Here is a 229,412-nt window from a genome sequence, read left to right on the forward strand (position 1 = left end):
GGGTTGAGGTCAATAACGACAGGAAGGTCGATGGCTCATTGTAATCCCCGACCCATGACGCGCGGATCACATCGAAATTACCGGTATTACGGCTATCGATGTAGGTTTTCCACTCCTGATTTTGCAGTTTGACGTCAACGCCGAGGTTTTTCTTCCACATCGAGGCCACCGCAATCGCGATTTTCTGATGGTTTTCTGACGTGTTGTACAACAGGTTCAGCTTCAGCGGGCGCTGAGGGCCATAGCCCGCGGCCTGAAGCAGCGTTTTCGCCTGGGCATTAAGTTCCTGCTGTGACATCTGCTCAAATGGCGAGGTTTCTGGCGTAAACCCTGCCGTCACGTCTGGCGTGAAATGCCAGGCGGGCTTCTCACCGGTTCCTAACACTTTGTCCGCCATGATGCGGCGATCGATGGTCATGCTCAGGGCGAGACGTACACGGGCATCGGCCGTGGGTCCTTTTTGCGTATTAAACGCATAGTAATAGGTGCCCAGCTGAGGCGGTGTATACACCTGTCCCGGAATGTCCTTGAGCAGCTTCTGATACATGTTTTTCGGGAACGATTCGGTGATATCAATATCATCCGCCAGATAGCGTTTAGTGGCCGAGGATTCCTGGTTAATCGGTATGAACGTCACTTTTTGCAGGACGGTTTTGGCGTTATCCCAGTAGTGTGTATTTGGCACCACAACCAGTTTTTCATTCACCACGCGATCTTTCAGAACGTAGGCGCCATTTCCGACCAGAGCCCCCGGACGCGTCCACTCTTTGCCGCTCTCCACATTGGCCTTTTGCACCGGATAGAAGGCAAAGTTTGCCGTCAGATTACTAAACCACGGCAGCGGTTTATCCAGCTGCACACGTAAGGTTTTTGCATCTACGGCCGTCACGCCCAGCGTATCTGGCGCGGCTTTACCATCAATTATCGCCTGTGCGTTATGGATACCCGCCAGCGCCGCAAACCAGGCAAACGGAGACGTGGTTTTCGGATCAACCAGACGCTGCCAGCTATAGACAAAATCCTGAGCGGTAACTGGCGAACCGTCAGACCATTTCGCGTTATCACGTAAGGAGAAGGTCCAGATACGGTTATCATTACTCTGCCAGCGCGTCGCCACGCCCGGGGTCAGTTCACCTTTCTCATTCTGATTAACCAGTCCTTCAAAAAGGTCGCGAATGACCTGTATCTCGGGTAATCCCACGGCTTTTGCCGGATCAAGGGAAGCCGGCTCATCTTTAATGTGTCTGGCCAGCTCCTGTTTTTGCGCCAGTACCGTGCCCTGTGGCACATCAGCGGCGTACGAGAGTGAAGAGAGTCCGCACAGCAACAGTGCAGTACAGAGACGCGAAACAGGATGCTTCATAAGATCCCCTTTTATGAATTCAGGTAATAAGCAGATGCGTAATTATTTGTTTCGACAATGAGAATTGCAAATACCTTCCTCCGGAAAGTTGATATCCGGCAATTTTCCCGCCATACGGAAACTATTTGATTAACCGCGAGTTTTGCACAACACTGCCAGTAGAGACTTCTTTATCAGGATTTCCTATGGCAATCACCCGACCCAGAGCGGAACGCGGCGCCTTCCCGCCAGGTGCAGAGCAGTATGGCCGTTCATTTCTAGGCGCATCGCTGATTTGGTTTCCGGCCCCCGATGCCGATCGCAACAGCGGCTTAATCATTGCCGGCACGCACGGCGACGAGAACTCTTCTGTCGTCACGCTCTCGTGCGCGCTGCGCACGTTGACGCCCAGCTTACGACGTCATCACGTGATTCTGGCCGTCAACCCGGATGGGTGTCAGCTTGGGTTACGCGCCAATGCGCGGGGCATCGATTTAAACCGTAATTTCCCTGCAGCAAACTGGCGCGCCGGTGAAACGGTTTATCGCTGGAACAGCTCCGCCGAAGAGCGTGACGTTGTCTTGCTGACCGGCGACACGCCGGGCTCGGAGCCGGAAACACAGGCGCTGTGCCAGTTAATCCATAAGATCCACCCGGCCTGGGTTGTCACCTTTCACGATCCGCTGGCCTGCATCGAAGATCCGCGGCACACCGAGCTGGGCGAATGGCTGGCGAATGCTTTCGCCCTGCCGCTTGTCTCCAGCGTGGGCTATGAAACCCCTGGCTCATTCGGCAGCTGGTGTGCCGACCTGGGATTACCTTGCATCACCGCGGAATTCCCGCCGATATCGTCAGACGAAGCCAGCGAAAAATATTTAAAGGCCATGGTGGAGCTTCTGCGCTGGCAGCCTCAAAAATGAAGGACGCCGCTGGTAAACGTGAGTGCCGGTGAAACGTCAACCGCCAGCCATGTCGGGCCATCAAGATCGGCAAAACTGACATGATTTACCAGCGGCAGCGCCGCGTTGATCGCCCGGGATGTACACAGCATACATCCCAGCATGATTGAAAACCCCTGAGCTTGCGCCTGTTCTGCCAGCGCCAGCGCCTCTGTCAGCCCACCGGTCTTGTCGAGTTTGATATTGACCATCTCGTAACGGCCCTGCAGTTCAACCAGGCTATCGCGCGTATGGCAGCTTTCATCCGCGCAGATGGGCAGCGGGTGGATAAAATTCTTCAGCGCCGCATCATCCTGTGCCGGCAGAGGCTGTTCCAGCATGGCTACGCCCAGGTCGGCCAGCAGCTGACATCGTGCGGCAAGGCCTTCGGGATGCCATGACTCATTCGCATCCACAATTAACGTGGCTGTCGGGACTGCCGAGCGGATAGCGACCATACGCTCGCTGATCAGACGATCGTCAAGCTTCACCTTTAACAGCGTCGCCCCCGCATCAAAGAGTGCTTTTGCGCTGGCGGCCATGTGTTCAGGCTCGCCAATCACCACCGTTTGCGCCGTGACAACCGATGTCGGCAACGTGACGCCTAGCAGCGTCGTCAGCGAAGTTTGCTGTTTGGCAGCCTCCAGGCTCCAGAGTGCGCAGTCAATCGCATTACGTGCCGCGCCGGCGGGTATACGCTGCTGTAACGCCTCGCGGGTGAGCCCTTTTTCCAGATCGGGAACGAGTGTCATGATAAGTGCCATTACCGACGCCAGACTTTCGCCATAGCGCGGGTACGGCGTGCATTCGCCGACGCCCTTAATGCCGTCCTCTTCTATCTCCACCACGACCACACTGGCTTCGCTTCGACTGCCGCGGGAGATCACAAACGGGGTATGCAATGGCCAGGCTTCTTCATAGACCTTAACGCTTCTCATCACTGACTCCTTGCGGCCCGGAAAGGCGAAAAAATTGGTTTGCCGTGTTATCCGCTGATGGCATACACTAGCCCCGACGTTAACTATATGTAAACAGGAAGATATCTATGTCACAACTCGTTCATTTCCAGGGCAACCCGGTTGCTGTTGCAGGTTCCATTCCACAGGCTGGCAGCAAAGCACAGGCTTTTACTCTGGTGGCTAAAGATCTGTCTGACGTCACACTGTCTCAGTTTGCTGGCAAACGCAAAGTCCTGAACATTTTCCCAAGCATCGACACCGGCGTCTGTGCTGCATCCGTGCGCAAATTCAACCAGCTGGCGACGGACATGGACAACACCGTTGTGCTGTGTATTTCTGCCGATCTGCCGTTCGCCCAGTCCCGTTTCTGCGGTGCTGAAGGTCTGAGCAACGTCATTACCCTCTCCACCCTGCGCAGCCCGGATTTCCTGGAAAACTACGGCGTGAGCATCGCGGAAGGCCCACTGAAAGGCCTGGCAGCGCGCGCTGTACTGGTTATCGATGAAAATGACAACGTCGTGTTCAGCGAACTGGTTAACGAAATCACCACCGAGCCGGATTACACTGCAGCGTTGGACGTGTTGAAAGCATAATGAATGCTTAGCATTCTATATAGCTTAGCAATCTAATGAAATAACAGGGTTTATTTCTCTTTGCAGGCTCTGGAAGACGACACATGACAAACCTCGCACTGGCGGGGTTTTTTATTCCCTTCAAGCTGAATCGTTAAAGCTAAACCATTCACCGTTCACATTTACTGTGCAAATAATTGTATTGAAGTTAACTTAATTGCGATCTTATTCTCATATTAGACCTTAAATATTCATATTTTCTTCCCCAGTGAAGCACATCACATTTCCCTTCAGGTCAAAACATTAGATTTGCTGACGAAAGCAAATAATCGTTTCAGCAAAAAGGAAAGGATATGAAAATTAAACTGGCTATTACGCTCCTTGCGGCTTTGATTTCGGGTCAGGCTGCGGCGAAAACCTGGGTGCTGACAAGCGCTGAAAGCGGCGTGGAGAAAGGAAACTGGAAAATAACGAGCGATGAGCTGAAGGTAAAAGATCAGGCGTTCAGCATTGAACAAAAAGTGTTGCACGGTGGCAAACAGGAAGGCAGCAAAATCCTTGTTATCAGCAGTAAAAGTGGCCTGACAATTACCTTAAGCCCCTCTCGCGGCATGAACCTGCTCCGTGTGGAAGGCTTCGGCACCAGAATGGGCTGGGATTCCCCGGTAAAAGAGGTCGTGAACCCGGCATATATTAATCTGGAAAGTCGCAACGGGCTTGGCTGGCTGGAAGGTTTCAACGAGATGATGGTGCGCTGTGGCTATGAGTGGACGGGCCACCCGGTCACGGCTGACGGCCAAATCTACACGCTTCACGGCAAGGCGGGCAATACGCCTGTATCGCAGGTTGAAGTGGAGGTGGCTGACGCCGCCCCCCATGAAATTCGAATTCGCGGTTTGATCAAAGAGAGCACGTTCAAAAAAGCAGATTTGCAGACCATGACCGAACTGCGTTACGTCCCAGGAACCAACCAGTTCAGTTTGCATGATGTTCTGACAAACCATGCTGATTACCCGCATGATTATCAAATCATCTACCACAGCAACTTTGGTACCCCGATCCTCGAAGAAGGCGCGCGCTTCCTTGCCCCGGTTGCGAGCGTCAGTCCATTCAATGACTACGCGAAAGCCGGTGTCAACGACTGGCAGACCTATGCCGGGCCAACGAAAGGCTTTGATGAGATGGTGTTTAACCTCAAACCGCTTGCGGATAACAACCACAAAACCCTCGCGGCCGTGGTGAATAAAGCCGGTGATAAAGGGGCGTCCATTCAGTTTGATACCCGCCAGTTGCCGGTGCTGACCTTATGGAAAAACACCGACACCCTGAAGCAAGGTTATGTCACCGGTATTGAGCCGGGTACCAGCTACGCCTACCCGGTCACCATTGAGCGCGAACAAAAACGCGTTAAGCAACTGCAACCGGGAGCCAGCACACAGTTTGATCTGACCTATACCCTGCTCCATAACCCGCAACAGGTGAAAGACGTGGAGAACCGTATTGCATCGATTCAGGGAGAGACAAAGGTCGACATTAATAGCACCCCTATCGCAAAAGAATGAGTAAAAAAAAGCCTCTTTACAGAGGCTTTTTACCGTTATTCGTCACCCTTCTTCTGATTCAAACCATACTCTCGCAACTTATTGGCAATCGCCGTGTGTGAAACGCCAAGGCGTTTTGCCAGCTTACGGGTGCTTGGATAGCTACGGTACAGTTGCGTCAGCACGGAGCGCTCAAAACGGCTGGTAATGTCATCCAGCGAACCTTCCATCGCCTCTTCACCTACTGACACCGTCCCGGCATCGTAATCCGGTAACAGAATATCCTGCGGCCGCAGTTCATAACCTTCCAGCTGCGTCAGTGCGCGGTAAACGGCGTTCTTGAGTTGGCGAATGTTGCCCGGCCAGCCGTAGCGCATGAGCACCGTGCCGAGATCGGCTGAAAGCTTCGGACGCGGTACCCCCTGCTCGTCGGCAAAGCGCGCCACAAAGAGTTCGGTCAGCGGCATGATATCCTGCGGGCAATCGCGCAGCGGTGGGATATTCAGGGTCAGGACATTCAGGCGGTAGTAGAGATCCTCGCGGAATACCCCTTTTTGCACCAGTTCGACCAGGTTTTTCTGCGTCGCACAAATCACACGCACATCCACATGAACTTCATGATCCTCGCCTACGCGGCGGAACGTGCCATCATTGAGGAAGCGCAGCAGCTTGGCCTGCATGCGTGGCGACATTTCACCAATCTCGTCCAGCAGCACGGAACCGCCGTTAGCCTGCTCGAAGAACCCTTTTTTACCTTCCGGCGCGTGACCAAATAATTCGCTTTCGACGGCATCTTCCGGAATCGAGGCGCAGTTGAGGGCCAGATACGGTTTTGCCGCTCGCGGGCTGGCCAGATGCACAGCATGCGCCAGCAGGTCCTTCCCGGTACCGGTATCGCCGGTAATCAGCAGTGGCGCGGTCAGACTCGCGAGTTTGCGCGCCTGATCCACCACATGCCGCATTTTCGGGCTGACGGCAATAATCTGGCTGAATGCCCCCACATCCTGGCTGGAGATATTTTGCAGCTGACGGCCCATGCGCACGGTAGAACGCAGCATGATCACGGCGCCGGTCAGAACGCGCGTGTCGGCCTCGCCTTTCAGATAGACCGGCGTTATTTCCATTAAGAAATTCTGTCCGTGGATAACCACATGCTCGCTGTGGGTGTTCTGCGGGTTGCTGTCCAGCCAGCGCTGGAAGTTAAAGCCGGGAATCAACTGTGCTGCGTTGTGGTTGCTGAGTTTTTCCTGACTCTGCGCGAACAGCTGGCAGCTGGCATGGTTAACACGCTCAACCTTACTTTTTAAATCCAGGGAGAGGAAAGGCTCTGGCATGGCTTCAAGCAATGCGCTCAATGCCAGATGCTCACGCTCCGACGGCATCCAGGGGATGGTGCGTACATCCGTAACGCCAGCGATACGGCGTATTTCTGCCATCAGGCTACTGAACGTATTAAATTCAATTTCGGCAAAATTGAGGTAAATTCGCCCGACAGGATCGATCTCAATGCCACGTAAATCAATGCTACGTAAAACAAGAAGATCGAGTAATTCGCGGGTCAGACCGAGACGGTCTTCACAGAAGACTTCAAGACGCATGGGAAATTCACCGTTTTAAGCCAATAACATTAAAATGATATGTCAGAACACGGTGATCGGGAAGATGGCTGTCAACAAATATTGACAGCCAGCACGATTAATGACCAAACCGGCTACTGAACCGGTTTTTTATTGAGCGTCTCTTTGAGCTGACCGATTAACTCACGTCGGAAATCCCCCAATCGCGGCTTATCGCCATCAATCCACGGCAGTGGACGGCACACTTCCATCGCTTTGATGCCCAGACGGGCGGTCAACAAACCGGCACCAATACCCTGCGCGGCACGGGCAGAGAGACGCGCCGCCAGATCCTGCGACATCCAGTCCATCCCCACTTCCCGCACCAGCTCGCTTGCTCCGGCAAAGGCGATGTTGAGCAATACCAGACGGAACAAGCGAAGGCGGCTGTAGTACCCCAACTCAATGCCGTATAAAGCAGCAATCCGGTTAATCAGACGCAGGTTACGCCAGGCGATAAACGCCATATCCACCAGCGCCAGCGGGCTGACGGCAATCATCAGGGTTGATTCCGCAGCAGAGCGGCTGATTTCGCGCCGCGCCTGGGCATCCAGCACCGGCTGCACCATGTGGGAATACAGCGTCACCACTTCACGATCGTTCTGGGTTTCATGGATAGCGGCATACCAGCGCTGAAGCGCCGGGTGCGACTGATCAATACCCGCCTGACTGGCCAGCTTTTCACAAAACGCGCGGCCTTTGCCGGTTCCGTGACTGTGGAGCAGATCCCGCGCTTCATCACGCTCATGGGCGCGCTGTCGCAGGCGCCACAGGCGACGCCACTCGGTCGCAACAGATCCGACACCCGCCCCCACAATCAGAGCACCGGCAGCGCAGCCGCCCAACGCGACCCAGTCCTGGGTTTGCCAGGCGTTGACCGCCCACTGGACGCCTTGCCCAACCACGCTGACGCCAAACAACGCCAGCCCGGCAGTCACCATCTTTCGCCACAGGCTGCGTTTTGGGCGTAGCGCGGCTTCCACGACCGCTTCAGCCGGCCCCTCTTCAACAAGCAGCTCTTCGGTCAGAGCCGGGGCAAAATTATCTGCCTGCGGGCCATTAAACGTCTGCGCAGTTTTAAACGCCTCCGGGTGCTCTTGCTCAAGCGTTCCGGTAAAATCAATGCGCGGTTTTAACGGTTCCGTCATCGCAATTTATCTCCAATCAAAAACTCCAGCGCCGCATCCAGACGGATATGCGGTAACGGCTGATCGACCGTCATGGCCTGCGGGCGGAAGGCTTCAAACTGGAAGCCCTGGTTCTGCCAGAAGGCCGGCCCCGGAAGGCGTGCGGGCACTTCGCCCGGATAGACAGTAAGCGGTTCGCCGTCGCTGAGACGATTCCCGCGCAATGCCGGTATTTTCTCGCCATTAAGGTCAATCAACCCACTCTGTGTCGCCTGTACGGAAGCCAGTCCGAGGCAATCCATGCTGATCCCTTCGAACGCGGCATTTTGCCAGGCGTCCTGCACCAGTTGCTGCAGCAGCGACACCATATTGGCATGCTGATCGACCGTCACGTGATCGGCTTTTGTGGCCGCAAACAGCAGCTTGTCGATAACGGGTGAGAAGAGACGGCGAAACAGCGTGCGCTGCCCGTAGTGAAAACTTTGCATTAACTGTGTCAGCGCCAGGCGCATATCGTTGAAGGCCTGCGGCCCGCTGTTCAGCGGTTGCAGACAATCCACCAGCACAATCTGGCGATCAAAACGTAAAAAGTGGTTTTTATAAAAACCTTTCACCACTTTTTCACAGTAGTAATTGTAACGCTCGCGCAGCATTCCGGCGTTAGTGTGTTTGTCCGCCTGGGCCAGTTTTGACTCCCCGATGCCATCCACGTCCGGCCACGGGAAAAACTGCAGCGCAGGTGCGCCCGCCAAATCTCCCGGCAGAACAAAACGGCCCGGCTGGATGAAATGCAACCCTTCCTGCTTACACTGATGCAGATACTCCGTCCAGGCCTCGGCAATCGCCGCCAGCCGGTTTTCATCGGCAGGGGCCAGCGGATCCAGGCCTTCGCACAGTTTTCGCCATTTCGTCGACCACTCGGCGCGGTTGCCCTGCAACAGCCCCGTCATCTGCCGTGACCAGCTGAGATAATCCTGTGCCAGCATAGGTAAATCGAGCAACCACTCACCGGGGTAATCCACAATTTCCAGATACAGGGTGGAGGTGTCTTTGAAGTGACGCATCAGGGATTCATTAGAGCGAAAACGCAGCGCAAGGCGAATTTCACTCACCCCGCGCGTCGGCGTCGGCCAGGCGGGCGGTTCACCATAAAGCTGAGCCAGCCCTTCATCATAGGTAAAGCGAGGAATGCCAAAATCGCGCTGAGGCACACGCTTAACCCCCAGCAGGCGCTCTTCCCGCACGGCGCTCAGCAGCGGCAGCCGCGCCCCACTGTGCAGGTTAAGCAGCTGATTCACCATCGCGGTGATAAACGCCGTCTTGCCGCTGCGGCTCAGCCCCGTCACCGCCAGACGCAGATGACGGTCAACGCCACGGTTCACCAGTGAATTGAGTTCGTTCTTAAGTCGCTTCATCGCCGTCCTTCATTGCCCGGAAGCCTCAAATACATTGCTTCAGAATACAATAAATGGGGGCAGATCGTTGATTATCAATTCTTATTTATTGCTATTGCCGTTTTCTCTCCAGTAAGATGAACGACATTGCTGTTAGTCAGGAGTGAGTAAGGTGTATGTCACCCACCATCTATGATATCGCACGGGTTGCCGGCGTTTCGAAATCAACCGTCTCCCGCGTTCTGAATAAACAAACGAATATTTCTCCTGAAGCGCGTGAAAAAGTGTTGAAGGCGATTGACGAATTAAATTATCAACCCAATAAACTCGCCCGCGCCCTGACCTCTTCTGGCTTCGACGCCATTATGGTTATTTCGACACGCTCGACGAAAACCACCGCCGGCAACCCTTTTTTCTCTGATGTTCTGCATGCCATTACAGCCAAAGCTGAAGAGGAAGGTTTTGACGTTATTTTGCAAACCTCGAAAAGCAGTGAAGACGATCTGCTGAAGTGCGAAAGTAAAATAAAACAAAAAATGATTAAAGGGATCATCATGCTGAGCTCACCGGCAAATGAATCCTTTTTCACAACGCTGGATGCATATGGCGTACCGGTGGTCGTCATCGGGAAAGTCGAAGGTGATTTTCAGAATATTTACTCGGTCGACACGGATAATTTTCACGACAGCGCCACGCTAACAGAAACCTTTATTAAAAATGGCCGACGTAACATTGCCTGTCTGCATGCGCCGCTCAATTATCATGTTTCGATTGATCGTCTTGCCGGTTATAAAGCCAGCCTGGAAAAACACGGCATCACCATTAACCCGGCGTGGATCATCGACGGCGGATATACCCATGAAAGCGCGCTTGCCGCGGCCACAGAATTGCTCTCCTCGGCCACGCCACCTGATGCGGTATTTGCCACCGACAGCATGAAGTTACTCACCCTTTATCGCGCGGCGGATACTCTGGAACTGAAGATCCCCGAGCAGGTTGTGATTGCAGGATACAGTGACCCGATGCTCTCTCTCATTTTAACACCAGCACCCGGGGGCTTTGATATCCCAACCCGCAAGCTGGGTGAAGAGAGCTGCAATCTTCTTTTCAGGCGTATCGCCGGTCAGCCTGCGCCACAAAAAGTGCTTGTCGATACCCATTTTACGTTAGCGCCCTCTCTTCGTTAAAACCAGGGGCTGAAAGCCCCTGGCATCCGGTCTGTCAGAACGCGTAATTAACGCCAACACCCGCGTAGTGGAAACGGTCGCTGTCGCCTTCGTCATGGTTTTCCCATTCGTAGGCGTATTCCAGCGTCATGGATAATCCATTGTTGAAGTCATACGCGTACAGAAGACCCAGTCGGTTGAAATCGTGTCCTTCACGATCGGGATCGTCCTGCCAGTCCCAGTTCGACCAGCGATCCAGCCCCAGACGGGTATATGGCGTGAGCGTCGTCTGGCCTAATGAAACAGGCAGATACGCGCGAATTTCCTGCGTTGAAAATTCGCCGTTATTACGTGAACTGTCCATATTGAAACCGCGCTCAAGATAATAGTTCACTTTAGCAGAGAAGGTTTCATTAATGGTCCAGGTAAAACCCGTTTCCGTTTCTACACGGCTGTCGGCATAACCGGTTTTTTCCAGGTCATTCGCAAACTGATACATGGCAAACCAGCCACCAAAACGCCAGTCGTCGGACAATTTAATATCCCAGTCCGGCTGAATTTTGTAGCGCTGCATATTTGCGCTACCGTCTTTGGCACCGTGTTCATCTTTAAAATGATAACCGTAATTACGGAAACCGCCGGTCAACCCGAGTGTAAAATCATCGGTGCCGATAAAGCGATAGCGTAATTCAAATTCCGGGCGGTCAAAATAGGTCCCACGGGTCATGCTGCTGTAATCAACCGGTCCTTCCTGATACATTGCCAGCGAAAGGGTCCAGGCATCCCATGTGGCATTAAACCACACAGAGGGTTCATATAATCCATCTTTATCGTCGCCCTGACCTTCGACGTTTTCAATTTCATACATGGCACCGATATTAAATTCCCAGTGTTTTGCTGATTCCGTTGCGTGCGCGCAGCTAACCCCTGCGCACAGAACGAGCGCAGCACTTCTTAGTAGAGTACTCATTTAAATGTTCCCTTTATAATTAACTCAAAAAAAACCGGAAATTTGCATTTCCGGCGAACGCCTTTCTTATCTAATAGCCACTTCAGTATCAGCGTCGAAGAAATGACATTTATTCATATCGAACTGGATGCCGATATTATCCCCCGCCGCATAATCATTTACCGCTCCTGCACGAACGACCAGCTCATGCCCGCCCACGGTGGCATAGAGCATGAACTCAGCCCCGGTCAGTTCGGCCACGCTGACTTTTGCCGCAATATCATCCCCACGGCTTTGCAGCGTCAGAATATCTTCCGGCCGGATCCCAAAGACCACGGCTTTACGCTGATATCCGGCGGCATTCACCGCCGCCAGCGTGTCTTCAGGTATCTCCAGACGCAGCGTTTCCGTCACGAAATAGCGATCGTCTATCGCGCCCCGAATAAAATTCATTGCCGGTGAGCCGATGAAGCCCGCCACAAACATATTCGCCGGTTCGTTGTAGACCTGCTTAGGTGCCCCCACCTGCTGAATAACGCCATCCTTGAGGATCACAATCCGGGTCGCCATCGTCATCGCTTCCGTCTGATCGTGGGTCACGTAAATCATTGTGGTGTTGAGCTTCTGGTGCAGCTTGCTGATTTCAGCGCGCATTTGCACACGCAGCTTGGCGTCGAGGTTAGAAAGCGGTTCATCCATCAGAAAGACACCGGCTTCGCGCACAATCGCCCGTCCTAACGCCACGCGCTGACGTTGCCCACCCGACAATGCGCCAGGTTTACGCGTGAGGTAATCACGCAACCCCAGGATTTGTGCCGCCCAGTTCACGCGCTCTTCAATGACCGCGGGGGCAATTTTCTGCATCTTCAGGCCAAACGCCATGTTGTCGTAAACCGTCATGTGCGGATAAAGCGCATAGTTCTGGAAAACCATCGCAATGTCGCGGGACTTGGCGGGCACATCGTTCATGCTGACACCGTCAATCACCAGCTCACCGGCGGAGATCTCCTCCAGCCCGGCAATCATGCGAAGCGTCGTCGATTTACCGCACCCCGAGGGACCCACAAAGACGATAAACTCCTTGTCCTCAATTTCGAGGTTAAAATCCTTAACCACATGGACCTGGTTATCGTAGATTTTCTGAATATGTTTCAGAGACAGTTGAGCCATTTTTAATTCCTTATCATTACCGTTCGGGATGCCCAGAAATCCGTCAGGCATTTCCAGGTCAGTTCCTGCGTTGAATGAAGTTGTAATCCCGCATGGTTCAGGCCAGGTCCAATCCCGACCGAGAGCATTCCCGCCGCGTTGATTGCCTCAACGCCGGCTGCAGCATCTTCTATTCCGATAGCCTGCTCGGGGCGCACGTTCAGCCCGGCGCAGGCCGCAAGAAAGATCTCCGGGTCCGGTTTTGAGCGGGCAATGCGCGAGGCATCGGCGCAGAAATCAAAAGCCCTCTCAATGCCCAGCGCCTGCAAAATACCGGGGGCGTTAAGGGACACTGAGGCCAGCCCGATTTTGACGTTCGCCGCACGAATTTCCGCCAGCACCTCGCGGATGCCCGGAAGCAGAGAATCCTGCGTCAACGACGCCAGAGACCCGACGTAGCGCGCGTTCTTTTTATCCGCGAGCGCCTGCCGCTGCTGGTCGTTAAACTCCTCCTCTTTTCCGCCATGGCGCAGAATCCGCTGCAGCGATTCCATACGGCTTATCCCTTTCAGCTCGTCGTTGAACGCCACGTCGAACGAGATGCCAATTTCCTGCGCCACGGCACGCCAGGCCAGAAAATGCAGATGCGCGGTATCGGTGATCACACCATCAAGATCAAAGACAACGGCCTCAGGCATCATGATTTGCTCCCGTGGTAGCGGTCCCATAAATAGATGTAAAAAAATCCCTGAAAGAACAGACCTGCCGATCCGTTATGCACAGGGTTTTACCCCACAGCGTTAAGGTCACCGGTGCAGTGGTTTCAATCGTTAAAACATCATTTTCAAACGTGAAGTGCATGCGCGCGTTTCTCCATCGCAGCGGGAAAGCCAGTTTTCGCCAGTGGGCAGGCAGCTTCGGGGCAAGATGCAATTCCCCCTGGACGATCTGCATGCCGGCAAATCCCTGAATAACGCCGGACCAGATAGCCCCGGTGGCGGCAGCATGAATCCCGTCATCGCAGCTGTGCGGATCGTCGCCCAGATCGATGGCGATACCCTCGCGCCAGAAGGCGTAGGCCCTTTCCGTATCGCCACACCGGGCAGCAACAATTCCATGAATCGCTTTGCTCAGCGAAGAGTCGTGTATGGTACGCGGCTCGTAGTACGCTAGGTTGGCAGCACACTGCTGTGGGGTAAACCGTTCCGGCAGCAGGTAGTTGAGCATCACCACGTCGGCCTGTTTAAGAATCTGCATCTCGTTCACTTCCGCGCGGGAGTAATCGAGCAGAATGGTCTGTTTACCCGCTTTCGCCTTATAGCGGCTCAGATCGATTGCCGGTTTCGCCATGAAGGTGTCATCCTGAGGAAGGACCCCTTCTGCGTTGGCTTGCGGTAACCACAAACGGGACATAAACCGGCTGGCATTCTCCATGAAGCCGGCATCTTCACGATTGAACATCGCCATAAACTGGCGCGCACAGGCGACATTGTGCCAGGCCAGATAGTTGGTGTAGGCATTGTTATTGACGTGCTCCGTGTACTCATCCGGCCCGATCACATCGTGGATTTCCAGGCGACCATTGACTTCCGTCGCCCGCCCCATCCAGAACGTTGCCGTCTCTATCAGTAGCGTCAGCCCTTCGTTACGCATAAAAGCGTCATCATGTGTCGCCTGCCAGTAGGCCACGACAGCCCAGGCAATGTCCGCCACAATGTGATGTTCTGCCAGCGCAGAGGCCACTTTCTGGCGCGTGCCCGTGCGGATGTTGATTGCTGCATATTCCGGCGTTTCCTCCTGACCGCTCGCGGCGCTCTCCCAGGGGAAAAGTGCGCCAGGCCAGCCGTTGCGACGCGCTTTTTCACGAGCCCCGGCCAGGTTGAGCCAGCGATAACGCAGCAGACTGCGGGCGACCTGCGGACGCGTAAAGAGATGGAAAGGCAGCAGGAAAATTTCGGTATCCCAGAAGACGTGGCCTTTATACCCTTCGCCGGTCAATCCTTTCGCGGCGATACTGCAGCGCTCATTGTCGGCAGGCGTCATGGCGATCAGATGCCAGACGGTATAATCCAGCGCGAGCTGATCCTGCGGTTCCGCAGACGTTACCGCCACCCGCGCATCTCGCCAGACGTCTTCCCAGGCGCAGGCAGAGCTCTCCAGCAACGATGCGTAGCCTCGCGCTGCGCACACCTTGAGTTCGGCCAGTGCGTTACGCGCAAACGACGCCTGCGAAAGGGCTTTGTCACTGCGGTGGGCGACCCAGACGATCTTTTCAAGCGTGACAGTGTCACCCTGCGAAACGTTCAGGGCGTAATGCGCACTGATGCGACGATTTTTAGCGGTAAAGCAGCTTTCGCTACCCGCTGAAAGCCGGCAGAACGCGGATATAACGACATCAGAAACCCGGTCCTGCGTTTCATACACGCCCTGCATACAGTTCTGGTCGAATACCCGGACTGAAATCTCATCCAGATGCTGCCTGCCGCTGTTGGTTTGCGTCGCATCGATTCCGGTTTTCAACACCACCTGCGAGGGCCCATCAAGGGGAGTGATGGCGAGTTGCATTGCCACTAACGGCAACTGAGCGAGAGAAACGAAACGACGGCTCTCCAGGCGATAGCGTTTCCCGTCGGGCGAGCGCCAGAGCACGCTGCGACGCAGTTCACCATTGGCAAACGCCAGCTCGCGCTGCCACTCAAGAAGCGCCCCGGAAAGCAGGGTAAAATTCACACCATCCAGTTCAACCTCAATACCGGTAATATCCGGCAGGTTGATTAACTCCGTGGTCTCATTGCGACCTGCGCGATGATAGAGCCCGGCGAGATACATGCCTCTGGTTTGCTGGGTGTAATCCTCTTCGTGTGCCGCGCGAATGCCCATGTAGCCATTGCCGCAAGCCATGATGGAGGCGTATTTATTCAGACTGTGGGGAGAGAAGCCCGGTTCGGTTAAAACAGACACATTCAGCATAACGTCACGCTTTCCCCTGTATCCGCCGATTCATAAAGCGCGGCAACAAGTTGCTGGATAACCAGCCCCTGTTCCGCATCTGCGATCATAACCGGCTCTCCCAGCACATGGCGTACAAACGCCTCCATGCTGCGCAGGTGACGCTGGTCGTCTGCCTCATCACGCTGCATGAGGGTCTGTAAAACGCCCGCCTCATCGTGGTATATGTGTGCCGGGAAGAGCGTGGCCCCCGCCTTTTCGCCACAGAATGAAACATTCATGATCGACTGCTCACGGATATTCAGCGCAAACGACGTATCCAGGCGCAGAACGCCGCCATTGCAGAATTCAATTGTGCCAAACAGAGCATCTTCAACGGTAAACCGGGCGGGATCCCACTCGCCAAACTGTCCACTGTTTTTACGGTTCCCCAGCTTCTGGAAGCTATGGGCGGTCACCCTTTTTACCGCCGGGAAACCCAGCACATACATCGCGGCATCCAGCATATGAATACCGATATCGATCAGCGGTCCGCCACCCTGTAGCGATTTGTTCGTAAAGACGCCCCAGCCCGGCACGCCGCAACGACGCAGCGCCTGGGCCGACGTAAAGTAGATCTCACCTAACGCCCCATTTGTGACAGCGTCACGTAACAGCTGCGTGTCGAGCGCAAACCGATGGTGAAAATCATACGCCAGCACTTTTCCCGCTTTACGGGCCGCCATGCGCATCTGGTCAGCCTGTTGCGGCGTCATGGCAGGCGGTTTTTCGCACATCACATGACATCCGGCCTCCAGTGCCGCCATGACATGTTCAAAATGGAACCGGTTTGGGGAGCAGACGCTGACCACATCAGGTTTTACCGCCTGCAGCATTTCAGATGCATTCTGCCAGACCGAAGGAATTGCATGACGTTCCGCAAACGCCTGTGCCTGTTCAAGGCCGCTGTCCATGACAGCGACCATTTGAACATCACTGCGTGTGGCGTAATACGAGGCATGCACTTTGTCCGCGACCTGCCCGGCGCCAATAATGGCGACGCGCAGAAGCGAAGGTGTTGAAGCACTCATCACGCTCGTCATCCTTAGCATTCACGCAGATACGTGAGTGAATTCTGGTAAGCCTGGGCCGGATCGTCGGCGCGGACACGGCACTCATACACCACGTAGCCCTGATAGTTGTCCGCACGAAGCTGCCCGAACAACGTGGCAAAATCCAGCGTCCCGCTGCCAGGTTGATAGCGATGGTTATCGGCGATATGCACATGACCCAGCAGATCCCGGTTGCGATGCAGCGCCTCTGTTAGCGAATCTTCTTCGATATTCATGTGGTAAAAGTCGCCGATGATCTGCACATGCCTGAGCGCGTTCTCTTCGATATAGCGACGCGCATCCGCGAGCGTGTTGATCATGTGATCCTGGTAGCGGTTGAGCGGCTCAAGGTAAACGGTGGTCCCGGTACGCGCCGCCACCTCATCCAGACAACGCAGCGAAGCACTCACCGCTTCGCGGTCACCCGCCAGGCTGCGTGGAGAGGTCATCGGCGGCAAGCGGAAGGTAAACATTCCCCAGGCGGCGGGCACAATAATCCCCTTTCCACCCACTTCAGCCAGTGCTTCCAGGATGCGTTCGATCTGTTTTAATCCGTTCAGACGACGTTCTTCAATGAAGTCACCAATCCAGCCGTCATATCCCCCGCAGGCGGTGGTCACCGGCAGGCCCGTGGCGGTGATTGCGGCTTTCACTTCATCGAGATTGTCCACCAGCAGTTTGCCGTCAATTTCAAAGCCATCAAAACCCATCGCTTTGATGTACTGGAATTTCTCCAGAATAGAAGTCGGGAAAAAAGCCTGATTTTGCGTTGCGATTTTCATTGATGCTCTCCTTAGCTTAAAAAGTGACGCCCATCTTGATGCTCAGTTCCGGATGCTGATCGACATACTTCATGTAGCTCTCAGCGCTGGTGGTAAAGGTGACAACCGGGTCAATCAGATCTTCGCAGTTCAGATAACCGTTCATCAGCAGTTCCCAGCAGGTCTCTTCAATACGCTTGCGGCTCCAGCGCGGGTAATCCGGGTTGGGTTCGCTGCAGGCGCGCGAGAAAACGATTTTCGCGTTATTGAAGTGGGCTTCACGCCCCAGATTGAACCCTTCTGCGAACGGTTTCGCGAAAGCCACGTAGGAGATCGTTCCACCGTAGGCGAGCCCGCGCAGCGCAGACTGCAATGCATCGGCAAAACCGCTGGTTTCGATAATCACGTCAGCGCCCTGCTTTCCGGTCAGTTTTTTAATCTCCAGACCGACATCGGTGCCAAACGGACTGAGGCAGTAATCAGCCCCGTGACGGCGGGCAATTTCGCAGCGATGTTCGATAGGGTCGACACCGATGACGATGGATGCACCGGCTTTTTTCGCCAGCTGAATCGCAATCTGCCCAATGGCACCCAGTCCGACCACAACGACAAAATCCCCTACCCGCACGTTAGCATCACGCACGCCGCTCATGGCGAACTGCGCTGGGTCATAACAGACGGCATTTTTCCAGGAAGACCCTTGCGGCATTTTGCGCAGCTTGTAGTTATTAACGGCATTCACGATGACCGTCTCCTGCAGCGGCCCATAGCAGCAGACACGGTCGCCCGTCTGGTATTCCGTCACGTCATCGCCGCATTCGATAATGTCGCCAACGATCATGTTGCCCAGCTGGAACTTACCAAACTCAATGCCCCGCGCCGCGCCCTCTTCACGCGGGGTAAACATCTGCCACTCCGCGTTAAACTCCTCATCAATGAAGGGACTTGCCGCCCGGAAATCTACCACTTCGGTGCCGTGTTTTGGCGCGCCGAAGCGCGCACGAATTTTCACTTCATGGACGGCAACAGGACGATCTTCATATTCCACCAGCGCCGCTACACGAGGCGCTGTCGCAACTAACTTTTTCATGACTGACTCCTAGTTAAAACTGGCCGCCTCAGCCTTTAACGCCACCGGCGGTCAAACCACTTTTGATAAAACGTTCAGACAGTGCGTACATGATGACCACCGGAAGCGCTGTCACCAGCGATGCCGCCATCATCCGACCCCAGATATAATCTGGCGTGCTAAAGAGGGTGTTCAGCCCAACCGGCAAGGTGAAATTGCTGGCGCTGGACAGGAAAATGGATGCAAACAGGTAGTCGTTCCATGCCACCATGAAGCAGTAGACGAACACCGACACGAGGCCGGAAATCGCCAGCGGAACGGTAATGCGGAAGATAATTTGCAGGCGGTTAAGCCCGTCCATCATCGCGGCTTCTTCTATTTCATCCGGAATGGTGTCGAAATAGCTGCGCAGCATAAAGACGGCTGTCGGCAGCGTCTGGGTCACCATGGTGATAATCAGCGCCAGCTCTGTGTCATAGATCCCCAGCGCGGTGATGATTTTGAACAGCGGCACCACCAGCAAAATCCCCGAGAACATATAGACGATGTAAAAACTCGCATTGATCGTCGTACGTCCTTTAAAACGCAGTTTGGATAACGCGTAAGCCCCCAGCGTGCCGAGAAAAACGGCAATCATCGACGAGGTCAGCGAGACCACCATGCTGTTTCTGAAGTAATCCACAAACGGGAAGATCAGCGGATTAAAGATGTCGATGTAATGCTGCAGCGTCCACGCCTGCGGCAGGATGGTCGGATGGAGCGATATCGCCTCTTTCGCGCTCTTAAGCGAGGTCATTAACATCACAAAGAACGGGAACAGCGTGATGATCAGAAACACCGCCAGCCCCAGATAAAAACCGAGACGACCCAGTACGCGTTTATTTGTTGCCATTGAGGTTTACCCTTTTTCTGGTCAGCAGAATGACGGCGAAGATGATCACGAACAGCACCACGGAGATGGCAGCGGCTTTCCCGAGGTCATTGAAGGCAAATGCGGTCTTGTAGAGATAGACGCCCAAAATATCGACCTTGGTGGTCAGGAGATAAACATCAGCGAACATATAGAACATCCAGATGGTTCGCAGTGTAATCACCGTGGCCAGCACCGGCATAATGGCGGGCAGCGTGACGATACGAAAACGCTGCCAGGCATTTGCCCCATCCATTTCCGCGGCTTCGTACAGCGATTTATCGATGGTCTGCAATATCGCGAGGAACGAGATAAACGCGTAGGGGAAGTAACGCCAGATGGCGAACAGCACCACCAGCACAAAACTGCTGCCCGGGTTGTCGAACCACAGCGGCGCCTGGTCATACAGGTGCAACAGATCGACACCCAGATAGTTCACAATGCCGTAGCCGTTGTTGAACATGTATTTCCATGCAAACACCAGCGAGATGGATGGTGTGACGTAGGACAAAATCACCAGTGAACGCGCCGTTTTCCGCAGACGAAATTCCCGGTTAAAAAAGAGGGCAACGGCCAGCCCCAGCGCCGTGCTGCCCATCACCACCAGGGCGGTGTACCAGAACGTCATCCACAGGGAGTGCCAGAATGCGCCATCGCTGAGGATACGAACATAGTTATCCAGCCCGACAAACACGGCGCTAATGCGCGGGTTAAGCGGCAAACGTAAAAAGCTGATTTCAATATTGGAAATCATCGGCCAGGCCACCAGGCCCCCCAGCAAAATCAGGCTGGGGGCCAACAGCAGCATGGCGAAAGGCATATCTGAACGACCAGAAAACAACGTCTTCATAATTTCCTTCCGCAGAGCGCTCCTATCGTTGTGAAATCAGGTCAGTCAGTCGCTTTTGGCTGTTGCTTAACGTTGCAGTGAGATCTTGTTGACCCACTGTGACGTTATGCACCATGGAACTGATGATGCCGGACCCCGTTACATCACCCATGCGGGTAAAGTTTTTGTCGCCCACGGCGCCAAATACCTGCACATTCGGGAACTGGGCGATAAGCTCATAGGGAAGTTGACCAAACGCTTTAATGACCTCGTTGTCTTTCCAGGAGTCCGTGCCGACGACCAGTTTGTTCACCGGCAGCGCGGCACCCGGGGACATCATCACCCAGTCAGACGCGTTCTGTGCCTGCTCCATCCAGGTAACAAACTTCTGTGCAGCCTGGGTTTCATCTTCTGTTTGACCGGAGGTGATCGTCAGCGATGTGACCATGCCGTAGACCGCTGAAGACGTTTCAGTCGGAACGACAAAGCCCAGGTTGGCTGGGTTGCCGTCTTTATAGACCGCCGGCAGGATATAGGTGGAATACACCGCCATCGGCGCCGAACCATTCATAAAGGCATCTTTAATCTCCATGACATCGTTCGAGCCCGGCATGGTGGTCGCGGCCAGTGCTTTATAGAACGCCAGCGCGTTCACCATTTCCGGGGTATCGATGTTGATTTTCCCGTTGGCGTCAAAAACGTTCGCGCCACCGGAAAGCGCAAACTGAGAAAACGCCTGCTCGGTCATCACGCTTTCTGCCGTGGGTAGCGCTATGCCATAGCGTTTTTTAGCCGGATCGCTGAGGCGTTGGCTGGCTTTCAGCAACTGTTCCCAGTTATGCGGCTCCTCAATACCCGCCGCAGCAAGCACATCTTTGTGATACCAGACGCCGGACAGCCAGGCGCTGATTGGCACCCCCGTCCAGGCTGAGCCGTCTTCCGTGCGAACGACACGTAAAATTCCGTCATAGAAGGTGTTTTCGCCCACCGCTTTGATGGCGGCGTTGATCGCATCCCGGTCCAGCAGCTGCTCTTTATCCATGACTTTTGCGTAGTCGTGGCTGACCTCAATGACCTCGGGCAGCGCACCGGTGCGGGCCAACGTAATCACTTTGGTGTTGTAGGCATCCTCTTCTACCGGTACCTGTTTCACCGTAATCGTCGGGTTCTCTTTCTCGAATTTTTCAATCAGTTTTGTAATTACCGCCTGACGCTCCTGTTCAACTGAGGAGTGCATAAACTCAATGGTGACAGCAGAGGGTTTGTCATCCTTACAGCCTGACAACAAGGCGCACGAAACCAGTGCTGATATCAGCACAATTTTGGGCATATTCATGTTTAAGGTCCTTTTTTAGTTTTCTTTAATCCACAACACCTGCCATGGATTAAGGGTCAGAGTCGTACCAGTAATATCTTTCCCGGCGATCAATTCCCTGCCGGATGGAATATTCGACTCAAGCGTTTGAACGCGATCGCTGAAATTAAATAACGCGGTAACTTTTTCGCCACTTTGCGCAATACGCATTATTTTTAATACATGCTCGCCTGCCGTACTAAAAAAAGCCTGACTGTCAGGGTGGAATGCTTTTTCTGCACGCCTCAGGGCGATTAATTCACGCAATCTATAATAGACTTTCTGCCGCAGGCTATTTTCGTTCTCAAGCTCACTGTCAATTGCACCGGCGAGGTATTTTTTGCGGTTAATCGCACGGTTATATCCCAGGCGCTCCACGCCCTCATAATCATTACGCGAGCCAAGAATACTTTGAATATAGACGGCAGGCACGCCGGGGAAGCTCAGGAGTACAGCATGAGCCAGAATAAACCGGGCAATACGGTGATTATCATCGCAGTCCCTTGTGCTTAACGCATCAAGATAAGTGACATTGATTTCATACGGGCTTCGCGTTCCATCCGGATTGTTTTTCCAGTTGACCAGCGCCCCCTCGGCCTGAAGTTTCTCAACCAGCGAGAGGATCTCAGACTCGGGTAAAATTCCGCGTAACGGATTGAGGCCAATCCCGTCATGCGAGGCCAAAAAGTTAAACCAGGTGGTTTTCGTGGAAGGAAGCGTCAACGACGACGCCCACTGACACAGCGCCCGGACATCCTGACGGTGTACCGCATGCAGCACAAGCGGCGGCAAGGAGAACTGATACACCATCTGCGCTTCATTGTTGCCGTCACCAAAGTAGGCAACGTTGTCTTTATGCGGGACATTGGTCTCAGTGATTATCACCGTACCCGGCGCGACAGCCTCGGTAATGGCACGGAAAAGCTGGATAAGCTGATGGGTTTGTTCCAGATGGATACAGCTCGTTCCGGGTATCTTCCACATAAACCCAACGGCATCCAGACGAATGTAGCGCGCCCCTTCAGTCAGGTAGTGCAGCAGCACGTCTACCATCGCAATCAGAACCTGAGGAGAGGCAAAATTGAGATCGACCTGGTCGCTGCTGAAGGTGGTCCACAGGTGGCGTACGCTGCCATCGTGAAGCGTAAACGGCGTGAGGAGGGGCAAAGCACGCGGTCGCGTGACGGCCGACAGATCCGTTTCAGGGTCAACAGAAATGAAGAAATCGTTATACCCCGGCATTTGCTTAAGGTAATTCGCGAACCATTGACTTTGCGCCGACATGTGATTGCAGACGAAATCAAACATCAAACTGGCTGATTGTTTTAATTCGGCGATGTCCTGCCACGTTCCTGTTTCTGGTGCGACGTCGTGGTAATCAATAACAGAAAAACCGTCGTCAGAAGACCACGGATAAAAAGGTAAAAGATGAACATGTGAAAAGGAGTGAGAGAGCCACTTATTATAAAACCGTGTGAAAACCGGCAGGGCTTTCTCCCCTTCTGCCGAAAACTGATCGGCATACGTAATCAGGACAACATCTTTTTCATCCCACCCCATCTTACGCTTATCTGTAATAACAGAAATCGCGTTATCAATCTTTTCCAGCAACACCGAAAAATGGGTATCTGAAAATGATTCCCCGTAAACAAGATTAATGATTTCTTTAATTTTAGCCTGCATTTTATTTTCCATGGTAGCGGTCCCACGGAGCGCAATCTACTCCCATGAAAAATATCTGTCAACGGACCGGGACGCAGAAAAAGGCGATTGCAAAGCAGCTCAACGCAGTATTGTGAGCTGCCGCAAAGAAAGAAAGGGAAAGCGAAGAAGTATCGCTAGCCTGCCCCGAAAACGAGAAAGGCTAACGTACGCAGGAATTATTGGGGAAAGTAGCGGCGTGAAAGCCGTTTTGCCACTTTTTGCAGCAGAGGTTCGAGCGCCACAGCCAGCAACATTCTTACCGGCTTGCGGGCAACAGATTTTATCGCCCAACCCGCCACACCTGCCGGGCCGAAACGTAATGCCGTCAGCAGGACCAGTTTACCTGCGATTTTCAGGCCGGGTTTTACCTTCTGACCGGCCTGTTGCCAGTTTTGCTTCATGTATATTCTCTCTTAAAGCTGACGAAAACGGCTTCTCAGCGTGAAGGTGTCAGACGTGACATAGCGCTCCATCTCACGTAACCGCTTCTCCCCAGCGGCGAGTTGATCGTCAACCGCGTTGAGAAGATCGTTGCTGGTCGGTGCGCCTTCTGCGGCCAGTTCACCTTCCGGCATCGGGTCGAGTACAAACGACAGCACGATGTACGCCACCAGGGTGATAAACGCCAGACCGAAGAAGATCGACAGCACTGTTACCACGCGAACCAGTTTGACCGGGACATCAAGATAATGGGCCAGTCCGGCACAGACGCCGCGTACCATTCCCTGCTGCGGAATACGCCACAATTTTTTGTTCAGGTTCAGTCCAGCCATTAACGGTCCCTCCAGTTTGGATGTTCTGCATCGAGGATATCTTCCAGCGCCTGAATGCGTTCGCGCATTTTATTCGCCTGTTCGGTCAGCTGTACGAGACGCTGTTGTTCACTCTGGGAAAGTTCACCACGTGAAGAACGGTTGCTGTAGTGCAGCCATAACCAAATCGGCAGGACAAACAGCACGAAAATGGTCAGGGGAATAGCCAGAAAAAGCGCGCTCATGTGTACTCCTTGTCTTACGATGCGTGGCGGCACGCTCAGGTGCCGCACAAATTATTATTGGTTGTCTTGCTTCATTTTGGCTTTCAGCGCAGCAAGTTGCTCGCTGATTTCATCGTCCGCTTTCAGGTCAGCGAACTGCTGATCCAGTGACTTTTGTTTACCAATGCTGTGACTTTCCGCTTCCGCTTCCATATGGTCGATACGGCGTTCAAACGACTCAAAACGTGCCATTGCTTCATCCAGCTTACCGCTATCCAGCTGGCGACGTACATCGCGGGATGAGCTTGCCGCCTGGTGGCGCAATGCCAGCGCCTGCTGACGCGCACGCGTTTCGTTCAGTTTATTCTCAAGCTCACCAATCTCTTTCTTCATACGCGAAAGGGTATCATCGACCAGTGTGACTTCATGCTCGAGCGTCGCGACCATGTCTGCCAGCTTCTGTTTTTCAATCAGCGCGGCGCGGGCCAGGTCTTCTTTATCTTTACGCAGCGCAAGTTCTGCTTTTTCCTGCCATTCGTTAAGCTGAGCGGTCGCCTGCTCAATGCGGCGCGTTAACTGTTTTTTCTCAGCCAGCGCACGGGCGGAGGTAGAACGCACTTCAACCAGCGTATCTTCCATTTCCTGAATCATCAGGCGCACCAGCTTCTGCGGATCTTCCGCTTTCTCAAGCAGTGAGTTGATATTGGCGTTCACGATGTCGGCGAAACGAGAAAAAATACCCATAATGTGATCCTCATAGTTCTGTTATCGGGCGATGCCCTGCTAAATAGCTAATACAAATACCGTGCCAAGTTTTTATCTTGTTGATTTTATTTGATGTGGTTGATTTCCAGGCATCGGCACACTATGCTCACCTGGTGAATATCACTAAGGAGTGGTTAATTTCATCATGGCTGGATACAAAGACAATTTACTCGGCGAAGCCAACAGTTTTCTGGAAGTCCTCGAACAGGTCTCCCGTCTCGCGCCGCTCAACAAGCCAGTGCTTATTATCGGTGAGCGCGGCACGGGTAAGGAACTGATTGCTAACCGTCTACATTATTTATCCGGACGCTGGGATGGCCCCTTCATTTCGCTTAACTGCGCGGCGTTGAATGAAAATCTGCTCGACACGGAGCTTTTCGGTCATGAAGCCGGTGCTTTTACCGGTGCCCAAAAACGCCATCCGGGTCGTTTTGAACGCGCCGACGGCGGCACGCTGTTTCTTGATGAACTGGCCACCGCGCCCATGCTGGTACAGGAAAAGCTGCTGCGCGTGATTGAGTATGGCGAGCTGGAGCGTGTCGGCGGTAGCCAGCCGTTGCAGGTCAACGTGCGTCTGGTGTGCGCGACCAATGCCAACCTCCCGCAAATGGTGGCAGAGGATAAATTCCGTGCCGACCTGCTCGACCGGCTGGCCTTTGACGTCGTTCAGCTCCCGCCGCTGCGCGAGCGAAGAAGCGACATCATGCTGCTGGCAGAGCAGTTTGCGATTCAGATGTGTCGCGAGCTCGGCCTGCCGCTTTTTCCGGGGTTCAGCGAGTATGCAAAGGAGACACTCCTCGCTTACCACTGGCCGGGAAATATCCGTGAGTTAAAAAACGTCGTGGAGCGTTCTGTCTATCGCCACGGCAGCAGTGAGACCGAGCTGGATAACATTATTCTCGATCCTTTTCAGCGTAGCCCGCAGCCAGCTTCCGCCCCGCCCGCGTCCGGAGCTTCCCCTGCACTTCCCCTGGATTTGCGGCAGTTCCAGCATGAACAGGAACAACAGCTGCTTGAGCAGAGCCTGAAGGTGGCGAAATATAACCAGAAACGGGCGGCTGAACTCCTGGGTCTGACCTACCATCAATTAAGGGCATTGCTCAAAAAGCATCAAATGCGCTGACAATATCAGCACTTACCCGCAGACATTTTTACGAAGCAGGCGTAAGTGCGATACACTTTGCAGATCGAACCTAAAAACCTTAAAAATTATGCGTCTGGTTTTATCGTCCTTCTTTGCACTTGGTCTGTTCAGCAGCCTGGCGTTTGCTGCGCCCGAACCCGCTACGCAACCTGATATTCGCGACAGCGGCTTCGTCTATTGCGTAAGCGGTCAGGTTGATACATTTAACCCGCAAAAAGCGGGCAGCGGCCTGATTGTGGATACCCTTGCCGCGCAACTCTATGACCGTCTGCTTGATGTGGATCCCTACACCTACCGTCTGGTGCCAGAGCTTGCCGAAAGCTGGGAAGTCCTGGATAACGGCGCGACCTACCGTTTCCACCTACGCGATGATGTCGCATTTCAGCACACGCCTTGGTTTACCCCAACGCGCAAACTGAACGCAGATGATGTGGTCTTTACGTTCCAGCGTATCTTTAACCGTAATCACCCGTGGCATAACGTTAACGGCAGCAACTTCCCCTACTTCGACAGCCTGCAGTTTGCCGATACCGTTAAAAGCGTTCGCAAGCTGGATAACCGCACGGTGGAGTTTTCGCTGAAGCGCCCGGATGCCTCTTTCCTCTGGCACCTGGCCACCCACTATGCGTCCGTTATGTCTGCTGAGTACGCCGCGAACCTGAGCAAAATCGATCGTCAGGAGTTAATCGACCGTCAGCCAGTCGGTACCGGTCCGTTCCAGCTGGCCGAATATCGCTCCGGACAATATATCCGCCTGCAGCGCCATGCGCATTTCTGGCGCGGCACGCCGCTGATGCCACAGGTAGTGGTCGATCTTGGCTCTGGCGGGACGGGGCGTTTATCAAAACTGCTGACCGGGGAGTGCGACGTACTGGCGTGGCCTGCTGCCAGTCAGCTCACCATTTTGCGCGACGATCCGCGTTTGCGCCTGACGTTACGCCCCGGCATGAACATCGCCTATCTGGCGTTTAATACCGATAAGCCGCCGCTGAACAACCCTGCCGTACGCCACGCGCTGGCGCTGGCCATCAACAACCAACGTCTGATGCAGTCGATCTATTACGGTACGGCAGAAACCGCCGCCTCTATTTTGCCACGAGCCTCGTGGGCCTATGACAGTGAAGCTAAAATTACGGAATACAACCCGGCAAAAGCGCGTGAACAGCTGAAAGCGCTGGGGGCAGAAAACCTGACGCTGCAACTCTGGGTACCGACCAGCTCTCAGGCCTGGAACCCAAGCCCGCTGAAGACCGCCGAGCTGTTGCAGGCAGATATGGCGCAGGTGGGGGTGAAAGTGATCATCGTGCCGGTTGAGGGTCGTTTCCAGGAGGCGCGCCTGATGGACATGAACCATGATTTAACCCTGACAGGCTGGGCGACCGACAGTAATGACCCGGACAGCTTCTTCCGTCCGTTGCTGAGCTGTGCGGCGATTAACTCCCAGACCAACTACGCCCACTGGTGCAACCGGGAATTTGACGGCGTGCTGCAAAAAGCGCTGGCGTCCCAACAGCTGGCGTCACGCATAGACGCCTATGATGAAGCGCAGAAGATCCTTGCCGAAGAGCTGCCCGTGCTGCCGCTGGCCTCGTCCCTGCGCCTGCAGGCCTATCGCTATGATATTAAAGGCCTGGTGTTGAGTCCGTTCGGCAACGCCTCCTTCGCCGGCGTGTCTCGAGAAAAAGAACAAGAGGTGAAAAAACCATGATCATTTTTACCTTGCGCCGCCTTCTGCTGCTGTTGGTGACGCTCTTTTTCCTGACCTTTGTTGGTTTCAGCCTGAGCTATTTCACCCCGCACGCCCCGCTCCAGGGGTCGTCGCTGTGGGATGCGTGGCTCTTCTGGTTTAACGGTCTGCTGCACTGGGATTTCGGTGTTTCAAGCATCAACGGGCAGCTCATCTCCGAGCAGCTGAAGGAGGTTTTCCCGGCGACAATGGAGCTGTGCATTCTGGCGTTCGGTTTTGCCTTAATGGTTGGTATTCCGGTAGGGATGCTGGCAGGGATTTATCGCAACAAATGGCAGGATAAATTTATCAGCGCCCTCGCCCTGCTCGGCTTCTCGATCCCGATCTTCTGGCTGGCGCTGCTGCTGACGCTTTTCTTCTCCCTCAACCTGGGCTGGCTGCCGGTTTCTGGCCGTTTTGACCTGTTGTATACGGTAAAAACGGTGACCGGGTTTGCTATCGTTGACGCCTGGCTGTCTGATTCAGCCTGGCGACATGAGATGATCGTCAGCGCCGTACGCCATATGGTCTTGCCGGTACTGACGCTGGCGGTGGCACCGACAACCGAAGTGATTCGCCTGATGCGCCTGAGCACCATCGAGGTGTTCGATCAGAACTATGTCAAAGCGGCCGCCACGCGCGGCTTATCGCGCCTGACTATCTTGCGCCGTAATGTGCTGCATAACGCCCTGCCACCTGTTATCCCGCGACTGGGGCTCCAGTTTTCCACCATGCTCACCCTGGCGATGATTACCGAAATGGTCTTCAGCTGGCCGGGGCTGGGACGATGGTTGATCAACGCTATCCGCCAGCAGGACTACGCCGCCATTTCGGCGGGCGTCATGGTGATTGGCTCTCTGGTGATTATTGTTAACGTGATTTCCGATATTTTGGGTGCTATGGCCAACCCGTTGAAGCATAAGGAATGGTATGCCCTACGATAACGTATACAGTGAAAAGCGCACGCCCGGTGCGCTGCGTACCGTGTGGCGTAAATTCTATGGTGACACCACGGCAATGATTGGCCTTTATGGCTTCGCCGGGCTGGTGTTGCTCTGCGTTTTTGGCTCCTGGTTTGCGCCCTATGGTATTGATCAGCAGTTCCTTGGCTATCAGCTGCTGCCCCCATCCTGGTCGCGCTACGGTGAGGTCTCTTTCTTCCTCGGTACGGACGACCTCGGGCGTGACGTATTGAGCCGCCTGTTGAGCGGCGCGGCGCCGACGGTCGGCGGTGCATTTGTGGTGACGTTTGCTGCCACCATCTGCGGTCTGGCGCTCGGCATCTTTGCCGGGTCGACGCATGGCCTGCGCTCGGCGGCACTGAACCACATTCTCGACACCCTGCTCTCTATTCCGTCCCTGCTGCTGGCCATTATTGTGGTGGCGTTTGTCGGGCCACACCTGTCGCATGCCATGTTCGCGGTCTGGCTGGCGATCCTCCCTCGCATCGTGCGTTCGGTATACAGCATGGTGCATGACGAACTGGAAAAAGAGTATGTCGTCGCAGCTCGCCTGGACGGTGCAACAACCTTAAACATCCTTTGGTTTGCCGTACTGCCGAACATCGCTGCCGGGCTGGTCACGGAGATCACCCGCGCCCTGTCGATGGCGATTCTGGACATCGCGGCGCTCGGTTTTCTCGATCTCGGCGCGCAGCTGCCGTCGCCTGAATGGGGCGCGATGCTCGGTGACGCGCTCGAGCTTATCTACGTTGCGCCGTGGACAGTCATGTTACCGGGCGCAGCCATTATGGTGAGTGTGCTGCTTGTCAACCTGCTGGGCGATGGTATTCGCCGTGCAATTAATGCGGGGGTGCAATAATGCCGCTTCTTGATATTCGCAACCTGACCATCGAGTTCAAAACCGGTGAAGGCTGGGTGAAAGCCGTCGATCGCATCAGTATCACCCTTGCTGAGGGTGAAATTCGCGGGCTGGTGGGTGAATCCGGTTCAGGGAAAAGCCTGATCGCCAAAGCCATCTGTGGTGTGGCGAAGGATAACTGGCGCGTCACCGCTGACCGTATGCGTTTTGATGATATCGACCTGCAACGCCTTTCTCCTCGCGAGCGTCGCAAGCTGGTCGGCCATAACGTATCAATGATTTTCCAGGAGCCGCAATCCTGTCTTGACCCGTCCGAGCGCGTGGGCAAACAGCTGATGCAGAACATTCCCGGATGGACCTATAAAGGCCGCTGGTGGCAACGGTTTGGCTGGCGTAAGCGTCGTGCTATTGAGCTGTTGCACCGCGTCGGGATCAAAGATCATAAAGATGCCATGCGCAGTTTTCCGTACGAACTGACCGACGGTGAGTGTCAGAAAGTGATGATTGCCATCGCGCTGGCCAATCAGCCGCGTCTGCTGATTGCGGATGAACCGACCAACGCGATGGAACCGACCACGCAGGCGCAGATTTTCCGCCTGCTGACGCGTCTGAACCAGAACAACAACACCACCATTTTGTTAATCAGTCACGACCTGCAAATGCTCAGCAAATGGGCTGATAAGATTGATGTGATGTACTGCGGGCAGACGGTCGAAACCGCCCCGAGTGAAGACCTCATCACCGCGCCGCATCATCCGTATACGCAGGCGCTGATCCGCGCCATTCCAGATTTTGGCAGCGCCATGCCGCACAAGAGTCGCCTGAACACCCTGCCCGGGGCTATCCCGCTGCTGGAGTCCTTGCCGATTGGCTGTCGTCTGGGGCCGCGGTGCCCGTATGCGCAGCGTAAATGTATTGAGACGCCACGTCTGACAGGGGCTAAAAATCATCTATATGCCTGTCATTTCCCGCTGAACATGGAGAGAGAGTGAAATGGTCGAAACCTTACTGGAAGTCCGTAACCTGAGTAAGACCTTTCGCTACCGTACCGGACTGTTCCATCGTCAGACCGTTGAAGCCGTGAAGCCGCTAAGCTTTACCCTGCGCGAAAAACAGACGCTGGCGATCATCGGTGAGAACGGTTCCGGTAAATCCACGCTGGCGAAGATGCTGGCAGGCATGGTCGAACCCTCCGGCGGCGAAGTGCTGATAGATGACCATCCGCTGGAATTCGGCGATTACTCTTTCCGCAGCCAGCGTATCCGCATGATCTTCCAGGATCCGTCGACATCGCTCAACCCGCGTCAGCGTATTTCGCAAATCCTCGATTTTCCGCTGCGTCTGAATACCGATCTCGAGCCAGAAGCGCGACGCAAACGCGTTTTTGAAACCCTGCGGATGGTTGGGCTGCTGCCCGATCACGAGAGCTATTACCCGCACATGCTCGCCCCCGGCCAGAAACAGCGTCTTGGGCTCGCGCGTGCGCTGATATTGCGCCCGAAAGTGATCATCGCCGACGAAGCGCTCGCCTCGCTGGATATGTCGATGCGGTCACAGTTAATTAACCTGATGCTCGAATTACAGGAAAAACAGGGTATCTCGTATATCTACGTGACCCAACATCTGGGGATGATGAAACACATCAGCGACCAGGTGATGGTCATGCATCAGGGTGAGGTTGTTGAACGTGGCAGTACCGCGGATGTTATGGCCTCTCCGCTTCATGAACTGACTAAGCGATTGATCGCCGGCCATTTCGGTGAAGCATTAACCGCGGACGCGTGGAGAAAAGACCGCTAGCGCGTTGGTGCAAGGGGCGGATTAACAACGCTCACCACACGCGAAATCCTCGCGGCGTTTTAACGCCCCTTATCCGACAAAAATGCCCCCGGCACACCCATTCCTTTAAGGGTTAAATGGCAGCTCGCGCGCGTTAACCCTTTCCTTTCACTGATGGCGTAACCCGCTTGCAAGCAGGACAAACACCTCAATCGCATGTGGCAACGTCTTCTGTGGATCGTCACTGGCGGCTATCAACAGTGCAGCATTGAGCGCAGCGCCATTTAACAGCTGTGCAGCGACGTTTGCATCCATGTCTTTCAGGACCTTGCGTTCAATCATTTTTTCTATGGTCTGACGGGTAGATTCCAGGCAGCTATTCTGGCTGGGCCAGTGGGCCGGGTCACCCAGAACAGCCGGACCATCACGCAGTACAATACGCTGCACTTCCGGATCGAGCGCCATTTTGATGTAAGCGACGCCTTCCGCCAGCAGTCGTTCCCAGTCATTCTCGGCGCTGGCGGCAATTTCCTTCGCCTTTCGTGCCATTTCGCTGTCTATCTGGGCGACCACCGCAGCCAGCAAGCCTTTCTTGTCAGTGAAATTATGGTATAGCGCTCCACGTGTTAACCCCACGCTTGCGGTCAACTCATCCATGGAGGCTGCGGCATAGCCTTTCTCGGCAAAAGCTTTGCGCCCTGCCTGTATCATTTTTTCGCGATTTTCCTGGGCCGTTTCGGCACGGCTTTTTGCAGCCATAAGACGTCCTTGGTTACGTTGTGTTTTTCCGTTTGACATACGTGGCGTATGTGGTTTAGATTTTGACATACGCCGCGTATGTTAATACGACCGCGTGATCTCAACAATACCCCCAATCGAAAAGGAAATGCCATGCACCCACGTGAACCTGTATTTCCCGCTAATCGTCATGCCCTCTATGAAGAACATGGCTATTCTGCTGCCATTCGCTCTGGCGATCTGTTATTTGTCTCAGGCCAGGTTGGAAGCCGCAGCGACGGCACACCTGAAACGGATTTCGGCGCTCAGGTACAACTGGCTTTTGATAATCTCCAGGCTACGCTTTCTGCCGCGGGATGTACGTTTGATGATGTGATCGACGTGACGACGTTTCATACCGATCCTGAAAATCAGTTTTCAACCATCATGGAAGCCAAAAAATTAGCGTTTCCCCGCCCCCCTTATCCAAACTGGACGGCCGTGGGGGTAAACTGGCTTGCGGGCTTTGATTTTGAAATTAAGGTCATTGCCAGAATCCCACCGCAATAAAGCAAGTATTCGGCATAGACCCCACCGGCAATTTATTAATTACGTCATGACGCCACATGCTGTAGATATCGAATGAAAGATAGTATTAGTAAATATATTCTCACCTGGGTAGAGGAAAATAATTTTTCTATTTTACATATTGATCAACTGGTTAAAGATACCGGGTATAGCAGAAGAACCATCGAAACATGGTTTAAAGAGAAATATCACCTCTCTTTAGGTGAGTACATCCTAAGGAGAAGGCTGAGCCTTGCGGCCATCATGCTCAGAATGACGTCGCTTCCCGTTACGGACATTGCTTATTTATTTCACTACCAAAGCAGCCAGGGGTTTTCAAGAGCCTTTAAAAAGATGACGGGACTCACCCCTTCTGAATACAGAAATGCAAAAGAGTGGGATTTTGATATCCTTCAGCCCTCATTTTTATTAGACGATCTTCAAACACCCAAAATAACACTCTGTGAACTCAATGAGATTTTTCCGTATACCCATGAGATTATAGAGCACGATCATCTTTTTGATACAGCGGTGCACGATGTCACTAAAAAAATCAAAAAACTCCTGCTTGAGAATCGCGATCGGATCCAACAGCTTGCCATAGTGCCGCGCCGACCAGAACGTCTGGGTAAAAGCCGTTCCTATCTGGTAGAAGTCTTAATTTCATATTGTTTAGACAGCACTAAAACAACAAAGAAAGACACACTTTTACTTACCGGGAAATATGCAAAAATGTCCTTTGAAGGCAGCTGGGAGAGTTATAGCGCCTATAACAAAATTGCGTTTGTTAAGGCAATGGTGACGAACCGCCTGACGTTGCGCGATGGCATTCATTTAATGCGTTTTAACGCCTGCAGCGATGAGCGCGTTAACTTTGATATTTACATCCCTGTGTTATAACCCCGTTTTTTCTTGCGCGTAAATCACACCGCGGGAGGCGCGCAACGCCGGTTCAGACCGACCCTGCGGCCTGTCTGCACACGGTTCTGTTTTTACCACCGTGCTTGGCCTCATACAGTGCTTCATCCACATCACGAATGATATCGCTACTGTTGACGTTTTCCTGAATGGCTGAGCACACGCCAATACTTAACGTTACCGTCAGGGGCACCGCGTACAGGTTACCCTGCCCGGTGCGTTGCTCAACATTCTTGCGAATACGTTCTGCGACGACTACGGCCATACTCCTGTCCGTGTCGGGCAACAGCAGGCCAAACTCTTCACCTCCCAGTCTGGCAAAGACGTCATTATCACGAATACTGTCTTTAATAATATCCACGACCGCCAGAATGACGCGGTCCCCCACAGGATGTCCCCAGGTGTCATTAATGGTCTTAAAGTTATCGATATCCAGCATCATAATGCTGGTGCCCTTTTCTGTTCTGAGCATGCGGAGCCGCTGAAGTGCCTCAAAAAAATACTTGCGGTTGAAGATCTGCGTAAGGGGATCGCGGTTAACCCGATCGCCAAAAAATCTCAGCAAGCTGAAGACATGTAACAGTAAGGTACAGATAACAAATAGTTTACTGAACACTTCTACCGCCCGGCTGATATACCAGAGCGACAGGTTATACGTATCGAGTAAGAGCAGGAAAAAGTTATAGGTGATCGCAGAAAGGCACACCACGATGATGCTGTTCCAGACGCCAGATGAAAAGCGTGTCACGTAAGTCATGTAGCAGGCCAGGGCCGACCAGAGCACTATCAGAGCGTTAACGTAGCGGACATCCCAGACAGGATGATACTGATCGGGGCGATACGCGGCTATCGTTAATGTCCAGGTTGGATTGTAGCTGCTCAACGCATGGGCCAGCACCGGGAACATAACCAGGGGGATTAACGATATTAGCGCCAGCCAGACCTTATTCCGTAATGTGAACCGTCGCCGTGCCGTGTGTTTCTCCACCCATACAGCAAGCCCCAGCAAAAAAATAAAACTTAACTGGCGGAAAAAATAAAATACCGCCGTATCGTTAGTTTTTAGCGTATGGGTTAACCCTGCGTCTTCAGGAAGCTGAATGACGATAATCGTTTCTATGAAATAGATGAGACCGCTCAGAAACGCCATGCTCAGGATTAACAGGGATAAATGAGATCGGTCAGACGCATACTGCATCTGGATAAAAATAGAGATAATGGTATCCAGAAAAAATAGCGCAATCATGACGATCAAATAGGTTGTCATGGGTACCCTGAAACCTGGATTATCATTAACAAAAAAGGAGTTCACCGCGATCATCAGTGCAAACAGCAGCGCACCGGACAGCACGATCATTTTCTCAGCCAACGTAATGTTATTCATGTTCATTAATACCGCATAAATAAAAGACGTGAAACGGCAGAGCGATTTACACCATTCTCTGCTTAACATCGAGGGGCAAACCGGTCAGGCTTGCCACCCTCTTTTCAGATGCTTCAGTTAACCGACCTCAGTCTGTTGAAGTGGATTATCCCGGTCGATGTCGTACCGAACCGGGATATTCCCTACTGCGCTTTACTCACCAGTGAGATCACTCTTACCTGCTTGTTGCGATAGGCTATCGCCAGCGCTGAATAGGCCCTCGCCGGTAACGTATGATGTTTGTATTGTGAATAGACGTTGATAACCTCATTATCTTTACCGGCCCACAGGGCGATTTGCATCCAGTCGGCGACCTGAGACTCATCAAGCCGATGGTGGCCTGAAAACCAGGACAAGGCTGGTTCCGTATTGCCTTTTCTCGCCTCGATAATCAGAGCGTCATACTGACTATGTTCCGCTGGTGTCATGGCCGACACCGTCGCGTAAGGAAAAGAAACCGTTCCGACAATTAACGTCTTAACTAATTACCGCATAACGGCATATTTACCGGAAAAATGATATTCCTGTTTTTGGTGCGACGTATTATCCGGTGACAGATAATCAATTATGACTTCAGCCATGTTTTCCCGGCTTTTATCCAGGCCTTCTGGACGCCGTCCCCTGATGGCGATTTCTTTTACCTCCCCACGATGATCAAGCAAAAGTTTTCTCAGTCTTTTGGTCACATCCTGTATCGCAGGATTAAAAATATGATCATATTCCGTCAGGGTATCGTTATAGGAAAACGTCCGCGCCAGCCGACAAATCTTCACGTCAGGTTTACGGAGCCCTTCTAATAACAGTGAAGGATGGTAACGCTGGAAGTCCCATATTTCATCGCTTCGATATTGAGACGGTGTTTTCCCGGTCAATTTCTTAAACGCGCGGGCAAAACCCTGTCCACTATGATACTGAAAAATGTGAGCGATTTCGGTGACCGGCAGCGACGTCATCCTTAATAAAGACGCGGCATAGCTCATTCGTCTCCTGAGCATATACTCACCCAGCGACTGGTGGTATTGGTGTTTAAACCAGATTTCGAGCGTCCTTCTGCTGTAACCCGTTTTTACGACCAGCCGATCGATATGCTCCAGAGATAAAATATTATCTTCAACCCAGTCTATAACGTGTTTGTTAATGATTTCTTTCATGTTTTGACTCTAACTGGATTGTAATACGTAAAATCCACTGAACGGATCATTTTGCGCAAAAACGCCCGCCTCTGGTTGGATGAGGCGAACCGGTCGCGCAGTGATATAATGGACGGATGCCTGTGAAACAGCGTGATAACGCGTTCGCTCACCCCCTTCCATGACATACGTCACGGGCTTTGAGCGAGAAATAGCGTGACACAAGGGGCACTGAGTGGGATATAATTTCGAGCTAATTTCGAATGACTTTGAAATGTTGCCTGTAATGCTATGATTTACAAGGCAAAAAATAAGCAATGAATATAAGGATTAAATCTATGGGTTTTCTTTCCGGTAAGCGCATTCTGGTAACTGGCGTTGCCAGCAAACTGTCCATCGCATACGGCATCGCACAGGCTATGCATCGCGAAGGCGCTGAGCTGGCGTTCACCTACCAGAACGACAAGCTGAAAGGCCGTGTAGAAGAGTTTGCCGCGCAGCTGGGTTCCAGCCTTGTTCTGGAATGCGACGTTGCACAAGACGAAAGCATCGATGGCATGTTTGCTGAACTGGCAAAAGCATGGCCGAAATTCGACGGTTTCGTTCACTCCATCGGCTTCGCTCCTGGCGATCAGCTGGACGGCGACTACGTGAACGCGGTAACCCGTGATGGCTTCAAAATCGCTCACGACATCAGCTCCTACAGCTTCGTGGCAATGGCTAAATCTTGCCGTGCGATGCTGAACCCAGGCGCAGCTCTGCTGACCCTGTCCTATCTGGGCGCAGAACGTGCTATCCCTAACTACAACGTTATGGGTCTGGCTAAAGCGTCTCTGGAAGCAAACGTCCGCTACATGGCGAACGCGATGGGTCCAGAAGGTGTGCGTGTGAACGCTATCTCTGCGGGTCCAATCCGTACCCTGGCAGCTTCCGGTATCAAAGATTTCCGTAAAATGCTGGCGCACTGCGAAGCGGTTACGCCGATTCGTCGTACCGTTACCATTGAAGATGTGGGTAACTCTGCAGCGTTCCTGTGCTCTGACCTTTCCGCGGGTATCTCCGGCGAAGTGGTTCACGTTGACGGCGGCTTCAACATCGCTGCAATGAACGAGCTGGAAATTAAATAAGCTGTGACTCTCTTCCCTCACGGGAAGAGAGTTTTCCTTCCTCCGCCCGACCCCTTCGTTATTCCGTTCAGCTATTTGTTATCACCTAACAATATTTTTCCCCACATCTACCTTACGCCAGGATATTGATCGCCATTTTGAGATCAAGGAACGCCCATGGAACAACGCCGTTTTTCCGGCAAAGGCCACTGGTACCACGAAACCCAGTCAAACCACGCGCAGACGGATGTTCTGCCTCTGGTGCCCGAAGCCGCTAACGTCGACGATCGTTTTTTGCTCGATTTAGCCCTGCCTGACGAGATTGTCGCCGCCTGTACTGGCTGGCTCACCCCTGCCAGAACCTTATGCCACCTGTTGTTTCCGCTCTCAATCTCCGTTAACCGGCTGCATACGCTCAGCGCCTACGACAGATTGAGTACTGCATTAACGGTCGCGCAGGCCTGTGGCGTCCAACGGTTGTGTAACCACTATGCCGCCCTCCTCGCCCCGCTTCCCGGCCCTGACTCCTCACGCGAAAGTAACCGCCGCCTGGCACAAATCACCCAGTACGCCCGTCAGCTCGCCAGCTCACCTGATGTCATCGATGATAAAGCACAGCAGCAGCTTGATGAGGTGGGCCTGACAACCTACGACATGGTGCTTATTAATCAGATTATCGGCTTTATCGGTTTTCAGGCACGCGTGGTGGCCGTCTTTCAGGCCCTGCTGGGGCATCCTGTACGCTGGCTGCCCGGCCATCATATTCAGCCGCACACGCTGCCAGCCGCTCCTGAGTCCTGGGTGGCGCTTTTACCTGTCGTTGAACTGCGTTATGCCAGCGCGCATCAGCTTGAATCGCTTTCCCGCTGGCAGGCCGAACCCGCCCTTGAAGCGCTGACGCCGGTACTCAGCCATGAGCCCATCCTGCTCGACCTGACGGGTGAAATCCTGGTAAACAGCCATGATGATATTTCTCTTGATTCGCCGGCGCTTTCGGCGGCAATCGACTTGTTGACGCGTTCTCCGGACCGCTTCAGTGCCGCACAGTTCACCCCGCTCACTGAACAAGGACTGCCTGCGGTACGGGCGATAAAACTGCTCACCCGGAGCGCGATGGATGGCTGGCTTGAACGCCTGAAAGTCGCGTTTGGCAAAGGGGAATAACCATACTAATTACCCAAAGACCGCTTGCTGTGACAGTGAGAATCGCGTAAAACTGTCAGCCGCTCAATGGCTACGAAAATAGAACATTATGTTTCAGGACAACCCGCTGCTAGCGCAGCTTAAACAGCAACTGCATTCCCAGACGCCGCGTGCAGAAGGGGTCGTAAAAGCCACGGAAAAGGGCTTTGGCTTCCTTGAAGTTGATGCGCAGAAAAGCTACTTCATTCCGCCACCGCAAATGAAGAAAGTGATGCATGGCGACCGCATTACGGCCGTCATTCATACCGAAAAGGAACGTGAGTCCGCCGAGCCGGAAGAACTGATCGAACCGTTCCTGACCCGCTTCGTGGGTAAGGTCCAGCGAAAAGACGATCGTCTTTCTATCGTGCCGGATCATCCCCTGCTGAAAGATGCCATTCCTTGCCGCGCCGCCCGTGGTGTTGAGCATGATTTCAAAGAAGGTGACTGGGCCGTAGCAGAAATGCGCCGTCATCCTCTGAAAGGCGATCGTGGCTTTTATGCTGAACTGACCCAGTTCATCACCTTTGGCGACGACCATTTCGTGCCATGGTGGGTGACGCTTGCACGCCATAATCTTGAGAAAGAAGCGCCAGACGGCGTAGCGACTGAAATGCAGGACGAAGGCCTGACGCGTCGCGACCTCACTGCCCTGGAGTTTGTCACTATCGACAGCGCCAGCACAGAAGATATGGATGATGCGCTGTATGCGGAAGAGAGCGCTGATGGCAAAGTGCATTTGACCGTCGCCATTGCCGATCCCACCGCATGGATCGTTGAAGGCAGCAAGCTGGACGATATGGCAAAAGTCCGATCGTTCACTAACTACCTGCCGGGCTTCAACATCCCCATGTTGCCGCGCGAACTGTCAGATGACCTCTGCTCACTGCGTCCAAATGAAGTGCGTCCGGTCCTTGCCTGCCGTATGACCATCGCCGCCGATGGCGCGATCGAAGACGATATTGAATTTTTTGCCGCAACCATCGAATCGAAAGCCAAGCTGGCCTACGACAATGTTTCCGACTGGCTTGAGAATACCGGCACCTGGAAACCGGAATCAGACGCGATTGCCGCACAGATCCGCCTGCTGCACCGCATTTGTCTGAACCGCGGCGAGTGGCGTAAAACCCATGCGCTGGTCTTTAAGGATCGTCCGGACTATCGCTTTGTGCTGGGTGAGAAAGGCGAGGTATTGAATATCGTGGCCGAACCGCGTCGCATTGCGAACCGCATTGTTGAAGAAGCGATGATTTCTGCCAACATTTGTGCCGCTCGCGTCCTGCGTGACAAGCTGGGCTTTGGTATTTACAACGTCCACACCGGTTTTGATCCGGCCAATACCGAAGCGCTGGCGGCCCTGCTGAAGAACCACGATGTGCACGTTGACCCTGAAGAAGTGCTGACGCTGCAGGGCTTCTGTAAGCTGCGCCGCGAGCTGGATGCACAGCCATCCGGTTTCCTCGACAGCCGTATCCGTCGCTTCCAGTCCTTTGCTGAAATCAGCACCGAGCCGGGTCCACACTTTGGCCTCGGCCTGGAAGCCTACGCGACCTGGACGTCACCTATTCGTAAGTATGGCGACATGGTCAACCACCGTCTGCTGAAGGCGATCATTAAGGGTGAGTCCATTGCGCGTCCGCAAAATGACACCACCCTGCAGATGGCCGAACGACGTCGCCTGAACCGTATGGCGGAACGTGACGTGGGAGACTGGCTGTACGCACGCTACCTGCAGGATAAAGCGGGTACAGATACTCGCTTCGCCGCAGAAATCATTGATATCAGCCGGGGCGGTATGCGCGTTCGCCTGGTGGATAACGGTGCCGTCGCCTTTATCCCTGCCCCGTTCCTGCATGCCGTCCGTGACGAACTGGTCTGCAGCCAGGAGAATGGTACCGTGCAAATCAAAGGTGAAACAGTTTACAAAGTCACAGACGTGATTGACGTTAACATCGCTGAAGTTCGCATGGAAACCCGCAGCGTTATCGCGCGACCGGTCGCCTGATAACCGCTTAAATTGTCGGCCGTTTCCCTTCGGGAAGCGCCGACAATTTTTCTTTTGAACCCCCGCCGCAAAATCATTATTTTTTCGTACTATTTTCAGCGCCTTCCCGCCCAAAATTGCCATAATTATCTACAGTAAAAGAGTGCCGTTATATTCGGTTACGTGAATTTTTATACAATAAATACCCTTTTTCGCCAGACGCGTTTTTTATAAGAAAACCGGGAAAAAACACGACGTTCATTTTGGGGTTGCCGCTGTTTCACAACGGAAAAGTCGACGGCAAATGAATAATTTGTGCGCTAATGAGCAGCTGCGGGAGAAAACATGATGGACGATCTGGAGCAGAATTTGCTGTTTCGTTACATGGGTACGCATAGCCCCTGGTGGCGAATGACAGCTGACAGCAATGCTCTGCACCTTGCCGCCAGCGAAAATGCCGATGTGACTGAGGTGGTGGCGCTGGATGATGAACAAGCCGAACTCATCCGCCAGTTAACCGTCATTACCTCCAGCATCTCCATGACGCTCTCGTTGTACGGGGAAGATGTCCCGGTTCATCTTGTGGGGCGCAAAATAACCCGAAATGAATGGGCCGGCACCGCGTCAGCGTGGAACGATACGCCCTCCGTGGCTCGTGACCTGGCTCAGGGCCTCTCTTTTGCTGAACAGGTTGTCTCTGAAGCCAACTCCGTCATCGTTATTCTCGATCATAACGGCAATATTCAGCGTTTTAACCGGCTGAGTGAAGAATATACCGGTCTGAAAGAACAAGAAGTTATTGGTCAGAACGTGTTCAAGCTGTTTATGAGCCGCAGCGAAGCGGCAGCTTCAAAGCGCAATATCACCGGTTTTTTTCGCAACGGCAGCTCCTACGAGGTCGAACGCTGGATCAAAACGCGTAAAGGGCAACGGCTGTTTTTGTTCAGAAACAAGTTTGTTCATAGCGGCAGCGGCAAAAATGAAATTTTCCTTATCTGTTCTGGCACCGACATTACCGAGGAGCGCCGCGCCCAGGAGCGTCTGCGCGTGCTGGCCAATACCGACACCATTACCGGTTTACCAAACCGTAATGCGATCCACGAACTGATTTCTGATGCCATCGCCAGCCGCGGTGAAACGCAGGTAGGCGTGGTGTATCTCGACCTGGATAACTTTAAAAAGGTCAACGATGCCTACGGGCATATGTTTGGCGACCAGCTATTGCAGGCTGTCGCTCTGGCCATTCTGAGCTGTCTGGATGACGGTCAGGTGCTGGCGCGACTTGGCGGTGATGAGTTTATTGTCATGGCCACAGATACCTCTCAGGGCTCTCTGGAAGCCATGGCGTCGCGGATCTTAACCCGTCTGCGCCAGCCGTTCAGAATCGGCCTGATAGAAATTTACACCGGTTGCTCGCTCGGTATCGCCCTCGCCCCCCAGCACGGTAACGACAGGGAAAGCGTCATCCGTAATGCCGATACCGCCATGTACACGGCGAAAGAGAATGGCCGGGGCAAGTTCTGCGTCTTCTCACCCGAGATGAACCAGCGCGTATTTGAATATCTCTGGCTGGATACCAACCTGCGTAAAGCGCTGGATAACGATCAGCTTCTGATTCACTACCAGCCTAAAATTACCTGGCGGGGTGAAATCCGAAGTCTTGAAGCGCTGGTGCGCTGGCAGTCGCCGGAACGCGGTTTGATCCCGCCACTGGAGTTTATCTCTTATGCCGAGGAGTCGGGATTGATTGTCCCGCTGGGCCGCTGGGTGATGCTTGATGTGGTGCGCCAGGTGGCTAAATGGCGCGATAAGGGGATTAACCTGCGCGTGGCGGTCAACGTCTCCGCACGTCAGCTGGCCGACCAGACCATTTTCAGCGATTTAAAGCAGGCGCTGAAGGATCTGGATTTTGAATACTGCCCTATCGACGTTGAACTCACGGAAAGCTGCCTTATCGAAAACGAAGAGCTGGCGCTCTCTGTGATCCAGCAGTTCAGCAAACTTGGCGCGCAAATTCATCTTGATGATTTCGGTACCGGCTACTCGTCTCTGTCGCAGCTGGCGCGGTTCCCTATCGACGCCATTAAACTCGATCAATCCTTCGTCAGGGATATACATAAACAATCGATCTCCCAGTCTCTGGTGCGGGCCATCGTCGCGGTGGCACAGGCCTTAAACCTGCAGGTCATTGCTGAAGGGGTCGAGAGCGCGAAAGAAGACGCCTTTCTGACCAAGAACGGCGTCAACGAACGGCAGGGCTTTCTCTTCGCTAAGCCAATGCCCGCTGCCGCATTCGAGCGATGGCTAAAGCGATATCAGTCGCGAAAACAACGTTAACTGGCTTTGCGTAATGCCCCATGATGGCGGTTTTGCAGCATCACCAGACGCTCCATGTAGGCGATATCTTTTGGCTCGAGGCAAAACGCCGCATCAACCCAGTCTTCCGTGATATCCATCAGTTCACTGCGCGGCAGTTGCAGTACCCGGGTTCGGGCGCGCAACATCGCCCTTACCCCGTTCAGCTTCGGCCGCAGCGTGTCGATGAAGGTTCTGACGGAGACGTAGCTCTGCCCGGGCTCAAACAGCACATCGACCAATCCATGTTGTTCGTACCATTCTGCCGTATGCGACTCCCCCTTGTAGATGAGTTCTTCCGCCAGTTTCATCCCTGCCCGACGTGCGACCAGCGAATATGCCCCCATGCCCGGGAACAGGTTGAAGGCAATTTCCGGGAAGCCCAGACGGGCATCGCGCTGAGAGAGAACAAAATGGTGTGCCAGCGCAGCCTCAAACCCACCGCCTAGCGCACTGCCTTCAACCATCGCCAGAGAGACCGCGCCCGTATCAAACCCCCGCGACGCTGCGTGGACACAGTCGACGCAGGCACGTGCATACGCGCGTAACGCTTCACGCCGTCCATTTTGAATGCACTCTACGAAGAACTGTAAATCGCCTCCCGCATTATACATTTCAGGAACCAGTGACCCGGTTACCCAAAAATCGACAAGATACCCGGACTGGCGAACCAGCCAGGAGAGGTTCATGATCTCCTCAATTAACGCATGATTAAAACAAGGACGAGGTTGCGCCCGCAGCATCATCCAGATGGTGTGCCGCTCTTCCTCGTAGTAGGCTGACAACTGTGTGAAACGTTCAGTATCGGTAAACAGGGTGCAGGTAGGCTGGTTGATAACTGTCATAGTCTAATTCCTCACAGAAAAAGCGCCTTGCGCGCAGTTTTAGACTAATCCACTCATTAAGCCCGCAGCATGTGGGGGAATAAATTTATCACTTTCATTTATGTAATTTAGTTATTGCATTTTTTCCCTTCTCTTTTGATCCCATTTTCTGCATCATTGAAAATATTACCTTTTCACACCTGGGGTGAGATTATGTCTACTATTGATGCACAAGCTGTAGCACAACGTATTGATACCGTGCTGGATATCCTGGTGGCAGGCGATTATCACTCGGCGATCCGTAATCTGGAGATCCTGAAGTCTGAACTTCTTGCTCAGAAGGGTGCTGAAAACGCGCCTGAGAACGGACAGCCAAAAGCGCCGTGGGAAGTTTGATCCTGCTGTTTTCGAACCTGTTTCGCTTTATTAATTGGATGCTATGAATTCCCGACAACAAATCATTTTGCAGATGGTCATTGACCAGGGACGCGTCAGCGTAGTCGATCTCGCTAAAACCACCGGCGTTTCAGAAGTCACCATCCGCCAGGATCTTAACCTGCTGGAGAAACAGAGCTACCTGCGTCGTGCGCATGGGTATGCGGTCCCGCTCGATAGCGAGGACGTTGAGACGCGCATGATGAACAACTACGCCCTGAAGCGTGAGCTGGCGGAGTTTGCCGCGTCTTTAGTTAACAATGGCGAGACGGTGTTTATCGAAAACGGCAGTAGCAATGCCTTACTGGCGCGCACGCTTGCCGAACAGAAAGATGTTACTATCATCACGGTCAGTAGCTATATCGCGCACCTGCTCAAAGAGACCCGCTGCGAGGTGATCCTGCTGGGCGGCATTTACCAGAAAAAAAGCGAAAGCATGGTTGGCCCCCTGACCCGCCAGTATGTTCAGCAGGTCCATTTCAGTAAGGCCTTTATTGGTATTGATGGCTGGCAGCCAGAAACGGGCTTCACCGGCCGCGATATGATGCGTTCTGATGTGGTGAATGCGGTGCTGGAAAAAGAGTGTGAGGCCATTGTGCTGACTGATAGCTCAAAATTTGGCGCCGTTCACCCTTATACCATGGGGCCAGTCTCTCGCTTTAGCCGCGTAATTACCGACGAACGTTTGAGCGATGAACATCGTATTAAACTGGAAGATGACGGTCTTATCGTCAATATTATTAAAAAGTCGTCCTGAGTCCTTTAAGCGCCCGAATGTCGGGCGCCTATGTCCCTACTGTCTGAGATGATTCCTAACCCTCCTTTAAGAGTTTTTACCTGTTTAACCCGCCTTAAAGTCGTAAAATTAATGTTAGCGATATAACAGGAAGTGACTATCACCTGCGTGATTACGTAACGCCTGCGCGACCAGCTTTCACGGAAAACAGTTTTTAGGTATTCAATTCGTCTATACTTAAAGCGTAGCTCTTTCCGTGAATCGATAATTCAGGAGAAAGTATTATGACCTTAACCAGCAAAAAATTAGCCGCCGCTGTTCTGGCAATCACTGTAGCAATGTCCCTGAGCGCTTGCTCTAACTGGTCTAAACGTGACCGCAACACCGCAATTGGTGCCGGTGCTGGTGCTCTGGGCGGTGCGGTATTAACAGATGGTAGTACGCTGGGTACATTAGGTGGCGCTGCTGTCGGTGGTATTATCGGTCACCAGGTTGGCAAATAATTATTAAATAAGCCTCCACCGGTACTGCGATATTAGAACGCATTTCAGGTCTGACTTACGCACGTAAAAAAAAGAGCCACGGCAAATGCCGTGGCTCATCTATTTTAGCCGCCCGCCAGTTTCACTTTCATGCCTTTGGCTTCGAGCAGGGATTTAATTAAATCACGTTTATCGCCCTGGATTTCGATAATGCCGTCTTTCACGGCACCACCGCAGCCACATTTCTTTTTCAGATCGGCGGCCAGCTTAACCAGTTCCGCGTCGTCAAGATCAATGCCGGAGATAAGGCATACGCCCTTACCTTTGCGTCCACTGGTTTGACGCTGGATACGAACAATACCGTCCCCCTTCGGGCGCTCGGCTTTCGCTTTTGGTTCGTCTATACGCCCACTTTCTGTTGAGTAGACCAGACGACTGTTGGAATCAGTCATTACCCCCCCTTTTTCAGTGATGCGTTGATCGCCTTGAGCGTCTCTGACGGGTTAGCAGACTGCGTCACAGGACGCCCAATGACCATATAGTCTACCCCTGCCGCCAGCGCCTGTTCAGGCGTCATAATGCGACGCTGATCGCCTGCCTCGCTGCCGGCCGGGCGGATACCTGGGGTAACAAGTTTGAAAGCCTGGCCCAGTTCTGATTTGAAACGCACGGCTTCCTGCGCGGAACAAACGACACCATCAAGCCCGCAATTTTTCGTCAGGCGCGCGAGACGCTCTGCATGCTCAGCAGGTGACAACGTCACGCCGAGAGCGTGTAAATCACTCTCATCCATACTGGTCAGCACGGTAACCGCAATCAGCAACGGTGCGTCGCTGCCGAACGGCAGGAGCGCTTCACGGGCCGCGGTCATCATTCTTGCCCCACCCGATGCATGCACATTGACCATCCATACCCCCAGTTCTGCAGCAGCAGCCACGGCGTGCGCGGTAGTATTCGGGATATCGTGGAATTTAAGGTCGAGGAAAACGTCAAAACCGCGCTGTTGCAGGTCGCGTACGATTTGCGGTCCAAACAGCGTGAACATCTCTTTGCCAACTTTCAGACGGCAGTCGCGAGGGTCTATACCGTCGACAAAGGCCAGTGCCGCGTCACGTTTATTGTAATCAAGCGCAACAACAACAGGAGAATCAGTAATTACGCGGGAAGCGGAGGAAGTAACAGACGTCATGACCAGCCCTTTTCGTCTATGGGCGCGCAGCGGCGCGGAACAGATAAACGGCGAGCATTCTACCTGCCAGCGCTGAAAATTGACAGGATCGATTTACTCTCCTGCCTGGCCGGCAAACCGCACGGACTCGATGGGTTCTGAAAACCCATCAGTATGTTGTAACTAAAATAGATCGTTTTTAAAAATTACTGCCCATCAAGGCCTCGGATTGGCTTGATGGTCGACCATGCCCGGCATGAAGGACAGTGCCAGTACAGCGTATACGCCGTAAACCCACACTTCTGGCAACGATAGCGCGGTTTGCTTCGTACCTGCTCGCCTACCATGTCGCGCAGTACCATCAGGCTCTCTTTGGCGCGCCCTTCCTCTGCATCGTTGAGGTGGTAGTCCATCAGCTTATGGAAAACCCGCATGGTCGGATGACGTTGCAGCTGACGCGTAATATAGACCTGCGCGGTATCACTGCCCTCATACTGCTCAACCACGTCCGAGAGCATCAGTTCGGCAGTCGCGCCGGTGTTCTCTTCCACGCAACGTCGCAGGAACGCCACCCATTCATCCTGCTTATCCAGTTGTTGATAGCAGGTTTGCAGCATGTCGAGGGTTTCACTGACCAGCTCTTTATCCTGGTCAATAACCCGCAACAGGCTCTCTACAGCTTTGGCATAGTCGCCGTTCGCCATAAAGACGCGCCCCATCATGATGGAGATACGCGCACTGTTACGGTCAGCGGCGGCACCCTTTTTAAGCAATGCCATGGCTTTGTCCATGTCGTCGTTGCCCATTTGCTGAAGGGCCAGTTCACAGTAGAAGTGGGCTATCTCAACTCGCTGCTTATCTTTGCCCAGCTTCACCAGACGCTCGGCCGTATCAATGGCTTTCTGCCAGTCACTGGTGGCCTGATAAATCTGCAGCAGCTGCTGCAAGGCACTGACGCGGAAATCCGTTTCATCCACCAGCTGCGAGAACATGTCTTCTGCACGGTCGTACAGCCCCGCCGCCATGTAATCACGGCCCAGCTGTTGTACCGCCAGCAGGCGTTGATCGTAGGTCAACGAGGCGCTTTCCATAAGGGTCTGGTGAATACGAATGGCGCGGTCAACCTCGCCGCGCGAGCGGAACAGGTTTCCCAGGGTGAGATGCGCTTCAACGGTGCCCGTATCCTCTTTGAGCATATCGAGGAACAGGTCTACTGCTTTGTCCTGTTGATTGCTCAGGAGGAAGTTCACCCCAGCAACGTAGTCGCGGGAGAGTCGGTTAGCCTCATCCTGTTTTGTTTGTTGCGCACTTCTGCGGCCCATATACCAGCCATAGGCTGCGGCTACAGGCAAAAGCAGAAACAACAACTCCAGCATAGTCGATTATTCCTTGACGACCGGCACACCAGAGCTTTCCGGAATGTCGGACGCAGGCGCAATTTGATGTTCGAGTCGTTTAATTTTACGTTCAGCGCGCGCAAGTGAAACACGAACTTTCAACCAGAAAAGACCGCATACCAGCCAGCCAATCGCAAAGCCCGCGGCGAATAAAACCGCCAGAAGGCTCGATACACGATACTCGCCCTGCGCCAGCAGATAGTTAAACGTCACCTGTTGATCGTTTTGTGCACCCAATGTGACTGAAATGACAAAAATCGCCAATACCAGTAAGAAAATGAGTAAATATTTCACATTACTTCCCGTTATGTGGTTCAAGCGAATAAAGTGTGTTCAACTCACCGCAATCAGCCTTATAAACTACCATTTTAGTGACGGGCGCGAAACGGAAAAAGTGACGCACCAGTCATGGATTTATGGGCAAAACACGGAATATCAACCATCAGGCGTCGCTTTGGTCCCTTTCGGCGATCTCTTCTTCCTCGACAGGCGGTGGCGTTAACGGACCGCAGATGCGTTCAGCAAGCCATGTTGCCAGCGTCACAAGCAGCCATGAGATCAGCGTAGCCACCACCAAATCCCGCGGCCAGTGCATCCCCAGCAGCAAACGACTGCCCATCACCCCTGTGGCCCAGACCAGTAAAATCGCGATCGTGACAGTACGTCGCCGTGGCCAAAGCAGCCCTACTCCCAGTAACGCCCAGCTGGCGGCAAACATAGTATGGCCGGAAGGAAAAGCAAACCCGGTCTCTTTTTGCCAGTGTTTACGTAAGAACTTCGGGATATCCTGCTGTTCCGCAAGCTGTTCTTTGACCAGCGCACCACGATCTTTACGTTTTAAATTGTAGAACTCATCCACCGGAACATGGTGCGCTTTTTCCAGCCAGACGACAAAAGGACGCGGCTCCTGGACATGATCTTTAACCCAGGACTTCACGCCCTGACCGATGAGGATCGCCCCACCCAGTATCGCAAAGAGCATCAGCGCCGCACGCAGACGAAAGCGCAAACACCACAGAAACCAGGCGCAAAGGATCACATGCGTGATAATTCCCCACGGCTGGGTGACCGTCTCCGTTATCCAGTATAATGTTTTCAGCCATGTGGCGTTCTGCCCCGGCTGCCACATCCAGCCTGAGACCCATACGGCCAGCGGCATAATAAGTAGAATGGCCGCACCTGCTGCCGTACGTCTGGCGATTGAAAGCATGTCTTCTCCTTTTTCGCTAAGCACCACAATCATAACTGAAATTCATCTGTTGGGTGGATATGTCGGATCGTGCGTTTAACGTCCATATAGCATGGCGCCCATTAGGCGAACGTGCTGAGCTTGTGGCAAAATGAACAGATACAGAAAGCCAAACAGGCGAAAGGCACGAAACGTGTCAGCCTACTCTGGAGAATCACATGCAGCTTAAACGTGTGGCAGAAGCCAAACTGCCAACCCCATGGGGCGATTTCCTGATGGTGGGATTTGAAGAACTGGCAACCGGACAGGATCATGTCGCGCTGGTGTTCGGTGACATTTCAGGACAGACGCCGGTACTCTCTCGCGTACATTCGGAGTGTCTGACTGGCGATGCCTTGTTCAGCCTGCGCTGTGATTGCGGTTTCCAGCTTGAAGCCGCCCTTTCTCACATCGCTGAAGAAGGTCGTGGGGTGCTGCTTTATCACCGTCAGGAAGGTCGTAATATTGGCCTGCTGAATAAAATCCGCGCCTACGCGCTGCAGGATCAGGGATACGATACGGTTGAAGCGAACCACCAGCTCGGGTTTGCTGCCGATGAGCGCGACTTTACCCTGTGCGCCGATATGTTCAAGCTTCTTGGGGTAGATGAGGTCCGTCTGCTGACCAATAACCCGAAAAAGGTGGAAATCCTGACCGAAGCGGGGATCAATATCGTCGAACGTGTTCCGCTGATTGTCGGCCGTAACCCGAAGAATGCCCACTATCTTGATACCAAAGCCGCCAAAATGGGTCACCTCCTGAGCGAGTGATCGCGAGATGCCCGGCATCGCCATCGCGAGCCGGGCTGACTGCGTCAATCCAGCATTTTACGAATCACGTAATGTAATATGCCGTCGTTCTGGTAGTAGGTCAGCTCGGTTGCCGTATCAATGCGACACCGGCATTCAAGCACTTCCGTTTTACCGTCTGCTCGCGTTAACGTCACCGGAACCGTTTTACCCGGCTGCAGGTTTTGCAGACCACTAATATCAATCTGCTCTTCCCCGGTCAGTCCCAGCGTTTTGCGGGTGACGCCCTGCGGGAACTCTAGCGGCAGGATCCCCATCCCGATAAGATTCGAACGGTGAATACGCTCGAAAGATTCGGCAATGACCACGCGAACCCCAAGCAGGCGCGGACCTTTCGCTGCCCAGTCTCGACTGGAGCCGGAGCCGTACTCTTTACCGGCAATCACCGCCAGCGGCGTGCCTTCCTGCTGGTATTTAACGGCGGCATCATAAATCGAAACCACTTCCGTGCCAGGTAAATGACGCGTCATGCCCCCTTCCACGCCCGGAACCATTTCGTTGCGGATGCGGATGTTGGCAAACGTCCCGCGCATCATCACTTCGTGGTTACCACGACGCGATCCGTAGGAGTTGAAATCCCGGCGTTCCACCCCACGGCTTTGCAGATAGCGCCCTGCCGGGCTGTCGGCTTTGATACTGCCTGCCGGCGAGATGTGGTCCGTGGTAACGGAATCGCCCAGCATCGCCAGAATACGCGCCCCGTGGATATCCTTAAGGGGAGCAGGTTCAGCCAGCATGTCATCGAAGAACGGTGACAGACGAATATAGGTCGAATCATCCTGCCAGCCATAGGTATCCGAGCCCACGACGTTAATTGTTTTCCATTCCGGCGTGCCCTCAAACACTTCCGCATACTCTTTGCGGAACATTTCGGTTGAGACCTTTTCAACGGCTCGCGCGATGTCGCGTGAAGACGGCCAGATATCTTTCAGGTAAACAGGCTCGTTCTTGCGATCGTGACCAATCGGGTCTGTCGTGAGATTGATGTTCATGTTTCCCGCCAGCGCGTAAGCCACAACCAGCGGCGGCGAGGCCAGCCAGTTGGTTTTCACCAGCGGATGAATGCGCCCTTCAAAGTTGCGGTTACCGGAAAGAACCGCACCCACGGTAAGATCGCCCTGCTTGATCGCCGTTTCAATCGGCTCAGGCAGCGGACCGGAGTTACCGATACAGGTAGTACATCCGTAACCCACGAGGTTAAAGCCCAGCTCGTCAAGGTACGGGGTGAGTTTTGCCTGCGCCAGGTAATCTGAAACCACTTTAGAGCCCGGTGCCAGCGAAGCCTTAACCCACGGCTGCGGTTTCAGACCAAGCTCAACGGCTTTTTTGGCCAACAGTCCCGCGGCCATCAAAACGCTTGGGTTCGAGGTGTTGGTGCAGGAGGTGATAGCGGCAATAACCACCGCGCCATCCGGAAGTTGATACTGATGTCCGTTCAGGACATAGTCTATTGGACGGTGATCTTTTTTCGCGACATTGACTTCCAGTTCATTGCTGGCGGCAAAAGCTTTCGGCACGTCCGGTAACGCGACCCTATCCTGCGGACGTTTTGGCCCGGCAAGACTCGCCTCGACGCTTCCCATATCCAGCTCAAGCGTGCTCGTAAATACCGGCTCATCACCCGGGTTTCGCCACATCCCCTGCGCTTTAGTGTAGGCCTCGACCAGCGCGACCTGCTCTTCACTGCGACCACTCAGGCGCATATATTCCAGCGTGACGTCATCGATGGGGAAGAAGCCACAGGTCGCGCCATATTCCGGCGCCATATTGGCGATCGTGGCGCGATCGGCCAGCGGCAGCGAATCCAGCCCGTCACCGTAGAATTCAACAAATTTACCCACCACCCCATGCTTACGCAGCATCTGGGTGACGGTCAACACCAGGTCGGTGGCGGTAATGCCTTCCGACAGCTTACCGGTGAGTTTGAAGCCCACCACATCAGGAATGAGCATCGACACCGGCTGACCAAGCATAGCCGCTTCCGCTTCAATACCCCCGACGCCCCACCCCAGCACACCGAGGCCGTTAATCATGGTGGTATGTGAATCCGTCCCGACCAGCGTATCCGGATAAGCCACCCACTCTTTATCCTGCAATTCACTCCAGACGGCTTTGCCCAGATATTCGAGGTTAACCTGATGGCAAATACCGGTTCCAGGCGGAACCACGCTAAAGCGGCTGAACGCCTGTTGCCCCCATTTCAGGAAGACATAGCGCTCGTGGTTACGTTCCATCTCCAGACGTACGTTTTCGCCAAAAGCGTCATCATCACCAAAGTGGTCAACGGTCACGGAGTGGTCAATCACGAGGTCAACGGGAGAAAGCGGATTCACTTTTGCCGTATCGCCACCGAGGCGCTTAACGGCTTCGCGCATGGCGGCTAAATCAACCACGGCAGGAACACCGGTAAAGTCCTGCATCAGGACCCTCGCCGGGCGATAGGCTATTTCTCTGTCGGCATGGGCACTCTTCAGCCATCCCGCCAGCGCCTGGATATCCTCGAGGGTGACGGAATCGCCATCCTGCCAGCGTAAGAGGTTTTCCAGCAAAACTTTCAAGGACTTGGGTAAACGCGAAATGTCCCCAAGCGTTCTGGCAGCCAGTGGCAGGCTATAGTAATGCCAGGTTTTGTTTTCTGCCTGTAATGTGTCCTTACTGGCTTCGCGTAGGGTTAACGACATAAGCTCCTCCTTAATTACAGAGATGTCCTGACAATCATCAGGGCTGTAATTAAAGATAACACAAAGATGTCGTAACGTTTTGATAACAACCCGAATTGATAAATTTAGGAATGGTCCAGTGAAGTGCGAAAACAAAAAACCCCGCCGCAGCGAGGTTTTGGATTTACAGGAAGGCCAGCCAGATGAGCTGAGACCAGAACAGGATCGACACAGAAAAAACGCCGAGCCATGACCAGTATTTGTGAGACATCATGTTATTCATCATAGGGTACACCAGGCATTATTTTTAAAAAGGCTCCGAGGTTTGCCCTCAGTTCTATATTGCTGATGTGTATTTATTAAAGAGTACAAAGGTGCAGAGTCTTTATTCAGACTATTTGCATCATTACGCAATTAACTAAATTATTGTTTTTTGGGTTCGTCTTCTGCGAACACATCAATAAAGGCTTGCTGCTGTGGCGTCAGTTTCCAGGACGCGGGGACAACGGTCGCAGGTGCTTTGCGTCCTTTGTGACCACTGTCACGATGCTGACACATCTGTTTTACCGTTTCTGTACGTACCGTCACTGCCATATTCAACCCCAATATTTCCAGGCAAGGAGAGCAACCACTACCCAAAACAGGGCGGAGACGAGAAAGACCGCCAGCCAGGCTTTACGCTTGAGCGCAGGATCCCTTTGCGGTTCTTCACTTCCTGAAGGCATTGCTAACCTCATACAATCGATATCGCTTATCATTTAGGACCAAACAATTGGTACAATTAATCATCTGTTGAGATAAATCCTAAAGAAACTTTAGCCGAAAAGCCAGTGAATTTACGCATCAATTGGTGGGAAATATTCAATCTTTTGACCAGAAATAAATAATTGAAAAGAAATATTTGCGTAGCCGTAAATTAGTTTCTACTTTTGTCGCCAATTCACGACATTAAAACCATACAGATTAAATGGGTAATGACATTATATGGCAGGGAAAATGTAGATGATGATAATTATGATTTAGCTTTGAGGAGTTAATTCGGTATCTTTCCGTGAGGGAAAGATACCGGGAGTGATTATTTTGCCGGAAGTTTGATGTCTTTAAACATCTCTTCAATATCTTCATTTGAGCGTAATGCAACCGCCGTATCGACCACGTCACGCGTTAAATGCGGGGCAAAGCGTTGAATAAAATCATACATATAGCTGCGCAGGAAGGTGCTGCGACGGAAACCAATTTTGGTCGTGCTGTGGCTGAAAATATCGTGCGCATCAAGACGAACCAAATCCGGATCTGAAACCGGGTCGACGGCCATGCTGGCAATCACCCCAACGCCCAGGCCAAGCCGCACATAGGTTTTAATGACATCAGCATCCGTGGCGGTAAAGACAATGCGCGGCGTTAATCCCGCCCGGTTAAAGGCCGTATCAAGCTCAGAGCGTCCGGTGAAGCCGAAGGTGTATGTCACTAAAGGATATTGCGCCAGCTCTTCAATAGTCACCGACCCTTTCCCCGCCAGCGGATGATCCGGGGTCACTACGATAGAACGGTTCCAGTGGTAGCACGGTAGCATAACCAGATCGTCATACAGGTGAAGCGCTTCTGTCGCGATGGCAAAGTCCGCGTTGCCCTTTGAAACCGCTTCAGCGATTTGCGTGGGCGAGCCCTGATGCATATGCAAAGAGACGCGCGGATAACGTTCTATAAAGCCCTTAATAACGCCTGGCAGCGCATAACGCGCCTGAGTATGCGTTGTGGCAATATAAAGCGAGCCTTTATCCGGCCAGGTATGTTCACCCGCCACGGACTTAATAGCGTCAACTTTGGAGAGGACTTCCCGGGCAATACGAATGATTTCCTGCCCGGCGGGTGTCACCTGCGTGAGGTGCTTACCGCTGCGAGCGAAAATCTGGATACCTAATTCGTCCTCCAGCATACGAACCTGTTTGCTGATGCCCGGTTGCGAGGTATATAACCCCTCAGCGGTAGAAGAGACGTTAAGGTTGTGATTCACCACCTCAACGATATAACGAAGCTGCTGTAATTTCATGCCAGACCATCCGATTTAGCGCACGCGGTCAATCGCTTAAGACGATTTGATAATAAGAAAAGGGTTAACTATAACCACTATATCATTTATAGCCTGACTGTATAGTACGGAACAAAAAATAATAACAAGGTAATAAAAAAGGGCCGGAAGTCCGGCCCTTTTACAGGTAAGTTACGGTAAGGGAAGATTATTTCTTGCCTTCAACCCATTTTCCGTCGACAAAGAAGGCGGACCAGCCGGTCGCTTTACCCTCTTTCTCAGCCGCAACGTACTGCTGTTTTGTTTTACGGCTAAAACGTACCACCGTTTTATTCCCTTCAGGATCCTGCTGTGGCGCATCGGCCAGATAACGCAGTTTCTCAGGCAGACGGTCGCGGAAGCGATGCAGCTCTTCCACCAGCGGCGCGCGGGTTTCACGCGATTTCGGGAAGGTGTTGGCCGCGAGGAAGACCCCGGCAGCACCGTCACGCAGCACGAAATAGGCGTCAGACTTCTCACACGGCAATTCTGGCAGCGGAACCGGATCTTCCTTCGGCGGCGCGACTTCACCGTTACGCAGAATCTTACGGGTGTTCTTACACTCGTCGTTGGTGCACGCCATGTATTTCCCGAAACGCCCCATTTTCAGGTGCATTTCCGAGCCACACTTCTCGCACTCAACGATAGGGCCGTCATAGCCTTTGATGCGGAACTCACCCTCTTCGATCTCATAACCATCACACGTTGGGTTATTCCCGCAGACGTGCAATTTGCGTTTCGGATCGATCAGGTAGCTGTCCATCGCCGTGCCACATTTCTTACAACGACGTTTGGCACGCAGGGCATTGGTTTCTGCATCGTCACCCTCCAGCACGTTAAGAACTTCGTTCTCAGGTACCAGGTTGATGGTGGTTTTGCAGCGCTCTTTCGGCGATAACGCATAGCCGGAGCAACCGAGGAAGACGCCTGTTGTCGCAGTACGGATCCCCATCTTACGGCCACAGGTTGGGCAATCGATGCTGGTCAGTACCATCTGGTTAGGCAGCATGCCGCCCTCTTCAGGATCTTTCTCTGCTTTTTCAAGCTGGTTGGTAAAGTCGCTGAAGAAGCTGTCGAGCACTTTCTTCCATTCCGCCTGATGGCTGGCAACCTGGTCAAGGCTGTCTTCCATCTGTGCGGTAAAGTCGTAGTTCATCAACTCGCGGAAGTTAGCTTCCAGACGGTCGGTTACGATCTCACCCATTTTTTCAGCGTAGAAACGGCGGTTTTCAACACGCACATAGCCACGATCCTGAATGGTCGAAATGATTGACGCATAGGTTGACGGACGACCAATACCGCGTTTCTCCAGCTCTTTTACCAGCGATGCTTCGCTAAAGCGCGCAGGCGGCTTGGTAAAGTGCTGAGCTGGCACGAGGTCAACCAGAGAGAGTTCATCCCCTTTGTTCACCGCCGGCAGCGTTCGGTCTTCGTCGCCTTTACGCAGTGCAGGCATGACTTTCGTCCAGCCGTCGAAACGCAGGATACGGCCACGCGCTTTCAGACGGAAATCACCCGCACCAACGGTAAGCGTAGTGGAATCATACTGCGCGGGTGTCATTTGACACGCGACGAACTGGCGCCAGATAAGCTGGTACAGCTTCTGGGCGTCAGCTTCCATATCCTTCAGCGATTCCGCTAACACAGAGACGTCAGAAGGACGAATGGCTTCGTGCGCTTCCTGTGAGTTCTCTTTGCTGGCGTACTGGTTAGCGCTTTCCGGCAGGTATTTCTTACCGAAATTGTCACCGATATAGCCGCGCACCATGTTAACCGCATCCTGACTCAGGTTAGTCGAGTCAGTACGCATGTAGGTGATGTAACCCGCTTCATACAAGCGCTGGGCCATCATCATGGTTTTCTTCACGCCATAACCCAGACGCGTGCTTGCGGCCTGTTGCAGCGTAGAGGTAATAAACGGTGCGCCAGGCTTACTGCTGGTCGGTTTGTCTTCACGCTCCAGAACCTGATAGCGTGCTTTTTCCAGCAGCGCCACCGCGGCCATGGTCTGGTCACGGTTTTCAGGACGGAAAGGCTTGTCGTTTTGATGGCTCACCTGCAGCGGCAGAGCATCCCCGCCCGGCGTGGTGACATTCGCGTCGACTTCCCAGAACTCTTCTGGCACAAACGCTTTAATTTCGCGTTCACGTTCAACGACAAGACGCACGGCAACGGATTGCACACGGCCTGCGGACAGACCACGGGCAATCTTTTTCCACAGCAGTGGAGACACCATGTAGCCCACAACACGGTCCATAAAGCGACGTGCCTGCTGCGCGTTTACACGGTCAATGTTCAGTTCGCCCGGCTTTTCAAACGCCTGACGAATCGCATTCTTCGTAATTTCGTTAAACACTACACGGCTGTAGCGTTTGTCATCACCACCGATCACTTCCCGCAGGTGCCACGCAATGGCTTCCCCTTCGCGGTCAAGGTCGGTTGCGAGATAGATGTGGTCTGCTTTTTCAGCAAGCTGCTTCAGCTCATTAACGACTTTTTCTTTCCCGGGCAGCACTTCGTATTGTGCATCCCAGTTGTGCCATGGGTTAACACCCATGCGGTTGACAAGCGCGCTACGTTCATCCTTTTTAGGCTTTTTAGCCCCTTTGGTGGAGGTAGAGTCTGCGCTCTTTTTGCTGGCTGAGCCACTGGTCGGCAAATCGCGGATATGACCCACGCTGGACTTAACCACGTAGTCATTACCCAGATACTTATTGATCGTTTTGGCTTTTGCCGGGGACTCAACGATGACGAGAGCTTTACCCATATTCACCTTTACCTAATTTAATTCTTCCAGGAATACGCCGCACGTTGATTTCCCTTCCACTGACGACGCGTCATTGATATTGCGACTGCGTCAGGGGATATCAACCCCTTTGTCTTACCGAACGTCAGAGAAATGACGCCCAGGTGATTGAGTTTTCGGGTATTTTTCTCACGCCTCATATGATTCGTGACGAATTACCGGTCGAATGTCAAGCAATTCTGTTGCCAGAATGACGAAAGCGCACACTCTACCTGATAAAATCCGTTACGCAACTTTATTAGCATGCAAAAGCAAATCACGCCAGCCAGGCTCCTGCGCCTTATCCCCTCAGATTACAGGGAAAATTTGCCCCCAAAGCGCCCTCGGCGTAGACTATTGTCACTGTTTAAGGAGTGGATTATGCACAATACGACCCAACCAATTGACCGAGTCTCTCTGCTTATCGAAGCAAACAAGCTTATCCGTGATCATGAAGATACTCTGGCGGGCATTGAAGCCACCGGCGTAGAACAGCGTAATGGCGTGCTGGTTTTCAGCGGCGAATACTTCCTTGACGAACAGGGGCTACCTACCCCGAAAAGCACCGCCGTGTTTAACATGTTTAAATACCTGGCGCATACGCTTTCAGAGAAATATCACCTGGTTGATTAATGCAAAACGCGAGGCCTGAGCCTCGCGTTTTTGTTTACAGCAACGGTTTTTGTCCGCGCTGTAGCCAGCGGAGCAACAGCCGATCGGCACTTTCTGCCGCACTGTTGGTAAAGCGATCGAGCAGACGCTTGCGCTGCGTAAAGCGCACGCCCACCAGCTCACGGCCATCCATCAGGTTCAACAGCAGGTCATCGCTGGTGCCCACTTCATCTACCAGTCCTTTCTCCTGGGCCTGGATACCGTACCAGTGCTCCCCCGTCGCGACCTGCTCAATATCGAGCGATGGGCGCATGCGGTGCACAAAGTCTTTAAAGAGGTGGTGCGTTTCATTGAGATCTTCACGGAATTTCTGACGCCCCTCTTCCGTGTTTTCCCCCAGCAGCGTCAGAGTGCGTTTGTACTGCCCGGCCGTGTGCAGTTCAATGTCGATCTCTTTGTTTTTGAGGAAGCGGTTAAAGTTAGGGATTTGCGCAACCACACCGATTGAACCAATAAGAGAAAACGGTGCCGCCACAATTTTATCCGCGACGCAGGCCATCATGTAGCCACCGCTCGCCGCGACTTTATCCACCGCAACGGTCAGCGGGATCTGTTTTTCACGCAGGCGCTGCAGCTGTGACGCAGCCAGCCCGTAACCGTGTACCACCCCGCCAGGGCTTTCAAGACGCACCACCACCTGATCCTGCGGTTTTGCCACGGCTAGAACGGCAGTGACCTCTTCGCGCAGAGAAGAAACTTCATGCGCATCCATGCTGCCTTTAAAGTCGAGCACATAGACGCGAGGCTTTGCCTCATCCTGCGGTGCATTGAGCTTGGCTTTCGCTTTTGCCGCTTTGGCTTCCTGTTTATGCTTTTTCTTCTGCGCTTTAAGCCACTGCTTCTGTTGATGGCTATCGAGCAGCGACAGAGACATATCTTCCTGCATCTCTTTATACTGCTCACTCAGGCGGGTAATGCGTAACTCCCCACGCTGACGCTTACGCTGCGTCAGGTTTACAATCAGAACGGCAATCACCGCAATGGCAATTACCACCGTTGCGATTTTGGCCAAAAACAACCCATACTGAGAAAGTAATTCCACGCGTTCCACCTTGTTTAACCACGATTCTTTCACGGCAGTGTACAACAGCCCTGCCCATGCGTCTCGCTCGTGACATTACCTCTGCGAGCCTGCTTCAGGAATCCCCTCATGGGGGTTTAAATATTTGCAAATTGTTAATTTTACAGTAATGCCTCCTGTAGACTGATTGAATTCTCATGCTAATTCGGGCATAAAGCCGAAAAGTCATAAAGAAGGCGTCATTGCGTCACTGCGCGCCAGAGGAGTCCCCGTGCATTATCAACCGCAAAAAAATCTGCTGCAAAATCGCATCATTCTGGTCACCGGTGCCAGTGACGGAATTGGTCGCGAGGCGGCCCTGACCTACGCTGACTATGGCGCGAGCGTTATTCTTATTGGTCGTAATGAAGAGAAACTGAAAAGCGTCGCGCAGGAAATAGAGGCGGCAGGCGGCATTCCGGCCCCGTGGTATACCCTCGATTTACTCACCTGCACGCCAGCGGTGTGCCAGGAGCTTGCTCACCGTATTAGCGCCCACTATCCGCGGCTGGACGGTGTCCTGCACAATGCGGGTTTGCTGGGAGAAGTCCGTCCTATGGATGAACAGGATCCCGATATCTGGCAGCAGGTGATGCAGGTCAACGTCAACGGCACGTTTTTCCTGACGCAGGCATTGCTTCCTTTATTACTTAAATCTGAGTCCGGCTCGCTGGTCTTTACCTCCTCAAGCGTAGGCCGCGAAGGTCGAGCCAACTGGGGGGCATATACCGTCTCGAAATTCGCGACTGAAGGGATGATGCAGGTGCTGGCGGAGGAGTATCAAAGCCGCCATCTGCGCGTAAATTGCATTAACCCGGGTGGAACGCGCACCAAAATGCGCGCCAGCGCCTTCCCGTCGGAAGACCCTCAGAAACTGAAAACACCCGCAGACATTATGCCGCTCTATCTCTGGCTGATGGGCGACGACAGTCGTCGTAAAACGGGGATGACCTTCGATGCCCAGCCGGGCCGTAAACCAGGGATTTCGCAATGAGTGAAGAACGTCATCAACAACGCCAGCAGCGTCTGAAGGAACAGGTCGATGCGCGCGTTGCGGCCGCACAGGACGAGCGCGGGATAATTATCGTCTTTACCGGTAACGGCAAAGGTAAAACTACCGCGGCATTTGGCACCGCCACGCGTGCTGTCGGTCACGGGCAGAAAGTGGGCGTCATTCAATTCATCAAAGGCGAATGGCCCAACGGCGAACGTAATCTGCTTGAACCGCATGGCGTTGAATTTCAGGTGATGGCGACAGGTTTTACATGGGATACGCAGAACCGGGAAACCGATACTGCAGCTTGTCTTGCAGTCTGGGAGCACGCCAAAAGAATGCTGGCAGACCCCGCCCTGAATATGGTTCTGCTGGATGAGATAACCTATATGGTGGCCTACGACTATCTCCCGCTGGATGCGGTACTGGAGGCGTTACAACAACGCCCGGCGCACCAGACGGTTATCGTCACGGGGCGTGGCTGTCATCGGGAAATACTGGAGCTTGCTGATACCGTCAGCGAACTGCGTCCGGTCAAACACGCATTTGACGCGGGAATCAAAGCGCAAATCGGTATTGATTACTAAGAAAAAAGCCCGGTGATCTTCACCGGGCTTTTATGTTAACCGTTGTTGTTACGGCTGCCAGAGCGGCGGTTGCTGCTCACCTGGCTATGGCGTTTCACCGCACGACGGATCTGATTCGCCTTCATACGACGACGATCTTTTTCCACCGCCACTTTAGAGGTGGTTTCTGGCGTCAGGCCAACCAGTTCACGCAGGTAGTTAGTCTGTGTCAGATCCAGCTCGGTATAACCACCCCGTGGCAGACCTTTTGGCAGCAGGATGTCGCCATAACGGACACGGATCAGACGGCTCACCTGCACACCTACCGCTTCCCAAAGACGACGCACTTCGCGGTTACGGCCTTCAGTCAGGGTAACGTTGTACCACTGGTTAATGCCTTCGCCACCGGTAAATTTGATGGTTTTAAATGCCGCAGGACCGTCTTCCAGCTGAACGCCGCGTGACAGATCGCGCAGTTTATTCTCATCAACCTGGCCGAAGACACGCACGGCGTATTCGCGTTCCACTTCACGGCTAGGGTGCATCAGACGGTTTGCCAGTTCACCATCAGTGGTAAACAGCAGCAGGCCGCAGGTATTCACGTCCAGACGCCCCACGGCAATCCAGCGAGCGCCGCGCAGTTTAGGCAGACGGTCAAACACCGTCGGGCGACCTTCAGGGTCGTTGCGCGTACACAGCTCGCCTTCTGGCTTGTAATACGCCAGCACGCGGCAAATCTGCTCAGCGGACTCTTTCACGGAAATAAGATGACCGTCGATGCGGATCTTCAATCCCGGTACGATTTCTACGCGGTCACCCAGCGTGGCGATTTTACCGTCCACACTCACGCGACCCGCTTCAATAATGGCTTCGATTTCACGGCGTGAACCGTGGCCGGCACGCGCCAGCACTTTCTGTAACTTCTCGCTCATTGAGCTTCCTCAGGTGTCGCCTTCACAGGCGTCGAATCAGGTCAAAAGAGGGCTCAGCCCTGCTTTGATGGCCGCGTAGTATATCTGCTTACACCCTTACAAGAAAGGCTTAACATCACCCACGCCTTCACGAATTACTTCTGGCGCATCTTCGGTTAAGTCAACAACGGTGGTTGGCTGCTGACCAAGGTAGCCACCATGAATAATTAACTCGACCACCTTTTCCAGACGGTCTTTAATCTCTTCGGGATCGGATTCGGTGAACTCGCTGCCTGGCAACATTAAAGAGGTCGAAAGCATCGGCTCGCCGAGGGTTTCCAGCAGCGCCTGCGCAATCGGGTTGGACGGTACGCGCATCCCGATGGTTTTACGCTTTTCCTGTAACAGTCGGCGCGGCACTTCCTTGGTCCCTTTAAGAATAAAGGTGTAGTTGCCCGGCGTGTTATTTTTGATCAGACGAAACGCCACGTTATCGACATACGCGTAGGTCGACAGTTCAGAAAGATCGCGGCACATCAGGGTAAAGTTATGGCCGTCCGGCAGCTGACGAATGCGGCAAATGCGCTCCATCGCCCCTTTGTCTTCAATTTTACAGCCCAGCGCGTAGCCAGAATCGGTCGGGTAGACAATCACGCCGCCTTTGCGAACGATCTCCACGGCCTGATTAATTAAGCGTGGCTGCGGGTTATCCGGATGAATATAGAAAAACTGACTCATACTTCCCTCTCTTCAATTTTCTGCGGCTGTTCCCAGAGCTGCCAGACAGGCTCAACGCCTGCGGGCAACCAGAGCTTGCGTCCCAGCTCGATCCACGCACAGGGCTGATGGAAATCCGACCCTTGCGAACCCAGCAGACCGAACTGACGCGCGTAGGTTGCGAGCTGCGCACGCTCATTGGGCGCCTGCTGACACTGGGCGACTTCCATCGCCTCACCGCCACATTCGGCAAAGTGTGCCAGCAGTCTTTTCAGCCACTTAGCAGAAAGATTATACCGCCCCGGATGGGCGAGCACGGCCTTACCGCCAGAATGATGAATGACATCAATAGCTTGTTTTATTGTACACCACTGTGGCGGAACGTAACCGGTTTTCCCGCGTGCCAGATATTTTTTAAACACGTCCGCCATCGTCGTGGCTTTGCCCGCCTCAACCAGAAAACGGGCAAAATGGCCGCGCGTCACCGCCCCACCGTTTGCCAGTTTCTGTGCACCTTCCAGCGCTCCGGGAATATGCGCTTTTTCCAGTCGCTCACCAATCATTTCGGCGCGTTCGTTGCGGCGCGATTTTTGTTCTTGCAAAAACGCACGCATTGCCGGATGTTCAATATCGATATTGAGGCCAACAATGTGAATTTCGTGATTTTCCCAGACTGTCGAAATTTCGACGCCGGGCACCAGATTCAGCGCCAGTCCGCTGCGGGCAATTTCGGCGCGCGCCGCGGGAATAGCATCTGTCGTATCGTGATCGGTTATCGCCAGCGTGCCGACACGCATTTCAACGGCGCGATGAACCAGGGCTTCGGGTGTCAGCAGGCCATCAGAGGCCTGAGTATGGCTGTGTAAATCATAAATTACGGCGTAGGTGGTATCGCTCAAAGCACTTCCCATAGCAGGTTAAAGACATCCGAAACCCCTATGATAACGGCTTGGCGCGAAATTCTGAAATCAAGGGTTGACAACTCGCCATCGAACTAGTTAACTAGTACGCAAGTTCACACGAGAAAGGTATCTGAAAATGACAGCACATTTCACTCTGCACGGTTGGTGGCGCACATCCTGATTATCGGGCAGTGTCACACGTCTGCAAAATGCAAACAGATACCCAGCCCGCGACTAAGCGGGCTTTTTTTTGAACAGAATAAATGAGAACAACATAATGCAAACAGCCAAACCACACCTCGAATTGCTGACCTGCGAGGCGGTCTATCGCCACAACCCAACCGCGCTGTTTCATCAGGTCTGCGGTGCGCGTCCGGCAACGTTGCTGCTGGAATCCGCGGATATTGACAGTAAAGACGATCTTAAAAGCCTGCTGCTGGTCGACAGCGCCTTGCGCATTACCGCGCTGGGTGACACTGTCACGATTAAGGCGCTCTCTGAGAACGGTGCCGCGCTGCTGCCACTGCTGGACGCCTCCCTGCCAGCGGGCATCGAGAATGAACGTCACCCGGAAGTGCGGATACTGCATTTCCCGCCGGTCAGCCAACTGCTGGACGAAGATGCACGCCTCTGTTCTTTGTCAGTCTTCGATGCCTTCCGCCTGCTGCAAAACCTGGTCTCGGTACCAGAAGATGAACGCGAAGCGATGTTCTTTGGCGGGCTGTTTGCTTACGATCTGGTCGCCGGTTTCGAAGACCTGCCGGAAACCGAACAGGGCAACCGCTGCCCTGACTACTGCTTCTACCTGGCCGAGACCCTGCTGGTGATCGACCATCAGAAAAAATACACCCGTATTCAGGCGAGTCTGTTCACGCCATCCGTGACCGAGAAAACACGTCTTGAGCAGCGCATTGCTCAGCTGCAACAGCAAATGACCGAAGCGCCACCCGCTCTGCCGGTTCAGCATGTAGAGAAGATGACCTGTGAGGTTAACCAGACCGACGATCAGTACGGTGCCGTGGTGCGTCAGATGCAAAAGGCGATTCGCGCCGGGGAAATTTTCCAGGTCGTCCCGTCCCGTCGTTTCTCACTGCCCTGCCCCTCGCCGCTGGCGGCCTATGACGTGCTCAAAAAGAGCAACCCAAGCCCGTATATGTTCTTTATGCAGGACAACGAGTTCACCCTGTTTGGTGCGTCACCGGAAAGCTCCCTGAAATACGACGCCACCAGCCGCCAGATCGAGATCTACCCGATTGCCGGTACACGTCCGCGCGGGCGTCGCGCCGATGGATCTCTGGATCGCGATCTCGACAGCCGTATCGAACTGGAAATGCGCACCGACCACAAAGAGCTCTCCGAGCACCTGATGCTGGTTGACCTGGCGCGTAACGATCTGGCCCGTATTTGTACTCCCGGCAGCCGCTATGTGGCTGACTTAACGAAAGTCGACCGTTACTCCTTCGTGATGCACCTGGTCTCCCGCGTGGTGGGTGAACTGCGCAATGACCTCGACGTGCTGCACGCCTATCGCGCCTGCATGAATATGGGCACCCTGAGCGGTGCGCCGAAAGTCCGTGCGATGCAGCTTATCGCCGCCGCCGAAGGGCGTCGTCGGGGCAGCTATGGCGGTGCGGTGGGTTATTTCACCGCGCACGGTGACCTTGATACCTGCATCGTTATCCGCTCTGCCTATGTTGAAGACGGCATCGCCACCGTCCAGGCGGGCGCCGGGGTGGTTCTTGATTCTGTTCCGCAGTCTGAAGCTGACGAAACGCGCAATAAAGCTCGCGCGGTATTGCGCGCCATCGCTACCGCACACCATGCACAGGAGATTTTCTGATGGCTGACATTCTGCTGCTCGATAATATCGACTCCTTTACCTATAACCTGGCAGATCAGCTGCGTGCGAATGGTCACAACGTCGTTATCTATCGTAACCACGTGCCGGCGCAAACCCTGATTGAGCGTCTGGCAACCATGCAAAACCCGGTGCTGATGCTCTCTCCTGGCCCCGGCGCCCCCAGTGAAGCGGGCTGTATGCCTGAACTTCTGACCCGTATGCGCGGCAAGTTGCCTATTATCGGCATCTGCCTGGGGCATCAGGCGATTGTTGAAGCCTATGGCGGATACGTCGGCCAGGCGGGTGAAATCCTGCACGGTAAAGCCTCCAGCATTGAACATGACGGTCAGGCGATGTTTGCCGGGCTGCCGAATCCGCTGCCGGTGGCGCGCTACCACTCGCTGGTCGGCAGCAACATCCCGGCAGGCCTGACCATTAACGCCTCGTTCGAAGGCATGGTGATGGCCGTACGTCACGATACCGATCGTGTCTGTGGGATGCAGTTCCATCCGGAGTCAATCCTCACCTCTCACGGCGCGCGTCTGCTGGAACAGACCCTGGACTGGGCGCTGCAGAAACTGGAACAGACCAACACCCTGCAACCTGTTCTGGAAAAATTGTATCAGGCACAGACCCTGAGCCAGCAGGAGAGCCACCAGCTCTTCTCCGCCGTGGTTCGCGGTGAACTGAAGCCTGAACAACTGGCGGCCGCGCTGGTGAGCATGAAAGTTCGCGGTGAAAGCCCGCAGGAAATTGCCGGTGCGGCAACGGCGCTGCTGGAAAATGCCGCCCCGTTCCCGCGCCCGGACTACATGTTTGCGGATATCGTCGGTACCGGTGGTGACGGCAGCAACAGCATCAATATCTCCACCGCCAGCGCCTTCGTGGCGGCTGCCTGTGGTTTGAAAGTGGCGAAGCACGGTAACCGCAGCGTCTCCAGCCGGTCGGGATCGTCGGACCTGCTGGCCGCATTCGGCATCAATCTCGAGATGAACGCCGAACGTTCGCGTGAAGCCCTGGACGACCTGGGCGTCTGCTTCCTGTTTGCGCCGAAATATCACACCGGTTTCCGCCATGCGATGCCGGTTCGCCAGCAGCTTAAAACCCGCACGCTGTTTAACGTGCTCGGCCCGCTGATCAACCCGGCCCATCCACCGCTGGCGCTGATTGGCGTCTACAGCCCGGAGCTGGTTCTGCCGATTGCAGAGACCCTGCGCGTGCTGGGTTATCAACGTGCCGCGGTGGTTCACAGTGGGGGAATGGATGAAGTGTCGCTGCATGCGCCAACGCTGGTGGCCGAACTTCGCGACGGTGAAATCCTGAGCTATCAGCTGGAGGCGAGCGACTTTGGTTTAACGCCTTACCATCAGGAAGCGCTGGCGGGCGGCACGCCTGAAGAAAACCGTGACATTCTGACGCGCTTATTACAAGGTAAAGGAGAGGTCGCCCACGAGGCCGCCGTCGCTGCCAACGTCGCGATGCTGATGCGTTTGCACGGCGAGGAAGATCTCAAAGCCAACGCACAAAAAGTTCTGAACGTACTGCGCTCAGGTGCAGCTTACGATCGCGTTACCGCACTTGCGGCAAGAGGGTAAAGAATGCAGACCGTTTTAGCGAAAATCGTTGCCGATAAGGCCATCTGGGTGGAAGCACGTAAAGCACAGCAGCCGCTGGCCAGCTTCCAGAATGACGTTGTCCCAAGCAGCCGTCGTTTCTATGATGCTCTGCAGGGCGCACGCACCGCGTTTATTCTTGAGTGCAAAAAAGCGTCCCCGTCGAAAGGCGTTATCCGTGACGATTTCGATCCGGCGCGAATTGCCGGTATCTACAAACATCATGCGTCAGCCATCTCCGTGCTGACGGATGAGAAGTATTTCCAGGGCAGCTTCGATTTCCTGCCCGTTGTCAGCGGGATCGCGCCACAACCGATCCTGTGCAAAGACTTTATTATCGACCCGTATCAGATCTGGCTGGCTCGCTTTTACCAGGCCGATGCCTGCCTGCTGATGCTCTCAGTGCTGGATGACGAACAGTATCGCCAGCTCGCTGCAGTCGCGCACAGTCTGAACATGGGCGTGCTGACCGAAGTGAGCAACGAAGAGGAGCTGGAACGCGCCATTGCGCTGAAAGCCAAAGTGGTCGGCATCAACAACCGCGATCTGCGTGATCTGTCGATTGACCTGAACCGCACGCGCCAGCTGGCGCCGCGTCTGGGCTCTGGCGTCACCGTGATCAGTGAATCCGGTATTAACAGCTACGCACAGGTCCGCGAGCTGAGCCATTTCGCCAACGGTTTCCTGATTGGTTCTGCAATGATGGAACATGACGATCTCAATGCCGCGGTGCGCCGCGTACTGTTGGGTGAAAACAAAGTGTGCGGCTTGACCCGTGAAGAGGATGCCCTGGCCGCGTATGAAGCCGGTGCGATTTACGGCGGGCTGATTTTTGTCGCCTCCTCCCCTCGCGTGGTGACCGAAGCGCAGGCGCGTCAGGTGATGACGGCAGCGCCACTCAGCTATGTGGGGGTCTTTCGCAACGCGGATATCGCCGACGTGGTAGCAAAAGCCGAAGCGTTATCTCTGCATGCGGTGCAGCTTCATGGCAACGAAGATCAGGCCTATATCGATGCCCTGCGCAGCGCACTGGCACCTCAGGTGCAAATCTGGAAAGCGCAGAGCGTGGGCGACAGGTTGCCTGAGCGTAACCTGAATCATGTTGATAAATACGTACTCGATAATGGCCAGGGCGGCACGGGACAGCGTTTTGACTGGTCCCTGTTGCACGGCGAAGTGCTGGACAATGTTTTGCTGGCGGGTGGACTTAGCCCGGATAACTGCGTGGAAGCCGCCAAAGCGGGCTGCGCGGGCCTCGATTTCAATTCAGGCGTAGAGTCGCAACCGGGCATCAAAGATGCCAGTAAGCTGGCCTCGGTATTTAAAACTCTGCGTGCATATTAAGGAAGAGAAGATGACGACATTACTAAACCCCTATTTTGGTGAGTTCGGCGGGATGTACGTCCCGCAAATCCTGATGCCCGCCCTGCGCCAGCTGGAAGAAGCGTTCGTGAGCGCGCAGAAAGATCCGGCGTTTCAGGCTGAGTTTACCGACCTGCTGAAAAACTACGCTGGCCGTCCAACGGCCCTGACGAAATGCCGTAACCTGACCGAAGGCACCAAAACCACGCTGTATCTTAAGCGTGAAGATTTGCTGCACGGCGGTGCGCATAAAACCAACCAGGTGTTGGGTCAGGCACTGCTTGCAAAACGGATGGGTAAAACCGAAATCATCGCTGAAACTGGCGCAGGCCAGCACGGGGTGGCATCAGCCCTTGCCAGCGCCCTTCTCGGTCTGAAATGCCGCATTTACATGGGCGCAAAAGACGTTGAGCGCCAGTCACCTAACGTATTCCGTATGCGTCTGATGGGCGCAGAAGTGATCCCGGTGCACAGCGGCTCCGCGACGCTGAAGGATGCGTGTAACGAAGCGCTGCGCGACTGGTCTGGCAGCTATGAAACCGCGCACTATATGCTCGGCACCGCTGCAGGCCCGCACCCGTTCCCGACGATTGTGCGTGAATTCCAGCGCATGATTGGCGAAGAGACCAAAGCGCAGATCCTGGAAAAAGAGGGTCGCCTGCCGGATGCAGTGATCGCCTGCGTTGGCGGTGGCTCTAACGCTATCGGCATGTTCGCTGATTTCATCGACGAAACCAGCGTCGGGCTGATTGGCGTTGAACCTGCAGGCCACGGAATTGAAACCGGCGAGCACGGCGCACCGTTGAAACATGGTCGCGTTGGGATCTACTTCGGTATGAAAGCACCGATGATGCAGACCGATGACGGCCAGATTGAAGAGTCATACTCTATCTCGGCAGGCCTGGATTTCCCTTCCGTTGGGCCTCAGCATGCCTTCCTGAACAGTACCGGTCGTGCGGACTACGTTTCCATTACCGATGACGAAGCCCTGGAGGCGTTTAAAACGCTCTGTCGCCACGAAGGGATCATTCCTGCCCTGGAGTCCTCTCACGCCCTGGCGCATGCGCTGAAAATGATGAAAGAGAACCCGGAAAAAGAGCAACTGCTGGTGGTTAACCTTTCCGGTCGCGGTGATAAAGACATCTTCACCGTTCACGATATTTTGAAAGCACGAGGGGAAATCTGATGGAACGCTACGATAACGCATTTGCAGCACTGAAATCTCGCCAGGAAGGCGCGTTCGTTCCCTTCGTGACGCTGGGTGATCCGGGTCCTGAGCAGTCGCTGAAAATTATCGACGCCCTGATTGAAGCAGGTGCCGATGCGCTGGAACTGGGTATTCCGTTTTCCGATCCTCTGGCCGATGGCCCGACTATCCAGAACGCAACGCTGCGGGCATTCGCGGCCGGTGTCACCCCGGGACAATGTTTTGAGATGCTGGCCGCTATCCGCCAGAAGCACCCGACCATTCCGATTGGCCTGTTGATGTATGCCAACCTGGTCTTCAGTCGCGGTATTGATACCTTTTATGCAGAATGCGCGCGTGTGGGCGTTGACTCGGTGCTGGTGGCAGACGTACCGGTTGAAGAATCTGCGCCGTTCCGCCAGGCGGCGATGCGCCATAACGTGGCACCTATCTTCATCTGCCCGCCAAACGCCGATGATGAACTGCTGCGCCAGATTGCCTCTTATGGTCGCGGGTATACCTACCTGCTCTCCCGTGCGGGTGTAACCGGCGCGGAGAACAAAGCGGCGCTGCCTCTGAATCATCTGGTCGAGAAGCTGGCTGAATACCACGCGGCCCCTCCGCTGCAGGGCTTTGGGATTTCATCTCCCGATCAGGTCACGGCGGCAATTGACGCTAACGCAGCCGGTGCAATCTCAGGCTCCGCTATCGTTAAAATCATTGAGAAGAACGTGGACAAGCCAGAGCAAATGCTGGCTGAGCTGAAAACGTTTGTGAGCGCAATGAAAGCGGCAACGCGTAAAGCGTAACCTCTCCACCGTCTGGCTCCCCGCCAGACGGTGTTTCTGCCGATTAGTTATCTGGGTTCATCGTAAGCACTATCCGGTAGCGCGCCTTTCCCTGCCGTAACCTGTCGAGCGCCTCATTTGCCTGTTCAAAGGGCATCAGCTCTGTAACTGGCAGCGTCTGAAAGAGGTGGCTGAAACGCAGTGCGCGTTCGGTTTGCGACGGGGTGCTGACAAATGAACCAGTCAGGGTGCGTTCCGCGCCAATCATCATACCCGGCATGACCTGCAACGGTGTGCGTCCGGCACCCAACAGGATCGCTTTTCCTCTGGGGGCCAGGGCTGGCAATAACGCTGAAACCGCGTCTTCATCCGGGGCAGTGGCCACAATAATCTCGACGCCACCTTCCGCTCTCAGCCGTTCCGCCGCGTTTTCCGTCTGCGCATCGATATAGTGATGGGCGCCCAACTGTAAAGCGTCATGCGCCTTTTCACTTCCGCGCGCAATCACGATAACCTCAAACCCCATCCTACGGGCGTACTGAATCGCCATATGGCCTAAGCCACCAATACCGAGAATAGCCACCCTGTCTCCCGCGCTGGCACCGGATTGACGCAACGCGTTAAAGGTTGCCGTACCGGCGCACAAGATCGGGGCCGCGTGAACGGAAGTGAGCGCTGAAGGAATGGCAATCAGCGCGGTATGACGGATAACAACATACTCGGCGTAACCTCCGTCACAGCTCAGCCCCGGCGTTAGCTGATTTTCACACAGGTGAAAAAGCCCGTTACGGCAAGGCGGGCAATGCTGGCAATATCCCCCAAGACGCCCGACGCCCACGCGCTGACCGGTGTGCCAGATCCCGGGAACTGCATCTCCTTTCCGGGTAATGTGGCCCACAATTTCATGGCCCGGAATGCGCCCGGGCTGCCCCGCTTCCGGTACCTTCTCCGCATCCTGAAGATCGGCACCACAAACGCCGCATACCTCAATTTTAATCAGTACGTCCTCGGGTCCTGGCTCGGGCAACGGTCTGACGACCATTTCAAGCACGCCCGGCGAGGAAATCTGCATAGCACGAAAAGTTTTATTCACGGTATCACCTGTTATGAGCGGTGTATTATGCGTTACGGCCAGCCATGACGCCGCCGTCAATGTCCCAGATTGCGCCGGTGACCCAGCCTGTCTTGTCAGAAAGCAGGAAGGCTACCGTTTCAGCCACATCGCCCGGTGTACCCACGCGGCCAATCGGATGGAAGCTGTCGAAGCTGTTCATCACCTCTTTTACATCGTCTTTCGGGATGAAGCCTTCATAAATTGGCGTGTGAACAACGGCCGGAGACACGGCATTGACGCGAATGCCTTTCCCGCCCAGCTCAATAGCCAGGTTTTTGGTCCACGCATGCAGGCCGGCTTTCGCCATGGAATATGCGGAAGACGGCGTGGCCCCGATGGCCTGCTGTGCCCACATAGAGCCGATATTGACGATGGAGCCTTTAATACCGGCATCAACCATATTTCGCACCACATCACGGGTGATGAAGAAGGTCGCGCGGTTGATGCTCATGTACATGTCGTAATCTGACGCTTCATGTTCAGTAAACGGTTTCGGGAAGAACACGCCAGCGGCATTGACCAGCAGGCTGATGTCTTTGTGTTCAGCATTGAGGGTATTCATCACGTGCTGCATACCCTCTTCTTTCATCAGGTCAGCCACGATGATGGATACCGGTCCGTCGACCGCCAGCGCCTGACGAGCCTGCTCCGCTTTGTCCTTGCGGTTCCCCACCAGCACCACGCTGCCACCGTTTTTCAGAACCCGCTTCGCCGTTTCGAAGCCCATACCGCTTGTACCACCGACCACTAACAGCTTTTTACCGGCAAAAGATGCGTTCATCGCTAACCTCTTTTAAAACATTTGGTTGTCATTGATGAAAAGCCTCGCTCCTCATCGTGTGCATCCAGAATGCCACCCTGCATCAGGGTTGACGACTGAGAAGAAATTGCGACACAGGAAAGAAAATCTTCTTCGCTCAGGTATACTGAAAGAAAGAATAAATCGGAGTACCTGCAATGCGTTCCCTGAACAGACTTAAATGGCTACATGCTTTTGAAGCGACCGCCCGTCACGGCAGCTTTACCGGTGCAGCGCAAGAGCTTGGCGTGACGCCTGCCGCAGTGGGCCAGCTTGTTCGTTCGCTCGAAGACTGGGTTGGCCACCCGCTGCTTCGCCGTACGCGGTCGGGTAAGGAGCGCCTGACGCTGGTGGATGAGGCTCAGGATGCGCTGCAGGACATTACGCAGGGCCTGGACAAGCTGGAAAGCGGGTTAAACAAACTGCGCGGGCGTCGCGCACGTTCTGTCGTGGTCGTCACCGCCTCTCAGGTATTGATGATGAACTGGCTGATGGAGCGTCTTAACCGGTTCTCAGAAACACATGACACAATCGATCTGCGGCTTAACGTCACGGAAAAGCTGATGGACGTATCGCACGGCGAGGCGGATATCGGCATTCGCTGCGGACAGGGAGACTGGCCCGGCGTGAATAAAACCTGGCTGATGGATGAAGAGGCGGTGCTGGTCTGTAGCCCCCGCCTGGTGCCTCCGGAGAAAATTGCCTGTGGTGACTGGCTCGCCACGCAGAAGCTGATCCACGATGACACGCCGCACCCGGGCGCGAATTTTCCCTCCTGGGACGACGTTCTCCGTACCGTCAATGCCCCTGGCGCGCTGGAAAGCAGGCTGCATATTAACTCCACCTCCGCCGTGATTCTCTCGGCCCTGAGCGGCCGGGGGGTGGCGATTGTGCGTCACGCGCTGGTGAAACAGCTGATTGAAACCGGGCAACTGGTTCAATTGCACCCAGACCATCGCTGGCCGTTAACATGGTCTTACTACCTGGTGACCCCGCAGCACACCGCCATGCGTGAAGAAGTAAAAATATTTCACGACTGGCTTCTTCATGACGTGGTCTCTGACAATCCATAACCCCCCCTTTTTTAAGCATCATGCGGCAAGGGTCATCGCGTACCGGCATGATGCTTCTCTCATCAGACGCCCGACATAGTTTTTCTTTTCTGCAACGCAAGATTAACTGATTTGTTGAAGATAACCGGCTTTCTCATAATCGCCCTCAACGAACGGTAAAGCAGACCGGTACCTTATCCGGCCGCCTTGCCTTAACCCTGAGCGAAGGAGAGAACGATGGCTTATCTGCAAATCAGCCTTGATATCAGTAATGAAAACCGTGCGGCAGCCGCCGGGGTCTACCAGCAATACAAAACCCCGTTCCTGACCACCATCGACGGTGCCATCTCTAAAGAACTGCTTGTTCGTGACGAGGACGTACAGGTCCTGCACGGATTTAAAACCGTGTCCCAGGCACAGGCCTATCTCAGCAGTCCGCTTTTCACCCAGGACGTCGTTGAAGCACTGAAACCGTATCTGAACAGCGCGCCTGAAATCCGCATTTACGACGTCCTGTAACGGGCATTTTCTGAAACCTACACGTACCGGAGCTATGAATGTTTTTAAACTGGAATGAATATCGCACCAGCCTGCTGGCCACCGTCGGGAAATTTGCCAGACTGCAGCCTGAATTTATGAAAGGCTTACAGCAGATGGATAAAGGGGCTTCTGAAAATCAGCACCTTGATCCCAAGACCCACGAACTGATTGCGCTGGCTGTTGCCGTTACCACTCGCTGTGATGGTTGCCTGGCGGTACATGTGGAAGCTGCGGTTAAGAAAGGCGCAACGCGTGAAGAGATAGCTGAAGCGCTTTCCGTTGCCATCAGTCTGAACGCCGGTGCTGCGTTAACCTACACCGCCCGGGCTCTGGATGTTTTTGACAACCTGCCAACAAAATAAACCTGCATACGGCACCGCCTGCGGTGCCGTTTAATGACTGACTATGATGTTACTGAATTCTGATTTTTCACAGCGAGCCATCATTACTCCTGATGACTACCGCTGGGTGCCGTCCCCGCAACCTGGTGTGGAGCGCGTCATGCTTGATCGCATTGGCCGCGAGCAGGCCCGCGCAACCAGCCTTGTCAGGTATGCCCCTGATTCTGTGTTTCCTGAGCACACCCACCCCGGCGGAGAAGAGATTCTGGTGCTGAGCGGCACCTTTACGGAAAACGGAACCGATTATCCGGCTGGCTGGTATCTACGCAGCCCGGACGGCTCGTCGCATCGACCGTCCAGTCGTGACGGCACCACCCTTTTCGTTAAGTTGCGCCAGTTCGCCGCCGAAGAACTGGAACCGGTCAGGATCAATACCAACGAGGCGAGTCGCTGGCACGGCCAGCCGCACAGACTCATTTGTCCCCTGTTCGCAAGCGTAGCGGAAACCACCCAGCTTCAGAGGATCGCACCGGGTGAACGACTCTTCTGCGCCCCGCTCGCCGGAGGAGCCGAGCTCCTGCTTCTCGAAGGGGAAATCAGCGCACCGGAAGGTCGTTACCCGAAAGGAAGCTGGCTCAGATTTCCTGAAGGCGATTTGCCGGCGCTGACGGCCGCCGCCTCTGGGGCACTTTTTTATCTTAAAACGGGACATCTCAGCCCGACCACACTGACCGGAGCGATACCATGAAAGGCAGCGTTATTATCATTGGTGCGGGTGTCAGCGGCCTGTATGCAGGCACACTGCTTGAAAAAGCGGGAGTGGATTACGTGATACTGGAAGCGAGGAAAAGAACCGGCGGTCGCGTACTTTCAGGTCAGGTGTTAGCAAACACGCCTGATGGGGTTCATGTGGACATGGGTGCGACCTGGTTCTGGCCGGAAATTCAGCCAGACTTCGCACACCTGGTTCATCAACTTGGATTAACGCCTCTCCCTCAGGGGCGACCGGGGGATATGCTTTATGAACGCCAGACGACGTCCCCCGCGCAACGTTATCCTGCCTATGTGACATCACCGGAGTCGTTCAGGCTTCAGGGTGGAATGCAGACGCTGACGAGCGCATTAACACGCCAGATCCCGGCGCAGAAGATTAAGTCAGACCATCAGGTGGTTTCTATTTCCCGTCTCGGCGAGGGTGTGCAGGTCGCGACGCAGTCCGAAACGGGCGAAGGCTCACTTTTCTCCGGTGAACACGTTTTCCTCGCCCTGCCTCCCGCGCTGGCAGCAAAAATGACGTTCGAGCCGGCATTGCCGGAGCAGGTACTTTCACACTGGCGTAAAACGCCAACCTGGATGGCGCCTCACGCAAAATATGTCGCCCTGTACCATGCCGACTTTTTGCAGTCACAGCATTTCTCCGGCGACGTAAGCAGCCGTGTGGGTCCGATGGTTGAAATTCACGATGTGTCAGAGCCCGATACCGGCAAAACGGCTATCTTTGGTTTTATTGGCGTACCGGCAAAATCGCGATGGACGGTGAGCGAGGCCGAACTCAAGCGACTGTGCCGGGAGCAACTGGTGCGACTCTTCGGAGAAGACGCGGCAGAGCCTGAAGCCGAGTGGATAAAAGACTGGGCCGCCGATCCGTTTACGACGACAGAATTTGACCTGCAGCAGGACGTCGGGCACGCACAGCCTCAACAGATTCCGGCGCAGGAAGAATGGGCTGATAAATTAACCGGGATTGCCAGCGAATGGTCACCGCAATTTTCGGGTTATCTGGCCGGCGCAATTGACGCTGCTGCTGAAGGCGTTGGGCACTGGTTACGCCATGTTGCCAGACCCTGAGGCCTGTATCTGCCGATAACAAACATTTTGCTTCCCGGACCGGATTAATGAAATTTATTCATTTTTCTATTCTGATAACGCCTATTAACACGCGGTTTATTTCTGTTAAGAATAGTTGCCAATGACTGCAGACGAATGCCGGCTGGCGCAACGAACTCATACAGGAAAACCCGATGAAGATAAAAATTATACTCAACGACAAGACGCTGACCGCAACGTTGAATAGCAGCCAAACCAGTCGTGACTTTATCGCACTGTTGCCCCTTACGCTGCAGCTGAAAGATTATGCCGGGGAAGAGAAAATCAGCGATCTTCCTCGCCGCCTGTCCACGGCCGGCGCACCCGCGGGAACCGCGGCCGCTAAGGGTGATATCACGCTGTATGCCCCGTGGGGAAATCTGGCGATTTTCTATAAAGCACACGGATATGCGTCGGGATTAATTACGCTGGGGCAATTAGACGAACCGGATGCCTTGCCCGTATCACCTGCTGAATATACTGCCCGATTTGAGCTACTGACGGATAAGTAGCCGCCCGAATATGTATTTCCGGCACAGCCGGCAAATCTCATCACAACACATTTATTCCCTTCTCTTTTCCCGGTACCGGGTTTGCCGTTTCATTCACAACAGGAGAGTATGATGATCCGTTTCACCTCTGTAGCAGCATCACTATTGTTATTTGCAGGTATGTCCGCACACAGCGAAACCACCCCTTCAGCTCAAATGACCGTGTCTGAAACGGGCAGTCGCGCGACGATTGCCGAACCCGCTGACCACTTTACCGGACGTGCTTACATTGACCCCCTCTTCTCACCTGTCGCCCCGCAAAGAGCTGGCGCCGCGTATGTCACCTTCGTGCCCGGCGCACGTTCCGACTGGCATACCCATCCGCTTGGGCAAACACTGGTGGTCACGTCCGGGACGGGCTGGGTGCAGGAGTGGGGGCAGGAGCGAAAAACCGTGCACGCCGGGGATGTCATTCAATGCCCGCCAGGGGTTAAACACTGGCACGGCGCAACGGATAAAACCACGATGGTGCATATGGCCATTCAGGAATCGAATGAGCAGGGGCAAAACGTGAACTGGCTTGAAAAAGTCAGCGATGCGCAGTACCTGCAGGCGGGAGGGCATTAATGCTGAAAAGAACCGCCCTGCTTATCGTTTCACTCTTATTGATTAACGGATGTGTCTCCCAGACTACTCAAAACAGGAGTTCGACAATGAAACCGGAAGACTCACGGGACGCTGTAGCCCAGGTCGCGCCAGCAATGGCTGCCTATTCAGAACAGTTTATTGAAAAAGATCTCTGGAATCGCCCGGAACTGTCGCGACGCGATCGAAGCCTGGTGACGGTTGCAGCGCTGATCAGCCGCAATGATACGGCGGAACTTCCCCACTACCTCAACGTGGCGCTGGACAGCGGCGTAAAACCTGCGGAAATCTCAGAGACAATCACCCACCTGGCTTTTTACGCCGGCTGGCCAAACGCCACCTCTGCGGCGCTGATCGCGCGTCAGCTGTTTGCGCAACGCCATATCGATACCGCTTCCTTGCCAGGCGGAAAGGTGGATTTCCTGCCGCTGGATGAAGAGTCGGAAAACAAGCGTGCCACGCTGGTTGAATCAAACTTTGGCAAGGTCTCTCCGGGCGTAGTGAAATACACGACCGACGCGCTATTCCAGAACCTGTGGCTCAGGCCCGGACTGGCGCCACGGGACAGAAGTCTGATCACGGTCAGTGCGTTGGTCACTGCCGGCCAGGTGGCCCAGGTTCCTTACCATCTCAACCGCGCCATGGACAATGGTTTAACCCGGCCCCAGGCGTCCGAAGTCCTGACGCAACTGGCCTTTGTTGCGGGCTGGCCCAATGTTTTCTCGGCGATGCCGGTCTTTAAAGAGGTGTTTGCCGGCAGGGATAATGCCTGACATTTAGCCACGCAACTGTAAACGCCAGGCACCGGATGAGGGGCCTGGCTTTGCGTTGCTGACAAACGTCTCTCTTCAGGGATGTTTGTAATGGCGTAGCGCGTCGACCACCAGCTGGAATGCTTTCGATAGATTTCGGTTCTCGGGATAGTAAATATAATAGCCATCCCAGTAGGGACACCAGTCGTCGAGCACGCTAATAAGCTCCCCACGGGCGATATGCTTTTCTGCGATATCACGCGGAACATGCGCCAGGCCGTACCCTTCCACTGCAGCCTGAAGGCACTGATAGATCCGGCTAAAGACCAGCTGGCCAGTGACTTTCACGTTCAGGCTTTTACCCTCTTTTTCAAATTCCCAGACGTATAAATTGCCATGCGTCGGAAACCGCAGGTTGATGCAGTTGTAATCAATCAGATCGTTAGGGTGCTGCGGCTGAGGATTGCGGGAAAAATAATCAGGTGAGCCGACCACGGCAAAACGGACATCCGGGCCAATACGCACGGAAATCATGCCGTTGGAGATCTGTTCCCCCAGACGGGTTCCTGCATCAAACCGCCCGGAAACAATATCCGTCAAGGCATAGTCATCAATCAGCTCCAGACTAATGTCAGGATATTCTTTAAGCAGCGGTTCCAGCTTCGGCCAGATAACAGACCCGATAGCATAATCTGATGTTGATATACGCACCGTACCCGCGGGTTTGCTGTTGAGATCTTTCAGGGACTGCAAACGACCCTGAATACCATCGATGTAAGGCCCCAGGTCATCCAGCATGGACTGACCAATATCGGTTAACGCAATACTGCGCGTGGTGCGAGTCAGCAGTTTCATCCCCAGACGAGATTCGAGGGTACGCATAGTATGGCTCAGGGCTGACTGCGATACGCCTAATTGGGCCGCAGCTTTGGTGAAGCTTTTTTCGCGCGCAACGGCAATAAAAGCCATTAAGTCATTAAGATTTTCTCGTGCCAATCTGGGCCTCTGATATCCGGAAAATGGGTGGCTGATTCATCCCAATACACTGTCTCTTCAGACGAAAAGCGTTCTGGCGGTATGGCGTTCATTATAAATGACGGCCGCCTGCGCTGTACGAGAAGCAGTCTATCTAATTTATGAAAATTCCTCATTACTGCATTTTGATTTAGTCAGTTTTAACAACATCACATTTCCCGCAGAATACTTTTACACAACGTGAGACGTCTTCATTGCACGTGATTCCACGGTAAGAGGTATCAAATGGTTAAGTATGATTTTAGTGGCAAGGTGGCGCTGGTCACCGGCGCGGCTTCCGGTATGGGGCTCGCGACCGTCAGGGCATTTTGCGAATCTGGCGCAACGGTGGTGATGGCGGATATTCGCGAGGATGCGTTATCTCGCGAAGCGGATGCGCTACTGGCTGAAGGGTATACCGTGAAACCCGTCGTCTGCGACGTGACTGACGAAGAGCAGGTCAGACGCATGATTGAGAACGCAGTACAGACGTTTGGTCAGCTCGACGCCGCCTATAACAACGCCGGTATTCAGAGCCCCATTGCAGAAACCGCAGATGCCAGCGGCGAAGAGTTTGATCGCGTCAACGCGATTAACCTGCGGGGTATCTGGAACTGCATGAAATATGAGCTGCAACAAATGCGCCGTCAGAAAAGTGGCGCTATCGTTAACTGTTCGTCTCTGGGCGGGCTGGTCGGCATTGCCGGGCGCGGCGTTTATCATGCGACAAAGCATGGCGTCCTCGGGCTGACCAAAAGCGCAGCGCTGGAATATGCCGCGCGTGGAATACAGATCAACGCCGTTTGTCCCGGCATTATCCGCACGCCAATGGTCGAAAATATGCTGAACAGCGAGCCTGATGCGATGGCCGAGCTCATGAAGCTGCAGCCAATTGGTCGCCTGGGCGAGCCCGAAGAGATCGCGCGCGCCGTCTTATGGTTGTGCAGTTCCGATGCCAGCTTCGTCACCGGACAGGCTCTGGCAATTGATGGCGGTTATACGGTTCAGTAATCAGATGTCATTCTGGTTTATTCCCGACAGGGTGTAGACCAGTGTATTCAGCGAGTTGAAAGAATAAAGACGATTACCACGGGTTCGTCGTGGTTCTGTTTATACTTTTGAATGGTGTCTAAACAGGGTGGAGGAACTCTTCAGTGGAATATACAGTATTAAGCAACAACCTCAGAATGCCGATGGCGGGTTTTGGTGTTTTTCAGGTCACCGATAAAGAAGAATGTAAACAGTCAGTGCTGAGCGCCATTCGTACAGGCTATCGCCTCATTGATACCGCAGCAGTGTACGGCAATGAAGACGCCGTGGGCGATGCCGTTCGTGAAGCCATCGCTGAAGGTCTGTGTACCCGCGAGGAGTTATTTATTACCTCTAAGCTGTGGGTGCAGGACATGGCAAGCTACGAGACCGCCAAAGCCGGTATTGAGGCCTCGTTAAAAAAATCGGGATTAGACTATTTCGATCTCTACTTATTGCATCAGGCAATGCGTGATTATTTCAGCGCGTGGCGGGCTTTGGAAGATGCGTATGATGCCGGAAAGCTAAAAGCGATTGGCGTGTCTAATTTCTACGCCCACGTGCTCACCAACTTCTGTGAAACGGTCAGAATTAAGCCCATGGTAAATCAGGTGGAATTACACCCTTACTTTGCGCAATCTGACGCGCTCGAGACCATGAAATATTACAACGTTCAGCCAGAAGCCTGGGCACCACTTGGCGGCGGAAGGCACAAACCGTACGAAAATGAAATGCTCAAGGGGATTGCCGAAGCGCATCAAAAAACCATCGCTCAGATCATTCTGCGCTGGAATGTGCAACGTGGCGTTACCGTCATTCCTAAATCCACGCACCAGAACCGGATTGAAGAGAACCTGGCTATCTGGGACTTCTCCCTGAGCGATGCCGAAATGGCACAAATCAGTTCGCTCGACTTAGGCTATGTTGGCGATGCGGTTAAACACTTTAACCCTGAGTTTGTTCGCGGGTGTCTGGGTGTAAAAATCCACGACTAAGCGCGACGCGGCGTGCCACCCTCTTCCACTTCTGCAGAGAATGTAACACCCCTCTCCCTGCTTCGGTACCGAACAGGGAGAGGATATATGTTTTAGCGATCCAAATGCTGAAGGTGGACATCGTCTGCTTTTATTGCCTGGAACGGTTCTGGAAATAAAGTTACCGACCGAAACAAAATAGGTCTGTGCGACTTAGGATTCAGGTCGTGGACTTGTCTGTACCGGATATGCCATTATATGATTTGGTTAAATCTTTGTATTTATCTTTTGAATAAGGTTAATACAAAATGGCATACTTATTCAGGCGATAAGCGATGGTGTACTTGGATTATTTATTAACATTTATAGAAAGCAATCCGGCTCTGGCCATTGGATTTAATCTTATTCTGTTGGTCATCTCAGGTTTCTTTGCGCACCTGATGTGCAAATTCCTGCTCATAAAAATCGTTCGTAAGGTCTTCTTTGCCAGCCATAAACAGGATGTCCCGCTGGAAAAAGATCGTCGCATAGCCGAAAAGCTGTCGAATTTCATTCCGGTTATTATCGTTTATTACGTCCTGCAGTTTATGCCCAATATGCCTGCATCGCTGGTGACGGCAATAAATACCATTTGTGGGATTCTATTCTTTATTTTTCTGTCGGTTTTCTTCAATGAGATGCTGGATATTGTCAACAGCTCATATTTACGCAAGACGAAGCGTAAAAATCACTCTATCAAAGGCTATATCCAGATAGGGAAAATATTTATTCACGTCATCGCCGCGATCATGATCCTTGCCGTCATGTCGAATAAATCCCCCGCGATTATTATTTCCAGCCTCGGGGCCGTGGCGGCCGTGCTGATGTTAGTCTTTCAGCATACCCTGCTTTCGCTCGTTGCCAATATCCAGCTTTCGTCAAATGACGTCCTGCAGTTGGGGGACTGGATTGAAATGCCCGATAAAAACCTGAGTGGCGAAGTGACCGACATTGCGCTGCACACCATTACTATCCGTAACTGGGATAACACGATCTCGCGTATCCCGACCAAAAACTTTCTGACCGAAACGTATACCAACTGGCAGGCCATGTTTTCGTCAGGCGCGCGCCGGATTATGCGCAGCACCACGATCGATCAGCACTCCGTTACATTTCTCACGCAGGAAACGCTGGCCCCGATGCTGGCCCTGCGCGGCACGAATGAACCGCTGGCAAAACTCATCGACGGGCGTGATCCCCTGGGCGTACCGGACAGTTGGTTTATGGATAATGGCCTGACAAATTTAACGCTCTTTCGGCACTACCTGATGGCCTGGCTCGCCGATCGGCCTGATATTATCAAAGATATGTATATTGTGGTGAGAACGCTGAAGCCTACGCCGTCGGGTATTCCCCTGGAAATTTATTGCTTTACCTCTTCCGTACTGTGGATGGAGTATGAAAATACTCAGTCAGCGATATTTGAATACATCACCGCTGTCGCCGGTCAGTTCTCGCTCCGCTTATATCAGTATCCGGCAGGACATGATTTCTGGCGTTTATCACAGGAACACAGCCTTCGGGACCGCACCCCACCTCCGGGTGAAGGTTAAGCTTTTTTGAAAACAGGCCGGTAAAACGGAATAATAGACAGCCTATCATCATCCTGAAGCCATAAAAAAACCCGCACTCGGCGGGTTTTTTTATTATCGGTGAAGCTTAACTGCTCAGACTCGCGTCTTCATCGCTATCGTAAGGCTCACCGACAATGTGCGCGACTTACAGCGGAGAAACGTTACCCGCTGCTGGGCCTTTAGCGCCATTTTCAATGGTGAAGGACACTTTCTGGCCTTCATCAAGAGATTTGTAGCTGTCGCTCTGAATAGCAGAGAAATGTACGAATACATCTTTGCTGCCGTCGTCAGGAGTGATAAAGCCAAAACCTTTATCAGAGTTAAACCATTTTACTAAACCAGTCATTTTATTAGACATAGATAATTCCTTATTTTTTGAGCCACTAAGCGCGGCGATGATGGCCTGTATTTAGAGAGTAACTTATTTGGCACTTAGGAGGAGGCTCACGAAGAAGAGTATCTATTGATAACACCTGAACTGAGGACTGCTTTACTAAACTGCTTTAATAAGGTCTGTATTCCAAACCGATGACGCTATTTAGGCACAGAAAAATTTTTTAAGCAAAGTTTTTATTTTTTATTATAACCACTTAAACACCCGGACGGCTGAATGGCTATGAAAATTAAGGCGCTGGAACAGCGTATTCACGCCCTGTTTAGCTAAAGCATACCGCCCCTTTTGAGGGTGGATACCCGTCTGACGATGGGTCATCGTATGCGCGTGACTGCTCAACCAGAGGCTGAACTCGTGTGGCATGGGGTTACATCGCTCAGACGACTTTCCACCTGGATTTCTGATGCAAGGCTGAAGTCTGAGGTGGAAAGGTAATGCGCCCTCGCTAAGTAGCTCAAAATGCTTAAAATTCATGCCTATAGCGCACAAAGTGAAATAGATTTTCGTTCGAAGCCACTTATCATAGGTGTTTTGAATGAAAGTGGTGGTGTTAATGTCTGTGCTCAAAAGCTTTTTCTTCTTTCTTTTCGCGTCAGCAGCCTGCACTGTGCCCGTGCTTTGCCTGTGGGCGGATATCTATTTATTTAATCTGGATATACCGGAGATATCGCTGACCGAAATTGTGCAGGAATCAGTTTTAGGGGGCATCGTATTTATACACTTCCTGCTGGCGAAGAAATGGGCATTCATGCGCTATTGCAACATCCTGATTGGCGGCTTTTTCCTCTCCATGCTGATTCGAGAACTGGATGCATTTTTCGATCTTCTGGCTCACGGAAGCTGGGTATGGTTTGCACTGCTTTCCGCCGTTTGTGCTTTGCTTTATCCCGTTATCCATTATCGTCTTACCCTTACACAACTCGCACACTATACCCGTACCCCGTGGTACGGCGTGATGCTCAGTGGTCTGTTGGCAGTCCTGGTCTTCTCCCGACTGTTTGGAATGCACGGGTTATGGTACGCGATACTTGATCAAAGCTACGTCAGGGTAGTCAAAAATGTCGTGGAGGAAGGCAGCGAGTCATTCGGGTATATGCTCTGCCTTATAGCATCTGTAGGGTACTACTGCTCTTTCCGGTCGCTCCCCCGCCAGAAATGATTCTGGTATTTAGAGAGCACGATAAACACGCCAATCTTCCTGTGACGATGAGTTGAACACCACAGGGAGAGCGGACTTCTATTCTCAAAAGCAAACGTTGTAGCGCCCAATATAATACGTTACATCTCTCTTAACGCCATCCGCGTGCTCCGTGTTCAGGTAATGCCCTTATAAAGTGAAAAAGAATCAATAGTCGTTGAACAGATGAAGATAAAAAAACAACATCAAAAATCTCTTCTTCAGATTTTTAATGGTGAAGTCAATCTCCCTCGCAGCAAAAATTCACGTGATTATATGTGAATTCGCAGACTAACATCTTAACGCTCTATTAATTCGGCGAATCTCTCAAGAAATGCACTAAATGCAGCTTTCGGTAGCATCGGAACGACTTTAATTATAACCGATGGTGATATATCTCGCAGGGAAGGATAGTCTAATACCTTTTCCATACCCAGATCCCTCGCTTCAGTAGCGAGCATGATCCGATCAGCATGCTTAACTTCTGAGGCTTTACAGGAGGAAATATTAAATTTCACTCTGATCAATGACTCAATTTCTTTCTCAAGGTTTATATACTGCGGCATACATTTTTTTAAAGGAGAAGGGAAATCTTTTATGTAAGCCTCGGTGGCATCATGAAGAAGCCCTTCCAGAGCCAAATGCACTGGCGTTAAATAACTTACCAGAACGGAATGCTGAGCCACTGAATAGAAACTTTCGCATTGCCCACCAAAACGGCATTCATTTGACAAGCCCTTAGCGATATCAATTATATCTATATCATTTATACTGAGATTAAGAAAATCAATTTTCTTGCCGCTAAAAGTAACGATAGTGGTTGCTGAATGCATAAAACCGCCCCAAATAAAATAACTCTCAGACCATTTACCTGGAGTATAAAAAACGCTTTATCGAAAAAAAAGGACGCATGTCCTTTTTTCGAAAGGAGTTTTATTATAAGAGTTGATGACGATTTGAGAAAATGGTATAGATGCGCCAGAAATATCATCGCTGACAGGTTAACCTGGGGATGCCAGGCATATGACTTGAGATTATTTCATGCGCAATCTATAATAATTCACAAACAAAGCGTTGAGTCACCTTTATGAAATCATTACAAATAGATTTATCACATTCTGACATTCTGAACTCTAAACTTAAATTCATTTTACCAGATGACATACTCAGCAGAGCTAAATTACTGATTTTTAATAAGGGAGAGATTTTACTCCACCAAGGAGATTCCCCATCGGGAGTTTACTGTTTAATTAAAGGTAAGGTACAAATAGAGCATTTATCTAAAGATGGTAAAGATATTACTTTTTGTATAGAAGAACCTCTCTCTGTGATTGGTGCCATTGAAATTTTCCAACATGATAGCACCAGCAGAAATCTGAGTACAGTAAAGATCCTTAAGACGTCAACGATAGTTTATTTTTCACTTAACTATATAAATACTATTGGATTAAATGAGCCAGTTTTTCTTCGTTTTCTTTGCCAACAACTTGCAAATAAATTATTCATCTCTTCTCAATTAAAAACCACTATGTGTTTAAGTTCATTACAGAGAGTGTCAAATTACCTCATGAATGAATATAATAAACATGGTTCCGTTATCAGGCTTGAGCGAAGAGAATTGGTCGCATCATTTCTTTCCATTTCGGTGAGACATCTCAATCGAGTTTTAGCAGAGTTACAAGAAAATCAAATCATAGAACTCAAGAATAAAACGATTATAGTGAAAGACAGTGAATTATTAAAGCCAGAGTAATCTGCAAATAACCTTCGCACCACATTCTACCACAGCCGCTTTCAACGCCATCGGAAGATGGTTCATTTATATGAAGCCTTTTTTAATCACAAGTTTTTTATTTTATAAAAGCACTAACCATATATAAAAACTATGGCACACGATTTTTTCACAAATATCTTAGCGAAGTTAGCGCTCAGAATACTAATCGTTATTGAAGCGAGACCGACTGGCATGTCCACTAAAAAGAGATAGATGTCCTTTTTTTTGGATGCATTGTTCGTCATCTTATCTCGTGACAAGCTTCCTTACTGAGAGAAATACTATGAGAAAATTACTTATTGATACTGATACCGCTTCTGATGACGCAGTCGCTATTGTGATGGCACTCAGAGAGCGTACCGTTAGGGTTGAAGGAATAACAGTAGTCGTTGGTAACTGTGAGATCGAACAGTGTGTTCAAAACGCATTAGTGAGTATTGAAAAAGCCGGAACATATGCTCCTCCTGTATTTTCCGGAATGACAAAGCCGCTTTTTAAAACCCACTTCACTTCTCACCATATTCATGGCAAAGATGGTATGGGTAATATGGAAAATCCCCCCACCACCCTAAAGTCGGAATCACTTCATGCGGTAGATGCGATTCTTCTTTATGCAGAAAAATTCAAAGGTGAACTTGAGATCGTTACCCTGGGACCTCTGACTTATCTGGCAATGGCAGTACTGAAGGAACCAACGCTTGCGAAAAAAATTAAACATGTTTATATCATGGGCGGTGCCGGCCTTACTTCGGGAAATATCACGCCTCTGGCTGAGTTCAATTTTTTTGTTGATGCGGAAGCCGCTAATATAGTGATGCAATCAGGGCTCCCTATGACAGTCGTTGGGTGGGAAATAGGCATGGGAGAAGCTTTCATTAATGAAGATGATATAGCATACCTCAATCAACTGAGCCCCTTGGGTCAGTTCGCCGTAAGATGCAACAAATCCTTGATGGAGTTTAATGCAGGCCGAACGGTACGCAAGGGTTTTGATTTGCCAGACCCCACCACCATGGCAGTAGCGCTTTTTCCTGATATTGTTGAGGAGGCGTTTTCCCGTTATTCCTGGGTGGAGTACAAATGTGAGTCATCGTATGGACATTATGTTATCGATGCGACAAACCTTACAGGGAAAGCACCTAATGCCAGAATTATACTTAAAATAAAAAGTGGTATGTTCAAAGAGAAATTATTCTCGTTACTCGCAGACTCCGCAATGATGTATAGAGGAACTTTAGATGCATTTTAATTCCCGAAGGATTCCGAAAATTGAGCTTCACGTTCATTTGGATACTTGTATTAGCTATCATTGCGCAAAATGCTGATGCCTGCACTGAATCTTAAAGTATTTCAGTCGAATTTTATCGCACCGAGTCAATGTACTGACCTGGGAGATTTTTTAAGAAGAATTTCTCCGCAGCTGAGCTTATTACAAACCCACACTGCATTACGTCAGGCCGTCGAAGACATGTTTGATCAACTCCATGCTGATGGGGTAATTTATGCTGAGTTACGCTTTGCGCCACTCTTACATCTTAATCAATATCTTACGGCTGAAGAGGTCATTGAAACCGTCCTGGATGCCATGCAGATAAATAGCCATATTTTTGATATCAAAGCCAATTTAATATTATGTACACTGCGTCATTTTACGGCAGAACAGAGCCTTGAGACGGCAAGACTGGTGACAAAATACCTGCATTATGGGGTTGTCGCGCTTGACCTTGCAGCTGATGAAGCCCGCTACCCGCTGGATAACCATGTTGAGGCGTTTAATTATGTACGCCAGCATGGAGGCAACTGTATCGCACATGCAGGAGAGGCTAAGGATTTCGTCAGCGTAAATGAAACGCTTAATAAACTGAAAGTTTCTCGCATCGGACATGGCGTCAGAAGCATTGCTGACAGAGCGACACTAGATCGGTTGCTTGAAGAGCATATCCATCTGGAGATTTGCCCGGGTTGTAACATTGTCTGTAATATTTATCCTTCCATTGAAGAGCACCCTGTTAATGCGCTTTTTCGTGAAGGCATTTCATTAAGCATTAATACTGATGCCAGAACCGTTGCCAACACCTCACTGGATAAAGAATATCAACTATTACATCATGTTTTTGGATGGGACACAGAAGAATTTCTGGTTTGCAATATCAATGCTATTGACGCATGTTTTGCCTCGCTACCGCTGAAGAAACAACTCAAAGCCAATCTTACCGGGTGATAATCCCAGACATACATTTAAACAACAGGCATGAGCGCTCATTACATCGAATATGAAATAACATGACCACATTTTTGTATCTAATACTCTGTGCGATGTCTACCGCCGCCGGCACCGATATGGTTTTGCCTGCTATTCCACTTTTTGCTACAGTCTTTAATATCTCATCGGAGATATCACAAAGGATACTCTCCATATATGTAGCAGGTAATGCCTGTGGTTTATTACTATTTGGTAACCTGGCCGATCGCTTCAGCAAAATCAGGATGCTCTTCTTTGCGCTACTTTTATTTTCACTAACTTCTTTTGGTTGCGCGTATGCTCCAGAAATAACACTTCTTTTAATATTACGATTTATACAAGGGATGGCTTCTGTTGCAGCATCAGTTTTCATCCCTGGATTTATTAGAGGTTTGTTTCCTCATCGGAAGGCAGCCCGGGCAATTGGATTGTTAGGGAGCATACAGGCATTAGTTCCGGCGATAGCCCCTGTAGTAGGTACACTTATCCTGCAGTTCTTTAACTGGAGAATCACGTTTATCTCTCTGGGCGTACTGACGATGGCTTTAGCTGTAATGATAAGGTTTGCAAAGGGACCAGAACGAAACCCAGGCCAGCACACGCCTGGAACGTACGTACAATTATTGAAAAATGCTGTTTATCTTCGCTATGCATTGAGCCAGGCTTTGGCCGTTGGCGGTCTGATAACGTTCGTATTCGGAGCACCAAGCGTCATTATCCTTTCCATGGGCGGGAACCTGAATGACTTCATCCTTATGCAAATGTTGAACGTAGGAGGTTACATCATCGCCGCCAACATTTCTCCGGGGTTGGCTGAACGTTTTAGCCATGAAAAAGTAATTCTTGCCGGCACGCTTATGGCATTGCTCAGCGCCTTCGCGCTATCGGGATATGGTTTCCTGAACGGAAGCCGGGCTTTTGTTATGACCATACTCTTTACGCCAATGGGTTTTGCGCTGGGGTTAAGGGGCCCCGTCGCCTTCTACAGGGGTATCGTTTCTGCAGGCAGTAATGATGCCAGAGGATCTGCGCTTATGATTTTCCTCACCTTCATAACGACTGCGCTGGGGTCACTCATAACTGGACATTTTATTACGGGTGGGCTCACCCCTCTTGCCATGTCAGTCACCGCCATGTTCTTACTGTCATTTTTGCTTTTTGTGTTATTGCCAAAACTGAACCGCCAGTGAATAAACAACAATGGGTAAGTCAATATTCTTTACAGCAGTGCATGAACGCTGTCGAAGAGTCGCTTCGGGGCGCAGCGGACATTGCACCCGCCCACCCCGGCAGTTAAAGCAAAGTAACTCCCCGGTACCTGTCTTGTCAGTCACCAGACGTACACTTATCAGGAACCCGAATCCGCCTCAATCAGGATAGGTCGTCGGCGTCCGGTTTCTGCGCACGGTGGATCTTGTCACGGATCTTATCAACTGATGCTTTGATGGCAGCAATGATGTCGGCGTCCATCCCAAGGGTATCCACAATACAGCGCGTGATAGTGCTGGTCTCGCTTTTCAGCGCCTCACCCTTCTCCGTTAGGTGGATAAGCACTTCGCGCTCATCCTTCGGATTGCGTGTCCGGGTGATCAACCCCGCAGTCTCCAGCCGCTTCAGTAAAGGGGTCAGCGTGCTGGACTCAAGAAAAAGAATTCCACTCAGTTCCTTCACTGTTCGCCCATCCTGATTCCACAAGGTGACCATCACCAGATACTGGGGATAGGTCAGGCCAAGCTTATCGAGCATGGGACGATAGAGCTGGGTAAAAGCATGTCCCGCTGAGTAAAGAGAGAAACAGAGCATACCGTGCACATCGGGCAGGGAATCCTCGGAAGTAGTGTGTTTAGTCATATGTCCTCCAGTCCCCCTAAAATAATTTGCATACGATTTAATTGCAAGCGATTGACAAAGGCAAAAAGGGCTGCCATATTCATTTGCACACAAATAAGTCGCACACAAACTAATAACACAACACATGACAGGAGAACGAAATGACAACTTTCACCACCACAGACGGAACAGGCATTTTCTACAAAGACTGGGGTTCAGGTCAGCCTATCCTCTTCGCTCATGGATGGCCGTTATCGTCTGATGCCTGGGATCAGCAGATGCTGTTTTTCAGCCAGAAGGGTTTCCGGGTCATCGCACACGACCGTCGCAGCCACGGGCGTTCGGACCAGACTTTCCACGGCAACAATATGGATCAGTATGCGGACGATCTCGCTGAGCTGATTGAGGCGCTGGATCTGAAGGATCTGATTTTAGTGGGTCACTCTACAGGGGGCGGCGAAGTTGCACATTATATCGGTCGTCATGGTACCTCACGTGTGGCTAAAGTCGTTCTGGTCGGCGCTGTCCCTCCTCTGATGCTCCGGACGGATGCCAATCCTGACGGCACCCCGATGGAGGTGTTTGATGCCATCCGCGAAGGCACGGCCAAAAACCGCTCACAGTTTTACTTCGACCTGACGGTTCCGTTCTATGGCTTCAACCGTGACCATGTCCCCACCAATGACGGGTTGCGGGAAAACTTCCGCAGAATCGGCTTGCAGGGCGGTATTAAGGGGCAATATGACTGCATCCATGAGTTCTCTGAAGTCGATTACACACACGACCTGCAGCAGATTGATCGCCCTACCCTGATTATTCATGGCGACGACGACCAGATTGTCCCCATTAAGGCATCCGCACACCGCGCCGCTGAGATCGTCGCGAATGCGACGCTGACAATATATGCCGGCGGTTCACATGGACTGGCGGAGACAGAAGCCGATCGCTTTAACGCTGACGTACTGGCCTTTATTCGCAGCTAACAAGGTGGCCTGTTCCAGACAGGCCGCAACCATCATACGCATAGCCTTTAAACTGAATTGAAAAGAGGAACGATCATGTCCAAATTTGCTGCCTCCCTTGCCGTTGCCACCGTTTTGCTGTCTGCCAGCGCTATCGCAGAAACCGCTAAGCCGACTGTTGTCCTGGTTCATGGTGCCTTTGCCGACTCTTCTAGCTGGAATGGCGTTACCCAAATCCTGCAAAAGGACGGGTATAACGTCGTCGCTGCGGCGAATCCGCTGCGCAGTGTTTCGACTGATGCGGCTTACGTCTCTTCCGTGGTGAACAATATTAAGGGGCCGGTCGTCCTTGTTGGCCATTCCTATGGTGGCCAGGTCATTACGAACGCGGCCCGTGATACAAACAATGTGAAATCGCTGGTGTATGTCGCCGCATTTGCTCCGGATGCCGGTGAAGCGGCGGCCGACCTGGCCGGAAAATTCCCTGGCGGCACGCTTGGCCAGGCGCTCGCCGCACCGGTGAAGCTGGCTGATGGTAGCGTCGATCTCTCCATCGACCAGGCGAAGTTCCACCAGCAATTCGCACATGACGTTTCAGCTAAAGAGGCGGCGCTGATGGCCGCAGGGCAAAGACCGATTACCGAAGCGGCTTTAACTGAAAAGTCAGGTGCGCCTGCCTGGAAAAAACTGCCCTCTTACTTCATTTACGGTGACGGCGACAAAAATATCCCCGCCCAGGGTTTGCGATTCATGGCTGAACGCGCGGGCTCAAAACACACCGTGGTGATCAAGGGCGCATCCCATGTCGTGATGGTTTCTCATCCGCAGGACGTTGCCACACTTATTGAGGAAGCGGCGAAGTAAACATCGCTCTCCCCCCTGAACGCCATCCCTCGTCTGAGGGATGGCCGTATAAGTAATGCCTCTTATGTTCCTGCCGGTATCCGTGAAAATGACGTCAGCGGTATTCTTAATAATCCCAGGGACCCGGAATGCAACGGAACGTATCGCCGTCGACAGCAACATGGCAGACAGACGGGAATGAGAGATGAGTAGCGATCAATGACTCCCTGTTATCTGCCAGTTCCTGCAACAGACGAATGCGAATCTGTGCCGCTTCTTCGGGATAATGGTCGAAACCATTGAACCAATCAGGATGTTCAAACCCAACCTGGAAAATAGCATCGCCGGCAAAGGTGAGTCGTTCCCCCTCAGAGGCCAGCCTTACCACGCTGTGTCCGGGAGTATGCCCGCCTGTACGAACGACACGCACGCCGGGAGCAACCTCGTATTCCTCTTCGAATGTGTGCAGTTGAGTCTGGTACGCTTCCAAAAATTGGGTAGCGGTTTGGCGCAGTGCTTCCGGGAAACCAGGCGGCATGGAAACCTGTGAAAAATCGGGGTCACGCCAAAATTCCACCTCAGCAGCAGCGACATGAATGCGAAGGTCTGACCGCATGCGCGCTTTCACACCCTCAATAAGCAGCCCACCAACGTGATCCATGTGCAGATGCGTGATAATCACATCCGTGACGCTGGCAAGATCTATCCCCGCTGACGCCAGGCGGTTAACCGTTCGACCGGCGCGGGGTAAATCAGGGAAAGCCTCCCCCATCCCTGCATCAACCAGGATCGTCCGCTCCCCGCTACGCACGAGAACCACATTTAATGCCCAGTCGAGAAAATCGGCAGGCAGAAACTTATCTTCAAACCAGTGGGTACGTTCGGAGGCCTCCGCGTTATGACCCAACATGGGCCCAGGTAATGACAACACGCCGTCACTGATCACCAGAACATCAATCTTACCGACCTGTAGTGCATAACGTGATGGCACCTTTTCATAAACGGCTTCCACATGCGAGGTACCATTAACCGGTGCTAACGACGCTGCATCATTCTTAGATATCGCCATATTTCCTCCAGACAACATAATTAATCGATTTAAGGGTATACACACCGTAGAAATGACTTTTCCCCTCTGTTATTTCCCATCATCAAAAATAAACATGCAGACAGACACAATGAAACAGGGTTAAAACATCGCTATACTCTTATGATGCCCACTGTTATTAACAGGTATACTCATGAAAAATCATGACATTCCTCTTGACGATGCCGTTCATAAAATGGCTCAGGTATTAAAGAACCGACCTGAATTAGGTATCGACAGTGGAGATGCGCTGCAAATTCGCTGTTATCACTGGCCGCATGGGCCATTACATGAAACTATCCCGCCACTCGATCAACATGTGATTATTGCTCACGTTGGACATATGCAACGTGTTGAGCGAAAAACAGAAAATAAAATCGTTAAAAACACGATCCGGAAAGGCGCCATCACGACAATTCCTCAAGGAAGTACGTCTCGCTGGGATATTGCTGGTCTTGTAGATGTTATGCATTTATATATTCCTGATAATATTTTCGCCGATCTTCTGAATCAAATGGAGATACCCACTGCTGAGTTACTCTTACGCACAGCGCATTTTGATGAGACGGCATCAAAAATTACGCTGGCCGTTGCGGAAATCATTTCTGACAATAACAAAATTAACCAACTGCTCTGCGAGCACTTAACACTGTCATTAATATTACAGTTAATAAAAAACCACTCCAACACGCTGACAGCCGCAGGTCAGTCGCAAGGAGTATTGTCTTCGCGCGCATTAAAAATGGCGCTGGAAAAACTGGATAACAGCCCCATAGGGGATGTCACGATTAAATCACTGGCTCTTGAGCTGGGAGTTTCCTCAGCTCATTTCTGCCGTGCCTTTAAAAACAGTACCGGCTTAACCCCGTACGGGTGGCTTAAGCAGCGCGTAATGGAACGCGCTTTCCACGAGTTACAACACACCGATAAACTGATTACAGAAATTGCCATTGAAAGCGGCTATGGCTCGCAAAATGCATTTACCCAGGCCTTCAGAAAAATAACAGGCTTGACTCCCGGTCAATGGCGTGAAAAAAAGAACATGCGTTGATGCTGCCAGCCGCCAGGCAGCATCAATAGAGATGCCCTGTTACGGAACAATAATATAATCAGGGTTAGCAACAGAAAACATTTTCTCTCTGTCGGGTTCTGGCGGATAAATCCACTGAGTATTAATTTCCTGCTTTATTTTTTTCGCTTCAATGCCCTGGTACATAACCTGATGATCCCAGCCTTCCGTGTAGACCGCCCCCCATTTGCCCAGATCAAGACAGGTAACATATTTTGGCTGGCTGTAAGGATGCAGCGGTAATCCCAGTATTTCTGCTGCCGCGTTATGACCGGCGACGCGCCCCAGGCTCATCGCATGCTGGCAGGACATGACGTTATAATTACCTTCATCATCCGTAGGGACTTTTACGGTATCGCCGGTAACGAAGATACCCCTGGCGGCAGGTGCCCGCAGATACGCATCCCCAATAACACGGCCCAGATTATCGTGGTCGCCCGGGATGAGCCCGGCTAACGCGCTGGCCCGCATTCCCGCCGTCCATATCACCGTTTTGCTGGGGATAAATTCATCGTCCGAAAGCATCACCCCCTCAGCGTTGATTGCGCGCACTCTGACGCCCGTTCGAACAGTCACGCCATTACTGGCCAGCGCCTGATTGATGATCTCACAGACATCCTCGCCCATCGCCTGACCAATTTTGTTCGAACTGTCCACAATAATAACCTGCAAATGGCGCTCCGAACCCAAGAGGTCTCTGAGGCGTTCCGGCATTTCAGTGGCGGTCTCAAGCCCGGTCAGGCCCCCACCGGCGACAACAACAGTATTTCGTGCGACAGAATCAGGCTCTGAAGCTAACGACATGAGGTGTTGCTCCAGTTCATGAGCAGCATTCAATGAGTTCACGTCAAAACTGTATTCCGTGATCCCCGGCAGTTCAGGGTGAAATGCCTGGCTTCCGGTGGCCAGCACAAAACTGTCAAAATTAACCGAGGTTTCGCCACTCTCTTTTTTTACCGAGATAGTTTTATTTTCTGCATCAATATCGGTGACATAACCGGCAATATAGCGCACACCCGCAGCCTTAAGAACATGCAGAATAGAGGGTGCCATATTTTCAAGTACGGCTTCATACAATCTTGGACGAATGGTTAATGCGGGTTCCGGAGAAACCAAAAAAATCTCAATCCGATCATTTGCCTTTTCCATATGTACCAGCCTTGCTGCTGAAATGGCGGCCCACATACCTGCAAAACCCGAACCGGCAATAATAATACATTTTTTCATAGCGATACCTGTTAACAGCGGATGATGAAAATGTCGTTACCGCACCAAGAGTAGTGAAAGTCAAAACTGCCTGCTCTAGCAAAATTGATGTGCTTTAATCAAATTTGATGTTTTTTTATCAGCGCTGCGCGCGCCGCTAAATTTGCCCCATCCCGCCATCGACAGACAGGTCGATACCCGAAATAAAACTGCTTTCATCCGATGCAAGAAACAGCGCTGCCGCGGCAACCTCGTCAGGCTTGCCTAATCGACCTAACGGAATACGACTTGCGATGCTGGCGTCAAAAATCTCGCGATCGCTCTGGGAAATGCCCATTTTACTGATAATCGGTGTGGCGACGGGTCCTGGGCTCAGACAATTCACGCGGATCCCACGGCCTTTAAGGTCGGTCGTCCAGTTGCGGGCAAAAGATCGCAGCGCGGCTTTTGAGGCGGCATAGATAGTGTGTCCATCGAACCCTTTATAATGCGCAATGGAGGACGTTAATATTATCGAGCCACCGTCGGACATTAACGGGAGGGCCTGTTGCACGGCGAAAAACGTCCCTTTTACGTTGATATCAAACTGCGTATTAAAATCATCTTCGGTGGAGGCCGGGAAATCGGAAAGCACAATAACGCCGGCATTTGCAAACATCACATCCAGCTTGCCGTACTTTTCGTTAATAATGCGAAAGAGGTTTTCATGGCTTCGTATGTCACCGATATCATGTTGTATTGACAGTGCATTATCGTCACCGAGCTCATTCATCGCCTGCTGCAGGGTTTCTGCATTCCTGCCAGTGATAATCACCTTTGCACCTTCTTCAATAAACCGTTTGGCCGTGGCCAGTCCGATACCGCTACTGCCTCCGGTAATTAACGCGACTTTATTGTCTAACTGTTTCATGATGATATTTCCTGTTATTACTGCTCAGACAGAGCGATCACTCGTAAGCGTGAATACGCGTGGCAAGTGTATTTCTGCGTTCATTAAGTAATTCGATAAGCGTGTCCAGTGCCCGAAGTTTTTCTCTGTGCTGCGCCAGACACTGGATAAAACGCGCATCATCCATGTCGCTTACCTGAGAAAACTTTTCCAGCTCTGCAATCTGTCGGGTACTGAACCCACATTTTAAAAGCGAGGTTATCCATCTCACTTTCTCGACGTCTTTTGCGTTGTAATTCCGATAACCGTTGTCCAACCGCTGAGAAACAATCAGTCCTTTAGCTTCATAATGTCTTAGCACTCGGGTGCTGACGCCAGTGAGCGCCGCCAGTTCAGATGGTCGCATACCTTTCTCCTCGTCATAGATGCACTCTACAACATTGACACTAGTGTCAATGTAAAGAGCCTAGCGCTAGCTGGAATGTAAGCAGATATTTCCTGAGACAGGCAAAATTAACTCCGCCAACGAAGATTGCAGCAATCTTGATTTTGCCTTGACCGTTTATTGATTAACGGTCGGGATAATCAGCCTGTTCAGACAGAACTGCCCGGCGCTGACAGCGCCCTCTGATGAGATTGCAAGGAGAAACAATAATGGGCTTCAGACATTCGCTTTTTGGATGGGAACGTTCAAACTTCACGCATTACCAGGCGGCTTATTATAAGTACGGCGGCAGTGTTAATACTCACCCCGACATTATCAATTTCTTTATGCAGAAGAAGGAAAAAGATTTCGCATTCTGGCATTACCGACGCGATGGCGAGGTCACCGCAGCGTACTTTACCAGTGATGAAAATACCTTCGGCCTGAATGTCTGGCGCGATTACCCGGTATCTTATGATGAAATCATTATCCCCATGGCTGCCGATCAAAAAATCGTTCTGCCAGTAAAAACAAACCGGCTGTCTTCATCGCTGCGTGGGAATATAATAAATGCCACCTATGCTTTTCGTGAAAAACGTAAGGTTTGCCTGATTAAAACGTCGTTCTCAGGTAAAACGGTGAAAAAAAGAAACGGGGAGCTAAAAAAAATGCTGGCTGCGGGCGGAGAATGCATCCCGCTCAGAGAGATGTCACCGGCGGATATTGCTGATATTTACGTGCATCTTTTCAGGCTGCGTTTTGCTGACAGCGTCAGATGCTATAACAGGAAAAACATCACTGAACTGTTAACCGCCCTGCCACATATGGTCACCGGCAATGTACTTTTCTTTGAAGGTGCCCCCGTTGCGATAGATCTCGTACTGTGTGCCCGTAGTGAAAAAAGCCTGTATTTTGATGTTCCTAACGGAGGGATTGACCCGTCGATCACCGCATTCAGCCCAGGAAGTCTGCTCATGTGGAGAAATATTGTTGATGCACGAGAAGTGTGTCGCAATGAAAATAAGGCAATGCAATTTTCAATCGGATTGTACGATAAAAAATGGGACTATAAACTGCTTTGGGCCGAAACCCAGCCTACAGGTAAATCACTGGTTCTTTGAACTGTATTCGCCGCCCTGCCCTCAACAATTATTTATCTCCTTTCGGCGCATCCAATAAAACAATAATGATAACCTGAAATATGACAATCACCGGTGCGATGTATAGTAAAAAACATCCACATCGTACCATTTTACGAAAGGCAGAAAGCAGAGAGAGAAGTAATTCAGGTGACATGGTAAACCCCCGTTTACCATGTATTTAAACTCAATTTTTACAAGATTCAGTTCACCCTTTGTTAAGGAACCGTCAATGCTGTTCCTTTTCGCTTAGCGGTATCGTCATCGTAAACGATAGCCCTCCGCTGGCATTCCGTTCTGCAAAGATAGTACCGCGATGCGCCTCGCATATCGCTCGGGCAATAGAGAGCCCAAGCCCGGACCCACCGGTATGTCGTGAACGGGACTGCTCCTCACGCACAAACGGTGAAAATATGGTTTCAAGCAGTGCGTCCGGGACTGCCGGACCGTTGTCGCGGAAAATAACGGATATCTTTTTATCGCTGACATGATAACGAATATCCAGGATGCCCCCTTCCGCAGCGTAGCGCAGAGCATTGTCCATCAGGATCAAAAAGACCTGGCCTATCCGGTACGGATCAACCCGACAGGTCACAGATTCCCCCTCATGGTAGATAATGTTCACTCCCACCCTTTGGGCTGAAGGCATCGTCCATGCCACTTTCTCACGGATTATCTGGTCCAGGCTGGTTGATACCAGGCTCAAATTCAGCTGGTTGGCATCAGCCAGTTTTAACAGATGCAGATCGTCAACCAGTCTGTTTAAATCATTCATCTGCTGCATGATCATGTTCAACTGGGCCTGACTGGGTTCAAATACGCCGTCCATAATGCCCTGCAGGCGACCGATGGCAGCCGTCAGCGGCGAGCGCAATTCATGTGCCATGATCACATGCGATTTTTTCAAATCTTTCTCGTAGCGTTCCAGCTGCATCGACATCCCGTTAAAGTTCTCGCTGAGGCTTCGCAATTCAAGCGGCAGATTGTCCGGGACGGGCACGCGGGTCCCAAACCCGCCTTCAGCAACAGACCGTGCCGCACCGGCAAGCCGGCTAATATGATGGGATATGGGGCGCGCTGTTTTCAGCGTAAGCATAAAAATAATCGGTATGAATATCAGAACCAGGATGCCAAGAATGACCCAGTCCTTAATCCCAATCGTCGGATCTGAGTAGGACAGCCCATACCAGGTGTCGATAATTTCATGATAGCGGTTGATGTTCTGTTCAGGGTGCTTGCTCAGAACTGAGAGTTCAGCCCTGACGGCCTCTGGCATCCGGTAGGCGTGCCATTTGTTTTCAACAAAAAATCGCACCCACATAAAAAAGGCGATAAGAATAATACTTCCGACTGCCAGAGATATCAGCCGCTTGCATATCCAGTTCCACAGCGTACTCGGTTCGCCTCGTGGAGATAACGTAAACTTTTTCATGCATTTGCAAATCGGTAACCGATCCCTCGTACGTTTATCAGCAAATCAGTCTGCCCCGCTGACTCGAGTTTTTTTCGCAAGTTATAGATATGCGTGTCCACAACGCGCTCCAGGGCTTCACTTTCTGGGAGACACGCTTCAAGAAGCGCCTGACGGGTGAAAGCCTTATTCGGTGACTTAAGAAATGTCATCAGCAGCAGCAGTTCCGTCGGCGTTAAATCCAGCGCTGTCCGTTGCCCGTTCTCGCTCTCAACGCTTACCGTCATGGACTCTGTATCTGCATGCAGTCCCCGGTACTCAATAAGCGTGCTGCTGCGCTCGCCGGAATAACGACGGAGTACAGCATGGACTCTGGCGACCACCTCACCCGGGTTATAGGGCTTCACCACATAGTCATCCGCGCCAAATCGCAGGGCGCTGATTTTGTCGCTGCCGTCGCGGATGGCGGTGATCATAATCACGGGAATATCACTGCGCCGGCGCAGGGCCAGCAGAACATCGTTCCCGCTCATGCCGGGCAACATCACATCCAGCAAAATAATGTCGGGCTTCCAGCTGAATGCCAGTTCAAGCCCCCGGTTACCGCTGCTGGCCGAAGAGGTCTGAAACTGATCGCGCTTAAGGTAAGCCTCAAGCACATTCGCGGCATCCAAATCGTCTTCAATAATTAAAACACGTTTCACATTCGCACCTTGATGGAATCTTGATTAAATCTTGCAGGAATATTGATTGACCGCCCGCATACTCCGCAATTCATAGATATAAGCATAATTCATTCAGGAAGTTTTATGAAGGAAATAAAAATCGCCTTAGTAACACTCATCGCAGCATCGTTCACTTCACAGGCATCATCAGATAAAAAAGCATCTTATGTCACGATTGGCGTGGGTTCACAATATGCGCCTGAATATACCGGCTCGAATAAATATGATGTCAATACGCTGCCGTATTTCGGATGGACTTACGATGACTGGTCCGTCAATACCGACAAAGGTATCGTCTATTCCCATCAGTTCAGTAATGGCGTTTACCTGGGGCAAGCTCTGGGGTATTCCCTTGGCCGCACGGATAGCGGAAATGCCTGGCTTCAGGAAGGCTCTGATAAACTTAAAGGTATGGGTAAGATTAATACCGTAATGAATACCACCACCACGGCAGGATGGTGGATGGCACCCTGGATAGGCTTTGAGGGAAATATTACGGCACCGCTGACGGAAAGCCAGGGAATGCAATATAAAATTAAACTTAATGTCGTTCTTTTTGCTAACGACACAGATACTCTGCTAATCAGTACCGAAAGAAAATACGGCGACGCACGGTATAATAATACCTGGTTTGGGGTGAATAAGAATCAAAGTACCCATTCCGGATATAGGCCTTTCAACGCGGGTAGCGGATTAAACAGTGTGAATTACGATATTAACTGGCAACACACATTTAATAATAACTGGTCCGGCTATGCGGATTTAGAGTATATCACGCTTGCAGACCGTGTAAGCAGCAGCCCCATTGTGCAAAAGGATGAATATCTTCTCTTTACCGTCGGGGCATTTTATACATTCTGATGCACGATATCGGTTATCTGGTGCCCTGACCGCCAGATAACCTGATTTACTGCGTTTTAAGTTTATTAATAAACCAGCGCCCGGCTGGCCCTGGAGGATATTGCGTCATATGTACCGCATGCATGGAAAAACCAGGGCCAACATCGGGCTGCATCTCCAGGTTCAGGATAACCAGTCTGCCATTAGCAATATCATCCTCAACCATAGGCAAAGGCATATAACCCCAACCGAGGCCCGCACGCAAGAATGCATGTTTTGCCCCCATGTCACCCAAACGCCACGTCTTAGCCGACATCACACCAAAGTTGCGACCCGCCGTGAGTGATGAGCGGTCAGCCAATACAAGCTGCACAGCGTTCTCCATAACCGGCCGAAGAATTGGGCCAGCCATTTTAGCCAAAGGATGATCGGGTGAGACCACTGGCACGGCAGGTACACTGAGCAGGAACTCAGAGGCACACCCGGTCGGAACATCCGGTAGCGAGCCGATAATCGCGACCCGACAGTTGCCGGCCAGCAACGGCTGAAGTACCGCCCCCAGCGCCTCAACATAAAGACGCAACGGTGTGCCGGGAAAGGCCAGATGAAACTCCTTCACGACTGCGGTCAGGACCTCTATCGGAAACATCACATCCACAGACACGGCGAGTTCGGGTTCCAGGCCTTCTGCCAGGATACGCGCCTTAGCCTTAAACGCGTCCATTCCCGCAAGCGTATGGCGTGCGGCCTCCAGTAAGGCTGCCCCCGCCTCCGTCAGTTTCGGGTAACGTCCCGTTCGCTCAAATAAAGGAAAGCCTACCTGAGATTCCAGATTTGCCAGCGTAGCGCTAACGACGGACTGCGCCCGGCGAAGTTTGCGACCTGCGGCCGAGAAACTGCCTTCATCAACCGCAGCAATGAAAGTACGCAGTTGATCAATCGACATACCATCCAGCATGTATCGCCCCTTTAGATGTATACCATCTAATTATATAGGCTACACAGATAGATCGGTGAGCACTATTCTCCTTTCATGTTCTTAAGCAATGTAGCCAAACACATCAACGCATCTGTTCATTTAAGGAAACAAACTATGAAAACAAATACTGTCGGCATTATTGGTGCAGGCGCCATCGGACAAGCCTTTGCCCACCAGCTGGTCAACGCAGGCGTGAATGTCATCCTCAGTAACAGTCGTGGCCCGGACAGCCTGGCTGAAGTGATTGAGGCATTGGGCGACAAAGCTCGCGCCGGAACGGTACAACAGGCTGCCGAAGCCGAAATCGTTTTTATAAGTACCAACTGGAACAGAACCGAGGCCGCATTAAGTGGGGTGAACTGGGAGGGTCGTATTCTGATTGACGCGACTAACCCGGTACTTTTGCCGGGCTACACCCTTGCAGATCTGGGGGGTAAAAACTCATCCCAGCGCGTTTCAGAGTGGGCAGCGGGAGCCCGGGTCGTCAAAGCCTTCAACACGCTTCTGGCAAACGTTCTTGCGCAAGACCCGTCCCAATCTGGCGGGCGCCGCGTGGTCTTTATCTCCGGCGACCACGCTGATGCAAAAGCAGACGTTGAGGAATTAGCCACCCGAATGGGCTTCGCCAGTATAGACTTAGGGAGTCTTGAGATTGGGGGATATCTGCAACAATTCCCGGGTGGTCCCCTTCCCGCGCTAAATCTTGTGAAACTGGCTTAAGAGACGTTATTGACGAATATGGCTCAACGTACTTCCGCTGAATCATTCGAAGCGTACATTCCGGGCGAATTGCTCAAGGAACATCGGGCACAATCTTCCCGGGATGTCTTCATTCAAATTCTGGCGCGTCGGCAGAGGCAGGACAACGTTATTATCCCGGCCGTGCCAGAGCCTTTTATTGTCTGGATACTCTCTGGGCGGGCCGTCGTTGAAGAACGGCCTCTGGGCGGAGAGTGGTCAGAAAACCACGTTACCGCAGGTGATTTTTTTCTCACGACCGACACCTCTCCGACAGAGATGAGATGGCAAGCCGAGCCAGACTGCCCTTTCATCGTTATGCACGTCTATATTGGTGTGTCCATGATGCAGGACATTGAGCTGCGGGAAGTGTCGGGCGAACGCGATGAAACACTGTCAGCCCTGCTGGAACTTATGCGCGCAGAGCTTTATTTTCAGCACCCACCCAGTGGACCTTACATCCAGGGTATCGCTCAAGCCCTTGCCGTACATCTCTCCCGTGCTTACCGGACATCGGCAAAGCGACACCACGGCGGGTTGCAGGCATATAAATTACACCGGGTATTTAAGGCGATGCATGAAGAGCTGGCTCACCCCTTTGACTTAGCACGTCTGGCTGGCCTTGCCGAGCTTAGCGAATTCCATTTCAGCCGGGTCTTTAAACAGTCTACCGGGCTTTCGCCTTCCCATTATTTTATCCGCTTGCGAATGGAAGAGGCGCGCCGCCTGTTGTCCGAGACAGAGGATTCGATGATCAGCATTGCCCTGACCGTGGGCTACAACAGCCCCAGCCATTTTGCTGCCATATTCCGCAAGCACACCGGTATTTCGCCCTCTCAGTATCGCCACGAAAATATGCGTAGCAAAACACCGACAGTGTGAGCAAACCACCGCGCGAAGAGAGTGCCTTTTGCAGACATGATTGACCCGAACTTCAGATGTTCTTTGCTGAAGCGCTGAAACAAACGCATAAGAGGATCAATCATGGAACTCAACGGTAAATCAGCCATCGTGACCGGTGCATCAAGCGGTATCGGCGCAGCCACCGCCATTAAATTGGCCAGAGAGGGGGTCAAAGTGGGACTCGCGGCCCGCCGCCGGGATCGTCTCCAGGCGCTGGTGTCAGAAATCAAGGCCTTCGGCGGAGAAGCCATTGCGCTGGAAATGGATGTGACTGACCAGGCGTCAGTCTTCGATGGCGTGAAGAAACTGCACGACGCCTATGGCCACATTGATATCGCCTTCAACAATGCCGGACTCATGCCCATTTCAGACATCGCCAGTCTCAAACTGGAGGAGTGGCATCGTATGGTTGATGTCAATATTAAGGGCTTAATGAACACGGTTGCCGCGGTACTCCCGGTGATGCAAGCGCAAAAGTCAGGGCATATCATCAATACGTCCTCGATTGCGGGCAGAAAAACGTTCGCTGGACTCGGGGTATATTGCGCAACGAAACATGCGGTAGCCGCATTTTCAGATGTATTACGCATGGAGCTTTCGTCTCAATACAATATTCGCGTAACCTCACTTCAGCCAGGCGCGGTTGAAAGTGAATTATTCGAGCACATTACTGACGAAAACTACCGTGCACAGATGGAAAACCTGAAGGAACACATGACGTTCCTGAAGTCAGAGGATATTGCTGACTCCATCCTATATGTGCTGCGCGCGCCGGATCATGTCGACGTGGCAGAATTGTTCATCATGCCCACAGAGCAGCAGTGGTAAGTTTGTCATGCGGGCCAAACCGGTTGTCTGGCCCGCGTTATGACCTTTTCAATACACATACAATTTTCACCCTGCACTCTGTGACGCGACAAAAAAAGCTGCCTTACAGGCAGCTTTCGTGGTGCATATGCGTTAGCCAGTTCAGTTCGCAGACGCGGTAGGTCGAATCGTGATTTCTGTTGTATCAACATTTTCAGGCGCTTCAATCACTTGCCGAACAGCGCGGGCAATATCAGCCGGCTGGAGTGCAATGGAACGGTATACCTCCATTGCCGCCTGCGTTTCCGGATGAGTAATGGTCGAGGCAAGTTCGCTTTCCACCACACCGGGGTTGACGCAGGTGACACGGATGCTGGCGCTTTCCTGCCGCAAGCCATCTGAAATCGCCCGAACGGCGAACTTTGTGGCGCAATAGACGGCGGCTGTCGGCACCACAGAGAGCGCGCCGATAGAGCCAATATTGATTATCTGACCGGAGCCCTGCGCTTCCATGGTGGGAAGCACGGCGCCAATCCCCCATAGCACGCCCTTGATATTCACATCAATGGTACGTTCCCATTCATCATATTTACCCGCTGCCAGCGGAGAAAGGGGCATTATTCCCGCGTTGTTGATCAGAACGTCAATACGCCCCCACCTAGTCAGTGCCGCCTGCACGAAATCAGACATCGACTGGCGATTTGTGACATCCAGCTCGCAGGCTTCAACATGCCCGCCTGTACTGCGGATTTCTGCAGCGATAGCTTCAATACGATCTTTCCTGCGTGCCCCAAGTAATAACTTCGCGCCTGCATTGCCAAGCTCTCGTGCAATACCCTCTCCGATACCGCTGGATGCACCGGTGATCAAGATGACTTTATCCATGACTTACTCCTTCAGTTGAGTTCAGAGGGATAATAGAACGCGGTTATTGTTTCGTGTATCCTGCCTCTGGTGTACACACTGGTTAGCAATCCTAAACAATGAAAATTGACCTTAATCTTTTACCTCTGTTTCTGGCTGTCGCGGAGGAACGTAGCTTCAGCGCTGCCGCCGAACGTCTTGGCGTGACGCGATCGGCGGTCAGCCAGGGGATCAGACGCCTGGAGGATACGTTCGGGACCCTGCTTGTCATGCGCACCACACGTTCGGTAAACCTGACTGAAGCGGGAGAACGGCTGCGAAAATCGTTGTCCGTACCGCTATCAACGATTGACGCGGCGTGCGAAGACGTTCTCTCTGACAACGGGCCGCGAGGGCATCTGAAAATTGCTGTCACCTCAATTGCAGAAGAATTTCTTTCAGGCCCTCTGCTCGCGTCCTTTGCAGCCGCTAACCCTGCCGTCACCATCGATATCGTCGTGTCGGATGACGAATTTGATATCGTGGCAGCGGGCTATGATGCCGGCGTAAGGCTCGGTGACGTGATCGAAAAAGACATGATTGCTGTCCCTCTGACGGGACAGCAACGGGAAGTGGTGGTGGCATCACCAACGTATCTGGCGGCCCATAGCGCACCGCGCCATCCGCGAGAGCTTATCCGCCATCGCTGTATCGGCTGGCGCCCATCGCCAGACGTCGCGCCCTATCGCTGGGAATTTGAGGAAGCGGGAATACCTTTCGACGTGGCGGTTGAACCGCATATCACCACCAACGATCTCCGTCTCATGCTCAGGCTCGCGCTTGCGGGGGGAGGAATTACCTTTGCAACCTATGAAACATTCAGGCCATTTATTGAAAAAGGACAGCTTGTTTCATTACTGGATGATTTTCTTCCGCCTTTTCCTGGGTTTTATCTGTACTTCCCGCAACGTCGAAATATGGCCCCCAAGCTGCGGGCTCTGATTGAACACGTCAGGCAGTGGGGGAAGACGTCACTGCAGTAGTTTCAAACCCGCGCAGAATATTTAGCTTCCGGAGAGTTACCGCGCCGTAGCAGCGAATGACGCATGCTCGACTGGGCAAGCCATTAACCGGGGTGTACCTCAGGCGGGCAAGAAATTTTGTTCAACCGTTTATTTAACAGCCTCATATTCGAGTTTGAGAACTATAGCTGCCCTTTTGTTACCGAGCGCGTAAGGCTTGTGCGAAGTTCGTTTTCAAGGAAAGCGACACATGCTCGTGTTTCAGCGGAGATGATATTAGCCGGAGGATAAAGTAGATATGCAGGGAATGAAGGAACAAGGTAGTCGGGTAACACAGGTACGAGATGCCCGTCGGCAATCTCCTGTCGGCAAACCGGAGACTGCAATACCCCGATTGCCTTTCCTGCCAGAAGCACAGTACGTAACGGCCGCCAGTGGCTGGAAGTGAATGTTATTCTCACAGGGACGGTGAGTAACGCGTTGTCAGGCGCGATCAGCGTCACATGGTTATTCATAAACAGGCCCGAAACACGAGCAAATGCATGTCGGGCGAGCTCACCCGGTGTACGGGGCATATCATAACGCTGCAAATATTCGGGAGAGGCCACCAGCAACCGCGCAATTTTCCCCAACGGGCGGGCAACATAATATCCTTCCCCCGCCTCACCAAGACGTAGCGAGATATCCACACCTTCGGTGACCGGGTCCGTCACTCTGTCACTGAGCACCAGATCAATGTTGATGCCCGGATAGGCCAATTGCAGTTTAAGCAGGGCGGGCATAAGTAACTCTTCCCCGGCACCATAGGGTGCGGCAATGCGCAGGGTTCCACTAATTGCCTCACCATTATCCACGATTGCCAGCGCATGGTCAGCCGCTGCAACGGCGCTTTTGCTCCGTTCATAGAACAGCGTCCCGCTATTGGTGAGAGACATTCGGCGCGTGTGACGTCGCAGCAGGCGGGTATTAAGATGAGCTTCCAGACGCTCTATCCTTTCACTGACCGCCGGCTGTCCGATGCCGAGATCGCGCGCAGCGGCAGACATGCTTCCGCGCTCAACCACCCGAATGAAAATACGCATTGCCGTAAGTAAATCCATTCACCGATTATATTGGTAAAACCGATAAATGAAAGTGGTCCCGCCCCTCTACTGCCAGGCCCTTCTGTTAATGAAAATCTGTGCGTCCACGGCTGTTCTAGCTATGGCGTACAGAAGATTTCATTTTTTACGGGAAAAGAAGCATGTCAGATATCAGGCTTTATATGTTCCAGTCGGGCTATCAGCGTTGTAAATATCACGATATCAGGATGAATCAGGGTGAAGGCGCCGACTACATTATACCTGTCCCCTGGTTTTTACTGACGCATCCGCAGGGGAATGTTGTTATTGACGGTGGTCTTGCGGTGGAAGGGCTGAAGGATCCCCGCGCCTACTGGGGACCGACTGTTGACCAGTATCAACCCATCATGGATACAAACCAGGGCTGTAGAAGACAACTGGCGAAGCTCGGAATAAGGCCAGAATCGGTGCGTTATGTTTTACTCTCCCACCTCCACTCTGACCATACCGGCGCGATTGGCCGCTTTCCTGAAGCCACTCATCTTGTGCAGCGTGCTGAGTATGACTATGCCTTTTCACCGGATTGGTTTACCGCCGGGGCCTACTGTCGGAAAGATTTTCATCGCGAAGGTCTCAAATGGCAGTTTCTGGCAGGAGATGCCGATGATGGTTTTGATCTGTATGGCGATGGCGTTCTGAAAATCATTTACACGCCAGGCCACTCCCCGGGTCATCAATCTTTTGTCGTCTCCCTGCCGAGTGGAAAATCGTTCACCCTGGCGATAGATGCTGCCTATACGCTTGACCATTTTCAGGATAAAGCCCTGCCTGGCTTGATGACATCGGCCAGTCAGGTGGCACGATCGGTGGCAAAACTAAGAGTGGTTACCCAGATGCATAATGCGGAAATTATTCCCGGGCACGATCCTGATATCTGGCCGCATTATGCGAAGAAGACGGAAGGCTATAACTGATACGAACGGTGATAGTGACCATACCTCTTCCCTGAGGCGATAACCCTGGTCATTTATGCTTAGCGCAGAGGCAAGCCTTCGTTGCTATCACTCATGAATTTTAACCACCACTTTCCCCTTTGCATGCCCGCGAGCCAGATAGGCGAAGGCGTCGCCAGTTTCGGCAAAGGGGAAAACGTTGTCGATAACGGGTTTGATGCGTTGAGCGTCCATGAGTTCAGCGATTTGGCTAAGCTGGCTGCCATCAGGGCGGACAAAGAGAAACGAATAGGTTAACCCTCGTTTTTTTGACAGTCGCATGATTTTGCGGCTCATCAGTCCTAATACGAAACGCAGGAAAACATTAAGGTGTCTTTCCCGTGCGAAAGCCGTATCTAACGGCCCGATCAGGGAAACTATCTTCCCTCCCGGTTTAAGGATTTGGGTGGATTTCTCAATCTCGTCACCTCTGATAGTCCCGAGGACAATATCGTAGCCGCTCAGCACTTTTTCGAATTCCTGCTTTTTATAGTCAACCACCTCATCTGCGCCAAGGCGGTTCACCCAGTCAATGTTGGCGGTGCTGGTTGTCGTCCCTACCGTTGCGCCAAGGTGTTTTGCCAGTTGGATAGCAAAACTGCCAATTCCACCGGAGCCGGCCGGGATAAATACTTTCTGCCCCGCTCGCAGCTTCGCGCGTTCCGTCAGCGCTTGCCAGGAGGTGAGACTGACCATCGGAAGCGACGCTGCCTGTACGAAATCCAGAGTGGCGGGTTTTAACGCTGCAAGGTTTTCTGGCACCCGCACAAATTCAGCAAGCGAACCCGTTCCCCTGTCAAAAATACTGGCAAACACCTCGTCGCCTGCTTTGAAACGCGTCACGCGACGTCCTGTGGCAACGACAACGCCGGACACGTCGCTGCCCAACGTCGCGGGGAGACTGAAATGCAGAACACGTTTGAACATGCCGGTCGGGATCATGTTATCGATCGGGTTCAGACCTACTGCATACACTTTGACCAGAATTTCATCATCACCAGGGGACGGAAAATCTACGTCGTCGAATCCCAGTTCAGGGGATTTACCATAGCGTTTGAACGTAAATGCTTTCATCGTCTTCTTATTCATTTGTCTTTTACTCTGCCGGGTTTGCCGGTGGCGTGTTTCTTACCAACGCTGTTGCTGAGTAAAAAAGCGATACCCAGGAATAGCTCGATAAATACTGCAATAACGATCTGCCCATTAACGTGTCCTGCATACCACTCAACAACGCCGGACGCGGCTAAAATCAAACATAACGTACCGATCCCTGCTGCCAGGGCATAGCGGGCCAGCGAGGGCTCTGCGTGCCTGGCGAATAAACACATCACCCCCAGGCCCGCGTACAGGGCGGCAGAGCGATGGCCGAGCACATCAGTTCCTGGTGATGGCGTAATTCCCCACTGCGTTAACAGCAGTTGCGGGAAGAACATCCATATCGCCGTCAGGATGAAAAACAACCCGGCAGTCAGAATAGCCAGTTGAGAAAATTTCATATTCTTATTCTTTCGCGTCAAGCTGAAGACTATTGCGTACTACCTTGTCCAGAAGTGAAGCAGGCGCAAAGCGGCGAATGAAATTCAGTTTCCCCGCCAGCGTGCCCGCCGTATAACGCACCTTAGGCCGTAAAGACTGGGCAGCCTTTACCACCACATCAGCCACCACTTCCGGACGTTCCGCCTCGTCCATTGCCTTGCTGACGACGTTGTTCAGCTTAGCCCGGAGCGGTTCATATTCTTCTAGCTTCGCATCAGGTTCTACATTGTTTACGTCGAACTGTGTCTTTATATAGGCCGGCTCGATCACGGAAACCCTGATACCCTGTGTGCGCAGTTCATGGTCCAGCGCGCCCGTATACCCTTCAACCGCATGCTTACTGGCTGCATACAGTGCCACGTAAGGTAGCGGGACAATCCCTAATATCGAACCAATGTTGATGATGCGCCCACTGCCCTGACGGCGCATGTGCGGGATCACTGCCCGCGTCATTCTGACCAGGCCAAGAAAGTTGGTGTCGAAAATACGCCTGGCCTGATCAATCGAACTTTCTTCCGCGGCCGCAGGAGCAACCCCAAAGCCTGCATTATTCACCAGCAAATCTATCCGCCCTTCCAGATGCAGTAACGCCTCAATGGCGGCGCTCACGGACGCATCGTCCGTCACATCAAGCGTTAATAACGCAAAGGGATGCGTGCCTGCCTGCGCACCGCGCCGGCTGGTGCCATAGACCGTATACCCTGCGGCCAGCAGTTTTTTAGCCGACGCCTCACCGATCCCCGAAGAAGCTCCGGTCACCAGTGCTACACGTTTTTTTGTCATTCTCACTACGCTCTCTTGATAGAGTCCTGCTCACCCTGCAGCGCAACAACACGCTGCAGGGAAACAACGCGGCATAGGGTTATGCCGAATCCCCGTGGCTACACTGTGTACCGTTCTGCCGCTTTAGCCTGATTGATATCCGCCAGCAGAGCCTGACGCGCCGTCTCCAGGTCATCCCAGTGGGCAGCATTTTGTAAAGGAGGGATGGTGACGAGTTCGCGACGATCAAAGCCGGCCAGGGCTGCGTCAACTAACTGACCCACTTCCATCATCTCGGGCGCCTTACTGATATCAATACCTGCACGTTCCCAGATTTCGGTGTAAGTGCCAGCCGGAAGTACCGCCTGGACGTAAACGCCCGCGGAGGAGAGCTCAATATGCAATCCCTGCGACAGGAAAAGCACAAAGGCTTTGGTGGCACCGTAAACCGTCATGGCAAATTCCGGGGCGAGCCCAACGACGGAGCTGATATTGACGATTGCGCCTTCTCCGGTTTTGACAAACCGTGGCGCCGCGGCACTCGCAAGCCTCGTCAGCGCAGTGACGTTCAGGGCGATAAGACGCTCAATTGCCTCAGGCGTCTGGCCGGTAAAATTGCCCGACTGTGCCATGCCTGCGTTGTTAATCAGCACCCCTATTTTTTCGTCTTCACGAAGACGAGCTTCCACCGTCGCTAAATCCGCTGCCTGAGTGAGATCGGCTGGCAGAACATCAACAGAAACGCCCTTCTCCTGTCGCAGACGCTCGGCGAGTGCGTCTAATTTTGTTTTATCGCGGGCAACCAGAACCAGGTCATGTCCACGGCTCGCAAATCTTTGCGCATAAACAGCACCAATACCCGTCGATGCACCTGTAATGAGAACTGAAGTTTTCGTCATATGTGATCTTCTTTATTAAATGTTGAACAGAATCTGCACTGTTCGATGCAGGTAAATCCGGGGATATGTCCGGCTCTCTTTGCTGATCTCAGTCAGACTGACGGAGCGCGCATAACTCTGCGAAGCACCGTCGGGAACATGGATTTAATGATGATGATCATAATCTATAAAGTCAACTGGTTTGATTATGATCATCATCAATGTATAATTGAGCCTTGTTTTGTATGGGGGCGGGAAAGCATGAAAGTGTCAAAAGAGCAGGTTCGGGAAAACCGGATGCGCATTGTTGAAACGGCATCAGAACTTTTTCGTGAGCGCGGCTATGACGGCGTGGGCGTGGCGGAGCTGATGTCTGCGGCGGGTTTAACCCACGGCGGGTTTTATAAGCACTTTGGTTCAAAGGCTGACCTGATGTCAGAAGCCATGAACTGTGGTTTTGTACACGCCGCGGAAAACCTGGCGGGTGTGGACCGAGAAAAATTCATTGAATATTACCTCTCCCGACAGCATCGCGATGATATGGCCAGGGGTTGTGTGATGTCTGCCCTGGGCACCGACACCGCCCGTCAGTCCGGGCCCATCAAAGAGACATTTGCAGCCGGGGTTGAACGTCAGCTGGCAATGTTAAGTGACGAAAATGTCTCACGTGCTGACCTGATAGACACCTTTGCACATCTTGTCGGTGCTCTGGTGTTGTCCCGTGCCTGCCCGGATAATTCTGCACTCGCTGACGAAATTCTGGATGTCTGCCGCTCGCGTATTCTGCGTGAGGAGCCGCGAAAGGATTGAATTCTATACAACCTGAGATATTGCCCGACAGTGCGTCCTTTTGTATCAAGTATCAAGGTACCGGTACGAATGGCAGGGCGTGGTAGGTTTAACGAATTTTATGCATCCACTAAAATATAGGGTGGCTCAGAATTAATTATCGTTTTCCTCAGATTACACCAGGCTGAAAGCATTATGGTGAGAGCTTTGAATTAAAGTTGTCTGAGTAAGGCTGAGCCACCCGCTGAATTTGATACTTATTTTAAGGCCTCAGGCCTTTGGCCAATCGTTCTCCGGTGTTAGCAACCCTTCATGCTGAAACAGCCCCTGAAGATTACGCACTCCAACCTTCTGATAAATACGTGTCCGGTGCGCATAGATCGTTTTGGGGCTCACTTTCAATGTTTTTGCAATACTATCAACACGCTTACCTTTTAATATCATTCGAATGATCTCGTGTTCGCGAGATGTAAAACGCGACAGCAAATGGTTGCTATCCATATTTTTTGATACTGGCGTTCGCAAAATAAAGTCCCGGAGAGTGTTTTTAATCTCATCAACTGACAAACCTTTAGACAGGCAACCATCAACACCAGCCAGAGGAAGTTCTTTGTGAATGACCAGCATTATTGATCTGAAGATTTTCATTCCCTGAATTAATTTAAGCACATGAGAATTCCCAATCAGTCGCACATCGTAATCTGCGATAAGCAATCTTTCTGGACATTGCAATTCATTTTGATAATTCATATGAAATACACTCTCACAATGGGCAACATTGTAGAGAATACCTTTTTCATTAAGAATTTCGGGCAACATAGAATTGATTAAATACTTTAGCGCTAAAAAGAAGTACTTATCCTGAGTAATAATAGTAATTGTAGATTCCCGGCATGAGCCTTCAGCAACATTCAATTTTTCTCCCATAGCATTCTCCATAACGTGTCAAGTCATTCTTCTTCCCTTAAGTCCGAACATTTCAATAATTCATCACCAGTTACAAAGAAGCAATCTTTGTTTTAAGTGGAAAAATCCTGGCATAAATCGATTAGAAATTCTTAAGATTTACTCTAAAATGCAAAGCTGGGTACATGCTTTCGTCTTTTACATAAAAAGAATAATATTTACCTGTAGTATTTGGCGAACGTGTAATTATATGAATTTAATTGTATTTATTTAAAATATATTTTTACATTATCGTTACTATCACTCATAGTAATTATCGAGCACCAACACTTGGTGGCGCGTATAACGATTATTCTGAATTAAGAATAATCTCATTTTAATGCGGACTTCTCGTTCTTTAACCGCAACTTCGCTTTCATAAAAGGTTATTTATTCGTCAAAAAAACACTCTTAACATAAATATAAAGCATTATTTGACAAATTTTATCCACAAACAAACAACTAGATAACAAAAAAGCAACATAGAAGTTTTCCAGCTATTTTTTTACTCTTGACAGTAGCGCCCCAGGATGAATGTCGTCCTGGCATCTACGCTATCGAATAGAGCTCCAGAGTATCAAGACGCGGGACCCCTTACCGTAAGAATAAATCGTTGAACATATTCACTACCTTAGTAGTTTCTCAGTTTCGTAGCAGGAGACATTACATAAAGTAAGAATTTTTTCTTATATAATGTCAGGATAACAAATAATTATTACGGATATAACTGATAAATCTAATACAGTTTCAATCACTTGAAACATCCTCGGTTCAATTACATTTCTAAGATAAAACTCTTAACTTAAAAAGTGAGTACATATAAAAACCAAGAATTTTGTCCTATTTTTATCGCCAATTTGGATTTTGGCTTTACTGAAATAAAAGTCAGCATTACCATTTAATTATCGAAGGCATATATAACTCTCGGACAAAAGCACCTCCAGGAAGATTGGATGTAATTTGAGATTATATTTTCCTTCGTGAAAACTGGGTATTGAAAATTTTGATGCTCATACTTATGCCAATTTAACGGCATGAGTATTTTAACATACATGGAGTTTGTAAAATGAACATGAAAAAAACCTTTATCGCTGCCGCATTAGTATCTGGGTTAGTTGGCATGCAGGCTCAGGCATCCGATGGCACTATTTATTTTCAAGGTAAGTTGACCAACACCACCTGTGATATCACCGTTGACGGCCAGGCTTCACCAGCAACAGTTGTACTGCCAGAGGTAAGTACCTCGCTGTTGCAGACTCCAGGTGCGACGATAGGTGATACTGGTTTTAGCATTGAGCTTGCCAACTGTACTGGCGTAACCAGCACCTCAACAGCTGCAGCCTTCTTTGAAAATGGCTCTACGGTAGACAACACAACTTATAACCTGCTGAACACTGACGAAGGCATTGCAGACGGTGCGACCAACGTACAGTTACAACTGGTAGACAAAGCAACAGATCTCCCATTACAGGTGGGCAACACCAGTCAGACCACAAACACTACCCGCAACGATATGAGCAGTGGTTCCGCAAGCCTGCCGTATACCGTGCGTTATTATGCCTTAGGGGCAACCACGCCAGGTACTGTTAAAAGCCAGGTCAATTTCAGCATCGATTACGAATAATAACAAGATTATTTATTTGTTATGACCACAGGCGAGCATTGTGCTCGCCTGAATAAGGAGTTTGTTATGAATATGAAACTACCCTCTTTCATAATACTTTTATCCTCTGCCTTTTTAGCTTTCTCTGTTCAAAGTGCAGTGATTATTTCTGGTACGAGGATCATATATCCAGAAAAAGACAAAGAAGTCTCCATTAAAATGACAAACAATGGTAAATCACCTGTCTTAATTCAGTCATGGATTGATTCTGGTGATCCAAAATCCCGTCCTGACAATGCGCAAGCCCCCTTTACGCTGACCCCGCCTATCAACCGTGTTGACCCCGGTAAAGGTCAATCGTTACGTATACGTTATACCGGCGAAGCGTTACCGCAAGATAAAGAGTCAATTTTCTATCTTAACGTGCTTGAAATTCCTGCCAGGGTGAATAACACAGAAGGAAAAAATCTGCTTCAGATGGCTTTCCGCTCTCGCCTGAAACTTTTTTTCCGCCCATCAGGCTTATTAACTCACGCCAGCGATGCACCGCAGCAAATGAAATGGGCACGAAATGGCACCACGATTACGGCCACCAACCCAACCCCCTACTTTATCAATATTGCCTACTTCTCAGAAGATCGTGACGGTAAAGTCAGTATCGGCAGCGGTGGGATGATAACCCCAGGCGCAACAAAAACCTTTACGCTCAGCCGCAACACACAAAATTACTATCCATTTATTATTAATGACTATGGCGCTATGCGTCTCATTGAAACCGAAAAGAAATAATGCTGCAAAACAGATTATAAAATGTAGTTACAGGAAGATATGATGGAACGGAACCTTAATTTTAAGATCAACAGCACGCTTAAGCTTTGTCCATTAGCGATTGCCATTGCTACGGCGTTTTTTCCTGTTGCTCAAGCAGCCAATACCTCTTTTGTTGAATTTAATACCAACTTTATCAATCCAACAAGCAAAAACAGCATTGATATTAGCCGTTTTCAAAAAGGCGTTCCGTTGCCCGGTAAATACAACGTTGAGGTCATTATAAATAGCAATCCAATGGGGCAATACGATCTTCAGGTTGCAGATGAATCGGGTGTGAATGCTGAGGGTTCAATATGTCTGGCCAAAAAAAATTATGTTCAGCTAGAGTTTAATACTACCAAACTCACTCAAGAGTCACTTAAATTATTCAACAGCGCGAGCGATGATGAATGCCTGCCGGTTGACAAGATTTTGCCCGAAGCTTCATTCGAGCTGGATACCGGCGAACAGACACTTAACATATCAATTGCCGAAATTTATCTCATCAAACGTCCCCGGGGTTATGTTAATCCAGAAATATGGGATCAAGGCATTACAGCCGGAATACTAAACTACAATACCAACTTTTATCGTAATGTGGCTCATCATAATCAAAATGATGCGCTTTATGCAGGCATCAATGGTGGTATTAATTTATCAGGATGGCATTTTCGCCATAATGGCAGCCTGAACTGGCAGAATGATTTCGGTCGCCACTATCAGTCACTTGAAACCTACGTTCGACGCTATCTCCCAGATTTTGGGAGCCGTTTTACGTTGGGAGATACGCAAACCACCGGCGAACAATTTGATACGCTTGCTTTTCGCGGTATCCAAATTGCAAACGCTGAGCAAATGCTACCAAATTCCCAGCGCGGATACGCGCCTTTAATTACCGGCATTGCCAGAACCAATGCCAAAGTGAAAGTGATGCAGCAAAATCGTTTGTTGCTGGAGACGACCGTAGCGCCGGGTGCATTTGAAATTAACGATCTCTACCCCACCGGTTACGGTGGCGAACTTGAGGTCATTATCGAAGAAGCAGACGGCTCGGTACAGCGCCAGAGCGTGCCCTTTGCCTCAACCAGTAACCTTCTGCGCCCGGGCATCACACATTACAGTGCCACCGTGGGTTCTCTGCGTAAAGGCTGGGTAGAAAATGAACCGTTACTGGCAGAGTTTACATGGCGTCGGGGGCTTTCCAATCGTTTTACGGCTTATACCGGCATTCAGGGTAACGAGGATTACAAAGCGGCACAGCTAGGGCTCGCTGTTGGCACGCCTGTAGGTGCTTTCTCATTCGATGTCACGCACGCCAGAACTGAGCTGCCACATCAATATCAGCAGTATGGCCGAATGATGTCCGGGGAAAGTTATCAACTGAAATACAGCCATATGATTCAGCAGACCGGCAGTAATATCAGCGTGGCGGCCTATCGTTTCTCTACAGAAGGCTACATGGATTTCATTTCGGCCATGCAACTGCGTGAGGCTCTGGAACAAAATAGTAGCCAGGTCGAGCTATACAGGCCCAAGAGCCGTCTGGGGCTGACGGCTAACCAGCGATTACCTGAGGGTTGGGGAAACATCTATGCCAGCCTGTTCCAACAAGACTACTGGAATCAACATGGTAGCGATCATCAATACCAGTTTGGTTATAACAACCACATTGGCAAAGTCAATTACAGTTTGAGTGCGAGTCGCAACCGCAATGGTGAAGGTGGAAATGAAACTCGCTATATGCTGAGTATGAGCATTCCGTTCTCAAGCGACAACGTATTTAGCCAGATGTCGGTTAACCTGAATCGTGATAATGAAGGCCGAATGCGTGAGCAAATGGGGCTGAGCGGTACCGCACTGGAAAGCAATGCACTCAGCTATAGCGTGAGTGCCGCGAACGCGAATAAGGGTGGTTCCAGCAGCGGTACCTTTAACAGTTCGCTACGCACGTCTTTAACTACGCTTCAAGCTGCAGCTGGGGCAGGTAAAAACTATCACAATTACTCACTGGGCATGAACGGCACGGCCGTACTTCACAGTGGTGGTATCACCTTCTCGCCTTATACCGCGAACACAGTGGCCCTGGTTGAGGCTAAAGGCGCCAAAGGCGCTGCCGTCAGTAGTTATCCCGGAGTCAGCATTGACCGTTTCGGCTATGCGCTGGTGCCCTACCTCAATGCATGGCAAATGAATGAGGTAAGCCTCGATCCGAAAGGTTTGCCAAATGATATTGAGCTGAATTTGACCAGTCAAAAAGTGGCACCGTACAGCGGTGCCGTGGTTAAGCTCAGCTATGGCACAACCTACGGTACACCCGCATTGATTATGCTTGACGAAAATACCGACGTACCGTTCGGCGCTGACGTCTATGACAGCAATCATAGCGTTGTGGGTGTCGTCGGCCAGGGAAGACGCATCTTTGCTCGCCTACCGGAGCAAAGCGGACAGTTGAACGTTCGATGGGGCAAAGCGCGTCATCAGCAATGCCTGCTTAATTACCAATTACCGAACCACGATAAAGCAAACAACAGTGACATCGTAACCCTTAATAGCCGATGCGTGGCACATTGAAACGCACTGTTTGAAATTGTTTGAAGGATAAACTCTATGCAGATACAACACGGATTTTTACATCTGATTAGCATGATGAGCGCACTGATAGCGGGTACCCTACTCTGTAGCTTCCCTGCCCACGCGCTGGTAACGTGCACCAGTGCCCAAGTGAATAACGTCATCGTACCGGTGGCCCCTGAATTCAGAAATATCAATATTCCGATCCTCTCCGGCGGTATCACCGTCAGCGCACTTCGCGACTTACCCGTGGGCGAAGAGCTTTTTGTCCAGCAGATCTCACGTACCACCATCAATCAGGCCATGCGTTACATGGACTGCATTTCTTCTGATTCAACCGCAACGGGCACATTCTCCACTCTATCTAAAATAGAATTCGAAGGTGGTCCGCCAGCATCGACTACGACTATCAATGGAAGAACGATTTACGAAACAGGCATCCAGGGCATTGGCTATTCCTTAACATATGGTGATAACGGTAGCACTGCTGAGAACCTTCCGGTAACAAAGGAATTTGCTGTGAACACCTCTGTTGCCTTTGGCGGAATATCACTGACAGGAATCAGTCGCAACTTATATTTCCGACTGGTGAAAACCGGTGATATCCCTGCAGGGACATGGACTGTCCCGATAAATATCCCAGCCATCATTACTTATGCCGAACCGGGTCAGAACATGGCGGCAAATTTTAACCTTAATAGCGATCGTCTCCATATCTCTGGAACAGTTAATGTTGTGGCTGGAAGCTGCCAGACTCCGGATGTTTATGTACATCTTGGTGAGTATGAAATAACCGATATGATGCAGAGACCTAACTGGAACTCACCGTGGAAAGAATTTAATATTCAGCTTATCAACTGCCCAGTGATGGCTGGTCGGCATGAGAGTGTTGGCTCGAACTGGGCAGGGGAAGGCAGCAGCAATACCTATGTTAAAGTTCCAGACTATCCTAACCTCATCGCCTACCGGTTGGATTTTATCAACGAAAAAGGATTCACCTATATGGGAGAATCCTGTTTAAAAACCGAATCTGCCCCTAATGCTTCTGAAGGCGTTTGTGTTGAGGTTGACGATCCATCGATTTCAAATGGGATTTATACAAACGCCCTCGATAGCGCTTTTTATAGCTGGCGAGACAAAGCTTTTTTAAATCAATATTATGCAGGTAGTTCCGCCACCAGTTATACGATCCCACTTCGTGCCCGGTATTCCCGCGTTCGCGCAACCGCAGAAAATGGCGCCGTCGTTCCACTTAAAGCCGGCCCAGCTAACGCCGCAGTAGAATTCACTATCATTTATGAATGATTAATTTGTCGTACGTAGGCTAACAACGTAAACCTGACTGGTTATAAAACCAGTCAGTAGCAGACTGGCATAACGACGTGCACGGGAAAGAATGACTCACGCTTACCCTTGTGTTTTTCCCATGAATGGTATTCGTAAGAGAGAAGATTTAATGACGGAGGTCATAAAAAATGGAGCTATTCTGGATAAACGGTCTGGAGAGGTTTTGGAGAAAGAAAAAAAGTTATATATTCCAGCCCGTTAAATCCAAATATACCTTCTGAGTTCAGAGGCTTACTCATGTCATGGCAATACTTCAAACAAACTTACCTGGTTAAGTTCTGGTCACCTGTACCCGCAGTTATCGCAGCGGGGATCCTGTCTACTTACTACTTCGGCATTACCGGTACGTTCTGGGCTGTAACCGGCGAGTTTACCCGCTGGGGTGGACAGCTGCTGCAGCTTGCCGGTGTGCATGCTGAAGAGTGGGGTTACTTTAAGCTCATTCATCTGGAAGGCACTCCGCTGACCCGCATCGACGGGATGATGATCATCGGCATGTTCGGCGGCTGTTTTGCCGCCGCGCTGTGGGCAAACAACGTTAAGCTGAGAATGCCAAAAAGTCGGATCCGCATCGTACAGGCGGTCATCGGCGGCATGATTGCCGGTTTCGGTGCGCGCCTGGCGATGGGCTGTAACCTTGCCGCCTTCTTTACCGGTATCCCACAGTTTTCGCTACATGCCTGGTTCTTTGCCATCGCTACCGCCATCGGTTCTTACTTTGGCGCAAAATTTACCCTTTTGCCGCTGTTCCGTATTCCCGTCAGGATGGTTAAGGTCAGCGCCGCATCGCCGCTGACGCAAAAACCGGCTCAGGCACACCGTCGTTTCCGCCTGGGGATGCTGGTCTTTTTCGCCATGGTGGCATGGGGACTGTGTACAGCGCTCAATCAACCTAAACTGGGTCTGGCAATGCTGTTTGGCGTGGGCTTTGGTTTGCTTATTGAACGCGCGCAGATCTGCTTTACTTCAGCGTTTCGCGATATGTGGATCACCGGGCGGACAATGATGGCAAAAGCGATTATTGCCGGGATGGCGGTGAGTGCTATCGGCATCTTCAGCTATGTTCAGTTAGGTGTTGAACCGAAAATCATGTGGGCCGGCCCGAATGCGGTGATTGGCGGCCTGCTGTTTGGCTTCGGGATTGTGCTGGCTGGCGGTTGTGAAACCGGCTGGATGTACCGCGCCGTTGAAGGTCAGGTGCATTACTGGTGGGTTGGCCTGGGGAACGTGCTCGGGTCAACTCTCCTCGCGTACTACTGGGATTCCCTTTCTCCTGTCCTCGCGACAAACTGGGATAAGGTCAACCTGCTCAGCACGTTCGGCCCACTCGGTGGCCTGTTAGTGACGTACGCCCTGCTGCTGGTCGCTTTTTTACTGGTGATTGCGCAGGAGAAACGGTTCTTCCGCCGTGCCGCTGTCAAAAATGAAACGCAGGAGAATGCCGCATGAAAGAGATCGTGCCTGACTATCGTCTGGATATGGTGGGCGAACCCTGCCCTTATCCCGCTGTCGCTACGCTGGAAGCCCTGCCTCAGCTCAGGAAAGGGGAAATTCTGGAGGTGGTGAGCGACTGCCCGCAGTCCATCAACAACATTCCTCTGGATGCTAAAAACCACGGTTACACCGTACTGGACATTCAACAGGATGGGCCAACCATTCGTTATTTGATACAGAAATAATCCCGCCACAGACGCTCCTTAACCGGGGCGTCTTTCCTGCCCCAAAAATCCGCCTTACGTCCCACTTTGGCGGTAAATGCAGCCCTCTGTTCTCCCCCGGAACTACACTTAAAGTGGATAAAAAACAAACAGGAGGTGTGGCATGTTTGCGTCAATTCTTGTTCCTGTCGATATTTCAGAGCGTCGCCTGACCGAACAGGTGATTCCCTATGTTCAGGCGAACGCAGCAATCAGTAACGGCAAAGTGCATTTTCTGACTGTCGTTCCTTCTTTCCCCTACTATTCCTCTCTTGGTCTGGCCTATTCCGTTGAGATGCCAAAACTGGAAGAAATGCAGCAGGAGGCGCTGGCGAAATTGAATGAGATCGTTACGCAGTTCAATTTACCGGCCGACCGCATTCAGACCCACGCCATTTCTGGCACGCCTAAAGATCAGATCCTGAAACTGGCTGAGAGTATCAATGCAGACCTGATAATTATTGCGTCTCATCGACCTGATATTTCGACCTATCTGTTAGGCTCTAACGCTGCGGTCGTCGTGCGCCACGCAAAATGCCCGGTGCTGGTGGTGCGTTAGCGTGCCTGCGAGGAAAGATAAGCCCCGTGCTATCGGGGCTTATTATCGTATCCAGGGCCACAGGCCTGCGCCATTGAGCAATCACTGGACGCCGCCCTGACCGATCCTCACGCATGAAGCGGTAAACGATGCAATCTGCACCTCGACTTTAGGAATGGTGTGAATAGGTTATGGTCAGGCGTTGACTGACGCGGCTAAACGGGCAGTATTTCCGCCGTTTACGGTTCAGCATGTATTTGATGAGATGAGTACAGCACGCTGGAATATGGAGGGGCAACCTTAATCGCCCCCCGAAGCAAGACTGGCCATAACCAGGCCAGTCTCAGGGGATAAATCAGAAACGATAACCCGCGGAGAACATAAACACCCACGGATCGAGGCGAGTGCTGATACTTTGCTGTTCACCGCCCGCTTTAAAGCGAACGTCGGTATCAATGTCCATGTACCAGACCGAGGCGTTAATTAACCAGTCACGGTTAATCAGATAGTCCAGCCCCACCTGCCCCGCAACACCCCACGAGTCTTTCAGGCTGAGATCGGTAAGCCCGGCTTCTTTACCGGTATCGTTAAATTTCTCGTCGAAGAAGGTGGTGTAGTTCACCCCTGCGCCAATATACGGACGCACCTTACTGTTAGCATCACCAAAGTACCACTGCGCCATTAGTGTTGGCGGTAAATGGTGCACCGTCGCGATATCCCCGGTTGGCCCTAAACCGACGCGATGACGGAATGGCGTTGCTGCCAGAAGCTCAACACCAATGTTCTCCGTCGCCATATACGTAAAGGTCAAACCGAGCTGGGTATTGTTGCTGACGTTAAAACCGCCCATACCCAGAACGCTATCAGAGCCTTCTGTTGGACGCACCGTTGCCGAACCGGCACGAATAAAGAATTCACCTGCTTCATGCGCATACGCGCCGCCAGAGAGACTGCTTAATACAAGGGCTGCCACCGCTAATTTTTTCATATCCGCTCCATCGTTGTGGTTTTAGTCGCGGAGGAGAATATACTCACAAATGAGTAATAAGTGATCTGCTACAGATCACATTAAAACCAGTAAGTTAACATTCATTGATCTGGGTTAATTTTTGGTGACACACCGTAAAGCGATAAGTTGTCGTCAGGTCAATTTCTGGCATTTCGGCGTTACAAAATTTTCTCTTTTCACCCTCTTGCTCTTCCTCTCGCGGCTGGATAATTTAGCGCTCTCACAAGTTGATTTGATGCGTTCTTCTTTTGCAGGTGTGCCATGAGTGATTTTAACCCGTGCATGACGTGCGGAGCCTGTTGTGCGTATTTTCGAGTCTCTTTCTACTGGGCCGAAGCCAGCGATGGCGGCGGTACCGTTCCGGTTCATCTCACTGAACCGTTAACGCCTTTTCTGCGCTGCATGAGCGGCACCAACCAAAAACCGTGCCGATGCGCTGCGCTGCAAGGTGAACCTGGGGTGTCCACCCGGTGCTCTATCTACGAGCACCGCCCCAGCCCGTGCCGGGAATTTTCCATGTCAGGTGAGGATGGGCAGGTCAATGAAGCCTGTAATCGTGCCCGTGCGCGCTTTGGATTACCGCCGCTTTACAAAGATATGCTTTTCCATACAAGCCTTGATGCTGCCACGACAGTGTTATCCGGTGTACAATTGCCGGCTAATTAACACCTGCAATACTCAAGGAGAGTGCATGTCTATCACGGCGAAGTCTGTCTACCGTGACACGGGAAACTTTTTCCGCAATCAGTTCTTAACCTTTTTACTGATCGCGTTGCTATGCGCCTTCATTACAGTGGTGCTTGGTCATGCGTTCTCGCCAAGTGACGAACAGATTGCCAGCCTGAGCCAGGGCGACAACCTTGCAGATAGCGTGGGGTTGTTTGAACTGGTACAAAACATGACGCCGGAGCAGCAACAAATCCTGCTGCGGGCTTCCGCTGCTTCGACATTCTCTGGTCTTATCGGCAATGCGATTCTGGCAGGTGGCGTTCTGCTGATGATTCAGCTGGTTTCCGCCGGTCAGCGCGTCAGCGCCCTGCGGGCGATTGGTGCCAGCGCGCCGGTATTACCGAAGCTGTTTATCCTCATCTTTTTAACCACCATGCTGGTGCAGATGGGGATTATGCTGGTCGTCGTGCCGGGTGTATTACTGGCTATCGTGCTCTCCTTCGCGCCGGTAATGGTCGTGCAGGATAAACTGGGGATCTTTACCGCGATGCGCAGCAGCATCCGGCTCGCCTGGGCAAATATACGCCTGGTGGCACCGGCTGTTATCGGCTGGCTGTTGGCGAAAACGCTCCTGCTGCTGTTTGCCCCGAATTTTGCGGTACTCACGCCAAATGTTGGCGCGGTGGTGGCAAATACGCTGAGCAACCTCATTTCAGCGGTACTGCTGGTCTATCTGTTCCGCCTGTATATGTTAATTCGTCAGTAATCCTGTGGCCGGGAACGTCAGCCCGGCCCTACACAGAAGATGGAATCACAGAATGAAGCAGTTTCTTGATTTTTTACCGCTCGTGGTCTTTTTCGCTTTCTACAAGCTGTATGACATTTATGCCGCCACGACTGCACTGATCGTGGCCACAGCGGTTGTGCTGATCTATAGCTGGGTTCGCTACCGTAAAGTTGAAAAAATGGCGCTGGTGACCTTCGTCCTGGTCGCGGTGTTTGGTGGACTCACTCTGTTCTTCCACAACGATGAATTCATCAAATGGAAAGTCACGGTGATTTACGCTCTGTTTGCGGGTGCGTTACTGATTAGCCAGTGGGTGATGAAGAAGCCGCTGATCCAGCGCATGCTGGGCAAAGAGCTGACGCTGCCTCAGGAAGTGTGGTCCCGACTGAATATCGCCTGGGCGATCTTCTTTATTCTCTGTGGTCTTGCCAATATCTATATTGCTTTCTGGCTGCCGCAGAATATCTGGGTCAACTTCAAGGTCTTTGGCCTGACGGCTCTGACGCTCATCTTCACGCTGTTAAGTGGCGTTTATATCTATCGCCACATGCCACAGGACGACCAGCACTGATCGTTCACCGACCAGAACGTGTGCAGCAGGCGTTCTGGTCTATTCTCTCCAGCCTGAAATCATAGTAGCATCCCGCCTGAAGTCTTCAGTTACGAGTTAAAACAATGACAACAAATAACGCCCCTCAGGGCGAACTGGTTTTACGCACACTGGCAATGCCCGCTGACACCAATGCCAATGGCGATATTTTTGGCGGCTGGCTGATGTCGCAAATGGATATGGGCGGCGCTATTCTGGCAAAAGAGATTGCACATGGCCGGGTAGTGACGGTGAGAGTGGATGGCATGACCTTCCTGCGCCCGGTTGCAGTGGGTGATGTGGTTTGCTGTTACGCGCGTTGCGTAAAACGTGGCAATACCTCCATCTCCATTAACATCGAAGTGTGGGTGAAAAAGGTCTCGTCCGAACCCATTGGACAGCGTTATAAAGCGACAGAAGCGCTGTTTATTTATGTGGCCGTGGACAACGAAGGTAAACCCCGACCGCTTCCTCAGGCCTGATTGCCCGGTAAAAAAAGCCTCCTTGCGGAGGCTTTTTTTATTCCATCTGTGCCCCGCCATTCAGGCGGAATACAATATTCACGATCAGTCCGTTGCCCGGTTTACCGGCTTCATAACGCCATCTGCGCATCGCCGTTTTCACTTCTCTTTCGAACATATTAGACGGCTGCGCGGACAGTATTTCCACGTTCTCAACACGCCCTTCCGGCGTAACATCGAATTTCACCCGTACACGGCCCTCAATACGTAATGCCTGAGCACGAGCCGGATACTGCGGCTGATTACGGCTGACCGCACGCGGTCCCGCAGGTGCGGTGACTGTCGGTTTGGCTGTCGTCGTGGTGTTATTCATCACCGGACGCGAAGGTGCTGCGTTTTCTACCGTCTGCGTGGCGCGGGGTTCAACCGGACGCGTTTCGCGTTTTGGACGTTCTTCTACCTTCTTCACCGGTTTTGGCTTCGGCTTAGGTTTCGGCTTCGGCTCGGGTTTGTGGATCACCACCGGAGCTTCTTTTGGCGGTTCCGGCACCGGTTCAGGTTCGGGTTCCGGTTCGGCGACGGGCTGTGGCGGCGGAGGCGCAACCTGCGGTGGTTCGAGATCCGATGGCGATACCATCGTCACAGAAATAGGCTGTGCGGGCGCTGGCATTTCAACAACCTGATGAACCGAGGTATAAAGCAAACCCGCCACGACAGCACCGTGAATAACGACAGAAAGCAGCGTCGGCCAGGGAAAGCGGCGAGGTAAATCAAGGGTCATCGAAGTCATAATCATCAACGTTAAAAAATCGAACACTGATTTTAAATGCAAATAGCAATCATATTCAATAAGACACTTTGTCCTGGCGCAATTTAAGCGCAAGAGAGGCCAAAAAAGGCGCATTCAGATCAGGGTTTTAACATTGTTTTTATCTTTACATTGCAGTCAGTTGCCCTTTCACATAACGTTACTGACACTTTTAATGGTTAAGGAGCTTCACCGTGCTTTACGTGATTTACTCTGAAGATGTCGCTGATTCCCTCGAAAAACGCCAGTCCGTTCGCCCTGCCCATCTGGCGCGTTTACAACTGCTCCAGGATGAAGGTCGATTACTGACCGCGGGTCCAATGCCTGCGGTAGACAGCAATGACCCTGGCGCTGCCGGTTTCGCGGGCTCCACGGTGATCGCCGAGTTTGAATCCCTGGAAGCGGCTCAGGCCTGGGCTGATGCAGACCCGTACGTTGCCGCAGGTGTCTATGCGAAGGTGACGGTTCGCCCGTACAAGAAAGTGTTTTGATGCAAAAGTGGCTCCAAAAGGAGCCACTCATCTCTTCAGTGCAGTGACGCTAAGCGCGCCGCAAATCCGACAAACAGCAGCCCAATCAGCCCGTTCCCCAGCTTTGCCAGTTTCTTTTTGGTTTTCAGATAACGCGTGACAAACGCACCAGAGAAGATCAGGAAGCTCATATACATAAAGCTAATCAGCTCCAGCGTGGTCGCGAGGATCAGGAAAGACGTGCCCGTGTTTTTCGCATTCACATCGATGAACTGCACAAAGAACGAGACATAGAACAAAATAGCCTTTGGATTCGTCAGGCTCAGCACCAGCGAGCGTTTCATGATCATGCTCGCAGGCTCGGTTCCGCTCTCATGGGTATTCTTCCGACGGGTGATGACTGACCAGAGCATTTTGCCGCCGAGCCACAGGAGATAGAAAGCACCGAGGTAGCGCACAATATTAAACAGAACCGGGGTCGTCTGGATTAATGCTGCGACGCCCGCCCAGGCCAGAAACATCAGCACTGCATCGCCGATAAACACGCCAGTGGCGGCGAGATACCCTTTTTTAACACCGTGCCCAATACCGGTTTTCAGTACAAACAATGTGTTCGGTCCAGGCACCAGCACGATAAAAAATGCCCCTACAACATAGGTCCAGAAATTAAGTACACCAAACTCCGCAAACACCTCTCACTCCTTTTGCTAAAAAACGACGGGAATATCGCTGCAAATACGATATCCCCAAAATCAGACGCTATTGTACGCCGTTATAGCCATCAAGATAAGTCGTAGCCAGTTCGTTACCAAATAAAACGGCGTCCTTCTCTTCCATTTGAGACGTCCATTTATCCGCGGTATTACCGTCGAAAGCATGCTCCGTTTTCGCCTGATTCTTCAGTTGATCGCGAATGCTTTGGGCGTACTGGTTTGCCTCAGACAGTGTGCGTCCTGCAGCGCGATCGGTTTTCCCCTGCTCATACAGCTCACGGAACTGAGGGACATTCAGACGATAATTTTGCGATACACTTGACGTAAAATTGCCGCCAGTAAAATTGGTTTTATGCGACACGAAATAATAAGCATGCCTTTCCGGTGACGTTTTACTGCTGGCACAACCGCTCAACACGGCAATCCCAAGAAGGGCTGCAACCACTTTTCCGTTCATCTCTTTTCCTTTTTAGTTTATCCAGTGCGATATCCCGCTGAGCAGTAAATTAATCAACGCGGATAATGACGATAATCCTGCGTTTTCCCTGATCGCATCCAGCGCAAGCAGCACAATAAATACCCAGAGATAAGGATTCATCTTTGAAATGCATAAGATTAAGAGGGCGGAGTATATCGCGGAATGAATCGGGGGAGAGACTGCGAAAAATGATAGCCTGAAAATCAGTGGGCACCTTAACGGTGCCCTGATGGTTCTCAGATAACCTGTGTAGCGAACAGCAACGCGTTACGGTGTCTGGTCATTCCACATTTTCTGATGGCGTGTATACGCATATTGCGGCGGGATTGTGCTTCCAGCCAACGAGCCTTGCGACGACTCACCTGTCGCAACATGCGCCAGCGCCCTACTTCTGTTCTACTGCGCTTCATGTTTACAACTCTTTCTCTAACAGAAACCCCATTATAAACCCAACCCCGCAGCAAACCAGCGCTTTTAACTGGCGTTTTTATTTGCCAGATGATTCCTGATGCGTACACTCATAACAATACGCTTTCAAAAGGATTTTTTTACCTATGACAACCTTCTACACCGTGGTGAGTTGGCTGGTCATTCTGGGATACTGGCTGTTAATCGCGGGTGTGACTTTGCGCATCCTGATGAAGCGCAGAGCCGTACCCTCTGCCATGGCCTGGCTGCTGATAATCTACATCCTGCCGCTGGTGGGAATTATTGCCTATCTCTCTTTCGGTGAGCTTCATCTGGGTAAACGCCGTGCCGAGCGTGCCCGCGCCATGTGGCCTTCAACCGCCAAATGGCTCAACGATCTCAAAGCCTGCAAACATATCTTTGCCGAGGAGAACAGCAGTGTTGCCTCCTCGCTGTTTAAGCTGTGCGAACTCCGTCAGGGTATTGGCGGCGTTAAGGGCAACCAGCTCCAGTTGCTGACCTCCTCGGATGACGTCATGCAGGCCCTCATCCGCGATATTCAACTGGCTCGCCATAATATCGAGATGGTGTTCTATATCTGGCAGCCTGGCGGCATGGCCGATCAGGTTGCTGAATCGCTGATGGCCGCTGCGCGTCGGGGCATTCATTGCCGCCTGTTGCTGGACTCCGCTGGCAGCGTCGCCTTCTTCCGTAGCCCCTGGGCGGGCATGATGCGTAATGCCGGTATTGAAGTGGTTGAGGCGCTGAAGGTCAATCTCTTGCGTGTGTTTCTGCGCCGGATGGACCTTCGCCAGCACCGTAAAATGATCATGATCGACAACTATATTGCCTATACCGGCAGCATGAACATGGTTGACCCGCGGTTCTTCAAGCAGGACTCGGGTGTCGGGCAATGGGTAGACCTGATGGCGAGAATGGAGGGGCCCATTGCCACCTCGATGGGCATCGTTTATTCCTGCGACTGGGAGATAGAAACCGGGAAACGTATCCTGCCGCCACCACCGGATGGCAATATCATGCCGTTTGAAGAGGCCAGCGGGCACACCATCCATACTATCGCTTCCGGACCGGGCTTCCCGGAGGACCTGATCCATCAGGCGTTGCTGACGGCCACTTACGCAGCGCGTGAATATTTGATCATGACCACCCCCTACTTTGTTCCCAGCGATGACCTGCTGCACGCCATCTGTACCGCGGCACAGCGCGGTGTCGATGTGAGTATCATCTTGCCACGCAAAAATGACTCGCTTCTGGTGGGCTGGGCCAGCCGGGCATTCTTCAGTGAACTGCTGGCTGCGGGGGTGAAAATCTACCAGTTTGAAGGCGGATTACTCCACACCAAGAGCGTGCTTGTCGACGGCGAGTTAAGTCTGGTGGGTACGGTTAACCTGGATATGCGCAGTCTGTGGCTGAACTTTGAAATCACACTGGTGATCGATGATGCCGGCTTTGGCGGCGATCTGGCCGCGGTCCAGGATGATTATATTTCCCGCTCGCGACTGCTGGATGCCAGACTGTGGGTTAAACGCCCGCTGTGGCAGAGAATTACCGAACGACTGTTTTACTTCTTTAGTCCGTTGCTGTAAAACGTGCCCAACGATGTTAAACAGGTAGTCATCATGGAAATGGATCTGAACAATCGCCTGACCGAAGACGAAACGCTCGAACAGGCCTATGACATTTTTCTCGAACTGGCGGTTGATAACCTCGATCCCGCAGACGTGATCCTCTTTAATCTCCAGTTTGAAGAGCGCGGGGGCGCCGAGTTGTTCGACCCTTCTGAAGACTGGGCTGAACATGTGGATTTCGACCTCAATCCTGACTTCTTTGCCGAAGTGGTGATTGGCCTGGCCGATGAAGATGGCGGTGAAATTAACGACATCTTCGCCCGCGTCCTGCTGTGTCGCGAGAAAGACCACAAGCTGTGTCATATTCTCTGGCGCGAATAATAAATAAGGCTGCGATTGCAGCCTTTTTTATTTAATCCGGTAACTCACTTCCGCACTGATTACAAAACCGCGCGCTGTGTTCATGTTCACCCTGGTGACATTTCGGGCATTTTCGTTGCGCCTTACGGTTCTGAAAAGCACTGCTCATGTGCGTAGTAATGAGCCCTGTCGGGACCGCAATCACCGAATAACCAATCAGAATCAGTACCGAGGCGACAATCCGTCCCAGCGGAGTGTGAGGAGCTATATCACCATAGCCAACGGTCGTGACGGTCACAATCGCCCAATAAACAGAAGCATTCAGCGTTGAGAAGCCATTCTTCGGCCCTTCTATCAAATACATCAGCGCGCCGAATATCACCATGACGATGGCAATAAATGAATAAAACAGGATCAGCTGATGCCGCGCGCTGACGATGGCACTCCAGAATATCCGCAATGACGGCATAAACCGCAGCAGTTTAAGAATGCGTAACACCCGAATAACGCGCATCGCTCGCCAGGCAAAAACATAGCTCAGACTGATTTCTGGCCATAGCCACATGACATAGAGCGGCAGGATCGTGGCTAAATCAATAAATCCCCAGAAGCTGAAGACATATTTGGCCGGGTCAGGCCAACAGAATACCCGCAGGAAATATTCAGCGGTAAAGACCAGCGTAATGACCAGCTCCAGCCAGACAAAAAGATGCCATTCTTCCAGCGTCAGGTGATACTGCGTTCCGACGCCCGATTCGATAAAAATGATCACCACGCTGAGCAGCGCAAACAGGGCGCAGAGGGCTTCAAAACGCCGCCCGGTTACCGTTTCAGGATCGAATAAAAGATGATAGAGCCGCCGACGGACGGAGGTGAATAATCGCGACACATTAACCTCGCAAATAATAAGGGCTGACATCATGTCAGCCCTTGCGATTATAACGGGTCTACTTTCAGGCAGGAAACCGCATGTCGGAAACTGCCCTCCAGAACCGGACGTGTTTTTGCACATTCCGGCCCGGCCATCGGGCATCGCGTACGGAATACACAACCGGACGGCGGGTTAATCGGGGACGGTAATTCACCTTCCAGAAGCTGGATGGTTTTATTTTTTTCCAGATCCGGATCGGGAATCGGTACCGCAGACATCAGTGCCCGAGTATATGGGTGCAGTGGGTTATGGTACACCTCATCGTAAGTCCCTAATTCCACCGCATGGCCCAGATACATCACCAGTACGCGGTCAGAAATGTGTTTCACCACCGCGAGGTCATGCGCAATGAAGATCAGCGACAGCCCCATTTCACGCTGCAGTTTCTGCAGCAGGTTAACCACCTGCGCCTGAATAGAGACGTCCAGCGCCGAGACGGGCTCGTCACAGATAATCAGCTTCGGCTCAAGGATCAAGGCGCGGGCGATACCGATACGCTGGCACTGACCACCGGAGAATTCGTGCGGGTAACGGTTGACGAGGTTAGGCAACAAGCCCACTTTCATCATCATTGCCTTCACACGGTCGCGTACTTCCTGACGCGGCATCTTCGGATGATAGGTCCGCAGTGGCTCAGCAATGATCTCCCCGATGGTCATACGCGGGTTCAATGAGGCCAGCGGATCCTGGAAAATCATCTGGATGTCGCTACGCACATCGCGCCACTCGTCTGGCTTCATGCCCAGCAGATCTTTACCCAGCCAGGCAACTTTGCCGTCGGTGGCTTTCACGAGGCCTATGATGGCACGCGCAAATGTGGATTTACCGCAACCGGACTCACCCACCACCCCCAGAGTTTCCCCTTCATACAGACGAAGCGTTACGCCATCGACCGCTTTCAGGGTTTTCGGCGGCTGCCAGAACCACTGTTTTCCGTCTTTAATGTCGAAATGCACCTTAAGGTCAGCAATTTCGAGCAGGACATTTCTTTTTTCATCTAATGCGTTCATACCAGATCCTCCTGCGGCTTAAAGCAGGCGCGCAGACGGCCTGGTGCAAACTCTTCCAGCGGCGGCGCGGTATTGCAGATTTCCATCGCGTGCGGGCAGCGTGGCTGGAACGGACAGCCTTTCGGCAGACGCAGCAGGTTTGGCGGGTTGCCAGGAATGGTCAGCAGGGATTCCCCTTCTGCATCGAGGCGTGGCACCGCATTCAGCAGACCAATGGAGTAAGGGTGTGCAGGCTGGTAGAACACGTCGCGCGCCTTACCATATTCCATGGTGCGACCGGCATACATCACCAGTACCTTGTCACAGATACCGGCCACTACGCCCAGATCGTGAGTGATCATGATAATCGCGGTGTTGAACTCACGCTTAAGCTCGTTCAGCAGCGTCATGATCTGTGCCTGGACGGTCACATCAAGCGCGGTAGTCGGTTCATCGGCAATCAGCAGTTTTGGCCGGCACATCAGCGCCATCGCAATCATGACACGCTGACGCATACCGCCGGAGAACTCATGCGGGAACATGCGCATACGCTTGCGCGCTTCCGGCATTTTCACCGCGTCGAGCATTTTGACGGACTCCTCAAAGGCTTCTGCTTTGCCCAGGCCTTTGTGCAGCATCAGCACTTCCATCAGCTGCTCGCCGACACGCATATACGGGTTCAGCGAGGTCATCGGGTCCTGGAATATCATCGAAATCTGCTCAGCGCGCAGCTTGTTCAGCTCGTATTCCGGCAGGTTGAGGATCTCACGCCCGTTGAATTTGGCGGAACCGCCAATGACACCGTTAGACGCCAGCAGCCCCATCAACGCAAAGGCGGTTTGGGATTTACCGGAACCCGACTCGCCCACGATCCCCAGCGTTTCACCCGCACGCAGGTTGAAGTTGAGATCGTTCACGGCGGTCACATCGCCATCCGGCGTTTTAAAGGTCACGCGGAGGTCTTTTACGTCCAGCAGAAGGTTACCCTGCTGTTGCGCCTGTGGCGCAGTGGCCGTTTCAATAATCGTCATGACGGCGCTCCTTAACGGTCTTTCGGGTCGAGGGCATCACGCAGGCCATCGCCGATAAAGTTGAAACAAAACAGGGTGACGACCAGGAAGCCCGCCGGGTACAGAAGCAACCACGGTGAGACTTCCATTGAGTTTGCACCATCACTCAGAAGCGCGCCCCAGCTGCTCAGTGGCTCTTGTGTACCCAGCCCCAGGAAGCTCAGGAAAGATTCAAACAGGATCATGCTTGGTACCAGCAGCGAGGCATATACCACCACCACGCCGAGCACGTTAGGAACGATATGGCGAACCACAATATTACCGGTGGAGACACCGCCCACCTGCGCCGCTTCGATAAACTCTTTACGCTTAAGACTCAGCGTCTGACCACGAACGATTCGCGCCATATCCAGCCAGGACACCATCCCGATTGCCACGAAGATCAACAGGATATTCTGGCCAAAGAAGGTCACCAGCAGGATAACGAAGAACATGAACGGGAAGGAGTTTAAGATTTCCAGCATACGCATCATGACGGAGTCCACTTTACCGCCAAGATAGCCTGAGAGTGAGCCGTAAAGCGTACCCACGATCACCGCCACCAGGGCGGCAGCAATACCGACCATCAGCGAAATGCGGCCGCCGATAGCGACACGCACCAGCAGGTCGCGCCCTGAGGAATCCGTACCAAAATAGTGCCCGGACGTCATATCGGGTGCGCTGGACATCATGCCCCAGTCGGTGTCGAAATAGGTAAATTGCGACAGAATCGGCGCCAGGGTGACAAACAGCGCGATGAGCACCAGAACAACCAGGCTGGCGACCGCGGCGCGGTTATGCATAAAGCGACGACGGGCGTCTTGCCAGAGGCTACGACCTTCTACTTCCAGTTTTTCACTGAAGTTTTCCAGCGCCTCGCTGTTTTTCTTACTCAACATCATGGCGTGCTCCAGTATCAGTAACGGATTTTCGGGTCGATAACGGCATACAGCACATCGACGATAGCGTTAAACAAAATGGTCAGTGCGCCGACAAGGATTGTCAGGCTCAGTACCAGTGAATAGTCGCGGTTCAGCGCGCCATTAACGAACAGCTGACCAATGCCCGGCAGACCGTAGATGGTTTCGATAACCATTGAGCCGGTGATGATCCCAACGAATGCCGGCCCCAGGTAGGAGAGCACGGGCAGGAGTGCAGGCTTGAGTGCATGGCGGAATATAATCCGGCGCATCGGCAGCCCTTTCGCACGCGCGGTACGGATGAAGTTCGAGTGCAGGACTTCAATCATGGAACCGCGGGTGATACGCGCGATACTGGCGATATAAGCCAGGGAGAGTGCCACCATTGGCAAAATCATGAACTTCAGCGCCCCACCGTTCCAGCCGCCTCCGGGCAGCCATTTCAGCGTAATGGCAAATATCATCACCAGTAATGGCGCGACAACGAAGCTGGGTATAACCACCCCGGTCATCGCCACCCCCATTACGGTATAATCCCATTTGGTATTTTGTTTGAGCGCGGCAATAACGCCCGCGGTGACGCCGAGAACGACGGCAAGGATGAATGCTGCAGCACCCAGTTTCGCCGAGACAGGGAAGCTGGACGCCACCAGGTCGTTAACGGAATAATCTTTGTATTTGAATGACGGCCCAAAATCACCGTGCGCCAGTTGCTTCAGATAGTTGAAGTACTGCGTGGAGATAGGATCGTTTAAGTGATACTTCGCTTCGATATTGGCCATCACTTCCGGTGGCAGCGTACGTTCACCGGTAAATGGACTTCCCGGCGCGAGACGCATCATAAAGAAGGAAATCGTAATTAGAATAAATAACGTTGGTATCGCTTCTAAGCAGCGACGCAGGATAAATTTCAACATTGCCCGTACCTTCTGGCGTGTGCCTGATGAATGTTACAAAGTAGACACAGTGGGGCAAGCCAGGCCTGCCCCACGTATTGCCATTAATGCTTGATAATATAAAGATTCTTAACGGAAATATTATCCAACGGGTCTTTACCGGTATAACCCCCTACCCACGGTTTCACCAGGCGGGCGTTAACGTAGTAATAGACCGGTACAATTGCAGAGTCTTTATCGAGCTGCTCTTCTGATTTCGCGTACAGATCAGCGCGCTGCGCATCGTCTGTGACTTTCAGCGTATCAGTAATGATCTTATCGAATGCCGGGCTCTTATAGTGCGCGGTGTTATTCGAACTGTCACTCAGCATGGTGTTCAGGAAGGATGTTGGTTCGTTATAGTCCGCACACCAGCCGGCACGCGCCACGTCGAACGTCCCCTGATGGCGGGTATCCAGGAAGGTTTTCCATTCCTGGTTTTCCAGCTTCACGTTCACGCCCAGGTTTTTCTTCCAGATAGACGCGACGGCGATAGCCAGTTTTTTATGCAGGTCAGACGTGTTGTACAGCAGGTTAAACGTCAGCGGCTTGTCAGCGGTATAACCGGCTTCAGCCAGCAGTTTTTTCGCTTCTTCGTTACGTTTTTCCTGTGACCACTTGAACCACTCAGGCTCAACCAGTTTCATACCGTCGGTATAAGGAGGGGTATAGCTGTATGCCGGCAGGTCGCCCTGGTTTTTCACTTTGTTCACGATAATATCGCGATCCAGTGCCAGCTTGAGCGCTGTACGCACGCGCACATCAGTGAATGGTGCTTTCTGGTTGTTGATTTCGTAGTAGTAAGTGCAGAGATACGGATCAACATGCACTTCTTTCGGGATCTCTTTTTTCAGCTTCTGGAACAGTTCAATCGGCATGTTGTTATAGGTCATGTCGATTTCGCCGCTGCGGTAACGGTTAACGTCAGTAACTTCAGAAGAGATTGGCAGGTAGGTTACCTGATTAATGACGGTTTTCGCGTTATCCCAGTACTGCGGGTTACGCTCCAGAACCATACGTTCGTTGACCACCCAGTCTTTCAGTTTATAAGCACCGTTGGTCACGATATTGGCAGGCTGAGTCCATTTTTCACCAAATTTTTCCACCGCGGATTTTGGTACCGGGGAAACGGACGGGTGAACCAGTAATTTGTAGAAGTACGGAACAGGCTCGCTCAACGTCACTTCAAAGGTATTGGCATCAATCGCTTTCACACCCAGGTCGGTGACCGGTTTTTTACCGGCGATGATGTCATCAATATTGGCGATGTGGCCATATTGCAGGTAGCTCGCATACGGAGAGGCGGTGGTTGGATTCGCCAGACGCTGCCAGCTATACACGAAATCTTCGGCGGTAACCGGCGTACCGTCGGACCATTTCGCATCTTTACGCAGATGGAAGGTCCAAACTTTGAAATCTTTATTTTCCCATTTTTCCGCCACACCCGGTGCAGGGTGGCCGTCTACATCGGTCACCAGCAAGCCTTCGAACAGGTCGCGGTTGACGTTAGACTCCGGAACACCTTCAATTTTGTGCGGGTCAAGAGACTGCACTTCCGCACCGTTGTTACGAACCAGCGTCTGTTTCTCAGCCAGTTGAACGCCTGCAGGAACGTCCGCAGCCATTGCAGCGTTGCCCGCGATTAGCGCAGTTAAAATCCCCGCCGCTACCAGATTTTTTTTTGTGATGATGGACATTGTGTTGGTACTCCACTCATTATAATTACTGGCCTTCGCCAGCTGTGTAATCCCCTGTTGGGGCCTGTACAGCGCAGGAGTTTTTTTTGCTGCTGTCAGGTTCTTCTTTTTACTTCTTGCTATCACCGACTTTTTTATTACTGACCGCTCGTATGGCCGTCTTGCGTCGATTCTTCACAGGTCTCCCCTGTCTGAGGCCTGCGCTGGATATCTGAGAAGAGGACTATATGAAAATAATTCTCATCTGCTTGTTTTATGCTGCAAAATATTAGGCCGGAAAGTATCAAATGGCGTAAACGTGCGCCAATACATTTTGCAAATTTGTTAAGCAATTCTCTTTTACGGTGAGTACCGTATCTCGGGGGGCAGCCCTGCCTGACATCAAATACCGCATAAAAACATTGGTATTCAATATGATAGAGAAAACATTCTCTACAAGCGCGTCGCTGCGCTATCATCGAGTGATTTTGTACAAAAATTTAACAACTGATTATTATTTAGCACATTCCTCTAGGGGAACGTTGAAATTACTAATATCATTTCGGTTATGACTCAGCAAGCCCCAGAGTATCATGTGAGTAAAATAACAGATCGATTGAAGGTTTTATGCGCAGAGAGGCACGCGGAAAATTGATAACTTATTGAAATATAAGAAAAGCGGATTATTAGTAGAATTTATTATGATATGTGAGCATTTCAACTTTAGTTATATGATTTGCTGATAATCACGTAAAAAAACGGAGCCTCAGGCCCCGTTCTTTCATTTGAAATATTAATGCAGTAAGCCGGGGAAAATGCTTTTAATACCGGTGACAATAAATTCGATGCCTAACGCCATCAACAACAGGCCCATAATACGCGTAATAACGTTGATGCCCGTTTGCCCCAGCCAGCGCACCAGCCAGGGTGCCATGCGGAAAACACCCCAACAACACAGTGCGAAGATAGCGATGGCGACAGAAAAGCCAATCAGGTGCATCAGGCTATGGTAACGTGTCCCCCAGACAATGGTGGAACTGATCGCACCAGGCCCTGCCATTAAAGGCAACGCAAGCGGGACCACGCCGATACTTTCGCGAATGGCGGTTTCTGATTTCTCCTGTTTGTTCTGCTTATCCTCACCCAGCTTACCGCTTATCATCGACATGGCAATGGTCACCACCAGGATGCCACCCGCGATGCGGAAAGAATCAATTGAAATGCCGAACAGCTGGAGAATGGCATCACCCAGGAAAAGCGAGGTGAGCAAGATAATGGCCACTGACAGGTTAGCGGTGAGGTTGGTTTTGTTCCTGGCCGCCGCCGTCTGGTAACTGGTCATACTAATGAAGACAGGGATGATCCCTACCGGGTTGACCAGGGCAAACAGACCAATAAAAAATTTAAAATACGTTGGAAAATCAAAGAGCGTTTGGATCACGTTTTGCTCCGCTTATGCACATGCCCGGGACTGACACTTTGTCATGAAAAATCGCGCTGAAGATACGCTTTTTATGAGCATACTTCACCAGAAATCTGTGCCTAAACGTTATCCTTTCAGGATGTTAAACAGATGTAGAATCAGTGATAGCATCACTTCCAATAGTTACTTAATTATTTAACACTGGAAATATCTACAATAAATAACCCTGCTGAAAGGTATCAGCTTGGGGAAAAATTGACGCAGATCATGATTTTCGTACTCAGAAGTGAGTAATCTTGATTACGCCCCCCAGGAAGGTCACCTGTCACAAAGGGATGATGTTAAGGTAAGGCTCTTTTAGTAAGTTAGCGCGCCAGAGCATAAAGTAACTCTTTGTTTTACTTTATCTAACGCAAGTCGTAGTGGCTCTGTCTATACTGTCAGACGTATCGAGCGCTGGTTTACTAAAAGAGTTTAAACATTATCAGGAGAGCATTATGGCTGTTACTAATATCGCTGAACTGAACGCACTCGTCGAGCGCGTGAAAAAAGCCCAGCGTGAATACGCCAATTTCACCCAAGAACAGGTTGATAAAATCTTCCGCGCGGCCGCTCTGGCTGCTGCAGATGCTCGAATCCCTCTCGCTAAAATGGCCGTTGCTGAATCCGGCATGGGTATCGTTGAAGATAAAGTGATCAAAAACCACTTTGCTTCAGAGTATATCTATAACGCCTATAAAGATGAGAAGACTTGCGGCGTCCTGGCTGAAGATCATACCTTCGGTACCATCACCATTGCTGAACCTATCGGTATTATTTGCGGTATCGTTCCAACGACTAACCCAACGTCTACCGCCATCTTCAAATCGCTGATCAGTCTGAAGACCCGTAACGCAATCATCTTCTCCCCTCACCCACGTGCTAAAGATGCCACCAACAAAGCAGCGGATATCGTGCTGCAGGCTGCTATCGCTGCGGGTGCGCCAAAAGATCTGATCGGCTGGATCGACCAACCGTCTGTTGAACTGTCTAACGCCCTGATGCACCACCCGGACATTAACCTGATCCTGGCAACCGGTGGTCCTGGCATGGTTAAAGCAGCATACAGCTCCGGTAAACCGGCTATCGGTGTAGGTGCGGGTAACACGCCTGTTGTTATCGACGAAACGGCCGATATTAAACGTGCTGTTGCATCTGTACTGATGTCTAAAACCTTCGACAACGGTGTTATCTGTGCGTCTGAACAGTCCGTTGTTGTTGTTGATTCCGTTTATGATGCTGTTCGCGAACGTTTCGCCAGCCACGGCGGCTACATGCTGCAGGGCAAAGAGCTGAAAGCCGTTCAGGATATCATTCTGAAAAACGGCGCGCTGAACGCCGCCATCGTTGGTCAGCCAGCCTATAAAATCGCTGAACTCGCCGGCTTTACCGTTCCGGCAACCACCAAGATTCTGATCGGCGAAGTTAAAGTTGTCGACGAAAGCGAACCTTTCGCTCACGAAAAACTCTCTCCTACGCTTGCTATGTACCGTGCGAAAGATTTCGAAGACGCGGTAGTAAAAGCGGAGAAACTGGTTGCAATGGGGGGTATCGGTCATACCTCTTGCCTGTACACCGACCAGGATAACCAGCCAGAGCGCGTTGCTCACTTCGGTCAGATGATGAAAACTGCGCGCATCCTGATTAACACCCCGGCTTCTCAGGGTGGTATCGGTGACCTGTACAACTTCAAACTCGCACCTTCCCTGACTCTGGGTTGTGGTTCCTGGGGTGGTAACTCCATCTCTGAAAACGTTGGTCCAAAACACCTGATCAACAAGAAAACCGTTGCTAAGCGAGCTGAAAACATGTTGTGGCACAAACTTCCGAAATCTATCTACTTCCGCCGTGGCTCTCTGCCAATCGCGCTGGATGAAGTGATTACTGATGGCCACAAACGTGCGCTCATCGTGACTGACCGTTTCCTGTTCAACAACGGCTACGCAGATCAGATCACTTCTGTTCTGAAAGCGGCTGGCGTTGAAACTGAAGTGTTCTTTGAAGTTGAAGCTGACCCAACCCTGACCGTAGTGCGTAAAGGTGCTGAACTGGCGAACTCCTTCAAACCCGATGTGATCATCGCACTGGGTGGTGGTTCCCCAATGGACGCCGCGAAAATCATGTGGGTTATGTACGAGCACCCAGAAACACACTTCGAAGAACTGGCGCTGCGCTTTATGGACATCCGTAAACGTATCTACAAATTCCCGAAAATGGGCGTAAAAGCGAAAATGATCGCCGTTACTACCACTTCCGGTACAGGTTCAGAAGTCACGCCGTTTGCCGTTGTAACCGACGATGCAACCGGTCAGAAATACCCACTGGCTGACTACGCGCTGACGCCAGATATGGCTATCGTTGATGCCAACCTGGTCATGGAAATGCCGAAATCACTCTGTGCGTTCGGTGGTCTGGATGCAGTGACTCACGCCCTGGAAGCTTACGTTTCCGTACTGGCTTCTGAGTTCTCTGACGGTCAGGCTCTGCAGGCTCTGAAACTGCTGAAAGAAAACCTGCCAGCGTCTTATAATGAAGGGTCTAAAAACCCGGTTGCCCGTGAACGTGTTCACAGTGCAGCAACCATCGCCGGTATCGCGTTTGCTAACGCCTTCCTGGGTGTTTGCCACTCAATGGCACACAAACTGGGTTCACAGTTCCACATTCCTCACGGTCTGGCGAACGCCCTGTTGATCAGCAACGTTATCCGTTATAACGCGAACGACAACCCAACCAAGCAGACTGCTTTCAGCCAGTACGACCGTCCACAGGCACGTCGTCGTTACGCTGAAATCGCAGACCACCTGGGTCTGAGCGCACCGGGCGACCGTACTGCGGCGAAGATTGAGAAACTGCTGGCATGGCTGGAAAGTCTTAAAGCTGAGCTGGGTATTCCTAAATCTATCCGTGAAGCGGGCGTTCAGGAAGCTGACTTCCTCGCGCATGTTGATAAGCTGTCTGAAGATGCATTCGATGACCAGTGTACCGGTGCTAACCCGCGCTACCCGCTGATCTCTGAGCTGAAACAGATCCTGCTGGATACCTTCTACGGCCGCGAGTTCAAAGAAAATGACACTGTTGCTGTGAAAGTAGACTCACCTGTCATTAAAGCTGACAAGAAAGCGAAGAAAAACGCGTAACTGACAGCCTGATAAAAAACCCGCCTCTGGCGGGTTTTTTTATGTCTGCATTTTACTGTGAAGGATTATTTGCGGTTGTCAGGCTGAAGCGCCGTCAGTGAGCCGACAATCAACGCTTCCTTATAATGCTTACGGCACACTGATACGTAGCGTTCATTGCCACCTATCACTACCTGCTCGCCATCAGCATAGGGTTTTCCGGCCTGGTCGAGGCGAAGCACCATGCTGGCTTTACGGCCGCAAAAACAGATGGTTTTAAGTTCAACGAGTTTATCCGACCACGCAAGTAAATACTGGCTGCCGGCAAATAGCTCACCACGAAAGTCAGTGCGCAACCCATAGCACAGAACGGGAATATCAAGCTCATCGACAACCTCTGAAAGCGCATGAACTTGCTCACGCGTCAGAAACTGGCTTTCATCAACCAGAACACAATGGATAGGTTGTGAAGCATGCGCTGCACGGATATCCTCCAGCAGGTCAGTTTGCGGGTTAAACAGCCTTGCAGGCGATGAGAGGCCTATTCTGGAACTCACCTTCCCTGCACCAAAGCGGTCGTCAATTTCAGCCGTATAAACAACGGTACGCATCCCACGTTCCTGGTAATTGTATGAGGATTGCAGTAGCGCTGTCGATTTCCCGGCATTCATTGCCGAATAGTAGAAATAAAGTTGTGCCATTGGCCGTAAAACCCTAATCAATGTGTAATATTACCGATGATTCATTGTACCATATTTTGTCTGGTTATCAGCGATACGACGCACAGACTATGCGGTTCAGCGCGAGGTTTACCGCCGGCATTTTGCAAAAATAATGCGTTAAAACATGAAGTAAACGCATCCAGCCCAGCCAATATGTTATAGGGTCAGCCAAACATAACACTTCATTTTATAGTGGAATCATCGTTCATTAAAATTCACTATTTATTAACTATTTCTGCCTTAACATACCCGGTGTAAACTAATACAAAAGGCTGATATTTATCCGCCGCAACTATAATTCCTGAGGCAAATGTCACAAAAAAAAGATGCAATCGACTGCGTTAAGCCACTTTACGTGATAACAAGCGAGACTGGCGGATTATGAAATTTAAGTTAGCGTAATTAATAATAGCGCCAATATTCACTATTTTTTGAATTCCTTACATTCCCAGCTATTGCACAACTGAATTTATCGCTCTATTATTAGGACAACAAACCACCCCCCATTATAAGTTTGAGATTACTACAATGAGCGAAGCACTTAAAATTCTGAACAACATCCGTACTCTTCGTGCGCAGGCAAGAGAATGTACCCTCGAAACGCTTGAAGAAATGCTGGAAAAATTAGAAGTTGTAGTTAATGAACGTCGCGAAGAAGAAAGCGCTGCTGCTGCTGAAATCGAAGAGCGTACTCGTAAACTGCAGCAATATCGTGAAATGCTGATTGCTGATGGTATCGATCCAAATGAATTGCTGAACAGCATGGCTGCAGCTAAAACCGGTACCAAAGCAAAACGCGCTGCTCGTCCTGCTAAATATAGCTATGTTGACGAGAACGGCGAAACTAAAACCTGGACCGGCCAGGGTCGTACTCCCGCTGTTATCAAGAAAGCAATGGACGAGCAAGGTAAACAGCTGGATGACTTCCTGATCAAGGATTAATCATCTCGCTTCCAGAAAAATCCCGCGTAATGCGGGATTTTTTTACCCGCAATTTACCGCAAACATCCCCTTACACTCTGTCATAAAGCGTTATTTGGCTATTTAGCTTGCCTTACAATCGGACGTGATGACGGCGTGTTATGGGCATAAAAAAACCGGTGGGCAGAGCCTCACCGGTTCAGATCAAATGAAGCCTGAGTTATTTCTTAATACCCGCGCTCTCTTTGAGCCAGGCTTTAAATTCTTCACCGAGCGTATTGTGGCGAATGCCATATTCTACAAACGCCTGCATATAACCGAGCTTATTACCGCAGTCATGGCTCTTACCTTTCATATGGTAAGCTTCAACGGTCTCTTTCTCGATCAGCATATCAATGGCATCGGTAAGCTGGATTTCATCACCCGCTCCTGGAGGCGTTTTCGCCAGCAGAGGCCAGATTTCAGCACTCAGGACATAACGACCTACAACCGCCAGATTAGAAGGCGCTACGTCGGCTTTAGGCTTCTCAACCACGCCAATCATCGGCACGCTCTCACCCGGTTCAAGGTTAACGCCTTTGCAGTCAACAACACCGTAAGCGGTAACGTCATCCACAGGTTCAACCATGATCTGGCTGCTGCCTGTTTCATCGAAGCGTTTGATCATCTCAGCCAGATTGTCCTGAGAAAGATCTGATTCATATTCGTCCAGAATAACGTCAGGCAGGATCACCGCAACAGGCTCATCGCCTACAACGGGATGCGCACACATGACTGCGTGGCCCAGACCTTTAGCCAGACCCTGACGCACCTGCATAATGGTGACGTGTGGCGGGCAAATAGACTGAACTTCTTCCAGCAGCTGGCGCTTAACACGTTTTTCCAGCATGGCTTCGAGTTCAAAACTTGTATCGAAATGGTTTTCGATAGAGTTTTTTGATGAATGTGTAACCAGCACAATTTCAGTAATGCCGGCCGCGATACATTCGTTAACGACATACTGAATTAATGGCTTATCAACCAGAGGCAGCATCTCTTTAGGAATCGCCTTAGTTGCTGGTAACATCCTGGTCCCCAATCCCGCTACCGGGATGACGGCCTTTCTGACTTTCGAATTTAGGGCAGCCATTCAAATTCTCCTGAGCTGTTCAAGTTTTGAACTTTTATGCAATAAATAACGCGTTAAGTATATCAGCCTCATCCCGCAGTCCGGGTCTGAAAAGAACGCGTTGCCGATCAATTAGGACAAATACGCATGATTCCGGGCAGCGATAGTAGCACTCCCCGTAAATCACAGGTAAAGCAATCTTAAAATTAAGATCCAACTGCTTATTCCGTGGACAACATTAAGCGTAGCCGTCCCCCGGCACCCCAAATTTGGCACTGCCAGGAGGAACAGCGATGGCTAATTTGATTAAGATAAGCCGTACCCAATGTTCCAAGCGGGACACCGTTACTGACCTGAATATGATGTTCCCCGGTATTCAGCGAGGCATTAAGCCCCGCGGAAACGAGGATAAGATTTTTCAAACCGCTGTGGTAATAACCTACCAACAGCGGAAACTGTCCGGGTAAATTGGCCTGACGGAAAAGCTGGTTTACCTGTTTGAGTAAACTGCCTAACTCGGGAAGCCGCTGTCCCTGATGGGAGAGTTGTTCCTGCAGCAACCCGTTAAATAGCGCGCGAAGTAATAAAGCGGCTAATACACCATTATCCCCTGCCCGGGTGACATCAAGACAATAAAATGCAAGGTCTGAATCCGATAATGGCGCAATATCGAGCACCAGCCCTGGCTGGTCAGCGGCCACCAGCTGGCGATAATTCACACGACAGTGAGAAATATTTTGTTGCACCGGCGGTTGAAGTTCTTGCAACAGTTTCGCCGCCGCAGGGGGATTACTCACTAAGGCGTCCCAGTCCTGGAAAAGGCGTTCCTCTTCCTCAACCCGGGAATTAAACATATTGGGATAAAGACAGGCTAAGACGGTTTCACGAAGCCGGTTAAGATCTTTAACCGGTTTAAGCAGAATATCCTGAACCCCCAGACGCAAGGCTTTGGCTATATCCGCCATGTTCTCTGTGGCGGAAATCACCAGTATCGGCATCTGGTTGGCTTCATTGCGCAGATGTTCGACCAGCTTCAGTCCATTCATCCGTGGCATCTCAAGGTCACAAATCATCAGATCAGGCGTGATATTGACCATTTTTTCCAGCGCGTCGATGCCATCGTCAGCCAGTGAAGTGTTTGCCCCCAGTGATGATAACCACGAATCCAGTAGCGATCGGAAAACGGGCTCGTCTTCAACAATCAAAATGTGTTTTCCGGCCAATGGCTTCGTCATGGTTCCTCCCCTGGCTGACAGTAACTACATAGTGGCATGCTATCGGCACTGTCGCCTGTCAGATTTTGCTGAAGTAGTCAAAAAAAGGTGCTTAACGTGCTGTTCGCACAAAAGGCAGTAACTCATCTATTTTCTTTTCGACGGCTAACGAGCCCGCTGCGATGGCGGCCTCAGCCCGATGGAAATCAAGGGTAGAAATTTGCGGACAATACGGCTGAAGCAGAATATCCGGCGGGTCGCCAGCCATGCGGTTGCGCTTGAGGCGGTTCTCCAGGACCTGGATTGAGGTCGTCATAATTTCAATCGCCGTGGGTGCAGTTACCGCACGCCGGGCGGCCATGCGCCCGAGACGTCCGCGCAGACGCTCATGCCAGGCCAGTTTTTCGCCCTCGGCATCTTCACTCTGAAGATTGACTGGCATCAGGTCTTGTTGCATCAGATGAGCGTCGTGCTGTAAATCCACGGCAATAACGATATCGGCACCCATAGCGCGGGTCAGGGAAATGGGGACCGGGTTAACAACGCCTCCGTCGACAAGCCAGTAACCGTTGTGCGGAACAGGGGCCATTAAGCCCGGCATGCTGCAGGACGCGCGAACGGCAAGATGGATATCCCCTTCGGTAAGCCAGAGTTCGCGGCCGGTACTGAGGTTCGTCGCAACGGCACCGAAGGGTAACTGACAATGACTGAAGTCATCGAGAGGCATAATCTGACGGAACTGGTTAAAGACCCGTTCACCGCGCAGCAACCCACCGCGCTGCCACGAGAGATCCATCAGGCGCAATACGTCCCAGTAACTGAAGGAGCGTACCCAGGTTTCAAGTTCCGGAAGCTTTCCGCACGCGTATGCGGACCCCACAAGCGATCCGATTGAACACCCTGCAACAATATCAACGTCAATGCCCATCTGCTTTAAGGCATTTATCACGCCGATGTGCGACCATCCCCGGGCTGCACCTGAGCCCAGCGCCAGTCCAATTTTAACCTTTCTCATTAGCCCTGTTTTACGTCCCCTGGATTCCTGACATAGCATCAACGCAACTGCTCAGTTAACATGGTGCTACCCGAAGCGTTTAACGCCCTTATTTTTTGTTCCAGGAAGAGAATCGTGTCTCAACTCTGCCCTTGTGGTAGCGCTCTGGAGTATAGCCTATGTTGTCAGCGATATCTGTCTGGCGATCAGGTTGCACCAGACCCGTCACACCTCATGCGTTCACGGTATACTGCTTTTGTGATCAAAGACGCAGACTACCTGATTAAAACCTGGCACCCGTCCTGCCACGCTGCCGATTTCAGACAGGATATTGAAGCCGGGTTTGCTAATACCCAATGGCTAGGCCTTACCGTCTATGAATCGTCAACGGGAAGTGATGCTGATGAAGGTTATGTCAGCTTCGTTGCCCGCTTTATCGAACGCAATAAGCCCAGTGCCATTATCGAACGTTCCCGGTTCTTAAAGGAAAGCGGGCAATGGTATTATATTGACGGAACGCGCCCTCAGTTTGGTCGTAACGATCCCTGCCCTTGTGGTTCAGGTAAAAAATTTAAAAAGTGTTGCGGGCAGTAATGCCTGACAACCCAGACTTCGCAAATACTCAAACAGGATTTCCCGGCGATGCAATCACTACAACGTAAAGTTCTGCGCACCATCTGTCCCGATCAAAAAGGGCTGATCGCACGAATTACCAACATTTGTTATAAGCATGAACTGAATATCGTGCAGAACAACGAGTTCGTTGACCACCGTACCGGACGCTTCTTTATGCGTACCGAACTCGAAGGGATTTTCAACGACACCACCCTGCTTGCCGATCTCGACAGCGCGCTGCCTGAAGGCTCCGTGCGTGAACTGACCCCCGCTGGCCGTCGTCGCGTTGTAATTCTTGTGACGAAAGAAGCCCACTGTCTTGGCGATCTGTTGATGAAAGCAAACTACGGTGGCCTTGATGTTGAAATCGCTGCCGTTATCGGTAACCACGAGACGCTGCGCACGCTGGTTGAACGTTTTGATATTCCGTTTGAGCTGGTCAGCCATGAAGGCCATACCCGTGAAGAACATGACAACCTGATGGCCAATGCTATCGAAGCGCATAACCCGGATTACGTGGTACTGGCGAAATACATGCGTGTGCTGACCCCATCCTTCGTGGCGCGTTTCCCGAACAAGATCATCAACATCCATCACTCATTCCTGCCAGCCTTTATCGGTGCACGTCCTTATCACCAGGCGTACGAACGCGGTGTGAAAATCATCGGCGCCACCGCGCACTACGTGAATGACAACCTGGACGAAGGCCCAATCATTATGCAGGACGTGATTCACGTGGATCACACCTATACCGCAGAAGATATGATGCGCGCCGGGCGTGACGTAGAGAAGAACGTACTCAGTCGTGCGCTCTATCAGGTCCTTGCGCAACGTGTGTTCGTTTACGGTAACAGAACGATTATTCTTTAATCGACAAGAAAATGAACTGGTTAGCTTTACAGCTTAACGCGTAAAATTCAGGCAACCAGTTTATTTTTATTGTGGTAACGCTTTACAGGGGCGTCTCATTTGATATGATGCGCCCCGCTTCCAGCAGGAAGCAGGCCAGTAAATAGCATTACCCCGTGGTGGGGTTCCCGAGCGGCCAAAGGGAGCAGACTGTAAATCTGCCGTCATCGACTTCGAAGGTTCGAATCCTTCCCCCACCACCATCTCTCAGCATTACCTCAAAATTTGAATTACCCCTGGTGGGGTTCCCGAGCGGCCAAAGGGAGCAGACTGTAAATCTGCCGTCATCGACTTCGAAGGTTCGAATCCTTCCCCCACCACCATCATCTCAAAGCCAATCCAGTGATGTATTTCAAACGATGTGTCATGCATAGCAACAGACGATCACATTGGTGGCAACCGGCGCTTCACCGGTGAACTTTTCACGATCGACGTATTACACTGAGCATGTTCCGCCAGACCATCAAGCAACGCATCCAGTTGCTCAATCGACCGCACGACCAGCCTGATAACAAAGCAGTCTTCACCGGTGACTTTATCGCTCTCAATACATTCCGGCATGGCCTGAATGTACTTATCTACCTTTTGCAGCAACCCCGGTAAAGGACGAACCCGCACCAGCGCCTGCAACGTATACCCCAACGCCGTCAGATTGACGCGCGCGCCATACCCTTCAATCACCCCACGCTCTTCCAGTCTTTTCAGACGCTCTGCTGTACTGGGAGATGTCAGTCCAATACGTCCGCTGAGTACCTTTAGCGACATGCGCGCATCCTCAACCAGACAGGCCAGGATTTGGCGATCGATGTCATCGAGAAGGTTTTCCATCGTTTTTACCTAATTTAAAAAAGTCATCACTGTCTTTCACCTTATATCAGCCATGTTATTCCCGACAGCGGTATTCGACAATATCGTCATTAATCAGGAGGTGAACAATGGGTGATGTACAAAAAGGCGTCTGGCAGATGAGCCTGGCGATGTTAATTTCCGGCTCGATTGGCGCGTTTGTTCTGCTTTCCGGCCTGCCGGTGACGGAAGTGGTTTTCTGGCGATGCCTGATCGGGGCGATGGCCCTTTTTATTTTCATCCGAATAAGTCGAAAACCATTTAGTCCGCTCACCCGTGTCACGCTACTGCTGGCAATTCTGGGCGGTGTTGCGTTAGTGGTGAACTGGTTGCTGCTGTTCGCGGCTTATGAACGTATTTCAATCGGCCTTTCTACCGTGGTCTATAACACTCAGCCGTTTATGCTGGTGTTGACGGGGATGTTTTTAGGAGAACGCGTGAGCCTGGTGAAATGGGGTTGGCTCGTTCTCGCCTTTGGCGGCGTGGTCATCCTGCTCTCCAGTGAGCTGAATGGCGCACAGGGCGAAGGCTGGCTCGCAGGAATCGGTCTGGCGATGGGAGCCGCTTTCTTCTACGCACTGACAGCCATAATCGCCCGCAGACTGAAATCAGTTGCGCCCCAGCATATCGCCTTTATTCAGGTACTGACCGGCGTGGTCATGCTGTTGCCCTTCGCCCACCAGCCGGCATTATCAGCTGATTTCCCATGGCCGATTTTACTGACGTTAGGTGTCGTCCACACCGGGATCATGTATCAGTTGCTGTATAGCGCGATCCAGAAGCTCCCGACGCCCGTTACCGGTTCTCTGTCTTTTATCTATCCCGTGGTGGCCATAATTGTCGATAACGTGGTGTTCGGACACTCGCTGAATATCACGCAACTGGCAGGGGGTGCATTGATACTGTTTGCGGCGGCAGGTAATAACCTGGGCTGGGGCGAGAAAAAACCCCGCGAGTGCGGGGTTGGGATCAAATCAGCACATTAGCGACGGGCGCGAACAATCTGATATTTGCGCGTCAGATACTCCACCGGTGCGCTCCAGATATGCACCAGACGAGAGAACGGGAACAGCACAAACAGCGTCATCCCGAGCACCAGGTGCACGCGGAAGATAAACGCCACACCGTCAAGGTGCTCAGACGCACCACCGTGGAAAGTCACCACAGACTGCGCCCAGCCGACCAGCTTCATCATTTCGCTGCCATCCATATGCTGAGCCGAGAACGGAATGGTCAGCAGACCCAGCGCACACTGCACCATCAGCAGGGACAAAATCAGAATGTCCGCGCCGGTGGTGGTCGCGCGAACGCGCGGGCTGAACAGACGGCGTTTGAGCAGCAGTAAACCGCCCACCAGCGTCATCACGCCGCAGGCACCGCCGGCAATCATCGCCATTTTCTGCTTCACCTCAATCGGCAGGAATGACTCATACATCCAGTGCGGCGTCAGCATTCCGAGGAAGTGACCCGCAAAAATCCCCAGGATCCCGATGTGGAACAGGTTAGAAGCCAGGTTCATCCCTTTGCGATCGAGCATCTGGCTGGAGGCAGCACGCCAGGTGTACTGGCCGTAGTCATAACGCAGCCAGCTTCCCACCAGGAACACGGTGCCCGCGATATACGGGTAAATGTCAAAGAAGAACATATTCAGGAAGTGCATTATTGCTGTCCTCCGTTAGAGATATTCAAATATTGCGGGGCAACGGCTCCGGCAAAACGACGTTGGTGAGCGGAGATTTCAGACTCACCGCAGTTCTGGTCAGCCATGAATTTCACCTGCTCCTCCTCCCAGACCGCATCCAGCGCCTGTGGCGTATCATCGCGGGCTTCATCGGCGATCTTCTCCGCAACTTTTTCACTGTCGACCGATGCGTTGGCGAGCTTCACCAGCAGGTCGAACAGCACCGCGTAACGGCTCTCGCGCTGCTGAAGTCGTGCGCCGAGCAGCGCCAGGATCGGCGCGATGTCCTGCAGACCCCCCAGCGCCTCCTCTTTAGGCAACTGCGCCAGATACTCAAGATAGAGCGGCAGGTGGTCCGGCAGCTCGCGGCTGTCGAGCTGCAGGCCGTGTTGCTCGTACTGTCCCATCAGGTCAACCATCGCCTGACCGCGGTCACGTGACTCACCGTGAACATGTTCGAACAGCAGCAGCGACGTCGCGCGTCCGCGGTCAAACAGCTGGCTGTAATCCGCCTGTGCATCCAGTAAATCGCGCGCTAACAGGTCCCGGAGGAAAACGGCCAGTGTCTGGGCATCCTCTTTCTCAAGATGTTCAGATGACGCGAGTGCATCAAAGAGCTCCTGCTGATGCTGCGCAAGCGCAGCATCCGGGTACTCGAGCAGACGCGAAACAATGACAAGTTCAATCATTGGTGCGGCTCCGTTTTGCTCGTCACATCCAGGGCATCGATGCGGCGGCTGTTGAAGAGATTGAATTTCGTGTCTGAACCGTGGCAACCGTCGCCAAAAGTAAAGCCACAGCCATTTTTCTCCGGGAAGGCTTCGCGAGCCAGTTCACGGTGGCTGCTCGGCACCACGAAACGGTCTTCGTAATTGGCAATCGCCAGGTAACGGTACATCTCCTGCGCCTGGGCTTCGGTCAGACCTACCGCTTCCAGTGCACGGGTATCGTTAACACCGTCAACGGTTTCAGCGCGTTTGAAGTGGCGCATCGCCAGCATACGTTTCAGCGCCAGCAGGACCGGCTGGGTATCCCCTGCGGTTAACAGGTTTGCCAGATACTGAACCGGGATACGCAGGCTTTCCACGTCTGGCAGAATGCCGTTGCTGCCGAGTTCACCTGCATCCGCAGCAGACTGGATCGGAGATAGCGGCGGCACGTACCAGACCATCGGCAGCGTGCGGTATTCCGGATGCAGCGGCAGCGCCAGCTTCCAGTCCATCGCCATTTTGTACACCGGAGACTGCTGCGCCGCGTCAATCACGCTCTGTGGAACGCCGTCTTTCAGCGCCTGCTCAATCACTTTCGGATCGTTAGGATCGAGGAAGACGTCCAGCTGACGCTGATAGAGATCTTTCTCGTTCTCGGTGCTGGCTGCATTTTCAATCGCGTCCGCGTCGTACAGCAGCACGCCGAGGTAACGAATACGGCCCACGCAGCTCTCAGAGCAGACGGTTGGCATACCGGCTTCAATACGCGGATAGCAGAAGATGCACTTCTCAGACTTGCCGCTCTTCCAGTTGAAGTAGATTTTTTTGTACGGGCAACCGGTAATACACATACGCCAGCCGCGACATTTGTCCTGATCGATCAGCACAATGCCATCTTCTTCACGCTTATAGATGGCTCCGCTCGGACAGGTCGCCACGCACGCCGGGTTAAGGCAGTGCTCGCACAGACGCGGCAGATACATCATGAAGGTGTTTTCGAACTGGCCGTACATCGCCTTCTGCATGTTCTCGAAGTTCTGGTCTTTGGCGCGTTTTTCGAACTCGCCGCCCAGAATCTCTTCCCAGTTTGGACCGCTGGTGATCTTATCCATACGCTGTCCGGTAATGAGCGAGCGTGGACGTGCGATCGGCTGATGTTTGCTTTCCGGCGCGTTGTGCAGGTTCTGGTAGTCGTAATCAAACGGCTCGTAGTAATCATCGATGCCCGGCAGATGCGGGTTGGCGAAGATTTTACCGAGCAGCATCGCACGGTTACCCATGCGCGGCTGCAGTTTACCGTTGATTTTACGGATCCAGCCGCCCTTCCATTTCTCCTGGTTTTCCCAGTCGGTCGGGAAGCCTGTGCCGGGTTTACTTTCCACGTTATTGAACCACGCGTACTCCATCCCTTCGCGGCTGGTCCAGACGTTTTTACAGGTGACTGAGCAGGTATGACAGCCGATGCATTTATCCAGATTCAGCACCATGCCGACTTGTGAACGAATTTTCATTTTACGCTCTCCTGTACCTGGTCATTACCTTCGCCGTCTAACCAGTTAATATTCTTCATCTTACGTACCACCACGAACTCATCGCGGTTAGATCCTACCGTGCCGTAGTAGTTAAAGCCGTAGGCCAGCTGCGCATAGCCGCCGATCATGTGCGTCGGTTTTGGCGTAATACGGGTCACGGAGTTGTGAATGCCGCCGCGCTGCTCGGTGATTTCAGAACCCGGCAGGTTAACGATACGTTCCTGCGCGTGGTACATCATGGTCATCCCGGCCGGGACACGCTGACTGACAACCGCACGCGCCGTCAGCGCACCGTTGCTGTTGAACACTTCGATCCAGTCGTTATCTTCAATGCCCAGATCTTTGGCGTCCGTCTCGCTCATCCACACAATCGGGCCACCGCGGGACAACGTCAGCATCAGCAGGTTGTCGCTGTAGGTGGAGTGAATGCCCCACTTCTGGTGCGGCGTCAGGAAGTTCAGCGCCTTCTCCGGGTTACCGTTCGATTTCGTACCCATTACCGCTTTCACGGAGCGAGTATCGATTGGCGGACGATAAACTAGCAGGCTCTCACCGAAGTCGCGCATCCACTGGTGATCCTGATACAGGGACTGACGACCGGACAGGGTACGCCATGGGATCAGCTCGTGAACGTTGGTGTAGCCAGCGTTGTAGGAGACGTGTTCATCTTCCAGGCCAGACCAGGTCGGGCTGGAGATAATTTTGCGCGGCTGAGCCTGAATATCGCGGAAGCGGATCTTCTCTTCCTCTTTATTCGTCGCCAGATGGGTATGATCGCGACCGGTAAACTCACTCAGTGCCGCCCATGCTTTCACCGCCACGTGGCCGTTGGTTTCCGGTGCCAGAGTCAGGATCATTTCTGCAGCATCAATGGCCGTGTTCAGCATTGGCTGGCCTTTGGCCGGGCCGTCCGCTTTGGTGTAATTGAGCTTACGCAGCAGGTCCATTTCGCTCTGGGTATTCCACGCAATCCCTTTACCCCCGTTACCGATTTTTTCCATCAGCGGGCCGATAGAGGTAAAGCGTTCGTACGTTGCCGGGTAGTCACGTTCAACGGGAATAATGTGCGGCGCAGTCACACCCGGGATCAGGTCGCACTCGCCTTTTTTCCAGTCCTTCACGTCCAGCGGCTGCGCCAGTTCGGCTGCAGAGTCGTGCTGAATCGGCAGGGTCACCACATCGGTCTCTTTGCCCAGATGTCCTACGCACACTTCGGAGAATTTCTTCGCGATATCTTTGTAGATATCCCAGTCGCTTTTGGATTCCCACGCCGGGTCAACGGCTGCAGACAGCGGATGAATAAACGGATGCATATCCGAGGTATTCATGTCGTCTTTTTCATACCAGGTAGCGGTTGGCAGCACGATATCGGAATACAGGCAGGTACTGGACAAACGGAAGTCCAGCGTCACCACCAGATCCAGCTTGCCGTCCAGACCGTTGTCTTTCCACTCCACTTCTTCTGGTTTCACGCCGCCCTGCTTGCCCAGATCTTTCCCCTGAATACCGTTTTCAGTACCCAGCAGATATTTCAGCATGTACTCGTGGCCTTTACCGGAGGAGCCCAGCAGGTTAGAGCGCCAGATAAACAGGTTACGCGGATGGTTTTTGCCGTTTTCAGGCTGCTCGGCCGCAAAGCGAATGGTGCCTTCTTTCAGTGCCTTGACGGTGTAATCCGCCGGGGTCATGCCCGCTTTCTTCGCCTCGTCGGCAATGCGCAGCGGGTTAGTCCCTAACTGAGGTGCAGACGGCAGCCAGCCCATGCGTTCAGCGCGGACGTTGAAGTCGATCAGGTGGCCGCTGTAGCGGGATTTATCCGCCATTGGCGACAGCAGTTCCTGGGCCGTTACCGTCTCATAGCGCCACTGGCTGGAGTGGTTGTAGAAGTAAGACGTACTGTTCATATGACGCGCCGGACGCTGCCAGTCGAGGGCAAACGCCAGTGGCTGCCAGCCCGTCTGCGGACGCAGTTTTTCCTGGCCGACATAGTGCGCCCAGCCGCCGCCGCTTTGACCCACACAACCGCAGAAGATCAGCATGTTGATCAGGCCACGATAGTTCATATCAAGGTGATACCAGTGGTTCAGACCGGCACCAACAATGATCATTGAACGGCCATGCGTCTTGTCAGCATTTTCAGCGAATTCACGGGCGATACGGGTGATGTGTCCACGCGGCACGCCGGTGATCTGCTCTGCCCAGGCCGGGGTATACGCTTTGATGTCGTCGTAGCTGGTTGCGCAGTTTTCATCATTCAGGCCGCGCTCCAGGCCGTAGTTGGCCAGCGTCAGGTCATACACGGTGGTCACCAGCGCCGTCGACCCATCCGCCAGCTGCAGACGTTTGACCGGCAGCTTATGCATCAGGATGTTCTGCAGCTCAACTTTGTTGAAATGCTCGGACCCTTCGCCGCCGAAGTACGGGAAGCCCACATCAGCAATTTCGTCCTGGCTACCCAGCATGCTCAGACGCAGTTCAGTCTCTTCACCGGTGGTACCGTTACGCTGCTCGAGGTTCCACTTGCCCTTCTCGCCCCAGCGGAAACCGATAGAGCCGTTGGGTGCCACCAGCTCGCCGTTATTGTTATAGGCGACCGTTTTCCACTCAGGATTGTTTTCCTGACCCAGCGCATCCACCAGATCGGCGGCACGCAGTGTGCGGCCCGCTGCATAGTAGCCATCACGCTCTTCCAGCATGACCAGCATCGGCATGTCGGTATAGCGACGGACATAGTCAGTAAAGTACTGGCTGGGTTTATCGAGGTGGAACTCACGCAGCATCACGTGGCCCATCGCCAGCGCCATCGCGGAGTCGGTACCCTGTTTAGGGGCCAGCCACAGGTCGCACAGCTTGGCAATTTCCGCATAGTCCGGGGTCACCGCAACGGTTTTGGTGCCTTTGTAACGCACTTCCGTGAAGAAGTGGGCATCCGGCGTACGGGTCTGTGGAACGTTAGAGCCCCAGGCAATAATGTAGCTGGAGTTGTACCAGTCAGCGGATTCCGGCACGTCGGTCTGCTCGCCCCAGGTCTGCGGAGAGGCTGGCGGCAGGTCGCAGTACCAGTCGTAGAAGCTCAGACAGGTTCCGCCGATAAGCGACAGATAACGAGCACCTGAGGCGTAAGAGACCATCGACATCGCCGGGATAGGCGAGAAGCCTGCAACGCGGTCCGGTCCGTAGGTTTTGACGGTATAAACGTTAGAGGCAGCAATCAGTTCGTTGACCTCTTTCCAGGAAGAACGAACAAAGCCACCGCGACCGCGCGCCTGCTTAAAGCTTTTTGCTTTGTCGGCATCTTCGATAATGGATGCCCAGGCATCAACCGGATCGCTGTGCAGCACTTTCGCTTCACGCCACATTTTCATCAGGCGTTTGCGCATCAGAGGGTATTTCAGACGGTTGGCGCTGTACAGATACCAGGAGTAGCTTGCACCACGCGGGCAGCCACGAGGTTCGTGGTTTGGCATATCCGGACGGGTACGCGGATAGTCGGTCTGCTGCATTTCCCATGTCACCAGGCCGTTTTTAACGAAAATCTTCCAGCTACATGAGCCAGTGCAGTTCACGCCGTGGGTCGAACGGACGACTTTGTCATGCTGCCAGCGCTGACGGTAACCGTCTTCCCAGTCCCGGTTGGTCTCCAGAACCTGGCCGTGCCCATCGGCAAAAGTTTCACCCTTCTGTTTGAAGTAGCGAAACCGGTCCAAAAATTTGCTCATCGGGTATCTCCTGTGTGGAGCCTGTGGCTCTCTAAATCGACATTGCTGATTTGCAGCGAAGGTAACGCTCTGATAGATGGCGAGAATTGATAACGATCAAGGCGGAGAGGGAGTTTCAGGTGGGGTATTAGATCGGATACCACCAAAGCGGTAGATTTTTAATTTTTATAAGCCATTAATTTATAATGATATTTATAATTTATCGTACAAAAAGGAGGGCTAAATTTAACATCTCAGGTATTAAGGGGTAGACCGCCCTGTAAAGCGATGGCGATCACAGTGTTACCCGCAGGCATTGTTCCTCAAACGCCATCAGTATGTTGTAACTACTGTAGTAATAAAAAAACGCGGCCCGAAGGCCGCGCAAACGGATAATCACACTTACTTATTTTTCTTGGTATTACGGCCATATACCAGCCACGTAATCACTACGCAGGCGATATAGAAAACGAGGAAGACTTTCATTGCCCCTGCCGGAGAGCCGGTCAGGTCCAGAGAGATACCGAACGCTTTCGGAATAAAGAAGCCGCCAATTGCGCCGATGGCAGAGATAAAGCCCAGTGCAGCAGCCGTATCCGTCGCGGCTTCACGCATGGCCTGCTCTTCGCTTCCGCCCTGCGCTTTAACGCGATCCATTGTCAGTTTGCGGAAGATAACGGAAATCATCTGGAAGGTCGATGCGCTACCCAGACCGGCCGTCAGGAACAGCACCATAAACACGCCGAAGAAGGCGGTAAAGTTCCCACCCTGGCCATTGGCTGGCAGCGTCAGGAACAGCAGCGCACAGAAAACAGCCATGATCACAAAGTTCACCAGCGTCACGCGTGTTCCGCCCAGACGGTCAGACACCATCCCGCCCAGTGAACGCGCCAGGGCACCGATGAACGGACCAAAGAAGGCAAACTGCAGGATCTGCACTTCCGGGAACTGTGTTTTGGACAGCATGGCAAAGCCTGCGGAGAAACCGATAAACGACCCGAAGGTTGCCAGATAAAGCAGCGCCATGACCCACAGGTGGCCGCGTTTCAGCACCGGCAACTGCTCGCTCAGCGAAGCCTTAGATGCCGACAGATCGTTCATAAAGAACCATGCCGCCAGGGTGAAGACCACCAGGAACGGAACCCAAATCCACGCCGCATTCTGCAGGTACAGGGAAGAACCATCTGCCTGCTCGACGCCACCGCCGCCAAAGGCTGCAAAAATGGAGACAGAGATTGCCAGCGGTGCAATTAACTGCATCACGCTTACGCCCATGTTTCCCAGACCGCCGTTAATACCCAGCGCACCGCCCTGCTTCGCTTTCGGGAAGAAGAAGCTGATGTTCGCCATACTGGAGGCGAAGTTAGCGCCAGCAAAACCGCACAGCAGGGAGATAATCACGAACACGCTGAAAGGCGTGGAGGTATCCTGCACCGCAAAACCCAGCCACACGCAAGGTACGATCATGATGCCCGTACTGAACGCCGTCCAGCGACGACCACCAAACACCGGCACCATAAACGCGTAAGGGACGCGCAGCAGCGCACCGGACAGCGACGGCAACGCGGTCAGCATAAACAGCTGATCGGTCGTAAAGGTAAAACCCACTTTTGGCAGATTGACTGCCACTGCACTAAACAACATCCATACGCAAAACGCTAACAGCAAACACGGAACGGAAATCCACAGATTCCGGCTCGCTATACGATGGCCGCGCTGTTGCCAGAACGCCGGATCCTCTGGACGCCATTCAGTAATAACGGCACCATTTTCCCTTTCGGGAGCGGATGAGTGACTCATAGACACCTCTGATTCTCGAATGATGCTGCAAACATTAGGGTTTTAGGGCGGCGGTAAGTTGATATAAATCAAAGGAAAAGTGGGAGGTTTTACAGCGCGAAAAAAGCCCTTATCCTTAGTGAGTAGGCTATTTCAGTAAAAAAGACGTGGTTTTTCACGGCACTGAAGCGTCTCCGATACCGCCTCCTCCTGCCGCTTACTCCGTTGGCAATTTAGGGGTAATCCTTTATTGGTATGGGTATACTCCTGGGTATGCACCAGAATAGCGCCATTCCTGCAAGCAGGCCACGTCAGGAGCCCGGCAACTCTATGTTAAAAAGATGTTTATCTCCGCTAACACTGGTTAACCAGTTGGCACTGATCGTTATGCTGTCCACCGCCCTTGGTGTGACCGGTATGGCGATTTCTGGCTGGCTGGTACAGGGCGTACAGGGTAATGCGCATGCCATCAACGAGGCAGGCTCTCTACGCATGCAGAGTTATCGCCTGCTGGCGTCGGTACCGCTGACGGAAGACGATCAGCCTCTGATCGACGAAATGGAGCGTACCGCGTTCAGCCCGGAGCTGGAACGCGCCGCCATCCGTGACGGGCAGGAATCACAGCTTAAATCCCTGCAAAACTACTGGCACACCCAGCTTCAGCCTGGTCTGAAACAGGCACGCAATACTGAGACCGTGGCACGGGACGTCGCGGGTTTTGTGTCGCGCATTGACGCGCTGGTCTCCTCTTTCGATCAGACCACCGAATTGCGTATCGACCGGGTGCTGATGGTTCACCGCGCCATGGCCTTGTTTATGGGGCTGCTGCTGATTTTCACCATCCTCTGGCTGCGCGCCCGGCTGTTGAACCCCTGGAAACAGCTGCTGGCGATGGCCCGCGCGGTGACCGCACGTGATTTTACCCAGCGCACGCATATCAGCGGGCGGAATGAAATGGCGATGCTGGGCCAGGCGCTCAATACCATGTCGGAAGAACTCTCCGAAAGCTACGCCGTGCTGGAAAAACGCGTGCAGGAGAAAACGGCAGGGCTGGAGCAGAAAAATGAAATCCTCTCCTTCCTGTGGCAGGCCAACCGTCGTCTGCATATGCAGGTGCCGTTATGTGAACGCCTCTCGCCGGTGCTGAATGGCCTGCAAAATCTTACCTTGCTGCATGACCTGGAGCTGCGGGTCTACGATGTGGAAGATGAAGATAATCATCAGGAATTTACCTGTCAGTCCGACATGTCCTGCGATGACAAAGGCTGTCATCTTTGCCCGCGAGGCTTGCCGCCCCTGACCTCCGGCGGTACGACGCTGAAGTGGCGACTGACGGACAGCCATACCCAGTACGGTATCCTGCTGGCCACGCTGCCCGCCGGGCGGCATCTGAGCCACGATCAGCAGCAGCTGGTCGATACGCTGGTGGAGCAGCTGACCGCTACACTGGCGCTCGACCGCCATCAGGAAAAGCAACAACAGCTGATCGTCATGGAAGAGCGTGCGACTATCGCGCGCGAACTGCATGACTCCATCGCCCAGTCGCTCTCCTGTATGAAAATGCAGGTCAGCTGTCTGCAGATGCAGGATGCGGAGATGCCGGAAAGCAACAAACAGCTGCTGAGCCAGATCCGCAACGAACTCAATACCTCATGGATTCAGCTTCGCGAGCTGTTGACCACCTTCCGCCTGCAGCTGACCGAGCCTGGCCTGCGCCCCGCGCTGGAGTCCAGCTGCCATGAATTTAGCGCCCGACTGGGGTTCCCGGTGAAGCTTGATTATCAGTTGCCGCCGCGGTTTGTCCCCTCTCATCAGGCGATTCATTTACTGCAGATCGCCCGTGAAGCCCTGAGCAACGTGCTCAAACACGCTGACGCGACGGCGGTCACCGTTACCGTTAGCCAGCACGATAATCAGGTCAGGCTCACGGTTCATGACAACGGCTGCGGCGTGCCGGAAAATGCCGAAAGAACTAACCATTATGGTTTAATTATCATGCGAGACCGCGCCCAAAGCCTGCGCGGTGATTGCCAGGTTCGCCGGCGAGAGACAGGTGGCACGGAAGTCGTGGTCACCTTTATTCCCGAAAAACCGCTCACAACTGCTCAAGGAGAAACCCATGACTAATCAGGAACCGGCATCCATCCTGTTGATCGACGACCATCCGATGCTGCGTACTGGCGTTAAACAGCTGGTCAGCATGGCACCCGATATCACCGTCGTTGGCGAAGCCAGCAATGGCGAACAGGGCATTGAGCTTGCCGAATCGCTTGATCCCGATCTGATCCTGCTCGATCTCAACATGCCGGGCATGAACGGTCTGGAAACGCTCGACAAGCTGCGGGAAAAATCGCTCTCCGGACGCGTAGTGGTCTTTAGCGTCTCGAACCATGAAGAGGATGTGGTGACGGCGCTCAAGCGTGGCGCGGACGGCTACCTGCTGAAAGATATGGAGCCGGAAGATCTGCTCAAGGCCCTGCAACAGGCCGCCGCGGGTGAGATGGTACTGAGCGAAGCCTTAACGCCGGTGCTGGCCGCCAGCTTGCGGGCAAACCGCGCCACCTCGGATCGCGATGTCAGCCAGTTAACGCCACGTGAGCGCGATATTCTGAAGCTGATTGCCCAGGGCCTGCCGAATAAAATGATTGCGCGTCGCCTGGATATCACCGAAAGCACGGTCAAAGTGCATGTGAAACATATGCTGAAGAAAATGAAGTTAAAATCCCGGGTTGAAGCCGCGGTATGGGTACACCAGGAACGTATTTTTTAAGCATTACTCATCCGGCAGCAGCTTCCAGCGCGGATCGTCGGTGGGTAATGCCACAAGCGGTTGCGCCACAGCCAGCGTGATCTCATTGGACGAGACGCGCTTGCCATCATTATCTTCTACCACCACCGAAAGCCGCCAGCGGTTGCTCGCGCCCTCACTGTCATCCCAGGCAGGCATAATCACGCTCCAGCCGTCTTCACTGGTATTGTTGGCCGGCGACGTCAGACTCAGCGCCTGCGTATCTCCCTGCCAGTGCAGCTGGCGAATCCCGTGCTTACTGCGGATCTGCAGCTTAAGCATCACAGTTTCGCCCCCTTTAAGATCCCACGGCGGTGTCGCCAGGTAGACGGACAACGTTTTGCTCTGGCGGAACTCCATCACCGGCAGGTTATCCCGCTCTGGCGAATCATAGCGACTGCCGCGCAGAGAACGGGTGGCGGCGACTTCACTGGCAGAAAGTTGCTTCACCAGCGGCACGCCAAAGCGGTAGTTGAGTTTGAGGCCAAGATTATTCTGGCTCACCCCACTCTCTCCTTGCTTATGCCCGGCGGTGAGGGTTACCAGCGGAACGGGGGTATAATTCAGCCCCAGATTGACCGCCACCGGGTTGTGATAACCGGTACCGCTGTTGAACAGGTCAACGTTATCACCAAAATATTGCTCAAAGCTGACGCTGGTATTCAGGTGATGGAACCACGGCAGCCACGCTTTAGCGGTCACGTCGTACCCCCGGGCCATGCGCTGCTCCTGAATGTCAGAGCGATCGCGCCAGCCGGCAAAGGGCTGATAATAGTTCGCAGACAGACGCAGGTTCTCGCCCCACACTTCCGCACCTAACCCGGCACGCTGCAGGTTTTCATCCAGCAGGTTGTCGTAAAAGGTGTTGTAGCCGAGCAACCATTTTCCTGCAACCCAGCGCTGCCCAATGCCGGCATTGCTCACCAGACCGTCAGTCTGCTGCGTCAGGCCAAGCTGGCTCCAGCTCAGATAACGGTTGTTATCGTTCCACGGAATAAACCAGCTGCCGCTGCTGCCGTTAAATTTGCCGTCGTCATCCACCAGCAAGTTCACGCTGGCGTTCCCCCACGGTGAAAGCCAGGATTCAATATGCTGGTTCACTTCGCCGCTCACCGCGTCACGCACCTTGCCAAAGGCAAACTGACGCGCCTGCTCGCCTGTCGTCAGTCCGTTATCGGTCATGCTGGCTTCGCCAAACGCTTTCGCCATTTCTGCCAGATGTTTTTCGCCCTCGGTCGTGGGCGCCGCCATGCCGAGATCGGGCAGATTATCCCCGTTGTTATCAAAGGGGTTCTGTGCCTGTTGCACAAAGGAATTCGGCGCACCGTGAACGGCTCCGACCGGAATGAGGGGGAGTAAAGCAAGCAAACGAAGATGAGATGAAACAGCCATTAACGTCGTAAGAAATACCCGATGCTTACGTGAGAACACCGGGTACCTTACCGTTATTCCTCACGTTTTGCAGCCTTAAGAGGAATTTTCCGGAATATCCTGAAACATTGTTTTTAGTTCAGGCACACAGGAGCCGCAGTTCGTTCCGCAGCGCAGCCTGGCACCCAGCGCCGCGACGGAATCACACCCTCCCCCAATCGCCTCGCGTATGACGGTTTCCCCCACGCTGAAACAGCTGCAGATGATCCGGCCCGGATCGACACTGTCCCCGGTTCCCTGTCCATTCAACAACGCGTGGCGCTCAGCAAGCGTCACGGGAGGTGAACGAAACGCGGCTTCAATTACCGCGTGCGCCAGTGTCGGTAACGCAGTGCCTTCCCAGAACCCGAGCATCAGTTGTCCGTCATGCCAGGCCAGCACGCTGCTGCGCTCGCTGGTCTGCGCGACCTGCAGCTGCCAGCCCCGTTCACTGGCATACTGCATAACCCACGCCAGCAACGGCTTATCCCCCGCCACCGTCAGACGTGAGACTTTACGCCACCAGCAGACAGAGGGTGGAAGCTCCGGCAGTTCACGGGCATAAAGCTCACCCTGCCAGCCCGGCTGCCAGGGCATAATCCTGACGGCCGTCTGTTTACTCTCGGGCTGACCGGACAGCGGGTCACAGCGCCCTTCCACCAGCGCATTCACCTTCCCCTGGTGGGCAAACTGGGCATTCCAGTGCATTGGCACAAACAGCTCACCTTCTCGCTGCCCGTCAGTGATGCGCACTCTTGCCAGCATCACCCCACGCGGAGAACTGATGCGCGCCAGCTGTCCGTCGCACAGTGAGAAGCGCATGGCATCTGCGGCGCCGATCTCAACACACGGCTCAGCACTATGCTGCATCAGTTTCGGGACGTACCCCGTCCGGGTCATGGTGTGCCACTGATCGCGGATACGCCCGGTATTGAGAATCAGCGGGTATAGCGCGTTTATTGCCGCACCGTGTGGCTGAGGCTCTACCGGCACAATTTCCCGGCGCGCAAAGGCCCCCGCTGGCCACTGATAAGGCTCAAGCCGGTCCCATTCCTCACGGGTAAGTGACGCCAGTTCATGAAGGTTAAACGCCCGCGCACCGTCATTTTCAAAGGCCGAGAGCGCTGCATGCTCACAAAAAATTTGCTGCGGATGTTCCCAGGCGAAGGCTTCACCATAGCCCAGCGCTTGTGCCACCCGGGCGATGACCCACCAGTCCGGTTTGGTCTCGCCTGGCGCCGGCAGAAAGGCGCGCTGGCGCGAAATACGCCGCTCGGAATTGGTTACCGTACCGTCTTTCTCCCCCCACGCCTGCACCGGGAAGCGGATATGGGCATAGCGGCTGGTGTCGGTCTCCTGCATCACCTCGGAGACAATCACCAGCGGGCAATGTTCCAGCGCCTGACACACCGCGTGGCTGTCCGGCAGCGAGACGGCAGGATTGGTGCCCATGATCCACACCGCTTTCACTTCGCCGCGGGCGATCGCATCAAACAACTCCACCGCCATCAGGCCCGGCGTCTGGGCCAGTCTTTCCGTACCCCAAAAACGCGCCACCCGCGAAAGAGACTCCGGCTCGAAATTCATGTGAGCGGCAAGCTGGTTCGCCAGCCCACCCACCTCCCGCCCCCCCATCGCGTTAGGCTGTCCGGTCAGCGAAAACGGTCCGCAGCCCTGACGGGCGAATTTTCCGCTGGCCAGATGAACGTTGATGATGGCATTACACTTGTCGCTGCCGCTTGAGGACTGATTAATGCCCATGGTGTAGAGCGTGATGGCCCGCGGCGCAGTCACAAACCAATCGTAGAAGGTCCCCACGTCCTCGGTTGAGAGCCCACAAAACTCAGCCACCCGGGCGATGGGCCACGCGTCGGTTCCCTGAATCAGATTGAGTAAACCGACAAACAGCCCGGCGTCACTGCCGGGCGTAAGCACCAGATGCAGGTCAGCGATATCGCAGGTGGCCGTTTTGCGCGGATCGATAACCACAACTTTCATCGCAGGGTTGTTCTGGCGCGCCTGTACCAGCCGCTGATACAGCACCGGATGGGTCCATGCCGCATTTGACCCGACCAGCACCACCAGATCGCTGTTTTCCATATCCTCATAGCTGCACGGCACCACATCTTCACCAAACGCGCGCTTGTAGCCTGCCACCGCGGACGACATACAGAGCCGCGAGTTGGTATCTATGTTTGCCGCACCGATAAACCCTTTCATCAGCTTATTGGCGGCGTAATAGTCCTCAGTCAACAGCTGGCCGGAGGCGTAAAACGCCACCGCCTGTGGTCCCCAGGTGTCGATGATGGTCTGCAGCCGTTCACCTGCCGCCGCCAGCGCCCGGGACCATTCCACCTCCTGCCCGTCGACCACCGGGTGCAGCAGTCGCCCCTGCAGACCGGTCGTTTCGCCTAATGCCGAGCCTTTAACGCACAGGCGTCCAAAACTGGCGGGATGGCGTTCATCTCCGCGCACGGTAACCTTCTCACCCTCTACCGTTGCGATCACGCCGCAACCCACCCCGCAGTAAGGGCACGTCGTTCGGGTTTCATTCATGACGCCTCCGCACGCAAGATCTGCGCGTCGTTCCCGACCCACACCTGACCGTTTTCTATTTTCACCGGCCAGGCACGCACCGCAGGTTCCCCGTTATCGGCCTGACAGCCGTCGCGCAGACGGATACGCTGCTTATAGAGCGGAGAGATGACCACCGGCTCGCCGGCAGCATCGCCGAGAATGCCGCGTGAAAGCACGTTTGCTGTGCTGCCCGGCTCGAGGTCGTCGAGGGCATAGACAGATTGACCAAAGCGGAAAAGCGCAATCGGTTTTCGCCCCAGCCGGGCGCCGATCCCCGCCTGCTCAGGGATCTCATCGATAGCGCAGACCGCTTGCCAGCGTTTATTCTCCTCCACCGGCTGACGGTTCACTTCGGTACGGAACAACGCCAGACGGCTCGGATCGTTAAGCGTGGTCTGCCATTCACACTGGTAGGTTTCCACCACGCGGGCCATCTCCTGTTCTAGCTCGTGCGCAATGCCCAGGCTGTCGTTAAGAATCACCTCGCGCAGGTAGTCGATCCCCCCTTCCAGATTGTCCATCCACGTACTGGTACGCTGCAGGCGATCCGCCGTGCGGATGTAGAACATCAGGAAACGGTCGACGGTGCGGATCAGTGTCTCGTCATCCAGATCGCTGGCAAAGAGATCCGCATGGCGCGGTTTCATGCCGCCGTTACCGCAGAGATAAAGGTTCCAGCCTTTGTCGGTCGCAATGACGCCCACGTCCTTGCTCTGAGCCTCCGCACATTCACGGGTACAACCGGACACGGCCATTTTAATTTTGTGCGGCGCGCGTAAGCCTTTATAGCGGTGCTCAAGCGTGACCGCGAGACGCGTGGAATCTTGCACGCCATAGCGGCACCAGGTCGACCCAACGCAGGATTTCACCGTGCGCAGGGATTTACCGTATGCGTGACCGGTCTCAAATCCGGCCTCCACCAGCGCCTGCCAGATCGCCGGCAGCTGGTCGAGCGTGGCGCCAAAGAGGTCGATACGCTGCCCGCCCGTGATTTTGCTGTACAGCTGGTAGCGTTTGGCGATCTGGCCGATAGCTATCAAGCCGTCGGCCGACACTTCCCCTGCAGGCATCCGGGGCACAATGGAGTACGTCCCGTCTTTCTGAATATTGGCAAAGTAACGGTCGTTGGTGTCCTGCAGCGGCAGATGTGCCGGTTTCAGCAGGTACTCATTCCAGCAGGAGGCGAGCACTGACCCCACCAGCGGTTTACAGATTTCGCAACCGTGCCCCTGCCCGTAACGGCTGATAAGCTGGTCGAAGGTACGAATATGATTGACGCGCACCAGGTGATAGATTTCCTGACGCGACCACGGGAAGTGTTCGCAGATGTCCTTTTTCACCTCCACGCCCTGCTCCGCAAGCTGGTACTCCATCACCTGTTTCACCAGCGCGCTGCATCCTCCGCAACCGGTCGCGGCTTTGGTGCACTGTTTTATGGCTCCAATATCCGCGGCACCGGCACTTACCGCCTGACAAATATCACCTTTGCTGACGTTATGGCAGGAGCAGATCTGCGCACTGTCAGGCAGTGCCGCCACGCCGAGGGCTTTTGGCGCGCTCCCGGCGAAGGAAGGTAAAATCAGCGTTTCAGGCTCTTTGGGCAACGCTATGCCGTTGAGCATCATCTGCACCAGGGTCGCATATTCGCTGGCATCCCCCACCAGTACGCCGCCCAACAGGGTTTTATTGTCCTCACTGACCACGATCTTTTTATAGATTTGCTGCGGACCATGCGTCCATTGATAGCTAAGCGCGCCGGGTGTTCTTCCATGGGCATCGCCAAACGAGGCCACATCTACCCCCAGCAGCTTCAGTTTGGTGCTCATGTCAGCCCCGGTAAAGGCGCTCGCCTCTCCCGCCAGCGTGGCCGATGCCACCCGCGCCATCTGATAACCCGGGGCGACCAGGCCAAAAATTTTACCCTCCCACAGCGCACATTCGCCGATAGCGAACACGTCTTTATCGGAAGTCTGGCACTGGTTATCAATGCAAATCCCGCCGCGCTCTCCGGTCACCAGGCCACTGCTGCGCCCCAGTGCATCCTGCGGGCGAATACCTGCAGAGAAGACCACGATGTCAGTTTCCAGCTGTTCGCCGTCCGCAAAGCGCATCACCAGCCCGCCGTTCGCAGAGACGATGTCGGTGGTGGCTTTGCTGGTGTGAACGCCCACGCCAAGCGCTTCGATCTTTTTGCGCAGCATGGCCGCGCCGTCGTTGTCGAGTTGTACCGCCATCAGGTGTGGCGCAAACTCCACGACGTGCGTTTCCAGGCCCAGCTGTTTCAGGGCATTCGCGGCTTCCAGTCCCAGCAGGCCACCGCCAATGACCACCCCGCGACGGGATTGCTTTGCCTGCGCGGCGATGTTATCCAGGTCGTCCAGCGTACGGTAAACAAAGCAGCCCGGCAGCGTGCTGCCCGGTACCGGAGGCACAAACGGGTACGAGCCGGTCGCCAGCACCAGTTTGTCCCAGTGGGTTTCATGCCCACTGGCGGTACGCACGACGTGTGCGTCGCGATCGATACTCACAATTTGCTGCGAGAGGCGAAGCTCAATGCCGTGTTCAGCAAAGAAATCACCGTCCACCAGCGAGAGCGATTCTGCGCTTCGTCCGCCAAAATACTCTGACAAATGCACACGATCGTAGGCGGCATAGCGCTCTTCGCCAAAAACGATAATCTGGTACTGCCGGTGCAAATTGCGCTTCACACAGTCTTCGAGAAAATGATGGCCGACCATACCGTGTCCAACCACCACCAGCGTAGGTTTTGTCATAGCGTTTTGTCCTGCAACCTGCGGTTGCGTAGTGAATCGATTGAACAGCCAGTCCGCGTGGGCGGGCGCAGCCGTTGCCAGTAAATCGGTGAATGTTGCCGCGTTGCGGCAATCCCCCATCAGCAGCACGCCAGCAAGCGCACCGCGATGCAGTAACAAACGGCGATAGTGACGGGTCAGCGGATCCCAGGCGCTCCAGACCACATCGTCTGGCAGAACCTCTACTCGCCCGGCGCTGAACAGCTCCACACCGGGTACTTTGAGGCGCATGCCGCTGTCGGTCAGGGCAAATGGCGTGCTAGCCTCCCCAGCCAGCCGGGCGGCGAGGATATCCGCCTGCGCCAGGCAAGGTGCGACCAGGCCGAACGTCTGGCCGTCGATTTCGCAGCACTCACCAATGGCGCTGATCGCCGGGACTGAGGTCTGCATCTGGTGGTTAACCACAATGCCGCGGGCACAGTGAATGCCGCTGGCTTTTGCCAGTGCGACATTGGGCTGCACGCCGGTCGCCAGCACCACGCGAGAGGCGTTAATCTTGCGTCCGTTTTGTAACGTCACGGCATCCGCCGCAATGGCGGTCATTCCCGATGACAGTTCGCAGCGAACGCCGCGCTCCGCCAGCGCCTCTTCAAGCAGAACGCCTGCCTGCCGATCGAGCTGCTGTTCCATCAGCCAGGCACCACGATGCACCAGCGTGACGTTGTCACAAGACCGGGCCAGTGCCGCAGCGACCTCGACGCCGAGCACCCCACCGCCCAGCACTACAGCTGGCCCCGGGTTCTCCTGAATCGCGCGGATATCGGCCAGCGTACGAAAGGTGAACACATGCGGAGCGTCACCGCCCGGAATGGGGGGTACAAAAGGCGTCGCCCCGGTGGCAAAGACCAGTTCGTCCCAGGTCAGCGTGGTTGCTGTGGTATGGACCTCGCGTTTCTCAACATCCACGGAGAGCACCTTTTCCCCCCGTCGTACCGTCACACCCCGTGCGTGATACCAGGCGTCATCCTGCAGGCGGATCTGCTGCGCCTGTTTTTCCCCGCCCAGTACCGGCGAGAGCATGATGCGGTTGTAAGCGTGTTCCGACTCCTCGCCAAACACGGTGATCGTGAAGCGACCGGGCGCACGCTCGGTCAGCGAGGCAATCAGCCGTGTTGCGGCCATCCCATTACCGATAACGATCAGTCGCATCACCGCCTCCGTTACGCCGCTTTAGGCTGTTTTTCATAGAGGAAATGGAGGATCTGCTGACGCATATGGTGATAGTGGCTATCGTCCGCCAGCTGAACCCGATTGCGCGGGCGAGGCAGGTCAACGTGCAGCACCTCGCCGACGGTGGCCGCCGGGCCGTTAGTCATCATCAGTACCCGGTCAGAAAGCAGCACAGCCTCGTCCACATCGTGGGTGATAAGCACGATGGTGGTGTTCAGCGCCTGCTGAATTTGCATCACCGAGTCCTGCAGATGCGCGCGCGTGAGCGCATCCAGCGCGCCAAACGGTTCATCCATCAGCAGGACCTTCGGCTTCATCGCCAGCGCACGGGCAATGCCAACGCGCTGTTTCATGCCCCCGGAAATTTCCGAAGGCCGTTTGTGCAGGGCATGCCCCATCTGGACGCGATCGAGGTTGTGTTCAATCCACTCCTTGCGCTCCACCTTGCTCATAGTGCGGCGAAAGACCTGATCCACCGCCAGCGCAACGTTGTCGAAGCAGGTGAGCCACGGCAGCAGAGAATGGTTCTGAAACACCACCGCACGCTCCGGTCCTGGCCCGGCGATTTCGCGGTTATCGCAAATCAGCCCACCTTCGGTCGGCAGGGTGATCCCGGCAATCAGGTTGAGCAACGTCGATTTGCCGCACCCGGAGTGGCCAATCAGGCTCACGGTTTCGCCTTCGTGAATATCAAAAGAGACGTTCTGCAGCGCCAGAAACTCGCCGCTGGCGGTAGAAAAACGCTGGCTCACGGCCTGGACCTGAATTAATGGTTTCATCTTCGCTCCTTATTTTTCCTGCCAGCTAAAGCGGCGGGCGATCAGCATCAGCCCCTGCTCCAGCAGCAACCCGACCACGCCAATGATGACGATGGCGATGAGAATGTTTTCGACGTTGAGGTTGTTCCACTCATTCCAGATCCAGAAGCCGATCCCCAGCCCACCGGTGAGCATCTCGGCGGCGACAATGACCAGCCAGGCGATGCCAATAGAGAGGCGAACCCCGGTCAGCACCGCGGGCAGCACGGCCGGGAAGAGGATCCGCCGCATGATGGTCCACTCGGAGAGCTGCAGCACGCGGGCAACGTTAAGGTAATCCTGTGGAATACGACGTACCCCTTCGGCGGTGTTAATCACCATTGGCCATATTGAGCAGATAAAAATGGTCCAGCTGGAGGCGGGCTCCGCTTTCTGGAACAGCAGCAGGCCGATAGGCAGCCAGGCTAAAGGACTGACCGGGCGTAACAGTGCAATCAACGGGCTGAACATGCGCGAGCAAAAGGTGAAGCGACCGATCAGGAAACCGAGCGGGATCCCCGCGAGCGCCGCCAGACCAAAGCCCACCGCCACGCGCTGCAGCGAAGCGAGCACGTTCCAGCCGATACCCATATCGTTTGGCCCGTCGCGGTAAAACGGGTCAGCGAAGAGCGTTAATGCGGAATCCAGCGTGCTGAGCGGCGTCGGGAACCCTTTGCTGTTGATCGCGGCCAGCTGCCAGAGCAACACCAGTAACCCGAGTCCCAGCAGCGCCGGGATCACGCGCTGCAGAAGGTCATTCATCCGTCGCGTGAACGTCGGTGCGCGGCGGCGAACCTGTACCGGAGGGAGGGTAATCACTTCCCCGCTCGCCGGCGTCTCGTCTTTCGATTTCGTGCTGTGCAGATGCTGCATAATCAGGCCCCTTTACGGTGAATAGCGAAGCGGTTGGCGTAACCGTCCGGATCGGTACCGTTCCAGACGGTACCGTCCATCAGGGTGCTGCTGCGATACGGTGATGACGGGGTGGATATGCCTCCCACCGCCGTGGCGGCATCCTGCCAGACCGAGGTCTGGTTAATGCGCTGCGCGATGGCGGCATAATCCGGCGCCGATTTGAGCAAGCCCCAGCGGCGGAACTGGGTTAAAAACCACATCCCGTCGGAGAGGTACGGATAGCTGACGGCACCCTCGTTGAAGAAACGGATCGGATGCGCATCCTGCCAGCGCTGGCCAAGCCCGTTGTCGTACTCTCCCAGCATCCGTCCGGTGAGATACTGCTCTTTGGTGTTCAGCCACGCCCGGCGAGCGAGGATTTGGGCGGTCTCACGTTTGTTGTCTGGTGATGCATCAATCCAGCGTGCGGCTTCCAGTACCGCACTCACCAGCGCCCGCGCGGTGTTCGGGTTTTTCTCCACCCAGTCGCGACGTGTGCCAAGAATTTTTTCCGGATGATCGGCCCAGATCGACTGGGACGTTGCGGCGGTAAACCCGATTCGGTCGTTAATGGCGCGCGCATTCCACGGCTCACCAACGCAAAAGCCGACCATGTTGCCAATCCGCATGTTCATCACCATTTGCGGCGGCGGCACAACCACGGTCCGGACGTCATCGAACGGATTAATGCCCGCGCTGGCCAGCCAGTAGTACAGCCACATCGCATGCGTACCGGTCGGGAAGGTGTGTGCGAAGGTGTAAGTGCCGGGTGCCTGCTGCCCAATCAGCGTTTTCAGCCCGTCAAGATCGCGAACGCCCTTCTCTGCCAGATCGCTGGAGAGCGTGATGGCCTGACCGTTCTGGTTCAGGGTCATCAGGTTTGCCATCTGCTGTGGCTTACCGGCAAGCCCCAGCTCCAGCCCGTACAGCAGGCCGTAAAGAATGTGGGCGGCGTCCAGTTCGCCGGCCACCAGCTTATCGCGCACGGCTGCCCAGCTTGCCTCTTTGGTTGGCACGATGGTGATGCCATATTTTTTATCAAACCCCTTCAGCGCCGCGATAACCACCGGCGCGCAGTCGGTTAACGGTATAAACCCGATGCGCACCGTCTCCTGCTCCGGTTTATCCGAGCCTGCCGCCCACGCGGCCTGCATGACGCCCGGTAACAACATGGCGCCGCTCGCCAGCATGCTGGCCTGTAAAAACCGCCGTCTCGACAAATCCGCCATGACCACTCCTGAAAAAAAGACAAAAAAAAGCGCCCACCCGTGCCGAAGCACCGCTGGACGCCTTTATCCCGAAGACAGATGCACCGCCGTTGGCGCACCGTCAAAAATGGTTAATCAGATAATGCAAAGGGAATGCCAGGTTTTACTGCCCTGTTTTCCGGGCGTTTACCGGGAATTCCCCACGACCGCGCACCTCAATCAGGCACTAAATGCCCACTGATTGTGCACCTACTCCTTAGGGGTTAACTGCCACAAACTCTTCACGGTGAGCAACGCGCGGGCGATATCCACCATGCGCTGGTTTTTGTCCATCGCCATTTTACGCAGCGCCGTCCATGCCTGTTCCTCACTCATCTTTTGATGGGTCATCAGTATGCTTTTCGCTTTATCGATGGTTTTGCGCTCTTCGAGCGTATCGCGCAGTGACGCAAGCTGACGGGAAAGCTGTTCTATCTCGCGCGCCTGCTGGCGAACCAGGGTTAACAAGGGCTTATCCGGGTAAGAGGCCAGCGGATCGTCCTGCTCCTCAGCCGGGAGCGTGTAGTCCTCCTGTCGATGGATACGCTCGTCCACCGCGATCATCAGATCGGCAATAACCATCTCCTCCAGGGTGCGCAGATGCTCAAGGCGTGCCGTTTGCAGAGCAAACCAGGCCAGCGCGGTATGGCCATTGTCAGCGGCTGGCTGGCGGGTACAGGCCAGGCGCCTCAGTTGCTCCGTCTCACGGTCAGGCTGGCAATTCTGGGAAAAGGTGGTTTGCACATCCGCCGTGCTGTGGGTCATGAAAATCTCGAAGCAGGCCTGCTGTCCGTCAATCCGGTCCACCAGCTGCTGACGGATGCCATCGTCAAAATAGCCCTGCGTGAAGCCAATGGCGCCCAGCGCCCGCTCTTGTCCCGCCAGCTCTTTACCCTGCATCAGGCTATAAAGTGCGACAAAACGGCCTGCGATTTGCGGATCGTCAATGCTGTCATTAAGCTGCGGTACGATACTGAGCAGATGACGCAGGATGCGACAATAGTGATCCATCGCCTGCGGGGCCGTGATGGTTTGCTGAATAACGCCGTCACGAAGGGCTGACAGGTTATCCAGACTGAGCAGCGCGGCGGCTATACGTTCGCACACGCCGCTGCCCTGAAACGGGGAGTGATTATCCAGAACGTCATAAAGCGCAGTGAGGTTCTCATTCACCAGCGCCCGGCTCGCTTTGCATTCGGCAGCGTACAGCTTACCCTGTGAGCAGAGCCAGACGTTAGAGGCTCCACGCTCGCACTGCAGCATATGCACCAGCAGGCTGATGGCGTTAACCAGCACGCCAAGCTGTGCCAGCCTGCTCAGTTGCTCCCGGCGCATCGACCTTGCACGCTGGAGCCATTCGGTCGCACCTGGCGAAATGCCAGCCATTAATGTCATGCTTACTCTCCCGGACAGCGAAACCCTGGATAGCTAAGCAATATTCGTGCCTTTAAAAGAACAGGAGTCAACATGCAGAAGATTGTTATCGTCGCCAACGGTGCGGCTTACGGCAGCGAATCCCTTTTTAACAGCCTGCGTCTGGCGATCGCGCTACGTGATAAAGAGAGTGAACTGGAGTTACGGCTCTTTTTAATGTCGGATGCGGTCACCGCCGGGCTGAAGGGACAAAAACCGGCAGAAGGCTACAACATCCAGCAGATGCTGGAGATCCTGACCGCGCAAAACGTTCCGGTCAAACTGTGCAAGACCTGCACCGACGGGCGCGGCATCACCGGATTGCCGCTGATTGAGGGTGTGGAAATCGGCACGCTCGTTGAACTGGCCGAGTGGACTCTGCGCGCCGATAAAGTATTAACTTTTTAATAATAAACCCGTAAAAATATTATTTTCTTATGGACGCGGTTTCAGCATCAAGTTTACCTGCAGGGTTGCCGATAGGCATGGAAACAACACAGCAGGTATTTCACTTATGTTCAGATCCATTCGTGCACGCATCATTGCCGCGACGACAGGTTGTCTGGTCGTCGCCCTTCTTCTTAATACTGTCATCAATTTTCAGGTCACACGCCAGGATAACCAGCAGTCACAGCGCGACATCCTGACCAGCACCAGCGCCAGCCATAACATGGCGATTGCGGACTGGGTGAAGAGCAAAATGACGGTTATCGCCTCCGCACAAACCGTTGCGCTCAGCGACGATCCGGTTCCGGTCTTTAAACAGCTTGCCCAGGCGGGTGGGTTCACTAACGTCTACGTTGGCTATGCCAGCAAAACGGCGAAATTCTCTGAACCAGCGGGCGTACCGGCGGATTATGACCCCACGATCCGTCCCTGGTATCAGCAGGTCGTAAGCCAGGATAGCCCGGTCGTGACCGCGCCTTACGTTGACGCCGGTAGCGGAAAACTGGTGGTGACGTTTGCCGTGCCGGTGAAAGAAAACGGTACTCTGAAAGCCGTGGTGGCTGGCGATGTGGCGATGGACAGCGTGGTAGCTAACGTGCGCGGGATCCACCCAACCCCGGCAAGCAGCGGGCTGCTGCTGAATAGCGATGGCACCGTCATTGCCGCCAGCGACCCTGCCCTGACGCTTAAACCGTTCGCCGAAACCCTCAAAGGCATCGACTTTGCGGCGCTGAAAAGCGGAAACCCGGTAAACGGGACCTTCAATGGCGCCGAAAAAACCTTCGTGGCAACCGCCGTGCCGGGTACGAACTGGATGCTGGTTGTTGCCCTGGACACAGGCGATGCCACCTCCGGAATGCGCTCGCTGCTGAAAGCCTCGGCCATCTCGCTGGTGATTCTGGCCTTACTCAGCGGCGCCATTGTTCACTTCCTGATTGCGCGTCTGCTGAAGCGCCTGTCTGACATTCGCGATGCGATGCATAACATTGCGAACGGCACTAACGATCTGTCGCAACGCCTGCCGGAGAGCGGCGATGACGAAGTGGCGCAAGTAGCGCAGGCGTTTAACGCCTTCAGCGACAAGCTCTCGGTGGTGATGGTACAACTGCGGGATGCCAGCGCATCGGTGAAAAACGCCGCGCGGGAAATTGCGGCAGGTAACCAGGACCTCTCAGGGCGTACCGAGCAGGCCGCCTCCAGCCTTCGCGAAACGGCCAGCGCCGTGGAAGAGATCACCGCGTCAGTAACCCAGTCGAACGAGTCTGCGGCTGAAGCCAATGACCAGGCGAGTAAGGCCTCTGCGGCGGCGGCTCGCGGCGGCGAGGTGGTATCTCAGGCCATCAGCACCATGCAGTCCATTGAAGTGGCTTCCGCGAAGATTGGCGACATCACCAGCGTGATTGACGGGATTGCCTTCCAGACCAATATCCTGGCGCTGAATGCCTCGGTGGAAGCCGCACGCGCCGGAGAGCAAGGCCGTGGGTTTGCCGTGGTGGCCGGCGAAGTGCGTAATCTGGCCAGCCGCAGCGCACAGGCGGCGAAAGAGATTAAAACGCTTATCGATTCCACCACCAACAGCGTGGCCACCGGCTCCCGCTACGTTCATCTGGCCGGGGAAAGCATGAACGAAATCCGCTCCAGCATCGGTAGCGTGTCGGGCATCATGCGTGAAATCTCCATCGCCACCAGCGAGCAGATGAAAGGCATCCAGGAGATTAACCATGCGGTGACCCATCTGGACAGAATGGTTCAGCAGAACGCCGAACTGGTGGTGCAATCTGCGGCTGCAGCCGGCGCGCTGCAGAGCCAGGCGGGCGACCTTGCTGAAACTGCCGGACATTTCCGCATTTAATTTTAGGGTGGCGCGCGTTCACCGGGCAAAACGCGCGCCAGGGTAAATTTTCAGGAATTTTGTCATTTTTGTTTAATCGTTACGCCATTTTTTGATCAAAGTCAGCATCCTCACCCTCCCCCTTTGGTGTTATGCCATGAGTGAATTGTGAACAATATCACGCTCGGATATGGCAGCAGGGAGAGCGTTGTTTAAGACTACGGGGTAAAAAATGGCACTGGTAAAAACAAGTTTGAAATTGTTTGGCGGGGATACGGTCGTGGTGCGGTGTTCTGAGCGCTGCCGCATTCATTTGATGAGTTCGAAAGCACAACAACACTCGCAGGCGGATATCCTGACCGTGCAGGATGACAAGGCATGGCTTACCGTGCCGTACACCGGCACGTGGGATGTTCTGATTGACAGCCATAGTCAGTCACTGGAGCATTCCGTAAGCTACGTTGCTGCATAAGAGACAAACGCCCGGTCTGCTCACGCAGCCGGGCGCATTCTCAGGCAAAACCGGGACGCAGCGTATTATTCAGCGGGTTCCCTTCCAGCAGCGCTTTCACCTTCACCACCAGCTCATTCAGACAATCGTCCTTCATGCCGAGGCGCGTCAGCTCCTGGTCGAGCGAAAAGAGATACTGCGCGTTGGTGCCCAGCGGTCCACTGGCGGCAGCGATCAACGGGGCAATGACCTGCGTGCGGGTATCCGCTTCATACAGCGGATGGCGCGGATCCATAATAAACACCAGCGCGTTAACGGTACGTCCGTCATCGAGTTCCAACTTGCACCAGCTCGGCATATAGCAGCCGGTGATCATCTCGCGCTTCCACAGCAGCGTCAGTTCGTCTTCCAGCGTTGCATCCGGCAGGCGGTAGGCCACCCCCGTGGTGCGTCCGCCCTCTTTTAGTGCAAGCATGCGTCCAGGCTGACACGCGCTACCTCGACCGGCCGTGAGGCGCAAACAAAATGCGCGATGCCAGCCAGGAAGTGTACCTGTTGCCGATTCGACAAATTCGAGAGCCGGGTTCCACATCAGCGAACCGTAGCCAAAAATCCATACCGGGCCATCATCCGGGCGGCACGCCAGCGTGGCAGCGAGCGACGCCGCACGTTGTTCAGCTGACCAGAGAAGCGATTCCTCAATAGCACCAAATGCCGTCTTACAATCTGCCTTCATTAAGAAATCACGCGTTAACACTTTCCACCTCCGCCACTGCATGCTTCCTTGCGACATCTGTAATCCGCCTTCCCGGCATTGTGTGCTGGTCATTTTGCCAGCAGTTGAGTAACGATAAGCAATTCACGGGCCAGTTGCAATACAACGGAAGTTCAACCGCCTGAAAAGTCAAAACGAAGGCAGCGAATGATTTCACGGCTATTTCTTTTTATGCCATTTATCGTCGTCTCCTTTCTCATATTCATGTTTTACTGCGGCCCAGGCGACTTTGTGCGCGGTCTCTTCACGGCTGGCATCATCACGTCGATCTTCTTTATCTTTGTACTGATTCCAGGCGCTGTTAAAGGCCTCTTTGTAGATATCCTGCGCGTGCGCGGGCAATACGTGTTGCACGCTGTCTGGTAATTCGCGTTTCGTTTTATATGGCATCGCTAACCCCTATTTTGGTTAAAGAGATAAGTGTGGACGACGATACGGCATGGTGCCAGTCAATTGAGAATTATGCGTAAATGATAATTTTAATATTATGTTATTAAAGGATTAATTGCAGAACACGTTCCATTATCGACACCCCAAAGCCAAAACATTACAAACAGTAAAATTGAGTAAAAAATCAAGGGTATTTAACAGAGATCTGTTAATTTAATGACCGAAAATTCTATCTATAATTACAAGCACCTGCATTGATGGAGAAGCACATGACAGCAGCACACGAGGCGGTGAAGACCCGCCACAAGGAGACATCACTCATTTTCCCGGTCCTGGCACTGGCTGTGCTGCTCTTCTGGGGAAGCAGTCAGTCACTGCCAGTGGTAGTTGGTATCAATATTCTTGCTCTGGTGGGTATCTTAACCAGCGCCTTTAGCGTCGTTCGCCATGCGGACGTATTAGCCCACCGCCTGGGTGAGCCTTACGGCTCGTTAATTCTCAGCCTTTCGGTGGTTATCCTCGAAGTCAGCCTGATTTCCGCGCTGATGGCGACCGGTGACGCCGCACCGACCCTGATGCGTGACACCCTCTACTCCATCATTATGATTGTGACAGGTGGTCTGGTGGGCTTTTCACTGTTACTGGGCGGCCGCAAATTTGCGACCCAGTACATGAATCTGTTCGGCATAAAACAGTATCTGATTGCCCTTTTCCCGCTGGCAATTATTGTGCTGGTCTTCCCGATGGCATTGCCGGGGGCCAACTTCTCAACCGGTCAGGCGCTGCTGGTTGCGCTGATTTCCGCAGCCATGTACGGCGTGTTCCTGCTGATTCAGACCAAAACGCACCAGAGCCTGTTCGTCTATGAACATGAAGATGACGGCGACGACCCGCATCACGGTAAGCCATCGGCTCACAGCAGCGCGTGGCATACGGTTTGGCTGATCGTACATCTGATTGCGGTTATCGCCGTGACCAAAATGAACGCCAACCCGCTGGAGACGCTGTTAACCGAGCTGAATGCCCCGGTCGCGTTTACCGGTTTCCTGGTGGCGCTGCTTATCCTGTCGCCTGAGGGTCTGGGGGCGTTGAGGGCGGTGCTGAACAATCAGGTGCAACGCGCAATGAATCTGTTCTTTGGCTCGGTCCTGGCGACTATCTCACTCACCGTGCCGGTGGTGACGCTGATTGCCTTTATGACCGGTAACGAGCTGCAGTTCGCGCTGGGTGCGCCAGAGATGATTGTGATGGTGGCTTCACTGCTGCTGTGTCAGATATCCTTCTCGACCGGGCGCACCAACGTGCTGAACGGCGCGGCGCACATGGCGCTGTTTGTGGCCTATCTGATGACGATATTTGCCTAAGCGTTGTTCGGTGAGGCTCTGAGGCCACACCCGACACCTCTTCTATCGGAAGAGGAATAACCAAAAAAAACCCGCCGAAGCGGGTTTTTTTACTAGTGGCTGGTATCCAGCTCATCGAAACTCTTCACCAGATCGTCAATCGCTTTGATCTGTTTCAGGAACGGCTCCAGTTTAGCCAGCGGCAATGCGGACGGGCCGTCGCACTTCGCGTTGTCCGGGTCCGGGTGTGCTTCAATGAACAGACCGGCCAGGCCAGTCGCCATACCGGCGCGCGCCAGCTCGGTGACCTGCGCACGGCGGCCGCCAGAGGCAGCACCAAACGGATCGCGACACTGCAGCGCATGGGTCACATCGAAGATGACCGGAGACTGGTTGGACACGTTCTTCATCACGCTGAAGCCGAGCATATCAACGACCAGGTTGTCGTAACCGAAGTTTGCGCCACGGTCACACAGAATCACTTTGTCGTTGCCGCCTTCGATAAATTTATCGACGATGTTACCCATCTGGCCAGGGCTCACGAACTGAGGTTTCTTCACGTTGATGACCGCGCCGGTTTTCGCCATCGCTTCCACCAGGTCCGTCTGACGTGCCAGGAACGCTGGCAGCTGGATAACGTCGACAACGTCCGCAACAGGCTGCGCCTGAGAAGCTTCGTGCACGTCGGTGATCACTTTCACGCCAAAGGTCTGTTTCAGTTCTTGGAAAATTTTCATCCCCTCTTCCAGGCCCGGGCCACGGTAAGAGTGAATGGAGGAACGGTTGGCTTTGTCAAAAGAGGCCTTAAACACGTACGGGATACCCAGTTTCTGGGTCACGGTCACGTAGTGCTCGCAGATACGCATCGCGAGATCACGGGATTCCAGCACGTTCATACCGCCAAACAGCACGAACGGCAGGTCGTTTGCCACGTTGATATCACCAATGCTAACCACTTTTTGTTTCATAGGATCGCCTTATTCAGGTGTGAATCGGAATTAAGATTAATGCAGTGTAATTTGTTTGTGCGAGATCGCGTTGATCTGCGCACGAATCATTTCGCTAATAGGGTCTTCCGGGCATTGCTCAACGAAATAATTCAGATCGTTCAGCGCCACATGCTCGCAATCAAGCTGGGCATAAATCAGCCCGCGATCGCGGATTTCGTACGGATCTTCCGGATTAAACTGCAGAAGCACTTCGCTGGCACGTAATGCCAGCTCCATCTGACGCTCTTCCATCAGCGCAGATTTCAGCGTATCCAGCAGTTTACGGATCACCTCGGCGTTATCCGCCTCGTCGAGATCTTCATTAAAGAGCTCGGCAACCGGGCTGATATTGCCTTTTAACCAGACGTCCAGCGTATGCTCATCCAGCGTATCGCCGTTAAACGGATTAATGAGCCACATCTCACCGTCCAGCCACTCCGCTCGCAGGATCATCTGCGTCGGGAAAATGACCGGCACCAGTGGAATATCCAGACGATGCGCGACCCACAGCAAAATGGAACCCAGCGCAACCGCGCTGCCCTGACGATTTTTTAAGACCTGATCCAGCCATAGTGCGTCAGACAGACGATACACGCCACGCGTGTCGCAGAAACCCCATTCGCCGTAGAAAAGCTCAAGCAGCTTCTCTAATTGCCAGTCCTGCGGGCGCGCCTGATTGATCTCTTCACGCGCCAGGCTGACCAGATTCTCCAGCTCTTCGTAGACGTATTGCGACGTAAAATCGTCGCGGATCATCTCCGAAATCAGGATCATGCCATCGCAAAGCGGCACTTTATTAAATTCGAAATCGGCTAAGGACCTCATGACTTACCCCAGTAACGGTATTCTTGTGGTGGCGAGTTTAATGATGATGTACAGCACCACCAGCCCCAGCAGAAAGGCGATAAAACCGGTCTGCTGGCTGCGCGGACGACGACGCCCAAGCGCGATAAAACCCAAAACGATGTAGATGATAACGCCAAACAGCTTTTCAGTCAGCCATGCGCCTTTATCAGTAAATGGCAGATAGCCGGTCTTCCACATTAATCCGGCCCCTGAGAGAAACAGCACCGTGTCAATACAGTGCGGCGCAATACGCACCCAGCGGGCGTCAATCAGCGGATTATTGCTGTAACGCCACCCGTAACGGACGATGAAAAAGCTGATGGTCAGGGCAACGGCTATCAGGTGGGCCGTGATCAGCACGGTAAACAGACTCATGCCCATTGTCCCAGCGTCAGACGGTCGTTGCCGCCATAGTCGCGGCAGGTCTCCACCGCACGATAACCTGCAGCGATGAACACGTCACGCACCGCGTCCCCTTGCGTCCAGCCGTGCTCGACCAGCAGCCAGCCGCCGGGGAGCAAATGCTGTCGTGACGTTGTCACAATATGCACAATATCCGCCAGCCCTTCGTTGGCAGCGACCAGCGCCGTCAGCGGTTCAAAACGCACGTCCCCCTGCGTCAGGTGCGGGTCATGCTCGTCGATATAGGGAGGGTTGCTGACAATCATCCCGAACGTGCGGTTATCCAGCGCGCTAAACCAGCTGCTTTGCAGAACGGTGACGTTCGGGAAGCCCAGACGCGCCACGTTACGCTGCGCCAGCGCTACCGCATCGGGCATCACGTCAACCGCCGTCACCTCGCAGTCCGGACGCTCGCTGGCCAGCGCCAGGGCAATTGCACCAGTGCCAGTTCCAAGATCGAGAATTCGGCAGGCTTGTGCGGGTAAACGCGACAGCGCCTGCTCCACCAGACACTCGGTGTCCGGACGTGGGATCAGGGTCGCTGGGGAGACGTACAACGGCAGTGACCAGAACTCACGCTCCCCGACCAGATGCGCCACCGGCTCACCGGTTTTGCGTCGGGCAAGCAGCGTAGCGAGCTGCGCTTCCTGCTCAGCGCTCAGCTGGGTCTCGCCGAAAGCCAGCAGATAAGTGCGGGCTTTCCCCGTCACAAACTCAAGCAAAATTTCGGCGTCACGTTTAGGGCTTTCGCTCGCGGAAAGCTCACTGGCGGCCTGCCGTAACCAGTGCTGAAACTCCATTATTCCTGCTCGGACAGTGCTGCCAGCTGGTCGGCCTGGTATTCCTGCACGATAGGCTCAATCAGCATATCCAGCTTTCCTTCCATCACTTCGTCCAGACGGTACAGGGTCAGGTTGATGCGGTGGTCGGTAACACGGCCCTGCGGGAAGTTATAGGTACGGTTACGGTCGCTGCGATCGCCGCTGCCCAGCAGGTTACGACGCGTGGAGGCTTCCGCCTGCTGACGTTTTGCCATTTCAGCCGCGTGGATACGCGCGCCCAGCACGGATAAGGCTTTGGCTTTGTTCTTGTGCTGTGAACGTTCGTCCTGGCACTCCACCACGATGCCGGTTGGCAGGTGGGTAATACGGATAGCGGAATCGGTGGTGTTAACGTGCTGACCACCTGCCCCGGAGGAGCGGAAGGTATCGATACGCAGGTCCGCCGGGTTGATGTCCGGCAATTCTGCTTCAGGCAGCTCTGGCATCACCGCAACCGTACAGGCAGAAGTGTGAATTCGCCCCTGAGATTCGGTGGCAGGTACGCGCTGCACGCGATGACCGCCGGATTCAAACTTCAGACGACCGTACACGCCGTCACCGCTGATTTTAGCGATAACCTCTTTGTAGCCGCCATGTTCACCGTCGTTGGCGCTCATGATCTCAACGCGCCAGCGACGCGCTTCGGCGTAGCGGCTGTACATACGGAACAGATCGCCGGCAAACAGTGCCGCTTCGTCACCGCCGGTCCCGGCGCGGACTTCGACAAAGGCATTACGCTCATCGTCCGGATCTTTTGGCAGCAGAAGCACCTGCAACTGTTGCTCCATCTCTTCAGCACGCGCTTTTGCATCCAGCAACTCTTCCTGCGCCATCTCGCGCATTTCAGGGTCGTCGAGCATCATCTGCGCGGTTTCAATATCTTCCTGGACCTGTCGCCAGTCGGTAAAGCATTTTGATACATCACTCAACTGCGCGTATTCACGCGAGAGCGCGCGAAAACGTTCCTGGTCAGCAATGGTCCCGGCATCGCCGAGCAGCGCCTGTACTTCTTCATGGCGCTCATGCAGAGCTTCCAGTTTAGCGACGATAGAAGGCTTCATAGGCGTAAATGCACCTTGTAATAGAAAATGGGTATAGGGCGCTATTCCAGCCCGAGGCTGTTGCGCAGAATAGTCAGGCGTTCATCATCCCCGTCACGGGCAGCCTGCTGAAGAGATTTGGTTGGTGCATGGATCAGGCGGTTGGTCAGTTTCCAGGCCAGATCCTGCATAATGGCTTCTGCGTCGCCGCCCTGCTGAAGGGCGGCCAGCGCTTTGGCGGTCAGGTCATCACGCACCTGCTCCGCCTGACCGCGGTACTCACGGATAGTCTCGCTGACGCTTTGCGCGCGCAGCCAGGCCATAAACTCACTTGTTTCCTGCTCTACAATGGTTTCCGCCTGAACCGCCGCCGCTTTACGCTGGGCAAGGTTATGCGAAATGATGCTTTGCAGGTCGTCCACGCTATAAAGGTAGGCGTTCGCCAGTTTACCGACTTCCGGTTCGACATCGCGCGGGACGGCAATATCCACCAGCAGCATCGGTTGATTACGGCGGGATTTCAGCGCTCGCTCGACCATCCCTTTACCGATAATCGGCAGCGGGCTGGCGGTAGAGCTGATGATAATATCTGCCTCTTTCAGGCGCTCATCAATGTCGCTCAGCGCAACCACCTCGGCACCCACTTCGTCCGCCAGCACCTGTGCACGTTCGCGGGTACGGTTAGCGATAATCATCTTTTTAACTTTGTGTTCGCGCAGATGGCGCGCCACAAGTTCGATGGTTTCGCCCGCCCCGACCAGCATCACAGTGACGGTCGACAGGGATTCAAAGATTTGACGGGCCAGGGTACAGGCCGCGAAAGCAACAGAAACCGCACTGGCACCAATGTCGGTTTCGGTTCGCACACGCTTCGCCACGGAGAATGACTTCTGGAACATACGCTCCAGTTCACTGGCTTTCAGATGCCCTTTTTGCGAATCGGCAAACGCCTTTTTCACCTGACCGAGAATTTGTGGCTCGCCGAGCACCAGCGAGTCCAGGCCGCTGGCCACACGCATCAGATGGCTGACTGCATCGTTATCCTGATGCCAGTAGAGGCTATTACGCAGCTCTTCTTCGTTGAGGTTGTGGTAATCACATAACCAGCGGATCAGCGCTTCATGCAGGTTGTCCTGCTCTTCAACGCTTAGGTAGAGTTCAGTACGGTTGCACGTCGAGAGCACCACGCCACCCTGCACCATCGGCTGTGCAAGCAGGCTGTCCAGCGCCAGGTCAAGCGTATCCGGCGAAAACGTTACGCGTTCTCGCAGCGAAACCGGGGCTGTTTTGTGGTTAATACCGAGTGCTAATAGGGTCATGTTGAGCGGGAGTAGTACCAGCGTTAATAAGGTTAGCAGAACGCATCATACAGGATGCGCGAGATCAATAAAAGAGACTGCCCCCTTTCGGAGTAATAGCTTATACAATGCTTTGAGATAATTTGAACGTAGACGGTGGCACCCTTCGACGCTAGCATTAACAGTTATAACTGCAACGTATCTCAAGGATTTGTCCTCATTATGACCCGACTGATTCGCCTGCTGCCCCTGGCGGCACTGGTTCTGACCGCATGTACCGTCACCCAACCTAAAGGCCCGGGTAAAAGCCCTGATTCACCGCAGTGGCGTCAGCACCAGCAGGACGTCCGCAATTTGAGCCAGTACCAGACCCGTGGTGCCTTCGCTTATCTCTCTGATGAACAAAAAGTGTATGCGCGTTTCTTCTGGCAGCAAACCGGGCAGGACAACTATCGCCTGCTGCTGTTAAACCCGCTGGGCAGCACCGAACTGGAGCTTATTGCCAAACCGGGTGAAGCGCAGATCACCGATAACAAAGGCAAGCACTATACCGCCACCGACGCCGAAGAGATGATCGGCAAGCTGACCGGAATGCCTATTCCGCTGAACAGCCTGCGCCAGTGGATCCTGGGCCTGCCGGGTGACGCGACCGACTACCAGCTTGACGACCAGTACCGTCTGAGCCAGGTGAACTACACCCAGAACGGCAAAACCTGGAAAGTGGTGTACAGCGCCTATGACAGCAACACCAGGCCCTCCCTGCCATCCAACATGGAACTGACCCAGGGCAGCCAGCGCATCAAGCTGAAAATGGACAACTGGATCGTTAAATGATGACCCACTGGCCTTCTCCGGCAAAACTGAATCTGTTTTTATACATCACCGGACAGCGTGCTGACGGGTACCATACCCTGCAGACGCTGTTTCAGTTCCTTGATTACGGCGACACAATCACGATTGACCCGCGTCAGGACGGCGAGGTTTGCCTGCTGACGCCGGTTGACGGCGTGGCGCATGAAGATAACCTGATCGTGCGCGCTGCACGTCTGCTGATGAAAGTGGCGTCGGACACCGGTCGTCTGCCGGCAGGAAGCGGCGCGGATATCCGTATTGAGAAGCGTCTGCCGATGGGCGGTGGACTGGGCGGTGGCTCATCAAATGCCGCCACCGTGTTGGTTGCCCTGAATCACCTCTGGGGCTGCGGATTATCTCAGGATGAGCTGGCAGCGTTAGGCTTAACGCTGGGGGCGGACGTCCCGGTTTTCGTGCGCGGTCATGCGGCGTTTGCTGAAGGGGTGGGCGAAATACTTTCCCCGGTCGAGCCGCCGGAAAAATGGTACCTGGTGGCCCCCCCGGGCGTCAGCATTCCGACCCCGGTCATCTTCAACGATCCTGACCTGCCACGGAATACCCCGGTGCGGTCAATAGAAACGTTATTAAATTGTGAATTCAGCAACGATTGCGAGGTTATCGCAAGAAAACGTTTTCGCGAGGTTGATGCGGTGCTTTCCTGGCTGTTAGAATACGCGCCGTCGCGCCTGACTGGCACAGGGGCCTGTGTCTTTGCTGAATTTGACACCGAATCCGCCGCTCGTCAGGTGCTTGAGCAAGCGCCGGTTTGGCTGCATGGTTTTGTAGCACGTGGGATGAACACCTCCCCCCTACAGCAAGCCATTCTGGCGCAGACTGAGTTTCGGTGACAACGTCACCCTGTTCCAGACGTTGCATCGCGCTCTTTAATACACCGCCTGGATAGCATTTCGCCTGGCCCGCACAGTTTGCGGCGAACGCTATCCACCACTGGACGCATGCCTGAGGTTCTTCTCGTGCCTGATATGAAGCTTTTTGCTGGTAACGCCACCCCGGAACTAGCACAACGTATTGCCAACCGCCTGTACACTTCCCTCGGCGACGCCGCTGTAGGTCGCTTTAGCGACGGCGAAGTCAGCGTACAAATCAATGAAAATGTACGCGGTGGTGATATTTTCATCATCCAGTCCACCTGTGCTCCAACAAATGACAACCTGATGGAACTGGTTGTTATGGTCGACGCCCTGCGTCGCGCTTCAGCAGGCCGTATCACTGCTGTTATTCCTTACTTCGGTTATGCTCGTCAGGACCGTCGTGTCCGTTCCGCGCGTGTGCCAATCACTGCCAAAGTTGTCGCTGATTTCCTCTCCAGCGTTGGCGTTGACCGTGTTCTGACCGTTGACCTGCATGCAGAACAGATCCAGGGCTTCTTCGACGTTCCGGTTGATAACGTATTCGGTAGCCCAATCCTGCTGGAAGACATGCTGCAGCTGAATCTGGATAACCCAATCGTGGTTTCTCCGGACATCGGCGGCGTGGTACGTGCTCGTGCTATCGCTAAGCTGCTGAACGATACCGACATGGCAATCATCGACAAACGCCGTCCACGCGCTAACGTTTCTCAGGTGATGCACATCATCGGTGACGTTGCTGGCCGTGACTGCGTGCTGGTTGACGACATGATCGATACCGGCGGTACGCTGTGTAAAGCAGCAGAAGCGCTGAAAGAGCGTGGTGCCAAGCGCGTATTCGCCTACGCGACTCACCCGATCTTCTCCGGCAATGCAGTAAACAACCTCCGCAACTCCGTTATCGACGAAGTAGTGGTGTGCGATACCATCCCACTGAGTGATGAGATCAAAGCGCTGCCAAACGTGCGCACCTTGACCCTGTCCGGGATGCTGGCCGAAGCGATTCGTCGTATCAGCAACGAAGAATCTATCTCAGCAATGTTCGAACACTAATCGAACACGGCCGAAAAACCCGCTGCGGCGGGTTTTTTTGTCTCTGATATTTATTTGTATGATCAATGCCTCCTTCACCTGCCATTCATATGACAGATGATGCGCACACGGATGAGAGATAATTGTGAAACACGTAACCTCCTCACATGTTCTTCCCTTTCGCGCCCTCATCGACGCTTGCTGGAAAGAGAAATACACCGCTTCACGTTTTATGCGTGACCTTATTGCCGGTATCACCGTCGGGATTATTGCCATTCCGCTCGCCATGGCACTGGCAATTGGCAGCGGCGTAGCACCGCAGTATGGGCTTTACACGGCGGCCGTCGCCGGGATTGTGATTGCGCTAACGGGCGGGTCTCGCTTCAGCGTTTCCGGCCCGACTGCCGCATTTGTGGTGATCCTCTATCCCGTTTCTCAGCAGTTTGGCCTGGCAGGCCTGCTGGTCGCCACCCTGATGTCCGGCGTCTTTTTGATCCTGTTTGGTCTGGCCCGTTTTGGCCGGCTGATTGAATACATTCCCCTTTCCGTGACGCTGGGGTTCACCTCCGGGATTGGCATTACCATCGGGACAATGCAGATCAAGGACTTCCTCGGCCTGCAGATAGCCCACGTCCCTGAACATTACCTGCAAAAAGTCGGGGCGCTGTTTATGGCGCTCCCCACCGCCAACCCGGGCGATGCCGCCATCGGGATTGTTACCCTGGGCACACTGATTTTCTGGCCTCGTTTAGGCATTCGTCTGCCTGGCCACCTGCCCGCCCTGCTGCTGGGCTGTGCGGTGATGGCCATCGTTAATCTTTTTGGTGGCCACGTCGCGACCATTGGGTCTCAGTTCCACTATGTTCTGGCTGACGGTTCACAGGGAAGCGGTATTCCTCAACTGTTACCGCAACTGGTACTGCCATGGGATATGCCGGGTTCCAGCTTCACCTTAAGCTGGGATTCCCTGCGCGCCCTTCTGCCCGCGGCCTTCTCAATGGCGATGCTGGGGGCCATTGAATCCCTGCTCTGTGCCGTCGTGCTGGACGGCATGACCGGCACCAAGCATAAAGCCAACAGCGAACTGGTTGGGCAGGGTCTGGGCAACATCATCGCCCCGTTCTTTGGCGGTATTACGGCAACAGCGGCCATCGCCCGCTCTGCGGCAAACGTACGTGCCGGGGCGACGTCGCCGGTATCGGCAGTTATCCACTCCGTGCTGGTGATCCTCGCCCTGCTGGTCCTCGCTCCTCTCCTCTCCTGGCTGCCGCTTTCAGCCATGGCTGCCCTGCTGCTGATGGTGGCGTGGAACATGAGCGAAGCACATAAGGTGGTCAATCTGCTGCGTCGCGCACCGAAAGACGACATCATCGTGATGCTGATTTGTATGTCGCTGACCGTGCTGTTCGATATGGTTATCGCCATCAGCGTCGGGATCGTGCTGGCCTCCCTGCTGTTTATGCGCCGTATAGCGCAGATGACGCGCCTTTCCCCGGTTAACGTAGAGGTACCTGACGATGTGCTGGTGCTGCGTGTGATTGGCCCGTTGTTCTTTGCTGCCGCGGAAGGTCTGTTCAGCGAACTGGAAACCCGTATCGTGGGCAAACGCATTGTGGTGCTGAAATGGGATGCCGTGCCGGTGCTGGATGCGGGTGGTCTGGATGCCTTCCAGCGCTTCGTTTCGCGTCTGCCGGAAGGCTGCGAACTGCGGGTGAGTAATCTCGAATTCCAGCCGCTGCGCACCATGGCGCGCGCTGGCGTGCAGCCGATCCCTGGCCGCCTGGCCTTTTATCCTAACCGTGAAGCCGCGTTAGCGGATCTGTGAATGCCCTGATGCAGGGAAACGTCTCTGCATCATCACGGCTATCGCCTGCTGGAGCCATGCAAGCACGGCAGGCGTCATCCATGTTCCTTTCATCAGATGCGGCTCCTGCTGCATGGCAACGCGAAACTTTTGCTGGGTTTCAGGATTCGTTCCCGCGTATGACTGGAACAATACCCGCCATTGTTCAGCGAGCATTTGCGCCTCACCGGAAGACGGGTCGAGGTTTTCCCGCTGCGCCTGATGCAATTTCGCTACCAGTGGCGGCCATTCCATCATGCGATCAAAATAGTGTGCGCGGGTAAAGGCCATCTCTTCTGCAGAGAGATACTTTTCCCAGATGGCAAGCTTCGATTCGGCAAACGCCCGCGTAATATAGTCAGTCATTTCCGCCGTAATACCCGTCTGCTCACGCATCTGCGGCTCGACGCTGTGCATCTCGTTCAGCCGGGTGAGAAATTCCGGCTTACCTGCCGTATCCAGCTCCAGGCGTGACATCCAGCGCGTCGCCAGATCCCTGGCACGGGGATCCGAAACGTCGATATTATGCTTCAGCAGGCTATTTGCCTCAGCAACCAGACCTGACCAGATATCCGCAAGTGCCTCCTTCCGTACGGCAAACGGCAACTGCTGTAACTCCTCTTTGCTAAACCAGCGTTCGTACATATTCATTAACTCCAGAGTCTGTAGCCAGGATTCCAGATTGGGTGCCGCATCGTCGGTAAGCCCGGTACGCAATTCCACCAGCCTCTCGCGCAGCGTCAGCATGCTGCGCAGTTGCTTATCCAGCAAACTGATTTGCGCATCGAGTAATTCGGTTAACGACAGCGACTCCTGTTTCAGAAAATCCCTGATTTCAGCAAGTTCCAGCCCGGCTTTTGCCAGCACCTGAATCATATGCAGACGTTGCACATCCACCAGATTATACAGCCGGTAACCTGCCGCACTTCTGGCAGAAGGCAGTAACAACCCTGTTTGCTCATAGTGATGCAATGTTCGCACGGTGATCCCGGCACGTTTCGCGAGTTCACCCACCTGAATCAACATAACTGCTCCTTTTACTTTGCCAGTGGCACCACTCTGAAGCCTTACGTTACGTGAGGGTCAACCTTTCATGCAAAAAAAAACGACTCCATGAGGAGCCGTTTCGGTGTTCTTTCGTCGTAGCACGTTAGCTGTGTTTGTGCTGGTCCCTGCGGCAGCGCTTATCGTAATGGCGCACCCACCAGTATTTATCGCAGACTTCTTCATGTCCACTCACGCGTGCACCGGCAAGCCATAGCACTGCACCAAGGAAGATACTCAATACCGCGCCATGCGCGAAGTATTGCGGAAGGTCAAGCTGCGGCAATTGGTTTAAAATTGAATAACCCACGCCAGCGACCATCACAAACAGTCCCAACCCCATCAGCACATTACCGAGTATCGAAGCGTTTTTGCGTTTCATATGTCACCTCCGGAACTTTGGGTTGTAAGGGGAAAAGCCCCTGATCCTTGTGTGTAAAGTATAGACAACGGCTCTTTTATGAGTTGCGTGAATGATCACATTTACAGATAACTCCCAGACAAAAGTTTACAAATAACACATTGAACAGCTTGAAATTCTAATTGTTCAGATAAGTAATTATTCATATCTCGCGGTTCGGGCAGCAGAATTTTGTCAAGCGGCGCGTCAGACAGTAAACTACGCGCCAGATCTGGAACCCATTAGGAATTGAATCGTGACGATTAAACTGATTGTCGGCCTCGCGAACCCAGGCGCAGAGTACGCGGCGACCCGCCACAATGCCGGTGCCTGGTACGTTGATCTGCTGGCCGAACGGTTACGTGCTCCCCTGCGTGAAGAACCAAAATTCTACGGGTATACCTCACGTATCAATCTTGCTGGCGCAGATGTTCGTCTGCTGGTGCCCACCACCTTTATGAACCTGAGCGGCAAAGCTGTTGCAGCCATGGCGACGTTTTATCGCATTAACCCGGATGAAATTCTGGTGGCCCACGATGAGCTGGACCTGCCCCCCGGTGTGGCAAAATTCAAACTGGGCGGTGGTCATGGCGGTCACAATGGTCTGAAAGACATTATCAGCAAGCTGGGCAATAACCCCAATTTCCACCGTTTGCGTGTGGGAATCGGCCATCCGGGCGATAAAAACAAAGTTGTCGGTTTCGTACTGGGTAAGCCACCGGTTTCTGAGCAGAAACTGATTGACGAAGCGGTCGACGAAGCGGTGCGCTGCACTGAAATCTGGCTGCAGGATGGCCTAACCAAAGCGACAAACCGCTTACACGCTTTCAAAGCGCAATAATCCGCCCGATACGGCTTTTTTACCGCGCGTGGTGCGGGTTACGTGTATAATAGGCGTAGTTATTTACTTTTCATCAATCGGTTATCGTTAACGGATTGATTATCAAGATATTAAGGTGATTTAGAAATGGGATTCAAATGCGGTATCGTCGGTCTGCCAAACGTGGGCAAATCCACCCTGTTCAACGCGCTCACCAAAGCAGGTATTGAAGCGGCGAACTTCCCGTTCTGTACCATCGAACCGAACACCGGCGTTGTGCCAATGCCCGATCCGCGTCTGGACCAGCTCGCGGAAATCGTGAAGCCGCAGCGCATTCTGCCGACCACCATGGAGTTCGTGGACATCGCGGGCCTGGTGAAAGGTGCATCCAAAGGCGAAGGCCTCGGTAACCAGTTCCTGACCAACATCCGTGAAACGGAAGCAATTGGTCACGTTGTGCGTTGCTTCGAGAACGACAACATCATCCACGTTAACAACAAAGTGGACCCGGCTGACGACATCGAGGTGATCAACACCGAGCTGGCACTGTCTGACCTCGACACCTGTGAACGCGCTATTCACCGCGTGCAGAAGAAAGCCAAAGGTGGCGACAAAGACGCGAAAGCAGAACTGGCTGCGCTGGAAAAATGTCTGCCACAGCTGGAAAACGCGGGCATGCTGCGCGCGCTGAAAAACCTGACGGAAGAAGACAAGGCGGCAATCAAATACCTGAGCTTCCTGACTCTGAAGCCAACTATGTACATTGCCAACGTTAACGAAGACGGTTTCGAGAACAACCCATACCTGGACAAAGTGCGTGAAATCGCGGCGGCTGAAGGTTCAGTGGTTGTAGCGGTTTGCGCTGCCGTTGAATCCGACATTGCAGAGCTGGACGACGCTGACCGTGACGAATTCATGGCCGAGCTGGGTCTGGAAGAGCCGGGCCTGAACCGCGTGATCCGTGCAGGCTATGAGCTGCTGAACCTACAGACCTACTTCACCGCAGGCGTGAAAGAAGTGCGTGCGTGGACCATCCCTGTCGGTGCGACTGCACCTCAGGCGGCCGGTAAGATCCACACCGACTTCGAGAAAGGCTTCATTCGTGCGCAGACTATCGCATTTGAAGACTTCATCACCTACAAGGGTGAACAAGGCGCGAAAGAAGCAGGCAAGATGCGTGCGGAAGGGAAAGATTACATCGTTAAAGATGGCGATGTGATGAACTTCCTGTTTAACGTTTGATTTGTTTTGAATGAAAAAAATCCACGCTTTGGCGTGGATTTTTTTATTGCGAATCTATCAATAGATAACTAGTTTTCCCGCAGGCCAAGTTCCTGACCATCCACAAGGCATATGACCAGCTTCATAAACATTAATCAATCCGTTAAAAAAAAACGGCTCTCGTAGTAAAGAACCATACGCATCTTCAAGCAAGTAATTCACCAGATCCCATTTTAAGTTCTCAATCATTGAGCTTTTCTCAGACTCTGGGAAGATTATTTTTGGGATAATATCATTCTCCACCACTTTCTTAGCCTCTTTGACCAAAGAGTTCCAACATTGATAATTGTTAGTATGTTTCTTTGCGAGATAACCTGTTATTTCATTGCCTGCTTCCAATGTGGCACTTTCCCATTCATCGCTATTCAAGCCTTTTATAAATAAGCTAAGAGACTGAACCTGGATAACCCCAGGGAGGGTCGTCACCACACCAAGATTAACAAACCAATTAATTTTGTTTAACCTGTCTATTGCTAACGGGGATATTTTCATGATTTAATCTGATTTATTCTTCCAGGGATCCCAGGTACGTTCATACCACCAAGCGCACCATACTGCATTCGATTTTGAATACTATATCTGACTGCTTCTTTCACCTGATTTACTGGTAAACCAGCAGCCTCCAGTGAATGCTTCAATGCCTGAGTATAATGGAGATTGGAAGGCATTTCTCGGTATGAAGCTCCGCCTTTCCTAAATTGATTCCAAAACTGTTCTAAAGATTTATGAGCTTCATAATGTGGAGTACCTGGTTGAGTGAACGCATTACCTTCTAATTTTATCGCTGCTCCACTATTAGTAGGAATAATGTCACGGAATGCAGTATCCTGATTTAAGTGATGTGATTGTCCAGGGCGTAAGTCATTTTTTAAACTTCCATGAGGACCTAAAATCGGATCATCTTCCGTAGACTTGCATTTCAACCCCCACGGATCCACCCACCCCAGCGCATTCGGCGCATACTGGTAAAGGTTAATCCCCCCCCACCAGCCCTATCGGGTCCTGCTGCGTAAACCTACCGCAGTCGGGTCATAATACCGGAACAGATTGTAGTGCAGCCCTGTCTAATGGTACAGGTATTGCCCCTGCATCCGCAGGTTCTGAGAATATCCTGATACCTGCGTTTCGCTCTCCCGCAGTAGCTTGCCCCAGGCGCTGTTCACCGCGTCCCAGCGCACCTGCCCTTCGCTATCCGTCATCCGCTCCGGCGTGCCGTTCGGCTGACAGTGGAACCAGAAAATCTCAGGGGCATCCACGCCATCAATGCGCGCCAGCGGATCGTGGCTGTTCTGGTCGCTGTAGACACAGGTTAACGGCATATCCCCTTGTACTTCCTGCAGCAGACGGAACCCTTCCCAGACAAACCGGGTGGTGACAAGCTTACTGGTTGGCTGCCCGCCCAGCATCTGGTGTTGCATTTTGCTGATGCGTAGCCCGAGTGGCTCCTAGCGGAAGCTGACCTGCGTCTGCGGTTTGTTGCGGTCCCGCGGCTGGCTGATGACTTCCGTCAGACGGTGCTCACCATCGTAGCGGTAGTGCCAGCGGGTCTGGCCGTTATCCTTCTCCATGGTGCGGCCGTGGATATCATAGCGCCAGCGAATGCCGTTCAGCTACGTCAGACAGTTGTGCGTGACTTTCTCAGCAGAACCTTCGAGCAGTGAAGGTTCTGTAGTGGTAGCGGTTTGCGCCGCGGTTGAATCCGACATTGCAGAGCTGGACGACGCTGACCGTGACGAATTCATGGCCGAGCTGGGTCTGGAAGAGCCGGGCCTGAACCGCGTGATCCGCGCAGGCTATGAGCTGCTGAACCTGCAGACCTACTTCACCGCTGGCGTGAAAGAAGTGCGTGCGTGGACGATTCCTGTCGGTGCGACTGCGCCTCAGGCGGCCGGTAAGATCCACACCGACTTCGAGAAAGGCTTCATTCGTGCGCAGACTATCGCGTTTGAAGATTTCATCACCTACAAGGGTGAGCAAGGCGCAAAAGAAGCAGGCAAGATGCGTGCGGAAGGGAAAGATTACATCGTTAAAGATGGCGACGTGATGAACTTCCTGTTTAACGTTTGATTTGTTTTGAATGAAAAAAATCCACGCTTTGGCGTGGATTTTTTTATTCCGGGGTTAAAACACATTTTCCAGGAGTTCTGTTTTCATGCTGGGTTCAAAGGGAATGATTTCAACAGTCGCAAGCTTTAACTTCTGAAAAGGATCCTCGCGTAAGCGCTCTTCAAGAGAGGCAAGACTCTCGCACTTAGCGAGAATGACACCACCGTTTCTTGGGATCCGTCTACCGGGCGCCAGAAAAATCCCCTCTGCATACCCCTTTTTTAGCCACTCAACATGAGCAGGTATCGCTGCGTCGATTTCATCGAGTGGTTTTATATAGGTCAAAATGACAATGTAAACCGTGCTCATCCTTTGCCTCTTAACTCTGTTTTTTTAAATCGCTTGTTGGAACTGCTGATACAGTCCCTGTTTTGCCACCGGTTATAGTTATCATTTTTTTTAGCGCTTTTGATCTTAATATGCAGGGCCCGATTGAGACAACGCGTTACGCTTCATATCCCAGGAATAAAACCAATCATGCCAACCATTTTGTTTTGCTGGATAGCTACAGAAAACGACCACTTCCTTTGACAGATTGAATGTTAAGTAATAGAAAGTCGCACCTTCAGGAGGTGCAGATCAAAATAATTTTTCGCCCTGAGTATCGAAGATGGTCAAAACGGTTGGTAATGGCTTAGACTCGCTTAACGCAAAGACTAACTGGCGTGTTGAGTCGACCATTGCATGGTCTAAAAATGGCATACTAACCACTCTGTTACTTTCACCACTAGCCCAATGAAGCAGGTTATTTTCTTTAAAATAAATGAGATTTTCAATCATTGGTAAACCTCAACTTTTAAAGTTTGATCTTTTTCAAATCACCTTCAAAAAGCCCCACAAGATATACCCGGTATCGTGCTGGTTGCACTTCTTTATACGTTAATACACTAGAAAAATCTTTCAAACACTTTGAACATGTATTTTTCGAAACATCTAATTGGCTATCGTCGTAGCTATATCTCTTATGTTCACTAACAAGCTTCACACCTCTCATTTTCTTAACCAAAAAGCTTTTTACCTCTTCAGTAAGCGTGTCAAACTCATATGAGTTTACGATAGAGTAGACTATTACCCCGTCACATTCAGGGCATGATATTTCCTTTCCATACTCTATGAAATCATTGTCAATGCCATCGAGGACTAATAACTTCTTTTTAAGTCGATTAGTTATTTTCATTTCCTCTATAACTTTTATCTCCAATAATAACAAGTAAGATTAAAAGTAAATGGATGATGTTATTAGTCAATAACTTAATTTAGGCAAGCCTTGATTATTGATTATATTGAATTCCAAACTATATATATACCATGGTTGAATGACTTTGTCTCATACGACACAGAAATTCGGCCCCATTCATAATCCCATCTAATCATTTCTGTTTTCGTAATATCAGGAACCCCTAAATTCAGAGAAAGGCTTAGCCAATCAGACAAGCTTTTCACTGAGTTATTTAGCATGTTAATATTAGTTCTCGTATCCCAGTCCTTTAGGGATTTATAATATTCACTATCTTTATCGACAAGATGAACCATAAAAGGAAAACCAAAACATATTGGCCGTATGTTAATTTCAAATTCTTTATCGCAAAAAAACACCGGATCAATAAGATATTGATAAGGCATGTATTTCTTTACAGCATTAAACGTATTTAGTTTGTGATAAAGTTTACTGTTGCAAAATCCTTCTTCAGTATCAATCTCTAAAGTTAGACCATCGAAAATTAGCTTTCCCGTTTTCGCATTAAAATTTAAGTTTATCATATATCTATAATCTTTCCTGGGGTTAAAAGATGTCTCGATTCCTCTGGGATAAAGAACTGAAGTCCTCCCCCATCTCCATACAACTTATTGGCTGCAGCTCTACCGTAAGCAACATCTATGTCTTCGCTTACATAGAAAGCCCTTAATTTCGTACGTACAGGCCATCGAGGATCTAATTTTACCTGTAACGCTTGATGATAACCCAAAGGATCGCCTCTATATTGATTGACTGTTGGGAATGTCACAGTATATGAGGGTTGTTGATTCCCATTCGGGTAAAGAGCATAAAGAATTGTACCTTTTTTCAGCTTCCTATTCTTATAAACATCAACACCGGGATAATCATCATTTCCAGGGCCTTGCCACTTCGTTGCTTCTTTAGATGGATCCTTACATTTACGACTCAACCCCCACGGATCCACCCATCCCAGCGCATTAGGCGCATACTGGTAAAGGTTTATCCCCCCCCGCCAGCCCTATCGGGTCCTGCTGCGTAAATCTTCCGCTGTCCGGGTCATAATACCGGAACAGATTGTAGTGCAGCCCTGTCTCACGATCCAGGTATTGCCCCTGCATGCGCAGGTTCTGAGAATATCCTGATACCTGCGTCTCGCTTTCCCGCAGCAGCTTGCCCCAGGCGCTGTTCACCCCTTCCCAGCGCACCTGCCCTTCGATATCCGTCATCCGCTCCGGCGTGCCGTTGGGCTGGCAGTGGAACCAGAAAATCTCCGGGGAATCAACGCCATCGACACGCGCCAGCGGATCGTAACTGTCCTGATCGCTGTAGACACAGGTCAGCGGCACATCCCCGTGCACCTCCTGCAGCAGACGGAACCCTTCCCAGACAAACCGGGTGGTGACCGGCTTGCCGGTTGGCTGTCCGCCCAGCATCTGGTGTAAAGGAAATGAGAACATCCGCACCTTGTTTTGTATATTTAACTTCATAATTACCAGCTTCTAAAGTAATAAACTCATCTGACATAGCTTCGGAGTCATCAGGATCAAGGGCGCCGCCCGTAACATTCTCCCCCGCCCCGATGAAAACTTTCCCAGAAGATACGCTTAAGAATTATGCAACTGTATACTCACCAACATCGTATCTAATATTGACATTATAGGTTCCGTCACCACCAAGATTGGAGATAACATATTGCATTTTTATTTCTTCATCTTTTGGTAGACTGCACCAATCTACATCCTCATTAATTCTATGCTTTAATAGCATCAAATCATAAATAACTAATACGGCAGTATCGGTTTCTATAGTTATAAATTATCAAGTAATAAATGAAGGGATTAGGTTAAAAATAGGTATAAGCCCATCTGGCACTCAAAAATCTAACAATATGTTTTTTATAAGCTAATCATCATAACATGCTGCGGTAAAAATAAAAGACCGAAAAACACAAGCTACTCACCGACCTGCATATTAGTTAATTATACTTTCTATAGATTTTACAACGCTTTTATAAAATTGAATCGACTCCTCACCTATTAGTATATTCTCAATCGGCGAGTCTACTGCCACGCCATAATGATCATATATTTTATTTCTAACAGGGTTTTTAAAATAATGTTGAGGTAAGACATCCACTTCGCGCATGTCGATAGTTTTAAACGTTACGAAATAACCGTTTTTCCAACATGAATTATCAGTAATAATTGGCGACAGCAGCAAATTATCTTTTGGCAATACAGCATCTTCTTGAAGCGAAGATGTAAAATAGTTATATATATATATAACTATGGCATTCTTGAACGGGCCGACATCTATTTTACCCAAAGAGACCATGCCATAGCCTAACCGACCATCATTTAACTGAAAGTAAAAAACATCGCCTTCTTTAGGCCATTTTTTTTGATTTTCTTTTGCTGGCACTATAGTAAGTCTATCGGCCATTTTCCATTAACCCTATTATTTAAGCCAATTTCCGCCACACATAATAGCATCCGAGTATAACTTTCTTGTCGGACTTATGCTATTGATAGAATTTTAAAAGTGGGGATTATTGTGAATAATTTCTGGTTCTCTGATCCACGCATGACCGCAATTTAACAGTTCTTCAGTAATTCTAACTATTTTGTCGAACATTTCACCAAGTCACCAAGCTGTACAGCACGGATATCTACATCCTTAGTGATCCCTACATAGATAGGTCTGACATCTTTATATCTTAAATACACATGGGTATTATTTCCACTTTTTTCTTTTAATCCACTCAGCAAAAGACATGCTTCTCATTGATCGTTTAGGGCATCCGTTTTTGCAAACGGTTAAACCAACAGGATCCACCCACCCCAGCGCATTCGGCGCATAGGAGTAAAGGTTTATCGCCCCACCAGCCCTATCGGCCCCTGCTGCGTAAACCGCCCGCTGTCCGGATCGTAATACCGGAACAGATTGTATGCAGCCCGGTCTCACAGTCCAGGTATTGCCCCTGCATGTGCAGGTTCTGAGAAAATCGTGATACCTGCGTCTCAGCTTCCCGCAACTGCTTTCCCCACGCGCTGTTCCCTCCTTCCCAGCGCACCTGCACTTCGCTATCCGACGTCCGCACGGGCATGCCGTTAGGCTGGCAATGGAACCAGAAGATCTCCGGGGTATCTACGCCGTCAATTCGTACCAGCGGATCGTTGCTGTCCTGATCGCAATAGACATAGGTGAGCCGCACATCCCCATGCACCACCTGCAGCAGGGGGAACCCTTCCCAGGCAAACCGGGAAGTGACTAGCATGCCAGTTGCCATCCAGCATCTGATATCGCGTTTACGCCAGCGAATGCCATTCAGTTGCGTCTTACAATTATTAACGACCTACTACTTAGCAGAATCTTCGAGCGGGTTATCTGCTGCATGACAGCGGCGCTGGCGACGGGCATTGCCGACAAAGACGTCCCGACTATACAGTTGGCCCATGCGATCGTACTCGCTGCGGGTGGTCAGAAGCCTTGCGTACGGCTGATCTCACGGTGGAGTACGTCGCGAGTATACTCACCGCTAATCGAGAGCAAGGCGCAAAAGAAGCAGACAAGATTCTTGCCGAAGGGTAGGATTATATCGTTCAGATGGTGAATTGCTGAACTTCTTATTTAACGTTTAATTTGTTTTGAGCAAAAGAAATGCACGCTTTGGCATTGATTTTTATTTATATTAAACTAGTAGTCCATAAATGAATCAGAAACTCTTATAACATAAATATAGTATTACTTTCTTTAATCATATCCAAGCTTCCTAACGCACCAAGTTCTAAAGAATAAACCTCATCAGTACCTCTACACAAATTAAGAAAATATCCTAGATCGCCATCTTGACCAATCAATAAAAATTCAGGTTCAACCTCTTGAATTGTGTATGTAATATTTCTTTCAAGTAAATCGAAACAATTGAATACATATAAATGTTCACCATTCGATCTTTTAATCTCATAAGAGTCAGTGTCTCTAACATTCTCAACCATAAATCGTTTATATTCAGCAGGTAAAGATTTGTGCACTAGTTGTTCAATTTTATCCAACTGATCGATTAAATCCTGCTTTACCATATGTGTTTACCGATATAAGAACAAGCCATATTAAAAACAAATGTCATTGCAATGAGACTAGCATTTGTTAGTGAATTAGTAGAAATTAACAATGCGGAAAAGTGTTGTTAATTGCCTACAGATAATTAGTTGTTAATTGTTTTTTATAGAATCCATGCAAACTACACCTCTCCCCAAACTTTTATTAATGCCGATATGTTTCTTCAGCGTTTAAGATTATAAACTTCAAAAATATTTTTTTCAAAATAATTTTGCATCCAACAATGAGCATCAAGTCCAGTGTGGCCATCATTAACTATATCTCTCAAATAAGGATAGCTTCCAATTTCATAAACACTTAATCTATAATGACCTACCCACATCGGTGCATACTGGTAAAGTTTTCCCCCCCGCCAGCCCTATCGGGTCCGACTGAGTAAACCGCCCGCAGCCCGGGTCGTAATAACGGAACAGATTGTAGTGCAGTCCAGTCTCACGTTACAGGTATTGCCCCTGCATACTCAGATCCTGGGAATAACATGATATCTGCGTCTCGCCTTTTCGCAGCAACTTGCACCAGGCGTTGTATACCCCTCTCCAGCGCACCTGCCCTTCACTATCCATCATTCGCTCCGGCATGCCGTTAGGATGGCAGTAGAACCAGGAAATCTCAGGTCAGCAACGCCATCAATACGCGCCAGCGGATCGTAGCTCTCCTGATCGCTGTAGACATAGGTCAACGGCACATTCCCCGCACTTCCTGCAGCAGGCGGAACCCCTCTCAAGCAAACGGGGTGGTGACGGGATTACCGGTTAGCTTTACGCCAGCGAATACCATTCAGCTGTGTCAGCCAATCTTACTCGCTACGGATGGTCAGCAGCCCTGCGTAAGGCTGGTCTCACGGTGGAGTACGTCGTGAGTATACTAACCGCTAATCGAGAGCAAGGTGCAAAAGAAGCAGACGAGGTTCGTGCGGAAGGGAAAGACTACATCGTTAAAGATGGCATAGTGTTAACCTATTGTTTAAATTGTAAATTCTATAAATTAACTATCTTATACCCTCTTGCGCATAGAGAACTTAAGGTATTTTTAGGCCGATCCTGAAAAGCACGCTGTTTTCCATAAACATAGCATCGTTAAAATATTTATTCGCTTCCTCGAATAATTCCACTCGTAACGGACCGTACCGAGGTCGATAAATGGCGCAGTACCTATATTCGTTCGACGTGTGCGTAATGTGGTCTCACCCCATTTCTTCGCCTTATCATACTCCGTGAGATCGAAGTAAGGGCTGTACAAGCATACAAATATCCAGTTGGCAAGTTCCAATGTACCCTTCAGCTAAGATAGCGCTTTCTGGACTTGTTGTTATTGCTCAAAGCCTCGATGTAGTTCTTGTTATCGTGTAACTCGTTTCCTTTTCAATAGTATTTATTATAGATATTTGCATACTAAAGTCCTTGCCTATGTCAATAATGCATTTATTTTAGAACTGCAATTAAGCCTTACTAAAAAACCGTATCTAAATTTAACTTAAAATTATAAAGTCAATACAGTACAATCAATCATCTTATAACAAATATTTTTTAATATTAATGACTCTATAATACTCCAATCACCACCACCAAGGCCAGATCCTATTCTTGGCATTTGTACTGAAAGACGATTCACCAACGCAAAGTCAGACAATTTTGCGAGACAAACATCTAAGAATTCATAGCATACATATTGATTATCATCATTGTTATTTTTCTTGATCCCATCCTGTGCAAACATATTAGCAACAAATATCCTTTTTTGATCATCAACCATAACAAAATCTACCGTACCTAATTCTGGAACGCCATTATCTTTAAAATTGTTGTGATAGTTTTTCTTCGAAGCAGGATATTTTTTCGAAAGAGACAAAACAAATCCCTTCCCCCATTTGCCTTTGTTATTTACAATGTGAGCAATGATTGTGGATTTGTTCAAACACTTTACAGCATCTCCGGATAAATACTTTATTCGTTTTTTTTCTTTAAATGAATCGAGTGAATCCATCCAAACACTTTCAAATTCTTCATTTGAAATCTCTTCAGAGTCACTTAAGTCTAAGTCGCTTTTCTTACCATCATAAAGCAGGAAACCTACTTGTTCGTTTTTATCTAACAAAGAGGAAGAAGCATAATACTCACCATCAACAATATTTATTTGACGTGTCGCGACATCTCCTATAAATTCACTAAGAATGCACCCTTGCCCAGAGATAAAATCAACATTTCCTTTAAAATATTTTTTCTCCAACTACAATCCCTCCCTCTTTTAACAATTCTTTTAGAATCATCAAAATCTTTTATATACAAGATCAAAGGTGTATTTTCTCGTGATTCAATTACCATCTAAGCCAATAACAGCTATTTCGGCAAAATGGCTTATTCCTTTTAATTTTCTTGCATTACCATATCTATCAGCTTCTAATTGGCCTAGTGACATTTTCACAATTCCATCAATATCTTTCAAGTGTTCGTCCGCCAATCATTTCAGGTATGATATTAATGAAGTATTGTCCATCCTCGAAGCGGACAAGTATATCCCCTGTTGAAGGTCTTATTACACCATTCTTCGTGATATCTTTCATCTCTTCTTCGGCTGTATCATGAATCAATGCCTAAGAAGTCAACCCCACCCAATCGCATTCGGCGCCTACGGGTAAAGGTTTATCCCCCCCCCGCCAGCCCTATCGGGTCCTGCTGCGTAAACCGCCCGCAGTCCGGGTCGTAATACCGGAACAGATTGTAGTGCAGCCCTGTCTCACGATCCAGGTATTGCCCCTGCATCCGGAGGTTCTGAGAATATCCTGATACCTGCGTCTCGCTTTCCCGCAGCAGCTTGCCCCAGGCGCTGTTCACCCCTTCCCAGCGCACCTGCCCATCGATGTAGACACAGGTCAGCGGCACGTCCCCGTTCACCTCCTGCAGCAGGCGGACCCCCTCCCAGACGCACCGGGTAGTGACCGGCTTGCCGGTTGGCTATTCGCCCAGCATTTGGCGTCGCGTTTTGCTGATGCGGCGACCGAGTGGATCGTAGCGGAAGCTGACCTGCGTCAGGCGGTTGTGCGTGACCTTCTCAGCAGAACCTTCCAGCGGGTTACCGGCAGCATCCCAGCGCCACTGCTCCTGTCCGGGCAACGTGCCGTCCTGAACAAGCAAGCGTCCGGCGCTGTCGTATTGCCAGCGGTACCAGCTGAACGGGTTATCGTCCCGCTATTCCCGTATCAGGTTATTACGGTAGTCATAATCCCAGCGGCGATACCCGCATCGCGGTGCCGGACGCTGGGCATTGCCGGTAAAGACGTTCCGGCGATGCAGTTGACCAAGACGGTCGTACTCGCTGCGGGTAGTCAGCAGCCCCTGGGTGCGGCTGGTCTCACGGTGAAGTTCGTCGCGGCTAAAATCTGAAACCGACAGCTTATTGAGAGCAGGGTGAACAAGGCGCGAAGAAGCAGGCAAGATGCGTGCGGAAGGCAAAGATTACATCGTTAAAGATGGCGATGTGATGAACTCTTGTTTAACGTTTGATTTCCTTACGGGGTCAAAACACATTTTCCAGGAGTTCTGTCTTCATACTGGGTTCAAAAGGAATGATTTCGGCAGTCGCAAGTTTTAACCTCTGAAAAGGATCCTTGCGTAAGCGCTCTTCAAGAGAGGCAAGACTCTCACACTTAGCGAGAATGACACCACCGTTTCTTGGGATCCGTCTACCGGACGTCAGGAAAATCCCCTCTGAATACCCCTTTTTTAGCCACTCAACATGAGCATGTATCGCTGCGTCAATCTCTTCGAGTGGTTTTATATAGGTTAAAATAACTATTTAAACCGTGCTCATCCTTTGCCTCTCAGTTAGGTTTTTACGCCGATTGTTGGAACTGTTTATGCGGATCCTCTGTTGCCACCCAGTATTGTTATAACGTTTATGTGTATTTTAATCTTAATACGCGGGTCCGGATTGGGAAAATATGTTATGCATCATATGAAATAACCAATCATTCCAGCCATTTTTTTTACCGCATAGCTACAGACAATGTCGACTTCCCTTGGAAGAGTGAATGTTAAGCAATAAAAGAGTCCCTTGGGGAGGTGCAGACAAATATACTTTGTCATACAGTGCATTGAAGTTTGTCAAAACGGCTGGTAACGGCTTTTGTTCATTTAATACAAAGACTAATTAACGTATTGAATCTAACATTGCATAGTCTAGTAATGATATGCCGAAAGTATATTTTTACCGTTTAACGATCACAATGCTTCTATAATCTGTTTCATTTTTTATCCAGAATATTTCATCTTGAGGTAACGTTCCATCACTGCAGAAATCAACAAGTTCACCTAACCATCCATCAGGAACATATTTGTGGTAATGCATATTCTCAACATATTCAGAATATAGTCGTTTACTATCAAAGTCTATAAATAAATCTGGCATTAGATCATATATATCCCACCAGGTTGTTTTTTCTGAAAGCCTATTGTAAAACGCCACAGCCATATCATCCTTATCGTATAAATAACCCTCTTTAATTAAGTTATCAATGAATATCCGTACGTTTTCTTCATTTACTACTGGTATGTCATATCTTTCTTTATGGATATCCTGTAAGTTAATTTCCACCCCGTTTTTCACAAAATCGTCTACCCATTTAACTCTGTCCAAAACCCACATTTCTTTAAAGGCAACGAACCAATAAAATCTTCCTTCGTTCTTTACTATTACAAGGAGTTCATCATCTTTATTAACATTCATATAGTAACCTATTTTACATTCCCCGAGCCTGGAATCGCTACTTCTTCAAGCCATTCTGCCCATATTGATGGTAATTCATACGTTCTAGCTGGCGTTGTCGGATCGACACGCTTAGGAGCTAACCCACCTTGATTTAACGGATTAGTACGATAACCGGCCTGAGGTATTGCACTTTCTTTTATGAAATCCGCCATCCACTTAGGAAGTTGAAAGGAAACAATTTCTGCATTACCACCTCTAATATCAAGGAAATGCTGAGCATGCGAGCTACCTCCAATACTGATATTTAAGGTTCCACTATTTAAGGGTCCACGCTGAATTTTTTGGTTATTAGCAGAATCTAATTTGATTCTGACCCGACTTGCATTTGGTGGAATTCCCCCTTGAACCCTAAATATAGACTCAGTTGCATTGGGATCCCCTCTCTTGCATAGACCCAGCGGATCTATTCAACCTAATGGATTAGGAGCATAGCTGTAAAGATTTAACCCGCCATATAGCCCTATCAGATCCTGCTGCGTAAACCGTCCGCAGCCCGGGCCGTAATACCGGAACAGATTGTAGTGCAGCCCTGTCTCACGATCCAGGTATTGCCCCTGCATCCGCAGGTTCTGGGAATATCCTGATACCTGCGTTTCACTTTCCCGCAGCAGCTTGCCCCAGGCGCTCTTCACCCCTTCCCAGCGCACCTGCCCTTCAATATCCGTCATCCGCTCCGGCGTGCCGTTCGGCTGACAGTGGAACCAGAAGGTCTCCCGCGCTTCCACGCCGTCAATGCGCGCCAGCGGGTCGTAGCTGTCCTGACCGCTGTAGACACAGGTCAGCGGCACGTCCCCGTGCACCTCCTGCAGCAGGTGGAACCCTTCCCAGACAAACCGGATGGTGATCAGCTTGCCGGTTGGCTGTCCGCCCATCATCTGGCGTCGCGTTTTGCTGATGCGGCGACCGAGCGGATCGTAGCGGATCGTAGCGGAAGCTGACCTGCGTCTGCGGTTTGTTGCGGTCCCGCGGCTGGCTGATGACTTCCGTCAGGCGATCTTCACCGTCGTAGCGGTAGTGCCAGCGGGTCTGGCCGTTATCCTTCTCCACAGTGCGGCCGTGGATATCATAGCGCCAGCGAATGCCGTTCAGCTGCGTCAGGCGGTTGTGCGTGACCTTCTCAGCAGATCCTTCCAGCGGGTTACCGGCAGCATCCCAGCGCCACTGCTCCTGTCCGGGCAGCGTGCCGTCCTGAACAAGCAAAATATTGAGGGTAAGGGTCAGCAAGGTGCGTAAGGAGGAAGCCCGAATGCCTGTTGAAGGTAAAGATTACATCGTTAAAGATGGCGACGTGGTGAACATCTTGTTAACGTTTGATCTGTTTTGAATGGAAAAAATCCACGTTTTGGCATGGATTTTTTTCATATGGGAGGCTCATTGCGCCACCAGAATAATATTTATAGTTGGATTGGTTTGTAGTTTATAATTTTATCAGCAATTTCTTCTGCGCTAAGTTCTTCATAATAAATGTAATTGGCTGCCTGAGGGTCTGCGACACTTCTGCAAAGTAGGTCAATGTTGTTATCAGCTTCCTCTTCTGTACCTTCACTACGTTGGATTTTTTTTATCAGGTCAATAAGCTCTTGTCTTTGCATATTACTCCTTAAAAATGATAAGCACGGTCTAGTTTGTCAAGGTGATATCTTGGCGTAATAATTACTAGATTATCAACATCATATACACCGCCTCCATGTTGGGCAGGGGTTCTATGGTGTAGTACAAATTATCTATTTTTCACGTTCCATTGCATAGCATGCGCTATTGGAGCTTTCCGCCCCGCATTCTGGTAACATTTGATGAACAACATTGCTTTGAAAGATGCGAATCGAAACATCCTCCTATACAGAAGTTCTCGCCAAAATCATCAAAGGATTTTACTTCCCGGCCTCGTAATTTATCGACAATAGAAGATGGGAATAAACTTGCATCACCATGCTATTTCGCTGAAATAGCGTTAATTGCAGTCAGTTAATACAAACCCTAATAATATGATTTTATATCTAGCAGCCTGACTTTCACCCTCAGCTAATACTATATGAAAAATATTGCCTGCAAACAAACTGGAATAAACACAAATATCTAAATCGTTATATTTATAGGAGGGACTTAGATCATCGCTATATGTTTTAACCTTTATCCCAGAGATATTTTTCAAGATTTGTTTTTTTAAATCATCATGTATACCCCAAAGAGGTTTGGCATCTTCGTTTTTGAAAACAATCTCACAATCTAACTTTGGTATGGATATTTTTTCTGAATAATCATTAAAATCATCATCCTTTCCATCATATATTGTTCTCTTGGGTTTAAAATTATAACTTCCCAGAGTCATAAAATTTATTTCTCTCTAATTTTTTTATCAGCCAATAGTTGTTTTATTGATTTAGATAGTGCATATTGAGCACCCCCTCCTGGTTGTTCAAACCAAGGTATCGCGGGTCCTGCATATGCATGTACTGGAGCAACCACTTCGTAGGTTTTATATGGTTTATCTAGCGTATCCAAAGGCAAGGCTCGGCTTTCGAAAGATGCTCCAGCAGGATATTCACGCTGGTTTGTAAGAACCATTTACAATGGAATCTTTGTGACAATAAAACCTTATTGCCAATGGTTCAATAAATTAATCCACATTTCTTTTTCTCCAGCGATGACTTTTATATTTTCTCTATTTTCTTTTACATACTGCATGTACGTTTCATAAATACCTCTTATTGTCACAGTTTTTTCAGAGCGAGAAGCTTCAATCAAAGTTATTAGCTTTTCTAAATAACGTGCGGACTCTACTCTTGACTTAAAAAACTCCTTGAGATAGTCGAGCACCTCATTGTAAGAATCGTAATTCATTATTCCTCCGGAAAAATATCAATTTTGTCGAAAGTAATTTCCCGTTTTTCTGCGTGCATTTGTTCTACGCCCCCTTTCCCATACTGCGGATAAGCATTTGTAAATTGTTCTAATGGTGCACCAACTTCATCCCCAAACATTCTTGGATGCCTCACTTGAGGAGTACCATTTTCATAAAGTTGCAATGTATCAAATGTTCCTCTAATTCTTGCATCACTCCAAGAAACATCCGCTGGTAAAGTCGGATCAACTTTATCAGGACCTTTTATCTGATACGCATCACGAGCCGCTTTACCCGTATAAAATTTTTCGAATCCAAAATACGTTACAGGCACTTTTTTAGTTTCGAGAAGACCAGGAACCCATTTATCTAAACTGCCATCGTCATTCAAATATCGGACATAACGATAAGCAGTTGAAGGCATTGTAGCGCCTGGACCAGCAGGCCCAACATAGAAATCAGGTTTTGTTTTACCGCTACACTCACGACTCAACCCCCACAGATCCACCCATCCCAGCGCATTCGGCGCATACTGGTAAAGGTTTATCCCCCCCGCCAGCCCTATCGGGTCCTGCTGCGTAAACCTACCGCAGTCCGGGTCATAATACCGAAACAGATTGTTGTCAGTCCTATCTCACGGTCCAGGTATTGCCCCTGCATACGCAAGTTCTGAGAATATCCTGATAGCTGCGTCCCGCTTCCCTGCAGCAGTTTTTCCCAGGCACTATTCGCCCCTTCCCAGCGCATCTGCTCCTGGCCAGGCAGCGTGTCGTCCTGAACAAGCAAACGCCCGGCGCTGTCATACTGCCAGCGGTACCAGCTGAACGGGTTGTCGTCACGCTCTTCCCACACCAGGTTATTGCGGTAGTCGTAATCCCAGCGGCGGGACCCGCATCGCGGTGCCGGACATTGGCATTGCCGGTAAAGACGTTCCGGCAATGCAGTCGGTCAAGGCGGTCATATTCGCTGCGGGTGGTCAGCATCCCCTGGGTGCGGCTGGTCTCACGGTGAAGTTCGTCGCGGCTAAAATCTGAGACCGACAGCTTATTGAGAGCAGGGTGAACAAGGCGCGAAGAAGCAGGCAAGATGCTGCGTAAGGAAAAGATTACATCGTTAAAGATGGCGATATGATGAACTCTTGTTTAACGTTTGATTTTCTTAGGGGTAAAACACATTTTCCAGGAGTTCTGTCTTCACACTGGCCTCAAAAGGTATGATTTCAACAGTCGCAAGCTTTATTTTCGACACCCCATCATTAAATAACTGCGAGGTTTTTTACACCAATACGCATTCAATTCATGATTTTATATTATTCCATTTGCAATAATCCCTCCAGGATTTTTCATCTCTGAAACCAGAACGATAATTACAATAAATTGCACCTGAACAATTCCAATGGTCATATGCCGCATTAATATGGCCCCATGCACCATGAATTGGGAGGTCAACATTAGTTTTTTCTTTGAACCAATCCCTTAATTTATTTGTGACTTTCCCCTCTGGATTTTTTTGCTCCCCATCGATTAATTTATAAGGTGCGAAACTCCAACTACCTATAATAGCATTTCCATCATTAGGTTGAATAAAGTTAACTATCAAATAAATATCACCATGCGTGTTTCCTTTTATGTTAAAAATAGCTCTATAAGAGACTGTATCACATCCCTTATCTGGCCAAGGCTCCCAATTTAAATTATTATTATTCATTATTTCTTTTTTGGTTATAAGTGGTGTCAGCATCAGCATTTTATTGAAGAAAAAAGCGCCTGTATCTATAGCAAGATTCATAGTCATATTCCGATATCAAAAGGCTTGCTAATAGGCTCAAGCACAATTTTATAATTTGAAAGGAAAATTATGTTCCTCCTCCCTGACCAAAAACAACAGGATCTTATGATAATGCTTGTCCCGTTCCAGCAACTGCATCTCGTTTTACACGGTACGCCTAAATTTTGCTACGGAATCCAAATATTCTATGTGGCTGTACCTGCAAACTCTCCCATAGTTTTTGTCTACTACCGCCAGCGGCATCGAGAGTTGCCTTATCAAAATAAAAACCAGATTGTCCAGGAGCACCACCGTAGATGACATCACCTTCTTTTAACATTGTGTTAGACCATAAGTCGCGTCCTTTGTACTCCCCATGACCTTGCCACTGCCTGCCGAAAGCAGCCTGATTATGGTCATTTGCTTTCGTCGGTGCACATCTTGGTTTCAACCCCCACGGATCCCCCCATCCCAGCGCATTCGGCGCATACTGGTAAAGGTTTATCCCCCCGCCAGCCCTATCGGGTCCTGATGCGTAAACCGCTCACAGTCCGGGTCGTAATACCGGAATAGAATGTAGTGCAGACCTGTCTCACGATCCGGGTATTGCCCCGCATACGCAGGTTCTGAGAATATCCTGATAACTGCGTCTCGCTTTCCCGCAACAGCTTGCCCCAGGCGCTGTTCACCCCTCCCCAGCGCACCTGCCCTTCGCTATCCGTCATCCGCTCCGGCGTACCGTTGGGCTGGCAGTGGAACCAGAAGATCTCCGGTGCATCCACGCCATCAATACGCGCCAGCGGATCGTAGCTGTCCTGGTCGCAGTAGACACAGGTCAGCGGCACGTCCCCGTGCACTTCCTGCAGCAGGCGGAACCCTTCCCAGACAAACCGGGTGGTGACAAGCTTACCGGTTGGCCCCGCCCAGCATCTGGTGTCGCATTTTGCTGATGCGGCGACCGAGCAGATCGTAGCGGAAGCTTACCTGCGTCTGCGGTTTGTTGCGGTTCCTCGGGTTTGGCCGTTATCCTTCTCTACGGTGCGAGCATGGATATTATTATGCCAGCGAATACCATTCAGCTGCGTCAGGCGGTTGTGCGTAACCTTCTCAGCAGAACCTTCAAGCGGTTTACCGGCAGCATCCCAGCGCCACTGCTCCTGCCCGGGTAGCGTGCCGTCCTGAACAAGCAAACGCCCGACCCTTTCGTATTGCCAGCGGTACCAGCTGAACGGGTTATCATCCCGATCTTCCCGTACCAGGTTATTGCGGTAGTCGTAATCCCAGTGGCGGGACTCGCATCGTGGTGTCGGACGCTGGGCATTGCCGGTAAAGACGTCCCGGCGATGCAGTCGACCAAGACGGTCGTACTCGTTGCGGGTGGTCAGCGCCCCCTGCGTGCAGAATGGAAAAATTGCACTGTTAAAGATGGCGACATACTAAACTTCCTGAGTAAAGTTTAAATAGTTTCAGTTGTGTCTTGAGACTCTCTTTACCTTATGGCATTTACAAATAACCAACGCCATATCTTGATTTTTTATTGAAAGATCAACTAAGGTGTATATAGTTAATCCTGAAAGTGAGTAATTCATCTCGCCATAAATCCAATTTTTACAAAATTATTATCTAACTATTCTTTATGCATTTCATTATACATTTCTCTTTTTTAGACTCATTTTTAAAAGATGTACAAAGAAGATTATTATTTCATTTAGAAAAAAGGGATTAATCCGAGTTTTTATCTCGTATACCAAATAAGGCAGTCATCTATAATAAATTTAAATATCACTATTGGACAATATGACTTCCGTTACATGAATGGATAACTCATATATGTAATGTACGATTTATTACCATCAGAGATTAAGATCCCATCCAATATATATCCCACAATCAAAGGATCTTTCATTTGATTGCACTGTTATCTCTCCCCATTCATAAGTCCATTTTGTTCCATATGGAGGCTTATTTATCTTTCCCATATTGTTTCTGGAAAATTTATTTTGAACCCATTCTGTCAATCGTCTTTCTTCCTCTTCTAGATTTTTTAACGATGCCCTCTTATCCCAATCTTTGAGTGATTGATAAAAATCTCCGTCTTTACTTGTAAGAAAAAGAGATGGGTTAAATGAGAAAATTGCTGGTCTGAACTCTACGATAAAGTTCTGCCCTTCCCATTCAATATCATTTTTCGAAAAATAAAATTTACCTATCTTAGTGAATTGCGGATGGATTTTGTAAAATTCAGATGAAGTGAATGTTTCAAAAGAGCTAAGTTCAATAGGATAACCATCAATTTTAACATTCCCATTTTTAACATTAAATGTCATCTTCTTCATATATCTATAATCTTACCAGGAATTAATTTACCTCTTGCTTCTTCAGGTATGTAAAACTGCCCCCCCTTTCCGGATTGAGGATTCGCCGTTGCACAACCCCTAGAAACAAATATATCCTTAATACATAATATTCCCTAACTTTGGTTCCTATAGGGAAATCTGAATTAAGTGTCACTTGTGACACCTCATGATATCCTAATGAATCACCTTTAGATTGCCTAACTGTAGTATGAGTTATGGTATATGCAGGTAACTGATCACCATTTGAATGCAATGCATAGAGGATCGTTCTTTTTTAAGCGTTCTGTTCGAGTAACTATCAATACCTTTATAATCTTTATTATGAGGTCCTTGCCACTTACCACATTTGCACCATCAACTTCGCGATAAACATTCCAGTATTCATTACCATGAATATGAGGTTGAGAGGAAATCTGGACGTTATCTTTCAACACATTCGGTAAGTTTATGGAGTCATAGCGCCAGCGAATGCCACAAAGTCGTCTGTGGTTTGTTAGCATAACCTTAAATACCGAACATCAATAAAATTTATATGATACTTTTTGTTAAGAAAATAATCTGTAATCTTTATAGCAGCGTACACTAATGCACTGTAAGAGGTATACATATTGTTCTATTGACAACATGCGTACCGTAAAGTTATTAACAGTCCATAACCTGGTTTTTTAGAATCGAGGGTTCCACATCGGATTCATTATTCAAATCCTAACACCCTCGATTGTGGTCGAACATTAACATTTTAAATCGAATATATTAAATTAAATAATTTCCGATCTTCACCTTCAGGTCCGAATTTATATTCATCACCAACTAACCTCAGTATTTTTTCTTCATCTACAAAGAAACCTCTGTATACTATAGCGGAAATTATCCTTCCAAATATATCTGAAGAAACGTGTCTTCTCAATGTTTTAAGATCTGCTAAATTATCTCTAAGAATATAATAAGCGTAATTCATTAGAATGAAGTTGGATATTAATAAATTTTTTGTAGATTGATACTTATCAAAACACTGCTCCAAAGCTTTATATATTATTTTTTTAGATTTTTTATATGCATTAATAAAATTGCCAGGATCGATAAGATAGCAATTTTTATCATTAAACAACAGGTGATTATCTTCGTTATTCGCAACAAACAAAAAATTCAATACCGATGATTGATAGTATTTTATAGCCTTAATATCTCCAAAGTTTTTCTTTTTTTCAAATTGTGCATAAAATTGCTCAAGCAATGATAATACAGTTACATTGCCATGCTGAACAGTATTTATACAGAGCCCATCATTAGTAATGCATAGTAAATTATAAGAGTCATCATCCATGCCCATTTCAAAACACAAAAACCTTAAAAAAAAGTCTTTTGCTTTTATTGCGTAATCTTCTTTGCTGTTTTTTAAGGAAAGAAGTTGATGTATATAAAATAATATAACGATATCTTTATCTATACGCTGTCGATTATCTATTTGAAACAGATAACCTAATCGAGAAAGAAAAACTTCAAATGCATATTTCCCTTCTTCACTTAGGCCTAGCTTCTTTAATGCACGCTGTAACATAACCTTAGGAAAGCAAGTTTGCCAACGACTCAACTCTGCATACTTCCCATTTTCTTTTTTAAAATAAACGGGAAAAAGGTCTGGTTCATCTTGAACATAGACATAATTTCCAAAACTTTCAATCTCTGCTCTCGCATTAGTGAAGTGTTCAATTTTATGTAGATACATTTCAAAAATCATTAAGTAATCCTCTTACCACATTTCTTCCAATTACCTTTAGCATCTTTCTTTTCAATCTGGAATGAAGTGATTTTATCATTAAAACGAGAAAGGATATTTTTACCGATGCCCCTTGCTCCAGGTTCATTTCTCTTTGATAGAACTCCATCTTTCAGCCCGGTTTCTTTGTAATCAACTTTTGATATATCACTATGTTGATTAAGAAGCTCAACCCCAGAGTCATTTACGGTCATAACGGCACGATACTTTTCATTTCCAGGGTTAAACCCTGGTCGGCTATCATGATTAACCCATATGGCTTTTTCACCACGATTATTAGGAACCAATCCGCCTTTACCATCGCGTTCAGAAGCTGATGCAATCGCTTCATCTTTACTCATATAGCGTATAACTTCCTCTTGTTTTAATCCCAGAGGGTCTATTCGGGTTAAACTATTTGCACCATACTGGTAAAGGTTTATCCCTCCCGCCAGCCCTATCGGGTCCTGCTGCGTAAACCGCCCGCAGTCCGGGTCGTAATACCGGAAGAGATTGTAGTGCAGCCCCGTCTCACGGTCCAGGTATTGCCCCTGCATCCGCAGGTTCTGAGAATATCCTGATACTTGCGTCTCGCTTTCCCGCAGCAGCTTGCCCCAGGCGCTGTTCACCCCTTCCCAGCGCACCTGCCCTTCGATATCCGTCATCCGCTCCGGCGTACCGTTGGGCTGGCAGTGGAACCAGAAGATCTCCGGGGCATCAACGCCGTCAATACGCGCCAGCGGATCGTAGCTGTCCTGATCGCTGTAGACGTAGGTTAGCGGCACGTCCCCGTGCACTTCCTGCAGCAGGCGGAAACCTTCCCAGACAAACCGGGTGGTGCTCGGCTTGCCGGTTGGCTGTCCGCCCAGCATCTGGCGTCGCGTTTTGCTGATGCGTCGCCCGAGCGGATCGTAGCGGAAGCTGACCTGCGTCTGCGGTTTGTTGCGGTCCCGCGGCTGGCTGATGACTTCCGTCAGGCGATGCTCCCCGTCGTAGCAGTAGTGCCAGCGGGTCTGGCCGTTATCCTTCTCCACGGTGCGGCCGTGGATATCATAGCGCCAGCGAATGCCGTTCAGCTGCGCCAGACAGTTGTGCGTGACTTTCTCAGTAGAACCTTCGAGCAGTGAAGGTTCTGTAGTGGTAGCGGTTTGCGCCGCGGTTGAATCCGGTACCGCTGAAATGGACGACGCCGACCGTGAAGAGTCCATGGCCGAGCAGGGTCTGGAAGAGCCGGGCCTGAACCGCGTGATCCGCGCGGGCTATGAGCTGCTGAACCTGCAAAGCTACTTCACCGCTGGTGTAAAAGAAGTGCGTGCGTGGACCATCCCTGTCGGTGCGACTGCGCCTCAGGCAGCCGGTAAGATCCACACCGACTTCGAGAAAGGCTTCATTCGTGCGCAGACTATCGCGTTTGAAGACTTCATCACCTACAAAGATGAGCAAGGCGCGAAAGAAGCGGGCAAGATGCGTGCGGAAGGGAAAGATTACATCGTTAAAGATGGCGATGAGATGAACTTCCTGTTTAACGTTTGATTGGTTTTGAATGAAAAAATCCACGCTTAGGCGCGGATTTTTATTCCGAGATAAATTTCCTAGGTAGTATTAAATTTAAAAAATACCTTCTTTGAGAGGATGGTCTTTTATTCCTCCCCAAGGGTCATCTAGCAAAAACTTAGCAGCAACAGCTTCTTTTGCCGGTACAAGAGTGAAATTATAGTAAATTTCATTGCCTTCACAAACCTCATAAAAGAGTGAATAAACTTTATCGTTCACATCTATATTTAAATCGAATTTCTCAGTTGCTGAAGCGATTTGCAGCTTATGTTTATCCGTAATGAAAAATGGTACAACAATACAGCGCTGAGCATTTTCATCCAATTTGAAAGCATTCTCTATTTTGATATTGACGTTTGCTCCAAACGCGTCCTCTGGTAATGGATCGAATATAACATAATCCTTGTGAAGAACAGCACCTTGAGAAACATTACCCTTTCCCCACTGACTCAGCTTTTCGTCATAGTCTCGGGATCGGAACACTATTTGACCATGTGAAATCAGTAGATCAACTATTTGTATTTTTTTATCATTCATTACATTACCTCGATTTTTATTATCGTTCTACCGATAATGTGAGATCAGGCCATCAAAAATAAAATACCTGTGATATTTTTAAGATGTTAATGAGTGGCTGCAATACGAAATCTGACAGGGGAAGCACCCTTCCCCTGATGCTCAAATATTGGTTAGGATATTATCGATAAGCTCAAACCCTGAAACCCCCATTGTTGTGTAATTAGGGTATTCGGCAACAGATAACCGTCTGATTTCGTCCTCTCCTATATATAAAACACCAGCATAATTAAATATTTTCAATTGTTTTTTTTCTTCTGTAAGATCAGTGTGACCAATAATTTTCCAAACGCCTTTGCTGATATTTTGGTTGCCGGTAAAGATAACTTTCGTCTCTTTACCAAACTTTTCAAAACTTAGCGGTGTTAATGAACCGCCATCAATAAGCTCTTCAGTCTGCTGTATCGATAATATGCAGAACCCTATTGCTTGCTTAAATTTTTTGCTTGGAGCAAAAATAATATGACAAATCGCATATTTCCCATTGCTCAATGGAATGACAAAGATGTCACCCTGTTTGTATTTTACTTTCATAAGCCATTACCTTTCAGTATTGATAACGCATCATTCAATACTTTTCCACCCCAATCACTGCTATGACCCACAATATCATATGTGCTAGCCTTTGGGTTATTAGGACTATACGATCTGATTTTATTGAGGAGATTTGTTAAAGAATTCGTTGACTTAGCTCCACCATTAAGATCCATAATTCTTTGTTCCAAGTATTTAGCTTCAGCTTTGGTCGAATTATTATCAAATATGGTCAACTGTTCCAAAAGAGATTTACCCGGTGTATTCACATGGCTATTCAAACGCGTTGGTGCATCCCCACGTCCTACATTGATAATATTCTTTCCGTCGTGTAGAACCTACAACCATGCATACAATTCATACCGGAACGCTACACATGCACCTTCTGGTTGGTCTGTACATAACTTAAAGCCAGAAAGCCTAATCATCTTCTATATCGGGAGGAGGAGTCACAATACCAAGAACCTCTCGCCCAAATCGAATATCTTCATCAGATTTCTTTTTTAACTTAAGGATTACAACCCCCAGCAGAAAATTATTTTTTTCATCTGAATAAACCTTAAAAGAATATGACTTAGTAGGGATGTTAATTACAGAAACATTTTCTTTATCAAAGTTTTCAAGAGCAATAATTAACTCATCAAGCCCCTTTACTTTCAATTCGGTGAATTTCGTATTTTCTTTATGCGCTTTCATTGTTCGCAACTCATCTTGAGTATGACTTATGAATGATGCACATTGCATATTATTTTTTTCATTTAGATAAGAACGAAATTCATCCGGTATTTTTTCTCGCGCATACTCAACAAGGCTATCATTTTTCATGGTAAAAACACCTCAACATCGCCACTTCGGATTCCTTTAAGTAAGATTTCTCGTTCCATCCATTCATCAAAAGAATACTCCCACGACCAAGAATCGCCTGACTTAGGAGCACCAACTTTGACTCTTAATATAACACCATCAGGTCCTGCAAAGTTTCTTGCTACATCGGGACTATCTGTCCACGAAGTATATGGGCTGATACTTGATACCCCGCCAAAGTTATGTTGCTCCGGAGTTATTGATGAATGAACATCCCCAGGAATCACCTTACCATTAAGTGCATTTTCCCATTCGGGATGGTCTTTATGTATACCCCGGTAATTATATTGCCCTGGTTCCACATCCGGTAGATGTTTATCAGGTTTACAAGGCGACAACCCTCACGGATCCACCCACCCCAGCGCATTCGGCGCATACTGGTAAAGGTTTATCCCCCCCGCCAGCCCTATCGGGACCTGCTGCTCGCTTTCACGCAGCAGCTTGCCCCAGGCGCTGTTCACCGCTTCCCAGCGCACCTGCCCTTCGCTATCCGTCATCCGCTCCGGCGTGCCGTTCGGCTGACAGTGGAACCAGAAGATTTCCGGTGCTTCCACGCCATCAATACGCGCCAGCGGATCGTAGCTGTCCTGACCGCTATAGACACAGGTCAGCGGCACGTCCCCGTGCACTTCCTGCAGCAGGCGGAACCCTTCCCAGACAAACCGGGTGCTGACCGGCTTGCCGGTTGGCTGTCCGCCCAGCATCTGGCGTCGCGTTTTGCTGATGCGTCGTCCGAGCGGATCGTAGCGGTAGTGCCAGCGGGTCTGGCCGTTATCTTTCTCTATGGTGCGGCCGTGAACGTCATAGCGCCAGCGAATGCCGTTCAGCTGCGTCAGGAGGTTGTGCGTAACCTTCGCAGCAGAGCCTTCCAGCGGGTTACCGGTAGCATCCCAGCGCCACTGCTCCTGTCCGGGCAGCGTGCCGTCCTGAACAAGCAAACCACCGGGCGCTGTCGTACTGCCAGCGGTACCAGCTAAACGGGTTATCGTCACGCTCTTCCCGTACCAGGTTATTACGGTAATCGTAATCCAAGCGGCGAGACCAGCGGCGCGGCGACGGACGCTGCGCATTGACAGTGAATTCATCCCGGCGATGCAGTCGACCAAGATGGTCATACTCGCTGCGGGTTGTAAGCAGTCCCCGGGGGCGGCGATTCTCAAGGTGGAGTCGTTCGTCGCGGGTATACTGACAATTTATTGAGGGAAAGGGTAAGCGAGGCGCAAAAAACAAGCAAGATACATGCAAAAGGAAAAAAATGATATTGTCAAAAATGGCTACGTGATGAACTAATTATTTAACATTTGTTTTTTGAATCAAAAAATCCACACCAAGGCGTGGATTTTCATTCAGAGATAAACTCCCTCTTCTAATGAGTTTTCAATAAACGTTGCTTTTGTAAAGGAAATTAGAACATCTGAACCTTGCTTTTTAAATTTAACTTTGTAACTACCAGGTTCTAAAATAATAAACTCACCAGAAATAGCATCTGAGTCATCAGGCTCAAGATCTCCGCCCGTGACATCCTCCCCCGCCCCAATGAAAACCTTTCCAGAAGGTACGTTTAAAAATAGTGCTCCAACATACTCGTCAACATTATTTTTTATATGAATTTTATAGGTGCCATCCTCTCCAAGATTGAGAAATAATACATTCCCTTTATTTATTTCTTCAATTTCAACTTCTGGAAGACTCCACCAATCTGCATCATTATCAATTCTATGTTTTAATGACATCAAATCATAAATAACTAATGTGGCAGTATCCGTCTGGACATGAATGGATTTATTCATTTTACCCCCTATTGAAATATTATTTCTCTGATGGCATCCCCAGCTGAAATCCCGCCTTTCTACCTGTATTTTCCAGGAACTACCGACACTTTTATTAATTGTTTCATTCAGCATTTATACTCTTTATACAGGCGAATCTTCAACAATTAAATTAACAGATGATCAGCGTTTTACTTACTTAGATCAGGAGCTGAGCCGAACATCTTTTCAAAGCACGCAGAAACAGCTTGCCTTATCATTTTTTTAAGGGCATTTGATCTTAATACGCAGGGCCAGTTCGAGTTAACGTGTTACGCTTCATATCAAAGGAATAAAACCAATCATACCAGCCATTCTGTTGTACTGCATAACTACAGACGACGACCACTTCCTTTGAAAGATTAAATGTTAAGTAGTAGAAAATAGCGTCTTCAGGAGGTGCAGACGACAACAGCTTTTCGCCCCGAGCATTGAAAATTGTCAAAACGGTTGGTAATGGCTTTGGTTCGCTTAACGCAAAGACTAATTGGCGTGTTGAATCTATCATTGCACAGTCTAAAAATGGTAAAGTAATCAGTGTGTTACTTTCATCATGCGTCCATTCAAGCAGATCATTTTCTTTAATACAATTAAGATTTTCAATCATAGGTAAACCTAAAATTTCATTGTTTGATCTGTTTCAAGTCACCTTCAAAAAACCCCACAAGAGATACACGGTACCGGGCTGGCTGAACTTCTTTATACGTAAAAACAGTTGAAAAGTCTTTTAAATAGTTTTGACATGTGTTTTTCGAAACATACAATTGGCTTTCATCATAGCTATATTTATTATCTTCACTAAGATACTTCACACCTCTCATTTTCTTAACAAGAAACCATTTTACCTCTTCGGTGAGCGAGTCAAAACCATATGAATTTACTATGGAATATAGTAGTACACCTTCGCATTCAGGGCATGCTAGTTCCTTTCCATACTCTATGAAATCATTGTCAATGCCATCTAGGACTAATAACTTCTTTTTCAGTCGATTTGTTATTTTCATTTTATCTAAATCTTTAACTCCATTAATAGACAGGTTAGGTGATAAGCAAATGGGGGGGTTATTAATTGAAACTTCATTTAGTCAAACATTCCATTCAATATAAATTCCACAGTCGAAGCTTTTTTCATTAGACTGTACAACAATTCTTCCCCATTCATGTTCCCATTGAATTCCATATGGTGGATTGTTAATTTCAAGCTTAGGGTTTGAGGTTATTTCATTCTCAACCTATTTTTCGTTTGAATACTAATTGGTCCTAAAAGGTAGTTACTATTTCTGAGAAATAACAAACTCATGACCAAAGATGGTAATTGTTAATTAAAGGGAAAAATACGTTGCATTTTTAGTTTTTAACTAGAACTTTATGGCTTGCTACAGAATTTCATAATAATAGACTTCACAGCAGCAGAATTAAATAAGTCGCAAACTTATTAATTATTCTTTAAGGGAGTCTCTCTTCTGTTACCAATCCATCAAGAAAGTTGGAAAATGAATTTGTCAGATATCTTTGAAGTTTTATATGATTCTCTTGCATAGTCAAATCTTCATCAAAAGAATCTGTGGCAAAATATACAATTGAATAATTATCTAAATTCAGACAAAAGAAATTCCCTCCCCAATCATTTGCGAAAGGAAGCAGGTTCCTAGGAATCACTTCCCTATCCAACATGCTAATATAGCAACCGTCAATTAAAGACCTAGGATCATGATTTGTCTGAGTATTATAAACAAACGGTTTAAATCCTGCTACCTCTACTGGCTCAAAACCTTCATCACCGTCCCACCAACTTTTCTCAGGAATGCCACCATTAAATTGCAGATAATGTAATACGAAATCATCCGAAAGGGTAATAGATAATTTACTTTCCGTTTTATAAATATCTGCACGTCCAATCTTTTTTTCACATTTTTTGAAGTTATTCATCAGATTATAACGTAGTAATTACACTCCGTAAGCAATTATATGGAACATATTTATTCAAGCCACCTTTAAAAGGTAAATAACGATGTATTCATGTTCTTTTGCGCAAAAAAAATTCAAGGTATTTTCTAGGTCTATCCTGAAACGCACGCTCTTTGCCGTAGTTATAAGCATCGTTAAAATATTTATACGCTTCCTCAAATTGATTCAACTCATAACAGACCATGCCGAGATCGATTAAGGGTGCAGTGTCTATATCCGATCCACATGTCCGTAATGTCGTCTCTCCCCATTTCTTTGCCTCAGCATAATCCGTCAGATCAAAATATGCGCTGTATATGCATGCACAGATCCAGTTGGCAATTTCCCATTCAAGCTTCGGCTCAGGAAGAGCTTGCCAGGCTTTGTGGTATTGCTCTAACGCCTCAGTATATTTTTTATCATCATGAAAATCATTTCCTTTTTCTATAAAAGATGTAACTCTTTTTTCATCAAATTTATCGTAACCGATTTTCATGTGTTTATTGATGGTGAATCGCAAAGAAACCTCCTAACCAATATAAAAGCTGACATGAGCCATAAATAATTTTTGAAGAAATAAGCTCTCTAAAAAATGTTATTTTTAATATTAAAAAATAAAAACTTAACCAAAAAAGAATTGCTTAAACCCTTTTGCCTCAACATCCTTTAGTTTGCTTTTAAGCATAAAATCGATATCTTTCAGAAAATCCTCTCTGAAATTAAAATCATCATCTGTACCATCACCATCATATTTACTTTGCTCTATCTCAATGGCAGAACAAAAAACATCCAAAAAGTCAGCTAAGGAACCGGAAATGATAAAGTTTCGTTTTTGAATACTACCATAAACAGGGGATGTTATATTTCGGGTGTCACAAAAAAGAACGTCTCCATTTCTTTCAGCAAAGATTATATACTCATCGTGCCAGGCCGTATCATTTTGAACTCGCCAGCCTGATAATATTTCATTGAGATCTTGGGACTCAACAATTTGTATAAAGAAAGTACCATAAAATGTTGGGTGGTCATTTAAAATCAAATGACTATAAAAAATCGAATTTCGCCATTTAAATTTACAGGGAGAGAACTTTTATTTTCTTCTGCTGTAAAGTCTATCTCCCCCATATTTAAATCATTCGTTTTGAATTTGATAACAAAGTCTTGAATAGTATTTTTTATATACATCATTCCTCTTTAAGAGTTAACATTATTGATTACTCGTAAAACTACTATGATCTATAGTTGAAAAATGGACTCATCATCCAAAGAACTTTTTCGCGCCATTAAAAAAGAAAAATAAAGAATCAGTAATGGCACGACACCATTCAATATTAAGGTAGTTTATTGCCCTTTCTCTTACGATTTGAGTCTATTTCGTAGAAATAATCCTCACAGAAAACGTCTAAAGCATTTTCCAGTCGAACAAGTTTCAAACCCCGGAAGCCTTTACTTTCTATAACTTCCTTAACCTCTTGTTTAATAATGATAAAACCACCTAATAATGTGTCGCTAAACGAAAGAATATCATATTCAAGCGCATCATCCTTTAATTCGATTTTAAAAGGTATGATATCTCCGAACTTATCATCTTCAAGAATAGATTTTTCTTCATCTATAACATCCCCGCCTGGAAAATATACATATTTAAAATCATTCCGAAGAACTTGACCATTCCCGATCGAAACTGGTGTTATATCTCGGTCAAAAAAAACATTGTGCTTATAATTTTCTAAAATTGAAAATAAAGACTTATCCATCAAGTGCCCAAAGTCTTTTTTATAATAGTCAAATTTCAAAGCCCCAACATTTTTATTGCACAACAAATAAATACGTTCTGGACATTCATCGTCTGTTATTCGATAAGGGTAGGAAAATGCAGAGCCTTCTATTTCCCAGTTTTCATCGATCTGTAATCTTTCATCAACCATGCCCTGTAAATTTCTTGGCATGAGTGATGATTCAAAGTCATTCATGATCACATAATAGGACATTAATTCATTCTCCTGCATTTTGTTGTGGGAACATGACCCATCCAAATTTTATTCTTCATATCAATCTGGATCCGCCTTATAGCTATCCTCGCCCCTTTAGCATCCAATCTCCCAGAATTATATCGTTGCTCAACACGAGCAATTCGCTGACGGACAATGTCACTATAGTTATGATGATTACTGCTATGGAAAACATCCATTCCTTTCCCTGCATCTTGTTTCATTGCTGTTGCGCTCCCTGGCACATGAATACCATTAAATGCAGAGTTCATGTCTTTACCGATGCCAATATTATTGAAGAATGATTGGTTCTCTTTCCACACCTCAACGGGTATAACATGGTGAGCAGAAAGTCGATCTCCAACTTTACCAGACATAGCTTTATCTAATATACCACTATTAGATAACCCCCACGGATCCACCCACCCCAGCGCATTAGGCGCATACTGGTAAAGGTTTATCCCCCCCGCCAGCCCTATCGGGTCCTGCTGCGTAAACCGCCCGCAGTCCGGGTCGTAATACCGGAAGAGATTGTAGTGCAGCCCCGTCTCACGGTCCAGGTATTGCCCCTGCATCCGCAGGTTCTGAGAATATCCTGATACCTGCGTCTCGCTTTCCCGCAGCAGCTTGCCCCAGGCGCTGTTCACCCCTTCCCAGCGCACCTGCCCTTCGATATCCGTCATCCGCTCCGGCGTGCCGTTGGGCTGACAGTGGAACCAGAAGATCTCCGGTGCTTCCACGCCGTCAATACGCGCCAGCGGGTCGTAGCTGTCCTGGTCGCTGTAGACGTAGGTGAGCGGCACATCCCCGTGCACCTCCTGCAGCAGACGAAACCCTTCCCAGACAAACCGGGTGCTGACCGGCTTGCCGGTTGGCTGTCCGCCCAGCATCTGGCGTCGTGTTTTGCTGATGCGTCGCCCGAGCGGATCGTAGCGGAAGCTGACCTGCGTCTGCGGTTTGTTGCGGTCCCGCGGCTGGCTGATGACTTCCGTCAGACGGTGCTCACCATCGTAGCGGTAGTGCCAGCGGGTCTGGCCGTTATCTTTCTCCACGGTGCGGCCGTGGATGTCATAACGCCAGCGAATGCCGTTCAGCTGCGTCAGGCGGTTGTGCGTGACCTTCTCAGCAGTACCTTCCAGCGGGTTACCGGCAGCATCCCAGCGCCACTGCTCCTGGCCGGGCAGCGTGCCGTCCTGAACGAGCAGACGTCCGGCGCTGTCGTACTGCCAGCGGTACCAGCTGAACGGGTTATCGTCCCGCTCTTCCCGCACCAGGTTATTGCGGTAGTCGTAATCCCAGCGGCGAGACCAGCGGCGCGGCGACGGACGCTGGGCATTGCCAGTGAATACATCCCGGCGATGCAGTCGACCAAGACGGTCGTACTCGCTGCGGGTGGTCAGCAGCCCCTGGGTACGGCTGGTCTCACGGTGGAGTTCGTCACGGGTAAAATCGGAGACCGACAGCTTATCGAGGGCAATGCTGAGCAGATGCCCGCTACCGTAGTAGAACTGTTTCAGCTCGCGGCCATCGGGCAGCGTGACGGAGGTGCGGTTGCCGAGAGCATCATACTCCCATGCCAGCTCACCGTGCTCGCCCACTTCATGCGTGACACGCCCCAGAGCGTCATACTCAAAGGCAAGTTCCTGTTCTGCCTCTGCACTCCAGGCGTCAACGGAAAGTGCCGGATGAAGTCCAATACGACTCAGCAAACCTGACGGTGTGTAGTGATAACGGGTCTGCCCTTCCGGCGTGGTGCGGGCAACCAGCTGGCCACTCGCGCTCCAGGCGAAGGCATGGGTGATGGCTTCCGGATGACCGGCGGCAAACGTGCGCGCTATCGTACGCCCGCAGGCGTCATAGCGATACTGTGAGGCCACGCCATCGAGCCCCACCTCTTCCAGCAGCAGCGAGTCGGGCCCCCAGCGGAACTGATAGGCTTCGCCATTTTCATTTTCCAGGGCAATCAGTCGCCCGCGGCTGTCCCAGCGGCGACGGACCTCTTCACCCTGAGTGTTACGCGTAGCGGTTAATCGTCCTGCCTCGTCGTATTTAAACTCACTTTCTTTGCCATCAGCGCCCGCATGCGTCACCGGCAGGCCGCGTTCGTTCCATGCAAGTGACTCTGTCCAGCCTTCCGGTCGATCGAGTTGCACCGGACGCCCCGCGGCATCGTAGCGATAGCGCGTCTCTTCGCCGTCAGCGCCGATCTCAGTCGTCAACCAGCCCAGCGGATGATAGGTATAGCGGGTTATTCGTCCTGAACAGTCTGTGGCACGAATGACCTGCCCGGCCTCGTTGTACTCCTGGTAACGACTGTTTCCCGCGGCATCAACTTCTTCAACGACCTGACCAAACTCGTCCCGGCGCAGCAATGTTGTCTGCCCCATCGGGTCTACCACACGCTTCAGCCCGTGATGCTCGTCGTACCAGAAACGGGTCGCACTGCCGTCAGCTTCAATGATGCCTGACGGCAGCGCGCGGTGCTCCAGCCAGGTGGTGGTGCGGGTATTGCCGTCGGCGTCGATTTCCTGCACCCGGTTGCCCATTTCGTCGTAGACGAAGGTGACGGCGTTACCGAGCGGATCGATGCGACGGGTCAGAAGTTCGTTTTCATCCCACTCGTAGCACCAGTTTTCACCGCGCTCGTCAACGTAGCGGACAATCAGATTTTGCGCGTTCCAGTAGTGCTTACGCGTCTGGCCATCGTAGTGCTCGACGGTCGTCAGCCCGGCGGCTAAATCGTAGGTGAAGCGGCAGCCGTCGCCGGTGCTGGTGCGGTTTTCCACCACGCGCCAGTGGTCGAATTTTTGCCAGCGGTATTCGCTCTCCAGCCCGCCCGGCAGGCGGTGCCAGACCATCAGGCCGTGGTCGTTATAGCGGTATTCGCGCGTCACTACGCCAGAGGCATCCGTCACGCTCGCCAGCTGGCCGCGCGCATCGTAACCCCACTGCATCAGCGGCCAGGTACGGTTGCCGTCAAAATGGCTGGCAGAGGTGGCGCGCTGCGGGAAACGCTCATCTTCATAGCGCAGGGTGACATCAATCGCCCGTGGCTCATCGTGAAGATTGACCAGCCTGCCGTGTTCATCCCACTCCGTCAGCAGCGCGTTACCGTATTCGTCGCTGAGGGAGGCCAGACGCAGGATGGTGGGATTCACCCGGGTCGGTTTATACAGACGCCATACCGCGCCGTCATCGTCGGCAATCGCCACGTCGCCGCTCTCATTGCGGCGGATGATGATACCTTCGCTGATGCTGTAAAACGCGCGATCGACGGGCGGCAGCTCAAAGCTCAGCTCACGGCCGGTTTCGTCGAACCAGGTCGCGTTGTTCTCTTCGAGCGTCAGATAGCTGTCAAAGGTTGTCGCCCAACCCAGACCAAACAGCCCTTCACGAGTGGTCAGGCTGTTGTAGCTGCGCTGCCAGCGCAGCGGGAAGCGCCCCGGCAACGAGAAATCGAGTTCATCGTCATCATTCAGCACCTTCACGCCGGTTGCAGCATGTACCGGGTGCGAGGAGCCAAACACAGCATTAACGGCCATATCGGCCAGCATGCCACCGCCGGCTGCCGCCAGTGCACAGGGCATATTTTTCAGGATTTTACCCGGACGTCCGCGCAGCAGGGAGAGCGCGATCATCCCCAGCGCCAGACCCGGCGTTTTACCGCTCTTGATATCACGTACCGTGAGCGTGTCGCCGCCAATGATCACATTCGGGGACACATCATCAGAGACAGTGCCTTCACAGGTGGTGCGATCTTTTGCACGTACCGCGGGCTGCCCGTTAATGAAGACGCTCTTAGAGCCCTCAGCGAGGTATTGCGGCCCGGAGTGCTTTTCGCACGCCACTTTATCCTCTTCAAGGGGCGACGTGCCTGCGGCGGCGGACGCCACGCTCGGCTGCCACATCTCGCTGCCAAACTGTCCAGCGGCGGAAAGCAGCATGCCGGCATAGTCGGCAAAGCTGCCCGGAGACTGTGGTTCAGGTGACGGTGTGTCGGCGGGCGTCAGCGTCCCGGCCGCTCGTGCAGCGGGAATCGCGTTCGTCAGAACGTTATCAGACCCGGTGGTAATTTTGCCCGCTGGCGACGGCGGGAACAGCGCGTTGCCTAAACCTTCGGCGGCGTTGCTGATATCGTCAGTTATACCTGCCACGTTTGCCAGTACGCCGCCAATGATCCCACTTAACAGACAGCTGGATCCAATCGCCGCCACGCCCGCGGCGGCAGCACCCGCCCCCAGCAGCGGAGCAGCAACGGTTGCCGCCGCGCCCACGGCAGCGCCGATAACGGCATAGGCCGCACCTTCCGCCACAATACTGGTGATATCCGCAAAAATGCTGGAGTGAATGATCTCGTCGCCCTGACGGGCCGCGTTGTTATCGCTCATGCCTTACACATTCCGGTTGTCGTTTAGCGTCAGACTCTGCTTAAGCGCGCTCCAGCGCCCCTGATCCTCTGCGGTGAATGCTCTGAGCGCCGAGAGGGTAAAAATCATCAACACCGGCTTGCCCGGCGTTTGTACGGCCAGCTGTTTTTGCCAAATGCGCTGTCCGTTACTGTCAAAAGTCGTCTCGACTTCCAGCGCGTTAATTTTCCCGTCAGGCCCGACCTTTACGCCCTGGAATGCGCTTTGGGCAATCTCGCCCATCTGCGGACGTAGTAGTTCCCACTGGCGGTGAAACTCTTTCTCATAGTCGCTGCCATCCGGGATACCGCCGCGGCTGACCACGACGGACAATCCGCTTTCGTCATCGCGAATAATATTCATACTGTTGTCCTGCCAGGCAGCAGGAAAAAGGGAAAACGAACCTTCCTGGAGGGTGTATTTCATAAGTGAACTCGGGATGATTAATAGTGTGAGAAATAAAAGGGGCCAATCCATGCTGGCCTTTGGGCTGGCGAATGCATTATTTAAGCCACTGACCTGACTGTTCAACTAACACATGGCTGCCTTTGCTCACGACCAATTTCACAGGTGAGTAAGTCACGGTGTAAGCGATCTCGCCATTCTTATAGGTAGAACCAATTATTTTACCTGCAGGATCGTGCAACGTTTTCCCCTTAAGGGAGATCGTACTATTATCACTTTTGCGCACGCCGAGATAATACATCTGGTCACATTCACTAGTAAAATGCCCGCATTTATTGACCAGAGAAATAGCGAACTTTTCAGTATTGAGTTTTCGGGTTTCAACTGTCTGAGCCGAAGCAGCTTTCTGTAACGTATAACGCTGCGGAGCATAATAATTTCCTTTTTGAGGAGGAGTAACTAAACGCCATTCCATTTCACTCCCCTTAATTTCCAGAACAGCCCGTCCGCCTATACCGCCAAACGATGAGTTGAACTCAACATTGGCACGATTGCCCGCGATCGTACCGCTAAGATTACGCTCATCATCTTCCGGGCAATCAATGCGGTTTCCTCTTTGAGAAATATAGCAATAAGATCCGGAGATACGGCCACCTGATTCAGCTAACCGCAGAGTTAACGTCGAGTCGTTCGCGTACTCGCCTGACCATACTCCGCCAAATGCGGGACCAGATTGGCTTATCGTTTCATAATGCAGTGTGCCAAATCTTGCAGCCCATTTTTTAATATCGCCGTTAATATCCTGGCGATGTTCAGAAGACTGATAATGAATAACGTCAGACTCGGGTATGACCCAGGCAGCGTAGATTTTGCCATCTGGTTCGATAACCAAAGCAGAGGCGTTTTCCAGATAAAGATCTTTTAGCCAGCCTTCAATTAACAATCCACCGTCAGCCGTGGAATGCGGTTCACCAAATACATCAAAATTGTTGATAAACGTCTGGTAATCGCTTCCTAGGGCCTTTCTGAGGAGGTCTGTCACTTCGCTATCGTTAACGATGCGACTGACCGTATTGAGCTTATTGTATTGTGATAACTCTAGCGCAGTTGCAGTTTCAATTGCATCTGCCAGGAAAGCGGTGAGCAATACGGCTGCCAGATATTTCCTTTTCATAAATTACTCTGGATTTCCATTGTCGTAATTCATTGTTATCTTCACAATTTTACTGTCTTTGATCTCAAAAGAGAGGACCTTTTTACCCAACTCATAGGTAATCCATTGTTCTCCGGCATCCTTTGCGACCTGACCGTCACCGTATGCTGTGTTCAAGTCCGTTCTCGTTGAACCAACATGGACACCACGCGGCGTTGCGACATCTATAGCAGTCAGCGTGATCTGCGACACGATATAATCATCAACGCTTCGTTCCGCTTTATCCCACCAGAGATTGGAACTGAAAATGTCTAACCCAGACTTTTGATGCTGGAAGAATTTATAGTTAGCTCCGTCAAAAGGAACCTCACCGGTAAAACTGCCTTCCACTGGCACGTCAATTCTGCGCGCAACGTCAGGAGTCCATCTGTCACCCAATTCGACAGGCTGGCTTTTTATCTGCACAGAAAAATCGTGATTTGTCAGAACTGGCGGTATAACTTGAGCCAATACCGCACTGCTGCACAGACAGGTAAGCATCAGAACAAAACAAAGATATGTCGGAGTCTGTTTTTTCACGTTAATCGTCATTTTCTCAATCTAAATTACGCTTCTCACCGATGTGGGAAACCGCGAGTCATGGAAGCTGTTTTCTTAGTCAGCGCTAATAACAACAGAGCTCAGACAGTCAGGTTTTTTTACGGTGAAACTGAAACTCACTTTTTGTCCATTCATATCTTTTGGTGCTGTATAACTGGTCACTTCATTCTCCGAGCGGCCTCGGGGATAATCAGTTAACGTCAGTTGTGGGTAATGCTTTTTAACGGTTTGAAGTGTGATGCACTGGCCTGATGGTGAAAAATTCAGTAAGGGAGCCATGCCATCATTTTTTTTGCTTACTCGTAAATCAATGGTAGTAATGCTCGTACCCTCCAAAAGCTTGAAATCATCAGCATGGTAGAAGTTCATATATGCATTATTTTTCATGTAGTTAAAGTGCAACGGCATGTCATTTAGACTCGTAACGGATAACGTTTTGAGTGAGGCGCTCATTTGTGAAATGAACGCCCAGAGATCCTTTTTCTCTGAATCTCCCTCAGCCATTCCCGTCGTTAATAATGCAATAAGCACTGCTACGACCTTACTCACCTTTAGTCGTAAATTTCTCCTGCACCGCCGCATCAATATCCCCTTTATGCCCGGAACCCGGCGCCGTGGTACCCGGTTGTGTGCCAGACGTATTCAGGTGCAGCTTACCGCCCGTGGTGATATAACCATCCCCTTCCACGAAGAAGTTAAACTCTTTACCGATCAGGTTAATCTTGCCGTTAGCGTTCAGCTCAATTGCGCTTTCACCGGAGACCAGCCGTAGCTTCGTACCGGAAGCAATGACATATTGCTCCACCGCCGCATCCAGCTTGCCTTTGCCCGTCAGGATCTCTGTTCCGCCTTTCACCGCCTGGATCTGATTCGCTTCCACCCGATGCAGTTCATTTTTCTTCACATAATGGCTGCGCTCGCCACCGACGCTGTGCGTTTCATCGTTCTTAATGCTGGTGTCCATGTTGCGCTCAGCCTGGATCCACAGCTGCTCTGCGCCCGCCTTGTCCTCAAAGCGCAGGGCGTTGGCATTATCCACGGAGCCATCCTTCGTGCGGCTCATAAAACCCATCTGCGTGGCTGCAGCCGGCAGCGCCCACGGCGGCATGCTTGCTTCGTTATACACCCGCCCGGTGATAATCGGACGGTCCGGGTCACCGTTGATAAAGTCCACCACCACCTCATCGCCGACCCGCGGAATTTGCACCCCGCCGTACCCCTGACCCGCCCAGGCGCTCGACACGCGCACCCAACAGGAGCTGGTGTCATCCCCCTTCGCCAGACGGTCCCAGTGGAATTTCACCTTCACGCGGCCATATTTGTCCGTCCAG

At 51.5% G+C, this 229,412-nt stretch carries 229 protein-coding genes, 2 tRNA genes, 17 pseudogenes and 1 other annotated feature (2 of these 249 running past the window's edge); of the genes and pseudogenes, 95 read left to right on the forward strand and 153 right to left on the reverse strand.

All coding sequences use genetic code 11. The annotated features are described in order from the left end of the window. Positions 1-1,363 carry the 5' portion of a peptide ABC transporter substrate-binding protein gene (locus L462_RS15475; RefSeq protein ID WP_032678268.1) on the reverse strand. 254 nt of this gene lie to the left of the window's left edge, so only the first 1,363 of its 1,617 coding nucleotides appear in the window; it begins with the start codon at positions 1,361-1,363; its stop codon lies beyond the left edge, outside the window. A 185-nt stretch (positions 1,364-1,548) separates the two neighbouring features. Here L462_RS15475 and mpaA point away from each other — a divergent pair, with 185 nt between their 5' ends. Next, positions 1,549-2,262, forward strand: a complete 714-nt coding sequence (gene mpaA / locus L462_RS15470) for a murein tripeptide amidase MpaA (RefSeq protein ID WP_020882474.1) — start codon at positions 1,549-1,551, stop codon at positions 2,260-2,262. On the opposite strand, the gene ycjG is transcribed toward mpaA, so the two are convergent. Next, complete coding sequence (ycjG, locus tag L462_RS15465; RefSeq protein ID WP_032678269.1) at positions 2,253-3,218, reverse strand: L-Ala-D/L-Glu epimerase; 966 nt, start codon at positions 3,216-3,218, stop codon at positions 2,253-2,255. The genes mpaA and ycjG overlap by 10 nt on opposite strands. A 107-nt stretch (positions 3,219-3,325) precedes the next feature. On the opposite strand from ycjG, the gene tpx reads away from it, so the two are divergent. Further along, positions 3,326-3,832 carry a thiol peroxidase gene (gene tpx, locus L462_RS15460; RefSeq protein ID WP_032678270.1) on the forward strand — a complete coding sequence of 169 codons (507 nt, stop codon included), beginning with the start codon at positions 3,326-3,328 and terminating at the stop codon, positions 3,830-3,832. 332 nt (positions 3,833-4,164) lie between these two features. After that, entirely contained in the window at positions 4,165-5,373 is a 1,209-nt protein-coding gene (locus L462_RS15455; protein ID WP_032678271.1) for an aldose 1-epimerase family protein, read from the forward strand. A gap of 35 nt (positions 5,374-5,408) precedes the next feature. Here L462_RS15455 and tyrR read toward each other — a convergent pair whose 3' ends face one another. From tyrR to L462_RS15440, 3 genes are all read right to left on the reverse strand, one after another. Further along, positions 5,409-6,950 (reverse strand): transcriptional regulator TyrR, encoded by a 1,542-nt coding sequence (gene tyrR, locus L462_RS15450; protein ID WP_014170325.1) that lies wholly within the window; start codon positions 6,948-6,950, stop codon positions 5,409-5,411. Between the two features lie 113 nt (positions 6,951-7,063). Then, positions 7,064-8,116 carry a YcjF family protein gene (locus tag L462_RS15445; RefSeq protein ID WP_020882470.1) on the reverse strand — a complete coding sequence of 351 codons (1,053 nt, stop codon included), beginning with the start codon at positions 8,114-8,116 and terminating at the stop codon, positions 7,064-7,066. Then, positions 8,113-9,510: a YcjX family GTP-binding protein gene (locus L462_RS15440; protein ID WP_032678272.1), complete on the reverse strand. Its 1,398-nt coding sequence runs from the start codon at positions 9,508-9,510 to the stop codon at positions 8,113-8,115. Before L462_RS15440 ends, L462_RS15445 begins: the two co-directional genes overlap by 4 nt. 155 nt (positions 9,511-9,665) lie before the next feature. Between L462_RS15440 and L462_RS15435 the strand changes: the two genes are divergently transcribed. Continuing rightward, complete coding sequence (locus tag L462_RS15435) at positions 9,666-10,676, forward strand: LacI family DNA-binding transcriptional regulator (RefSeq protein WP_032678273.1); 1,011 nt, start codon at positions 9,666-9,668, stop codon at positions 10,674-10,676. Positions 10,677-10,710: 34 nt separating this feature from the next. Here L462_RS15435 and L462_RS15430 read toward each other — a convergent pair whose 3' ends face one another. From L462_RS15430 to pspA, 15 genes are all read right to left on the reverse strand, one after another. Beyond that, on the reverse strand, positions 10,711-11,625 hold the full coding sequence (locus L462_RS15430; RefSeq protein ID WP_025204021.1) for an OmpG family monomeric porin: 915 nt from the start codon (positions 11,623-11,625) through the stop codon (positions 10,711-10,713). A gap of 66 nt (positions 11,626-11,691) precedes the next feature. Next, positions 11,692-12,774: an ABC transporter ATP-binding protein gene (locus L462_RS15425; RefSeq protein ID WP_032678274.1), complete on the reverse strand. Its 1,083-nt coding sequence runs from the start codon at positions 12,772-12,774 to the stop codon at positions 11,692-11,694. A gap of 2 nt (positions 12,775-12,776) precedes the next feature. Next, the gene (pgmB, locus tag L462_RS15420) at positions 12,777-13,454 is read right to left on the reverse strand and encodes a beta-phosphoglucomutase (protein WP_032678275.1); all 678 of its coding nucleotides are present in this window, start codon (positions 13,452-13,454) and stop codon (positions 12,777-12,779) included. After that, positions 13,444-15,723: a glycoside hydrolase family 65 protein gene (locus L462_RS15415; RefSeq protein WP_032678276.1), complete on the reverse strand. Its 2,280-nt coding sequence runs from the start codon at positions 15,721-15,723 to the stop codon at positions 13,444-13,446. The genes pgmB and L462_RS15415 overlap by 11 nt, the downstream gene beginning before the upstream one ends. Beyond that, entirely contained in the window at positions 15,717-16,775 is a 1,059-nt protein-coding gene (locus L462_RS15410) for a Gfo/Idh/MocA family protein (protein WP_106504373.1), read from the reverse strand. Before L462_RS15410 ends, L462_RS15415 begins: the two co-directional genes overlap by 7 nt. A gap of 11 nt (positions 16,776-16,786) precedes the next feature. Beyond that, positions 16,787-17,575 carry a sugar phosphate isomerase/epimerase family protein gene (locus tag L462_RS15405; protein WP_032678278.1) on the reverse strand — a complete coding sequence of 263 codons (789 nt, stop codon included), beginning with the start codon at positions 17,573-17,575 and terminating at the stop codon, positions 16,787-16,789. A gap of 16 nt (positions 17,576-17,591) precedes the next feature. Continuing rightward, positions 17,592-18,644 carry a zinc-dependent alcohol dehydrogenase gene (locus L462_RS15400; protein WP_032678279.1) on the reverse strand — a complete coding sequence of 351 codons (1,053 nt, stop codon included), beginning with the start codon at positions 18,642-18,644 and terminating at the stop codon, positions 17,592-17,594. A gap of 28 nt (positions 18,645-18,672) precedes the next feature. Further along, positions 18,673-19,515 carry a carbohydrate ABC transporter permease gene (locus L462_RS15395; RefSeq protein WP_032678280.1) on the reverse strand — a complete coding sequence of 281 codons (843 nt, stop codon included), beginning with the start codon at positions 19,513-19,515 and terminating at the stop codon, positions 18,673-18,675. Further along, positions 19,502-20,383, reverse strand: a complete 882-nt coding sequence (locus L462_RS15390) for a carbohydrate ABC transporter permease (RefSeq protein ID WP_025204014.1) — start codon at positions 20,381-20,383, stop codon at positions 19,502-19,504. Before L462_RS15390 ends, L462_RS15395 begins: the two co-directional genes overlap by 14 nt. A gap of 22 nt (positions 20,384-20,405) precedes the next feature. After that, entirely contained in the window at positions 20,406-21,698 is a 1,293-nt protein-coding gene (locus L462_RS15385; RefSeq protein WP_032678282.1) for an ABC transporter substrate-binding protein, read from the reverse strand. 15 nt (positions 21,699-21,713) lie between these two features. Then, positions 21,714-23,411: a sugar phosphorylase gene (locus L462_RS15380; RefSeq protein ID WP_032678283.1), complete on the reverse strand. Its 1,698-nt coding sequence runs from the start codon at positions 23,409-23,411 to the stop codon at positions 21,714-21,716. 185 nt (positions 23,412-23,596) lie between these two features. Further along, entirely contained in the window at positions 23,597-23,821 is a 225-nt protein-coding gene (pspD, locus tag L462_RS15375) for a phage shock protein PspD (RefSeq protein WP_014170342.1), read from the reverse strand. 12 nt (positions 23,822-23,833) lie between these two features. Next, a complete protein-coding gene (gene pspC / locus L462_RS15370; protein WP_014170343.1) occupies positions 23,834-24,193 on the reverse strand; it encodes an envelope stress response membrane protein PspC in 360 nt (119 codons plus the stop codon). Then, entirely contained in the window at positions 24,193-24,417 is a 225-nt protein-coding gene (gene pspB, locus L462_RS15365; protein WP_025204011.1) for an envelope stress response membrane protein PspB, read from the reverse strand. Before pspB ends, pspC begins: the two co-directional genes overlap by 1 nt. A 54-nt stretch (positions 24,418-24,471) precedes the next feature. Then, positions 24,472-25,140 carry a phage shock protein PspA gene (gene pspA / locus L462_RS15360; RefSeq protein ID WP_014170345.1) on the reverse strand — a complete coding sequence of 223 codons (669 nt, stop codon included), beginning with the start codon at positions 25,138-25,140 and terminating at the stop codon, positions 24,472-24,474. A 166-nt stretch (positions 25,141-25,306) separates the two neighbouring features. Between pspA and pspF the strand changes: the two genes are divergently transcribed. The 6 genes from pspF (at position 25,307) to sapF (ending at position 31,652) form a co-directional block, all read left to right on the forward strand. Beyond that, entirely contained in the window at positions 25,307-26,284 is a 978-nt protein-coding gene (gene pspF / locus L462_RS15355; RefSeq protein WP_032678284.1) for a phage shock protein operon transcriptional activator, read from the forward strand. Between the two features lie 88 nt (positions 26,285-26,372). Beyond that, the gene (sapA, locus tag L462_RS15350; RefSeq protein ID WP_020882454.1) at positions 26,373-28,013 is read left to right on the forward strand and encodes an ABC transporter substrate-binding protein SapA; all 1,641 of its coding nucleotides are present in this window, start codon (positions 26,373-26,375) and stop codon (positions 28,011-28,013) included. Next, positions 28,010-28,975, forward strand: coding sequence for a putrescine export ABC transporter permease SapB (sapB, locus tag L462_RS15345; protein WP_014170348.1), 966 nt, complete (start codon positions 28,010-28,012; stop codon positions 28,973-28,975). Before sapA ends, sapB begins: the two co-directional genes overlap by 4 nt. After that, positions 28,962-29,852 (forward strand): putrescine export ABC transporter permease SapC, encoded by an 891-nt coding sequence (sapC, locus tag L462_RS15340; protein ID WP_014170349.1) that lies wholly within the window; start codon positions 28,962-28,964, stop codon positions 29,850-29,852. The genes sapB and sapC overlap by 14 nt, the downstream gene beginning before the upstream one ends. Beyond that, on the forward strand, positions 29,852-30,844 hold the full coding sequence (gene sapD / locus L462_RS15335; protein WP_014170350.1) for a putrescine export ABC transporter ATP-binding protein SapD: 993 nt from the start codon (positions 29,852-29,854) through the stop codon (positions 30,842-30,844). The genes sapC and sapD overlap by 1 nt, the downstream gene beginning before the upstream one ends. A gap of 1 nt (position 30,845) precedes the next feature. Next, a complete protein-coding gene (gene sapF, locus L462_RS15330) occupies positions 30,846-31,652 on the forward strand; it encodes a putrescine export ABC transporter ATP-binding protein SapF (RefSeq protein WP_014170351.1) in 807 nt (268 codons plus the stop codon). 147 nt (positions 31,653-31,799) lie between these two features. On the opposite strand, the gene L462_RS15325 is transcribed toward sapF, so the two are convergent. After that, a complete protein-coding gene (locus tag L462_RS15325) occupies positions 31,800-32,390 on the reverse strand; it encodes a TetR/AcrR family transcriptional regulator (RefSeq protein ID WP_032678285.1) in 591 nt (196 codons plus the stop codon). Between the two features lie 132 nt (positions 32,391-32,522). Here L462_RS15325 and L462_RS15320 point away from each other — a divergent pair, with 132 nt between their 5' ends. Further along, positions 32,523-32,918 carry a RidA family protein gene (locus L462_RS15320; RefSeq protein WP_020882451.1) on the forward strand — a complete coding sequence of 132 codons (396 nt, stop codon included), beginning with the start codon at positions 32,523-32,525 and terminating at the stop codon, positions 32,916-32,918. Between the two features lie 72 nt (positions 32,919-32,990). Next, positions 32,991-33,815 (forward strand): helix-turn-helix domain-containing protein, encoded by an 825-nt coding sequence (locus tag L462_RS15315; protein ID WP_032678286.1) that lies wholly within the window; start codon positions 32,991-32,993, stop codon positions 33,813-33,815. Between the two features lie 52 nt (positions 33,816-33,867). Here L462_RS15315 and L462_RS15310 read toward each other — a convergent pair whose 3' ends face one another. From L462_RS15310 to L462_RS15300, 3 genes are all read right to left on the reverse strand, one after another. Then, positions 33,868-35,217: a sensor domain-containing diguanylate cyclase gene (locus L462_RS15310; RefSeq protein WP_032679689.1), complete on the reverse strand. Its 1,350-nt coding sequence runs from the start codon at positions 35,215-35,217 to the stop codon at positions 33,868-33,870. Between the two features lie 182 nt (positions 35,218-35,399). Then, on the reverse strand, positions 35,400-35,684 hold the full coding sequence (locus tag L462_RS15305) for a hypothetical protein (protein ID WP_032678287.1): 285 nt from the start codon (positions 35,682-35,684) through the stop codon (positions 35,400-35,402). Between the two features lie 57 nt (positions 35,685-35,741). Beyond that, positions 35,742-36,407: a helix-turn-helix transcriptional regulator gene (locus L462_RS15300; RefSeq protein WP_236900306.1), complete on the reverse strand. Its 666-nt coding sequence runs from the start codon at positions 36,405-36,407 to the stop codon at positions 35,742-35,744. Between the two features lie 317 nt (positions 36,408-36,724). Here L462_RS15300 and fabI point away from each other — a divergent pair, with 317 nt between their 5' ends. The 4 genes from fabI to pdeR all read left to right on the forward strand — a co-directional run bounded on the left by fabI (position 36,725) and on the right by pdeR (position 42,995). Next, the gene (fabI, locus tag L462_RS15295; RefSeq protein ID WP_020882447.1) at positions 36,725-37,513 is read left to right on the forward strand and encodes an enoyl-ACP reductase FabI; all 789 of its coding nucleotides are present in this window, start codon (positions 36,725-36,727) and stop codon (positions 37,511-37,513) included. Positions 37,514-37,669: 156 nt separating this feature from the next. Continuing rightward, a complete protein-coding gene (locus L462_RS15290; protein WP_014170359.1) occupies positions 37,670-38,656 on the forward strand; it encodes a CMD domain-containing protein in 987 nt (328 codons plus the stop codon). Positions 38,657-38,744: 88 nt separating this feature from the next. Then, on the forward strand, positions 38,745-40,679 hold the full coding sequence (locus L462_RS15285) for an exoribonuclease II (protein WP_032678288.1): 1,935 nt from the start codon (positions 38,745-38,747) through the stop codon (positions 40,677-40,679). Positions 40,680-41,003: 324 nt separating this feature from the next. Then, a complete protein-coding gene (pdeR, locus tag L462_RS15280) occupies positions 41,004-42,995 on the forward strand; it encodes a cyclic di-GMP phosphodiesterase (protein ID WP_025204002.1) in 1,992 nt (663 codons plus the stop codon). On the opposite strand, the gene L462_RS15275 is transcribed toward pdeR, so the two are convergent. Beyond that, positions 42,992-43,858 (reverse strand): crotonase/enoyl-CoA hydratase family protein, encoded by an 867-nt coding sequence (locus L462_RS15275; RefSeq protein ID WP_014170362.1) that lies wholly within the window; start codon positions 43,856-43,858, stop codon positions 42,992-42,994. The genes pdeR and L462_RS15275 overlap by 4 nt on opposite strands. Before the next feature lie 192 nt (positions 43,859-44,050). Between L462_RS15275 and L462_RS15270 the strand changes: the two genes are divergently transcribed. The 3 genes from L462_RS15270 to osmB all read left to right on the forward strand — a co-directional run bounded on the left by L462_RS15270 (position 44,051) and on the right by osmB (position 45,511). Next, positions 44,051-44,233: a YciZ family protein gene (locus L462_RS15270; protein WP_025204000.1), complete on the forward strand. Its 183-nt coding sequence runs from the start codon at positions 44,051-44,053 to the stop codon at positions 44,231-44,233. 43 nt (positions 44,234-44,276) lie between these two features. Continuing rightward, positions 44,277-45,029, forward strand: coding sequence for a DNA-binding transcriptional regulator YciT (locus tag L462_RS15265; protein ID WP_020882444.1), 753 nt, complete (start codon positions 44,277-44,279; stop codon positions 45,027-45,029). Between the two features lie 263 nt (positions 45,030-45,292). Continuing rightward, positions 45,293-45,511 carry an osmotically-inducible lipoprotein OsmB gene (osmB, locus tag L462_RS15260; protein ID WP_008501216.1) on the forward strand — a complete coding sequence of 73 codons (219 nt, stop codon included), beginning with the start codon at positions 45,293-45,295 and terminating at the stop codon, positions 45,509-45,511. Positions 45,512-45,615: 104 nt separating this feature from the next. Here the strand turns inward: osmB and yciH are convergent, their stop codons facing one another. The 5 genes from yciH to pgpB all read right to left on the reverse strand — a co-directional run bounded on the left by yciH (position 45,616) and on the right by pgpB (position 49,265). Continuing rightward, positions 45,616-45,942 (reverse strand): stress response translation initiation inhibitor YciH, encoded by a 327-nt coding sequence (gene yciH, locus L462_RS15255; protein ID WP_014170365.1) that lies wholly within the window; start codon positions 45,940-45,942, stop codon positions 45,616-45,618. Then, the gene (gene pyrF, locus L462_RS15250) at positions 45,942-46,679 is read right to left on the reverse strand and encodes an orotidine-5'-phosphate decarboxylase (protein ID WP_032678289.1); all 738 of its coding nucleotides are present in this window, start codon (positions 46,677-46,679) and stop codon (positions 45,942-45,944) included. Before pyrF ends, yciH begins: the two co-directional genes overlap by 1 nt. 185 nt (positions 46,680-46,864) lie before the next feature. After that, positions 46,865-48,034 (reverse strand): lipopolysaccharide assembly protein LapB, encoded by a 1,170-nt coding sequence (gene lapB, locus L462_RS15245; RefSeq protein ID WP_014170367.1) that lies wholly within the window; start codon positions 48,032-48,034, stop codon positions 46,865-46,867. Between the two features lie 6 nt (positions 48,035-48,040). Further along, positions 48,041-48,349: a LapA family protein gene (locus L462_RS15240; protein WP_013096374.1), complete on the reverse strand. Its 309-nt coding sequence runs from the start codon at positions 48,347-48,349 to the stop codon at positions 48,041-48,043. A 148-nt stretch (positions 48,350-48,497) separates the two neighbouring features. Next, positions 48,498-49,265: a phosphatidylglycerophosphatase B gene (gene pgpB, locus L462_RS15235; protein ID WP_020882442.1), complete on the reverse strand. Its 768-nt coding sequence runs from the start codon at positions 49,263-49,265 to the stop codon at positions 48,498-48,500. 197 nt (positions 49,266-49,462) lie between these two features. Here pgpB and ribA point away from each other — a divergent pair, with 197 nt between their 5' ends. Beyond that, positions 49,463-50,053, forward strand: coding sequence for a GTP cyclohydrolase II (gene ribA / locus L462_RS15230; protein WP_003856813.1), 591 nt, complete (start codon positions 49,463-49,465; stop codon positions 50,051-50,053). 44 nt (positions 50,054-50,097) lie between these two features. Here ribA and acnA read toward each other — a convergent pair whose 3' ends face one another. The 6 genes from acnA to topA form a co-directional block, all read right to left on the reverse strand. Then, positions 50,098-52,773: an aconitate hydratase AcnA gene (gene acnA / locus L462_RS15225; RefSeq protein WP_032678290.1), complete on the reverse strand. Its 2,676-nt coding sequence runs from the start codon at positions 52,771-52,773 to the stop codon at positions 50,098-50,100. Between the two features lie 163 nt (positions 52,774-52,936). Next, complete coding sequence (gene ymiC, locus L462_RS25495; protein WP_032669830.1) at positions 52,937-53,035, reverse strand: small membrane protein YmiC; 99 nt, start codon at positions 53,033-53,035, stop codon at positions 52,937-52,939. A 140-nt stretch (positions 53,036-53,175) separates the two neighbouring features. After that, positions 53,176-53,346, reverse strand: coding sequence for a hypothetical protein (locus L462_RS25315; RefSeq protein ID WP_032669764.1), 171 nt, complete (start codon positions 53,344-53,346; stop codon positions 53,176-53,178). A 2-nt stretch (positions 53,347-53,348) separates the two neighbouring features. Next, complete coding sequence (locus L462_RS15220; protein WP_214579162.1) at positions 53,349-53,489, reverse strand: YmiA family putative membrane protein; 141 nt, start codon at positions 53,487-53,489, stop codon at positions 53,349-53,351. A 338-nt stretch (positions 53,490-53,827) separates the two neighbouring features. Next, entirely contained in the window at positions 53,828-54,802 is a 975-nt protein-coding gene (cysB, locus tag L462_RS15215) for an HTH-type transcriptional regulator CysB (RefSeq protein WP_006175683.1), read from the reverse strand. A gap of 187 nt (positions 54,803-54,989) precedes the next feature. Beyond that, positions 54,990-57,587, reverse strand: a complete 2,598-nt coding sequence (gene topA / locus L462_RS15210) for a type I DNA topoisomerase (RefSeq protein ID WP_020882439.1) — start codon at positions 57,585-57,587, stop codon at positions 54,990-54,992. A gap of 399 nt (positions 57,588-57,986) precedes the next feature. Here topA and L462_RS15205 point away from each other — a divergent pair, with 399 nt between their 5' ends. After that, the gene (locus L462_RS15205) at positions 57,987-58,238 is read left to right on the forward strand and encodes a YciN family protein (RefSeq protein ID WP_020882438.1); all 252 of its coding nucleotides are present in this window, start codon (positions 57,987-57,989) and stop codon (positions 58,236-58,238) included. A gap of 34 nt (positions 58,239-58,272) precedes the next feature. Here L462_RS15205 and sohB read toward each other — a convergent pair whose 3' ends face one another. Next, positions 58,273-59,319 (reverse strand): protease SohB, encoded by a 1,047-nt coding sequence (gene sohB, locus L462_RS15200; RefSeq protein ID WP_032678291.1) that lies wholly within the window; start codon positions 59,317-59,319, stop codon positions 58,273-58,275. A gap of 250 nt (positions 59,320-59,569) precedes the next feature. On the opposite strand from sohB, the gene L462_RS15195 reads away from it, so the two are divergent. Continuing rightward, positions 59,570-60,331 carry a YciK family oxidoreductase gene (locus tag L462_RS15195; RefSeq protein WP_032678292.1) on the forward strand — a complete coding sequence of 254 codons (762 nt, stop codon included), beginning with the start codon at positions 59,570-59,572 and terminating at the stop codon, positions 60,329-60,331. Then, positions 60,328-60,918 carry a cob(I)yrinic acid a,c-diamide adenosyltransferase gene (cobO, locus tag L462_RS15190; RefSeq protein WP_020882435.1) on the forward strand — a complete coding sequence of 197 codons (591 nt, stop codon included), beginning with the start codon at positions 60,328-60,330 and terminating at the stop codon, positions 60,916-60,918. The genes L462_RS15195 and cobO overlap by 4 nt, the downstream gene beginning before the upstream one ends. Positions 60,919-60,953: 35 nt before the next feature. On the opposite strand, the gene rluB is transcribed toward cobO, so the two are convergent. The 3 genes from rluB to rnm form a co-directional block, all read right to left on the reverse strand. Continuing rightward, entirely contained in the window at positions 60,954-61,829 is an 876-nt protein-coding gene (gene rluB / locus L462_RS15185) for a 23S rRNA pseudouridine(2605) synthase RluB (RefSeq protein ID WP_008502809.1), read from the reverse strand. A 96-nt stretch (positions 61,830-61,925) separates the two neighbouring features. After that, the gene (locus L462_RS15180) at positions 61,926-62,546 is read right to left on the reverse strand and encodes an L-threonylcarbamoyladenylate synthase (protein WP_003856793.1); all 621 of its coding nucleotides are present in this window, start codon (positions 62,544-62,546) and stop codon (positions 61,926-61,928) included. After that, positions 62,543-63,436 (reverse strand): RNase RNM, encoded by an 894-nt coding sequence (rnm, locus tag L462_RS15175; RefSeq protein WP_020882434.1) that lies wholly within the window; start codon positions 63,434-63,436, stop codon positions 62,543-62,545. The genes L462_RS15180 and rnm overlap by 4 nt, the downstream gene beginning before the upstream one ends. 127 nt (positions 63,437-63,563) lie before the next feature. Here rnm and trpL point away from each other — a divergent pair, with 127 nt between their 5' ends. The 6 genes from trpL to trpA all read left to right on the forward strand — a co-directional run bounded on the left by trpL (position 63,564) and on the right by trpA (position 70,237). Beyond that, a complete protein-coding gene (gene trpL / locus L462_RS25740) occupies positions 63,564-63,608 on the forward strand; it encodes a trp operon leader peptide (RefSeq protein ID WP_106993556.1) in 45 nt (14 codons plus the stop codon). Continuing rightward, positions 63,585-63,679 (forward strand) — a sequence feature (Trp leader region). (Overlaps the previous gene by 24 nt.) A 25-nt stretch (positions 63,680-63,704) precedes the next feature. Next, positions 63,705-65,267: an anthranilate synthase component 1 gene (locus L462_RS15170; RefSeq protein ID WP_032678293.1), complete on the forward strand. Its 1,563-nt coding sequence runs from the start codon at positions 63,705-63,707 to the stop codon at positions 65,265-65,267. Beyond that, on the forward strand, positions 65,267-66,862 hold the full coding sequence (gene trpD, locus L462_RS15165; RefSeq protein WP_014170382.1) for a bifunctional anthranilate synthase glutamate amidotransferase component TrpG/anthranilate phosphoribosyltransferase TrpD: 1,596 nt from the start codon (positions 65,267-65,269) through the stop codon (positions 66,860-66,862). The genes L462_RS15170 and trpD overlap by 1 nt, the downstream gene beginning before the upstream one ends. 3 nt (positions 66,863-66,865) lie before the next feature. Next, entirely contained in the window at positions 66,866-68,224 is a 1,359-nt protein-coding gene (gene trpCF, locus L462_RS15160) for a bifunctional indole-3-glycerol-phosphate synthase TrpC/phosphoribosylanthranilate isomerase TrpF (protein WP_014170383.1), read from the forward strand. A 10-nt stretch (positions 68,225-68,234) separates the two neighbouring features. Beyond that, positions 68,235-69,428, forward strand: coding sequence for a tryptophan synthase subunit beta (gene trpB, locus L462_RS15155; RefSeq protein WP_020882431.1), 1,194 nt, complete (start codon positions 68,235-68,237; stop codon positions 69,426-69,428). Continuing rightward, complete coding sequence (gene trpA, locus L462_RS15150) at positions 69,428-70,237, forward strand: tryptophan synthase subunit alpha (RefSeq protein WP_032678294.1); 810 nt, start codon at positions 69,428-69,430, stop codon at positions 70,235-70,237. The genes trpB and trpA overlap by 1 nt, the downstream gene beginning before the upstream one ends. Positions 70,238-70,280: 43 nt before the next feature. On the opposite strand, the gene L462_RS15145 is transcribed toward trpA, so the two are convergent. Then, on the reverse strand, positions 70,281-71,309 hold the full coding sequence (locus L462_RS15145) for a zinc-binding dehydrogenase (protein WP_155964422.1): 1,029 nt from the start codon (positions 71,307-71,309) through the stop codon (positions 70,281-70,283). A 25-nt stretch (positions 71,310-71,334) separates the two neighbouring features. Beyond that, positions 71,335-72,111, reverse strand: coding sequence for an SDR family NAD(P)-dependent oxidoreductase (locus L462_RS15140; RefSeq protein WP_014170387.1), 777 nt, complete (start codon positions 72,109-72,111; stop codon positions 71,335-71,337). Positions 72,112-72,287: 176 nt separating this feature from the next. Between L462_RS15140 and L462_RS15135 the strand changes: the two genes are divergently transcribed. The 8 genes from L462_RS15135 (at position 72,288) to L462_RS15100 (ending at position 77,837) form a co-directional block, all read left to right on the forward strand. Beyond that, positions 72,288-73,202 (forward strand): LysR substrate-binding domain-containing protein, encoded by a 915-nt coding sequence (locus L462_RS15135; RefSeq protein WP_014170388.1) that lies wholly within the window; start codon positions 72,288-72,290, stop codon positions 73,200-73,202. Between the two features lie 216 nt (positions 73,203-73,418). Continuing rightward, on the forward strand, positions 73,419-73,700 hold the full coding sequence (locus tag L462_RS15130) for a hypothetical protein (protein ID WP_032678296.1): 282 nt from the start codon (positions 73,419-73,421) through the stop codon (positions 73,698-73,700). 38 nt (positions 73,701-73,738) lie between these two features. After that, the gene (locus L462_RS15125; protein ID WP_014170390.1) at positions 73,739-74,083 is read left to right on the forward strand and encodes a carboxymuconolactone decarboxylase family protein; all 345 of its coding nucleotides are present in this window, start codon (positions 73,739-73,741) and stop codon (positions 74,081-74,083) included. A 43-nt stretch (positions 74,084-74,126) separates the two neighbouring features. Then, complete coding sequence (locus tag L462_RS15120; protein ID WP_078774421.1) at positions 74,127-74,810, forward strand: cupin domain-containing protein; 684 nt, start codon at positions 74,127-74,129, stop codon at positions 74,808-74,810. Then, the gene (locus L462_RS15115; RefSeq protein ID WP_032678297.1) at positions 74,807-75,910 is read left to right on the forward strand and encodes a flavin monoamine oxidase family protein; all 1,104 of its coding nucleotides are present in this window, start codon (positions 74,807-74,809) and stop codon (positions 75,908-75,910) included. The genes L462_RS15120 and L462_RS15115 overlap by 4 nt, the downstream gene beginning before the upstream one ends. A 173-nt stretch (positions 75,911-76,083) precedes the next feature. After that, positions 76,084-76,440, forward strand: coding sequence for a cyclophilin-like fold protein (locus L462_RS15110; protein WP_032678298.1), 357 nt, complete (start codon positions 76,084-76,086; stop codon positions 76,438-76,440). A 108-nt stretch (positions 76,441-76,548) separates the two neighbouring features. Further along, on the forward strand, positions 76,549-77,046 hold the full coding sequence (locus L462_RS15105; protein WP_240485692.1) for a (R)-mandelonitrile lyase: 498 nt from the start codon (positions 76,549-76,551) through the stop codon (positions 77,044-77,046). Continuing rightward, entirely contained in the window at positions 77,046-77,837 is a 792-nt protein-coding gene (locus tag L462_RS15100) for a carboxymuconolactone decarboxylase family protein (RefSeq protein ID WP_082209476.1), read from the forward strand. Before L462_RS15105 ends, L462_RS15100 begins: the two co-directional genes overlap by 1 nt. Before the next feature lie 75 nt (positions 77,838-77,912). Here the strand turns inward: L462_RS15100 and L462_RS15095 are convergent, their stop codons facing one another. Further along, on the reverse strand, positions 77,913-78,812 hold the full coding sequence (locus L462_RS15095) for a LysR family transcriptional regulator (RefSeq protein ID WP_014170396.1): 900 nt from the start codon (positions 78,810-78,812) through the stop codon (positions 77,913-77,915). A 264-nt stretch (positions 78,813-79,076) separates the two neighbouring features. Between L462_RS15095 and L462_RS15090 the strand changes: the two genes are divergently transcribed. From L462_RS15090 to L462_RS25505, 4 genes and pseudogenes are all read left to right on the forward strand, one after another. Beyond that, positions 79,077-79,841: an SDR family NAD(P)-dependent oxidoreductase gene (locus tag L462_RS15090; protein ID WP_032678301.1), complete on the forward strand. Its 765-nt coding sequence runs from the start codon at positions 79,077-79,079 to the stop codon at positions 79,839-79,841. 143 nt (positions 79,842-79,984) lie between these two features. Further along, positions 79,985-80,854 carry an aldo/keto reductase gene (locus tag L462_RS15085; protein ID WP_014170398.1) on the forward strand — a complete coding sequence of 290 codons (870 nt, stop codon included), beginning with the start codon at positions 79,985-79,987 and terminating at the stop codon, positions 80,852-80,854. A gap of 314 nt (positions 80,855-81,168) precedes the next feature. Further along, positions 81,169-81,589, forward strand: a pseudogene (locus L462_RS25500) (hypothetical protein). Positions 81,590-81,696: 107 nt separating this feature from the next. After that, a complete protein-coding gene (locus tag L462_RS25505; protein ID WP_323133848.1) occupies positions 81,697-82,425 on the forward strand; it encodes a mechanosensitive ion channel family protein in 729 nt (242 codons plus the stop codon). A gap of 166 nt (positions 82,426-82,591) precedes the next feature. On the opposite strand, the gene cspA is transcribed toward L462_RS25505, so the two are convergent. Continuing rightward, a complete protein-coding gene (gene cspA / locus L462_RS15075; RefSeq protein ID WP_014170400.1) occupies positions 82,592-82,804 on the reverse strand; it encodes a transcription antiterminator/RNA stability regulator CspE in 213 nt (70 codons plus the stop codon). A gap of 589 nt (positions 82,805-83,393) precedes the next feature. Here cspA and L462_RS15070 point away from each other — a divergent pair. Continuing rightward, the gene (locus tag L462_RS15070; RefSeq protein WP_032679692.1) at positions 83,394-83,999 is read left to right on the forward strand and encodes a hypothetical protein; all 606 of its coding nucleotides are present in this window, start codon (positions 83,394-83,396) and stop codon (positions 83,997-83,999) included. 317 nt (positions 84,000-84,316) lie between these two features. Here the strand turns inward: L462_RS15070 and L462_RS15065 are convergent, their stop codons facing one another. Continuing rightward, positions 84,317-84,850 carry a hypothetical protein gene (locus tag L462_RS15065; protein WP_025203966.1) on the reverse strand — a complete coding sequence of 178 codons (534 nt, stop codon included), beginning with the start codon at positions 84,848-84,850 and terminating at the stop codon, positions 84,317-84,319. 254 nt (positions 84,851-85,104) lie between these two features. Here L462_RS15065 and L462_RS15060 point away from each other — a divergent pair, with 254 nt between their 5' ends. From L462_RS15060 to L462_RS15045, 4 genes are all read left to right on the forward strand, one after another. Further along, a complete protein-coding gene (locus L462_RS15060) occupies positions 85,105-85,770 on the forward strand; it encodes a Crp/Fnr family transcriptional regulator (RefSeq protein WP_020882419.1) in 666 nt (221 codons plus the stop codon). Between the two features lie 304 nt (positions 85,771-86,074). Next, positions 86,075-87,040, forward strand: a complete 966-nt coding sequence (locus L462_RS15055) for a nucleoside hydrolase (RefSeq protein ID WP_032678303.1) — start codon at positions 86,075-86,077, stop codon at positions 87,038-87,040. A 75-nt stretch (positions 87,041-87,115) separates the two neighbouring features. Next, positions 87,116-88,012, forward strand: coding sequence for an adenosine deaminase (add, locus tag L462_RS15050; protein WP_255358181.1), 897 nt, complete (start codon positions 87,116-87,118; stop codon positions 88,010-88,012). A gap of 62 nt (positions 88,013-88,074) precedes the next feature. After that, complete coding sequence (locus L462_RS15045) at positions 88,075-89,223, forward strand: MFS transporter (RefSeq protein WP_032678304.1); 1,149 nt, start codon at positions 88,075-88,077, stop codon at positions 89,221-89,223. Between the two features lie 181 nt (positions 89,224-89,404). On the opposite strand, the gene L462_RS15040 is transcribed toward L462_RS15045, so the two are convergent. Continuing rightward, the gene (locus tag L462_RS15040) at positions 89,405-89,884 is read right to left on the reverse strand and encodes a MarR family winged helix-turn-helix transcriptional regulator (RefSeq protein ID WP_032678305.1); all 480 of its coding nucleotides are present in this window, start codon (positions 89,882-89,884) and stop codon (positions 89,405-89,407) included. A gap of 140 nt (positions 89,885-90,024) precedes the next feature. On the opposite strand from L462_RS15040, the gene L462_RS15035 reads away from it, so the two are divergent. Continuing rightward, complete coding sequence (locus L462_RS15035; protein ID WP_014170403.1) at positions 90,025-90,846, forward strand: alpha/beta fold hydrolase; 822 nt, start codon at positions 90,025-90,027, stop codon at positions 90,844-90,846. A gap of 75 nt (positions 90,847-90,921) precedes the next feature. After that, the gene (locus L462_RS15030) at positions 90,922-91,689 is read left to right on the forward strand and encodes an alpha/beta fold hydrolase (protein ID WP_020882412.1); all 768 of its coding nucleotides are present in this window, start codon (positions 90,922-90,924) and stop codon (positions 91,687-91,689) included. Between the two features lie 106 nt (positions 91,690-91,795). Here the strand turns inward: L462_RS15030 and L462_RS15025 are convergent, their stop codons facing one another. Then, positions 91,796-92,737: an MBL fold metallo-hydrolase gene (locus L462_RS15025; RefSeq protein ID WP_032678306.1), complete on the reverse strand. Its 942-nt coding sequence runs from the start codon at positions 92,735-92,737 to the stop codon at positions 91,796-91,798. A gap of 172 nt (positions 92,738-92,909) precedes the next feature. Between L462_RS15025 and L462_RS15020 the strand changes: the two genes are divergently transcribed. Next, entirely contained in the window at positions 92,910-93,806 is an 897-nt protein-coding gene (locus L462_RS15020) for an AraC family transcriptional regulator (RefSeq protein WP_032678307.1), read from the forward strand. A gap of 39 nt (positions 93,807-93,845) precedes the next feature. Here L462_RS15020 and L462_RS15015 read toward each other — a convergent pair whose 3' ends face one another. The 3 genes from L462_RS15015 to L462_RS15005 all read right to left on the reverse strand — a co-directional run bounded on the left by L462_RS15015 (position 93,846) and on the right by L462_RS15005 (position 96,325). Next, the gene (locus tag L462_RS15015; RefSeq protein WP_032678308.1) at positions 93,846-95,051 is read right to left on the reverse strand and encodes an NAD(P)/FAD-dependent oxidoreductase; all 1,206 of its coding nucleotides are present in this window, start codon (positions 95,049-95,051) and stop codon (positions 93,846-93,848) included. A 136-nt stretch (positions 95,052-95,187) separates the two neighbouring features. Then, positions 95,188-95,940 carry a glucose 1-dehydrogenase gene (locus tag L462_RS15010; protein ID WP_032678309.1) on the reverse strand — a complete coding sequence of 251 codons (753 nt, stop codon included), beginning with the start codon at positions 95,938-95,940 and terminating at the stop codon, positions 95,188-95,190. Between the two features lie 37 nt (positions 95,941-95,977). Beyond that, positions 95,978-96,325 carry a MerR family transcriptional regulator gene (locus L462_RS15005; protein ID WP_014170408.1) on the reverse strand — a complete coding sequence of 116 codons (348 nt, stop codon included), beginning with the start codon at positions 96,323-96,325 and terminating at the stop codon, positions 95,978-95,980. Positions 96,326-96,573: 248 nt separating this feature from the next. Here L462_RS15005 and L462_RS15000 point away from each other — a divergent pair, with 248 nt between their 5' ends. Next, complete coding sequence (locus L462_RS15000) at positions 96,574-97,464, forward strand: GNAT family protein (RefSeq protein ID WP_032678311.1); 891 nt, start codon at positions 96,574-96,576, stop codon at positions 97,462-97,464. A 247-nt stretch (positions 97,465-97,711) separates the two neighbouring features. Here L462_RS15000 and L462_RS14995 read toward each other — a convergent pair whose 3' ends face one another. Together L462_RS14995 and L462_RS14990 are read right to left on the reverse strand one after the other, a co-directional pair. Beyond that, positions 97,712-98,914: a sensor histidine kinase gene (locus L462_RS14995; protein WP_050595740.1), complete on the reverse strand. Its 1,203-nt coding sequence runs from the start codon at positions 98,912-98,914 to the stop codon at positions 97,712-97,714. After that, entirely contained in the window at positions 98,911-99,597 is a 687-nt protein-coding gene (locus tag L462_RS14990; RefSeq protein WP_032678313.1) for a response regulator, read from the reverse strand. Before L462_RS14990 ends, L462_RS14995 begins: the two co-directional genes overlap by 4 nt. Before the next feature lie 105 nt (positions 99,598-99,702). On the opposite strand from L462_RS14990, the gene L462_RS14985 reads away from it, so the two are divergent. Next, a complete protein-coding gene (locus L462_RS14985; protein ID WP_032678315.1) occupies positions 99,703-100,479 on the forward strand; it encodes a MipA/OmpV family protein in 777 nt (258 codons plus the stop codon). 46 nt (positions 100,480-100,525) lie between these two features. On the opposite strand, the gene L462_RS14980 is transcribed toward L462_RS14985, so the two are convergent. After that, entirely contained in the window at positions 100,526-101,416 is an 891-nt protein-coding gene (locus L462_RS14980; protein ID WP_032678316.1) for a LysR family transcriptional regulator, read from the reverse strand. Between the two features lie 75 nt (positions 101,417-101,491). On the opposite strand from L462_RS14980, the gene L462_RS14975 reads away from it, so the two are divergent. From L462_RS14975 to L462_RS14965, 3 genes are all read left to right on the forward strand, one after another. Next, a complete protein-coding gene (locus L462_RS14975) occupies positions 101,492-102,157 on the forward strand; it encodes an NADPH-dependent F420 reductase (RefSeq protein WP_072031444.1) in 666 nt (221 codons plus the stop codon). 18 nt (positions 102,158-102,175) lie between these two features. Beyond that, positions 102,176-103,057 carry a helix-turn-helix domain-containing protein gene (locus tag L462_RS14970; protein WP_020882400.1) on the forward strand — a complete coding sequence of 294 codons (882 nt, stop codon included), beginning with the start codon at positions 102,176-102,178 and terminating at the stop codon, positions 103,055-103,057. Between the two features lie 102 nt (positions 103,058-103,159). Continuing rightward, the gene (locus L462_RS14965) at positions 103,160-103,906 is read left to right on the forward strand and encodes an SDR family oxidoreductase (RefSeq protein ID WP_020882399.1); all 747 of its coding nucleotides are present in this window, start codon (positions 103,160-103,162) and stop codon (positions 103,904-103,906) included. A 141-nt stretch (positions 103,907-104,047) separates the two neighbouring features. On the opposite strand, the gene L462_RS14960 is transcribed toward L462_RS14965, so the two are convergent. Beyond that, the gene (locus L462_RS14960) at positions 104,048-104,770 is read right to left on the reverse strand and encodes an SDR family oxidoreductase (protein WP_032678322.1); all 723 of its coding nucleotides are present in this window, start codon (positions 104,768-104,770) and stop codon (positions 104,048-104,050) included. Positions 104,771-104,868: 98 nt separating this feature from the next. Here L462_RS14960 and L462_RS14955 point away from each other — a divergent pair, with 98 nt between their 5' ends. Then, on the forward strand, positions 104,869-105,771 hold the full coding sequence (locus L462_RS14955) for a LysR family transcriptional regulator (protein ID WP_025203945.1): 903 nt from the start codon (positions 104,869-104,871) through the stop codon (positions 105,769-105,771). A gap of 161 nt (positions 105,772-105,932) precedes the next feature. Here the strand turns inward: L462_RS14955 and L462_RS14950 are convergent, their stop codons facing one another. After that, a complete protein-coding gene (locus L462_RS14950) occupies positions 105,933-106,832 on the reverse strand; it encodes a LysR family transcriptional regulator (protein WP_032678323.1) in 900 nt (299 codons plus the stop codon). Between the two features lie 161 nt (positions 106,833-106,993). Between L462_RS14950 and attM the strand changes: the two genes are divergently transcribed. Continuing rightward, positions 106,994-107,785, forward strand: coding sequence for an AttM family quorum-quenching N-acyl homoserine lactonase (gene attM, locus L462_RS14945; RefSeq protein WP_032678324.1), 792 nt, complete (start codon positions 106,994-106,996; stop codon positions 107,783-107,785). A gap of 87 nt (positions 107,786-107,872) precedes the next feature. Here the strand turns inward: attM and L462_RS14940 are convergent, their stop codons facing one another. The 4 genes from L462_RS14940 to L462_RS14925 all read right to left on the reverse strand — a co-directional run bounded on the left by L462_RS14940 (position 107,873) and on the right by L462_RS14925 (position 111,000). Beyond that, on the reverse strand, positions 107,873-108,892 hold the full coding sequence (locus L462_RS14940; RefSeq protein WP_032678325.1) for an NADP-dependent oxidoreductase: 1,020 nt from the start codon (positions 108,890-108,892) through the stop codon (positions 107,873-107,875). Continuing rightward, positions 108,889-109,299: a hypothetical protein gene (locus tag L462_RS14935; protein WP_032678326.1), complete on the reverse strand. Its 411-nt coding sequence runs from the start codon at positions 109,297-109,299 to the stop codon at positions 108,889-108,891. Before L462_RS14935 ends, L462_RS14940 begins: the two co-directional genes overlap by 4 nt. 4 nt (positions 109,300-109,303) lie before the next feature. Continuing rightward, positions 109,304-110,122: an oxidoreductase gene (locus L462_RS14930; protein WP_032678327.1), complete on the reverse strand. Its 819-nt coding sequence runs from the start codon at positions 110,120-110,122 to the stop codon at positions 109,304-109,306. 98 nt (positions 110,123-110,220) lie between these two features. After that, entirely contained in the window at positions 110,221-111,000 is a 780-nt protein-coding gene (locus L462_RS14925; protein WP_014170425.1) for an SDR family NAD(P)-dependent oxidoreductase, read from the reverse strand. A gap of 240 nt (positions 111,001-111,240) precedes the next feature. Between L462_RS14925 and L462_RS0123460 the strand changes: the two genes are divergently transcribed. Continuing rightward, positions 111,241-111,789 (forward strand): TetR/AcrR family transcriptional regulator, encoded by a 549-nt coding sequence (locus L462_RS0123460; RefSeq protein WP_032679695.1) that lies wholly within the window; start codon positions 111,241-111,243, stop codon positions 111,787-111,789. Between the two features lie 249 nt (positions 111,790-112,038). Here L462_RS0123460 and L462_RS14920 read toward each other — a convergent pair whose 3' ends face one another. Continuing rightward, positions 112,039-112,695, reverse strand: coding sequence for a helix-turn-helix transcriptional regulator (locus L462_RS14920; protein ID WP_032678328.1), 657 nt, complete (start codon positions 112,693-112,695; stop codon positions 112,039-112,041). 1,084 nt (positions 112,696-113,779) lie between these two features. Between L462_RS14920 and L462_RS14915 the strand changes: the two genes are divergently transcribed. The 7 genes from L462_RS14915 (at position 113,780) to uspF (ending at position 121,300) form a co-directional block, all read left to right on the forward strand. Next, positions 113,780-114,337 (forward strand): fimbrial protein, encoded by a 558-nt coding sequence (locus L462_RS14915; protein ID WP_236900307.1) that lies wholly within the window; start codon positions 113,780-113,782, stop codon positions 114,335-114,337. A gap of 66 nt (positions 114,338-114,403) precedes the next feature. Next, complete coding sequence (locus L462_RS14910; RefSeq protein ID WP_032678329.1) at positions 114,404-115,105, forward strand: fimbrial biogenesis chaperone; 702 nt, start codon at positions 114,404-114,406, stop codon at positions 115,103-115,105. A gap of 39 nt (positions 115,106-115,144) precedes the next feature. Continuing rightward, positions 115,145-117,697 carry a fimbria/pilus outer membrane usher protein gene (locus tag L462_RS14905; RefSeq protein WP_082209478.1) on the forward strand — a complete coding sequence of 851 codons (2,553 nt, stop codon included), beginning with the start codon at positions 115,145-115,147 and terminating at the stop codon, positions 117,695-117,697. Between the two features lie 36 nt (positions 117,698-117,733). Then, positions 117,734-119,002, forward strand: a complete 1,269-nt coding sequence (locus tag L462_RS14900) for a fimbrial protein (protein ID WP_032678331.1) — start codon at positions 117,734-117,736, stop codon at positions 119,000-119,002. 279 nt (positions 119,003-119,281) lie between these two features. Further along, the gene (gene yedE / locus L462_RS14895) at positions 119,282-120,493 is read left to right on the forward strand and encodes a selenium metabolism membrane protein YedE/FdhT (RefSeq protein ID WP_032678332.1); all 1,212 of its coding nucleotides are present in this window, start codon (positions 119,282-119,284) and stop codon (positions 120,491-120,493) included. Continuing rightward, complete coding sequence (yedF, locus tag L462_RS14890; protein WP_014170428.1) at positions 120,490-120,723, forward strand: sulfurtransferase-like selenium metabolism protein YedF; 234 nt, start codon at positions 120,490-120,492, stop codon at positions 120,721-120,723. Before yedE ends, yedF begins: the two co-directional genes overlap by 4 nt. Before the next feature lie 142 nt (positions 120,724-120,865). Next, a complete protein-coding gene (uspF, locus tag L462_RS14885) occupies positions 120,866-121,300 on the forward strand; it encodes a universal stress protein UspF (protein ID WP_014170429.1) in 435 nt (144 codons plus the stop codon). A gap of 334 nt (positions 121,301-121,634) precedes the next feature. On the opposite strand, the gene ompW is transcribed toward uspF, so the two are convergent. Next, positions 121,635-122,267 (reverse strand): outer membrane protein OmpW, encoded by a 633-nt coding sequence (gene ompW, locus L462_RS14880; RefSeq protein WP_014170432.1) that lies wholly within the window; start codon positions 122,265-122,267, stop codon positions 121,635-121,637. A gap of 282 nt (positions 122,268-122,549) precedes the next feature. On the opposite strand from ompW, the gene L462_RS14875 reads away from it, so the two are divergent. The 4 genes from L462_RS14875 to yciA all read left to right on the forward strand — a co-directional run bounded on the left by L462_RS14875 (position 122,550) and on the right by yciA (position 124,815). Next, on the forward strand, positions 122,550-122,954 hold the full coding sequence (locus L462_RS14875; protein ID WP_032678333.1) for a YkgJ family cysteine cluster protein: 405 nt from the start codon (positions 122,550-122,552) through the stop codon (positions 122,952-122,954). Positions 122,955-122,979: 25 nt separating this feature from the next. Continuing rightward, complete coding sequence (locus L462_RS14870; RefSeq protein WP_020882388.1) at positions 122,980-123,723, forward strand: YciC family protein; 744 nt, start codon at positions 122,980-122,982, stop codon at positions 123,721-123,723. Between the two features lie 52 nt (positions 123,724-123,775). Continuing rightward, positions 123,776-124,315 carry a septation protein A gene (locus L462_RS14865; protein ID WP_020882387.1) on the forward strand — a complete coding sequence of 180 codons (540 nt, stop codon included), beginning with the start codon at positions 123,776-123,778 and terminating at the stop codon, positions 124,313-124,315. A gap of 104 nt (positions 124,316-124,419) precedes the next feature. Beyond that, positions 124,420-124,815, forward strand: a complete 396-nt coding sequence (yciA, locus tag L462_RS14860) for an acyl-CoA thioester hydrolase YciA (protein WP_014170435.1) — start codon at positions 124,420-124,422, stop codon at positions 124,813-124,815. Positions 124,816-124,852: 37 nt separating this feature from the next. On the opposite strand, the gene tonB is transcribed toward yciA, so the two are convergent. Continuing rightward, positions 124,853-125,575: a TonB system transport protein TonB gene (tonB, locus tag L462_RS14855; RefSeq protein WP_032679698.1), complete on the reverse strand. Its 723-nt coding sequence runs from the start codon at positions 125,573-125,575 to the stop codon at positions 124,853-124,855. A 221-nt stretch (positions 125,576-125,796) separates the two neighbouring features. Between tonB and L462_RS14850 the strand changes: the two genes are divergently transcribed. Beyond that, a complete protein-coding gene (locus tag L462_RS14850; RefSeq protein ID WP_014170437.1) occupies positions 125,797-126,093 on the forward strand; it encodes a YciI family protein in 297 nt (98 codons plus the stop codon). Between the two features lie 35 nt (positions 126,094-126,128). Here L462_RS14850 and leuE read toward each other — a convergent pair whose 3' ends face one another. The 4 genes from leuE to L462_RS25065 all read right to left on the reverse strand — a co-directional run bounded on the left by leuE (position 126,129) and on the right by L462_RS25065 (position 127,673). Beyond that, positions 126,129-126,764, reverse strand: a complete 636-nt coding sequence (gene leuE / locus L462_RS14845) for a leucine efflux protein LeuE (RefSeq protein WP_032678334.1) — start codon at positions 126,762-126,764, stop codon at positions 126,129-126,131. 67 nt (positions 126,765-126,831) lie between these two features. Beyond that, positions 126,832-127,242 (reverse strand): Exc2 family lipoprotein, encoded by a 411-nt coding sequence (locus L462_RS14840; RefSeq protein ID WP_032678335.1) that lies wholly within the window; start codon positions 127,240-127,242, stop codon positions 126,832-126,834. A gap of 12 nt (positions 127,243-127,254) precedes the next feature. Then, positions 127,255-127,383 (reverse strand): KPN_01571 family protein, encoded by a 129-nt coding sequence (locus tag L462_RS25745; protein ID WP_014170440.1) that lies wholly within the window; start codon positions 127,381-127,383, stop codon positions 127,255-127,257. A gap of 116 nt (positions 127,384-127,499) precedes the next feature. Continuing rightward, a complete protein-coding gene (locus L462_RS25065; RefSeq protein WP_086463573.1) occupies positions 127,500-127,673 on the reverse strand; it encodes a YciY family protein in 174 nt (57 codons plus the stop codon). Positions 127,674-127,817: 144 nt separating this feature from the next. On the opposite strand from L462_RS25065, the gene cls reads away from it, so the two are divergent. Continuing rightward, positions 127,818-129,278: a cardiolipin synthase gene (gene cls, locus L462_RS14835; protein ID WP_014170441.1), complete on the forward strand. Its 1,461-nt coding sequence runs from the start codon at positions 127,818-127,820 to the stop codon at positions 129,276-129,278. A gap of 33 nt (positions 129,279-129,311) precedes the next feature. After that, positions 129,312-129,641, forward strand: coding sequence for an HI1450 family dsDNA-mimic protein (locus L462_RS14830; RefSeq protein WP_006810881.1), 330 nt, complete (start codon positions 129,312-129,314; stop codon positions 129,639-129,641). A gap of 31 nt (positions 129,642-129,672) precedes the next feature. On the opposite strand, the gene L462_RS14825 is transcribed toward L462_RS14830, so the two are convergent. From L462_RS14825 to L462_RS14795, 7 genes are all read right to left on the reverse strand, one after another. Beyond that, positions 129,673-130,542, reverse strand: coding sequence for an ion transporter (locus L462_RS14825; protein WP_032678336.1), 870 nt, complete (start codon positions 130,540-130,542; stop codon positions 129,673-129,675). 14 nt (positions 130,543-130,556) lie between these two features. Beyond that, the gene (gene oppF, locus L462_RS14820; protein ID WP_014170444.1) at positions 130,557-131,561 is read right to left on the reverse strand and encodes a murein tripeptide/oligopeptide ABC transporter ATP-binding protein OppF; all 1,005 of its coding nucleotides are present in this window, start codon (positions 131,559-131,561) and stop codon (positions 130,557-130,559) included. Next, positions 131,558-132,571, reverse strand: a complete 1,014-nt coding sequence (locus tag L462_RS14815; RefSeq protein ID WP_014170445.1) for an ABC transporter ATP-binding protein — start codon at positions 132,569-132,571, stop codon at positions 131,558-131,560. The genes oppF and L462_RS14815 overlap by 4 nt, the downstream gene beginning before the upstream one ends. An 11-nt stretch (positions 132,572-132,582) precedes the next feature. Continuing rightward, complete coding sequence (gene oppC, locus L462_RS14810; RefSeq protein ID WP_014170446.1) at positions 132,583-133,491, reverse strand: oligopeptide ABC transporter permease OppC; 909 nt, start codon at positions 133,489-133,491, stop codon at positions 132,583-132,585. A 14-nt stretch (positions 133,492-133,505) separates the two neighbouring features. Then, positions 133,506-134,426, reverse strand: a complete 921-nt coding sequence (oppB, locus tag L462_RS14805) for an oligopeptide ABC transporter permease OppB (protein WP_014170447.1) — start codon at positions 134,424-134,426, stop codon at positions 133,506-133,508. Positions 134,427-134,509: 83 nt separating this feature from the next. Continuing rightward, the gene (gene oppA / locus L462_RS14800; RefSeq protein WP_020882381.1) at positions 134,510-136,141 is read right to left on the reverse strand and encodes an oligopeptide ABC transporter substrate-binding protein OppA; all 1,632 of its coding nucleotides are present in this window, start codon (positions 136,139-136,141) and stop codon (positions 134,510-134,512) included. 772 nt (positions 136,142-136,913) lie between these two features. Continuing rightward, positions 136,914-137,561, reverse strand: coding sequence for a YchE family NAAT transporter (locus L462_RS14795; protein ID WP_014170449.1), 648 nt, complete (start codon positions 137,559-137,561; stop codon positions 136,914-136,916). Between the two features lie 479 nt (positions 137,562-138,040). Here L462_RS14795 and adhE point away from each other — a divergent pair, with 479 nt between their 5' ends. After that, positions 138,041-140,719, forward strand: a complete 2,679-nt coding sequence (adhE, locus tag L462_RS14790; RefSeq protein ID WP_032678337.1) for a bifunctional acetaldehyde-CoA/alcohol dehydrogenase — start codon at positions 138,041-138,043, stop codon at positions 140,717-140,719. Between the two features lie 65 nt (positions 140,720-140,784). On the opposite strand, the gene tdk is transcribed toward adhE, so the two are convergent. Continuing rightward, positions 140,785-141,399, reverse strand: a complete 615-nt coding sequence (tdk, locus tag L462_RS14785; RefSeq protein WP_032669745.1) for a thymidine kinase — start codon at positions 141,397-141,399, stop codon at positions 140,785-140,787. A 549-nt stretch (positions 141,400-141,948) separates the two neighbouring features. Between tdk and hns the strand changes: the two genes are divergently transcribed. Next, positions 141,949-142,362: a histone-like nucleoid-structuring protein H-NS gene (hns, locus tag L462_RS14780; protein WP_008502781.1), complete on the forward strand. Its 414-nt coding sequence runs from the start codon at positions 141,949-141,951 to the stop codon at positions 142,360-142,362. Between the two features lie 199 nt (positions 142,363-142,561). On the opposite strand, the gene galU is transcribed toward hns, so the two are convergent. The 3 genes from galU to rssA form a co-directional block, all read right to left on the reverse strand. After that, positions 142,562-143,470: a UTP--glucose-1-phosphate uridylyltransferase GalU gene (gene galU, locus L462_RS14775; RefSeq protein WP_014170452.1), complete on the reverse strand. Its 909-nt coding sequence runs from the start codon at positions 143,468-143,470 to the stop codon at positions 142,562-142,564. Positions 143,471-143,670: 200 nt separating this feature from the next. Continuing rightward, complete coding sequence (rssB, locus tag L462_RS14770) at positions 143,671-144,684, reverse strand: two-component system response regulator RssB (protein ID WP_014170453.1); 1,014 nt, start codon at positions 144,682-144,684, stop codon at positions 143,671-143,673. A gap of 91 nt (positions 144,685-144,775) precedes the next feature. Further along, positions 144,776-145,678, reverse strand: a complete 903-nt coding sequence (rssA, locus tag L462_RS14765; protein WP_032669742.1) for a patatin-like phospholipase RssA — start codon at positions 145,676-145,678, stop codon at positions 144,776-144,778. Positions 145,679-145,792: 114 nt separating this feature from the next. Between rssA and L462_RS14760 the strand changes: the two genes are divergently transcribed. The 4 genes from L462_RS14760 (at position 145,793) to L462_RS14745 (ending at position 147,504) form a co-directional block, all read left to right on the forward strand. Then, positions 145,793-146,251, forward strand: coding sequence for a YchJ family protein (locus L462_RS14760; RefSeq protein ID WP_032678338.1), 459 nt, complete (start codon positions 145,793-145,795; stop codon positions 146,249-146,251). Positions 146,252-146,299: 48 nt separating this feature from the next. Continuing rightward, complete coding sequence (gene purU, locus L462_RS14755) at positions 146,300-147,142, forward strand: formyltetrahydrofolate deformylase (RefSeq protein ID WP_014170456.1); 843 nt, start codon at positions 146,300-146,302, stop codon at positions 147,140-147,142. A gap of 157 nt (positions 147,143-147,299) precedes the next feature. Continuing rightward, a tRNA-Tyr gene (locus L462_RS14750) sits at positions 147,300-147,384 on the forward strand. A gap of 35 nt (positions 147,385-147,419) precedes the next feature. Beyond that, positions 147,420-147,504: transfer RNA gene (locus L462_RS14745), tRNA-Tyr, on the forward strand. Between the two features lie 61 nt (positions 147,505-147,565). On the opposite strand, the gene L462_RS14740 is transcribed toward L462_RS14745, so the two are convergent. Beyond that, positions 147,566-148,009: an Lrp/AsnC family transcriptional regulator gene (locus L462_RS14740; protein WP_014170457.1), complete on the reverse strand. Its 444-nt coding sequence runs from the start codon at positions 148,007-148,009 to the stop codon at positions 147,566-147,568. Positions 148,010-148,116: 107 nt separating this feature from the next. Between L462_RS14740 and L462_RS14735 the strand changes: the two genes are divergently transcribed. Then, complete coding sequence (locus L462_RS14735; protein ID WP_032678339.1) at positions 148,117-149,013, forward strand: DMT family transporter; 897 nt, start codon at positions 148,117-148,119, stop codon at positions 149,011-149,013. On the opposite strand, the gene narI is transcribed toward L462_RS14735, so the two are convergent. The 5 genes from narI to L462_RS14710 form a co-directional block, all read right to left on the reverse strand. Next, positions 149,010-149,687: a respiratory nitrate reductase subunit gamma gene (gene narI / locus L462_RS14730; protein ID WP_014170469.1), complete on the reverse strand. Its 678-nt coding sequence runs from the start codon at positions 149,685-149,687 to the stop codon at positions 149,010-149,012. The two genes, L462_RS14735 and narI, sit on opposite strands and share 4 nt — an antisense overlap. Continuing rightward, positions 149,687-150,397 carry a nitrate reductase molybdenum cofactor assembly chaperone gene (narJ, locus tag L462_RS14725; protein WP_025203924.1) on the reverse strand — a complete coding sequence of 237 codons (711 nt, stop codon included), beginning with the start codon at positions 150,395-150,397 and terminating at the stop codon, positions 149,687-149,689. The genes narI and narJ overlap by 1 nt, the downstream gene beginning before the upstream one ends. Beyond that, complete coding sequence (narH, locus tag L462_RS14720; protein WP_014170471.1) at positions 150,394-151,929, reverse strand: nitrate reductase subunit beta; 1,536 nt, start codon at positions 151,927-151,929, stop codon at positions 150,394-150,396. The genes narJ and narH overlap by 4 nt, the downstream gene beginning before the upstream one ends. Then, positions 151,926-155,669 carry a nitrate reductase subunit alpha gene (locus L462_RS14715; RefSeq protein WP_020882362.1) on the reverse strand — a complete coding sequence of 1,248 codons (3,744 nt, stop codon included), beginning with the start codon at positions 155,667-155,669 and terminating at the stop codon, positions 151,926-151,928. Before L462_RS14715 ends, narH begins: the two co-directional genes overlap by 4 nt. 381 nt (positions 155,670-156,050) lie before the next feature. After that, positions 156,051-157,448, reverse strand: a complete 1,398-nt coding sequence (locus L462_RS14710; protein WP_020882361.1) for a NarK family nitrate/nitrite MFS transporter — start codon at positions 157,446-157,448, stop codon at positions 156,051-156,053. A 309-nt stretch (positions 157,449-157,757) separates the two neighbouring features. Here L462_RS14710 and narX point away from each other — a divergent pair, with 309 nt between their 5' ends. Further along, entirely contained in the window at positions 157,758-159,554 is a 1,797-nt protein-coding gene (gene narX / locus L462_RS14705) for a nitrate/nitrite two-component system sensor histidine kinase NarX (protein ID WP_025203922.1), read from the forward strand. Further along, complete coding sequence (narL, locus tag L462_RS14700; RefSeq protein ID WP_003856701.1) at positions 159,547-160,197, forward strand: two-component system response regulator NarL; 651 nt, start codon at positions 159,547-159,549, stop codon at positions 160,195-160,197. The genes narX and narL overlap by 8 nt, the downstream gene beginning before the upstream one ends. A 3-nt stretch (positions 160,198-160,200) precedes the next feature. Here narL and L462_RS14695 read toward each other — a convergent pair whose 3' ends face one another. From L462_RS14695 to nasR, 7 genes are all read right to left on the reverse strand, one after another. Then, complete coding sequence (locus L462_RS14695) at positions 160,201-161,607, reverse strand: YchO/YchP family invasin (RefSeq protein WP_032669735.1); 1,407 nt, start codon at positions 161,605-161,607, stop codon at positions 160,201-160,203. A gap of 75 nt (positions 161,608-161,682) precedes the next feature. After that, positions 161,683-164,181: a nitrate reductase gene (locus tag L462_RS14690; RefSeq protein WP_032678340.1), complete on the reverse strand. Its 2,499-nt coding sequence runs from the start codon at positions 164,179-164,181 to the stop codon at positions 161,683-161,685. After that, positions 164,178-168,164 (reverse strand): nitrite reductase large subunit NirB, encoded by a 3,987-nt coding sequence (gene nirB, locus L462_RS0123470; protein ID WP_082209479.1) that lies wholly within the window; start codon positions 168,162-168,164, stop codon positions 164,178-164,180. Before nirB ends, L462_RS14690 begins: the two co-directional genes overlap by 4 nt. An 11-nt stretch (positions 168,165-168,175) precedes the next feature. Then, positions 168,176-168,964, reverse strand: coding sequence for an ABC transporter ATP-binding protein (locus L462_RS14685; protein ID WP_032678341.1), 789 nt, complete (start codon positions 168,962-168,964; stop codon positions 168,176-168,178). 9 nt (positions 168,965-168,973) lie between these two features. Continuing rightward, positions 168,974-169,855 carry a nitrate ABC transporter permease gene (gene ntrB, locus L462_RS14680; protein WP_014170482.1) on the reverse strand — a complete coding sequence of 294 codons (882 nt, stop codon included), beginning with the start codon at positions 169,853-169,855 and terminating at the stop codon, positions 168,974-168,976. A gap of 2 nt (positions 169,856-169,857) precedes the next feature. Continuing rightward, complete coding sequence (locus tag L462_RS14675; RefSeq protein WP_032678342.1) at positions 169,858-171,105, reverse strand: CmpA/NrtA family ABC transporter substrate-binding protein; 1,248 nt, start codon at positions 171,103-171,105, stop codon at positions 169,858-169,860. Between the two features lie 228 nt (positions 171,106-171,333). Beyond that, a complete protein-coding gene (nasR, locus tag L462_RS14670) occupies positions 171,334-172,518 on the reverse strand; it encodes a nitrate regulatory protein NasR (RefSeq protein WP_032678343.1) in 1,185 nt (394 codons plus the stop codon). Positions 172,519-172,590: 72 nt separating this feature from the next. On the opposite strand from nasR, the gene L462_RS14665 reads away from it, so the two are divergent. From L462_RS14665 to L462_RS14655, 3 genes are all read left to right on the forward strand, one after another. Continuing rightward, positions 172,591-172,944, forward strand: coding sequence for a DsrE/DsrF/TusD sulfur relay family protein (locus L462_RS14665; protein ID WP_020882353.1), 354 nt, complete (start codon positions 172,591-172,593; stop codon positions 172,942-172,944). Positions 172,945-173,050: 106 nt separating this feature from the next. Next, complete coding sequence (locus L462_RS14660) at positions 173,051-174,835, forward strand: methyl-accepting chemotaxis protein (protein WP_032678344.1); 1,785 nt, start codon at positions 173,051-173,053, stop codon at positions 174,833-174,835. A gap of 211 nt (positions 174,836-175,046) precedes the next feature. After that, entirely contained in the window at positions 175,047-175,286 is a 240-nt protein-coding gene (locus L462_RS14655; RefSeq protein WP_014170489.1) for a DUF1883 domain-containing protein, read from the forward strand. A 40-nt stretch (positions 175,287-175,326) separates the two neighbouring features. Here L462_RS14655 and L462_RS14650 read toward each other — a convergent pair whose 3' ends face one another. Both L462_RS14650 and chaB read right to left on the reverse strand, forming a co-directional pair. After that, positions 175,327-176,022 (reverse strand): gamma-glutamylcyclotransferase, encoded by a 696-nt coding sequence (locus tag L462_RS14650; protein ID WP_020882351.1) that lies wholly within the window; start codon positions 176,020-176,022, stop codon positions 175,327-175,329. 177 nt (positions 176,023-176,199) lie between these two features. Then, the gene (gene chaB, locus L462_RS14645; RefSeq protein WP_032678345.1) at positions 176,200-176,430 is read right to left on the reverse strand and encodes a putative cation transport regulator ChaB; all 231 of its coding nucleotides are present in this window, start codon (positions 176,428-176,430) and stop codon (positions 176,200-176,202) included. A 269-nt stretch (positions 176,431-176,699) separates the two neighbouring features. Between chaB and chaA the strand changes: the two genes are divergently transcribed. Continuing rightward, entirely contained in the window at positions 176,700-177,794 is a 1,095-nt protein-coding gene (chaA, locus tag L462_RS14640; RefSeq protein ID WP_020882349.1) for a sodium-potassium/proton antiporter ChaA, read from the forward strand. Between the two features lie 92 nt (positions 177,795-177,886). On the opposite strand, the gene kdsA is transcribed toward chaA, so the two are convergent. The 6 genes from kdsA to hemA are packed head-to-tail and all read right to left on the reverse strand — an operon-like array spanning position 177,887 to position 183,190. After that, a complete protein-coding gene (gene kdsA / locus L462_RS14635; protein WP_014170494.1) occupies positions 177,887-178,741 on the reverse strand; it encodes a 3-deoxy-8-phosphooctulonate synthase in 855 nt (284 codons plus the stop codon). Between the two features lie 36 nt (positions 178,742-178,777). Further along, positions 178,778-179,587 (reverse strand): invasion regulator SirB1, encoded by an 810-nt coding sequence (sirB1, locus tag L462_RS14630; protein ID WP_014170496.1) that lies wholly within the window; start codon positions 179,585-179,587, stop codon positions 178,778-178,780. Between the two features lie 3 nt (positions 179,588-179,590). After that, entirely contained in the window at positions 179,591-179,983 is a 393-nt protein-coding gene (gene sirB2, locus L462_RS14625) for an invasion regulator SirB2 (RefSeq protein ID WP_020882348.1), read from the reverse strand. Then, positions 179,980-180,810, reverse strand: coding sequence for a peptide chain release factor N(5)-glutamine methyltransferase (gene prmC, locus L462_RS14620; RefSeq protein WP_032678346.1), 831 nt, complete (start codon positions 180,808-180,810; stop codon positions 179,980-179,982). Before prmC ends, sirB2 begins: the two co-directional genes overlap by 4 nt. After that, positions 180,810-181,892 carry a peptide chain release factor 1 gene (gene prfA / locus L462_RS14615; protein WP_020882346.1) on the reverse strand — a complete coding sequence of 361 codons (1,083 nt, stop codon included), beginning with the start codon at positions 181,890-181,892 and terminating at the stop codon, positions 180,810-180,812. Before prfA ends, prmC begins: the two co-directional genes overlap by 1 nt. A gap of 41 nt (positions 181,893-181,933) precedes the next feature. Continuing rightward, a complete protein-coding gene (gene hemA / locus L462_RS14610; RefSeq protein WP_014170500.1) occupies positions 181,934-183,190 on the reverse strand; it encodes a glutamyl-tRNA reductase in 1,257 nt (418 codons plus the stop codon). Between the two features lie 201 nt (positions 183,191-183,391). On the opposite strand from hemA, the gene lolB reads away from it, so the two are divergent. The 4 genes from lolB (at position 183,392) to dauA (ending at position 187,747) form a co-directional block, all read left to right on the forward strand. Beyond that, the gene (lolB, locus tag L462_RS14605; protein WP_020882344.1) at positions 183,392-184,003 is read left to right on the forward strand and encodes a lipoprotein insertase outer membrane protein LolB; all 612 of its coding nucleotides are present in this window, start codon (positions 183,392-183,394) and stop codon (positions 184,001-184,003) included. Then, on the forward strand, positions 184,000-184,869 hold the full coding sequence (gene ispE / locus L462_RS14600; RefSeq protein ID WP_032678347.1) for a 4-(cytidine 5'-diphospho)-2-C-methyl-D-erythritol kinase: 870 nt from the start codon (positions 184,000-184,002) through the stop codon (positions 184,867-184,869). The genes lolB and ispE overlap by 4 nt, the downstream gene beginning before the upstream one ends. 126 nt (positions 184,870-184,995) lie before the next feature. Beyond that, positions 184,996-185,943: a ribose-phosphate diphosphokinase gene (prs, locus tag L462_RS14595; protein ID WP_003856663.1), complete on the forward strand. Its 948-nt coding sequence runs from the start codon at positions 184,996-184,998 to the stop codon at positions 185,941-185,943. Positions 185,944-186,067: 124 nt separating this feature from the next. Further along, positions 186,068-187,747, forward strand: coding sequence for a C4-dicarboxylic acid transporter DauA (dauA, locus tag L462_RS14590; RefSeq protein WP_032678348.1), 1,680 nt, complete (start codon positions 186,068-186,070; stop codon positions 187,745-187,747). Here the strand turns inward: dauA and L462_RS14585 are convergent. After that, on the reverse strand, positions 187,733-188,791 hold the full coding sequence (locus L462_RS14585) for a MerR family transcriptional regulator (RefSeq protein ID WP_032678349.1): 1,059 nt from the start codon (positions 188,789-188,791) through the stop codon (positions 187,733-187,735). The genes dauA and L462_RS14585 overlap by 15 nt on opposite strands. A gap of 124 nt (positions 188,792-188,915) precedes the next feature. After that, on the reverse strand, positions 188,916-189,191 hold the full coding sequence (gene ychH, locus L462_RS14580) for a stress-induced protein YchH (RefSeq protein WP_014170506.1): 276 nt from the start codon (positions 189,189-189,191) through the stop codon (positions 188,916-188,918). 274 nt (positions 189,192-189,465) lie between these two features. On the opposite strand from ychH, the gene pth reads away from it, so the two are divergent. Together pth and ychF are read left to right on the forward strand one after the other, a co-directional pair. Further along, entirely contained in the window at positions 189,466-190,050 is a 585-nt protein-coding gene (gene pth / locus L462_RS14575; protein WP_006175913.1) for an aminoacyl-tRNA hydrolase, read from the forward strand. Positions 190,051-190,176: 126 nt separating this feature from the next. Further along, the gene (gene ychF, locus L462_RS14570; protein WP_014170508.1) at positions 190,177-191,271 is read left to right on the forward strand and encodes a redox-regulated ATPase YchF; all 1,095 of its coding nucleotides are present in this window, start codon (positions 190,177-190,179) and stop codon (positions 191,269-191,271) included. A gap of 57 nt (positions 191,272-191,328) precedes the next feature. Here the strand turns inward: ychF and L462_RS14565 are convergent, their stop codons facing one another. The 3 genes and pseudogenes from L462_RS14565 to L462_RS24290 all read right to left on the reverse strand — a co-directional run. Further along, positions 191,329-191,802, reverse strand: a complete 474-nt coding sequence (locus tag L462_RS14565; protein ID WP_032678350.1) for a hypothetical protein — start codon at positions 191,800-191,802, stop codon at positions 191,329-191,331. Continuing rightward, a complete protein-coding gene (locus L462_RS25070) occupies positions 191,799-192,233 on the reverse strand; it encodes a type IV secretion protein Rhs (protein WP_134178708.1) in 435 nt (144 codons plus the stop codon). The genes L462_RS14565 and L462_RS25070 overlap by 4 nt, the downstream gene beginning before the upstream one ends. After that, a pseudogene (locus L462_RS24290) lies at positions 192,219-192,965 on the reverse strand (RHS repeat domain-containing protein); the annotation flags it as partial. The gene L462_RS25070 and the pseudogene L462_RS24290, both read right to left, overlap by 15 nt. Between L462_RS24290 and L462_RS14555 the strand changes: the two are divergent. Continuing rightward, positions 192,955-193,377, forward strand: a pseudogene (locus L462_RS14555) (DUF933 domain-containing protein); the annotation flags it as partial. The pseudogenes L462_RS24290 and L462_RS14555 sit on opposite strands and share 11 nt — an antisense overlap. Before the next feature lie 54 nt (positions 193,378-193,431). Here L462_RS14555 and L462_RS14550 read toward each other — a convergent pair. The 10 genes and pseudogenes from L462_RS14550 to L462_RS25700 all read right to left on the reverse strand — a co-directional run. Then, the gene (locus L462_RS14550; RefSeq protein ID WP_032678353.1) at positions 193,432-193,725 is read right to left on the reverse strand and encodes a YciI family protein; all 294 of its coding nucleotides are present in this window, start codon (positions 193,723-193,725) and stop codon (positions 193,432-193,434) included. Positions 193,726-193,995: 270 nt separating this feature from the next. Beyond that, positions 193,996-194,196 (reverse strand): hypothetical protein, encoded by a 201-nt coding sequence (locus tag L462_RS25510; RefSeq protein ID WP_236900308.1) that lies wholly within the window; start codon positions 194,194-194,196, stop codon positions 193,996-193,998. Between the two features lie 16 nt (positions 194,197-194,212). Next, complete coding sequence (locus L462_RS0123475; protein ID WP_032678354.1) at positions 194,213-194,593, reverse strand: hypothetical protein; 381 nt, start codon at positions 194,591-194,593, stop codon at positions 194,213-194,215. A 101-nt stretch (positions 194,594-194,694) separates the two neighbouring features. After that, a complete protein-coding gene (locus L462_RS14545) occupies positions 194,695-195,177 on the reverse strand; it encodes a hypothetical protein (RefSeq protein ID WP_032678355.1) in 483 nt (160 codons plus the stop codon). Next, positions 195,174-196,077, reverse strand: a pseudogene (locus tag L462_RS25320) (RHS repeat-associated core domain-containing protein); the annotation flags it as partial. The gene L462_RS14545 and the pseudogene L462_RS25320, both read right to left, overlap by 4 nt. A 37-nt stretch (positions 196,078-196,114) precedes the next feature. Beyond that, positions 196,115-196,402, reverse strand: a pseudogene (locus L462_RS25390) (DUF6386 family protein); the annotation flags it as partial. A gap of 204 nt (positions 196,403-196,606) precedes the next feature. Further along, a complete protein-coding gene (locus L462_RS14535; protein ID WP_032678356.1) occupies positions 196,607-197,077 on the reverse strand; it encodes an Imm26 family immunity protein in 471 nt (156 codons plus the stop codon). 369 nt (positions 197,078-197,446) lie between these two features. Beyond that, positions 197,447-198,253, reverse strand: a pseudogene (locus tag L462_RS14530) (RHS repeat domain-containing protein); the annotation flags it as partial. A gap of 107 nt (positions 198,254-198,360) precedes the next feature. Further along, positions 198,361-198,717, reverse strand: coding sequence for a hypothetical protein (locus tag L462_RS14525; protein ID WP_032678359.1), 357 nt, complete (start codon positions 198,715-198,717; stop codon positions 198,361-198,363). A 350-nt stretch (positions 198,718-199,067) separates the two neighbouring features. After that, positions 199,068-199,510 (reverse strand): annotated as a pseudogene (locus L462_RS25700) (RHS repeat domain-containing protein); the annotation flags it as partial. Between the two features lie 111 nt (positions 199,511-199,621). Here L462_RS25700 and L462_RS25750 point away from each other — a divergent pair. Beyond that, a pseudogene (locus L462_RS25750) lies at positions 199,622-199,726 on the forward strand (hypothetical protein); the annotation flags it as partial. A 510-nt stretch (positions 199,727-200,236) separates the two neighbouring features. On the opposite strand, the gene L462_RS23995 reads toward L462_RS25750, so the two are convergent. The 4 genes from L462_RS23995 to L462_RS25760 form a co-directional block, all read right to left on the reverse strand. After that, entirely contained in the window at positions 200,237-200,983 is a 747-nt protein-coding gene (locus L462_RS23995; RefSeq protein WP_050595742.1) for a macro domain-containing protein, read from the reverse strand. 84 nt (positions 200,984-201,067) lie between these two features. Beyond that, entirely contained in the window at positions 201,068-201,199 is a 132-nt protein-coding gene (locus tag L462_RS25525; RefSeq protein WP_255358183.1) for a hypothetical protein, read from the reverse strand. A 197-nt stretch (positions 201,200-201,396) separates the two neighbouring features. Then, positions 201,397-201,636, reverse strand: coding sequence for an RHS repeat-associated core domain-containing protein (locus tag L462_RS25755; RefSeq protein WP_369797547.1), 240 nt, complete (start codon positions 201,634-201,636; stop codon positions 201,397-201,399). 72 nt (positions 201,637-201,708) lie between these two features. Next, positions 201,709-201,888 carry a hypothetical protein gene (locus L462_RS25760; protein WP_210864185.1) on the reverse strand — a complete coding sequence of 60 codons (180 nt, stop codon included), beginning with the start codon at positions 201,886-201,888 and terminating at the stop codon, positions 201,709-201,711. Between the two features lie 269 nt (positions 201,889-202,157). Here L462_RS25760 and L462_RS25765 point away from each other — a divergent pair. After that, positions 202,158-202,257, forward strand: a pseudogene (locus tag L462_RS25765) (DUF933 domain-containing protein); the annotation flags it as partial. Between the two features lie 13 nt (positions 202,258-202,270). On the opposite strand, the gene L462_RS24325 reads toward L462_RS25765, so the two are convergent. The 3 genes and pseudogenes from L462_RS24325 to L462_RS25535 form a co-directional block, all read right to left on the reverse strand. After that, on the reverse strand, positions 202,271-202,549 hold the full coding sequence (locus L462_RS24325) for a YciI family protein (protein WP_072031474.1): 279 nt from the start codon (positions 202,547-202,549) through the stop codon (positions 202,271-202,273). 411 nt (positions 202,550-202,960) lie between these two features. After that, positions 202,961-203,479, reverse strand: a complete 519-nt coding sequence (locus tag L462_RS14520) for a hypothetical protein (protein WP_032678360.1) — start codon at positions 203,477-203,479, stop codon at positions 202,961-202,963. Positions 203,480-203,931: 452 nt separating this feature from the next. After that, a pseudogene (locus L462_RS25535) lies at positions 203,932-204,721 on the reverse strand (RHS repeat domain-containing protein); the annotation flags it as partial. A gap of 12 nt (positions 204,722-204,733) precedes the next feature. Between L462_RS25535 and L462_RS24885 the strand changes: the two are divergent. Beyond that, positions 204,734-204,845, forward strand: a pseudogene (locus L462_RS24885) (DUF933 domain-containing protein); the annotation flags it as partial. Positions 204,846-204,915: 70 nt separating this feature from the next. On the opposite strand, the gene L462_RS14515 reads toward L462_RS24885, so the two are convergent. The 14 genes and pseudogenes from L462_RS14515 to L462_RS24340 form a co-directional block, all read right to left on the reverse strand. Further along, complete coding sequence (locus L462_RS14515; RefSeq protein ID WP_032678362.1) at positions 204,916-205,113, reverse strand: bacteriocin immunity protein; 198 nt, start codon at positions 205,111-205,113, stop codon at positions 204,916-204,918. A gap of 8 nt (positions 205,114-205,121) precedes the next feature. After that, positions 205,122-205,199 (reverse strand): annotated as a pseudogene (locus tag L462_RS25770) (hypothetical protein); the annotation flags it as partial. Positions 205,200-205,276: 77 nt separating this feature from the next. After that, positions 205,277-205,423, reverse strand: a complete 147-nt coding sequence (locus tag L462_RS25775) for a hypothetical protein (RefSeq protein WP_335253385.1) — start codon at positions 205,421-205,423, stop codon at positions 205,277-205,279. A gap of 49 nt (positions 205,424-205,472) precedes the next feature. Then, entirely contained in the window at positions 205,473-205,850 is a 378-nt protein-coding gene (locus L462_RS0123505; protein ID WP_032678363.1) for a hypothetical protein, read from the reverse strand. 5 nt (positions 205,851-205,855) lie between these two features. Beyond that, positions 205,856-206,086, reverse strand: coding sequence for a TNT domain-containing protein (locus L462_RS24330; RefSeq protein WP_072031445.1), 231 nt, complete (start codon positions 206,084-206,086; stop codon positions 205,856-205,858). Positions 206,087-206,116: 30 nt separating this feature from the next. Continuing rightward, complete coding sequence (locus tag L462_RS14510; RefSeq protein WP_032678364.1) at positions 206,117-206,362, reverse strand: hypothetical protein; 246 nt, start codon at positions 206,360-206,362, stop codon at positions 206,117-206,119. Further along, a complete protein-coding gene (locus L462_RS25540; protein ID WP_032678365.1) occupies positions 206,362-206,787 on the reverse strand; it encodes a hypothetical protein in 426 nt (141 codons plus the stop codon). Before L462_RS25540 ends, L462_RS14510 begins: the two co-directional genes overlap by 1 nt. Positions 206,788-206,847: 60 nt before the next feature. Beyond that, a pseudogene (locus tag L462_RS25545) lies at positions 206,848-207,460 on the reverse strand (RHS repeat-associated core domain-containing protein); the annotation flags it as partial. A gap of 199 nt (positions 207,461-207,659) precedes the next feature. Then, positions 207,660-208,151, reverse strand: a complete 492-nt coding sequence (locus L462_RS25100; RefSeq protein WP_072031447.1) for a hypothetical protein — start codon at positions 208,149-208,151, stop codon at positions 207,660-207,662. A 157-nt stretch (positions 208,152-208,308) separates the two neighbouring features. Continuing rightward, positions 208,309-208,470 (reverse strand): hypothetical protein, encoded by a 162-nt coding sequence (locus tag L462_RS25325; protein ID WP_181006741.1) that lies wholly within the window; start codon positions 208,468-208,470, stop codon positions 208,309-208,311. A 105-nt stretch (positions 208,471-208,575) separates the two neighbouring features. Further along, positions 208,576-209,527: pseudogene (locus tag L462_RS0123515) on the reverse strand (RHS repeat domain-containing protein); the annotation flags it as partial. Between the two features lie 456 nt (positions 209,528-209,983). Continuing rightward, positions 209,984-210,466, reverse strand: a complete 483-nt coding sequence (locus L462_RS14495; protein ID WP_032678368.1) for a hypothetical protein — start codon at positions 210,464-210,466, stop codon at positions 209,984-209,986. A 760-nt stretch (positions 210,467-211,226) separates the two neighbouring features. Beyond that, positions 211,227-212,225 (reverse strand): hypothetical protein, encoded by a 999-nt coding sequence (locus L462_RS14490; protein ID WP_032678369.1) that lies wholly within the window; start codon positions 212,223-212,225, stop codon positions 211,227-211,229. Continuing rightward, positions 212,225-213,364, reverse strand: a pseudogene (locus L462_RS24340) (RHS repeat domain-containing protein); the annotation flags it as partial. The pseudogene L462_RS24340 and the gene L462_RS14490, both read right to left, overlap by 1 nt. Between L462_RS24340 and L462_RS14480 the strand changes: the two are divergent. Further along, positions 213,354-213,776: pseudogene (locus L462_RS14480) on the forward strand (DUF933 domain-containing protein); the annotation flags it as partial. The pseudogenes L462_RS24340 and L462_RS14480 overlap by 11 nt on opposite strands. A gap of 75 nt (positions 213,777-213,851) precedes the next feature. Here the strand turns inward: L462_RS14480 and comJ are convergent. The 19 genes and pseudogenes from comJ to L462_RS14410 all read right to left on the reverse strand — a co-directional run. Then, the gene (gene comJ, locus L462_RS14475; RefSeq protein WP_032678371.1) at positions 213,852-214,334 is read right to left on the reverse strand and encodes a competence protein ComJ; all 483 of its coding nucleotides are present in this window, start codon (positions 214,332-214,334) and stop codon (positions 213,852-213,854) included. Positions 214,335-214,475: 141 nt separating this feature from the next. Further along, positions 214,476-214,907 (reverse strand): immunity 26/phosphotriesterase HocA family protein, encoded by a 432-nt coding sequence (locus tag L462_RS14470; protein ID WP_032678372.1) that lies wholly within the window; start codon positions 214,905-214,907, stop codon positions 214,476-214,478. Beyond that, positions 214,904-215,152 (reverse strand): hypothetical protein, encoded by a 249-nt coding sequence (locus tag L462_RS25105; RefSeq protein ID WP_181006731.1) that lies wholly within the window; start codon positions 215,150-215,152, stop codon positions 214,904-214,906. Before L462_RS25105 ends, L462_RS14470 begins: the two co-directional genes overlap by 4 nt. A 175-nt stretch (positions 215,153-215,327) precedes the next feature. Next, positions 215,328-215,732, reverse strand: coding sequence for a hypothetical protein (locus L462_RS14465; RefSeq protein WP_032678373.1), 405 nt, complete (start codon positions 215,730-215,732; stop codon positions 215,328-215,330). Then, entirely contained in the window at positions 215,729-216,073 is a 345-nt protein-coding gene (locus L462_RS25110) for a hypothetical protein (RefSeq protein ID WP_155964426.1), read from the reverse strand. Before L462_RS25110 ends, L462_RS14465 begins: the two co-directional genes overlap by 4 nt. 42 nt (positions 216,074-216,115) lie before the next feature. Further along, positions 216,116-216,956, reverse strand: a pseudogene (locus L462_RS14460) (RHS repeat domain-containing protein); the annotation flags it as partial. Positions 216,957-217,117: 161 nt separating this feature from the next. Continuing rightward, positions 217,118-217,561, reverse strand: coding sequence for a DUF6386 family protein (locus L462_RS14455; RefSeq protein WP_032678375.1), 444 nt, complete (start codon positions 217,559-217,561; stop codon positions 217,118-217,120). Between the two features lie 259 nt (positions 217,562-217,820). Continuing rightward, positions 217,821-218,186: a hypothetical protein gene (locus tag L462_RS24345; protein WP_072031448.1), complete on the reverse strand. Its 366-nt coding sequence runs from the start codon at positions 218,184-218,186 to the stop codon at positions 217,821-217,823. Positions 218,187-218,202: 16 nt separating this feature from the next. Continuing rightward, entirely contained in the window at positions 218,203-218,583 is a 381-nt protein-coding gene (locus tag L462_RS0123520) for a hypothetical protein (protein ID WP_032678376.1), read from the reverse strand. A 442-nt stretch (positions 218,584-219,025) separates the two neighbouring features. Beyond that, positions 219,026-219,508: an SMI1/KNR4 family protein gene (locus L462_RS14450; RefSeq protein ID WP_082209483.1), complete on the reverse strand. Its 483-nt coding sequence runs from the start codon at positions 219,506-219,508 to the stop codon at positions 219,026-219,028. A gap of 88 nt (positions 219,509-219,596) precedes the next feature. Further along, positions 219,597-220,046: a hypothetical protein gene (locus tag L462_RS14445; RefSeq protein ID WP_050595743.1), complete on the reverse strand. Its 450-nt coding sequence runs from the start codon at positions 220,044-220,046 to the stop codon at positions 219,597-219,599. A gap of 102 nt (positions 220,047-220,148) precedes the next feature. Beyond that, positions 220,149-220,565, reverse strand: a complete 417-nt coding sequence (locus L462_RS0123525; RefSeq protein ID WP_254067920.1) for a hypothetical protein — start codon at positions 220,563-220,565, stop codon at positions 220,149-220,151. Between the two features lie 292 nt (positions 220,566-220,857). Next, complete coding sequence (locus tag L462_RS14440; protein ID WP_032678379.1) at positions 220,858-221,517, reverse strand: Imm43 family immunity protein; 660 nt, start codon at positions 221,515-221,517, stop codon at positions 220,858-220,860. Then, positions 221,517-225,905: an RHS repeat-associated core domain-containing protein gene (locus tag L462_RS14435; protein ID WP_032678380.1), complete on the reverse strand. Its 4,389-nt coding sequence runs from the start codon at positions 225,903-225,905 to the stop codon at positions 221,517-221,519. Before L462_RS14435 ends, L462_RS14440 begins: the two co-directional genes overlap by 1 nt. A 3-nt stretch (positions 225,906-225,908) precedes the next feature. Then, a complete protein-coding gene (locus L462_RS14430) occupies positions 225,909-226,349 on the reverse strand; it encodes a DcrB-related protein (RefSeq protein WP_032678381.1) in 441 nt (146 codons plus the stop codon). A 76-nt stretch (positions 226,350-226,425) separates the two neighbouring features. Then, positions 226,426-227,502, reverse strand: a complete 1,077-nt coding sequence (locus L462_RS14425; protein WP_032678382.1) for a hypothetical protein — start codon at positions 227,500-227,502, stop codon at positions 226,426-226,428. Between the two features lie 3 nt (positions 227,503-227,505). Continuing rightward, on the reverse strand, positions 227,506-228,060 hold the full coding sequence (locus L462_RS14420; RefSeq protein WP_254067921.1) for a hypothetical protein: 555 nt from the start codon (positions 228,058-228,060) through the stop codon (positions 227,506-227,508). Between the two features lie 75 nt (positions 228,061-228,135). Beyond that, positions 228,136-228,612, reverse strand: coding sequence for a hypothetical protein (locus L462_RS14415; RefSeq protein WP_254067922.1), 477 nt, complete (start codon positions 228,610-228,612; stop codon positions 228,136-228,138). Positions 228,613-228,622: 10 nt separating this feature from the next. Next, a protein-coding gene (locus L462_RS14410; RefSeq protein WP_032678385.1) for a type VI secretion system Vgr family protein crosses the window boundary here: on the reverse strand, positions 228,623-229,412 show its final stretch. 1,133 nt of this gene lie beyond the right edge of the window; 790 of the gene's 1,923 nt are visible here — the last part of the coding sequence; the start codon falls outside the window, past its right edge; its stop codon occupies positions 228,623-228,625.

The organism is Enterobacter sp. BIDMC 26 (genome assembly GCF_000534435.1).
GTDB lineage: Bacteria > Pseudomonadota > Gammaproteobacteria > Enterobacterales > Enterobacteriaceae > Enterobacter > Enterobacter ludwigii.

What these genes read in the sequence shown, in the direction of transcription:
- mpaA (WP_020882474.1), top strand. Translation starts at nt 1,549, where the DNA reads ATGGCAATCACCCGACCCAGAGCGGAACGCGGCGCCTTCCCGCCAGGT.
- ycjG (WP_032678269.1), bottom strand. Translation starts at nt 3,218, where the DNA reads ATGAGAAGCGTTAAGGTCTATGAAGAAGCCTGGCCATTGCATACCCCG.
- tpx (WP_032678270.1), top strand. Translation starts at nt 3,326, where the DNA reads ATGTCACAACTCGTTCATTTCCAGGGCAACCCGGTTGCTGTTGCAGGT.
- L462_RS15455 (WP_032678271.1), top strand. Translation starts at nt 4,165, where the DNA reads ATGAAAATTAAACTGGCTATTACGCTCCTTGCGGCTTTGATTTCGGGT.
- tyrR (WP_014170325.1), bottom strand. Translation starts at nt 6,950, where the DNA reads ATGCGTCTTGAAGTCTTCTGTGAAGACCGTCTCGGTCTGACCCGCGAA.
- L462_RS15445 (WP_020882470.1), bottom strand. Translation starts at nt 8,116, where the DNA reads ATGACGGAACCGTTAAAACCGCGCATTGATTTTACCGGAACGCTTGAG.
- L462_RS15440 (WP_032678272.1), bottom strand. Translation starts at nt 9,510, where the DNA reads ATGAAGCGACTTAAGAACGAACTCAATTCACTGGTGAACCGTGGCGTT.
- L462_RS15435 (WP_032678273.1), top strand. Translation starts at nt 9,666, where the DNA reads ATGTCACCCACCATCTATGATATCGCACGGGTTGCCGGCGTTTCGAAA.
- L462_RS15430 (WP_025204021.1), bottom strand. Translation starts at nt 11,625, where the DNA reads ATGAGTACTCTACTAAGAAGTGCTGCGCTCGTTCTGTGCGCAGGGGTT.
- L462_RS15425 (WP_032678274.1), bottom strand. Translation starts at nt 12,774, where the DNA reads ATGGCTCAACTGTCTCTGAAACATATTCAGAAAATCTACGATAACCAG.
- pgmB (WP_032678275.1), bottom strand. Translation starts at nt 13,454, where the DNA reads ATGATGCCTGAGGCCGTTGTCTTTGATCTTGATGGTGTGATCACCGAT.
- L462_RS15415 (WP_032678276.1), bottom strand. Translation starts at nt 15,723, where the DNA reads ATGCTGAATGTGTCTGTTTTAACCGAACCGGGCTTCTCTCCCCACAGT.
- L462_RS15405 (WP_032678278.1), bottom strand. Translation starts at nt 17,575, where the DNA reads ATGAAAATCGCAACGCAAAATCAGGCTTTTTTCCCGACTTCTATTCTG.
- L462_RS15400 (WP_032678279.1), bottom strand. Translation starts at nt 18,644, where the DNA reads ATGAAAAAGTTAGTTGCGACAGCGCCTCGTGTAGCGGCGCTGGTGGAA.
- L462_RS15395 (WP_032678280.1), bottom strand. Translation starts at nt 19,515, where the DNA reads ATGGCAACAAATAAACGCGTACTGGGTCGTCTCGGTTTTTATCTGGGG.
- L462_RS15390 (WP_025204014.1), bottom strand. Translation starts at nt 20,383, where the DNA reads ATGAAGACGTTGTTTTCTGGTCGTTCAGATATGCCTTTCGCCATGCTG.
- L462_RS15385 (WP_032678282.1), bottom strand. Translation starts at nt 21,698, where the DNA reads ATGAATATGCCCAAAATTGTGCTGATATCAGCACTGGTTTCGTGCGCC.
- L462_RS15380 (WP_032678283.1), bottom strand. Translation starts at nt 23,411, where the DNA reads ATGGAAAATAAAATGCAGGCTAAAATTAAAGAAATCATTAATCTTGTT.
- pspD (WP_014170342.1), bottom strand. Translation starts at nt 23,821, where the DNA reads ATGAAGCAAAACTGGCAACAGGCCGGTCAGAAGGTAAAACCCGGCCTG.
- pspC (WP_014170343.1), bottom strand. Translation starts at nt 24,193, where the DNA reads ATGGCTGGACTGAACCTGAACAAAAAATTGTGGCGTATTCCGCAGCAG.
- pspB (WP_025204011.1), bottom strand. Translation starts at nt 24,417, where the DNA reads ATGAGCGCGCTTTTTCTGGCTATTCCCCTGACCATTTTCGTGCTGTTT.
- pspA (WP_014170345.1), bottom strand. Translation starts at nt 25,140, where the DNA reads ATGGGTATTTTTTCTCGTTTCGCCGACATCGTGAACGCCAATATCAAC.
- pspF (WP_032678284.1), top strand. Translation starts at nt 25,307, where the DNA reads ATGGCTGGATACAAAGACAATTTACTCGGCGAAGCCAACAGTTTTCTG.
- sapA (WP_020882454.1), top strand. Translation starts at nt 26,373, where the DNA reads ATGCGTCTGGTTTTATCGTCCTTCTTTGCACTTGGTCTGTTCAGCAGC.
- sapB (WP_014170348.1), top strand. Translation starts at nt 28,010, where the DNA reads ATGATCATTTTTACCTTGCGCCGCCTTCTGCTGCTGTTGGTGACGCTC.
- sapC (WP_014170349.1), top strand. Translation starts at nt 28,962, where the DNA reads ATGCCCTACGATAACGTATACAGTGAAAAGCGCACGCCCGGTGCGCTG.
- sapD (WP_014170350.1), top strand. Translation starts at nt 29,852, where the DNA reads ATGCCGCTTCTTGATATTCGCAACCTGACCATCGAGTTCAAAACCGGT.
- sapF (WP_014170351.1), top strand. Translation starts at nt 30,846, where the DNA reads ATGGTCGAAACCTTACTGGAAGTCCGTAACCTGAGTAAGACCTTTCGC.
- L462_RS15325 (WP_032678285.1), bottom strand. Translation starts at nt 32,390, where the DNA reads ATGGCTGCAAAAAGCCGTGCCGAAACGGCCCAGGAAAATCGCGAAAAA.
- L462_RS15320 (WP_020882451.1), top strand. Translation starts at nt 32,523, where the DNA reads ATGCACCCACGTGAACCTGTATTTCCCGCTAATCGTCATGCCCTCTAT.
- L462_RS15315 (WP_032678286.1), top strand. Translation starts at nt 32,991, where the DNA reads ATGAAAGATAGTATTAGTAAATATATTCTCACCTGGGTAGAGGAAAAT.
- L462_RS15310 (WP_032679689.1), bottom strand. Translation starts at nt 35,217, where the DNA reads ATGAATAACATTACGTTGGCTGAGAAAATGATCGTGCTGTCCGGTGCG.
- L462_RS15305 (WP_032678287.1), bottom strand. Translation starts at nt 35,684, where the DNA reads ATGACACCAGCGGAACATAGTCAGTATGACGCTCTGATTATCGAGGCG.
- L462_RS15300 (WP_236900306.1), bottom strand. Translation starts at nt 36,407, where the DNA reads ATGAAAGAAATCATTAACAAACACGTTATAGACTGGGTTGAAGATAAT.
- fabI (WP_020882447.1), top strand. Translation starts at nt 36,725, where the DNA reads ATGGGTTTTCTTTCCGGTAAGCGCATTCTGGTAACTGGCGTTGCCAGC.
- L462_RS15290 (WP_014170359.1), top strand. Translation starts at nt 37,670, where the DNA reads ATGGAACAACGCCGTTTTTCCGGCAAAGGCCACTGGTACCACGAAACC.
- L462_RS15285 (WP_032678288.1), top strand. Translation starts at nt 38,745, where the DNA reads ATGTTTCAGGACAACCCGCTGCTAGCGCAGCTTAAACAGCAACTGCAT.
- pdeR (WP_025204002.1), top strand. Translation starts at nt 41,004, where the DNA reads ATGATGGACGATCTGGAGCAGAATTTGCTGTTTCGTTACATGGGTACG.
- L462_RS15275 (WP_014170362.1), bottom strand. Translation starts at nt 43,858, where the DNA reads ATGACAGTTATCAACCAGCCTACCTGCACCCTGTTTACCGATACTGAA.
- L462_RS15270 (WP_025204000.1), top strand. Translation starts at nt 44,051, where the DNA reads ATGTCTACTATTGATGCACAAGCTGTAGCACAACGTATTGATACCGTG.
- L462_RS15265 (WP_020882444.1), top strand. Translation starts at nt 44,277, where the DNA reads ATGAATTCCCGACAACAAATCATTTTGCAGATGGTCATTGACCAGGGA.
- osmB (WP_008501216.1), top strand. Translation starts at nt 45,293, where the DNA reads ATGACCTTAACCAGCAAAAAATTAGCCGCCGCTGTTCTGGCAATCACT.
- yciH (WP_014170365.1), bottom strand. Translation starts at nt 45,942, where the DNA reads ATGACTGATTCCAACAGTCGTCTGGTCTACTCAACAGAAAGTGGGCGT.
- pyrF (WP_032678289.1), bottom strand. Translation starts at nt 46,679, where the DNA reads ATGACGTCTGTTACTTCCTCCGCTTCCCGCGTAATTACTGATTCTCCT.
- lapB (WP_014170367.1), bottom strand. Translation starts at nt 48,034, where the DNA reads ATGCTGGAGTTGTTGTTTCTGCTTTTGCCTGTAGCCGCAGCCTATGGC.
- pgpB (WP_020882442.1), bottom strand. Translation starts at nt 49,265, where the DNA reads ATGCTTTCAATCGCCAGACGTACGGCAGCAGGTGCGGCCATTCTACTT.
- ribA (WP_003856813.1), top strand. Translation starts at nt 49,463, where the DNA reads ATGCAGCTTAAACGTGTGGCAGAAGCCAAACTGCCAACCCCATGGGGC.
- acnA (WP_032678290.1), bottom strand. Translation starts at nt 52,773, where the DNA reads ATGTCGTTAACCCTACGCGAAGCCAGTAAGGACACATTACAGGCAGAA.
- ymiC (WP_032669830.1), bottom strand. Translation starts at nt 53,035, where the DNA reads ATGAATAACATGATGTCTCACAAATACTGGTCATGGCTCGGCGTTTTT.
- L462_RS25315 (WP_032669764.1), bottom strand. Translation starts at nt 53,346, where the DNA reads ATGGCAGTGACGGTACGTACAGAAACGGTAAAACAGATGTGTCAGCAT.
- L462_RS15220 (WP_214579162.1), bottom strand. Translation starts at nt 53,489, where the DNA reads ATGAGGTTAGCAATGCCTTCAGGAAGTGAAGAACCGCAAAGGGATCCT.
- cysB (WP_006175683.1), bottom strand. Translation starts at nt 54,802, where the DNA reads ATGAAATTACAGCAGCTTCGTTATATCGTTGAGGTGGTGAATCACAAC.
- topA (WP_020882439.1), bottom strand. Translation starts at nt 57,587, where the DNA reads ATGGGTAAAGCTCTCGTCATCGTTGAGTCCCCGGCAAAAGCCAAAACG.
- L462_RS15205 (WP_020882438.1), top strand. Translation starts at nt 57,987, where the DNA reads ATGCACAATACGACCCAACCAATTGACCGAGTCTCTCTGCTTATCGAA.
- cobO (WP_020882435.1), top strand. Translation starts at nt 60,328, where the DNA reads ATGAGTGAAGAACGTCATCAACAACGCCAGCAGCGTCTGAAGGAACAG.
- rluB (WP_008502809.1), bottom strand. Translation starts at nt 61,829, where the DNA reads ATGAGCGAGAAGTTACAGAAAGTGCTGGCGCGTGCCGGCCACGGTTCA.
- L462_RS15180 (WP_003856793.1), bottom strand. Translation starts at nt 62,546, where the DNA reads ATGAGTCAGTTTTTCTATATTCATCCGGATAACCCGCAGCCACGCTTA.
- rnm (WP_020882434.1), bottom strand. Translation starts at nt 63,436, where the DNA reads ATGGGAAGTGCTTTGAGCGATACCACCTACGCCGTAATTTATGATTTA.
- L462_RS15170 (WP_032678293.1), top strand. Translation starts at nt 63,705, where the DNA reads ATGCAAACAGCCAAACCACACCTCGAATTGCTGACCTGCGAGGCGGTC.
- trpD (WP_014170382.1), top strand. Translation starts at nt 65,267, where the DNA reads ATGGCTGACATTCTGCTGCTCGATAATATCGACTCCTTTACCTATAAC.
- trpCF (WP_014170383.1), top strand. Translation starts at nt 66,866, where the DNA reads ATGCAGACCGTTTTAGCGAAAATCGTTGCCGATAAGGCCATCTGGGTG.
- trpB (WP_020882431.1), top strand. Translation starts at nt 68,235, where the DNA reads ATGACGACATTACTAAACCCCTATTTTGGTGAGTTCGGCGGGATGTAC.
- trpA (WP_032678294.1), top strand. Translation starts at nt 69,428, where the DNA reads ATGGAACGCTACGATAACGCATTTGCAGCACTGAAATCTCGCCAGGAA.
- L462_RS15140 (WP_014170387.1), bottom strand. Translation starts at nt 72,111, where the DNA reads ATGAACGCATCTTTTGCCGGTAAAAAGCTGTTAGTGGTCGGTGGTACA.
- L462_RS15135 (WP_014170388.1), top strand. Translation starts at nt 72,288, where the DNA reads ATGCGTTCCCTGAACAGACTTAAATGGCTACATGCTTTTGAAGCGACC.
- L462_RS15130 (WP_032678296.1), top strand. Translation starts at nt 73,419, where the DNA reads ATGGCTTATCTGCAAATCAGCCTTGATATCAGTAATGAAAACCGTGCG.
- L462_RS15125 (WP_014170390.1), top strand. Translation starts at nt 73,739, where the DNA reads ATGTTTTTAAACTGGAATGAATATCGCACCAGCCTGCTGGCCACCGTC.
- L462_RS15120 (WP_078774421.1), top strand. Translation starts at nt 74,127, where the DNA reads ATGATGTTACTGAATTCTGATTTTTCACAGCGAGCCATCATTACTCCT.
- L462_RS15115 (WP_032678297.1), top strand. Translation starts at nt 74,807, where the DNA reads ATGAAAGGCAGCGTTATTATCATTGGTGCGGGTGTCAGCGGCCTGTAT.
- L462_RS15110 (WP_032678298.1), top strand. Translation starts at nt 76,084, where the DNA reads ATGAAGATAAAAATTATACTCAACGACAAGACGCTGACCGCAACGTTG.
- L462_RS15105 (WP_240485692.1), top strand. Translation starts at nt 76,549, where the DNA reads ATGATGATCCGTTTCACCTCTGTAGCAGCATCACTATTGTTATTTGCA.
- L462_RS15100 (WP_082209476.1), top strand. Translation starts at nt 77,046, where the DNA reads ATGCTGAAAAGAACCGCCCTGCTTATCGTTTCACTCTTATTGATTAAC.
- L462_RS15090 (WP_032678301.1), top strand. Translation starts at nt 79,077, where the DNA reads ATGGTTAAGTATGATTTTAGTGGCAAGGTGGCGCTGGTCACCGGCGCG.
- L462_RS25505 (WP_323133848.1), top strand. Translation starts at nt 81,697, where the DNA reads ATGTTAGTCTTTCAGCATACCCTGCTTTCGCTCGTTGCCAATATCCAG.
- cspA (WP_014170400.1), bottom strand. Translation starts at nt 82,804, where the DNA reads ATGTCTAATAAAATGACTGGTTTAGTAAAATGGTTTAACTCTGATAAA.
- L462_RS15070 (WP_032679692.1), top strand. Translation starts at nt 83,394, where the DNA reads ATGTCTGTGCTCAAAAGCTTTTTCTTCTTTCTTTTCGCGTCAGCAGCC.
- L462_RS15065 (WP_025203966.1), bottom strand. Translation starts at nt 84,850, where the DNA reads ATGCATTCAGCAACCACTATCGTTACTTTTAGCGGCAAGAAAATTGAT.
- L462_RS15060 (WP_020882419.1), top strand. Translation starts at nt 85,105, where the DNA reads ATGAAATCATTACAAATAGATTTATCACATTCTGACATTCTGAACTCT.
- L462_RS15055 (WP_032678303.1), top strand. Translation starts at nt 86,075, where the DNA reads ATGAGAAAATTACTTATTGATACTGATACCGCTTCTGATGACGCAGTC.
- add (WP_255358181.1), top strand. Translation starts at nt 87,116, where the DNA reads ATGCCTGCACTGAATCTTAAAGTATTTCAGTCGAATTTTATCGCACCG.
- L462_RS15045 (WP_032678304.1), top strand. Translation starts at nt 88,075, where the DNA reads ATGACCACATTTTTGTATCTAATACTCTGTGCGATGTCTACCGCCGCC.
- L462_RS15040 (WP_032678305.1), bottom strand. Translation starts at nt 89,884, where the DNA reads ATGACTAAACACACTACTTCCGAGGATTCCCTGCCCGATGTGCACGGT.
- L462_RS15035 (WP_014170403.1), top strand. Translation starts at nt 90,025, where the DNA reads ATGACAACTTTCACCACCACAGACGGAACAGGCATTTTCTACAAAGAC.
- L462_RS15030 (WP_020882412.1), top strand. Translation starts at nt 90,922, where the DNA reads ATGTCCAAATTTGCTGCCTCCCTTGCCGTTGCCACCGTTTTGCTGTCT.
- L462_RS15025 (WP_032678306.1), bottom strand. Translation starts at nt 92,737, where the DNA reads ATGGCGATATCTAAGAATGATGCAGCGTCGTTAGCACCGGTTAATGGT.
- L462_RS15020 (WP_032678307.1), top strand. Translation starts at nt 92,910, where the DNA reads ATGAAAAATCATGACATTCCTCTTGACGATGCCGTTCATAAAATGGCT.
- L462_RS15015 (WP_032678308.1), bottom strand. Translation starts at nt 95,051, where the DNA reads ATGAAAAAATGTATTATTATTGCCGGTTCGGGTTTTGCAGGTATGTGG.
- L462_RS15010 (WP_032678309.1), bottom strand. Translation starts at nt 95,940, where the DNA reads ATGAAACAGTTAGACAATAAAGTCGCGTTAATTACCGGAGGCAGTAGC.
- L462_RS15005 (WP_014170408.1), bottom strand. Translation starts at nt 96,325, where the DNA reads ATGCGACCATCTGAACTGGCGGCGCTCACTGGCGTCAGCACCCGAGTG.
- L462_RS15000 (WP_032678311.1), top strand. Translation starts at nt 96,574, where the DNA reads ATGGGCTTCAGACATTCGCTTTTTGGATGGGAACGTTCAAACTTCACG.
- L462_RS14995 (WP_050595740.1), bottom strand. Translation starts at nt 98,914, where the DNA reads ATGAAAAAGTTTACGTTATCTCCACGAGGCGAACCGAGTACGCTGTGG.
- L462_RS14985 (WP_032678315.1), top strand. Translation starts at nt 99,703, where the DNA reads ATGAAGGAAATAAAAATCGCCTTAGTAACACTCATCGCAGCATCGTTC.
- L462_RS14980 (WP_032678316.1), bottom strand. Translation starts at nt 101,416, where the DNA reads ATGCTGGATGGTATGTCGATTGATCAACTGCGTACTTTCATTGCTGCG.
- L462_RS14975 (WP_072031444.1), top strand. Translation starts at nt 101,492, where the DNA reads ATGTTCTTAAGCAATGTAGCCAAACACATCAACGCATCTGTTCATTTA.
- L462_RS14970 (WP_020882400.1), top strand. Translation starts at nt 102,176, where the DNA reads ATGGCTCAACGTACTTCCGCTGAATCATTCGAAGCGTACATTCCGGGC.
- L462_RS14965 (WP_020882399.1), top strand. Translation starts at nt 103,160, where the DNA reads ATGGAACTCAACGGTAAATCAGCCATCGTGACCGGTGCATCAAGCGGT.
- L462_RS14960 (WP_032678322.1), bottom strand. Translation starts at nt 104,770, where the DNA reads ATGGATAAAGTCATCTTGATCACCGGTGCATCCAGCGGTATCGGAGAG.
- L462_RS14955 (WP_025203945.1), top strand. Translation starts at nt 104,869, where the DNA reads ATGAAAATTGACCTTAATCTTTTACCTCTGTTTCTGGCTGTCGCGGAG.
- L462_RS14950 (WP_032678323.1), bottom strand. Translation starts at nt 106,832, where the DNA reads ATGCGTATTTTCATTCGGGTGGTTGAGCGCGGAAGCATGTCTGCCGCT.
- attM (WP_032678324.1), top strand. Translation starts at nt 106,994, where the DNA reads ATGTCAGATATCAGGCTTTATATGTTCCAGTCGGGCTATCAGCGTTGT.
- L462_RS14940 (WP_032678325.1), bottom strand. Translation starts at nt 108,892, where the DNA reads ATGAATAAGAAGACGATGAAAGCATTTACGTTCAAACGCTATGGTAAA.
- L462_RS14935 (WP_032678326.1), bottom strand. Translation starts at nt 109,299, where the DNA reads ATGAAATTTTCTCAACTGGCTATTCTGACTGCCGGGTTGTTTTTCATC.
- L462_RS14930 (WP_032678327.1), bottom strand. Translation starts at nt 110,122, where the DNA reads ATGACAAAAAAACGTGTAGCACTGGTGACCGGAGCTTCTTCGGGGATC.
- L462_RS14925 (WP_014170425.1), bottom strand. Translation starts at nt 111,000, where the DNA reads ATGACGAAAACTTCAGTTCTCATTACAGGTGCATCGACGGGTATTGGT.
- L462_RS0123460 (WP_032679695.1), top strand. Translation starts at nt 111,241, where the DNA reads ATGAAAGTGTCAAAAGAGCAGGTTCGGGAAAACCGGATGCGCATTGTT.
- L462_RS14920 (WP_032678328.1), bottom strand. Translation starts at nt 112,695, where the DNA reads ATGGGAGAAAAATTGAATGTTGCTGAAGGCTCATGCCGGGAATCTACA.
- L462_RS14915 (WP_236900307.1), top strand. Translation starts at nt 113,780, where the DNA reads ATGAACATGAAAAAAACCTTTATCGCTGCCGCATTAGTATCTGGGTTA.
- L462_RS14910 (WP_032678329.1), top strand. Translation starts at nt 114,404, where the DNA reads ATGAATATGAAACTACCCTCTTTCATAATACTTTTATCCTCTGCCTTT.
- L462_RS14905 (WP_082209478.1), top strand. Translation starts at nt 115,145, where the DNA reads ATGATGGAACGGAACCTTAATTTTAAGATCAACAGCACGCTTAAGCTT.
- L462_RS14900 (WP_032678331.1), top strand. Translation starts at nt 117,734, where the DNA reads ATGCAGATACAACACGGATTTTTACATCTGATTAGCATGATGAGCGCA.
- yedE (WP_032678332.1), top strand. Translation starts at nt 119,282, where the DNA reads ATGTCATGGCAATACTTCAAACAAACTTACCTGGTTAAGTTCTGGTCA.
- yedF (WP_014170428.1), top strand. Translation starts at nt 120,490, where the DNA reads ATGAAAGAGATCGTGCCTGACTATCGTCTGGATATGGTGGGCGAACCC.
- uspF (WP_014170429.1), top strand. Translation starts at nt 120,866, where the DNA reads ATGTTTGCGTCAATTCTTGTTCCTGTCGATATTTCAGAGCGTCGCCTG.
- ompW (WP_014170432.1), bottom strand. Translation starts at nt 122,267, where the DNA reads ATGAAAAAATTAGCGGTGGCAGCCCTTGTATTAAGCAGTCTCTCTGGC.
- L462_RS14875 (WP_032678333.1), top strand. Translation starts at nt 122,550, where the DNA reads ATGAGTGATTTTAACCCGTGCATGACGTGCGGAGCCTGTTGTGCGTAT.
- L462_RS14870 (WP_020882388.1), top strand. Translation starts at nt 122,980, where the DNA reads ATGTCTATCACGGCGAAGTCTGTCTACCGTGACACGGGAAACTTTTTC.
- L462_RS14865 (WP_020882387.1), top strand. Translation starts at nt 123,776, where the DNA reads ATGAAGCAGTTTCTTGATTTTTTACCGCTCGTGGTCTTTTTCGCTTTC.
- yciA (WP_014170435.1), top strand. Translation starts at nt 124,420, where the DNA reads ATGACAACAAATAACGCCCCTCAGGGCGAACTGGTTTTACGCACACTG.
- tonB (WP_032679698.1), bottom strand. Translation starts at nt 125,575, where the DNA reads ATGACCCTTGATTTACCTCGCCGCTTTCCCTGGCCGACGCTGCTTTCT.
- L462_RS14840 (WP_032678335.1), bottom strand. Translation starts at nt 127,242, where the DNA reads ATGAACGGAAAAGTGGTTGCAGCCCTTCTTGGGATTGCCGTGTTGAGC.
- L462_RS25745 (WP_014170440.1), bottom strand. Translation starts at nt 127,383, where the DNA reads ATGAATCCTTATCTCTGGGTATTTATTGTGCTGCTTGCGCTGGATGCG.
- L462_RS25065 (WP_086463573.1), bottom strand. Translation starts at nt 127,673, where the DNA reads ATGAAGCGCAGTAGAACAGAAGTAGGGCGCTGGCGCATGTTGCGACAG.
- cls (WP_014170441.1), top strand. Translation starts at nt 127,818, where the DNA reads ATGACAACCTTCTACACCGTGGTGAGTTGGCTGGTCATTCTGGGATAC.
- L462_RS14830 (WP_006810881.1), top strand. Translation starts at nt 129,312, where the DNA reads ATGGAAATGGATCTGAACAATCGCCTGACCGAAGACGAAACGCTCGAA.
- L462_RS14825 (WP_032678336.1), bottom strand. Translation starts at nt 130,542, where the DNA reads ATGATGTCAGCCCTTATTATTTGCGAGGTTAATGTGTCGCGATTATTC.
- oppF (WP_014170444.1), bottom strand. Translation starts at nt 131,561, where the DNA reads ATGAACGCATTAGATGAAAAAAGAAATGTCCTGCTCGAAATTGCTGAC.
- L462_RS14815 (WP_014170445.1), bottom strand. Translation starts at nt 132,571, where the DNA reads ATGACGATTATTGAAACGGCCACTGCGCCACAGGCGCAACAGCAGGGT.
- oppC (WP_014170446.1), bottom strand. Translation starts at nt 133,491, where the DNA reads ATGATGTTGAGTAAGAAAAACAGCGAGGCGCTGGAAAACTTCAGTGAA.
- oppB (WP_014170447.1), bottom strand. Translation starts at nt 134,426, where the DNA reads ATGTTGAAATTTATCCTGCGTCGCTGCTTAGAAGCGATACCAACGTTA.
- oppA (WP_020882381.1), bottom strand. Translation starts at nt 136,141, where the DNA reads ATGTCCATCATCACAAAAAAAAATCTGGTAGCGGCGGGGATTTTAACT.
- adhE (WP_032678337.1), top strand. Translation starts at nt 138,041, where the DNA reads ATGGCTGTTACTAATATCGCTGAACTGAACGCACTCGTCGAGCGCGTG.
- tdk (WP_032669745.1), bottom strand. Translation starts at nt 141,399, where the DNA reads ATGGCACAACTTTATTTCTACTATTCGGCAATGAATGCCGGGAAATCG.
- hns (WP_008502781.1), top strand. Translation starts at nt 141,949, where the DNA reads ATGAGCGAAGCACTTAAAATTCTGAACAACATCCGTACTCTTCGTGCG.
- galU (WP_014170452.1), bottom strand. Translation starts at nt 143,470, where the DNA reads ATGGCTGCCCTAAATTCGAAAGTCAGAAAGGCCGTCATCCCGGTAGCG.
- rssB (WP_014170453.1), bottom strand. Translation starts at nt 144,684, where the DNA reads ATGACGAAGCCATTGGCCGGAAAACACATTTTGATTGTTGAAGACGAG.
- rssA (WP_032669742.1), bottom strand. Translation starts at nt 145,678, where the DNA reads ATGAGAAAGGTTAAAATTGGACTGGCGCTGGGCTCAGGTGCAGCCCGG.
- purU (WP_014170456.1), top strand. Translation starts at nt 146,300, where the DNA reads ATGCAATCACTACAACGTAAAGTTCTGCGCACCATCTGTCCCGATCAA.
- L462_RS14740 (WP_014170457.1), bottom strand. Translation starts at nt 148,009, where the DNA reads ATGGAAAACCTTCTCGATGACATCGATCGCCAAATCCTGGCCTGTCTG.
- L462_RS14735 (WP_032678339.1), top strand. Translation starts at nt 148,117, where the DNA reads ATGGGTGATGTACAAAAAGGCGTCTGGCAGATGAGCCTGGCGATGTTA.
- narI (WP_014170469.1), bottom strand. Translation starts at nt 149,687, where the DNA reads ATGCACTTCCTGAATATGTTCTTCTTTGACATTTACCCGTATATCGCG.
- narJ (WP_025203924.1), bottom strand. Translation starts at nt 150,397, where the DNA reads ATGATTGAACTTGTCATTGTTTCGCGTCTGCTCGAGTACCCGGATGCT.
- narH (WP_014170471.1), bottom strand. Translation starts at nt 151,929, where the DNA reads ATGAAAATTCGTTCACAAGTCGGCATGGTGCTGAATCTGGATAAATGC.
- L462_RS14715 (WP_020882362.1), bottom strand. Translation starts at nt 155,669, where the DNA reads ATGAGCAAATTTTTGGACCGGTTTCGCTACTTCAAACAGAAGGGTGAA.
- L462_RS14710 (WP_020882361.1), bottom strand. Translation starts at nt 157,448, where the DNA reads ATGAGTCACTCATCCGCTCCCGAAAGGGAAAATGGTGCCGTTATTACT.
- narX (WP_025203922.1), top strand. Translation starts at nt 157,758, where the DNA reads ATGTTAAAAAGATGTTTATCTCCGCTAACACTGGTTAACCAGTTGGCA.
- narL (WP_003856701.1), top strand. Translation starts at nt 159,547, where the DNA reads ATGACTAATCAGGAACCGGCATCCATCCTGTTGATCGACGACCATCCG.
- L462_RS14695 (WP_032669735.1), bottom strand. Translation starts at nt 161,607, where the DNA reads ATGGCTGTTTCATCTCATCTTCGTTTGCTTGCTTTACTCCCCCTCATT.
- L462_RS14690 (WP_032678340.1), bottom strand. Translation starts at nt 164,181, where the DNA reads ATGAATGAAACCCGAACGACGTGCCCTTACTGCGGGGTGGGTTGCGGC.
- nirB (WP_082209479.1), bottom strand. Translation starts at nt 168,164, where the DNA reads ATGCGACTGATCGTTATCGGTAATGGGATGGCCGCAACACGGCTGATT.
- L462_RS14685 (WP_032678341.1), bottom strand. Translation starts at nt 168,964, where the DNA reads ATGAAACCATTAATTCAGGTCCAGGCCGTGAGCCAGCGTTTTTCTACC.
- ntrB (WP_014170482.1), bottom strand. Translation starts at nt 169,855, where the DNA reads ATGCAGCATCTGCACAGCACGAAATCGAAAGACGAGACGCCGGCGAGC.
- L462_RS14675 (WP_032678342.1), bottom strand. Translation starts at nt 171,105, where the DNA reads ATGGCGGATTTGTCGAGACGGCGGTTTTTACAGGCCAGCATGCTGGCG.
- nasR (WP_032678343.1), bottom strand. Translation starts at nt 172,518, where the DNA reads ATGACATTAATGGCTGGCATTTCGCCAGGTGCGACCGAATGGCTCCAG.
- L462_RS14665 (WP_020882353.1), top strand. Translation starts at nt 172,591, where the DNA reads ATGCAGAAGATTGTTATCGTCGCCAACGGTGCGGCTTACGGCAGCGAA.
- L462_RS14660 (WP_032678344.1), top strand. Translation starts at nt 173,051, where the DNA reads ATGTTCAGATCCATTCGTGCACGCATCATTGCCGCGACGACAGGTTGT.
- L462_RS14655 (WP_014170489.1), top strand. Translation starts at nt 175,047, where the DNA reads ATGGCACTGGTAAAAACAAGTTTGAAATTGTTTGGCGGGGATACGGTC.
- chaB (WP_032678345.1), bottom strand. Translation starts at nt 176,430, where the DNA reads ATGCCATATAAAACGAAACGCGAATTACCAGACAGCGTGCAACACGTA.
- chaA (WP_020882349.1), top strand. Translation starts at nt 176,700, where the DNA reads ATGACAGCAGCACACGAGGCGGTGAAGACCCGCCACAAGGAGACATCA.
- kdsA (WP_014170494.1), bottom strand. Translation starts at nt 178,741, where the DNA reads ATGAAACAAAAAGTGGTTAGCATTGGTGATATCAACGTGGCAAACGAC.
- sirB1 (WP_014170496.1), bottom strand. Translation starts at nt 179,587, where the DNA reads ATGAGGTCCTTAGCCGATTTCGAATTTAATAAAGTGCCGCTTTGCGAT.
- sirB2 (WP_020882348.1), bottom strand. Translation starts at nt 179,983, where the DNA reads ATGAGTCTGTTTACCGTGCTGATCACGGCCCACCTGATAGCCGTTGCC.
- prmC (WP_032678346.1), bottom strand. Translation starts at nt 180,810, where the DNA reads ATGGAGTTTCAGCACTGGTTACGGCAGGCCGCCAGTGAGCTTTCCGCG.
- prfA (WP_020882346.1), bottom strand. Translation starts at nt 181,892, where the DNA reads ATGAAGCCTTCTATCGTCGCTAAACTGGAAGCTCTGCATGAGCGCCAT.
- hemA (WP_014170500.1), bottom strand. Translation starts at nt 183,190, where the DNA reads ATGACCCTATTAGCACTCGGTATTAACCACAAAACAGCCCCGGTTTCG.
- lolB (WP_020882344.1), top strand. Translation starts at nt 183,392, where the DNA reads ATGACCCGACTGATTCGCCTGCTGCCCCTGGCGGCACTGGTTCTGACC.
- ispE (WP_032678347.1), top strand. Translation starts at nt 184,000, where the DNA reads ATGATGACCCACTGGCCTTCTCCGGCAAAACTGAATCTGTTTTTATAC.
- L462_RS14585 (WP_032678349.1), bottom strand. Translation starts at nt 188,791, where the DNA reads ATGTTGATTCAGGTGGGTGAACTCGCGAAACGTGCCGGGATCACCGTG.
- ychH (WP_014170506.1), bottom strand. Translation starts at nt 189,191, where the DNA reads ATGAAACGCAAAAACGCTTCGATACTCGGTAATGTGCTGATGGGGTTG.
- ychF (WP_014170508.1), top strand. Translation starts at nt 190,177, where the DNA reads ATGGGATTCAAATGCGGTATCGTCGGTCTGCCAAACGTGGGCAAATCC.
- L462_RS14565 (WP_032678350.1), bottom strand. Translation starts at nt 191,802, where the DNA reads ATGAAAATATCCCCGTTAGCAATAGACAGGTTAAACAAAATTAATTGG.
- L462_RS14550 (WP_032678353.1), bottom strand. Translation starts at nt 193,725, where the DNA reads ATGAGCACGGTTTACATTGTCATTTTGACCTATATAAAACCACTCGAT.
- L462_RS25510 (WP_236900308.1), bottom strand. Translation starts at nt 194,196, where the DNA reads ATGATTGAAAATCTCATTTATTTTAAAGAAAATAACCTGCTTCATTGG.
- L462_RS0123475 (WP_032678354.1), bottom strand. Translation starts at nt 194,593, where the DNA reads ATGAAAATAACTAATCGACTTAAAAAGAAGTTATTAGTCCTCGATGGC.
- L462_RS14545 (WP_032678355.1), bottom strand. Translation starts at nt 195,177, where the DNA reads ATGATAAACTTAAATTTTAATGCGAAAACGGGAAAGCTAATTTTCGAT.
- L462_RS14535 (WP_032678356.1), bottom strand. Translation starts at nt 197,077, where the DNA reads ATGGCCGATAGACTTACTATAGTGCCAGCAAAAGAAAATCAAAAAAAA.
- L462_RS14525 (WP_032678359.1), bottom strand. Translation starts at nt 198,717, where the DNA reads ATGGTAAAGCAGGATTTAATCGATCAGTTGGATAAAATTGAACAACTA.
- L462_RS14520 (WP_032678360.1), bottom strand. Translation starts at nt 203,479, where the DNA reads ATGAATGTTAATAAAGATGATGAACTCCTTGTAATAGTAAAGAACGAA.
- L462_RS14515 (WP_032678362.1), bottom strand. Translation starts at nt 205,113, where the DNA reads ATGCAAAGACAAGAGCTTATTGACCTGATAAAAAAAATCCAACGTAGT.
- L462_RS0123505 (WP_032678363.1), bottom strand. Translation starts at nt 205,850, where the DNA reads ATGACTCTGGGAAGTTATAATTTTAAACCCAAGAGAACAATATATGAT.
- L462_RS24330 (WP_072031445.1), bottom strand. Translation starts at nt 206,086, where the DNA reads ATGGTTCTTACAAACCAGCGTGAATATCCTGCTGGAGCATCTTTCGAA.
- L462_RS14510 (WP_032678364.1), bottom strand. Translation starts at nt 206,362, where the DNA reads ATGAATTACGATTCTTACAATGAGGTGCTCGACTATCTCAAGGAGTTT.
- L462_RS25540 (WP_032678365.1), bottom strand. Translation starts at nt 206,787, where the DNA reads ATGCCTTCAACTGCTTATCGTTATGTCCGATATTTGAATGACGATGGC.
- L462_RS25100 (WP_072031447.1), bottom strand. Translation starts at nt 208,151, where the DNA reads ATGAATCTTGCTATAGATACAGGCGCTTTTTTCTTCAATAAAATGCTG.
- L462_RS25325 (WP_181006741.1), bottom strand. Translation starts at nt 208,470, where the DNA reads ATGTTAAAAGAAGGTGATGTCATCTACGGTGGTGCTCCTGGACAATCT.
- L462_RS14495 (WP_032678368.1), bottom strand. Translation starts at nt 210,466, where the DNA reads ATGAAGAAGATGACATTTAATGTTAAAAATGGGAATGTTAAAATTGAT.
- L462_RS14490 (WP_032678369.1), bottom strand. Translation starts at nt 212,225, where the DNA reads ATGATTTTTGAAATGTATCTACATAAAATTGAACACTTCACTAATGCG.
- comJ (WP_032678371.1), bottom strand. Translation starts at nt 214,334, where the DNA reads ATGAATGATAAAAAAATACAAATAGTTGATCTACTGATTTCACATGGT.
- L462_RS14470 (WP_032678372.1), bottom strand. Translation starts at nt 214,907, where the DNA reads ATGAAAGTAAAATACAAACAGGGTGACATCTTTGTCATTCCATTGAGC.
- L462_RS14465 (WP_032678373.1), bottom strand. Translation starts at nt 215,732, where the DNA reads ATGAAAAATGATAGCCTTGTTGAGTATGCGCGAGAAAAAATACCGGAT.
- L462_RS14455 (WP_032678375.1), bottom strand. Translation starts at nt 217,561, where the DNA reads ATGAATAAATCCATTCATGTCCAGACGGATACTGCCACATTAGTTATT.
- L462_RS24345 (WP_072031448.1), bottom strand. Translation starts at nt 218,186, where the DNA reads ATGATTGAAAATCTTAATTGTATTAAAGAAAATGATCTGCTTGAATGG.
- L462_RS0123520 (WP_032678376.1), bottom strand. Translation starts at nt 218,583, where the DNA reads ATGAAAATAACAAATCGACTGAAAAAGAAGTTATTAGTCCTAGATGGC.
- L462_RS14450 (WP_082209483.1), bottom strand. Translation starts at nt 219,508, where the DNA reads ATGAATAACTTCAAAAAATGTGAAAAAAAGATTGGACGTGCAGATATT.
- L462_RS14440 (WP_032678379.1), bottom strand. Translation starts at nt 221,517, where the DNA reads ATGTCCTATTATGTGATCATGAATGACTTTGAATCATCACTCATGCCA.
- L462_RS14435 (WP_032678380.1), bottom strand. Translation starts at nt 225,905, where the DNA reads ATGAGCGATAACAACGCGGCCCGTCAGGGCGACGAGATCATTCACTCC.
- L462_RS14430 (WP_032678381.1), bottom strand. Translation starts at nt 226,349, where the DNA reads ATGAAATACACCCTCCAGGAAGGTTCGTTTTCCCTTTTTCCTGCTGCC.
- L462_RS14425 (WP_032678382.1), bottom strand. Translation starts at nt 227,502, where the DNA reads ATGAAAAGGAAATATCTGGCAGCCGTATTGCTCACCGCTTTCCTGGCA.